Genomic DNA, 230,686 nt, shown 5'->3' on the forward strand with positions numbered 1-230,686 from the left:
AAAAGGTCCGAAAGGAAGCATTCTGGGGCTGAATAGAAGTAGAACCATAGTGGAATGTAAATATATATGAAAAAGTTAATTACATTGATTTTAACGAAAATAGAAGTAGAACCATAGTGGAATGTAAATATATATTCGTAGCCAAAGGAGTTACGAGCGTATTAAAATAGAAGTAGAACCATAGTGGAATGTAAATTTTACTTCAATCTCGTTATTCAATGGACTTACTGCAATAGAAGTAGAACCATAGTGGAATGTAAATGCTATTCCATCGACAATAATTGCCTTATCGTATGATTATAGAAGTAGAACCATAGTGGAATGTAAATCAATATGCTCATGGATATGTGTATAGCAGTAAAAGAATAGAAGTAGAACCATAGTGGAATGTAAATTAGAAACGGCATTGCACTAGTAACAAGACAGCTTGTAATAGAAGTAGAACCATAGTGGAATGTAAATTGCCACGCTGATACACTGTTCAAAGCTCCTGTTTTATAGAAGTAGAACCATAGTGGAATGTAAATATGGGAGCCAAAAACGCAGCCATTATGAGTGATAACATAGAAGTAGAACCATAGTGGAATGTAAATGGTAATATAGCTATTGATTGCAATATTAACCTCATCATAGAAGTAGAACCATAGTGGAATGTAAATGACTGACGAGTCGCGTGAAACCTTCAAGGTGCAGGGATAGAAGTAGAACCATAGTGGAATGTAAATATAGGGGTAAGAGATGCGCCTCGGCATCGTCAGGCCTAATAGAAGTAGAACCATAGTGGAATGTAAATAAAATAGAACAACTGCAAAAAATTGCAAATGCTTTATAGAAGTAGAACCATAGTGGAATGTAAATTTGAGTGAATATGCCTCCTTTTGTGCTATCCTTAACATAGAAGTAGAACCATAGTGGAATGTAAATTGTGATGATGCAAAACAAGGACACTAATTATGTCCATAGAAGTAGAACCATAGTGGAATGTAAATTCACAAGCGTATTGTTTTCAGTTTCCTTCTGCGTCTTATAGAAGTAGAACCATAGTGGAATGTAAATTTTACCAACGCCGTTGCGTATGTGCATCCGTATGCTTATAGAAGTAGAACCATAGTGGAATGTAAATACAGAAAGCGGACCGCGCCTTAAATGTGTTAGTTGCATAGAAGTAGAACTATAGTGGAATGTAAATGAAATATATGCATTATTAGCATCTCTAACGTAAATTGATAGAAGTAGAACCATAGTGGAATGTAAATGATCCATGTAGCAGCTATACTTAATTCTGACATAAATAGAAGTAGAACCATAGTGGAATGCAAACAAAAAATCATCTGAAATGTTTATTATAAATGATGAAATAAAAGTAAAACCATAATGGAATGTACCTTATCAAAAAAATACTGTATATGACAAAATAAAGATAATAAAATAACACCCTAATGAAATATAATTCATAAAACAGAAAAGCTAAGCATGTGAAAAAATGTAATATTAGCCGAATTCCCTTTGACTTAGCGTCTTAGCATCCCCCCATCCCCACAAATTTTCCCACTCCCACCTTGACAAAACCCAAATAAAGCAATATACTTATAAAAATAGTTTGATAATCAAAGTAAATTGAAATTACTACCTACATAAACATATAAACGCATAAACCGAAAGGAGCAACACCAAACATGGCAGCAAGAATCATAGGAACCGGGAGGGCACTCCCCGAACATGTCGTGACAAATGATTTTCTATCAACCATTGTTGATACCAATGATGAGTGGATTCGTGAAAGAACAGGTATCAGAGAGCGAAGAATTGCAAGAGAAGAGACGACAAGTTCATTAGCTGCAAATGCCGCGAAAAATGCCCTTGAAAATGCAGGGATTACAAATCTGGAAGTAGATTTAATCATAGTAGCAACCTTCACACCGGATAACTATATGCCAAGTACAGCGTGCATGGTGCAACAGGAGATTGGAGCTGTAAATGCGGTATGCTTCGATATAAACGCGGCATGTACCGGATTTTTGTATGCATTAAGCAGTGCCTATGCCTATATTCAGTCGGGTATGTGTAAACATGCATTGGTTATCGGAGCGGAAACCATATCAAAGGTAATTGACTGGACCGATAGAGGAACCTGTATCCTGTTTGGAGATGGTGCAGGAGCAGTTGTACTTGAAGAAGATAAAACAGGAAAAATGACTTTTGTGCAAGGTTCGGACGGCAGCAGAGGCGAGGTATTAACCTGCAAAGGCAGAAACGCAAACAATCTGTTTACAGCGAAAGAGGAAGAGGAAACGGCCATCTATATGGAAGGGCAGGAAGTATTCAAATTTGCAGTGAAGAAGGTGCCTGAGTGTATCGAGCAGCTGATGGAGCAGACAAATAGCGATTATACTGATATTAAATATTTTTGTCTCCATCAGGCAAACAAAAGAATTATAAGCTCCGTGGCAAAACGCCTAAAGCAGCCGGAGGATAAATTCCCAGTAAATTTAGATAAGTATGGAAATACATCGGCGGCAAGCATACCAATCCTTTTGGATGAGCTTTATCGCAGCGGGCAGATTGAAAAAGGAGATAAAATAATTGTTTCCGGCTTCGGCGGCGGTCTCACATGGGGTGCCGCGTTGATTGAGTAAAAGAGAGCATGACTTTTAGGAAATAGCATAAATAATTGTAACTGTTCAGGGCCAATCTCGAAAACACGTAGTGTTTTCGAGATGTGACGTATCCGCCAAATAAATTTGATAAAGAGTATGCTTAGGAATGCGAGCATTCTACGCATATCTTCATCAAATTTGCTTGGCTCTGAACAGTTACAAATAATTTATAGAAAGCTGTAAATGATAAAGTGAAATACGCATAAATAATTCCAAATATGGAACAATATATACCAATTATAAGATAGGAAGGGTATATAGTGCGATGAACGAAAAAATAAGCAGCGAGCTTCAACTAAATATAAACAAGCTAAATCAGACACTGTTTGTGGATAAAAACTATGATTTAAAATACCGCACCTTGTATGTGGGGGGGAAAGACGTCTGCATCTATTTTATTGACGGATTTCTGGATGACCACACAATGGAAAAACTGATGGAAATTTTTATCAGAATTAGAAAAGAAGATATGCCGGAGGAGGCGCATGAGTTTTCCAAACGCTATATACCTTACGGTTCTGTAAATTTAACGGATGATTATGAGCAAATCACTACCTCAATTCTGTCAGGAATTTCTGCTTTGTTTATTGATGGCTATGCAAGGGCTTTTTTGCTGGACTGCAGAAACTATCCGATGCGAGGGGTAGAGGAACCGGAAAAGGACAGGGTGCTAAGGGGCTCAAGAGATGGCTTCGTTGAGACGGTAGCAATGAATACGGCGTTGATTAGACGTAGAATACGATCGCCTGAATTGGTCATGGAAATGCTTATGGTTGGGGAAAGCTCTAAGACTACGGTGGTAATTGCCTATTTGGACAGCAGAGTGGACCATGAGTTTTTGGATGAGCTTCGAAAAAGAATTGAGGATATTGAGGTAGATTCACTTACGATGAACAGTCAGAGTTTAGCGGAGTGTCTGTATCAGTATAGCTGGTATAATCCATTTCCAAAATACAAATTTTCGGAGCGACCGGATACGGCAGCAGCTTGTATTTTAGAAGGAAATATTGTGATTTTGGTAGACAATTCGCCATCCGCGATGATTACGCCGTCTTCTGTGTTTGACATTATTGAGGAAGCGGATGATTACTATTTTCCGCCCGTTACGGGAAGTTATTTGAGATTAACCAAGTTTCTTGTCAATTTTGTCAGCCTAGCCTTGACTCCGGTTTGGCTTTTACTCATGCAAAATTCAGTTTTGGTGCCGGACTGGCTGCATTTTATTATGATACAGGAAACGGTTAATGTTCCGCTGATTTTCCAGTTTTTTATTTTGGAAATTGCCATTGACGGACTTCACCTTGCAGCAGTCAACACGCCGACTATGCTAAGCACGCCTTTGAGCATTATGGCGGCATTAGTTATGGGAGATTTGAGTGTATCCTCCGGCTGGTTTAATTCAGAGGTTATGCTTTATATGGCATTTGTGGCGATTGCAAACTACTCTCAGCCAAACTTTGAGCTTGCGTATGCATTTAAGTTTATGCGAATGATTACATTGGTACTGACGGCGGTGTTCAATGTGTGGGGCTTTATTATCGGATGGATTATCACGATATTGGCGATTGTGTTTAACAAGACGATTGCCGGAAAAAGCTATCTCTATCCTCTTTTTCCATTTAATCCGAGACAATTCCTCAAACGCTTTATACGAGTGAGACTTCCTCATAATGATAAAGGTGTTCGATAAGGATTCGTGAAAAATAGTAGAAATATATAGAAAAATATGATATAGTCTTATTAGAAAACCGACAGCTCCTTCAGTTGTCGGTTCATATGTTTCATCGTTTCCTTTAATAAAAAAGCGACGGAGAACGACATCATGTTAGGAGGATGGTTTATGCGTAATTTTGTGATAACAACCGATACAACATCAGATTTACCAAAAGACTATATGAAAGAGCATAATATAACGGTATTACCTTTGTCTTATATTTTGGAAGGAATTACCTACACGCAGGACAATGGATTGGAGTTTAAGGAATTTTATAATAAAATGAAAAACGGATCAATGCCGACGACCTCGCAGGTTAATCCGACTCAGGCAAAGGAAGTGTTTCAAAAGTTTTATGATGAGGGATATGATGTACTTCATATCGCATTTTCCTCAGCACTCAGCGGAAGCTATAACAGTGCGAGAATTGCGGCGGAGGAGATGCTGGAGGAGCATCCGGACTGTAAAATTGAAGTAATTGATTCGCTCTGTGCCTCGATGGGAGAGGGGCTTTTGATACATAAAGCTGTCTTGATGAAGGATGCAGGAAAATCCATCGATGAAATCGTGCAATGGATAGAGGAAAATAAATTACATGTGTGCCATAATTTTACACCACTTGATTTATTCCATCTGTATCGCGGCGGACGTGTTTCAAAGACGGCGGCAGTACTCGGAACCATGATTAATGTAAAGCCGATTCTTCATGTAGATAATGAAGGCCGTCTGGTTGCACTTAGCAAGGTGAGAGGAAGAAAGAAGTCTTTGATTACGCTGGTTGACAATATGGAACAGCAGATTGGCAGTTATATTGAGGAAAACAGGCGTGACGGTGTGTTCATCGGTCACGGCGATGTTCCCGAGGATGCCCAGTTTGTGGCAGATTTAATAAAAGAAAGATTTGGAATAGAAGCTTTTGTGATTGATTATGTAGGACCTGTAATCGGCGCCCACACAGGGCCGGGTATTCTGGCATTGTTTTTCATGGGAGAGACAAGATAACAAAGTAGAAGGAATTTCCTATAAGATAAAAACGGCAGTCATTCAAGCAATTTTTTGCAAGAATGACTGCCGTTTTTTGTATCAGTATCATAGGAAGTTCCTTTGAATTTTCTATGTATATTAGCGAATAAAAAGATTAAGAACAGCGAAAATACCCGCTGAAATAATAATCGTAACCGGAATAGTAGTAAACCATGCATAAACCATTCTCTGAGCGGTACTCCATTTAACACCTTTAATACGAGAGGCTGCACCGACACCCATAATGGAAGAAGAGATAACATGGGTTGTACTTACCGGAAGACCAAAGTGTGTTGCGACCTGAATAACCAAAGCGGAAGAGAGGTCGGCAGCAACAGCGTTTACCGGCTTTAATTTCATAATCTGAGTACCTACCGTTTTGATGATACGCCATCCGCCGATTGAGGTTCCGAGTGCCATTGCAAGTGCACAAGCAAACTGTACCCAGTGAGGAATTGTCATATCATTTTGGAAACCATGGGTTACCAAAGCCATTGTAATAATACCCATTGATTTCTGCGCATCATTTGTACCGTGTGAAAACGCCTGCAAGGCAGCGGTAACAATTTGGAACCTGCGGAAACCAAAGTTTGCTTTTCCTAAGTTTGCTCCTTTAAATAACTTTTTAAATAATGTAAACATTAAAAAACCGGCTGAGAGAGCAATGATTGGAGAAACAAGAAGTGATGCAACGATTTTTCCAAGACCGCCAAATTCGATTGCGGAAGCACCTGCATCGGCTAAAGCAGCACCTGCGAGAGAACCAATCAATGCATGGGAAGAACTGCTTGGGATACCAAAATACCAGGTAAACAGGTTCCACATAATTGCGGTAATCAGCGCGGCAATCATAACGGTAGTACCGTTTGCAATCAGCTCTAAGTCAACCACTTCTTTAGCGATTGTTTCTGCAACGCCGGTAGAAATAATTGCACCTAGAAAATTCATAATAGCAGCCATGATAATAGCATTTTTTAATGCCATCGCCTTTGTTGAAACTGCTGTTGCTATCGCATTGGCGGTATCATGAAAACCATTGATAAAGTCAAAGGTTAATGCGAGGAGAACAATTAATATAATAGCAACCATGTTATCCTCCTATATGTTTTTCATAACGATTGTATCCAGAGATTTCGCAACTAACTGACAGGCATCTACTGAACTTTCAAGCATTTCATAAATATCCTTGTATTGAATGATTTTAATCGGATCACTATACTTTTTGAATAATTTACGGATAGCCTTACGCTCTGTCGTATCACAGATTTCCTCGTAAGATTTTACATTTACAGTATGTTCTTTGATGTTTTTGAACTGCTTAGATACCAGAAGGTCAATTGCGTGATATAGCTCCTCGGTACAGGAACCGATATATTTTCTGAATTCCTCCATGTATTCGTCAGCCTCTGTCAGACCATACATGTAGAAGTAAACAACAACCTCTTCCAGCTCATCGACAATATCATCCATTTTTTCAGCAAGTAACAAGATATCCTCATGCTCAATCTGCGTGATAAAAGCATGATTTAATTCAACAATTGTCTCGTGAACAAGGGTGTCACCCTTTTTCTCAAAGTCCTTAATTTTTTCAGCAAAAACTTTTAAATCAGTTAGTGAACGAAATTCGTATTTACTAAATGTAGCGCCGCACTCTTTCATGTTCTGTGCAATCTCAAGTAGTAATGTTAAAAGTTTATCTGGTTTGCGTTTCATTTTTTCCTCCAGTTTCATCGTATCCGGAGCTATGTAACAATAGCGTGCGGACGTATTTGTTGTTCTTTTTATATGTGTTTTTTAGACAATTAGGCAAAAGACACCCGATTAATTTTATCATAAAATAAAAATTAATTCAATCGTAGTTATGTAAAATTTATGTTATGTTTTTGTAAGAAAAATTTGGAAAAAATCTGAAAAATTACAAGAAAATATGAGCTCAATTTCTTATCACCTCAAAAAAGAGTGCCCCCAAGACGGAACACTCTTTTGATAAAGCAAACTATTTCTTACACGTATCAAAGGCTGGGTTAAAGGCATAGAAGTTTTTAGAGTCAAGATGCTCCTGAACAATCCGAAGACCTTCGCCGAAACGTTGAAAGTGAACGATTTCTCTTTCACGTAAGAAACGAATCGGGTCACAGACTTCCGGGTCATGTATCAGCCTTAAAATGTTATCATAGGTGCTTCTGGCTTTTTGCTCGGCTGCCATATCCTCCACCAAATCGGTAATCGGATCTCCTTTTGACTGGAAATAGGTAACCGTGAAAGGATTTCCGCCGGCAGACTGCGGGTAAAGGCCGAGAGTATGATCGACATAATATTTGTCAAAACCGCTCGCTTTAATTTCGTCAATGGTTAAGTCCTTTGTAAGCTGATAAACAATTGCACAAATCATTTCCATATGTGCCATTTCCTCTGTTCCAATATCTGTAAGCAATCCGCTTACATTGTTATAAGGCATTGTGTACCGCTGGGAGAGATATCGCTGGGAGGCAGCTAATTCTCCGTCAGGACCGCCAAATTGGGTAATGATAATCTGTGCCAGCTTTGCGTTTGTCTTTGTGATGTTTACGGGGTACTGCAATCGTTTCTCATAATTCCACATTTATTAATAACCTCCTTCCCAAGGCATTGGATTGCAAGCCCACTCCCATTTTTGCGACGGAAGAACACTGTCGATGGTCAAAGGGCCAAAGCACTGGGAATGTTTTTCAAGTAAACTCTGCCTAACCGGAATTAGTTCGTTGATGTATTTTAGCGCAGTTTCATCCATTGGGTGGGTATCCAAATATAGGGTAGCCTCCACAATTCCAAAGCTCACCATACTTATTTTGTGCATTAAGCTTCTTCTATCTACATTTGTCATATTGTTCATCTTAGCAACACCTACTTCCTAAGAAAGGTTTGTTCAACTCTGGGAAAATAGTGCCAACTTCCAGTCCCTTTTCTAAATCATATATTTTATCCCAGTGCTGCCAAGGAACGTAGCACATGCCTACTGCAAGATTCTCCAAACAATCACGCGTGGGCATAACGGTGGAGGGGCTCATTTTTTGTCTGTATCCGCAGCCACAGGACGGGTTTGCGGTTCTAGGGTTTAGACATGACTGTCTATTATTGTTATCCAAAATAAAACTCCTTATTTGTTTATTTAGTCTTATTTTATGTGGTGATTAAAAAATGGTTAATAAAAGATGAGAGAAATGAAGAAATAAAATTGACTATCGCAAAAAAAATGATAGAATATAGGAAGAGAGAAAAATCCTATAAAGCTGTGAGAATATAATATGTTATTTATTGTAAAAAACACATGGAAAATAATAAAAGCTAATTTTATAGAATTATTCGTGTTTTTATTGTGCTATCATGCCGCTTCTATTCTAATCATTTATAATTTTTACTCCTCAAGCATCGATTTTGCTTTAAAAAAAGCCGGATACAGCTATATCACCGTAGAAAATATAATAGATTTTATTGGAAAGCCCATTTCAATTGTTTTAATTGTTGCAAATGCTCTGATTATCTTGTTAATGATTGGATTTGAAATCATTTGTCTCTTAGAAAATTATAGGGCGGTAAACCATAACGTCAAGTTAAAAGCGTATCATATATTTTTGGTTGGCATTTTCAAGACAGGGAAAATATTAAAAGAGGGAAGTATTCTAAATTTTATTCCCGCTCTATTTGTATTGCCTTTTATTTGCCTTCACTTTATTGTGCAGGAGGTTGCAAATGTAAAAATACTGAATTATTTGGCACAGTATATTTATGAGAGCTTCCGTTACAAAGAGGTGCTGTATCTGATTCTTTTTGCTATTCTTGCCGTAAGCTTGCTTTCTGCTTTTATCATGCCATTTGTGGTACTTGGGGAGAAGGATGCAAAATATGCTTTTACTAACAGCTTCAAAATAGTGAGAAAGAAGGCGAAAAAGTCCTTCCTCTATCTGATTGAATGGAATGTTTTTTTGTCAGCGGTTGTTCTGGTGATATATGCGCTTGCCATTGTGGCAGCGGCACTCCTTGTATCCGTTTTTTATAAAGATGATGTGGCACTTGCCAACTTACTTATTATCTGTGACTGGATTAAGCTCGTCACGGGAATTTTGAGTAATATCTTGGGAATAGCGGGAAATATGGCATTTATCTACAGCATTTATTCTCTGTACCGCTTTGACGCCTTTCACGATGAGAATAAGGAGCTTTATGATTACACGGCACTGTCAAGCGGTACGTTAAAGCGTGTGACGCTGGTGATAAGCGTGGTCATTGTGTGTGTGGAGGGCTTTTACAGCTACAAAATGGTCGAGAAAAGTACGACGATTGCGCAGGAGGTTCTCGTGACAACGCAGATTACCGCCCACAGAGGAGGTGCCGCGTATGCGCCGGAAAACACAATGGCAGCCTTGATGGCAGCGATTGAAGTGAAATCGGACTACGCGGAAATCGATGTGCAGGAGACGAAGGACGGAGTGGTTGTTCTTCTTCACGATTCGAGCTTGAAGCGGACAACCGGCTATAATCGGTATATTTGGGATGTAACGTTTGACGAGGTGGAAATGCTGGATGCGGGCAGCAAGTTCGGTCGGAAGTTTTCCGGTGAAAAAGTTCCGGCGTTGGAGGAAGTAATCCAGTACTGCAAAGGAAAAATAAATCTCAATATTGAAATAAAGAGCAATGGGCACAATGACAATATTGTAAGCAATGTTCTGAAGGTGATTGAGGAGAATGAGGCAAATGATTACTGTGTCATAACTTCGATGGACTATTCCCTGCTCAGCGAGGTCAAGGAGATAAACCCGGATATCAGAACGGGCTATATTTTAAAGATGGCATTCGGTAATTTTGAAAATAAAATCAATGCGGACTTTTTAAGCATTAAACATACCTACGCTTCCAAGAAGGTAATTGCGGCGGCACATGATGCAGGTAAAGAAGTTCATGTGTGGACCGTAAACTCCAGAAGCGATATTGAGCGAATGAAGCTTCTGGATGTGGATAACATTATAACGGACAGACCTGTTACCGTAAGAGAGGTTTATGCAAGCGAGGAAAACGGGGCGGGCTTTATTGAACTGTTAAAAATTATAACGAGATAGAACTTCTCAGATGGAGGATACGAAGTGATAAATTTATTGAAACCATTTTCGTTTCTGCCGGCGCTGCTTATGATGTACATGATTTATTCGTTTTCGGCGGATAGCGGAACCGTGTCGTCAGGGCTTAGCTATAAGGTAAGTGAGCAGATTGTGGTAACTGCTGACAAGGTACTTGATTTAAACCTTGGCAGTGAAGAAATCAGCTACTATAAAGAAAGAATCAATTATCCCGTCAGAAAAGCGGCACATATGACGGAGTATGCATGTCTTGCCGTGGCGATTGCTTTTCCGCTCTATGTATATGGGGTGAGAGGAATCGGGCTTATGATACTGACAGGGACACTTTGTGTATCCTACGCCATGCTGGATGAGTATCATCAATCCTTTGTGGCAGGAAGAGTCGCGTCTCCAAAGGACGTAGCGATTGACTCCATCGGTGTCATATGTGGTGTTATTATTGTACGAGTCGTCGGCTGGACGGGCAGGATGACGATATTTAGACCAAGGAAACGAGTTGTGAAGAGGAGAAAGTAAAATGACAAATGATATGACAACAGGCAATCCAAGGAGCCTGATTTTTAGATTTGCAATTCCGTTGCTGATCGGTAACATATTTCAGCAATTTTATAATATTGTAGATGCCATGATAGTAGGACGATTTATCGGTGTGGATGCACTCGCCGCTGTTGGCTCTACGGGCTCACTGATGTTTCTTGTTTTGGGTGTTGTGATGGGTATGACAAGCGGTTTTGCGGTGCTTATTGCACAGAGCTTTGGCGCCAGAGATGAAAAAAGAGTGCGCCATTTTACCGTTATGTCGGGCTACCTTTGCATCATCATGGCAATTTTCTTGACAATTGTGACATTGATTGGGATTGATCCGATGCTGCGCCTGATGAATACGCCGGAAAATATTTTTGCGGATACAAGTAAATTTATTAGGATAATTTTTGCCGGCATCAGTGTAACAACGCTTTATAATATGCTTGCTGCTATTTTGAGAGCACTCGGAGACAGCAAGACACCGCTGCTGTTTTTGGCGATTGCGTCTGTGGTAAATGTGGTATTAGACCTTTTCTTTATCATTGTATGCAAGATGGGAGTGGAAGGAGCAGGCTATGCAACTGTTATTGCGCAAGCCGTGTCCGCGGTGCTCTGTCTCGTTTATATCTCGAAGAAATATCCGATACTGCGGATTAAAAAAGAAGATTTGGCGTTTTCAGGCAAAAGTGCTGTTAATCTAATGATAATCGGAATTCCGATGGCGCTCCAATTTTCCATAACGGCGATTGGAACAATTATCATACAAGCGGCATTAAACGGTTTAGGTATTGTCTATATTGCGGCATTTACGGCAGCTTCCAAGGCACAGCAGGTTGTGACCCAGCCGTTTATGTCACTCGGTGCCACAATGGCAACCTACGTCGGACAAAATACGGGAGCCGGAAAGATTGACCGTATTAAAAAAGGTGTGAATGAGTGTATTAAAATGTCACTGGGTTACAGTGTGATAGCGGCGGCGTTCTTAATATTCTTCGGACATTACGCGGTAGCAATGTTTGTGTCTGGCAGTGAGATTGAGGTAATTAAGACAGCACAGCTCTATTTTAATATTACAGTAGGATTTTTCCCGGCACTCGGGTTAATCTTTATCTACCGAAATACGCTTCAAGGCTTGGGAGACGGCTTGTTCCCTATGATGGGCGGTATTTTTGAACTGATAGCAAGGGCGATTGTTGCCTTTACACTGGCAAAGATTTTGGGATATGTGGGCGTTTGCTTTGCAGATCCGGCGGCATGGATAGGTGCGTTGATACCAATTATTCCGGTTTACTACATACGAATGAAGAAGATGACAGAGCGAAAAGTTAAGGATAATGTAATGCTAAGTTAATCAGAATGTAAAATGTATCGGCTATGATAATAGGTAACATATGTCAATTTATGCAAAAACATGTGAAATAAACAAAAAAGAGGAAAAACATGAAAAAGAAAAAATACTTGGTTTTATTATTAATGGCGGCACTGGCGACAGGCTGTGCCGATAAGAATACAAAGGTAGAGGAGACTGTTGCGGCAGTGGAGAGCAATGCGGATGCAGTTCAAAACGATGAAGCAGCAGATACCGTAAATACCGAGCAGGAAGATACGGACGCCGAAGTGACAGGAACACAAGAGGACGCAGACACCGAGGCAGCAGGTACGGAAAATACCGAGGCAGAAAATTCTGACACAACGAGCGGTCAGGAGACAAAGGAAGTAGAGCAGATTTCTCTGGACGGACTCGATACCGAGACAAAGGGCTGGGGACCGGGCGGAGATGTGAATGAAAATAACGTACCGGTTGGTTCTACGATGTATCAGGACAAGTACGGACATTTGAGTGCTGATTTTATCCGGACAGATTCTGAAAATATTTTCTTAACCTTTGATGAGGGCTACGAATATCCGGAAGCAAACTCTCCAACGGGAAATACGGCACAAATTTTAGATACCTTGAAGGAAAAGAATGTAAAGGCAGTATTTTTTGTGACACTTCCTTATGCAAAGACAAATCCTGACTTGGTGAAGCGTATGATTAATGAGGGACATATTGTCGGCAATCACAGTGTAACTCATCCGTCCAACGGACTTCCTTCTCTGGCAACAGTTGAGGACCAGCAAAATGAGCTGACAGGGGTACATGACTATGTACTTGAAAATTATGACTATACAATGAATTTATTCCGCTATCCGACAGGAGCATTCAGCGAGCAGTCACTTGCCATTGTGCATAATTTAGGATACACCTCTGTATTCTGGAGCTTTGCCTACAAGGACTGGCTGACGGACGCTCAGCCGGATAAGACAGAAGCACTCTCAACGATGAAAGAAAAACTTCATCCGGGTGCAATCTATCTTCTTCACGCGGTTTCCACCACGAATGTATCGGTGCTGGGAGATTTTATTGACGCGGCTAGAGCACAGGGATATGAATTTGAGCCTTATGAATAGTTAGAAAAAATAGGATTGCTGATTGGAAAAATTAAGTGTATAATAGCCGTTAGGGTATAAGAGCCCGGTTTTCAATTATTTGTGAACAGGAGAGTTAATAAAATGAAAAAAATCAGAACAAGATTTGCACCAAGTCCGACAGGAAAAATGCATGTCGGAAATTTGAGAACAGCGTTATACGCATATTTAATTGCAAAGCATGAAGGCGGAGACTTTCTTTTAAGAATAGAAGATACGGATCAGGAGAGATTTGTTGAGGGCGCATTGGAGATTATTTATCGTACATTGGCTAAGACAGGCTTAGTCCATGATGAAGGTCCTGACAAGGACGGCGGAGTAGGTCCTTATGTGCAGAGTGAGAGACAGGAGCAGGGCTTATACCTGAAATATGCCAAGGAACTGGTAGAAAAAGGAGAGGCATATTACTGCTTTTGCGATAAAGAGAGACTGGAAAGCTTGGAGCAGGAAGTGGCAGGAAAGCGTATCGTTGTCTATGATAAGCACTGTGCATCTCTTTCCAAGGAAGTGGTTGAGGAAAAACTGGCGTCGGGTATTTCTTATGTAATCAGACAGAACAATCCGACAGAGGGAACGACAACTTTTGTGGATGATATTTACGGAGATATATCGGTTGATAATGCAGAGTTGGATGATATGATTTTGATTAAATCAGACGGCTATCCAACCTACAATTTTGCAAACGTGGTGGACGACCATCTGATGGGCATTACCCATGTAGTTCGCGGAAATGAGTATTTATCTTCCTCACCGAAGTATAATCGCTTGTATGACGCATTTGGCTGGGAGGTTCCGACATACGTACATTGTCCTCTGATTACGAACGAGGAGCATAAGAAGCTGAGCAAGAGAAGCGGTCATTCTTCCTACGAGGATTTGATCGAGCAGGGCTTTTTGACTGAAGCAGTTGTAAACTTTGTGGCACTCTTAGGCTGGAGTCCGGAGGACAATCAGGAGATTTTCTCTTTGCAGGAGCTGATTGAGAAATTCGATTACCATCATATGAGCAAGGCACCGGCGGTATTTGACATTGTGAAGCTGAAATGGATGAACGGCGAATACATTAAGGCGATGGATTTTGATAAATTCTATGAGATTGCAGAGCCTTATTTGAAGGAAGCGCTGACAAAGGACTTTGACTTAAAGAAAATCGCGGAAATGGTAAAGACCAGAATTGAGGTATTTCCTGACATTGCAGGCTTGGTTGATTTCTTTGAGACTTTGCCGGAATATGATATTGAAATGTACGCACATAAGAAAATGAAGACGAATGCAGAAACCTCACTTGAAGTCTTAAAGGACATGCTTCCTATTTTGGAGGCACAAGAGGATTACAGCAATGATGCTTTATATGCGACACTGTCAAAATATGTCGAGGAAAAGGGTTATAAGAATGGTTATGTGATGTGGCCAATCAGAACAGCAGTTTCCGGCAAGCAGATGACACCGGCAGGCGCAACAGAGATTATGGAGATTATAGGAAAAGAAGAGTCCATTCGAAGAATTAAGGCTGCAATTGAGAAGCTGAGTTAATAATAGAGTATAAATAAGGAGATGTTACAGGGCAGGCAGAGAGCCGGTGGTGTAATGTCTCCTTTTAGGTTTGGATTAAAATGCAAATATTTGTGTATTCACTGTGCTCCGGATGGAGTATAATTAAGGTAGTTCAAGGAAATAAATACTAAGGATAGTAAGATGTACGAAGAGGGATAAAAAATGGACATTCAGGAAAAACGAATAACGTTACGAAAAGATTTGATAAGAGTTTTTTGGGTAGTCTTGGCATCGATTATAATGGCATTAAATATCAAAAGCTTTGTAAGTGCGGGAGCACTTATTCCGGGTGGTTTTACGGGGCTCACGATACTGATACAGGAAATTGCAAGGGAATTCTTTCACCTTACACTTTCTTTTGCGGTTATCAATATATTGCTGAATTCTGTGCCGGTTATAATAAGCTATAAATATATCGGGAAGAAGTTTACCATTTTTTCTTGCATTACGATTGGGCTTACAAGTGTTTTTACCGATTTGCTGCCGTCCTACCCAATCACGTATGATATTTTGTTAATCAGTATATTTGGAGGAATGGTGACCGGAGCTGCCATCAGCATGTGCCTTTTTGCAGATGCCACAAGCGGCGGAACGGATTTTATTGCAATTTTTTTATCCAAAAAATACGGAATTGACGCATGGAATTATATATTGGTCGGAAATGCGGTTCTGTTGCTTGTCGCGGGCTATCTGTTTGGCTGGAACAAGGCACTTTACTCCATTATATTCCAGTTTACCTCGACCCAGATGGTTCATTTATGTTATAAGCGCTACAAAAAGAATACACTGTTTATTATTACCGATTACCCGGAACAGGTGGCAAAGGCAATCAGCGAGACGACACGACATGCCTCCACCACATTTCACGGATTCGGCACCTACGAGAAGAAGGAGAGAACATTAATCTACTCTGTTGTGGGCAGGGAAGAGGTAAAGAAGGTTGTGGCGCGAATCCGCGAGGTGGACGATAAGGTATTTATCAATATTATTAAGACAGAGCAGTTGGAAGGGAATTTTTATATTAAGCCGAATGATTAGGAAGACAGTTCCATATTGTGAAAGAAAATTTATAATAGAATAACAAGAGCTTAGGTTAGAGACAGTCGCTAAAGCGGGTATCCCTAACCTGAGCTCTTGCTTTACGTTATCCCGGCAAAGCTTCCTCTTGTATAGAATTTTTTGAAAATCCATTGACAAAATAAAATTTAAGCACTATACTGTGTATTATAAAACATCACAGTAATACACATATAACACACCAGACACAGTTGGAGGGGAAAATTTGAATATTATTATATCAAACAGCAGTGAAATACCGATTTATCAACAGCTTAAAAACCAAATTAAGGAGGCTATTTTGACCGGAGAGATAGGAGACGGCGAGCTGTTGCCCTCTATCCGCAATTTGGCAAATGAGACGAGGGTCAGCGTGCTGACGACAAGACGTGCCTACGATGAGTTGGAGGCAGAGGGCTTTATCAAAACGGTTCATGGAAAAGGAAGCTTTGCGATGTCAAATAATTTGGAGCTGCTAAAGGAGGCAAGGCTGAGACAGGTGGAAGAAAAGCTTTTGGAGGCATACCAGATTGGAAAGGCGATTGGCGTCACCAAGGAGGATATGCAGGCGATGATGGATATATTATATGAGGAAGGCGGTAAGTAAGATGGAGTATGCGTTGGAAATCAGTGGTTTGGAAAAGGAATACACAAAGGGAAATCAGGTACTAAAGGGGATTGATTTAAAAATAGAAAAGGGAGTTGTCACGGGCTTTATCGGAATGAACGGAGCGGGCAAGACGACCACGATTAAGCTGATTTTAGGGCTGATACGGGCGAATGCAGGGACGATTAAGATTTTTGGAAAAGAATTAAAGGAAGCGGAAAAAGAAATCAAAAACCGAATTGGAATTGTGTTTGACCAAGGCTATTTGTATGAGGATTTAAAGCTTGCAGATATGAGGAGAATATTTGCGGGGGCCTATTCAAACTGGGATAATGCTGTTTACGAGGAATATCTCCAAAAATTTCATTTAGACGAGAAGCAAAAGGTAAAGGAGCTGTCGAAGGGCATGAAAATGAAATTTTCTCTGACACTTGCGCTGTCACATCATGCCGACCTGCTTATCATGGATGAACCGACTTCCGGCTTGGACCCAAAGGTGCGTATGGAATTTTTAGAGATAATCCGTGAATTTATGAAGGAAGAAGACAAAACTGTGTTTTTCTCCACGCACATCACGACAGATTTGGATAAGATTGCGGATAGAATCATTATGTTGAATCAGGGAGAGGTTATACTGGATGAAGAAAAAGACAGACTGCTTGAAGGGCACGCCTTGGTAAAGGGAGAAAAATCAATGCTCAATGCGGAAAACAAAAAATGGTTTGTCTTGCTTGAGGAGAGAGGATTTTCCTTTGAGGGGCTTACAAATAAGAAGGAACGGGTAAAACGGGAAATGGAACGCGCAGTGTGTGAAAGACCGACAATAGAAGATATTATGGTTGCCTATATGGGAAGGTAGGGAAGGATATGAATTTAGCACTTGTAAAAAAAGATTTCAGGCTTGTATTTCGAGGAAATGCAGCACTTGTAATATTGCAGATGTTATTTATACTGACCATAATTTCTGTGAATTTCAGTGCGATAGGATACTCGATTGTAGGATATAGCGTGATGACAGTGGCCTTCGGCTGGCAGATATTAATGACAGTCAGTGAAAAAGACAAACAAAACAACTCTCTGGCACTTTTGACGGCAATGCCTTTTAAAAGAGATAATATAGTCAATTCCAGATATCTCAGTGCGATGCTTGGCTTCTTTGGGATAACCGCCGCATACGAAATATTTGCGCGATTGATGACAGTTTTTCATATCAGTGTTTTTAAAACGCTGGACATATCGACTCTGCTTGTGACATTTAGTGCTTACGCTCTGTTTGTAAGTATAACCTTACCGTTGTATTTACGATTTAGGGATATCGTAGTAAGAGGGATTTCCATATTCCTTATTCTAGGCAGTGTGATAATCGGGATAAGAATATGGGAGGCAACAAATATCAGCCTTGTGCTCTTATCAATTGTCTGGCTGCGTGAATATTATGAGGTGATATGCATCGGCATTGCCGCGACTGCTCTGTTTGTTTCCAGAGCCATTGCACTTTATCTGCTTCAAAAAATGGAATTTTAGGGAGGAATGGCACGATGAATCTGATACAAAAAGATTTCCTGCTTATAAAAAATAAATTGTTACTATATGGAGCAATCTGTCTGTTTATTGTGGTTCTGGCTAGATTTGCCACCCCGTATGAAATGATAAATAGTGCGATTTCAGCAGCGGTAGGGCCGATTTTTGCATATTTTGTCACGATGATTGCCTTTGAAGCAGAGGGAAAGCATAAATCAGAAATACTTACGGTGACGCTTCCTTATATGAGACACGAGATTATACGGGCAAAATATAAGAGTGTATTGCTTACCGCTGCTCTGTTTTATTTGATATGTATTATAGTGGAAGCAGGCTTTGCCTGGATAAATGGACAAAAGTTTACGGGAGGAGGAATTGTTTGCGGAATTGCGTTGAGTCTTCTTGTCTATGCGTTTATGATTCCTTTTTTTGTGAAGCTTGAGTATGTAAAGGCAGCTAATTTGATGATGATGGGTTTTATGATGCTTGGTGTGCTGGGCGCTCTTGTGTCAAAAGTGTTGCAAGGCAGTAAGCCGCCGGCAGTGCTTTTTGAGAAAATGGGAAGTTTTTCTATGCTGGCAGCAGGAATTGCGGCATTGGTATTCTCTTATTTGATTTCTGAATTTTTGTATGAGCGGAAAGAATTTAGTTAAGCATTTTCCCTTTTATTGTCATGAATAATTTAATAAAATCCTTCATACTTCCATAGTGAGAAGTATGAAGGATTTTGTGATAGTAATGATAGAAAAATTCTTTTTTATTTCTTAATTAAAAAACCAAGCATATCAAGCCTTTGCTCAATCTCGTCCAAAGTCTCTTCGCTGTCTGCCTCAACGGTGTGAGAGTGAACATCTCCACTTAGCACATTCAACGGAACAGCGTTGGAGGATTCAACTTTTTTCATAAAGGCATCGACATCGCGCCGAGAAGACAAATTTAAGCTGCCGGTAAGGACACCGTACACCTCATGTTTCACCATGACGTCCTTGACAAAGCCGCCGCAGTCGACAATGGCGTATAGCTCTTCTCTGATTTGATCCCTGTTGTGTGTCACATTAAATATTCTGGAGGGATTGACAGAAGCGACCGGAAACAGTATGTAGCCACGGTTGGTCGACAATATATTATAATCCGCCGCCTTTAGTACGGCGATATCCTGTACGATAATCTGTCTGCTCACTCCCATTTGTTTTGAGAGAGTATCCCCCGAAACAGGAGTCTTGGAATTTTGCAAGGTATGAAGAATTTGCTTTCTGCGTCTTTCTACGTCCATAATCAATCCCTTTCTAGTCAATAAGTTCTATATTAAAAGTATAGCTTACCCATCTGGATTTGTATATAGAATTTCTGCACAAATAGTACATGCAAAATAATACACTTTGATTTTAAGAGAATTTAGAGTAGAATAGAAGAAGCAGTAAATTTACAAACATGGAGGAAAAATGGATTTAAATTTAAATAAAGGGCAGCTTCAGGCGGTCAGACATGTCAATGGCCCATGTATCGTAATTGCACCGCCCGGAAGCGGCAAGACGATGGTTATCACCCAGAGAACGAGATATTTGATTGAACAATGCGGAGTAAATCCGGCAAATATATTGGTTATCACCTTTACAAAGGCAGCAGCAACAGAGATGAAGGAGCGTTTTTTACGCCTGATGGGAAAAAGTGTGCCGGTATCCTTCGGAACATTTCATGCTGTGTTTTTTACCATATTAAAACATGCCTACGGCTTTCGTTCAGAAAATATATTAAAAGAAGAGCAGAGAATTGAATTTCTAAAGGAAATCATACATAAATTCGAATTGGAAATTGACGATGAAAGTGAGTTCATCTCCGATATCACGGGGGAAATCAGCCTAATTAAAAATGATAGAATTGCCTTAGAGCATTACTATTCCACAAACTGTCCGGAGGATGTTTTCCGAAAGATTTATCAGGAATATGACAATAAGCTTAGACAGTCAAAGTTGATTGACTTTGACGATATGCTTGTGTACTGTTATGAGCTGTTTGCGGCGAGACAGGATATTCTAGGGGCGTGGCAGAAAAAGTATGAGTATATTTTGATTGATGAATTTCAGGATATCAATAAAATTCAGTACGATATTGTCCGAATGCTTGCAAAGCCTCAGAACAATCTTTTTATTGTCGGCGATGATGATCAGTCAATCTATCGGTTTCGAGGGGCGAAACCGGAAATTATGCTTCATTTTGAGGAAGACTATAAAGATGCCGTGAAGGTGCTTCTTGACATGAATTATCGCTCTACAAGCGCAATTGTGGAAGGCGCAGTGCGGGTTATCAAAAATAATAAAAGCCGTTTTAACAAAGAAATTCACACCATGCATGGTGAGGGAATTCCGATAGAAATTAAAAAATGGAAGGACCAGAACGAAGAAAACATGGAAATTGTGGAACGGATATTGGAACATAGGAAGAAGGGCGGAGAGTTTCAGGATATTGCTGTTTTATACCGGACGAATACCCAGCCAAGAACTCTGATAGGAAAGCTGATGGAGTACAATATTCCGTTTAAGATGCGGGATGTTCTGCCGAATATCTATGAGCACTGGATAGCGAAAAACATTATTTCCTATATCAATCTGGCAACCGGGTCCAGAGAGAGAAAGGAATTTTTGCAGATTATCAACCGCCCGAAGCGCTATGTGAGTCGCGAGTGCATTGACAGCATGCAGATTTCGTTTGAAAATATGAGGGAATTTTATAAGGATAAGGACTGGATGATTGAGCGGATTGACAAGCTGGAATATGACCTGAGAATGTTGGCAAAAATGCCTCCTTACGGGGCAATCAACTATATTCGTCACGGAATCGGCTATGAGGAGTACTTGACGGAATACGCAGAATATAGGCGGATTAAGCCGGATGAACTCATTGATACACTGAATGAATTGCAGGAGAGCGCAAAGCCCTTTAAAACTTATGGAGAATGGTTCCTTCATATGGAGGAATACACAAACGAGCTTCGTGCCCAGATGAAGAACCGAAACAATCAGAACAACAGCATTTCGCTTGCCACCATGCACAGCTCAAAGGGGCTTGAATACAAGCACGTATTTGTTATTGATGCGAATGAGGGTATTACCCCGTTTCGAAAGGCAGTGGTAGAGGCAGATCTAGAGGAAGAGAGACGAATGTTCTATGTTGCCCTCACAAGAGCGAAGGAGCGGCTTTATGTCTATTCCCTTGAGGAGAGGCTGGGGAAAAAGCTTGAGGTGTCCAGATTTGTCGGAGAGCTGATTGTGAGCAAGCAAGAGCTGACGCCGTCCACAGAAATCATTCACAAGAAATATGGCGAGGGCATAATCAAAGCCGTGGATAAGGATAAGCTGATTATTTATTTTAAGAAGAGTGAGCGGGTATTGGTGCTGGACAGCAATTTTTGCATCAGCAACCAGTATATACAGTTAAAACAATAAAACAGATTGGAGTGACGAAGGAGGATGTTGGATAAAAACAACTTTGTTTCCTTTAATTTTCTGAAAAAAGAGAGTTATACGGGCAGCATGAAGGGGATGAGATATCGCTTAAACAAGGAAGCGGAGCCGGAGGTTAAATTAAAGGTAACGATTTGGCCGGAGCCGTATTCCTATGAAATGACAAAAGAGGAGAAGAAGCAGACGGCAGAATTTGAATTCAGCAAAGAGGGTGAGGAGGCAGCCGTGGAGTGGTTGAATGAGCAGTATGAAGCGCAAAAAGAGCTGTGGGACAGCGTGAATCCTCATAGGTAGCAAGGTGCTCATAAATAGTTTTCATACTGGGAAATTCCTAGTATATGAAAAAAGAATGACGGTTTTCCGTCATTCTTTTTTTATCACAGAGGGATTAGTCCTCTGAATCAAGCTCATCAAATTCTTGGGAATCTAACAATTCATCAAAAGCATCTGCAACAAGCTCGTACTCGTCATCATCCTCGATGTTTGCCAACTGAGGTTCTCCGCTTTCATCTTCTGTGTAACGGTATAAAAATACCTCACCTTCCTCATTTTCACCCTCTTCGTCAAGCGGAAGAAGTGCGATGTAATCCTTACCATCCACAGGGAAAATTGTTAAAATAGCACATTCAACAACAGTATCATCGTCTAAAGTCAAGGTTACAGTAGATTCCACGTCAAAGCCAACTTCTTCGTTACAGCCGCAATCGCAATTTTCATCATGTTTACTCATTTATTGATCCTCTTTTCAATCTTAATATAATGGAATACTTTATTAAAAGTATAAGTATGTTTAATGTAACAGAATTATGCCCGAAATGCAACCAGAATATTTTTTTGCAGGCCCTAAAATCATGTTTTTTCATGCTGGAATGAAACACATGATCTTTTAATTTTGGTATCATATCTTAAATATATATAAAAAAGGGGGAAAATGAAAAAAATATGTTGACATTATCCAGTTTTATAATAAAATGAAAATGATAGAATTTTATAAAATTTGAGAGGAGAAACTTTCGTGGTTAGCAGTAGTACAAGTGAAGAACGTACCAGTAGAGGGAGCTATTCAAATAGCAATAATGGGGGCAGACAGGAGTACAAACCTAGAAGCAGTTACAACAAGGATTTTAAGTCTGGTACAGATGGAGACAAAAAGGATTTCAGAAGCAACAATGGCGAGAAGAGAGACTACCAAGGCCAGAATAATACGGAGCGAAGAGAGTACCGAGGACAGAATGGTACAGAGCGAAAAGAGTACCGAGGACAGAATGGTACAGAGCGAAAAGAGTACCGAGGACAGAATGGTACAGAGCGAAAAGAGTACCGAGGACAGAATGGTACAGAGCGAAAAGAGTATCGAGGACAGAATGGTACGGAGAGAAAAGAGTATAGGGGACCGGGTAACACGGAACGAAAAGATTTCCGGAAAAGGGACGGAAATGAGAGACCAAATTATAACAATCCGAGATATAACAAGGACAAAGATGATGATTATGGTCAGTCAAGAAATAACCACGGGAAAGATTCCAGGGGAAGAGGCAATGAGACAAAAGATACGAAGGTTAAGGAACAACAACCGGATAAGATGGACATTGTAAAGCGTCTGGAAAAAGAAAAAAAGGCTATGCAGAAAAAAAATGATGCCAATAAGAAGGCAAAGGCAGCAAATGCAAGACAGCCGGCAAAAGTAAAGAGAACAAATAATATTGACTGGACGAAAGAATATGAAAATGATTCATTTGATGATGATGACATGTTCTACACGTTTTAAGTTTTAGATAGAAAACCAAATCGACACAAATCAACTCGTTGCTTTGTGTTTGGTTTGGCTTTTTTGATATGATTGGAAACTCCTCTTTTTTATGAATAAGTAGAATAAAATTTCCAAATATGTTAAAATAAGTCAGGAGTATAAATAAAATAGAAAACGAGTAAATATGAGGTGAAAAAGATGGAAGGCATCCGTATTCAGCCAAAGGCAGACCCATCAACATGCCCTTTATGCGGTGGTGAGTATAAGCAGATAATACCCGAAATTGTAAAATGTTCTGCCTGTGGCTTTGAGGAAAAGAGTACTTTTGGAATTGTAAAAGAATACATAGAAGAAAATGGTATACCAACTATATTGGCAGTTGCAAAGGGCTGCAATGTGCCGGTTCGTAAAATAGATAACTTTTTAAGGAATGGGCAATTGGAAATTCCGGAAAGCTCTGAGGTATTTATCAAATGCAGGCGGTGTGGTATCGATATCCGTTTCGGCAAATATTGCAAAGAATGTGCGACGATATTAGCACGTGATTTGTCAAAGTCATTTGAGATAAAGGAAAGTGAAATTGGTGAAGTTCCAAAGAAAAAGCAAGGAAAGATGCGTTATATTAATAAGGAATAGCAGGTTGAAAAAGATGGAAACCATCATAGAGTGAGAGCTCTGTGATGGATTTTTTATATATAGGAAATTTCTTTGCAATTTCCTATATATAAAACTAATTATGCGCACGAATGCAAGTGGAAGATGTCACTACGTGACTGTATTCGGCACGACAAAATAAAAAAGTACTTTACTTGTCGTAGTAATTATGATATGATTACTACGACAGATAAAGTACGACAGTCGTAGTAATTGATACATCAGGATAGAAAAGAAGGTGATTGGTTGATTAGCAGTGATGTTATTCGCGGATATAACGATATTATGATTTTATGTTTATTGTTGGAAAATTCCTCTTACGGATATGAAATATCAAAAAACATCCGGCAGATTACAGAGGAGGAATATGTGATGAAGGAAACAACACTTTACTCCGCGTTTGCAAGACTTGAGAAAAACGGATATATCACCTCCTATTTTGGAGAGGAAACACAAGGAAAGAGAAGAACCTATTTCAAAATAACGCAGGAGGGTATTGCGTATTATAAGGAAAAATGTGAAGAGTGGAAGTTGACTAAGGAAGTTGTAAATAAATTTATTAAGGAGATGGAATAATGGAGACAATTCAAAGCTATTTAAACAGTATTTTTAACGGGTTGCCGCACACAGATGAAATCCTGAGACTAAAGTTAGATTTACAGGACAGCATGGAGGAGAAATTCCATGAATTAAAAAGGGAAGGCAAAACTGAAAATGAAGCAATCGGCATTGTGATATCTGAGTTTGGAAACGTAGACGAAATTTTAAATGAAATGGGAATTTCGACAGAATTAAGCGAGGAACAACTTCCTGACGTAAATCTGGAGGAGGCAAAGGAGTACATCGCCCTAAAACGCGGCTCAAACAAAATAATTGGTGTGGGAGTGAGTTTAATTATTTTGGGTGTTGCATTTATATCAGCTTTCGATCAGGCGGTTGAGGATAATCTGATTTTTACTCAGATGTCTGCAAGAGCGAGAGAAAATATTTCCCCTCTTTTTCTGTTTATCTTTCTCGTACCTGCTATCGGCATGTTTATATACAGCGGCACCAAACTTGAGCGCTTTAAGTTTGTAGAGGAAAATAGGTTTCGCCTAACACTTTCTGCAAGAGGAGTGATAGAAAATATATGCAATGAAGCAAAGCAAGGAAGAATGATTGGGCTGATTGTGGGAGTAAGTCTGTTGATATTGTCTGTATTGCCCTCAGTGATTGGAGATATCATTAGTGAGTCGGCAAGTAATTATAGCGGTTCCATTTTATTGACGATGGTATCAATAGGAGTTTTCATTCTGATTACGTCAGGAAGCACGGTGACTGCCTGCAATCAATTGCTTCAGGTTGAGGAATTTGATCCGAGGAAAAAGAAGGAAGGAAGGTTAATCGGTGTTGTGGCAAGTATTGTCTGGCCAATAGCAGTCTGCATCTTTTTGGTCTCCGGCTTTGTTTTCCAGAAATGGGGTATAAACTGGGTTATATTTCCAATAACAGGTATTTTGTTCGGAGGATTTTGTGCGGCTTATTCTGCTGCAAATCAAGAAAAACAGTGAAAGTAAGAATGGGATAGAAGGAATGAAAAAAGTGTGAGCAAAGCTCACACTTTTTATAACATAGGAACATTCCTATGTTATAAAAATATGATGCGCACCTCGCGGAGAGGAAGCAGTTGCTTCGCAACCCGCTCGGGCACGAAAGTGTGAGCTCTGCTCACACTTTTATGCTTCCACTAACACCTGTACAACCTCGCCAACAAATGCATGATGGTAATCCTTCTCCGGATACCAGTGTTCATCTAGGTCTTTTTCAACAAATCCATTTGGGTCCAACTGCTGCTTGAACAGCTTGCGGCAGATTAACACAAGCTTTGCCTCTGCAAAGTAAGGTGCATTTGCATCAAAGACAGGGGTAAGTCCTGTTTCCTTTGTCTTATCAACGTCACGTCCTGAATTTGCACCGCAGTAGCCAAGTGCTTTTTTATGTTCCGGGCCGAAGAAATTGAGGGCATAAAAATCTTTGCTGTCCACAAACTCCAATGTATATCTCTGCGGGCGAATCACGGTTGTGGCAACGTTCTTGCCCCACATAACGCCAAGTCCGCCCCAGCTTGCTGTCATCATATTGTATTTTTGCTCATCCCCCGCAGAAATCAGCATCCAGTCCTTGCCGATTAAATGAAAAGGATTTACATTCAGTTCGCTTAAGTTTACTTCTTTTAACATCGTATTACCTCCGAATATTTATTTTTTGTATCTTTATCATATGTTAAAATAATATTTTTGACAAGTACGCACTTAAAAGGTAGTTGCAACATGCTTCATAACAACGCAGCCATACATATCTAAAAAAAATCTTGACAAAAAAAAGGAAAGTATATATACTTTGAATATCAAACTATTTGTAATTCAAAACAATGTAGAATAAAGGAGAAATAACTCATGTTAGAAAGAATGAAGGAAATTATAGCAGAACAGTTAAGCACAGAGGCAGGTGGAATTACATTGACAACCTCTTTTAAGGAAGACTTGGGAGCTGATTCCTTAGATTTATTTGAGCTTGTAATGGCGCTGGAAGATGAGTATTCAGTGGAAATTCCGTCAGAGGATTTGGAAAAGTTAGTTACCGTAGGAGATGTAGTAGATTACTTAAAAGGAAAAGGCGTAGAATAATATGAAAACCAGAGTGACAGAGCTTTTGGGAATTGAATATCCAATTATCCAAGGGGGAATGGCATGGGTAGCAGAACACAATCTTGCTGCAGCCGTGTCAGAAGCTGGTGGCTTTGGGCTGATTGGTGCTGCGAATGCCCCGGCAGAGGTAGTGAGAGAAGAGATAAGAAAGGCAAAACAATTGACAGATAAGCCGTTTGGCGTAAACATTATGCTGTTGAGTCCTCATGCAGAGGAGATTGCCAAGATAGTAGTGGAAGAAGGGGTAGCGGCTGTCACAACAGGAGCCGGAAACCCTGAAAAATATATGAGCATGTGGAAGGACGCAGGCATCAAGGTAATTCCTGTTGTTGCTTCCGTTGCGCTTGCAAGACGTATGGAAAAATACGGAGCAGACGCAGTTGTCGCAGAAGGCTGCGAATCAGGCGGACACATCGGTGAGCAGACAACTATGACTTTAGTTCCACAGGTTGTTGATGCAGTGGAAATCCCTGTTATCGCCGCAGGCGGTATCGGAGACGGAAGAGGCTTTGCCGCAATCCGTATGCTTGGAGCAGAGGCAGCACAGATAGGAACCCGTTTTGTGGTTGCAAACGAAGCCGTTGTTCATGAGGCATATAAGCAGCGCGTTATCAGCGCAAAGGACATCGATTCTGAGGTGACGGGAAGGTCTACGGGACATCCGGTAAGACAGCTTAGAAATAAGATGACAAGAGAGTACCATCGCATGGAAAAAGAAGGGGCAGGATTTGAAGAACTTGAATACCTGACACTTGGCTCCCTTCGAAAAGCCGTAGTTGAGGGCGATATCGTGGATGGAACTGTTATGGCGGGACAGATTGCCGGTTTAATAAAGAAAGAGCAGACCTGTAAGGAAATAATTCAGGAAATAATGAGAGAAGCAGAGCAGCTATTGAAGCTGTAACAAATGATTTTAGTATGGTTTTCGGCTATACTAAAATTTTTTGAAATAATACTTTGATAATCAAAATAAATGTCGAAATTATGGCAAGTGAATCTGCTTATAGATTCACTTATATAGGAGAAACGATATGAGTAAAATAGCTTTTATTTTCCCAGGGCAAGGCGCCCAGTATGTAGGAATGGGAAAAGATTTTTATGAAAACAGTGAGGTGGCAAAGAGCATATTTGACAAGGCTACCGAGCTTGGAAGCGAAGATATGACAAAGCTTTGCTTTGAGGAGAATGATAAGCTGAACATTACGGAGTATACCCAGATTGCAATGCTGACGGTATGCGCAGCAATGCTTGCGGAAATTGAGAACAGAGGCTATAAGCCGCAGGTATGTGCGGGGTTAAGTCTTGGCGAATACAGCGGTCTGCTTGCCGCAGGAGTGCTTAGCTTTGAGGAGGCATTCAAAATAGTGGAAAAACGAGGACGTTTTATGCAGGAAGCAGTGCCGACAGGTGGTGCAATGGCGGCGGTTCTCGGACTTGAAACCTTAAAAATTGAAGAAACATTAAAAACAGTAGACGGTATTGTACAGATTGCAAACTACAACTGTCCGGGGCAGATTGTTATTTCCGGGGAGGAAAAGGCGGTTGAGGCGGCAGGAGAGGCATTGACGGCGGCAGGAGCAAAAAGAGTGTTAAAGCTCAATGTAAGCGGTCCGTTCCATTCTCTTATGTTAAAAGAGGCAGGAGAAAAGCTTAAAACAGTGCTGGATGGGGCAAAATTAGAAGATGTGGCAATACCTTATGTAAGTAATGTCACAGCAGACTATGTGACCGATAAAGCACCAATCACGGACCTTTTGGAAAAACAGGTCTATTCCTCGGTAAAATGGCAGCAGAGCGTAGAAAAGATGCTTGCAGAAGGGGTAGACACTTTTGTTGAAATCGGACCGGGAAAGACCTTATCCGGATTTATGAAGAAGATAGATAAGACAGTGAAAGTGATGAATATAGAAAAATATGAGGACTTGGAAAAACTGACAGAGCTGTAAATCCAAGTGACAGGAGAAATAAAATGTTAAAAGGAAAAATAGCACTCGTTACAGGGGCAAGCAGAGGTATCGGAAGAGAGATAGCAATTGCCATGGCAAGAGAGGGCGCTTTTGTGGCAGTCAACTACAACGGCTCCAAGGAAAAAGCGGAAGAAGTCATCAAAGAGATTACTGATTTTGGCGGAGCTGCAAAGGCATACCAGTGCAATGTAAGCGATTTTGAAGCGTCGGCAGGGCTTATCGCAGAGCTCATTAAAGAGCACGGAAGAATTGATATTCTTGTAAACAATGCAGGCATCACAAAGGATAACCTTCTCATGAAAATGAAGGAAGAGGAATTTGACGATGTAATTCAGATTAATCTAAAGGGTACATTTAACTGCATCAAGCATATTTCCAGACAGATGCTAAAGCAAAGAGCGGGCAAAATTATCAATATTTCTTCCGTATCCGGCATCCTTGGCAATATGGGGCAGGCAAATTACTGCGCTTCAAAGGCAGGAGTAATTGGACTTACGAAATCGGCGGCGAGAGAGCTTGCTAGCAGAGGAATCACGGTAAACGCGGTTGCGCCCGGCTTCATTCATACAGAAATGACAGAGGTTTTGCCGGACAGCGTAAAAGAGCAGGCGGCAGCTCAGATACCATTGGGAAAATTTGGAGAGACAGAAGATATTTCTAATCTTGTATGCTTTTTGGCGTCAGACAAGGCAAATTATATTACGGGTCAGGTTATCAGCGTTGACGGCGGAATGGCAATGTAACACGAAATCACAGCTTCATGTGAAAAGGAGAATAGAATGAGACGAGTAGTAATAACAGGCATGGGTGCTATCACACCGATCGGATTAAATGTAGAGAAATTTTGGAGCAGTGTAAGAGAAGGAAAAACAGGCTTTGGAGAAATCACGAAGTTTGATACGACAGACTATAAAACGAAGCTTGCGGCAGAGGTAAAAGGCTTTGAAGGAAAGAACTATATGGACGTCAAAGCGGCAAAGAGAATGGAATTGTTTTGCCAATATGCCGTAGCGGCAACGAAGGAAGCACTGGAGGATTCGGCGCTTGACTTAGAAAAAGAAGATGCTTATCGCGTCGGTGTATCAGTTGGCTCCGGTATTGGAAGCTTACAGGCATTGGAGAGAGAGCATGCTAAATTATTGGAAAAAGGACCGGGAAGAATCAATCCTCTTTTAGTTCCGCTTATGATATCTAACATGGCAGCAGGAAATGTTTCCATACAGTTTGGGCTGAAAGGAAAGAGCATCAATGTAGTGACGGCTTGTGCGACCGGAACAAACTCCATCGGAGAAGCATACCGAAGCATTCAATGCAACGAGGCAGACGTTATGGTAGCAGGCGGAACAGAAGGCTCCGTAACTCCTATCGGAGTAGGAGGATTTGCGGCACTTACAGCACTTTCTGACTCCACAGATCCGGCACGCTGTTCCATTCCGTTTGACAAGGAACGAAGCGGCTTTGTCATGGGAGAGGGCGCAGGCATCGTGGTGCTTGAGGAATTGGAGCATGCAAAGAAGCGCGGTGCTAAGATTTATGGTGAGATAGTCGGTTACGGTACAACGAGTGATGCTTACCATATCACATCACCGGCAGAGGATGGCTCAGGCGCAGCAAGAGCGATGACAAATGCGGTTGAGGAAGCAGGGCTTAAAAAAGAGGACATTATCTACATCAATGCCCATGGAACAAGCACACATCACAACGATTTGTTTGAGACAAGAGCAATCAAGCTGGCATTTGGAGACCATGCATACAACATGAAAATCAATTCAACTAAGTCGATGGTAGGACACCTTTTAGGAGCGGCAGGAGCGATTGAGTTTATCACCAGTGTCAAGGAAATACAGGAAGGCTATATTCATGCCACAGTCGGCTATCAGGTAAAGGATGAGGAATTAGATTTGAATTATATGCAGCAGGGCGAAGAGACATCGGTTGAATATGCCTTAAGTAATTCCTTGGGATTTGGCGGTCATAATGCAAGTATTTTAGTAAAAAAATACAGTGAGGTGTAAAATGGAATTTGATAATATTGTAAAGCTAATCAAGGCGGTATCCGATTCCTCCATCACGAATTTCGTGTTTGAGGAGGGAGACGTAAAGCTTTCACTTGAAAAAAATACGCAGACACAAGTTGTCTCGGTGGCAGGAGGTATGCCGCAGCAGATAGTTGCACAGCAGGCAGAAAGCAAACCGGCGAGTGCTGAGGGAAAAGTGCTTCAGTCTATCTTGGTCGGTGTATTTTACAGCGCACCGGGTCCTAACGAGGAGCCTTTTATAAAAGAAGGCGATACCGTGAAAAAAGGGCAGATTGTCGGCATTATTGAGGCGATGAAGCTCATGAATGAAATTGAATGTGAATGCAGCGGCGTGGTAGAAGAAATTCTTGTAAAAGACGGCGACATGGTAGAATACGGACAGCCGTTGTTTCGAATCAGGGAAGCATAGAGAGGATAACGTGTATGTTAAATATAAAAGAAATCATGGATATTATTCCTCACAGACAGCCGTTTTTGTTAATCGATCGGATTGAGGAGCTGGAACCGGGCAAGAGAGCAGTGGGAACGAAATGCGTATCCTACAATGAGCCGTTTTTTAACGGACATTTTCCAAGTGAGCCGGTTATGCCGGGTGTATTGATTATTGAGGCACTGGCGCAGGTGGGAACCGTTGCGATGCTCAGTATTCCTGAGAACAAAGGAAAAATCGGATATTTTGGCGCGATTAATTCCGCCAAATTTAAGAAAAAGGTTGTGCCGGGAGACGTGCTGACCTTGGAAGTAGAAATTATAAAGCAAAAAGGACCTATGGGAATTGGCAGTGCCAAGGCATATGTAGACGGAAAAGTGGCAGTTGTCGCTGAACTTACATTTGCGATAGGTTAAAAGAGGTGCAGGGAAATGTTTAAAAAAATTTTAATCGCAAATCGTGGAGAAATTGCAGTGCGTATTATACGTGCCTGCAGAGAGATGGGTATCGCAACCGTGGCTGTTTACTCGACAGCCGACAAGGAGGCTCTTCATACCTTGCTTGCTGACGAAGCCATATGCATTGGACCTGCACCGGCAAAGGAAAGCTATTTGAATATGGAGCGCATTATCAGTGCATGTATTGCGGCGAAAGCAGACGCAATTCATGCAGGCTTTGGCTTTTTATCGGAAAACAGTAAGTTTGTAGATATGTGCGCGAAATGCAATATCACTTTTATAGGACCAAATGCAGAGGTCATCAACAAAATGGGAAACAAATCAGAGGCGAGAAGCACGATGATAGCCGCCGGTGTACCGGTTGTTCCGGGAACAAAAAAGCCTGTGTATACGGCAAAAGAAGGAATACGTTTCGCAGATGAAATCGGTTATCCGGTTATTGTAAAGGCTTCCAGCGGCGGAGGCGGAAAAGGTATGAGAATTGTCGAGAGTCATGAGGAATTCGAACATCAATTCAACACGGCACAGATAGAATCAGTCAATGGCTTTGGCGACAATACAATGTATATCGAAAAATATATTCAAAATCCAAGACATATTGAATTTCAAATATTAGCAGATAAATATGGCAACGTGGTACAGCTTGGAGAGAGAGATTGCTCCATTCAAAGACACCACCAGAAGCTGATTGAAGAATCACCGTCTGCTGCTATCAGCAGTGAGCTTAGAAAGAAAATGGGAGATGTAGCAGTCAAAGCGGCAAAGGCGGCAGGCTATGAAAATGCGGGAACCATTGAGTTTTTATTGGATAAAAGCGGAGATTTTTATTTTATTGAGATGAATACAAGAATTCAGGTTGAGCACACGGTGACAGAGACAATCACAGGAATTGACTTGGTTCAGGAACAGATAAAGATTGCGATGGGAGAAAAGCTTGGTTTTACGCAGGAAGAGATTGCTCTTGAGGGACACTCCATTGAGTGCAGAATCAACGCCGAGGACCCAAAAAAGAATTTTGCACCAAGCCCCGGAAAGATTACTAATCTTCATATCCCGGGAGGAAAGGGAGTGCGGATAGACACTGCACTTTTTCATGGATACACAGTGCCAGCAGTATATGATTCCATGATTGCAAAGGTAATCGTGCATGACGTGACAAGAGAAAAGGCAATCAACAAGATGAGAAGCGTGCTGGGCGAATTTATCGTGGAAGGGATTCACACAAATATCGATTTCCAGTATGAAATTTTAAACCATGCGGATTTCCAGAGCGGAAATATAAGCACGGATTTTATCAGCCAGACCTTTCAAGATAACGGTATCTGAGACGAGGAGAGAATCATATGTTAAAGTTTAAGAAAACAACATATATTACAATCAACAGAAGCAATGAGCGTCCGGTAAGGAAAATAGAGAAGGAGCCGCTTGACGAGCCGCATGTTCCGGAGGGAATGTGGAAAAAGTGTAACAAATGCCAGAACATGATTTACACAGAAGACATCGTAAACGGCTACCATACCTGCGCAAAATGCGGTAACTATTTTCGAATTGATGCCAAGACAAGAATCAGCATGGTTGTTGACAAGGGAAGCTTTGTTGAGTGGAATGCAGGAATTGAAAATACAAATCCGTTGAATTTTAAGGGCTACAAGGAAAAAATTGAGAAGCTGCAGGAGCAGACGAATTTAGATGAGTCTGTTATAACCGGAGAAGCCCTGATACACGGAGAAAAAACCGCAATCGGTGTATGTGATGCAGGATTTTTGATGGGAAGCATGGGATATGTGACCGGCGAGAAAATCACAAGAATGATTGAGCGGGCGACGGAGAAAAAGCTGCCTGTTATCATTTTTGCATGCTCCGGCGGCGCAAGAATGCAGGAGGGAATTGTCTCTCTGATGCAGATGGCAAAGACCTCAGCGGCATTAAAAAGACATGCGGATGCAAATCTTTTATATATCACCGTGCTGACAGATCCTACAACAGGGGGCGTGACGGCAAGTTTTGCGATGCTTGGAGATATTATACTCGCAGAGCCGGGGGCATTAATCGGCTTTGCAGGGCCAAGAGTAATTGAGCAGACAATAGGACAAAAGCTGCCGGAGGGCTTCCAGAGGGCAGAGTTTTTGGTAGAGCACGGCTTTGTGGACAGAATTGTAAAAAGAGAAGAGACAAAGGATATTCTGGCAAAATTAATTAAACTGCATGACAAAAATAGTGCTGCTCAGGAAAAGGGTGCTTCGGAAAATGAGAATTGCCCGGTATGCAGTGAAAAGAAGGAAAAAAAGACGGCATGGGAGCAAGTGCAGCTTGCGAGAATGTCCGACCGACCGACGGCTCTTGATTACATCAATGAGATATTCGAGGACTTTGAGGAGCTTCACGGCGACCGGCTGTTTCGGGACGACAAGGCGATGGTAGGCGGGCTAGCCCGTCTAAACGGAATGCCTGTCACTGTCATCGGAGAGCAAAAGGGAAGAAGCACGAAGGAAAACATTGAAAGAAACTTTGGTATGCCATCTCCGGAAGGCTATCGAAAGGCTCTGCGCCTTATGAAGCAGGCAGAAAAATTCGGACGTCCGATTATCAATTTTGTGGATACGCCTGGAGCATTTTGCGGCTTGGAGGCAGAGGAGAGAGGGCAGGGCGAGGCAATTGCAAAAAACCTGTTTGAAATGTCCAACCTCAAGGTTCCGGTACTGAGTATCATCATCGGAGAAGGAGGCAGCGGCGGTGCACTTGCTTTGGCAGTCGGAAATGAAGTGTGGATTATGGAAAATGCTACCTACTCCATTCTTTCACCGGAGGGCTTTGCTTCCATCCTATGGAAGGACAGCAAACGGGCAGATGAAGCCGCAGAGGTTATGAAAATTACAGCCAAGGATTTGGAAGAACTTAGAATTGTTGAAAAAGTAATTCCGGAACCTGATAAATTAGATATCAGTACAATCAGCACACTAAGAGACTACTTCCGATGCCACATTGGCAAATTCTTGTCAAAGTATAAGGGATATACGGAAGAAGAAGTTGTAGAGGAACGTTATAAGCGGTTCAGAAGTATGTAGTGGAGGACAAAACAATGGATATAAAACCATTAAAAATAGGTGATTTGGTTGCCAAAATTCCGGTTATTCAAGGAGGCATGGGAGTGGGTATCAGCCTATCCGGTCTTGCAGGCGCAGTTGCACTGGAGGGCGGAGTCGGAATTATATCCACAGCTCAAATTGGCTTTCGAAGCCCTGACTTTGACAAAAATCCGATTGCCGCAAATCTTAAGGCAATCGGTGAGGAGATAAAAAAGGCAAGAGAGATTGCAAAGGATGGCATTATCGGTGTCAACATCATGGTTGCGACAAAGGACTATGAGGAGTATGTAAAGACAGCGGTAAAAGCCGGAGTCGACTTAATTATATCCGGTGCCGGACTTCCGATTTCTTTGCCAAAGCTGATAGAGGGCTCTAAAACGAAAATAGCTCCTATTGTATCCTCTCTAAAATCCGCAGACGTTATATGCAAGCTGTGGGACAGAAAGTATCAGCGAACACCGGATTTGGTTGTGATAGAGGGCGCAAGGGCAGGCGGACACTTAGGATTTTCCGTGGAGGAGCTGGAGCGGTTTGACCAAAAGGAGTACGACGGTGAAATCAAAAAGATAATAGCTCTTGTGAACCAGTATGGCGAGAAATACGAAAAGGAAATTCCGGTCGTAGTTGCAGGCGGTGTTTATGACAGAGCGGATTTGGATTATTATGTAAGTCTTGGTGCAAGCGGAGTTCAAATTGCAAGCCGCTTTGTTGCAACTCACGAATGCGATGCCGACCCGAAATATAAAGAGGCTTATTTAAACGCCAAGGAGGAGGACATCGTTATCGTAAAAAGTCCGGTTGGAATGCCGGGGCGTGCGATAAACAATGCTTTTCTTGAGCGGTTAAAGGGCGGACCCATTAAGGTAGAGGTCTGCAGGAAGTGTCTATCCGCTTGTAATCCGGCAACCATTCCTTATTGCATCACACAGGCGTTAATCAATGCGGCGAAAGGTGATGTGGACAATGGGCTTTTGTTTTGCGGATCCAATGCATGGCGGATTCAGGAGCTGGTGAGTGTTAGTGATATTTTGGAAGAGTTTAAATAGTATAAGTAAAAAATAGATTGGTCAGACGGTGTCTGACTAATCTATTTTTTTGTTGACAACTATATGGTATACCCATAATGTTTGTGTAGGTAGAAAATTATATATTCGTGTGATAAAATGATTCCATAATGAATATAGAAAAATTAAGAATTAGAAAGATTATATAAGGGATGAGGGAAGTTATGGAACAAAAAAGAATTGCTGGACAAAAAGCAGCAGAATACATAAGGGATGGAATGATATTAGGCTTGGGAACAGGTTCTACAGCGTATTATATGATTAAAGAGGTTGGAAAACTGGTTCAAAGTGGCATGAATTTAAAAGCAGTTGCAACTTCAAAAAGCACGGAAAGTTTAGCAAAAGAGCTGTATATCCCTTTGGTTCAAATAGATGAAATCAATAGAATCGATTTGTGTATTGATGGTGTAGACGAAATCGATAAACATTTTAATGCAATTAAAGGTGGGGGCGGAGCATTATTTAGAGAAAAGATTGTTGCTGATTTCGCAGATGAAGTGATATGGATTATGCATGAAAGTAAATTAGTCGACAATATTGGAGCATTTCCGTTGCCGATTGAAGTATTGCCTTATGGTCATACTCAAGTTATTGAAAAACTAAAAGAGTACTCTTTTAGTCCAACAATAAGAAGAAAAGGCGGTAATATTTTTATAACTGACAATGGTAACTATATAGTTGACTTACACATAGGAAAACCTATGGACGTTAATGATATTTATAATAAAGTTAATGGAATAATAGGTGTCTTAGAAACAGGGCTATTTATCAATAGCTGTAAGCGCATTATTGTGGGTACCGATAGTGGTACAAAGATTATTGAAAATTGTGATTAGGAGACGACTATGAGTATATTTTTTATTGCAGATACACATTTTTCAGAAGACAATATTAGAAGATATGAGAATAGACCTTTTAATAATGTCGATGAGATGGATAAGGAGTTAATTTTTAGATGGAATAATCTAGTTAAAAGCTCTGATATTATATATGTTTTAGGAGATTTCGGAGCGGATAAAGGTGAATGTGTAATATTAGAAAAATTAAACGGAATTAAATATCTTGTAAAAGGAAATCACGATATATATTCGAATGAATATTATCGCAGCGCAGGATTTCAGGAAGTATACGATTGCCCAATTATATTAAATGATTTTTGGATACTGTCACACAAACCACTATATGTAAATGAAAATATGCCCTATGCCAATATATTTGGGCATGTTCATAATTCACCTATGTTCAAAACATACAGCAAGCAACATTATTGTGTTTCGGTCGAAAGAATAAATTATACACCTGTATCCTTTGAGGATATTATATATAATGTCAGTAACTCTAAAAATTAAAAGTGTTTCCAACTCCGCCTCTCCCTCATAATATATACTAACTAATCAGATGGAGAAGTCAAGTGTATTATGTCAAAAAGAAGGTAAACTACAACTATGCAAGCTATAACAACATCACTGGCAAAGGTGTTACAATAGCCATAATGGACACTGGTGTGTTTCAGCACAGTGACTTTGATAATAGAATCATCGGTTTTAAAGATTTGGTAAATGATCGGATTGGCATCTATGACGACAATTCACACGGCACTCACGTAGCGGGAATTTGTGCGGGAAACGGAAGGCTGTCGCGAGGAAAATATGCCGGAATGGCGCCAGCAAGCAACATTGTTATGATTAAAATATTGGATGACAGCGGCAACGGAGAGTCAAGTTCCATTACAAAGGGTGTGGAATGGATACTGCGCAATAAGAGCAGATATAATATCCGGGTGCTGAATATTTCAGTTGGTACATTGCCGCGGACAGGGTCGGAGGAAAAGTCCGCCATCATAGATAGTGTGGAAGAAGCGTGGGATAACGGTATTGTGGTAGTGGCGGCAGCGGGAAACAGCGGTCCGTCAGGCTATACAATCACAACACCGGGGATTAGCAGAAAAGTGATAACCGTGGGCTCCTCTGACGATGGAGTACAGGATGTATTCGGAAGGGTGAAGATGAATTTTTCCGGAAGAGGACCGACACTTTCGTGTGTATGCAAGCCGGATATTGTGGCACCGGGCATGAATATCACCGCATGTAACGCTATGAATGGAAGAGATGGGAAGGCGTATTCCATAAAGAGCGGAACGTCAATGTCCACACCGGTTGTGACAGGTGCAATCGCTCTTCTCCTTGAAAAACATCCTGACATGGGAACGAGAGATGTGAAAATAAGGATTAAGGAGAGTGCCGTCAATCTTGGACTGCCGAGAAATAAACAAGGCTGGGGCGCGCTTGATATTGAGGGACTACTTCGATAAAATAATGTTTGAGTTATGTTGTACAGCCAAGTGGTCCTGCTTATTTTGTCAGCCGGACTACTTGGTTTCTTTGTGTTAATTCATAATTCATCAAAAACCTTCATTTATAACAGACCAATTATTTTCATCTGTCCTTACTACGCTAATTATTCTGTTTTCGATTTCATTATTTTTAATTGCAGTTACATCAAAAATAATAATATTTCCTACATCATAGTTTGCCTCAATATTTTCATTAGAATATTGACTATTTGTATTCTCAGTTACGTTGATTTCTTTAATCGTCCATACTGTATTTGTGTAATAATTTAGTGCAGCAGTCTTTGCTGCTTCTAATTCCTCTGTCGTTAAGGATTCTTTATAAGATATAGAATCTTTTGTTATATTCTTTATTTCGGCTTCAATATTATTCTCTTGATTATAAGGTATACTCCTATCAATGGGTTTACTGTCTGGTCGGTTTACAAAGTCATCTTGTTCTGTAATTGAATAATTTTCAAATGAAGCAACGAAGTTACCATCATCCTGCAACTTTATTTTGATTGCCCTTGTTTCTTCTTTACCATTGATGTATGAAATTTCTAATACAATAGTATCTTCCCGTAATTCCTGAGGAAGGTCTTCAAGAACTATATTTTTAGCGCTTAAGGCATCCCAAAGTTCATTAGGCTCCCAGTTTACTACCAAATAATAATATTCGCTTTCATCAGAACCATAGGGTACGGTAAAGTTTTTTGCCGCTCCGAATTCCTCTCTTTTTTCGGTCCAGTCAACAAAATCGATCCACTGGTTTTTTACAGAATAACGTATTGCTTTTATATCCTTTCCCTGAATATAGAAACTTAAAGGCGTCCCTGTCATAGAACCGTCAGAATTTACTTTTCCTGTTGTTAAAACAGTTCCTGTACTGCTTATTTTTTCGTCCGTTCCATAGGCATAAGCTAATACAGATGTTTTATTAGAAGGAGAAAAAATATTTAATCCTAATAATATGCCAAGACAGAGCGCTGCGGCAATTATAGTCTTACCTATAGGCTTTTTATAAAAATGTATTTTTTTGATAGATTCAGTATATGTTAAAGCCTCATCGATGTATTTTGTATCTATTTCACCGATTGCCTGTGAAAGAGTTTCTTTTTTCATGATATAACACCTCTTTTTATTAAATATTTTTTCAGCTTCCCACGTATACGAGAGAGACGGACAGAAGCGTTGTGCTCAGTAATTCCAAACGTCTTTGCAAGTTCGTTTAAAGAGTCAGAAAACCAATATCGACGCACAAACATAACACGATTATCTTTGTCCAATGTACTTAGAAAGTCATTAATTATTTTGGCGAGTTCTTTCACATTATAATCTTCATCAACATTATTTTGGGAAGGGATGCAATCCTCTAATTCTTCAAATGCAATATCGTAATGGCTGTTACGTTTAAGGGCGGTATTGCTATAATATCTCTTAATAGAAAGATTACGCACAATACGGCAGACATAAGCAAGCAGGGGATCCGGTTTTTGAGGTGGTATATTGTTCCATACACCTAAATAAGCATCATTTACACATTCCTCGGCATCCAGCGTATTTTTTAAAATATTTAGTGATACTCTACGACATACTTTTCCATATTTATTCGATAGTTCTACTATAGCCTGCTCTGAACGTTCAAAAAACAATGCAATGATTTGGCTATCCTCCATTAATGTGGTACACCTCCTTTCGGTCTCAACTATATACTACGGTTCTAAAGTAAAATATCACAGATATTAAAAAATTGTCAAAGATTTGATAATAAGTAACACAAAAAAGCTTTGAATCAGTTTACAATATATGAAGAAAAATAACAATATTTCAAAGGAAGAAATTGTAAGTGACCAAAAGGGTTACGTGCAACAATCTAAATGGTATCTACATCTTTTTATTTGACCAATACCAAAAATGGAAATATAATAAAAAATGGAATTAAGGGAGGGAATATTATGAAAGACATAATAGGAATCATATTGAATCCTGTCAGAGTTAGAATTATACAAGAGGTAGCTGCAAAACAAAATATTACTGCAAATGAGCTTTGTGATAAAATGCCGGATATTCCGAGAACTACCCTTTACCGTCATATCAATATTCTGTTAGGCAGCAATATTTTTTCTGTTGTATCAGAGAGAAAAGTCCGCGGGAGTCTTGAGAGAACTATTGGTTTAAAGACAGAGGAAATGTCAAAAATCAATTCTCTGGAACTAGCTTCTCAAAATGCGTTAAGTTTTTTATGTACAAATTTGCGAGTTTTCAAAGCTATTTTAACAGTGAAGATTCAGATCCGGCTAAGGATAAGATTTTTTTAAATAATTCAATTCTGATGCTCAATAATCAAGAGCTTGAGCAATTCTTATCAGAAATGTTTGAGATTATAAAAAAACAATTTTGAAGTCGCCGAAGGAAGAAAGGCCAGAGATATTTCAATTATTTCGTCACCGAATAATAAGCGTCTTTAAGCGAAAGTAAGGAGGGGTAAGAAGTATGATTAAAATTGAAAAAGAGCATTATAATTCAATAGCTAAGCTCCTGTCAGAGTGTTTTTTGGAGGATGAGTTAGTCGTTAGGCAAATAAAAGGAATAGCAAACCCGGAAAATTTCTTAGAAAAACTATTTTTATTGCAGATGTCAGTTTTTCATAAAACACATGAAGTGAATTCGCTGGATGATAATCTCAATTCAGTTATTATCGGATATGAAAAGAAGAGATATATTTATTAAAGTAGATTGGAGAGATAATAATGGGAAATACGGATAAATTTGAAATGATAGCGAATAGATATGATACGGCTGAAAGAATCCAAATTGCAAAAGTATCATCAAATGCCATTCATGAATATTTAACGGATACGAAAGACAAGGATGCCATTGATTTTGGCTGTGGAACCGGTCTTGTTGGCATGGACTTGTTAAATGACTTTCATTCTATACTTTTTCTGGATGCTTCGCAAAACATGATCAATCAGATCGAGCAAAAAATTTCTAATTCTAATATACAGAATGTAACGACACTATGTTTTGACTTTGAAAGAGATAGTCTTTCGGATTTACATGCTGACTATATTTTTATGGCTCAGGTTTTACTCCATATTAATGATGTTGAATTAATCTTATCAAAATTATACGAGCTTCTAAATGAAGGCGGACATTTACTGATTGTTGATTTTGATAAGAATGAAAAAATAATTTCAGATATGGTGCATAATGGATTTGATCAAGCAGAGTTAACGGCTATTATGACTAAAATCGGCTACAAAGATATGCAATCAAAAACTTTTTATAATGGAAATAAAATATTTATGGGGCAGGATGCCTCTCTGTTTATTCTGGATGCACAGAAATAGAGTTAGAAGGTTTCCATTATTTTCTTTTATTCTCTATTAAATTTGTACATTAGCTTTAGAAATGTTAAGTGATAATGCGTTGATGGGTAAAATTATCTTGCTTTTACACCTATAATTTGATATAATATAAGAATATTTGAACAGCATTCTTGGAAGTCAGGGATGCTGTTCTTGTATTGTTTGTTAGTGAATTTTTTGGCAGATAAAAGGCTCTTCGTGCAAACTATGCATACCTCGCAGAAAGAAAGTATATTGCTGCGCAATTCGCCTGGCAAGGGCATGAGCAGATGCGGTTAATAATAAAAAGGAGTAATTTTATGGAATGGATAAAGGAAGGACTAAAGCTTTTAATAAATAGCTCTGGCGAAGAACAAAAGGAGTTTGAAAAATACAACAATCGATTGGTTTTAAACAGAATCCGCATAATATCCTTTGCTATTCTTTTATTGTCAATTTTTTGGATCTATATGGACCGGACAATTATACAAAGCGGTGCAGATAAGATATTTAGCGTAATGCTTGTCGTAATGCACATAATAAGTATCGTTGCATCAGTTCTATTCTTAATATTCTATAAGTGGATAGCAGGTAAAGAAGGCCATAACAAGGATCGTATCATACGTATTGTCTTAAAAACATACGTGTTTTTATATATTCTTTTTGGAGCCGTTGCGTCTATCAACAGTCAAAGATACACGGGCAATATGTATTCCTATATTATGCTTTCACTTATTGCAGCTGCAGCCTTTACCCTAAAACCGTCCTATATGCTTTTTACATTTGGAGTAAATCATGTAATTTTTCTTGCGGGTATGAGTGCTTTATGTCAGGATGAAAAAATACTTTTTATCAAGCAGTCAAATTCCACAGTTTTGATAGGTGCGGCTTTTTTACTCGCTTTTATCTTTTATCGCCACAGAATGATGGAATTTCTTTATCGAAGGGAATTAAAGGAAAATGAAGAAAATTTAAAAAAACTTTTTTATGTAAATCCGTACCCTGTGTTTATTACAAGAATGGAAGACGGAAAGATTATTGAAGCAAGTGAAAGGGCGTGTACTTTGCTGGGAATCCACGCAGGGGGCTTGGATGATTTTAACAGTATTCACGGTCATATCAAGAACGACAGCAGACAGGAACTGATAGAAGAATTAAAGCAAAACAACAGTACCTATAACCGAATTGTGGAGTATGGTTTTAAAGGCAAGCAGATGTGGGTTACTGCAAATTATGAAGTGATTGATTATCATGGTGAGAAGTGCATTTTAACAGGTATTATGGATATAACGGAAATCAGAAGAGCAAAGGAAGAGCTGTCTCATTATGCTTCTACTGATGCCTTAACCGGAATTTTAAACAGAAGAATGGGTTTTAAAAAGCTAGAAGAGCTGTTAGAGCAAGCACAAGAGGGTTTTGCAGAATTTGTGCTTTGCTTTCTGGATATTAATAATTTAAAATATATAAACGATACTTATGGGCATGGTGAAGGAGACCGTTATATTATAGCCTTCTGCGATGTAATTAAAAATGAACTGAACGAGGAAGATATATTTTTCCGCATGGGTGGTGATGAGTTTATCATTGTATTCAAAAATAAGAACAAAGCGCAGGCAGAAAGCATCTGGGAGGAGTTTAGGAAGCAGTTTGGCGAGAAAAAGCCAGAGGGAGAGGTTGCCTATAACATTACGGCAAGCCACGGTTTGTTTTATTACTGCTCAGGAATGGATATTGATTTAGAGCAGATTATTGAAATGGCAGATAAGAAGATGTATAAAGAAAAGCAAAAATTTAAGAAGGAATATCAAATTGGAGTTTAAATAAGTGCCGGGATCATCAAGCTTGGAGCAGATAACATCCTGCCGTCATATAATAGAAAGAACTCATAGAGTGGGCTGATTCTATGTATGTGAAAGTAGGATGGAGATTTGAGTATGAATGACTTTTTATTCGGTTTGACAGGAGAGATTGTTACACCGTTTGACCCGGTATATAGTGAAGCAAGACAGGGATTTAACAGGGCAGTACAGCTATTTCCCTTAATTATAGTATACTGCAGCGACAAAAGAGATGTATGTAATGCAGTGATTTGGTCCGGAAAGCATTGTGTGCCAATTCATATACGCAGCGGAGGACACAATTATGAAGGATATTCCAATGGAGATTGTACTTTAGTGATTGATATAAGCAGAATGAATCAGATGCATATCGATCCATGCTTAAATCAGCTGACGGTTCAAAGCGGGGTAACCAATAAGCAGGTGTATGAATTTGCAGCTTCAGAGGGTTACCCTTTTCCGGGAGGTACCTGCCCTACCGTTGGAGTCAGTGGTTATACACTTGGCGGCGGATGAGGGCTTTCCTGCCGTAATTTTGGACTGGGCTGCGACAGCCTGAAGGAGATTGAACTGGTAGATTATGAGGGAGCTGTTATAAAAGCGAACTGTGAAAATCATTGCGACCTTTTCTGGGCATGTCAGGGTGCAGGTGGAGGAAACTTTGGTGTAATCGTTTCTATGACTTTTGCTCTTCCTTCGAAAGTAAATTATGTTACCCTTATTGAGATAGATTATCTGGATGTGGATTCGAGAGAGCAGGAAAAATTTCTGTCAATCTGGCAGGAATGGTTAAAAACTGCTGATCCTCGCATTACCTTGATTTCAAGAATCTATAATTCCATTGATGACGGGCTCGGAATGCTGGTTAGAGGAATATTCTATGGGGAGCCGCAAGAAGCAGAGCAAATCATGGCTGACTTTCTTGCTCTTAGCGGTGCAGATTATAATATTGAGTATATGACTTTCCTTGAGGCTGTCACGATTATCGGAAGTGCGTATCCTTCCTTCGAGAAATTTCAATCGGTAAGCCGCTTTGTATTAAGGGATTTTACCTGTGTTGAGAGGGCAGAGCTTGCAGGACTGATTAGAGAGCGTCCCCAAGGGTCAGTATTTGCCGGAATATCAATGTATGCGTTGGGCGGCAGAGTGTCGGAAGTTGGGACCAATGATACCGCCTTTTTTTATCGCCATGCAAATTATATCATTTGGCTGGAAACAATCTGGGAGGATTACAGATATGCACAAGAGAATAGGGAATGGATTGATAGCCGGTTCCCTTACGTTGAAGCAATCACGACAGGCTCTTATGTAAATTTTCCATATGGGAAGCTTCCGGATTATCTGGAAGAATATTATGGGAACCATGCCAGTATATTAATGAAAATCAAAACAAAATATGACCCATGTAATATTTTTTCCTTTCCTCAGAGTATTGGAAAATCAGTGTGCGGAGATGATACGGCAGACGCTTCCTATAGAATACCGCCAAATAGTGAGGAAGGTACAATCGAAAAATCAGGTGATACAAATTATAGGGGATTTCGTTATGTATCAAAAAGGATATAAAATACAATGCAAATAAATATCTAAATGGATAAATATTCAAGTCACTAAAAAGAGTTTACAAAACAAAGTCGCTGACATATACTAATAAATATAGCTGTTTATTTTGGATTATACAGGTGTGTAATTTGAGACGCATAAAAGGGGATAGGCTGAAAGGTAGCTTTCAGCCTTAAATTTTTTGGGCAAGTAAGCGTGATACATGTATGCTTGCTTTATTGGGAGGGAAAAATGAAAAAGAAGGCGGCGGTAGCGATTGGAGTGGCTTGCTGTGTTATGCTTGGGGCTTGTCAGGATATCCAGACAGTAAAGGTGAAAACAACCAGCGTTGAAAAAAATGCAGAAGCACCAAATACAGAGGCAGCAAAGGAAGAAGAAACAAACGCAAAAGTAGTATATGATAAATCTGGAATAAAAATCGTTATGAGAGACAAATCGAGGGAAGTAAGAGATAAAAACGACAATTTGATTTTGACAATCACGGGCAATCTTCCGGTTGTAACAATTGAGAACAATTCACAGGCGGCAGAAAAAATTAATGCATATTTGGAAGAAAATCAAAAGAAGCTGGAAGCAGAGGCAAAGGAATACATAGCCTATGCAACCGATAATTTCACACTTTTGAATAAAAATCAGTTAAGCTATTGGAACGGCTATGCAATAGGAGATACTTATTCCATAGCAAGGGTCGATGAAAAAGTGATAAGTGTTATAAAAGAGAGATATGAATATGCAGGAGGCGCTCATCCAAACACGATACGGACCGCACAGAATTTTGACACTCAGACCGGAGAGCTTTTGACACTTGAGACGGCATTTACGGACGTCAATGCAGGTACTCAGTTTATTAACAGCTATCTGCTTAAAAAAATGAAGGAAACCGAGGATACGGTGGGCTTTTTTGAGGATTACGAGAGCAGTATCAAGGATATTTTGACAGACAATACCTGGTACTTATCGGATGAAGGTATTGTTATCATAAGCAATGTTTACATAGTGTCTCCTTATGCAGCGGGGATACAGGAATATACGATTCCCTATGATGAATTTCCATATTTGAAGGAGCAGTATAGGAAAAATTAGATTGGAGAAAAAGAACTATTTATGCAATACGATTACAGTGAAACGATAGAATATTTACTGCATTGGTTTGATTATAATGCCAGAATTTTGAGATGGAGAACCGAGCCAAAGGCGTATTATATATGGATTTCTGAGATTATGTTACAGCAGACAAGAGTGGAGGCGGTAAAGGGCTATTTTGACCGTTTCGTGGAAGAACTGCCGGATATTAAGGCGCTTGCGGAGTGTGATGAGGAGCGTCTGTTAAAGCTGTGGGAGGGCCTAGGCTACTATAACCGGGTGAGAAATCTGCAAAAGGCGGCAAAAATCATTGTGCAGGGCTACAATGGTGAACTTCCGGCAAGCTATGAGGAGCTTCTAAAGCTGCCCGGTATCGGAAGCTATACCGCAGGTGCTATCGCATCAAACGTTTATCACATACCGGTTCCCTCCGTGGACGGAAATGTGCTTCGCGTGCTAAAGCGCATTGCAGGAAGCTTTGATGATATCACAAAGCCTGCCGTGAAGAAGCAGCTTGAGAAGGATTTGCTTGAAATTATGCCGAAGGACCGCCCCGGTGATTTTAATCAGTCCTTGATGGAACTGGGAGCTGTGGTTTGCCTGCCAAACGGAAAGCCTCTGTGCCATCAGTGTCCTGTTATACACCTGTGCAATGCCTATAAAGCGGGAACAGAGATGCAAATTCCCGTAAAGCCTCCGAAGAAAGCAAGGAAAATAGAAGAGAAAACAATCTTATTATTCGAATATGCAGGTAAGCGAGATAGATTGGTAAACTATTATGCCATTCAAAAGAGGGAGAAAAAAGGTCTGCTTGCGGGGCTATGGCAGCTTCCAAGCCTGGAAGGGAAGAAGACAACGCTGGAGCTTGAGGAATATTTGAATGAAATCATAGAGAACAGGAAGTTTTCCTTCCAAATTGAAATAGAGCCGCTGGGCAAGGGCAAACATATTTTTTCTCATATTGAGTGGCATATGGACGGCTACCGGGTTAAAATTTTACCTCAAAGCGGGATTTCTGCTGAGAAAATGCAATCTCAGGTCGGAGAAATGCTGAAAGCAGCGAAGGAAATAAAAGAAGAGGAGCTTGAGTGGATCTATGCAAAGCAACTGGAAGAATATGCGTTACCATCAGCTTTTGATACGTATCGCGGATATATTCAGTGATGAGCATACACAGGCTAGCGATTGAAAATATTTGTGTAATTTTATCGTATAAATAGGAAGTCCTGCGTATAATGATATAAATACGCAATAAGGATATTAGAAATGGAATTTAGGAAAATAGACTTTCGGTATACGCCCGGGATAACCGCTGTAAATGAAGAGCAGTTTAATGTACACATGCAGCTTTATGAAGGCTACATCAATAAAATGAATGAAATTGATGCACTTCTGCGAGCAGGTGGAGATTATGAACAAGCAAATGCCACGTATAGTACATACAGAGGCATTAAAAGAGGAGAGACCTATGCCCTGGATGGGGTTATTCTTCATGAATTGTATTTTCAAAACATGGGAAATGGTTATAACATGCCAAACGAAACCACGCAGGATTATTTGATTCAATCCTTTGGCAGCTTCGAGGATTGGGAAAAGCATTTTGTCGCAACGGCGAAAGCAAGCAGAGGCTGGGCAGTGCTGGCTTTTGACTGGCGTTCCTATTGTTTCCGAAACATCAGTTTAGATGCTCATGATATGGGGAACATTACGCTTTCTACACCGGTTCTTGTGTTGGATGTATATGAACATGCATATTTTCTTCAATATGCGAATAAAAAGGATGAATATATAGATAACTTTATGAAAAATATCAACTGGCCTATCGTAGATAGACGAATTCTTCGAAATGTGATAGGAGAATAAAGCGATACATAACCTATTTCTGGTTTGTAAGAGTTGTCGTTGAAAATTTTTGCTCTTCTGAAATATCCCCTGCTAGTATTAAAAGTGCTTTAATATTAACAGGGGATGTTTCAATATCTGTCTATAAAATTTCTTTTAAAAAGATAAAATTTATCCTTTCCTACTCCGGATAAACAAGTCTTGTCTCATCAATCTGGTAGAGCACCTCGTTCAAAAACTTGTTTGCAAGATAATTTGCCATAGGAAGATTCATATCTAAATAGTTGCCGCAGTCCTTAGCGCTCGCGCCCGGAATTTCATCTTTGTAATCGCGGATGAATTCAAACATTTCTGTCAAAAGAGGAACAATATCCTTGGATTCATAATCACCTGCGAGCAGAAGATAAAAACCTGTCCGGCAGCCCATCGGTCCGAAATAAATGATTTTAGTTCCGTACTCCTTATGATTTCGAAGGAAAGTGGCAGCTAAGTGCTCAATGGCATGCATTTCAGCCGTATTCATAACCGGCTCGCCGTTTGGCTTGGTCATACGGATATCGAAGGTTGTAATCAGGCTGTCTCCCACAGGGTCCTTTCTGGACACGTAGACACCCGGAATTAATTTTATGTGGTCAATGGTAAAGCTTGTTATTTTTTCCATGCAGATACACTCCTTACAGTAATTTATTTAGTATCCCCATTCGGGATGATATAATGTCTATCTAATTATATCATAGGGAAACACCTGTCTGCAAACGGATTAAAAAAATAATATAATTGACAAGCATTGCCCAAAATAGTAAACTAAATATAGAGAAAGCCGTAGAAAAAGCAGTACTTAGCAGTACAATTTACAGCAGGCTGACATTGGGCAGCACCATGGTACACTTCCCTTTTACGGAGGTGTATTTTTTAAATAAATAACGGAGGAATTAATTGAAATGATTGACGACAAGAAGGTACTTTTTAGCGGAATGCAGGCAACGGGGAATTTAACGATTGGGAATTACTTGGGAGCGTTAAAGAACTGGGTAAATATATGCGATGAATATGAATGTTTTTATAGTGTAGTAGATTTGCACTCAATTACGGTGAGACAGGAGCCGGCAGTTCTCAGAAAAAGAGCGAGAGAGCTTCTGACCCTTTACATTGCAGCAGGTCTTGACCCGGACAAAAACTGTATTTATTATCAGTCCCATGTGCCGGCTCATGCGGAGCTTTCATGGATTTTAAACTGCTATACCTACATGGGTGAATTAAACAGAATGACACAATTTAAGGATAAATCAGCAAAGCATGCAGACAATATCAATGCAGGCTTATTTACTTATCCGATATTGATGGCGGCAGATATTCTGCTGTATCAGGCGGATGTTGTACCGGTCGGAATTGACCAGATGCAGCATTTGGAGCTTGCAAGGGATATTGCAGAGCGTTTTAACGGAATTTACGGAGATGTATTTACAATTCCTGAAATTTATATGGGAAAAGTGGGAAGAAAGATTATGTCTTTGCAGGACCCGACAAAGAAGATGTCAAAGTCAGATGAAAATCCAAACGGCAGTATTTACCTGACAGACGATACGGATACGGTTATTCGTAAATTCAAGAGAGCGGTGACAGATTCGGGCAGTGAAATCTTATACTCAGATGACAAGCCGGGTATCAAAAACCTGATTGATATTTATTGTGCTATCACGGATAAGACAACAAAGGAAGCAGAAAAAGAATTTGACGGCAAAGGCTATGGCGACTTTAAGCTCGCGGTAGGCGAAGCGGTGGCGGATTGCTTGAAGCCGATTCAGGAAAGACAGAAGGAACTGCTTGGTGACAAGGCATATGTAGACGGAATCATCAAGAACAATGCGGACAAGGCGGGTTACTACGCAGCGAAGACACTCCGCAAGGTTCAAAAGAAGGTTGGTTTTCCTGAACGGGTAAGATAGAAATTATATACAGAATGCTTAAAGGAGGAAAATTTATGAATTTAACGATGGATGAAGCAATTAAGGTTTTAGAAATGCAGGAAGAAATTCTTCAATTTTCTCATTTTACGAACGATGACGCATGGGAGCTTGGCAATATTATTGTCGCGGCAGCGAGAAAGCTGGATGTGTCAATCGCGGTAAGTATTCGATTGAATAGCGGATATACGATATTTCAGCATGGGTTTGACGGGACGAATCTGTTAAACGAAAAGTGGATAGAGCGCAAATTCAATACAGTCAAGCTGACAGAAAAGAGCAGCCTTCACACCTATATGCTGCTTTCACAGAATGAAGAGACCATTGAAGACTGGGGATTTAATTCCAAGGATTATGCAGCTTGCGGCGGTGCATTTCCGATCAGAATTGAGGAGGTCGGTGTCATAGGCTCTGTCATTATTTCAGGGCTTGATCATGTATCTGACCACGATTTGCTCATAAAATGTATCAGCAAATATCTGCATGTGGATGAGGTTCCAAGAATCAAGGCAATGTAGAGAAAAGAAGCAGCTTCATATCTTCGGGCAATGGCACAGAAAATGTCATTGCCTTTTTTGTGACCGGATGCAGAAAGGAAAGCTTGTGGGAGTGGAGTGCCTGTCGTTTTATCCGGCTGTAATCAGGATTGTAAATAAAGTCTCCCGGCAGAGGATGACCGATGTGCTTCATATGCACCCGTATCTGGTGTGTACGCCCGGTTTCCAATACGATAGAGGCAAGTGAAAAGCTGTTTTTATAGTCGATTCGTGTGTAGTGGGTAACGGCAGTCTGCCCGTTCTCAAAGTCAATACAGCGTTCTATAATCGAATCATCTTTTCTTCCGATCGGTGCGTCAACGGTGCCGGAGTCCTCCAATTTACCTTCTGTTACGGCAAGATATTCCCTGTGAATTTCCCTGTTTTTCACCATATCGGACAAGACACAGCCGCTGTACATATTTTTTGCCAGAAGTACAAGTCCGGTTGTATCCCTGTCCAGTCTGTTTATACAGCGAAACACAAAAGGGAGGTTTTGTTCTTTAAAATAAAAAGCCAATCCGTTTGCCAGAGAATTGTCATAATTGTTGATGGAAGGGTGAACCGGCATGTCAGCTGCCTTGTTAATCACAAGAATATCCTCGTCTTCATATACGATGGAAAGCTCCATTTTAACAGGGATGATGTGCTCGGAAGTTTCCTCCTCAATAATTTGAATCGTTAAGGTGTCATTTGGGTTTAACGCAGAATTGATATATGCCCATTCCCCGTTTTGCAAAATGCCTTTCTCGGTCTGCTTAAGATGAATGATGAGATGTCTGGAATAGCCGTGTGCTCTTAAAAAATCTCCGATGAGATATCCGGCATATTGGGGAGTGATTGTGTAGGTTAAGGTTCGGTTCATAACGTGGTTTCTCCGGTTTGTTTTAGTAGAATTTTCAATGACAACAATTATACCATGTTTGTAATAAAAATACAGTAATTTTATCGCATAATATGCTTGAATATGGTATGATTAATTATTACTTTGAACTTAAAATATTAGTATTTTACCATCAGGAGGATAAATGAGGAAGGAACGATTGATAAAGGCGATAGCACTTATACTAGTTGTGTGCTTGTCATTGAATACGAATGCGTTTGCCAGTACATATTCAAATGACAGCAACGTGGAGAATGCTATTGAAGATATAATAGAACAGCAGGAAACAGTGGATGCTGAAGCCCAAGAAGATGGAATGGATAGTGGGGATAACAGTACAGCAGAATCCGAAGAGGAAAGCACAGAGTCTGCCGAGTCACAAGAGTATATCTCCAGCTACATAGAAGAAGATTATATTATACCTGATCTCCAAGAAGGATATTCCGCCAACACCTCCTTTGCAGCCAATTATTTACTTGCAATTCCGTCCTCCTATAGCTCCAAGGACAGTTTGCCGGAAGTAAGAAATCAGGGGAGCTGGGGAGTGTGCTGGAGTTTTGCCGCGATCGGAGCGGGTGAAGCATCTCTGATTGCAAAAGGTATCACAGATACTTCAGTTGATTTATCCGAATTACAGCTGGCATACTTTTTTTATCATTCTGTCGCAGACCGATTAGGAAATACCGTGGGTGACAGCAACAATGCTTTGATAAGTAATTATCTTAATTTGGGCGGTAACAACGTCTTTACCACGTTTGCTTTGGCTGGATGGGTAGGTGCGACAGATGAAGAAAAGGCTCCATATGCATCGGCTTCCGTTGCCGGAGTCCTTCCGGATACACTTGCTTATGACGATGATTACCATATGCAGAATGCTTACTGGATTAACATGGCATCCGATACAGGGGACGTAAAGAAGATGATTATGGAGTACGGTGCAGTTGCAGCCTCCTATTATACTGACCAGACTACCGTAACGGCAAAGACGGCCTGCTACAATCCAGAGACTTATGCTTATTACTATAACGGTGTTTATCAAACCAATCACGCCGTTGTCATTGTAGGCTGGGATGATAATTACAGCAGCACGAATTTTAATGAGACAAAGCGGCCGGCTTCAGACGGAGCATGGCTGGTTCGAAACAGCTGGGGAACAGCTATGGGCGATGATGGTTATTTTTGGATTTCCTATGAAGATTCTGCTTTTAATTCTTCATCTTCCAAGGTATTTGTCTTTGACTTTGAGGAGGCTGACAATTATGAACACAACTACCAGTACGATGGCGCAAGCGGCATTTCTTCCAAGTATGTGTCGAAGGGCGGCAGCTTAGCGAATGTATTTACCGTTTCCGGAAATACAGAGGGAAATGCAGAGATTATCGAAGCGGTATCCTTTGCGTTGTATGATGTAAATGTAAACTATACGATTGATATCTATACTTCTTTGAGTGACAGCACTGACCCGACAAGCGGCGAGCTTGCCATGACTCAAAGCGGCAGCACTTCCTATACCGGTTATTATACCATACCGCTTGACGAGCCTGTGACAGTGAAGAAAGGAAAGACTTTCTCTGTCGTTATTACACCATCCAAGAGTACCGGAGATGTGCGCTTCTTTGTAGATGTATCTTACCAAAATGGTAATTGGATACAATTTGTCAACACCACAGAGGCAGGGCAGAGCTTTTTTAAGTCACATTCCTCCGCATCTTGGTATGATTTGAACAATGAGGGAGAAACCGCCCGTATCAAGGCATTTACAACAAATACAGATGTTGAGGAGATAACAACCGGCATTACCTTAAGTCAGACCTCTCTAACTTTAAAGGTTGGGGAGACAGCTGCCTTAAGCGCCACTGTTATACCGGAGAATGCCAAGGATAAGAGCGTGACATGGACTACCTCGGATGCTGCTGTGGCAACGGTTGATGAAAACGGAAAAGTAACGGTAATCGGGGCTGGAGAAGCAACAATAACAGCAGCTACTGTGGATGGTAACAAGGCAACCTGTAGTGTTACGGTAATGAGCAATGTCAGTGATGTTGCAGAAGAGACAATTTCTGTAACGAGCATTATGATAGACACCAAATCCCTTACTCTGAACTTAGGTGATAAACATACTCTGACTGCTAAAATATATCCTGAGAATGCAACGGATAAGAGTATCTCATGGACCTCCTCAAAGGACAGCGTTGCAACCGTGGACAAAAACGGAGCGGTGACAGCTTATGGGTTTGGCACTGCCACCATAACCGCCAAATCTAAAAACGGCATGACAAACAGCATTACGGTGACCGTCAAGGCAGGAAAAGCAGACGGGCTGGCAGCAAAAAGTCAGACGACAAATCAGATAAAACTTTCATGGAATACCAAGAAGAGCGTGACCGGCTACGAACTCTATCGGTATGATACGAAGAAGAAAAAGTATGTAAAAATAGCTGCTATAAAAGGAGCAGACAAGAATTCCTATACTGACAAAAAACTGAGTGCGGCAACCTCATACCAATACAAAATCCGCTATTATTTCAGCTTGAACAGCGGTACAACTTATGGAGATTATTCTGCTGTTTTAACAACTGCTACAGCACCGAAGCAAACAACCCTTTCAGTGCAGACGACTAAGAAAAAAGCGAAATTGACATGGAAAAAGGTAAGCGGTGCTTCTGGCTATGAGATATACATGTCTGCCAACAAGAGCAAGGGCTATGAAAAGATAAAGACAGTCAGCAAAGCAAAGACCGTTTCTTATACAAAGACCGACTTAAAGAGCAAAAAGACTTATTATTTCAAGGTCAGATCCTACAAAACGGTAAACGGAGTAAAGATTTACAGCTCTTATAGTAAGGTAAAGTAGCAATAAATCCAAAGAATATATTGACAGGTAATTAACAATATGGTATTCTTATTTCAACAAAAGAAGAAGAACGTTCATTCATTTGTTTGATAAAGAGTAAAAGGGAGTAGTTGGCATCAGATTTTGATGTTATACGAAGGCGTCAGAACGGTTAATAAGATTAACCCGCGTCGTATGAGTAAATAACAAGACTTTTATTACAATAGCTTATATTGTAATGAAAGTCTTTTTTGTATCATAGGAAGCCTTTAAAAGGTTCCTATGCTGCGAAAAGCGACGCACACCAAAAGAAGAAAGGAAGAGGGATTATGGATTATCAACAGTACAATCAACCAAGACCAAAGAAAAGCTTTAACGGAGACGGCATGAAAATAGCCAAGAGAATAATAATCGGTGTTGTAACTGCCATTTTGGCACTTATCATTATTTTTGGTTCCACCTATCAGATTAAGGAGCAGGAGCAGGCAGTGCTGATTACCTTTGGAAAAGCAAAGGCGGTCACAAACTCCGGTTTACACTTTAAGCTGCCGATACTGCAGCAGGTGAGAAAGGTGGATACGACCATTCAAGGCTTTACAATTGGCTACAATTCACAGACGAATGACACGGTCGATGAGGAAGCAGTTATGATAACAAGTGACTACAACTTTATCAATGTGGACTTTTTCGTGGAATACAGGATTTCCGATCCGGTAAAGGCGCTTTACGCATCACAGCAGCCTACGACAATACTAAAAAATCTGTCACAGAGCTGTATTCGAACCGTAATCGGAAGCTATGACGTAGACAGTGTTCTAACGACAGGAAAAAATGAAATTCAGGCTGCCATCAAAGAGATGATATTGAAAAAACTGGAAGAGCAGGACATCGGAATTCAGCTTGTAAATATAACGATTCAGGACTCGGAACCGCCGACGACAGAGATTATGGAAGCGTTTAAGGCAGTAGAGACGGCAAAGCAGGGAAAAGAGACCGCATTGAACAATGCGAACAAATACAGAAATGAAAAGCTTCCGAATGCGCAGGCAGGGGCAGACAAGATTATTAAGGATGCAGAAGCTTATAAGCAGGAAAGAATCAATGAGGCTTCGGGACAGGTCGCAAGATTTAACGCGATGTACGAGGAATACATTAAAAATCCTACTGTTACAAAGCAGAGAATGTTCTATGAAGCGATGGAAGACATTTTACCGGATATCGATATTGTAATAGATAGTTCAAACGGAGTTCAAAAGGTGCTTCCGCTCGATTCCTTTGTTACGATGGACGAAAGTCAGGCGGGCACAACGCAAGATAGTAACTCGACCGATACAGAAAACGAATAAGAGAGGAGAGTAGAAAAGATGAAAACAACCAAAAAAATAATAATTGCTGTCGTGGCAGTGTTTATCCTTATTGTGGCATCAAGCTCCATTGTGATTACAGCAGAAAATGAATATAAGCTAATCAGACAGTTCGGAAAGGTCTACCGTGTGGAGACTGAGGCAGGAATAAGCTTTAAAATGCCATTCATACAGAGTGCTGACACACTTCCAAATGAAATTTTGGTATACGATCTGGCCCCTTCAGACGTTATCACAAAGGATAAAAAGACAATGATTACAGACAGTTTTGCACTGTGGAGAATAACAGATCCTTTGAGGTTTGCACAGACATTAAACTCCTCCATTTCAAGTGCGGAGGGAAGACTGGATACAGTTGTTTATAACTCTACCAAAAATATCATAAGCAGCAGGAATCAGGAAGAGGTTATTTCAGAGAGAGACGGAGAGCTGACCAAAGCCATAATAGCAAATATCGGCACGACGATGGAGCAATACGGTATTGAGCTGATTACCATTGAGACAAAGCGTTTGGATTTGCCGAGTGATAACAAGGCGGCTGTGTATGAGAGAATGATCTCAGAGAGAGGAAATATTGCAGCTACCTATACCGCAGAAGGAGAGGCGGAAGCACAGAAAATAAGAAATACGACCGATAAAGAAGTAGCGATTTTGATGTCAGAGGCAAATAAGCAGGCTGAAATACTAAAGTCAGAGGGTGAAGCAGAATACATGAGAATTTTGGCTGAGGCTTATGCGGATGAGAGCAGAACCGATTTTTATTCCTTTGTAAGAAGTCTTGACGCCGCAAAGGCTTCCCTGACAGGAGACAATAAAACATTGATTTTGTCGGAGGATTCGCCGATAACACAGATTTTTAACGGATATTAAGTTTAAGTTACATAAGAGAAACAGTTAAGAAAGAACATAAGTTTTTATGATATTAAAATAGGCAGCCAAGTCCTTATTCAGTGGGGACTTGGCTGCCTGTTCGCGCCATCATGGTATTACAGCTTTTTTTCTTGACATTTCGGGCACACACCGAAAAATTCAAGATTATGTCCGGTAATTTTATAGTCAGTCTCAGCGCAAAGATTTGCTTCCAGACTCTCAAGCGGACAGGCATCGATGGAGATACACTCGCTGCACTTGATACATTTTAAAATATGCTGGTGAGAGTGGGTCTGGATTTTATAATAAAGCTTACCGTCCTGATGAACGGTTTTTGTCACAATATTTCTCTCGGCAAGCGCGTTGAGCGCCCGGTAAACAGTTGAAAAGCTCATTTTGATTTCTTTGGAGGAAAGCTCCATTATTTCTTCGGCGGTTAGCGGAGCGGTTGCTTCTTCCAATATAGAAATAATAAGATTTCGTTTTTTTGTCTGTTTTAAATCCGTAGATTTTAAAATTGAATTATTCATTACATCGCTCCTCATATGTTATTTCCAACTAAATCATAGGCTACTCTCTCTGAAAAGTCAATATAAAAAATACAATAACGGTTCAGCACCAATCTCGAAAATACTATGTGCATCTCATATATTGCTTGACATTAATAAAAAATTGCAGTATATTAAATGCGAATGATTTGCATTTGCATTTAGCATAAACAAAAATAAAGAATGATGAGGATAATAAAAATGAAAAAAAGATATATGATAGCAGCAATGATGATTACAGCGGCGGTTTTGGGCGGCTGTGGGACGCAGGAGGCAAAGGAAGACGGCAAGCTTACGGTATACACAAGCTTCTATACGATGTACGATTTTACAAGTAAAATAGCGGGAGATAAGGCAGAGATAATCAATCTTGTGTCAGACGGCAGCGAGCCACACGACTGGGAGCCTTCCACGACGGATATGGTTGCACTTGAAAAAGCGGACATGTTGGTATACAATGGAGCAGGTATGGAGCATTGGGTGGAGCAGATTTCAGGCTCTCTGGAAAATGATATTGTACTGGTGGAGGCATCAAAGGGTGTTGAACTAATCAGCGAAGAAGGCGAGGAGGAGCATAGTGATCCTCATGTATGGCTGGATGCTGAAAATGCAAAGCTTGAGATGGAGAATATTAAGAATGCACTTGCTGAATTGGACCCGGAAAATGCGGCGTATTATGAAGAAAATTATGAGACATATGCAGCGAAGTTTGATGAGCTTGACGCAGAGCTTACCGAACGTATCGGAGCGTTGGAAAATAAAGATATTATTGTGTCCCATGAAGCCTTCTCCTATCTTTGTAAGGCATACGGGCTGACTCAGACCTCGATTGGGGATTTGGAGGCAGATGCGGAGCCGGATGCAAACAGACTAGCAGAGATTGTTGAATTTGCAAAGGAAAATAAAGTTACGACTATATTTTTTGAGGAGCTTGTGAGCGACAAGGTGGCAAAGGTGATTGCAGATGAAGTCGGAGCCAAGACGGCTGTTCTGAATCCGGTTGAAGGACTGACAGAGGAACAGGCGAAGGCAGGAGAGGATTATTTCTCCATTATGGAAGCGAACATGGAGGCGTTGGAAAACGCATTAAAATAAGATAGGTGATAGAATGAGAGCAATTCAGATTGAAAATATGACCTTTGGCTATGAGGACGGCATTGTGCTGGAGGATGTGAACCTTACGATTGAAAAAGGCGATTTTGCGGGCATTATAGGAGCAAACGGAACAGGAAAGAGTACTTTGATGAAGTTGATACTCGGACTTTTGTCTCCGAATAAGGGAAATATTGTATGCGATTATGGCAAAATAGGTTATGTATCCCAGATGGGATTTGCCCAAAAGGCTGATTTTCCGGCAACGGTGAGAGAGATTGTGATGTTGAATCTCTTTCAGGAAATCGGTCTGTTTAAACGACCGAAAAAGGCGCAGCAAGAAAAGGTTGAGCAGGTGCTTCAAACTGTCGGAATGCTTGATAAGGCGGATAAGCAGATTGGAAAGCTCTCAGGCGGTCAGCAGCAGAGGGTTATGATTGCAAAGGCGCTTGTCGCATCTCCGGAAATTCTTATTCTGGACGAGCCTACGGCGAGCATTGATGCAGAAAACGAGCAGATGCTCTATGAGCTTTTAAATAAGCTGAACCGGGAAAACAATCTGACCATCGTTATGGTTACACATAATATAGAAAATATCGAAGATTCTATGAATAAAATATACCGGATTAATAACAAAATGGTGAGCAGGAGGAAGTAGTATGCTGTTTCAATATGATTTTATGAGAAGAGCGTTTGTTGTCGGAATACTGCTTGCCATTATCATACCGTGTATCGGATTGATTGTAGTACTTAGGAGACTTTCCATGACAGGGGATGCGCTTAGCCACATGTCACTTGCCGGCGTTGCACTTGGACTGATTATCGGGATTAATCCGGTGCTCGGTGCGACGGCGGCGTGTATTGTTGCGGCATTCGGAATTGAATTGATAAGGAAACGCTTCAAGCGATATTCCGAGATGGCGATTGCCATCATCATGTCAGCAGGTGTGGGACTTGCGGGCGTTTTGTCCGGTTTTGTCAGCAATACGGCTAATTTTAACAGCTTTTTATTCGGAAGCATTGTTGCCATCACCAATTTTGAATTAATGCTTGTTATTGCAATTAGTGTTATCGTTATGATTACTTTTGTGTTATTATATAAAGAGCTGATGTACATGGCTTTTGACGAAAATAGCGCCAAGATGGCAGGGATACCTGTGAAAATGATTAATATCGTATTTACCGTGCTGACTGCCCTGACGATATCGGTTGCATCAAGAACGGTTGGTGCTCTGATTGTTTCGTCTCTTATGGTAATTCCTACAGCCTGCGCGATGCAGTACGGAAAGAGCTATAAGCAGACGCTTCTCTATTCGGTGGCATTTGCAGTAATATTTACACTGATAGGGCTTACGCTGTCCTTCTATATGGGCTTAAAGCCGGGAGGAACGATTGTCCTGACAGGTGTTGTTTTCTTGGTTATTACATTGGCGGTAAAAGGAAAAAACTAGTTTAGGAGAAACATATGAAGCTGAGTGAAATTCGTATCCGCGACCCGTTTGTCCTGCCTGTTGCGGCAGAAGGGGCATATTATTTGTACGGGACAACCGATGAAAATGTATGGAAAGGAAAGGCAGAAGGCTTTCTAACCTATAAAAGTATTGATTTGATTAATTGGGAAGGACCGTTTCAGGCATTTAAGCCTGAGAAAGATTTTTGGGCAGACAGACAGTTTTGGGCACCGGAGGTGCATGAATATAAGGGAGCCTATTATATGTTTGCCTCATTCAAGGCAGAAAATTGTTATAGAGGAACACAAATATTAAAGGCAGATTCTCCGACAGGACCATTTTTGCCTTATACAAAAGGACCGATTACACCTACTGATATGGAATGTCTGGACGGGACACTCTATGTGGAGGACGGAACACCGTGGATTGTTTTTTCTCACGAGTGGACCGAGGCAAAGGATGGGAAAATCTATGCGATGAAGCTCACAAGCGACTTGAAAAAAGCTGCGGGTGAGCCGATTTTGTTGTTTTCAGCTTCCTCCTCCGGCTGGGCGCAGAATGTGACAGACGGCATCGAAGAGCCGCCAATCCGTTATGTGACAGACGGACCGTTTTTGTTTTGGGAAGAAGGCAGCTTGAAAATGATGTGGTCAAGCTTTTATAATGATAACTATGCGATGGGAATCGCCTATTCTGAAAACGGCAGAGTTGACGGTAAGTGGAAGCATGAGAAAGAGCCTTTTTTCACGAAGGACGGCGGACATGGTATGCTCTTTAAAACCTTTGAAGGAAAACAAATGCTGGCCATTCATTCGCCGAACAAGTCTCCTATGGAGAGAGCGGTTTTTATAGAAATGGAACATTTGCGGTAATCCGTTGTATAGGAAGCAGATTGGAGGACGAAAATGAAAGTAACTTATATATATCACAGTTGTTTTGCGGTGGAGCTTGATCATACAATACTGTTGTTTGATTATTTTAAGGGTGAGGTGCCTGAATTTGACAGGGAGAAGGAGCTGTACGTCTTTTCCAGCCACATGCACCATGACCATTTTAATTTAGCTATCTTTGAGGTGTTTGCAAAATATCCGAAGGTGACCTATGTTTTGTCCTCGGATATCAAGCTTAGTGACAATTATTTGGAGAAAAACGGTATTTCCCCAAGTGTGAAAGAGCAGATTGTCACAGTTGCACCAAATAAATCCTACGATGTAAACGGGATAAAAATTGAGACATTAAAATCCACGGATCAAGGCGTGGCATTTTTGGTGAGCGCAGAGGAACGGTCTATTTACCATGCAGGTGACTTAAACTGGTGGCATTGGAGCGGTGAATCAGCGGACTACAATGAGAAGATGGAAAAAGCGTTTAAAAAGCAGATAGACATGATAGAGGGAAGAGCGTTTGATGTTTCCTTTTTGCCGGCAGATACAAGGCAGGAGGATTGTTTTTGGTGGGGCTTTGACTATTTTATGAAGCAGACAGATACAAAGGTTGTTTTTCCGATGCACTTTTGGGAGGACTACACGATTATAGACAGGCTTGAGAAGCTTTCGAAGGAAAACGGATACGAGAAAAAGCTATACAGCGTAAGAGGGGAAGGACAAGAGTGGGAAATACAGATTTAAACTATATTATTGGAATTGTTGTAATTTTCGTGATTATATATATTTATTTTAAATATAACCAGGTGAGAAATCGAAACGAATTTATAAAGATGGTAAAGAGGCAGTGGGGAGCGGTGCCGACAAGAAATTACACCCAGGAGCAGCTTGAGGGTATCAAGAGATATTTTCTGATTAAGCATGGGGAGGAATTTTACATTGATGATATCACTTGGAACGATTTGGATATGAACTCCATCTTTAAGAGATTGAATAATACAAACTCCTCAATCGGAGAGCAGTACCTATACTATATGCTCAGAACACCGCGGTTTAACAAGGAGGAGCTTGAGGAGAGGAAAAGGATTATTGACTTCTTTGAGCAAAATGAGGAGGCAAGAATCAATTTGCAGTGCATTTACGGAGAAATCGGAAGAACCGGCAATTATTCCTTAAGCGACTATATTTACAATTTGGCAGATTTGGATGTGAAGAGCAATATAAAAGAATACGCGATGCTTTTTCTGGGTGTTGCCTCGATTGCGGCGGCAATTACCATTCCTACTTATGGAGTGCTGATTTTTGTTGCTGTTTTGATTCTGAATATCAGCCAGTATTATAAGAAAAAAGGTGACGTTGAACCGTATTTTGTATCCATCGCTTATATCAGCAGACTGCTGAAGGGAGCCGATATATTTGTGAAAGCTATTCCAAAGGAGTTTGGGGAGTATGCAAAACGGGTTCAGGAGGCAAAGGGAAATTTTAAGTCGTTTAAAAAGCATGCCAAGTGGGTGAAAAGCGGTAAGAATTCTACCGGCTCTATCGAAGAGGTATTGCTTGATTATGTTAAAATATTTTTTCACATCGATTTAATAAAATTCAATTATGTTCTTGCCGAGGTGAAGAACAACATCGAATATATTGACGAACTGATTGAGATTATGGGAAGCATGGAGGCGTGTATTGCGGTTGCGTCCTATCGCAGCGTGGCGGACTACTATTCCATACCGGAGTTTGCAAAAGAAGGCTCTGCGGTTATGGAAACCAAGGATATTTATCATCCGATGATTTCTAACCCGGTTGTAAACAGTATTTCGGAGAGACAAAGCGTTCTTATAACCGGCTCCAATGCGTCGGGAAAATCGACGTTTTTAAAGACTGTCGCTATCAATGCGATTTTGGCGCAGACGATTTATATGGTGCTGGCAAAGAGTTACCATGCAAGCTTTTACCGGACCTATTCTTCCATGGCACTTGCGGACAATCTCATGGGCAATGAGAGCTACTATATTGTGGAAATCAAGTCGCTAAAAAGAATATTGGATGCTGCGAAGGATGAGACACCGATTTTATGCTTTATCGATGAGGTGCTTCGAGGGACGAATACAATCGAAAGAATTGCCGCTTCGACTCAGATTTTAAGCAGTCTCAATCAGGAAAATGTCATGTGTTTTGCGGCGACGCACGATATCGAGCTGACACATATTCTGGAGGATGTCTTTAGCAATTATCACTTCGAGGAAGAAGTAAAGGACAATGATGTTTTATTTTCTTATGAAATAAAAAGCGGCAGGGCGACGAGCAGAAATGCCATCAAGCTGCTTAGTATCATTGGCTATGAGCCGGAAATCATTGAGAAGGCAGAGCAGTCTGCGGCACAGTTTATGAAAAATAACAAATGGGAGAGGTTGTTATGAAAGTAAGTATTTATACGGACGGAGCGGCAAGGGGAAATCCGGACGGTCCGGGCGGTTTTGGCACTATTTTAACCTATGAGGATTCCAAGGGAGTCGTACACACAAGAGAAATTTCGGGCGGATATAAAAAGACAACGAACAACCGCATGGAGCTTATGGCAGTTATAAGAGGGCTAGAGGCTTTAAACAAGCCGTGCGAGGTGGACTTGTATTCCGATTCCAAATATGTGACCGATGCCTTTAACCAGAAATGGATTGACGGCTGGATAAAAAAGGGCTGGAAAAGAGGGAAAAATGAGCCTGTGAAAAACATTGATTTGTGGCAGCGCCTGTTAAAGGCAAAGGAGCCGCACAATGTAACCTTTATCTGGGTCAAAGGACATGCAGGGCATGAGATGAATGAGCGCTGCGATTTCCTTGCCACTTCTGCGGCAGACGGAACGGATTTGATGGATGATGTTGTTTCATAATTACCAAGGAAATTCTTTTTAATTTCCTTGGTAATTATGATGTGCGCCCTTTTCTTAAAAAAAGCTTAACATTCTTACTATTATTGACGAAGTATTTATTTATCAGGGTTTTTGTGATATGTTAGGAACATAGAGATATTAAGGTGACTGTTTGGCGAACACAGTTACATATTAAGAATGAAAGAGATAGTGTGTATGAAAAAAAGTATGAAAGCGATTTTTATTGTTTCAATATTGTTTATCATTGGCGTCGGGCTATTTGGTCTGGTAAACGGAGATTACAAAACCAGGAAAAACAGCTCAGATAGCAGTATGCTTTCAAAAAATGCAGAAGAGACAGCGGATAGAGACAGTGCCGATAATGAAGTAAATGAAATAAACGAGAAAATCGAAACAAACACAACAGATGCAGCAACTAAGAAAATAGCGGAAAGTGAAGAAAAAGAAGCTTCGGAGGACGTTTCGGAAGCGACAGAAAGCTATAGCATAAGTGCGGAGCAGGCAGCCGATGCACAGACAGAGACGGCAGATGCGGCAAGCGGCAATGCTGCTTCGAATGTGATACTTGCACAGGGAAAGAGTGCAGCGACAGAGGAAAAGACGGAAAAGGAACAATATATTGAGAGACTCAACAGCATTGAGACATATTATGACGAGCTTTGGAATAAGTCAGATATCACCACAACTTTGGATATGAAGGAACTCAAGAATCAGGAATACACAAAGTGGGATGACGAGCTGAATACGATATACCAGATGATTAAAAAGAAGCTTCCGGAGGAGGAATTTATTCCGATACGGGATGCAGAGCGGGAATGGATTACCCAGCGTGACGAAACGGCGGCACAGGCTGCCAGTAAATATGCAGGCGGAACGATGGAGGGACTGGAGTATATGTCGTCGATGACGGAGAGTACAAAGGCAAGAACCTATGAGCTTGTGGAGATTTATTTTACAGAATAGTATTGAAAACAAAAATGGCATGTGTTACGATTATAGGTAATAACGTTAAGGAGGAGTAACAATGTCAACAAATGTATATGACATTCTGCTTGAAAGAGGATTCATTGAACAGACAACCCATGAGGCAGAGATAAGAGAATTATTAGGTAAGGAGAAGGTTACCTTTTATATAGGCTTTGATGCAACCGCAGACAGTTTGACCGCAGGTCATTTTCTTACGGTGATGGCGATGATGCACATGCAGCGTGCAGGTCACAGACCGATAGCACTGCTTGGGGGAGGAACGACGATGATTGGCGATCCTTCCGGTAAATCGGACATGCGCTCCATGATGACGAGAGAGACGATTGATTACAATGCAAAGCGTTTTCATGAGCAGCTTTCCAAATTTATCAGCTTTGACGATGACAATGCTATCGTGGCAAACAATGCGGATTGGCTTTTGGATTTGAATTATGTAGAATTTTTAAGAGAAATCGGCGTTCATTTTTCCGTAAATAAGATGCTTACCGCAGACTGCTACAAGCAGAGAATGGAAAAGGGACTTACGTTCTTTGAATTTAACTATATGTTGATGCAGTCCTATGATTTCTGGAAGCTGAACAAGCTGTATGACTGTAAGCTTGAGCTTGGCGGCAATGACCAGTGGTCGAATATCATCGGCGGAGTGGAATTAATCAGAAGAAAAGAACAAAAGCCTGCTTACGGCTTGACTTTTAAGCTTTTGACGACAAGCGAAGGAATTAAAATGGGTAAGACGATGAAGGGAGCTGTATGGCTGGACCCTGAAAAGACTTCCCCTTATGAGTTTTACCAGTATTGGAGAAATATTGAGGATGTGAAGGTTGAAGAGTGTCTGGGACTTCTCACCTTTTTACCGATGGATGAGGTTCGTAGACTCGGAGCCTTACAGGATGCTGAAATCAATCATGCAAAGGAAGTACTTGCATTTGAGATTACAAAGATTGTACACGGCGAGGAGGAAGCAATAAAAGCGCAGGAGGCATCGAAAGCATTGTTTGCTAACGGTGCGAAGAGTGCGGATATTCCGACTACCGTTTATAAAAAAGAGCAGTTGAGCGAAGGTATTGATTTAATTACCTTGATGGTGGATACCAAGCTTGCACCGACCCGTTCAGAAGCAAGACGTTTGATACAGCAGGGTGGAGTTACGGTGAATGACATTAAGATTACAGAGTTTGACAGAAAGTTTACATTGGATGATTTAGACAGTGATGGCGCTCTTTTAATCAAAAAGGGAAAGAAGGGCTATCATCAAATAAAAGCAGATTAGGAGGCGGATAGATGGATTTTATTAGAGCTTTTCTAATAACAGGCGTGGAAGGTTTGATTCTCATAGGCGTTATTGTGGGCGGTATTGTAGCCGGCAGAAAGCTTCGGGATAAGAAAGAAAATAAGCGTGAAGCATAAAACTTAAGAAAGTAGTAAGAATTGCCTCCTTGACACAGGGAGGCAATTCTTATATACTGTGTGTATTAAGACTAATAGTACAGTGAGTACGGTGAGCGGATGGTCAGAAAGGAGTCATGTATGATAGTAATTGATTATAAGGACAAAAGACCCATCTATGAGCAGGTCATAGAGAGGTTTGAGAATTTAATTATACGCGGAGTTCTGGAAGGCGGAAGCAAGCTGCCGTCCGTGAGGAGTTTGGCAATTGATTTGTCGATTAATCCGAATACAATTCAAAAGGCATATATGGAGCTTGAGCGGGCAGGCTATATATATTCCGTTAAGGGAAAGGGAAATTATGTCGCGGGCGATGCAGAAATTGCAAAGCGAAAGAAGGAGACGATTATCGAGCAGTCGAGAAGTCTTGTAACTCTTGTTAAATCGCTTGGAATTACAAGAGAGGAGTTTATGGAAAATCTGAATTATGTGTTTGAGGAGGTAGGATTATGATAGAGGCTGTAAATGTATCAAAGAATTTTCAGAATATCAAAGCGGTAGACAGCATTACGGCGACGATTAAAGAGGGAACGGTGTTTGGGCTGATCGGCACGAACGGAGCCGGGAAAAGCACTTTTCTTAGGATGGCTTGCGGTGTGCTGAAGCCGGATGATGGGGAGATCACAATTGACGGCTTGCCGGTATATGAAAATGAGGAGGCAAAATCCAAAATATTTTATATATCCGATGACCAGTATTTCTTTGCCAATGCGACAGGCAATGATATGAAGAAGTATTATAAGACCTTTTATAAAAAGTTTGACATGGAACGATTTGACGAGCTGATGAAAAAGTTCGATTTGGATTTAAACCGGAAAATCAATACCTTTTCCAAGGGAATGAAAAAACAGGTGTCCATTATATGTGGCATATGTGCCAACACAGAGTATTTGTTCTGCGATGAGACATTTGATGGCTTGGACCCGGTTGTTCGTCAGGCGGTAAAAAGTATTTTTGCGAATGAGATGGAGGAGAGAAACCTGACTCCGGTTATCGCTTCTCATAATTTACGAGAGCTTGAAGACATATGCGACCATGTGGGACTTCTTCACAAAGGCGGTATTCTTCTGTCGAAGGACTTGGAAGAAATGAAGTTTAACATTCACAAGGTACAGTGTGTTTTAAACAATGAAAAGGACGAAGAAGCCCTGTACGGTAAAATCGATGTATTAAAGACGGAGAAGAGGGGCTCTCTGATTACGATTACGGCAAGAGGAACTCAGCTGGAAATTGTGGATGCGGTCAAGGAATTAAACCCGGTATTCTGTGAGGTGCTTCCTCTTTCATTAGAAGAGATATTTATCAGCGAAACGGAGGTTGTTGGCTATGACATCAAGAAGCTTATATTTTAATTTGCTATGGGAGGATATGAAGCGGAGAATCTGGACGATTTCACTTTCCATGCTGGTATTTTTGTTCGTTTTTCCAATCCAGACGTTGATGAGGCTGGAACGCTGGGAAAAGGCGTTTTATGGAGTAAAGGCAACCGATGTTGATTTTGCAAAGATAATAAGCCAGTACAGCGGTGAGTTTTTAATAGTGGTTACAGTGACAGGTGCAATTATCTGTGCAATCAGTGGTTTCTTTTACTTATATGGAAGAAACAAGGTAGACTTTTATCACAGTGTGCCGATTAAGCGAGAAAAGCTTTTTGCAGTGTCTTATATAAACGGCATTATTATATATTTAGTACCTTTTGCGATTAATATGATTTTGTATCTCATCATCGGAGCAGCAAAGGGATATTTGTCAGGGTTGGTATTAAAGACAGCAGCAACAGCCTTTATTGTGCATTTAACAGGCTTCTTGTTTGTGTACAGCATCACCGTCATTGCAGTTATGCTGACCGGAAATTTGATTGTCGGACTTATGGGAACAGCCATATTTATGTCTTATGGACCAATCATCGTGGCAATCAAAAATACTCTGTTTACGACCTCGTTTTATACTTATTATGCTTCGGATAAAGAGTATGCTGCTATGAAATTTCTCTCACCGGTATTTGCCTATGTTCATCTGTATGAATTGGTTGAAGAAAAGTCATTTATTGTATTTTTTATAGGAGTATTGGCAGCGATAGTTGTTACGGTTGCAATCGGAATTGCATTATATAAAATTCGTCCTTCAGAGGCAGCCGGAAAATCAATGGCATTTTTTAAGACGCAGACGGTTATCAAATTTTTAATTGTAATACCAACAGCGATAATTGGCGGTATTTTCTTTATGAGCATGTCGGCAACAGGCTCGTTTGCATGGCGGGTATTTGGAATTTTGGTGATAGGCTTCCTGGCACACGGAATTATAGAAATCATTTATAATATTGATTTCAGAAGCATCATCTCCCATAAGATACAGATGCTGATTTGCCTTGGCATCGCGCTTGCAATTACCGGTATAGTCAAAGCTGATTTGCTTCACTATGACAATTATATTCCGAAAGAGAGCAGCATTGAGTCTGTTGGAGTATCCTTTAGCGGACTGGAGCCATATATCAGTTATTATGACTTTGCGGGGGAATATTACGATGAAGATGAGAGCTATGCTTACGTTAGTGATACGAAATATATGTTGGACCATGTGAAAATAACAGATATAGAAAAAGCTTATGCATTTATGCAGTATGCGGTTGAGAATAATGTGAAAGAATCAATCGCTGGGATGGAGTCATACTCACAGGTAAATGATACGAGGCAGAATATCAGTTTTACGGTGAGATATAACCTGAAAAATGGCGGGGAAAAGTACAGGAGATATACGGTTAACTTAGAAGAAGCACTAAGCTATATGGAAGCAATCTATACGGATGAAAACTACAAAACTGGTACGTATCAGATTTTAACGCTTGACAATAGCCTTATTCATGAGGTTCGTTATTTTAATTCCGTGGAGGGTACGGATGATCTGATAAAAGCGACGAGCGAACAAATGACAGAGCTTATGGATACGTTCAGGGAAGAGCTGAAGGGGCTGACCATTACGGAATTGCTTGAGGACATACCTGTCAGCCAGCTTACGGTATCTCTGGGGGATGAGGGCAGATATATAACCCAAGAGTACCTCATATATCCATCTTTTACAAAAACGATAGCCTATATGAATCAGCTTGGGGCAAATCTTGACTCTGTTCTCAATCCGGATAATATTGACTCAATTACAATCACAAAATATCCGGCGGCATCAGAGATGGAATATACGGATGTGAAAGAAGGTACGGCTGATACGGAAGCGGTAAAGACGTATGAATTCACGGACAGGGAAGATATTGAGAAAATTGCAGGAGCCCTGATTTTAGACCGCTTAAGCGGAGGCATCAAGTATAATACCGAGATTGATTATAATACAGAGGTATACATTCAGTACAAGTATGTGGGGAAAAATTATGTAAGCGCTTATATTTTATCAGATAAGCTGCCGGAGGATATTTGGGAGCGATTGAAATAAGTACTTTAAGAAAAATGAGGGAGGTATATAATGAAGCAAAACAGCGGAAAAATCCAAGCAGTCTTTTTATATGGAATTTTTCTCTTCTATATCTATTTACTGTTGTGTTTGACACTTTTTAAATATGTATCCGTCACGGAACTGTTTGATACAGGCAGAAGGATAGAGAGGGGAGTAAATCTATATCCTTTTGCCACAATAAAAGAGTATCTTACAGGAGATGCCAATGTGTCTCAGACTTTAGCGTTTCACAATGTGGTGGGAAATATCGCACTTTTTATACCGCTTGGAGTTTATTTACAGTTGTTTAAAAAGAAGAAACAGATAGGGTACAGTATACTTATCGTGATTTTAGCAAGCGTGGCAATTGAAGTTACACAGTACATCTTTGGACTTGGAGCTATGGATATTGATGATATCCTATTAAACGGCTTTGGCGGGATAATCGGAGTTTTATTATACAAGTGTATAAGTGCGGTTATACCGGACAGTGCCAAGATACGCACGGTGGTAACTGTGTGCAGTTCAATTGCGGGAATCCCGGTTATGGTGCTGGCGGTACTGGTGGCATTTGCAAATGGGCATTGACAAAAGAAATTAAATAATGCTATGAAGTCTGTAAATCTCTTTTAAATGAGGTTTACAGACTTTTTTTATATGACAGGAAATTCCTACGGATTTCCTGTAATTTATTCTGTTTGGGAATAAATCTCCTTGAAAATCGAATTGTTTGCAGCTGCCTTATCTATTAGAATGTACATATAGGAGGTAAAATAAATGGTTATTGATGCAAATATGTATTGGTTGCCAGAAGCTATATTTGAAGAAGGAGAAACAGAAAAATTTCTTTCTGAAATTCCAAAGGAATACGGAATAAATGGTTATCTGACAGAAGACGAACATATAAATACCAAGCAGATTACGCTTGAAAAGCCTCCCGGTTACCAAAATTTGAATTATGCACAAGGTGAATATATGTTAGAAACGCAGATTGCGGACATGGATGAAGCCGGTGTAGAGAAAGCTATTTTAAAAATACCGGGATGCCATGAGTGGTTGTCATTGGATACTTGTAAAAAATTTAATGATGGGATGATGGAGTATGCAAAAAGAAGTAAGGGAAGATTAATAGCACTTGCTGTTGTGCCGCCATTTGCCTCGAAGGCATGTTTTGAAGAAATAGACCGTTGCAGGGAGTTGGGAATAAAGGATTTTCAGCTATGTGCACATTACGGAGAAAATTATTTGGATTCTAATATTTTTCAAGAGTTTTTTGAAAAATTGAATGAAAAAGTAACGACTGTTTATATTCATCATACCCCTATGCCGGTTGATTACGGCAGTTTGTATGAGTATAACAATCTTCGGCGTTCCTATGGACGCTGTGTGGATCAGTCGACAGCCATAGGCAGAGAAATCTTCAGTGGTTTTTTTGACAAGTATCCCAATCTTACATTTGTCCATTCTATGCTGGGCGGCGGTTTTTTCTCAGTGGCAAATATGATGTTTCCAAAGAAATCCGCGGGAGAAACAGTAAGCCGCTTTCAAGAAAGTGATACTATCAAAGAGCAGTTTCAAAAGCATATTTATTTTGAAATGTCACATGCGCAGCCGTGGGGAAAGGAACAACTTGAATGTGCAGTCTCTGTATTAGGTGCTGATCATATTATTTTTGGGACATCATATCCGGTAAGAAAGGAGTGGCTGACAGAAGGAGCAGAATTTGTAAGGCAGCTAAATATATCATCAAAGGATAAAGAGTTATTGCTGTATCAAAATGCAAAGAGAATTTATCATTTGGATGATGTATAATCTGATAAAGGAAAGAGGGTGTAAGAGGTGGCAACAACATGTTATGCGGGAGCAGGAAAGGAAATTATTTCTATCCCCGAAGAATTGCTTCCATTGGAAGGGTTTGCAAAGAAATTGGATGATTTATATGCACGGGTCTTTATTTATAAGGCAGAGGCAGAATGGGTTTTAGTATCATTGGAAATGACATCGCTTCAAGATTATGAAGTAGAGATTTTAAAAGAAAAGGTAGGAAAAATATTGTGTGTAAAAAAAGAGGCTATTTGGATAACCGTGACACATACTTTTTCTGCGCCGCATGTACGCTCTGCCCAGGCAATACAGGAGGAAGAGGTCAGGATAAAAAATCAACTATACTGCAAGGCAATTGAAGAAGCGGTGGAAGCTGCAAGTATAAAAGCGATGCAAAGCATAAGAGAGGTAACGATAGGTTTTGGAAAGGGTCAATGTAATATCAACCGAAATCGTGATATTGAAACGACCAAAGGTTGGTGGCTCGGAAAAAACCCGCAAGGCTTCAGCGATATGACATTGCCGGTAATTATATTTACCGATAAAGAAAATAATACGGTAGCGGTTATCTATAGTTATGATATGCAATCTTCTGTCATGGATGGAGTCGTTTTAGATGGTGGAATACGTGTGATAAGCTCCGATGTAACCGGAAAAGCATCCAGGGTAATCGAAGGGGATAGTGATACGGTTGCACTTTATGTACTGGGAGCTGCCGCGGATCAGATGCCAAGAATGAAGGCAATAGAGACAACGGTTATAGGCGAAAAACTGGTGGAAACCGACCATGGTGAAAAAGGCTATAAATTTGTTGCGGAACTCGGAGAAAAATTAGGTAAGCAGGTTCAGAATGTGATGTCCTTGGCAACCTATATGGAAGATGGAGATATGAGTCGGCAAAAGGCGGTTTGCCAATGTATGGGACAGAGGCTTCCAAAGAACATGCGTGAACTTAAAGCAACCAGAAACTATGATTTTTTGCAGGAAGGCATGCATGAAGTGCCGTTGGAAATTATTTTCATTGGTGAAATAGCAATAGTTGCTCTTCAGCCCGAGATTTGCAGCCAAACAGCATATGAAATAAGAAAAGAATCTCCCTTTTCTGTAACAATGGTTTTTACAATGGTTAACGGCGGGGCAAAATATATGGCAGACGAGAAATCTTATGAGCGTATCACTTATGAAGCGATGAACTCAAAATTTGCCAAAGGCTCTGCCGAAATAGTAAGAGATAAAATATTGGAAATGCTAAAAAATAAAAGGAGGTATGAAGTATGAAGGTTGGAACAGCACGTTTTTGCCTGACACCCAAACAATTATTTTATTTGATAGGATACCGAAGTGAAAATCGCTACGAGCCTGCGACTGGTGTCCATGATGATATTTATGCCAATTCATTGCTATTTGAGGAAAATGGAAAAGAGCTGTTTATTTTTTCGGCTGATTTTCTTGAATTTGAGGAGGAGATGGCAGAGGAAGTAAAAACATTATTACATGATCGATATGGAATTGACCGTGATGCGGTTTTGTTAAGTGCAACTCATAATCATTCCTCTATTGTTTCTTACCATAGAGGATGGTACACCGGAAAGTTTGATGAGCAGTATTATGAATATCTTTTGGATATTATTATGAATAGCTATGAATTATGTAAAAAAAATGCCAGAGAGGCGACTGCAAGGTATGGGAAAAAAGTTGTACTTGGCTACTACGGAAATCGTAATCACCCGGGGAAGCCGGCAGACAATGAAATCATTGTAGTAAAATTTTATAATTCGGCGGATAAATGTTTTGCAGGCTTTGTAAACTGGGCAGTGCATTCAACTGTAATCAGTGCAGAAAACACGGAGTTGACGAGTGAATTGGCAGGGGAAGTCAGCAAAAAATTATTTGATGAATTTGGATGCTATCCGGCAATGTTGGTAGGAGCGGCAGGAGATTGCAGTAACCGAAACGAAAGAAAAGGAAATGATTTTCAAGAGCTGGAAAGAGTATCGACAGCACTTGCAAAAGAAATTGCAGAGATACCGACGGATGAAGAGGTATTGCTGACAAGGATAAAGATACAAACGCTATATCATACGATTCATCACAACATGGAATTGGAGGAAACCCCATTTCATCTGGATGCAAAAGGGGCTGTCATTGATCTGGGCGGTTTGCAGTTTTTTGTATTTCCCGGTGAACTGGGATCTGTATTTGGAATTGAGATGAAGGGGGCTTGTAAGTCTTTGGGTATTATTCTGGGTTATACAAACGGATACTATGAGTATTTTATGAATCAGGAGGAATATGGTCTCTCTTTCGAAACAATTGGCTGCAAAATACCAAAAGGTGAGCCTGAAAAGCTTGTGGAGAAGTATATACAAACATCTGATTTACTGGCAAGAAGTTAAAACTACCGGAGATAAGGAGAAGGAAATATGAAATATAAAAAATTAGTTGAAGATATATTATTAAATGTTGGTGGGGTCGAAAACATTAATAGTGTAACACACTGCGTAACGCGCTTACGCTTCAAGTTAAAAAATGAGGAAATAGCAAAGACAGATGTATTAAAGGCAATGAATGGAGTTATGGAGGTTATCCGGGCTGGTGGAGAATATCAGGTTGTGATTGGCACTCATGTGACGGAAGTTTACAAGGAATTCGTTGAAATCAGCGGAGTTGGCGGACAGGAACCTGTTACGGCAAAAGAGAAAACGGATGAAAAAACAGGGCTGCTCTCCCGGTTCTTAGGCATGATGAGCGGGATTTTCCAACCGATATTATCTATTTTGATGGCAAGTGGTATGATTAAAGCAATACTTACGTTATGTACGCTTACCGGTATCTTGACAAAAGAAAGTCAAACGTATGTAATACTGAATGCAATTGGTAATACAATTTTCTATTTTTTCCCGATTGTATTAGGCTGGAGTGCGTCAAAAAAGTTTGGAATAAAAGAAATCTATGGTATTGTTTTAGGCGGATGTTTGGTATATCCAAGTATTGTTGCATTGTCGAGTGCTGACCCGCTTTACACAATTTTTACAGGAACTATTTTTGAGTCAAATGTAATGACAGAAATCTTTGGAATACCGGTTATACTCCCGATGCAGACATATGCAAGCTCTGTTATTCCTATTATTTTAATTGTATATGTGGCAAGTAAAATATATAAGTTTCTCAATGAAAAGCTTCCATCCGTTATTCGTTCATTATTTGTGCCGCTCATTACCCTGCTGGTTACAGTGCCGTTGGCAATGATTATTATCGGACCGATTGCCATGTTTGCACAGGATTTATTAGGGGCAGGAATACAAGCATTAATCGGATTGAATCCGGGCATTGCCGGTTTGATACTTGGTACATTTTGGAGTGTGCTCGTTATGTTTGGCTTACATATGGCAATTATTCCATTATTTGCAATGAATGTTACACAGTTTGGTTATGATATTATTAATCCGCTGATTTTTTCGGGAGCATTAGCTTCTATGGGAGCCGTACTGGGAATTATCATTCGAACCAAGAGCATTGAAGAAAAAAATATTTGTGTGCCAGCTATTATTGCGACACTTTTTGGAGTAAATGAGCCTACTCTGTATGGTGTTTTAATTCCGAGAAAAAAGGTTATGATTTCCTGCTTTGTTTCCGCAGGAATAGGCTCCATGATTGCAGGCTTCAGCGGTGCTAAGTTATACCAGTTTGGTGCAAGCGGAATCATGGGACTGCCTTGCTTCATCAATCCAAACGGTATTGATATGGGATTTATTGGCCTGTGCATCGGTGCAGTGATAAGCTTTGTTTTAGCAATGATTTCGGCAATGGTAATCGGAGATAAGAGAGATGCCGCTGCTTAGTATTTAAAACTTAATGGATAAAAACAACAAAGAAAGCTGAAGAGTTAGCTTTCTTTGTTGTTTTATATGTTAATATTTATAGACACGGAAGCTGTATACAATCAATAAAATGCTTTGCTGCCGTGGACAGCGTTATATTTTTCTTGTAGTAAATGTTAACCTGACTTGTAATTTCGGGATTAATATCTATGATAGATACTTTAGAATCAGATAGATAATGGATGGGCTTTTTCATGAGAAGAGAGATACCCAACCCTTTTTCTACCAAATCAACAATATTTTCTGCTCTTTTTCCCGTAAAAGATATATTGGGGGTAAAACCAGCCTGTTCGCAGGCTTGTGTACAAATTTTATAAAGAACGGAGCCGGGCTGCAGCAGCAAAAAGTTTTCATCCTTTAACTGCTCCAGATGAAGGTATGGTTCTTTGGATAACGGATGATACTCCGGCAATACAGCAGCAAGATGATCCGTGGTATAGGGGATATGAATAAATTCATTGTCGTAATCGTCCATGTCGCGGATAAAAGCTAACTCACACTTGTTCTGTCTCAGCATATCTTTAAGCTGCGAGGATTCACCTTCTATTAGATTGACGGAAAATTTTTTGTTTTCCCGTATGAATTTCAGAATGATATCTGTAATATGGTACGATGCCATAATCGGAATGCTGCCGATATTAATATTTTCCTTAATATGAGCGGTTTTATTATATAAAGCAGTCGTATAGCGGTATTGTAAGTTTGCTATCTGCTTTGCATATTCAAGGAATGTTCTGCCGGACTCGTTTAACTGCACTTTACGTGTTGTACGGTCAAATAACTGGGTGCCCAATTCTGCTTCCATACTCTTAATATGTTTTGATAACGATGATTGTGAAATAAACAGAGAATCTGCAGCTTCAAGAAAATTTTCTGTTTCTGCAAGTATCACAAATTCTTTGATATAGTTAATTTCCATAACATAACCTCCCGATAAACTTATTATAGCAGAAAAGTCCACTTTATGCACACTTTCTTGTTTTGCAATTGACAAAGAATTTAAATGATTTTATAATAGAGAATGCTAGCCTAGGCTAGCTGGCTTTTTCTATATATAATAGGAAATAAAGCGCATCATGCTTAGATATAGAATGAGAAGAAAAGAGAACGTAGGAGGAAGTATTGTGAAAAAATATGGTGTAAATGAATTAAGAAAAATGTATTTGGATTACTTTGAGGGCAAAGGACATCTGGTGATGAACAGCTTTTCTTTGGTTCCCCATAACGATAACAGCTTGTTGCTGATTAATTCCGGAATGGCACCGTTAAAGCCTTATTTTACAGGTCAGGAAATCCCGCCTAGAAAAAGGGTGACTACCTGTCAGAAATGTGTGCGTACCGGCGATATTGAAAATGTAGGTAAGACAGCAAGACATCTTACTTTTTTTGAAATGCTCGGAAATTTTTCCTTTGGAGATTACTTTAAAAACGAGGCAATTGCGTGGAGCTGGGAGTTTTTGACAGAGGTGATTGGTCTGGAAGAAGACCGTCTCTATCCGTCTATTTACAGCGAGGATGACGAGGCATTTGATATCTGGACAAAGGAAATTGGAGTTGACGGTTCCAGAATTACACGCTTTTACCGCGATGAAAACGGAAAATGTGATAACTTCTGGGAGCATGGAGCAGGTCCTTGCGGTCCTTGTTCCGAAATCTATTATGACAGAGGTATTAAGTATGGCTGTGGTAAGCCTGACTGTAAGGTAGGCTGTGAGTGCGACCGCTTTATGGAAGTGTGGAACAACGTATTTACGCAGTTTGACGGAGACGGAAAGGGCAACTATACAGAGCTTGAACAGAAAAACATCGATACGGGAATGGGTCTTGAGAGATTAGCAGTTGTGGTACAGGACGTGGATTCTGTATTCGATATTGATACCATGAAGGCAATCCGTGATGAAATCTGTAAGATGGCAAACGTTTCTTATCAGACCGACGAGGCGAAGGACGTATCCATTCGTCTGATTACCGATCATATCCGTTCCTCAACTTTTATGATTTCAGACGGAATTATGCCGTCCAATGAAGGACGCGGTTATGTATTACGACGTTTAATCAGACGTGCGGCAAGACATGGACGTCTTCTCGGTGTTGACGGACAGTTTCTTGCGAAATTAAGCGAGACCGTCATTAAGGAATGTAAGGACGGCTATCCGGAATTAGAAGAAAAGAAAGAATTTATCTTAAATGTACTGACACAGGAGGAGAGTAAGTTTAACAAGACAATTGATCAGGGACTTGTGATACTTTCTGAGATGCAGGTTGAGATGGAGAAGGCAGATGTGAAGGTGCTTTCCGGTGAAAATGCATTTAAGCTCTATGACACCTATGGCTTTCCTATGGACTTGACTCTGGAAATTTTGGAGGAAAGAGGCTTTGCGATAGATGAAAAAGGCTTTGAAAAGGCAATGCAGGAGCAGAGAGATAAGGCTCGTAAGGCTAGAAAAGCCACAAATTACATGGGCGCAGATGTTACGGTATATGAATCCATTGACCCAAGTGTTACAACAGAATTTGTAGGATATGACCGTTTGATTCATACTTCCAAGGTGACTGTTCTGACAACAGAGACAGAAATCGTGGAGGCATTGACTGACGGAGAAATCGGTACGATTATTGTGGAGGAGACTCCGTTTTATGCGACGATGGGCGGACAGAATGCAGATATCGGTTATATTAAGACAGAAAACGCTGAATTTAAGGTAGAAGATACCGTTAAACTGCTTGGCGGCAAGGTTGGGCATATCGGTAAGGTGACAAAGGGCATGATTAAGAAGGGAGACACGGTTTCTCTTGAGGTAGATGAGACTAACCGCATGGATACCTCCAAGAACCATAGTGCTACCCATCTTTTACAGAAAGCTCTTCGTACCGTTTTAGGCTCTCATGTAGAGCAGGCAGGTTCTTTCGTTGACGGAAACAGACTTCGCTTTGACTTTAGCCATTTCTCTGCTTTGACAGATGAAGAAATCGCGAAGGTAGAGCAGCTTGTGAATGAAAAGATTGCTGAGAATTTAGCAGTAGAGACAAATGTTATGGATATCGAGTCAGCAAAAAAAGCAGGTGCAATGGCGTTGTTTGGAGAAAAATACGGTGATACGGTTCGCGTTGTCCAGATGGGCGATTTCTCAACAGAATTGTGCGGCGGTACACATGTAGGAAATACAGGTGTGATTTCTGCTTTTAAAATCGTAGCAGAGAACGGTGTTGCAGCAGGTGTAAGAAGAATTGAAGCGATTACCGGAAACGGTGTTTTTGCATACTACAATGATTTGGAAAAGACTTTAAAAGCAGCAGCGGCACTTATCAAAGCGACGCCGGCTAATCTTGAGGAGAAGCTTTCTCATTTATTAAGTGAAATGAAGGCAGTTCAAAGTGAGAACGAGAGCTTAAAGAGTAAGCTTGCGAAAGATGCTCTCGGTGATGTTATGGATAAGGTTATTGAGGTAAACGGTGTGAAGGTGCTTGCAGCAAAGGTTGACGGAGTGGATATGAACGGGCTGAGAGACCTTGGAGACCAGTTGAAGGAGAAGCTTGGTGAGGGTGTTGTTGCGATTGCCTCAGCGCTGGATGACAAAGTAAGCCTTATGGTTACCGCAACTGACGGAGCGATTAAAGCCGGTGCACATGCAGGAAATATCGTGAAGAATATTGCTTCCTTTATCGGCGGAGGCGGCGGCGGACGTCCGAACATGGCACAGGCGGGCGGCAAAAACGCAGCAGGCATTGACGAAGCGATTTCTAAAGTAAAAGAAGTCGTGGAGGAGCAGGTAAAGTAAAAACTTTTCCTAATTAGTAAAAAATATATTGACAGATAAGCTGTTTGGCAATATAATCATAATAGTGCAATAAAAAAATACCCAAACAGTTGTATTTAGCACAATACGCAACTGGAGGGAGGTTAGGTGTGAGACTATGTCAAATGTAATCGTAAAAGATAATGAGACTTTAGATAGCGCTTTACGCAGATTTAAAAGGAACTGTGCGAAAGCTGGGATTCAGCAGGAGATTCGTAAAAGAGAGCATTACGAAAAACCAAGTGTAAAACGTAAAAAGAAATCTGAAGCGGCTAGAAAACGTAAATATAACTAAAATTATAAAAGACCTCAATTATTTTAATTGAGGTCTTTTTTTCTCTTTTTTCAGGGAAAGAATCAAAGACTTTTGGTCATTCGGAACGTCTCGAAGCTCCAATATTTTTTCGAGAGATTTATTGTATGTCCAAGTTTCAAGCTTGCAGTTTGTCAGATATCCATAGGTGATACCGGGATATTTTTGGTAAGCGGTGGAAATCAGCCATGCAATTGCCATTTTGACATAATAATTGTCCTGCCGCACATCATCCAGACGTAAAAAGATTTGATTGATGTATTCCTCATTTAAATAGTGATTTAAAATAATGACAACGCCCATTCGAATCTGCCACGGATGTTTGGACTTTAACAAGGTTTCCAAGTAAATCCAAAACTCATACGGATAATTTTTGATACCTTTTAAGCCGGTGCAGAACGTATCACAGGTCACCCAGTTGCGGACACTCATGGAAAAGGTCTCAATCATATGGGTATATTCTAAAAAGCTTACGTTGCACATTCCGATAATAAGCCCTTTCACGGTTGTCTCTTCATAATAGGTATTGGAGCACATTACGATAAAAGAGCGCCAGTTACCCTTTAAAATCTCGTTTGCAATTTTTCGAAGAATTGGCATTTTAATACCGAGAATCCGTTTTGCCTTTGGCATAAGAGTGCTCTGGAAGCTGCTGTACTCCTTGTTGGCAAAGGTCTTTAGATAATTTAAATATTCCTTGTACTCCACTTCGGTCCATATATCGTAAATCAGGTTCATGGATTTGCTCCTTTTTCATTTCTAACAGTAGTTTAACATCATTTGACAAAAAATTAAACAGTATTTTTAAGTTTGTCGTAATAGAATTGTAAATTTATGCAGGATATAAGTACTGGTATTATAGGAAGAGCTATGCTATAATGTCGATAGTCATTATAGTATTTAAGAGGTACAAAGGGGGATTTAAATATGTGGAGCCGGCAGCTAATGGGAACGGACATGTATCACATTATTCATTGGTTTTTTGTATATAGTATATTAGGTTGGCTGATAGAATCGATTTATATGTCAATCTGTAATCGAAAGATAACAAACCGCGGATTTATACGGGGACCGATTTGCCCCATATACGGAGTCGGTGCTTTGACGGTATATTTTATTTTGAAGCCGTACAGCGGAAATTACATATTACTTTATTTTTATGGAGCATTTTTGGCTACCGCGCTCGAATATCTGACTGCAAAACTGATGATTCGAGTGTTCGGCGAAGTATGGTGGGACTATCATAATAAGCCTTTTAATTATAAGGGTATTCTCTGCCTTGAGAGTACGGTTGCATGGGGATTTTACACCGTGTTTATGTTTGGTTTTCTTCAAAAATTTGTGGAGGCTATTGTAAACGGTTATTCTGTACATGCAGGCATACGGATTGGCACGATTGTGATTGTCTATTTTATATTGGATTTTACATTCAGTATGCTGGAGGCGAAGCTTGAGAGAATGCCGAAATCGATGAGTGAGCTGCAAGAAACGATTAAGGCGGTAATTTACAGAAATTAACAGGACGAAAAAGCATATTCTTTTTTTAATACATTACTAAAATGTCACAATTGTTACGGAAATGACTGGGAAAATGTGTTATCATGATAAAAAAAATGAAAGAACAAGTAATTTTTTATATATCAAAGGAGGAAAAAGAGATGAGAGCTTTTGTAGATCAGGATATGTGTATTGGATGTGGTATGTGTGTAGGTGTGGAGCCGGACGTATTTCGCATGAACGATGAAGATAAAGCCGAGGGCTATGCGGATACAACAGATGCGACGAGAGAAACGGTTGCAGAGGCGATTGATATGTGTCCGGTCGGTGCGATTTCGGAAAGTGAGGAATAAATTTCATGAATCTTTCCAGCTATTTAGAGCAGCATAAATCCATTGCGGAGGAAATTGCATTTATCAAGAATAACTTAAATGCAAAAAGCGTTGAGAGTAACGCGGATGAGATTGCTCTGCATATTAACCAGTTATCCGGCAAAATCAAGATACACTTGATGAATGAAGACAAGTTTTTATATCCGTCCTTAGGCAATCACCAGGACGAGGGTGTAAGAAAGATGGCAGCTGACTATCAGACGGAAATGGGCGGCTTACAGGAGACATTTAAAATCTTCAAGGATAAGTACAACACAAAGACGAAAATATTAGAGAACAAGGAGCTTTTTATAAAGGAAGGCACCGAGGTTATCAAAGCCATTGAGCAGAGAATATCAAAAGAAGAAGATGGAATTTATCTGCATATTTCTTAGGCAAGAGGAATTAGAGCAAAAACCATATATGAAAAGGCAAGAACGCATAATGCCATATAGAGTAAAAAACTGATATGATAGAAATAGAGTATCAGTTTTTTTGATATTATAGGAAACTGTAAAACAATTTCCTATAATATCAAAAAAATTATGCGCACCTCGCGGATAGGAGGTAGTTGCTACGCAACCCGCTCGGGCGCGAAGAATGTGCCAAGGCACATTCTTATTGATGGAGGACAATATGAAATTAAAGCTAAACGGTATATGGGAAGCAGCCTTTGAGAAAAATGACGGTGAATTGTGTTATCTAAATGAAATACATCTGCCGGCAACGACAGAGCAGGAGGAGCTTGGAGAGGAAGGAACAGAGAAAACCTCTCTTTATCTCGGAAGAAAAAGACCTGTCTGCGGGGCAGTTTGGTATCGCAGACGGATTGTCATACCAAAGGAATGGCAGGGGAAATACGTGCGCCTTACGCTGGAGAGAAGCAAATTTACGAAGGTGTGGATGGACGAAAACTTTATCGGGGAATCCTATGAGACATTGATTGCACAAAAGTTTGAGCTTGGGAAGCTGGAAGCAGGAGAGCATGAAATTGCCATCAGGGTAGACAATGACTTAGCGAAGTATGAGTGCTTCCCCGATAGCTTCTACAACGGGCATCAGTATACAGAGCATACGCAGACGAATTGGAACGGAATTCTGGGTGAGATGTATTTGGAATGCCATGAGGGCATTTTTATTGAGCGTGCCCTCGTACACAGGCAGGAAAATAATATGAAGGTTCATATTGAAACAGGACTTCAAGCGGACATTGAGGTATTTCCTGTTCGGATGCAAATTGGTATTTATGAGGCGGACACAGAGCGATTGGTGTTTAAACAGGAAAAGGTTGTTAAAAATCAAGAGACAGATTTCCTGATTCCAAATGAAGTGTTACAGGAGTGGAGCGAGTTTTCACAGCCGCTTTATAAGACAATCATCTGTTTGAAAAACGAGAAAGGCGAGATGTTATGCAAGCCTCATTCTATCTTGACCGGAAGGCGCAAAATTGAAGCGGTTAAAAATGAGATAAGAATGAACGGAAAAAGAATATCGCTTAGAGGAAGTCTGGACTGCGCGATTTATCCTCTGACCGGAGCCTGCCCGTTTAGTGTGGAGGAATGGGAAGCGATTTTAGGAAAAATGAAGGAATTTGGAATGAACCATTATCGCTTTCATAGCTGGTGTCCGCCGGAGGCAGCTTTTACGGCGGCTGACAGGCTGGGCATCTACCTGCAGGCAGAGCTTTCCTGCTTTGCGAACGAGCTGTATCAGAAAGGGGATACACAGTATGACAGTGTACTGGAAAACTATCTCTACGATCAGGCAAAAAAGATATTAGAAACTTTTGGAAATCACCCAAGCTTCGTTTTGTTTGCCGTAGGAAACGAGATGAGAGGGGATAGTAAGGCTTACAATGAGCTGTTAAAGAGCTTAAAACAGGTTCGCACGGATATTTTATACAGCCAGGGCTCTAACAACTTTTTGGAGGACCCTCTGGTGTGCGAGGAGGACCAATTCTGGGTGACAATGAGGACAAGCCCGGATAAAAATATAAGGGCATCCTTTTCACACAATGATTTGCCGCTTGGAAGCATACAGAGCAAGGAGATGCTTGGAACTCTTCCAACCTATGAAGAAGAGGCAGCAGTCTCATCAATCCCCCTTATTGCTCATGAAATCGGACAGTATCAGTCATTTCCGAAATTACAGGATAAGGAGAAGTATACAGGAGTGCTGCGGGCAGATGTCTACTCTATTCTGGAGGAGAAACTGAAGGAGAAAGGCTTGCTTGAGAAAAATGAGAAGTTTTACCGTGCAAGCGGAGCATTGCTCGTTCAGTGCTACAAGGCAGAGATTGAAGCGAATCTGAGAACGAAAAATATGAGCGGTTTTCAGCTTTTGGGCTTGCAGGACTTTACGGGGCAGGGAACAGCCTTGGTCGGTGTGTTGGACGGCTTTTTGGAAAATAAGGACTTTATTCAGGCGGAGGAGTTCAAGCATTTTTGCAATGACGTAGTTGTGATGGCAGAATTACCGAAATACTGTTATACAGTGGGCGAAGAGATAGCGGTCGGAATATGTGTTTACAATTACAGCGGTGAAGATAAAACGGAAACGCTGACAGTCAGCCTTATTGTGGAAGATGAGGAGATAACTTCCCTTTGCTGCGAAACGGTAAAGGTAAACCAACAGTGTGTAGAGAAAGTCATGGAAGGTATTTTAACTGCCCAAAAGATTGATAAGCCATGTGCGGCAAAGCTGCGTTTGGTATATGGGGCATATGAAAATGAATATGACCTGTGGCTCTATCCGAAGCAGGATATTGCTTCTCTGCCGGAAAATAGGAAAAAGGGCGTATGGGTTACGAATATACTTGATACGAAGGCGGAAGACTGTCTAAGAAGCGGAGGAAATGTACTTCTATGCAATTCCAAGGCGGGAGAGGGCATTGAGGGATTTTTCCCGACGGACTTTTGGTGCTATCCAATGTTTCGAGATGCCTGTATCAAAACGGGAAATCCGGTTGCACCGGGGACGATGGGACTTTTGATTGACAAGAGCCACCCTGCCCTTAAACTTTTTCCGACAAATTCATATTCCGGGTGGCAGTGGCAGCAGATTGTAAGCTACGGCACAGGTGTTATTCTGGAAGGGGAAGAGGAGTGCAATATTATCGTTCAGGTTATTGATAATTTTGACAGAAATCATGTGCTTGGGCTTGTCTATGAGAAAAAAATCGGCGAGGGCAGATTGGTGGTATGTGCAAGTGACTTGCTAGAGCATCTTGACATACCGGAGATGAGACAGCTCTATATCAGTTTGCTCAATTACTGCAAAGAACTGTTAGAATAAGGCACCAACGACCGCTTAGCGACTAGACTTTCATCGCTAAGCGGTAATTTTTTGGAGTGGTCTGCTCCCATTTCTTAAAAGTGGCACAAAAACTGCTTTCATTGCCAAAGCCGGACAAAAAGCAGATTTCCTTTATTGAAATATTCGTATTTTTAAGCAGAAACTTAGCGTGGTTGATTCGTGTGGCGAGGATATATTCGTGAGGCGTATATCCGGTTTCTTTTTTAAACAGGCGGGTAAAATAGTAAGGGCTTAACGCCGCTTTTTCCGCTAACAGCTCCAAGGTGAGTGCCTCGCATATATGCTCGTTGATGTAGGCTGTGATATCCTCAATCACATCTGATCCTGCGAGAGAGCGTGCAGGCAAGTCCTTTGCGGTGATTAGCTGTGTCAGCATGTTTGTAATTGCCTGGGAGAGAAGTGCCTCCTTTAAAGCAGCATTTTCCCGAAATGCCATGTAAACTTTATCAATATATTTTCGAAATAAATAATCATCTCTGAGGGAGAGTACAAGATTGCTTCCCTCTGTAATCAGCTCAAAATACTGTCTGGCGACAGGTCCGTCAAAATGGAGCCAGAGAGCTTCCCAGCCCTTATCGGTATAATAATGATGAGGCTTATAGCAATCTAAAAAAACAATCTGGTTTTCCGTCGCAGTATAGGAGATATCGTCAACCACAACCTTACATTCCCCTTTTTTGACATACATCAAAAGAAAGCTGTCATAACTTTTGCGATGCAGGCTATAACCAGCAGAATAGTAAAAATGTCCGGTGCAAAGCGGATAGAAAAACATTGCTTTGGTCTGCGGACTTGCCGTATAAATATAGTAATCCGATTGTTTTGAGATACCTGTTTCATAGGATTGCATCTTTTATCACCTCCGTGTAATATTATGATGTTGGGGTCAAAAGGTATTTTGACCCCTGATACTACGGATTACTACGCACTTTGTGCTCTCGTAATCCTAAAAACATTCGAAATCCGCCCTGTTCGGGCTACTTTCTCATGTTTTGCAGGTCCCAAAGTCATGTTTTTTCATGTTGGCATGAAAAACATGACCTTTTGACCTTGGTATCATCATATTATAGAAGAAAATGAAAAAATGGTCAAGGAAGAAAGAGCAATTTTTAAATATAAAGAAGCAAAATAATAGAATGAGAAAACAGATAAAATCAGGTATTATAAAAATAGTAAAGATTAAAATTAGTTGTTTTTTTGAAAATGGAGGTTGACCATGGAAGATGTGAAAATATGGGAGGAAGCGGTTATCATTCCCACCTATGAAATCGGAGAAGCAGATAAAAATCCAATATTTCTGGAAAAAAGAGTGTATCAGGGAAGCTCAGGAAAAATATACCCTTATCCGACGATTGATACGATTTGTGATAAGAAGACGGATAAGGAATATAAGGCGGTATATCTCGAAAATAAATATATCAAGGTTATGATTTTACCTGAGCTTGGCGGGCGTATCCAGAGGGCTTATGATAAGACGAATGACTATGATTTCGTCTATTATAATAGGGTGATTAAGCCGGCACTGGTGGGGCTTACCGGGCCTTGGATTTCGGGAGGAATTGAGTTTAACTGGCCGCAGCATCACAGACCTACGACCTTTTCGCCTGTTGACTATAAGCTTGTAGAAAATAAGGACACAAGTAAGACTCTTTTAATTAACGATGTGGACCAGATGTACGGCACCAAAGGAATCGCAGGCTTTACCCTGTATCCGGACAAGGCTTATATTGAAATAAAAGGGCAGCTTTACAACAGAACGTCCATGCCGCAGACTTTTTTGTGGTGGGCAAATCCCGCGGTGGCAGTAAATGACGATACGCAGTCTATTTTCCCTCCTGATGTACAGGCGGTCATGGATCACGGAAAACGCGATGTATCAAGCTTTCCGATTGCGACTGGCATGTATTATAAGCATGATTACAGCGAAGGTGTGGACATTTCCCGCTATAAAAATATTCCGGTTCCGACGTCATACATGGCAGAAAGCTCGGACTATGACTTTGTCGGAGGCTATGATTACGGCTTAAAGGCAGGAATTCTTCATGTGGCAGATCATCATATCTCGCCGGGAAAAAAGCAATGGACCTGGGGATGCGGTGACTTCGGAAAGGCTTGGGACAGAAACCTGACGGACGAGGACGGTCCTTACATTGAGCTGATGACGGGCGTTTACACGGATAACCAGCCTGATTTTACATGGCTGAAGCCTTTTGAGGAGAAATCCTTTCAGCAGTATTTTATGCCGTATAAGGCGGTCGGAGCGGTGAAAAATGCGACGATACACGGTGCCGTGAACCTTGAGCTGAGAAAAGAAGGAATATATATCTGTGTCTATGGCACGCAACTCTTTGAGCAGGCTGTAATCCGTCTGCTACATAAGGGAGCTGCCGCATGGGAGGAAAAAACAACTCTTTCCCCGACGGATATTTTCGAAAAGACAATTTTAATCGAAGATGTTGAGAACGAGACAGATTTAAAAATTGAAGTCTATCATGAAGATTTGCTTCTGGTAGAATATGAGCCAAAGCAGAAGAAGGAGCAGGAACTGCCGGAAGCGGCAAAGCCGGCACTTTCTCCAGAGGAAATCAAAACAAATGAGGAGCTGTATCTGACAGGGCTTCATATTGAGCAGTACCGCCATGCCACCTATTTGGCAGATCCTTACTATCTGGAGGGCTTAAAACGCGATGAAGGTGATATGAGGTTAAACAATGCCTATGGAGCGCTGCTTATGCGAAGAGGACTGTTTGAGGAGGCAGAAAAGTATTTCAGGACAGCACTCAAAAGAGCGACATGGAAAAATCCCAATCCTTACGATAGTGAACCGTATTATAATCTGGGACTTTCTCTGTTATACCAAAGAAAAGAGAAAGCGGCTTATGATGCCTTTTTCAAGGCGACATGGTCGAGTGAGCAGCAGGAGATGTCCTTCTATTATTTGGGAGCAATTCTTGCAAGAGAGGGTAAATTTGAGGAAGCGCTTGCGCTTGTGACAAAGGGCTTGATTAAGAATAGTCACAATATAAAGGCAAGAGGCTTAAAGGCATATCTGCTACGAAACCTTTCGAAAAGAGAAGAAGCACTGAGATTTATAGAAGAGAGCCTTGAGATTGATCCTTTTGATTATGTGTCTATGTTTGAACGGAGCTTTTTAGACGAAGAAAATAAGGGACAGATTTTAACTGAAATGAACCTTAGGATGAGGAATTTTGAAGAAAATTACTTGCAGGCGGCGAGAGATTATGCAGAGTTTGGCGCTTATGAAGAGGCGGTAGACATGCTTTGCCAATGCACGAAAGAAAAGCCGATGCTCTGCTATTATAAGGCATATTATCTAAAACAGATGAAGAAAGAAGATATCACGCTGCTAAAAAAAGCGGAGCAGGCAGATTCTGCTTATTGCTTCCCGAATAAGTTGGAAGATATTGCAGTGTTAAACTATGCAATGGAAGCGAATGAGGACGGTGCGAAAGCCTATTATTATTTGGGGAATTTATATTATGATAAGCTTCAATACGAAACAGCTATCTCTTTATGGGAGAAATCTGCAGAGCTGGATCCTACATTTCCGACAGCTCTTCGCAATTTATCGTTGGCATATTATAATAAAGAGAAGGAGCCAGAGAAAGCAAGAGAGGTGCTGGAACGAGCATTTTCCTTGGATACAAGCGATTCGAGAATCTTTTTGGAGCTTGATCAGCTCTATAAAAAGCTGGGAGTATCGTTTGAAACAAGATTGTCTCGCTATGAGAAATATAAGAAAACCTTTGAAAAAAGGGATGATTTGTTTTTGGAGTATGTCGCTTTGCACAATATGCTGGGACAATATAAGAGGGCTTACGAGCTGATTATGAGCCGCAGCTTCCATCCTTGGGAGGGAGGAGAAGGAAAAGTGCCGGCACAGTATAAGCTGTCCTTAATTGAGCTTTCCAAGGCGGCAATGGCAGAAAACAAATTGGAACTTGCTAAAAAATATCTGGAGCAGGCTCTAATCTACCCGGAAAATCTCGGAGAAGGAAAGTTAGAGGGCGTGAAGGATAACGATATTTATTATTATCTCGGCTGCGTTTTGGAGAAAATGGGAGATGCCAGAGCGGAGGAATGTTTCTTACAGGCGGTAATCGGAACAGATGAGCCGGCAGGCATGATGTACTATAATGACCAGCCTGCCGATATGATATTATATCAGGGACTTGCCTATTTAAAATTACAGGAAGAAGAAAAGGCAGAGAAAAGGTTTAACCGTCTGGTTGAGTACGGAAGAGAGCATTTGAAGGATGAGGTTCGGATTGAATATTTTGCGGTATCCCTGCCTGATTTTTTAATCTTTGAGGAGGATTTGAATACTCGGAATCGGGCACACTGCTATTATTTAATCGGACTTGGAAAGCTTGGACTTGGAGAAAGCAAAGAGGCTATGGAGGCTTTTGTAAAGGTTTTGGAGCTTGATGGAAATCATATCAATTGCAGACGTTTGATGAAACAGCTGAAGGGAGAATAAGATGAACAGCTATGGCTACAATGCAACGTATTTGATAAAAAATGGGAAGCCTTGGTTTCCGATTATGGGAGAAATTCATTTTTCCAGAGTGCCCAAGGAAGAGTGGAGAGACTATCTGCTTAAAATGAAAGCGGGCGGTGTCACGGTTGTGTCGTCGTACTGTATCTGGATTCACCATGAGGAGATAGAAGGACGTTATGATTTTGAAGGAAATAAGAATGTCGGCGAATTTGTAAAGGTATGTCAGGAGTGCGGCTTGGAACTGATACTGCGTGTCGGACCATGGTGCCACGGTGAGGTGAGAAACGGAGGCTTTCCGGACTGGCTTTTACAAAAGCCGTTTCAGCTTCGGGAAAATAATGAGGAATATTTTAGCACGATAAGGCAGTATTACGGCAAGCTATATGAGCAGGTAGACGGGCTGCTTCTTGGGCAGGGCGGACCGATTATCGGTTTGCAGATTGAAAACGAATATGGACACTGTGGGGGTCTGACAGGTGAGGCAGGCGAGGAGCATATGAGGAGACTTACAAAGCTTGCGAAGGAAGTGGGCTTTGAAGTGCCGCTTTACACAGCCACGGGCTGGGGAGGCGCGGTAACAGGAGGATTGATTCCGGTTATGGGCGGCTATTGTGATGCTCCTTGGGACGCGAGGATAACGGAGATTGAGCCAAGCGGCAACTATGTTTTTTCACATGAGAGGAACGACCAAAATATCGGAAGTGACTATGGAATTGGGCATGGAATCACGTTTGATATGAATGCATTTCCGTTTCTCACCGCAGAGCTGGGAGGCGGTTTACAGGTGACAAAGCACAGAAGACCAAGGGTGTCGGGAAGCGATATCGGAGCAATGTCCTTGGTCAAATTAGGAAGCGGTGTCAATTTGCTTGGCTATTATATGTACTGCGGCGGTACAAATCCAAAGGGAATTTTAACAAGCTTGCAGGAGACGAAAGCGACGGGCTATGCAAATGATTTGCCTGAGCTGTCTTATGATTTTCAGGCAGCAGTCGGAGAGTATGGGCAGATATCTGATGTGTATAAGGAAATCAAACTGCTTTCGATGTTTATAAAAGATTTTGGGGAAGAACTATGTAATCTGCCTTCTGTTATACCGGCGGATAATCCGAACACACCGGCGGATTTTTTAAATTTGCGATATACGTATCGCCACGATGGCAGTAAGGGCTATGTTTTTATCAACAATTATCAGAGACGCAGAGTGATGGCGGAGCACAAAGATGTGGAGCTTACAGTTGAACTTTTGAACGAGACAATCACATTTTCAAAATTTGATGTAGCGGACGGAGATTATTTTTTCTATCCGATTAATATGAAAATTGGCGAGGCGGTATTAAAGAAGGCTTTTGCAACGCCGCTTTGTATTTTAAATGGGAAAAGCTATGTTTTTTACACAGATACGGAGCCAAATTATGAGCTTGCGGGCGAATTAGGGGATAACGAGCTTATCACCATCAGCCGCGAGGAAGCAAGGAATGCGTGGAAAGTAACACTCGACAAAGAATATTTAGTGATTGGCGACTGTGTCGTGCTTCAAAAGGATGAGGGATTGGAGCTTATTTCGAAGGGGAAAGTAAGCGTAAAGATTTATCCTGAGTTAGAGAGTGCACCGGAGGGATTTTTAAAAACCGGAAAGTCGGGAATGTTTACAACTTATGAGGCGGGAGAGGATATTGAGGCTTCCCAAGCGGAATTTAACCTGATAAAAGAGAGCGACAACAGCGTTTCTTATGAAATAGGAATACAGTATACAGGAAAGGCGGACAATTATTTCCTGCGGCTGGATTATGAGGGAGAAAGCGCAAGGCTGTATGCGGACGATGAACTGGTTGCGGACCATTTTTACTATGGGGAGGAGTGGAAGATTGGCTTAAAGAGGCTTGGGCTTCCCAAGATGCTGCGACTTGAGATTGCAAAGCTTTCAAAGGAGACTCCAGTTTATCTGGAAAAATCGCCGGAACTTGGAGCTGAGGGAGTGAAACGGCTTAAGGCGGCAGTGATTGAGAATGAGGTGAGACGGAGGCTGGAGATATGAGGAATTGCAGGCTGTGCTTCAGCCTGTAATTCCCGGGATTAATTTTTGACTTCAAACGCTTTCAATCCCATGCATAATTCCATAAAAAAAACATAACATAGTAATAATCAATATAGTCGGAGTAATGCGATGAAAAGGCTTAAGATATGGGCTTTTGTCCTTCTATTATTAATTACTTATACTTTATGTCCAATAAAACAAACTTATGCCAGTGAGTTAGACACTTCTGGTGAACAAAATACAGAAAGCGAAGAAGTCCAAGGCGAAGAAGGAGCAGAAACAGCAGATAACACTGCACTGATTGACAATGCAGGTATCGAGATTTCGGCTCCTTCTGCGATTTTGATGGAGGCATCAACCGGAACTATTATTTATGAAAAAAATTCAAAGGAGCAGTTAAGACCCGCAAGTATTACAAAGATTATGACTTTGATTATAATTTTTGATGCACTTGAAGCTGGGAAAATAACATTGGAGGATACCGTGACCGTTTCGGAGTATGCCGCCAGCATGGGAGGCTCACAAGTATTTCTTGAGCCGGGTGAAACGCAGACGGTAGATACGATGATTAAATGTATTGCAGTTGCAAGTGCAAATGACGCGTGTGTAGCAATGGCTGAGTACATATACGGCAGTGAATCAGAGTTCGTTAATCAAATGAATGAAAGAGCCAAAGGACTTGGCATGGAAAATACACATTTTGTAAACTGCAATGGTTTGGATGTTGACGGACATATGACGAGTGCCTATGACGTTGCACTTATGTCAAGGGAGCTGATTGTAAAATATCCGCAAATACATAATTATTCTACAATTTGGATGGAGAATATCACCCATGTTACGAAAAAAGGCTCGACGGAGTTTGGCTTAACCAATACAAATAAGCTGATTAAGCAGTACGAATATGCAACCGGATTGAAAACCGGCTCGACAAGTCTTGCAAAATATTGTGTATCTGCCACGGCAGTCAAAAATGACATTGAGCTGATTGCGGTCATCATGGCGGCACCGGATTACAAAGTCCGCTTTCAGGATGCTACAACCTTGCTGAATTTTGGCTATGGAAAATGTCAGGTTTATTCCGATGATAATCAGGAGCCTCTGCCTCAGATAGCAGTGAAAAAGGGAATTGAGCGAAGCGTGAATTGTGAGTATGAGGATAATTTTAAATATTTAGATGTAACAGGTGCCGATTTGACTTCTGTTGAGAAAGAAATGCAGCTTCCGGAAAGTGTAGAAGCACCGATCAATGCAGGAGATATGGCGGGGAAAATTGTCTATACATTAGGCGGAAAAGAAATTGGCTATACAAAGATTTTATATACTGCATCAGTCGACGAAGCTGCTTATATGGATTATTTTCTGAGGACATTAAAGCTATTTGTGTTATAAAAAAATGCTATGTACCGAGGGGAATTAATTCCCTCCGGGTCCGTCCTGACGAGGTCTTGTCGATTCAGGAAGCGGTTGAACGCTGGAAACAGACTTGGTTGAATTCTTACTTTGAGGTAAATCCACATTTGGGATATTGTCATCGTCCAAGTCGTCGTTAGATTTTGTGTTTTTAGATTTCATAGAGTACTCTCCTTTCACGGATAGAATGCGTAAAAAAGGAGATATTTATGCAGAAAATATTGAACTTTTCAGGCGAAATTTTAGGCTTTAATATTAGCTTGATTTATGATATGATAGCAAGGTGAAACGGTCCGCCATTTCACCTTGCTATGATTATTTATGACAAGTGAAGCAGTTTGCAGCATAGGAAATTTCTTTGCTATTTTCCAAGGAGACATATTTTGAAATATATTATAATTTTAGCCATATTGTGTATTTATCTCTATTATGAAAGCCGTGTGTTTAAAACACAGAGCTACGTTTTAAAATCAGATAAAATAAAAGAGCCGATAAAAATTGTCATGCTTGCCGACCTACACAATCATGTGTATGGGAAAGAAAATGATGTACTGCTTGAAGCCATTGACAAGGAAAAGCCGGATATCATTCTGGTAGCCGGAGATTTGATTGTCGCAAAGCCAAATAAAAAGCTGGATGTTCCGATTGCGTTAGTGAATAAATTAACCGAAAAGTATCCTGTTTATTATGGAATCGGCAATCACGAATACCGATTAAAGATATATCCGGAACAATACAAAACGATGTATGAGGATTATATGGGGGCGATAAAAAGCGATAATCTTCATCTTTTGGACAACAAACATGAAAAAGTGGTAATCAAAAATACCCCGCTGAATATTTTCGGACTGGAAATAGAGCGCGAATATTATCAAAGGCTCGTCAAAAAGAGTCTGCCGATAGATTATATGGATGGCTTGCTTGGAAAAATCAATCAGGAGGAATACAATATTTTATTGGCGCACAACCCACAGTATTTTAAATCCTATATCAAATGGGGGGCGGATTTGACACTTGCAGGGCATATTCATGGAGGGCTTATCAGGCTTCCGTTTTTAGGGGGAGTTGCATCTCCGCAGGTGGAATTCTTTCCGAAATATGACGGCGGAATGTTTCAGGAGGATGGCAAAACAATGATTATCAGTCGGGGGCTTGGGACACACACGATTAATATCCGAATCAATAATAGAGCGGAGCTTGTGAGTATTCAACTGACAAACGAGTAAATAATAAAATGAAACAGAATAAGGGATGAGAAAATGGGAATACCGGTTAAATTACAGGCATTTGAAGGTCCGCTGGACTTGCTTTTGCACCTGATAGACAAAAATAAAGTAAATATTTATGATATCCCCATCGTTGAGATTACGAAACAATATTTGGATTATATACAGCAGATGGAAAAAGAAGATTTGAATATTATGAGTGAATTTCTCGTTATGGCGGCTACGTTAATTGATATCAAATCCAGAATGTTGCTGCCAAGAGAGAAAAACGAGGACGGCGAGGAAGAAGACCCAAGACAGGAATTGGTTGAAAAGCTCATTGAGTATAAAATGTACAAATATATGTCATATGAGCTGAAAGACAGGCAGATTGATGCAGAAAAAGCATTGTTTAAGATGCCGACGATACCAAAGGAAATAGAAGAATACAGCGAGCCTATCGATATGGAGGAGCTGCTGGATGGTTTGTCCCTATCAAAGCTGCACGGCATATTCAAATCCATTATGAGAAGACAGGAAAACAAAATTGACCCAATCAGAAGTCAGTTTGGAAAAATAGAGAAAGAGGAAGTAAACCTTTCGGAAAAAATCGAATACATTAAGATATTTGCCGACGAAAATCGAAAGTTTAGCTTTCGAAAGCTCCTGGAAGCGCAGTGTGGGAAGATGGAGGTTATCGTGACCTTTCTTGCCATTTTGGAGCTGATGAAAACCGGTATCATAGCCATTTCACAGGAAAATATTTTTGATGATATTTTAATCACGGCAATTTGAAAAAAGCCTTGATTTAAAGAGAGGGAAACAGTGGAGATACAGAAATTGGAAGCGATTATTGAAGCGATTTTATTTACAATGGGAGAGTCTGTGGAGCTCAGCAAAATAGCTGCTGCGATTGACCACGACGAGGAGACAACAAAGAAAATAATACATAATATGATGGACCGCTATGAGGCGGAGGACAGGGGAATTAAGATTCTAGAGCTGGAAGATTCGTTTCAGATGTGTACGAAAAAGGAAATGTATGAATATCTGATTCGAATTGCAAAGCAGCCAAAGAAGCATGTTTTGTCTGAGGTGTTGCTGGAAACCTTGTCTATCATTGCCTACAAGCAGCCGATTACCAAGCTTGAAATTGAGAAGATTCGAGGAGTAAAGTGCGACCATGCGGTAAACAAACTGGTAGAATATAATCTAATCTGCGAATTAGGCAGGCTGGATGCACCAGGACGACCGCTTTTGTTCGGAACGACAGAGGACTTTTTAAGAGCCTTCGGCGTGCAGTCCATTGATGAGCTGCCGATGGTAAATCAGGACCGCTTTGAGGAGTTTAAGAACGAAGCAGAGGAAGAGGTACAGCTTAAGCTGGATATTTAGTTGCAGGGAAGCCGTAATGTCTGAATAATAACAATATTTAAATGATTTTTACAATATATGTTGAGAAAATCTCCCAAATGTTGCATAATAGAAGTAGGGAAGTAACATTGTCACGTTGGGAGGTATTTGTATGAGTAAGATATTAGTAATGGGACCAATTTATGCTGAAACAACTGTGAAGGTATCAAGTATTCCGTTGCCAAACGAGAGTACGATAGATAATCCTTTCGGTATTATAACGAGTTTTTCGGGACATGGCTACAATGTTTCAAGAGCCTTGACAAAGCTTGGCGATACGGTGAATTTTTTATCTTTCTGCGCCAATGATCCGATTAAACTGATGATGGATGAGAAGCTTAACAGAGTCGGAATTACGGATGAATTTCTTGTGCCGTCTTTAAGCCAGACGCCCCACACAATTGTGCTGTTTTCTGATGAGAAAACGAGGCAGGTTATCAATGACTTAAAGGAAAGCGATGAAGTAGAGTATGACGAGGAGATGTTCGACAGGGCAGTGGCAGACTGTGATATGGTTGTTCTTTGCAATTCCAATTATGCCAGACCATTTTTGAGAAGAGCGAAAGAGATGGGCAAAAAAATCGTCGTAGATGTTCAAGAAGTTAAGGGCGTTGATGACGAATACAACAGGGAGTTCATGGAATATGCGGATATCTTGTGTTTGAATTTTTCCTATGCGACCAAACCATATGAAGATTTCGTAAAGGCGATAGAAGCAAAATATGGGAATGAAATTATTATCATGGGAATGGGCGACAAGGGAGCCATGATGTATGTGAAGAAGGATAACTTTATCGGTTCATTTCCGACTGTGCGCACTCGTGAGATTGTAAATACGATAGGAGCAGGTGATTCCCAGCTTTCCGCGTTTGTCCATTTTTACATCAAGACCCAAAATCCATACTATTCATTGAAGGCAGCAATTCTTTTTGCTTCCTACAAGATAGGAAATCCAAGTGCTGCACACGGTTTCCTGACAGAGGAACAAGTGGAGTTATTTTATAGCACGATATGGAAATAAAAGAATAAAATATATAAGGTGAATATGCAGGCAAATTCATTTGCTGTGAATAACAAATGTAAAAAGAATGTACGCAAGTACATTCTTTTTATAAATAAATGAAAAAAAGACTTGCAAATATAACGAAAATGTGGGATTTTATTATAGAATGTATTTTTCGTAAAAGGATATGGAGGAAGTACGATGAAAAAAGTAGTTAAGTTTGGCGGAAGCTCACTGGCAAGTGCAGAACAGTTTAAGAAAGTTGCAGATATTATTCATGCAGATTCGGACAGAAAATATGTAGTTCCATCAGCACCGGGGAAACGTTTTTCGGAGGATACAAAGGTTACGGATATGCTTTATGATTGCTACCGGACTGTAGTGGAAGGAAAGCCGTTTGACGAGAAGCTGAAAATGATTAAGGCTCGTTACGACGAGATTATTAAGGGACTTAAGTTAGAACTGTCATTAGATAAGGAATTTGAGGTAATTAAAAAAGAATTCCAAGAGCAGGCAGGAAGCGATTACGCTGCTTCACGAGGAGAATATTTAAACGGAATCATTATGGCAGCTTACTTAGGCTATGAATTTATAGATGCGGCAGAAGTAATCTTTTTTGATGAGAATGGAAGCTTTAATGCCCAAAAGACAAATGAAGTACTTTCATCAAAACTTGCTCAAATAGAGAGAGCTGTTATTCCGGGCTTTTACGGTGCTTATCCGGATGGAAAGGTAAAGACTTTTTCACGAGGCGGTTCCGATATTACCGGTTCCATCGTAGCAAAGGCAGTGAAAGCTGATTTATATGAAAACTGGACTGACGTATCCGGTTTCCTTGTTGCAGACCCTAGAATTATCAAGGATGCAGAAGTGATTGAGACGATTACATACAGAGAGCTTCGTGAGCTTTCCTATATGGGAGCAACGGTGCTTCATGAGGATGCAATCTTCCCGGTAAGAAAAGAAGGAATTCCGATTAATATTAAAAATACAAATGCTCCGGAAGACGCAGGTACGATGATTGTAGAAAGCACATGCCGTCAGCCGAAGTATACGATTACAGGTATAGCAGGTAAAAAAGGTTTTGTTGCAATCAATATTGAAAAAGATATGATGAATTCTGAAATCGGATTTGGAAGAAAGGTATTGGAGGCTTTTGAAAAGCATGATATTTCCTTTGAGCATGTGCCATCCGGTATCGATACAATGACGGTTTTTGTTCATCAGCCTGAGTTTGAGGGAAAAGAGCAGCTTGTACTCTCTGATATCCACCGCCTTGCTTCACCGGATACGGTTGACATGGAGACGGATTTGGCATTGATTGCTGTAGTTGGGAGAGGAATGAGGGCTACAAGAGGAACAGCCGGAAGAATTTTCTCTGCTTTAGCGCATGCAAACATCAATGTTAAGATGATTGATCAGGGATCAAGTGAGTTAAATATTATCATCGGTGTAAGAAATAGTGATTTTGAAGCTGCGATTAAAGCGATTTACGATATTTTTGTGTTAATTCAGTTATAAATTGAACTTATAAAAAAATAGATTAACCACATATAGGTGCTGGTTAATCTATTTTTTGTTTAAAAGATTTAAAAAGTCCCATTCTCATATTGTCGTCCATTAATCTTCTCACATCTTCCTTTGACATTTCCTTGTTGTATTGATACCACCAGTGAACAGTGGACATGAGATTGTTTGCAAAGAGAAAAGAATAGAGCATGGCAAAGGAGTTCTTCTGTGGATTTTTCAAAGTGTCCTTATCTAATTTAGCCATTAGCTGCTGCTGTATGATTTCTATCATTTCATTATAGATGTGACGGTCGATTACAGCATGCCAGAGTACCTGGTACGGATAGCGGCGTGCCCAGAAAAAGTCAAGTATTTGCATAAACTCGTCGCTGTAGCGTTTATCCATAAGCTGTTCCGGTGAGGCTTCTATGAAATTAGGTCTGATGTTGACCTGCAGTTCCTTTAAAACTTTTTCAAGATATTTGTCCAGCAAATCATATTTGTCAAAGTAATACTTATAAAAAGTAGAGCGGTTGATTCTTGCCTCTTTGCAAATCATGTCAACTGTAATTTTATGAAAAGGCATTCTGGTAAGCAGCCCTAATAAAGAAGAATCAATATTCTCTAAAGTCTTTAGTACTCTTAAATCAATATTATCCATATTAATCTCCTTTTTGTGCAATAAACAACAAATACACTGTGTTTGTCGGATAAGCAACATAGCAAGAAAAACTAGTGATTGGTGAATGGGTTTTTGTTTGATAACATTATAACATAAATATTTGACCGGTCAAAGAAAACAAAGTTTCAAAAAAGGAGAAGAAGATGGGAAAATTCGATAATTTATTTAGTTCTGTGGAAATCAGGGGAAACAAATATAGAAATAGAATTATTAACGCCCCTACCTTGTTTGCACATTCTGTTTTATTTTTGCCGGAAATTAAAGAGAATGTTTACCGCATGGTTGAAAACCGAGCAAAAGGTGGTTCAGGAGCCGTTTCAACGGGCGAAATTTCTGTAAATGCGCAGGAGGCAAGCTGCCTGTTTTTAGAAAGACCAATTGATTTTACAAAATATGAGGGGGATGACTTTGAGGCAATCAAAGAATATGCAACTAGAATAAAAAAGCATGGTGCGATTTCTTATTTGGAATTTTGCCATGAAGGTTCACGCTCCGAGGCAAAGCCGCCTTATCAGCCGTGGGGACCTGACGCCTATGTGCGTGAGGATTGCATAGAGGTAAAAGCTATGGATAAGGATATGATGGAAAAGGTCTGTAAGGATTACTATAACATATCCAAATTTGCCAGGGAATGCGGATTTGATGGTATTTTAATTCATGGAGGACATGGGTTTAATATTCAGGAATTTATTTCCCCTTGGACAAATCACAGAACAGATGAGTTTGGTGGAAGTATGGAAAATAAAGCTCGTTTTCCTAAAATGCTTATCGAAGCTGCCAGAAAAGGAATTGGAGAGGACAAAGTAATTGAGCTCAGAATCAGTGCACAGGATGGTGTGGAGGGTGGACTTACCATTGAAGATACAGTAGAATTTTGTAAGCTGATTGATGGTATGGTTGACATCATCCATGTTTCCAACGGCTTAAAATGGGCAGGAAATCAGACGAATACCTTTTCAGACTTCTTTGATGCCCACGGTGTAAATGTGGAGTATGCGGCTAAAATCAAACAGGCAGTTACCAAATCTTATGTGGCTGTGATAGGAGGCATTAATTCACCTGAGTTCGCGGAAGAGATTATTGCAAACAAGAAAGCAGATTTCATTGAGTTGGGAAGGCAGGGGTTTGCAGACCCTGAATTTGCCAATAAGGCAAAAAACGGTGAGGAAGATAAGATACGCCGCTGCGTGAGGTGCTTTCACTGCTATCCCGGATTTTGTGAGCATAAGACGGATGTTCCACTGTGGGAAAAAGGGCTTTCCAAGGAGGAGGTTGCTAAAATCTATAGTCCTGCCTCAATGGGAGAGTGTGCCATCAATCCGAATTCAGGCTTTCGACATTATGAAGAACAATATAAAATGCCGGAGGAAGCGAGAGACGTTCTGATCATAGGGGGCGGAGTCGGAGGTTTGCAGGCAGCCATTACAGCAAAAGAACGAGGACATAACATAACCTTGGCAGAGAAAACGGATAGACTTGGCGGTATTATTAATTTCACGGATATTGATGCGGATAAAAAAGATTTATGCAATTTTAAAAATCTTCTAATTCGGGAGGTTAAAGAAAAAGACATAAATGTACTGCTCAATACAAACGCAGATGAAAATTTTGTTTTAGATATGAATGCGGATGCAATTATCATAGCAGTGGGTGCAAAGACATTTGTGCCGAAAATCCCCGGAATTGAAACAGCAAAGCAAGCGCTTGAGGTATATGATGATTTGGAAGACATCGGAGAAGAGGTTGTAATTGTAGGAGGAGGTCTTGTAGGCTGCGAGGTCGGACTTTATTTGGCTGCAGAGAACAAGAAAGTGAGTATTGTTGAAATGAACTCTATGATGGCATTTGAAACCTTTGGATATTATCGAAATGCATTGCTTGACGAGATGGATAAGCGGGGAATAACGCAATATTTAGGGGCAAAATGCATGGAGATAAAGAAGGATGGAGTTTGTATTATACAGGAAGGAGAGGAAAAATTCATACCATGTACCACTGTCGTTTATTCTATGGGGATGACAGCAAAAACAGAGGAGGCAGAACAATTAGCGCAGGCATGCAAAGATAAGAAGGTTTTTATGGTGGGTGATTGCGTGAAGCCGGGAAAAGTAGGTGATTCCGTTAGAGCCGGATATCTTGCAGCACTGCAAATTAACTAAAAAGGAGAAGAACAATATGAAGGATAAGACAAAGATAGGTTTAGTACAGGCACTGGTAGGAGCAATCATTTTGACTTTATTGATGCAGATATTTGGAATAGCAGGTTTTGGTCAATATATGTGGATGTTATTTTTTCCAATACTGCTTTTCTTTGCATTGGGGGCAAAGTTTACAATCATACCGTCCATGATTGTATGCTATATCTGCGGCGTTCTATGGGCTTACTTAAATGGAATTGTGCAGGGAATATTTGCTTCGTTCTCATCAGAAATAGTTGTAAATATTGTACCGACTATTATCATTATATTTTTGGTGCTGACCATTCATCGAAATTTACTGGAAAATACGTTATTCGGAAATATCCCGGCACTATTTTTGGGAATGTGCACGACATTTTTTGTATTTATGATGGAGGTTGATTTGACACCTCTTCATCTGGTAGCCTTCTTCCTGTATGGTATATTTCTTGCTGCGTCACTGGTTGTTTCAGGCATGGTCGCTTGCAGTATCGTATTTGGGAAAGAAAGAACGATGGCGGTATTTACAAAAACAGAAGCAACACCAAGTAAGTAAAAAAAAAGACAATGACGACATTCCTTTGAATATTGTCATTGTCTTTTTCTTTTAGCGTACTAATTCCCCATACACCCCACCAAGCTCCTTCAGACCCTCGGCAATCAATTCGGCAAACACAACCGCACCCTCGTGCTGCAAATGAGCATCATCTGCAATGCCGTCCGGATAGGCTTTGTATTTTCCCTCTTCCAAATTCATAAACCAATGTTTTGACATCTCCAAATCCGTGTCAATCAAAAGCCTCTTGCTTTTGCTGCAAAGATCGATGCAGGGAACGTTTTCCCTCTCAGCAAGCGCCTTCATAGCGTCAGGGTAGTCAAAATGGACCTTGTCCTTAATTGTCCCGTTTTCGTCAAGAAAGCGGCAGTAGAGCGGTGTGATTAAAACAGGATGAGCGCCTGCATCTCTTGCTACATTTATCATTTTCAAGAGGTTTGTCTGATAATCTCCAAAGGCTGTCGTATGTCTTTGGGGATCCTCATTCCAGTCGTTGTGCCCAAATTCAATAAAAAAGAAATCACCCTCTTTTATCAGAGCTTCGATGGCTGTAAGCCGTCCTTCCTCGATAAAGCTCTTGGTGCTTCTGGCATTTTCAGCGTGGTTGCAGATAGAAACATCCGAGGTAACATATAATCGAAGTCCCTGTGCAATGCCCGTGCGAGGATAGGTATCAATATAGTTGTCCTTGACAGTGGAATCACCTGCCCAAAAAATTCTTGTTGTCATAAATAGAAAAGCCTCCTATGTAAATAAAACTAAATTAATTTATATTTCTATGATACCGAAATAAAACATAATATGCAATAGTAAGTAAAATTTACAACAAGAGTAATCCCCAAATTAAACCTTTATTTTTCGAAGGGGTTCCGATATAATAGAATGGTATGTGCTTATGGGAAAAAGTAACAGCGATAAATGTGAGATTTCGGAAATGAGGAAGATTTTTTGGAAAGATTTAATTATAAAAACAGGATATTGTGGTATTTATTAGTCGTTGTGTTCACCCCAATCATTGTATTAGGGGTATTTTCTTACAATACATATGTGACGGAGGTTACAAGGAACGTAAACCTGTCCACCGAGGCAACTGCAAATCAGGTAAAAGAGAGAATGGACAGCGTATTAATCAGCATCAAAAAGAGTTATCTGGAGGCGGAAGAGACAGACGAAATACGATGGCTTTTGAATACCTTTATTGATTATTCCGATTATTCTGAGTTGGTTGCGGCGATTGATGTATTGGACGGTTCTACCTGGCTGTCCGAATATATTGAGGGATTTTCCTTTATCAATTTTCAGACAGGCTGGGTACTCAGTAACCGAGGACTTTATGAATATGAAAATGTAGAAAATAAGGCGGATATGGAAATGCTCTATCAATACGGAGCAAACACTCTCACCCGTAATTTTTGGGTAAACAGAGTGGGTATTGATACGTCTTTAAAGTTAAGCAGAGAAGAAGTTAATTTAAATAATTTATCCTTCGTGTGTAAACTGCCTGCAAAGAGCAAGTCGCCTTATGCATTGATGATTGTGAACCTGAATCAGTCTAAGATAGAATCGATGATAAGCGATAACCTCGGAAACAATGACATCACAGTACTTGACGGCGATGGCAACTTGATTTACACGACGAATGAGGAGATTATGGAATACTGTCAGGCGAACCTTGATAAGCTGAGCGGTGAAACGATTCAGACAATCAAGCTGGGAAATGGAGAAGAACACAACGTCGCGGTGGCAGATTCCGATGATATGGACTGGAAGTATATCGTGAGCTATGATGTGAACAACATCAAGGCAGCCGCTGATAAAATCTTATCTTTTTCGATTGTAATGGGAATTGTTGTAATTTCAGGTGTTTTATTAATTATTTTAACAAGAAAAAGAATTTATGCTCCGGTATTTACCCTGACAAATTATATTTCAGATTTGATGGATACCAATAAGGAGAAAAAACAGAGAAATGAGTTTAAGTTTATTGCCGACAGCATTGATAATCTGGTCGGGAAGAATAATGCGCTTGAAAAGCTTATGGAAAACCAGCAGGAGCAGCTAGTTGAACTGTTTGAGCTTAGACTGATACGAAGCGAGGTAAAGGAGCACCGGATTGAGCCTTACTTAAACAGCTTAAAACTGGTTCGCAAACGGTTTATCGGTGTAATCGCTGTCAATATCAGCTCACAGGATGTCTTTGAAGAGTATGAGGAGACGAAGCAGGATGCCGTAAGGCTTGCAGTGGTGGAAAATCTTCCGCAGGAAATTAAGAAGAGACTCTTTATGCCTGCTATTGTCAACGCGCGGGTTATTACAATGGCGGTGACGGAGGATACTCAGGAGCTGCTGGAAGAGAAGCTTTTGCAAATCTATGATTTGATTTCCAAATATGTATTTGCAGAATATCAGATTTCAATCCATCTTGGTATCAGTAAAACGTTTGAGGATTTATTCCATTATCAGCGGGCGTATCAAGAGAGTTTGGAAGCGCTGAAAAACAGTGAATTTTTCCAGAATGAGCAAAAAACAGCAAGGCAGACAGACAGGCAGTTTCAGCCGGATGAAATAAACGGGATGATGTTCTATTCTGATATTATGAATACGGCAAAGGGATATGTTTACAATATTGCATTGGAAAAGGAAATAAGGGAAGCGGTGGACTTATGTGATAAGGAAGCGGCATTCGCAATTGTGGACAAATTCGTGGAAGAGCTGGTAAGCTACAAGGTATCCTCCAATGAAGCATCCTTTTATATGCACCGTTTTATGATATCCATTATATTGATTGCGAGCAATGCAGGGCTTGTGATTAACAATGTGTTCGGCGATGGCGCGAACAATATCTTCTTGAGCTTTAACCAAATTTATGACTTGGATAAGATGAGCAGGTTTTATAAGTATAAGGTAATCACACCGATTATCTCAGAGCTTGGGAAATTCAGAACGGGCCGTACGATGGAAATTATGGAGAGCATACAAGAGCTGGTAATTCAGACAAAGGGTGATATTACCTTAGCGGAGTGTGCAGAACGGCTTAATTATCACCCAAGCTATATCTGGAAGATTATGAAGTCAGAAAAGAATATTACATTTAGTGATTATATCGCAGAGTACAAAATTTCAGAGGCAAAACGAATGCTGACAACCACAACTTTGACGGTTGCAGATATTGCAGCAGCATTAAATTATACAAATACGCAGAATTTTATCAGGTTTTTCAGCAAGCATGTAGGAACGACTCCGGGTAAGTTCAGGCAGGAGTATGATAAAATGTTAGATAATTAAAGTTCATTAGTAAAAAGTGATAGTTTATAAAAAGTTAAGTCCGTATACTCGGTCAATTTTATGAGTATACGGATTTTTTAATGTCATAGGAAATTGCTATGCAATTTCCTATGACATTAAAACTATTTATGGGAACCTCGCGGAGTGGATAGTAGTTGCTGCGCAATCAGCTCCGGTGCAAAGTGTGAGCAAAGCTCACACTTTTTTAGTTATCCGTCGTCGGACTGAATAATCATTTCCTTTTTGACGGAAAAAGAGAGGGAAACAGAATGATTATTTGGGAATGAAAACAAGGTAAAATCTGTGTTAAGACAAGGTTAAGGACAAGCTGGTTATATCCAAAGTAAACAAAATGATTGTTGATGTAACCCTTTTTGAATAGTATAGTTGCACTGTAAATTGGTCGGTGCAAAAGAATTGGTGTACAAAATACACAAATATAAAAAGCACAAAAGATTTATCACTAAATTTAAGGAGGTCAAATATGAGTAAGGTTGCAAGTACACAAGTGCAAAAACCTACAAGAAACAAAGGTGAATTTATAAAATATTTTAAGCAGCACAAATGGCTATACGTTATGTTACTGCCTGGAGCACTATATTTTATAATTTTCCGGTATATTCCGATGGGAGGAATTGTCATTGCATTTCAGCAATACAGTCCGTTTACCGGAATTATGGGAAGTAAATGGGTGGGCTTGACCCATTTTAGAAACTTCTTTATAGGAACAGACTTTTGGATGCTGTTAAAAAATACATTGGGAATTTCAATTTTAAGTTTGATTTTTTATTTTCCGGCACCGATTATTTTGTCTCTTCTGTTAAATGAAATAAAAAACCAAAGATATAAAAAAGTAGTACAGACTTTTATCTATATCCCGCATTTTATTTCATGGGTTATCGTGGCGAGTCTCACCTATACACTATTCAATATCAACGACGGTATTATCAATCAAGTAATTGAGGCAACAGTGGGGCACACGATTAACTTCTTGGGATTGCCGCAGTATTTTAGAGGTTTGATTGTAGGTCAAAGTATTTGGAAGGAAACCGGTTATGGTACGATTATTTTCCTCGCAGCGCTCTCCGGTGTTGATACGCAGCTTTATGAGGCGGCAAAGGTAGACGGAGCAGGAAGATGGAGATTGATGTGGCATATCACCCTTCCCGCAATCAAAGGAACAATCATTATCATGCTGATACTTCGCGTCGGATCAATCTTAAATACAGGATATGAGCAGATTTTCTTGATGCGTAACTCACTCAATATCTCTACGGCAGAGGTGTTTGATACATACATTTATCAAAAAGGTATCACAAATGCACAGTATTCATACAGTACGGCTTCCGGATTATTTAAATCCGTTGTCGGCATGGTTATGGTACTCGGAGCAAACTGGATGGCTAAAAAATCAGGTGAATCAGGAATTTACTAGAAAGGCGGAGAATTTGAAATGGCAGATATAGCGATTATAAAAAGAAATAAAAACAAAATAAAAGCCAGTTGGTCAGACCGCACGATTCAGGTATTGATTTACCTATTCACAGGCTTTTGCGGTATTATCACACTGCTTCCTTTCCTCTATGTTTTGGCTGGTTCCTTTGCGACAGAAAGAGAATTGACGGAAAAGGCATTTTTCATCATACCGACAGAAATCTCATTTAATGCATATCAGTACATCGTGCAGACCGGGGAGGTATTCAGAGGGCTTAAAAACTCTTTGTTCCTCACGATAGTGGGAACCTGTATTCAGATGTTTTTTACGACAACATTTGCATACCCGTTATCCAAAACTCATTTTAAGGGCAGAAACCTTATTTTAAATCTTGTTATTGTGACAATGCTGTTTTCGGGCGGAATGATACCAACCTTTCTTTGGGTAAAACAGTTGGGATTGTATAACTCCTATTTGTCTCTGATGCTTTTGGGAGCAATCAATCCGTTTAATATGATTATTGTAAAAAAATTCTTTGAGGACTTGCCGGTGGAACTTGACGAGGCGGCAAGAATTGACGGGGCTACGGATTTACAGGTGTTTTACAAGGTGGCAATTCCGTTATCCAAACCGGTAATTGCATCTATTTCCTTATTCTACGCAGTAGGGCACTGGAATGATTATTTTAACGCAATGATCTATCTAAATAATCCGGCGAAGGAAACGGTACAGATTGTACTGAGGCGAATCGTATTGCTTGCCGGAGAAATCCAGACAGATATTATGAACTTTGACGCAATGGGCGTACCGCCTGATAAGGCAGTAAAAATGGCGGCAACAGTAGTTGCAACCGTACCGATTTTAGTTGTTTATCCATTTGTTCAAAAGTATTTTGCACAGGGTGTTATGGTTGGCGCCGTAAAAGGCTAAAACCATTATACTATAAAATAAAAAAATTTAAGGAGGAAAAGTATGAAATTGAAGAAATTGACTGCTATTATGCTCACCGTGGCATTAGCAACAGGAAGCCTGGCTGGCTGTGGAGGATCATCTGACAGTGCAGCAAGCTTGGCAGGAACGACGGAGAACGCAACGTCTACAGAGGGCGCAGCAGACAGTGCAACAGCAGAGGGAACAACAGAGAAACAAAACATTACCGTTATGACTTATGATTATGACGGAAGTCCGGTATCGGGAGAGCATTCAGAAGAAGTGTTACAGGAGATGGAGGATTTTACTAACACACATGTAGATTTTACATGGGTACCAAACGACAGTTATGAGGATAAGTTAAGCTTAACATTGGCTTCTGCTGATGATATGCCGATGATTATCTCTGTAAGTGCAATGTCAGCAGCGATTGTTGGCGCAGCAAAGGCCGGTGCTTTCTGGGATTTAAATGACTATATGTTTGATTCGGAAAAATATCCGAACCTTTCACAGGCAAACGCTTCCGTTAATGAAGGTGTCACAATCGACGGCCAGTTAATCGGTGTATACAAGGCAAGACCAATCGGTAGATATGGTATGGGCTACAGAGCAGACTGGGCTGAAAAGTTAGGACTGGATGCCCCTACCACAATCGAAGATGTATATGAGATGATGTATCAATTTACCTACGGTGATCCGGACGGAAACGGTGTTGACGATACTTATGGTTTAGCACTTTGCAAATACACAGGACCTTTTGATATTATGCAGACATGGTTTGGTGTAGGCAACAAGTGGGTAGAGCAGGATGGACAGTTAGTGCCTGTTTTCCAGACTGATGAATATATGGAAGCATTAAAATGGATTAAAAAAATGTATGATGACGGCTTAGTATATGAAGACTGGGCAGTTCGTGATACGGCTACATGGAAAGACAGCGTGAAAAACGGCGAATGCGGTATCTTTATCGACGTTTTGGACGGAGCCAGAAGTATTTGGGATTACTTTGTAACAAACGATGTACCTTCCGTTGTAGATGCAAGTGTACCTGCTTCTATGAACTTAATCGGAAGCATTGAAGGAAAAACTCTCGCGACCTCCGGTAACAATGGTTTCTTTGTTATTACTAAGGCAGCAGACACAGAAGAAAAATTAGCAGCATGCTTAAATTACTTAGACAAAATGTGCTCAGATGAGATGATTACCTTATCCTCCTACGGATTAGAGGGAACTCACTGGGAGCGCGACGCAGAAGGCTACTTAATAGATTTGGATGCAGAGGATGCCGTTTCAGCTAAGGCATATGCAGCATTAAATCAGACCGTTGCATACATTCCGAACTTGAAGGCATTAAGCCCAACTGTCAAATTGACAGAGAGACAGCAGTTAGAAGAAAAAGTAAAAGCGGAAAATGAAGCTGTTGCAGTGTTCAACCCGGCGATTGCTTACTTAAATAATTCTGAAACCTACTCCTTAAACGGAAGTACTCTGGATCAGATTATCGATGATGCAAGAACCCAGTATATCTGCGGACAGATTGATGAAACAGGTCTTCAGTCAGCAGTTGATAACTGGCTGGCACAGGGCGGTAAAACTGTAATTGAGGAAGTAAACGCACAGTATACAGCAGCGAAATAATAGAAAGCACGTAAACGAACATTTCTATTAGCAGGAGTAAAATAGAACAGAGGGCTGTCCAAGGACGGCCCTTTTTCTAAAAGACGGAGGAAGTATTATGATAAGTAATGTAAGAGTAAAAAATCTTGAGGATTCCTATGTTGTGATAAGCTGGGATAAACAGGAAGGCGCACAAAGCTATCGCGTGTACTGGGCAGATAAAGACATACCGACCATGAAATATAAATGTCTGGCAGAGACGAAAGAAGTAGAATTTAAGCTAAATAAGAGCACCCATGTTCCTCACTTTTTTAAGGTGGCAGCCGTTGTGAATGGGGAAGAACAGGGGATATCTGAGGTGCTTTCGACAAAAGTAAAAAAAGTTTTTCATGAACAGAGAGAAAAATTATCCAGGGGACTGATTGCTGTAAAGACAAAGACAGGCGTATTTTTAAGCTGGAGATTAATGATAGATGAAGTAAAGAGCTATTCTGAGACAGGACTTACAGGAACCGATTTTGTTGTATATAAAAACGGAATCAAACTTGCTCTTGTGACAGACAGCACAAACTTTTTGGATGAAGGGGGAACGGAGGAGGATGCCTATCAGGTTGCTGCTTTCACAGAAGGAAAAGAGAATGAAAAATCAGGCAAAGTAAAGTGCTTTACTTCCAAGGATAATTACATTGATATTCCGATGCAGATACCTGTCGGAGGAATAACACCGTCAGGGGAGAAATACGAGTACCATGTAAACGATATGAGTGTGGGCGATGTGGACGGAGACGGAGAGTACGAATATATTGTCAAATGGGACCCGACCAACTCACATGACGTATCCATCAAAGGATATACGGGAAAGTGCTATGTGGACTGCTATAAACTTGACGGCACCCTTCTTTGGAGGCTTGACATGGGCGTAAATATTCGTTCCGGTGCACATTACACACAGTTTATGGTGTATGATTTTAACAATGACGGCAAGGCGGAGATGGCAGTAAAAACCGCACCGGGTACAAAGATGACAGTTTATAACAAGGATGGCTCCGTAAAGACGGAAGCCTATATCACGATGCCGGAGGATGATGTGAAAAACGGTTATTCTCACACGGATAACTATGTATGCAGCGCGAAGGATTACTATGAGCATATTGTTTTGATGTTTATGGAATGGCATGTTCACAGTGAGGTTATAAGCGGACACTGGCCTGCAACCTTGGAGGAGTGCTTTGGAATTGAGAAGCAATATGAATACCCGCTTTCCAGGGAGGATGCAAAGAAGCTTGCCGATTATTTTATTCAGGTTTATGCAAAGGAGAGAAGTCCAAAGAATGAGCTGGATCAATTTGAGGGCTTTATCTATGAAGGACCGGAGTATTTGACCATGTTCGGAGGCGACGGTGAGGAGCTTGAGACAATTCGGTTCAAATATGGACGCGAGGACGACGGGCTTATGTGGGGCGATTATGCGATGAATCGAATTGAACCATGCAACAGGGTTGACAGATTCCTATCTGGGGTAGCATACTTAGATGGAGAGAGACCGTATTTGATTATATGCAGAGGCTATTATACACGTACGACCATTGTGGCATATGAGTTTTTCGAAGGCAGATTCAAAGAATATTTCAGTATCGATTCTGGTTTTGTTCCGATGAGCAATCCATTTTCTGATAATCCGCATATGGAGGGCGGAACGGATGCAACCTACGGGATTTTAGCCGGTCAGGGAAATCACAGCCTTTCTACGGCAGATGTGGATGGAGACGGCTTTCAGGAAATTATATATGGGGCGGCGGTCATCGACCATGACGGAAGCGTGTTATACAGCAGTCACGGCTATTTGCCTGATGGGACTTATGCAAAGCTTGGGCACGGAGATGCGCTGCATGTTGCCAATATTGATCCTGACAGACCGGGGCTTGAGATTTTTAACGTATTCGAGGGTGCTATGTTTGCGCCGTACGGCTTTGCGCTTCGGGATGCCGAGACAGGCGAGGTGCTCTTTGGAGAGTATGCGGAGACGGATTTAGGACGCTGTATGATAGGAGATATCAATCCAAAGGAACGCGGTTTGCAGGTGTGGGTTTATGATGTGCGCTCCTGTGACGGCAGAATATTGGAGGATAAGCTTCTCGGAACAAATCAGTCTATTCGGTGGGCGGCAGATATGACGACACAGGTGTTGGATGGTGCCGATTTATTTGGTAAGCACAGCGGTGTAATCAACGATAATATTCACGGAAATATGCTGATACCGGAAAATATGGCGACGAACAACGGAACAAAGGGAAATCCGTGTCTGATTGCCGATGTATTCGGCGATTTCAGGGAGGAGCTTTTACTTCGAAAAGCAGATAACAGCGCAATTCGCATCTATACAAATACGGATATAACGAACCACAAACTATTTACCTTGATGCACGATATACAATACCGGACTGGTGTTGCATGGCAAAACAATTGCTATAACCAGCCGGGTTATACAAAGTTTTACTATGCTTCCGATATGGAATGGGAGTATGTATTACCGCAGCTTATCAAACAGGAGGAGACAAAATGAGCAAATTACTAAAAAACATTTACACCTGCTTTCCGGAGGGAAAACACAAAGTACTGACCATGAGCTATGATGACGGAAAAGAGGAGGACAGAAGATTAGTTTCACTTTTCAACGAGTATGGAATCAAGGGTACCTTTAACCTCAATGCCGGAATTGACTGGGATGAAAAAAGAATACCGACCGGTGAATATCAAAAGCTGTATGAGGGTCATGAGGTGGCAAGTCATACCTACACTCACCCGACCATCGAGAGATGTCCGATTGAACAGGTGATTGCACAGGTAATCGAGGACAGAAAGGGCTTGGAAAAGCTTGTGGGATATCCGGTTCGCGGTATGGCATATCCAAACGGCTCCTACACAAAGGAGATTCAGGAGATACTGCCAAAGCTTGGCATTCAGTATTCCCGAGTGGTAGGAGATTCCGATAATTTTGCGATGCCAAGAGATTACACAGAATGGAAGGCAACCTGCCACCACAACCATAATCTGCTGGAATTAGGGCAGCAGTTTGTTGAGCTGTTTAAAAAGCAATACCTGTACATGATGTATGTGTGGGGACACAGCTATGAGTTTTCAGATAGGGACAACTGGGATGTGATGGAGGATTTCTGTAAGCTGGTCGGACATAGAGACGATATCTGGTATGCGACAAACATACAGATATATGACTATATGGAGGCAGCAGGCAGATTACAGTATGCGGCGGACAGCAGCTTTGTATACAACCCTTCTGCAATGTCTGTATGGATCAGCGTAGACGAGAAGATAATTGAGATACCGGGCGGAAGACAGGTAGAAATAGAGGCATAATTATGGAAAGAACCAAGCTGCATTTTTTAGAAAATAGAAGGGATCATGGCTATGTAAACTTCGGAACATTGTGGGAGAAAGGAAAGGTCTCGCCAAAGTATGGCTTTTCTCTTTTGGCAGACGGGAAGAGACAGGATATACAGACAAGAATTACTGCATATTGGCCTGACGGTTCCGTAAAGTGGGCAGCCCACAGCGCAAATATCAAAAAGGGCGCCGAGGACATCACGGTGGAAAGTAAGAGAGGCGATGAAAGCTACACTGATTCCATTCAGATATCGGAAAATTCTGAAGCCATTGTGGTTGACACGAAAAAAATGTCCGTGGTCTTTTCCAAAAAGGGAGAATATCTCATTGATAAAATTGAGACAGAAGGAAAAATCAGTGCATTTCACGGAAAGCTGATAGGAATTTTGGAGGAAAGAGGCAAAGAAGGAGCCACCATTATAAAGAAGGAGGTTCCATACAGATCCAAAATTCATGAGACTGTTATCGAGGAGCAGGGAAGGCTGAAAACGGTTATAAAAATAACGGGGATACATATAAACGAAGAGACTGGCAGAGAGGTACTTCCTTTCATTGTGCGCTTTACCGCCTATTATGGTTCAGAAGAGCTGCATATGACACATACCTTTTTGTATGACGGAAAGCCGGAAGAGGATTTTTTGAAGGGGCTTGGAATACAGTTTGCCTGTCAGATGGATGGTGCAATGTATAACCGACATGTGAAAATACTCGGTGAAACTGGCGTGTTCCATGAGGCGATGCAGTTACTTTTAAGCTGGAGACCGCCTGTTGCAAAAGGCTTGTATGAGGCACAGCTAAGCGGTGAATTTTTACAGCTTGACCGGAATACAGATAGGACTACCTTTGAGGCGATTGACGATATGACCGTGTGGGACAGCTATCGAATCATACAAGACAGCGCTAATCATTATTTGGTGAAAAAAAGCACTGGAAAAGAGGATTGCTGTTATATTTCCTGCTTGCAGGGTGAGCAGGCGAAGGGTGTTATTCACGTGGCAGGAGAAAACGGCGGAATTGCACTTGGAATGCGAAACTTCTGGGAGAAATATCCTTCCTCTTTCTGGATTGATGATATTAAAAAGGATGTGTGTCAGGTCACAGCGTGGATTTGGTCGCCGGAGGCAGAGGCGATGGATTTCAGACATTATGATGATGTGGGGCATGCAAGTGCTTATTATGAGGGCTTTCATGAGGTAGGGGCAACCCCTTACGGAATTGCCAATACAAATGAGCTTGTATTAAAAAGCTTTGCCGGAAGAGTTGCCGGTGATGAGGAGCTTTCTGATTTATATGAGGTGGTGCAAAAGCCGGCTATTCTTGTTGCATCGCCAGAGGAATACCACGAGAAGAGGGCATTCGGTATATGGAGTCTTCCTTCTCGCGAAACGGCAGTGGAGAGCTGGCTTGAGGAACAGCTTGATTTGGCAGTGGAATTTTATAAAAATGAAGTGAAGACAAGAAAATGGTATGGTCTTTTTAACTATGGAGACTTTATGCACACTTACGATAAGGCAAGACACTGCTGGCGGTATGATATGGGTGGTTATGCATGGCAGAATACGGAGTTAGTTCCGACTTACTGGCTTTGGTATGCGTTTCTTCGTTCCGGACGTGAGGATATCTATTCCCTGGCCGAAGCGATGACAAGACATTGCTCCGAGGTGGATGTTTATCACCTTGGAGAATACAAGGGTATCGGCTCAAGGCACAATGTGGTGCATTGGGGCTGCTCTTGCAAGGAACCTCGGATTGCGATGGCGGGACATCACAGATTTTTCTATTATCTAACGGGAGACAACCGTATGGAGGATATTTTTGATGACGTGAAGGACGCGGACTTCTCCTCCCTCAACATTGACCCGCTTCGTTTCTTCTATGATAAAGACAAGATGGTGTATCCGACTCATGCCCGCTCAGGACCGGACTGGTCCAGCTATGTGGCAAACTGGATTACGCAGTGGGAGCGTAAGCAGGACGAGAGCTATAAAAATAAAATATTAGTCGGTATGGAGGACTTAAAGCAGGCACCGCTTCAGTTGACTTCCGGTTCTGATTATGAGTATGACCCGGAAAGCGGGCACTTAAGATATATCGGCGAGTATGCGACCGGCGGTTCCCATCTTGCACTTTGCATGGGAGCGGCACAGATATGGACAGAGCTTGCGGACATGATAGAGGATGACGAGTGGAGAAAGATGATTGCCGACTTTGGTGTGTTTTATTTTGATACCCCAGAGGAAAAGAGGAGAAAAAGCAAGGATACAATAGGAGACCGAGAGTTTGACCACGGCTATATGGCGGCTTCGATGGCAGCCTATGGAGCAAATTATTACAAGGACAGCAAGCTTGCCGATAAGGTATGGCGTTCCCTGTTTGACATTATGCTGTCGATAGGGGACCGAGACGGCTTTGCGCCAAAGCAGGGACAGGAATATGTATACACGAAGGGCTTAAATGAAATTCCTTGGATTAGCACGAACTTCACCTCTCAGTGGTGTCTAAACGTCATTGTGGCACTAGAGCTGATTAAAAATGATTTGGCTGAAAGCTTAGAAGGGTACGAGAAAGAGTAGAGATACAAAGGGGGTGTTGCAAAGCAGATAAATAATCTACTATTGCAACACCCCTATTTTTATATCATAGGAAATTGCTTTGTTATTCTTATTTCTCAAATTCCGGCAAAGTACGTTTTAAAAATTCTCTCGTTCTTTCCTGTGTCGGATTATTAAAGATTTGTTCTGGGCTTCCTTCCTCCACAATCACTCCCTGATCCATGAACACAACCCGGTCGGAGACTTCTTTTGCAAATCCCATCTCATGGGTAACTACAAGCATGGTAAGTCCTCCGTCAGCAAGCTCCTTCATAACTTTTAATACCTCACCTACCATTTCCGGATCAAGAGCAGAGGTAGGCTCATCAAACAGCAATACATCCGGCTCCATGGAAAGGGCTCTTGCTATGGCGACTCTTTGCTTTTGTCCGCCGGAAAGCTGCTTAGGCTTTGCTTTTAAATACTGATCCATTCCAACTACTTTAAGGAATTTTATGGCTACTTCTTCCGCTTCCTTCTGGGCACGTTTTAAAATCTTTACCTGTCCTACCACACAGTTACTTAAGACATTGTGATTGTTAAACAGATTAAACTGCTGGAAAACCATTCCCAGCTTTGTACGGTATTTATAAATATCATGCTGATCGTCCAGTATGTTTTCACCTTTATAAATAATCTGTCCTCCCGTTGGCTTTTCCAACAGATTGATGCAGCGAAGAAGGGTTGATTTTCCTGAACCGGAAGAACCGATGATGCATACAACTTCTCCCGTATTTACTGAAAAATCTATATCTTTTAATACTTCATGTGTTCCGAAAGCTTTACTTAAATGCTGTACTTCTATTACTTTTTCCATTTTATTTCCTCCTCTCTTCGCAATTATACCTGCATCTGGTTCATGGAATAATTAGCCGGACCATCCAGACGTTTTTCAAGGTATCTTAGTATTCTTGTAACTGTAAATGTCATAACAAAATAAATTACACATGCTACAAAGAAGGATTCAAAGTATCTAAAGTTATTTCCGGCAACTGATTTCGTCTGGAAATAAAGTTCTGTAACTGCAATTACGTTTAAAACAGAAGTATCTTTTATATTAATTACAAATTCATTTCCTGTTGCAGGCAGAATATTTCTGATTACCTGAGGAAGCACTACGTTACTCATGGTTTGGAAATGATTCATACCGATTGCCTCTGCGGCTTCGAACTGACCTTTATCAATTGAAACAATACCGCCTCGGATAATTTCGGACATATAGGCTCCTGTGTTGATGGAAACGATAAAAATTGCGGCTCCAACAGGATTCATATGTATTCCAAATGCCAATGCTGATCCATAATAGATTACCATTGCCTGTACAATCATCGGAGTTCCTCTGAATATCTCCACATAAATGGAAAGCAGGGCATTGATAATTTTTTGAAGAATTCTTTTTCCTCTTTTCACCGGAACTGGGATTGTCTTAACAACACCTACAATCAGACCTAAGAAAAATCCAAGAACCGTACCTATCATGGAAACCAGTAAGGTCATTCCCGCACCTCTTAAAAACATCGGTCCGTTTTCTTTTATGATGCTGACTACCCATGAAAGGCTTGTCTGCTCTGCTTCGGAACCCGGCTGGTTTTTAATCGCATCATCCATCAACTGTTGACGTTGCTCCTGTGATACGCCTGCCAGAATCTCATTAATCTTTGGGGTCAAATCACTTCCCTTTGCCACACCAACGGAAATCGCCGTATCTTCTTCGTTTGTAACAAATCCCTCTTGAAACTCAACCATGACAAAATTATGGTTCTTTGCAGAAGCACTCACACCTTCCGGTCTTTCTGATACATATCCGTCAATGATTCCTGACTGGAGGGCAACCCTCATTGCAGGGAAGTTGTCCATCGCTGTTTGCTTTAAAACGCCGTCGATCTGGTCGATTACACTATAGTGAAATGTATTCAACTGGGCAGTTATCTTGGCATCGGAAAAATCCTGTATGGATGTCGCATTTTCATACTGTCCGCCCTTTAGTACGACCATGACTAAATTAGATTTATAGTAAATATCGGTGAAATCTATGGTTTCTTTTCTCTCAGCGGTAGGAGACATACCTGCTATAATCGCATCAATCTTTCCTGACTGAAGTGCAGGAACAAGTCCATCCCACTCTGTTTTTACGATTACAAGTTCTTTGCCTAATTTTTCAGCAATAATTTTGGCTATCTCAACGTCATAGCCCCCCGCGTATTCTTCGTTTCCATCAATTTTTACGCCGCCGTTTGAAGCATCGTTTTGCGTCCAGTTAAATGGAGGGTATCCTGCTTCCATACCTACTCGAAATACATTATCATTTTCTGACACACTGGTTGTATCCACAGAAGTTTCGTTTGCGGCTGCTTTTACTATATTGCCAGAGCTCATAGATAAACCAACTAGCAACGGTAAAATTAGAAGTGCTGCAAAAATCTGTATTCTTAATGTTTTTTTCAAATTTATTTCTCCTTTATTTCAGTTTATGCTGCTTTGAAAGTCTCAAGGATTTCCTAAGTCGTAATAAGTCTAAAATATAGATTAAATATTGTCAACATAATAATTGATATTATTGTTGATTTTCTTCATATTTCTAAAGACAGCTTCCATAGGTAAATACCTAAATCCTTAGCGAGGTATTCCACGAGCTTAGTGTTTATGGTATAATGCACGCGCTTAGCGAGGTGTTTTCGAGCTTAGCAAGGCAGATACCTAAATCCTTAGCGAGGTCTTTCACGAGCTTAGTGTTTATGGTATAATGCACGCGCTTAGCGAGGTGTTTTCGAGCTTAGCAAGGCAGATACCTAAATCCTTAGCGAGGTATTCCACGAGCTTAGTATTTATGGTATAATGCACGCGCTTAGCGAGGTGTTTTCGAGCTTAGCAAGGCAGATACCTAAATCCTTAGCGAGGTATTCCACGAGCTTAGTATTTATGGTATAATGAGGATTATACTTGTTTTAGAAAAAACAACAATACGAGGTGTATGCGATGAGAATGTATGATTTGATTATGAAAAAAAGAAACGGCAAGACATTGGATCAAAACGAAATAAATTTCATGGTGGAGGGGTTCACAAACGGAAGCATACCGGATTACCAGATGTCGGCAATGATGATGGCGATTTATTTTCAAGGCATGAATGATGAGGAAACACTTGCTTTGACGATGGCGATGGCACACAGCGGTGATGTCTTAGACCTATCGGCAATAAACGGCTTAAAGGCAGATAAGCACAGTACGGGCGGCGTAGGTGATAAGACCTCGCTTGTACTCGGACCTATGGTAGCAGCACTTGGTGTGCCTGTGGCGAAAATGTCAGGCAGAGGGCTTGGACATACAGGCGGAACAATCGATAAGCTGGAAAGCTTTGAGGGATTTTCAGTGGATATTTCAACGGAGCAATTTATCGAGAATGTAAATACGATAAAAATGGCAATTATCGGACAGACTGCTGATTTGGCACCTGCGGATAAGAAGCTGTATGCACTCAGGGATGTGACAGCGACAGTTGACAATATGTCATTGATTGCGAGCAGTATTATGAGCAAAAAGCTTGCGGCAGGAGCAGATACGATTGTGCTTGATGTAAAAACCGGAAGTGGTGCTTTTATGAAGACCGAGGAAGACGCCTTTGCTCTCGCAAAGGAAATGGTTCAAATCGGAAAGGGAGCGGGCAGAAATACCGTTGCGATTGTGTCGGATATGGATCAGCCGCTTGGTTTTGCGGTAGGAAATGCCTTAGAGGTAAAGGAAGCGATTGATACGCTGAACGGAGAAGGCTCCAGGGAGCTGCTGGAGCTATGCGTGACGCTTGGTTCCTATATGTTAGTCGGAACGAACAATGCCAAATCAATTGAGGAGGCACGGGAGAGTCTTTACGAGACAATTGAAAGCAAAGCTGCATTACATAAGCTTGCTGAGTTTGTAAGGGCGCAGGGCGGCAATGATGCTCCTGTTTATAACACCACACTTCTTCCGACGGCTTCCCTTGTGGAGGAGATTCCTGCAAAGGAAGAGGGGTATGTGGAGCATATTATCACTGACGAAATCGGTATTGTATCCCTGATATTAGGCGGAGGAAGAGAGACGAAGGAGAGCGAAATCGATTTGTCTGTCGGGCTGGTTCTTCATAAGAAGGTGGGTGATTCTGTTGCAAAGGGAGAGAGCCTTGCAACTATTTATGCCAATGACAATGCAAAGCTTCAGGCGGCGAAGGAAAGATTTGAAAAGACCTATTTTATTACGAAGGAAAAGAAAGAAAAACCGAAGTTTATCAGAGGAATCGTAGAATAGGCAAAGTACTGTACAACAGTATTTTTGTGCATAAATCTTGCTATAAAACGAGGATCAAACAGCAATGTACATGGAGTCGGAAAAGCCGGCTCCATGTACGTCTTGGTCCTATTTCGGGCGGTATCGAATGTTTCGTATCAGAACTTCATATAATAGCAATAGTTACATACAACTGACAGGAGGTCGTTACACAATGAAAAAAAGAGCTGCTGCCAGCCAAAAAAATACGCAGTTTATGGAGAATGTGGCAGATACTTTGAAGCTTCCAAAGGATTTGCTTTTGGGTGCAGCGATTTTGACCGTGACAGGACAATGTGAAGCGTATGTAGAAAATTATAGCGGAATTATTGAATATACGGACAAAAAAATCAAATTGCAGACAAAGACATGTCGAATCGAGGTCAGTGGGGAGCGGTTGATGATTGTATATTACACGAATGACGAAATGAAGATAACGGGTCGGATTGATGAAATAAAATATCAGCACTAGGGAGTGTGAATATGTTAATTAATCTTATGAGATTCATAAGAGGATATTTAAAAATACAGGTGTATGGCTATTCCCCCGAGCGCTTTATCAACTTATGCAGCAACCGGAATATTTTGATATGGGGCTTGGAAAACTGGAACAATCAATATGAAATGTATCTGAGCGTAAGGGATTTTAAGCGATTAAAGCCGATTTTAAAAAAGACAAACACAAAGCTAAAAATCATAAAGAGGCATGGACTTCCTTTTTTTTTACACAAATACCGGAAAAGAAAAATGTTTTTTGGCGGAATTATTTTATTTTCTATCATTCTATACATTCTTTCTCTGTTTATTTGGGATATTAATATCAGCGGAAACTATTCCAGAACGGATGATGTCATATTAGATTTCCTAAGCCAAAACAATATTTACCACGGAATGCAAAAAAAACAAATAAGCTGTGAAGAGGTAGAGCAGATGCTTCGCAGTGAATACGATGATATCATCTGGGCGTCGGCACAGATAAAAGGTACAAGGCTTTTGATACGGGTACAGGAAAACACCGACGTTGGGACAATCATGAAGGATACAACACCAAGTGACATCATCGCGCCTAAGGACTGTATTATTACAAGTATCATCACGAGAAAGGGAACACCGCTGGTGGAAAAGGGGTCCGTTGTAAAAAAAGGCGATGTTTTGGTGTCTGGCAGAGTCGATGTATACAATGACAGCGGTGAAATCGCAGATTATCAGTATTATGCTGCCGATGCGGACATTTATGCAAAGACAATCGAAGAGTATAAGGGCGGCTTTGACCTTAGTTTTACAGAGAAGAATTATACAGGGAATGAAAAATTAAGGTATTATTTAAAAATACTTAATAAAAAAATAAATATTCGAAATGGAAAAATTAGTTATAATGAATATGATATGATTACGAATGAGACACAGATGAAACTCGGCAACAACTTTTATCTGCCGCTTACCCTTGGGAAGATACAGATAAAGGAATACGTTTCGGAGGAAAAGATTTACACAAAAGAGGAAGCAATTTCCAAAGGAAATGAACAGCTTCGTGAATTTTGTGAAAATTTAATTGAAAAAGGGGTTCAAATTGTCGGAAATAATGTTAAAATACATATAGGTAAAAATTCCTGTACAATAGACGGGTATCTTACCATTATTGAGAAGACCGGAAAAAGAGTCAATACAGAAATTTTGTCAGTACCGGAAGAAAGGACTAATATCGATGAGCTTGAATGAAATTGTAATGGAAATGCCGATGGAGCACACAAAAAATGTCTTTGGGCAATTTGATTTCTTTATAAAGAAGATTGAAAGAACTTTAAATATAACAATCGTGGCAAGAGACGGCGAACTCAAAATATTGGGTTCACAGGCGGCTACGGCAAAAGCAAGAAATATTATCAACCAATTGATTGAATTATCCAAAAGAGGAAATATCATAAACGAGCAAAATGTAGACTATGCGATATCCCTCTCCTTTGAAGATAAAGAGGAGGCAATCGTAGAAATTGACAAGGAGCTTATCTGTCATACGATAAACGGAAAGCCGATTAAACCAAAGACCATGGGTCAGAAGCACTACATTGATTTGATTAAGAATAATATGGTTGTGTTCAGCGTCGGACCGGCGGGAACCGGAAAGACTTACCTTGCGATGGCAATGGCAATTACGGCATTTAAGAATAACGAGGTAAGCCGTATTATTTTAACAAGACCTGCTATTGAGGCGGGAGAGAAGCTGGGTTTCTTGCCGGGTGATTTGCAGAGCAAGGTTGATCCATATTTAAGACCGCTGTATGATGCTTTATATCAGATTATGGGACCGGAGAGCTTTGCAAGAAATATGGAAAAGGGTTTGATTGAGGTCGCGCCTCTTGCTTATATGAGAGGAAGAACGCTCGACAATGCCTATATTATATTAGACGAGGCACAAAACACAACACCGGCGCAGATGAAGATGTTTCTGACAAGAATCGGCTTTGGTTCAAAGGTTATCGTGACCGGCGACAATACCCAAAAGGATTTGCCTGCCGGCGCAAAATCAGGACTTGAGGTTGCAACGCGGGTATTGAAAAAGGTGGAAGGCATCGGATTTTCTGTGCTGACAAGTCAGGATGTTGTGCGCCACCCACTTGTGCAAAAAATTGTAAAGGCTTATGATGAGTATGAGGCCAAGACAAGTCCAAGTCAAAATTCAAATTCGAATCCAAAACAAAAGACAAGAAAGAGATAGATATGAAAGATAAGTACAATCACACACCCACCTATTACAGCGTTATGACTTTCCTTATGTATTTTGTGACAATCGCCTTAATCGGAGTCGCTTCCCTTTTAAAGGGAAAGAGCTGGGGAGAGCTTGTAGCAAATATATTAATCAGCATTGTTTTTATAACGATTATTGTATTTTACCTGACAAAGCAGAGACTTCAAAAAACTAATTTTACGAAGCTGCTTTCATGCTATGGACGTATTATTAATGTATACTGGATTCTTTTTGTTGTTTCCTTTGTTCTGACCTTTGTGCCGAGTGATATCCGCCCGATGTTTATTGTGGGCATCATTATGACACTTGTGTCGGACGAGTTTCTGGGTGTGCTGTTCCAGATTTATTTATCGGTTATGATGACACTTATATCAGCAGATTCCATAGAGGCACTGGCGTTTTATCTTGTTTCGGGCTTGATAGGCTGTGCTGTTGCGAAATATTTTTCCCAGAAAAAAAACATTCTCTATGCTTCCTTTGTTGTGCTCACGGCTAATCTGGCGGTGACAGGCGTACTGGAATATTTGAAAAACGAGACGGTAGACAGCAAATATATTATAAGCTCCCTAATCTGTACCTTCGGAGGAATTGTCATTATTGTGCTGTCTATGCCTTATATTTATTACCGCGTCGACAATAAGCTGAAAACCAAGCTTCTTCGTATCACGGATACGGACTATGAGCTTCTTGTTATGCTGAAAAATTATTCCAAGGATTTGTACGACCATTCTTACCGCGTGGCGAAGCTTTCAGAGCGGGTTGCCTATAAGATAGGAGCGGATTCGCTTCTGGCTAAGGCAGGCGGCTACTATCATAAAATCGGAAAGCTGGAAGGAAAAGACTTTATCAACCACGGCGTTGATATTGCAAGAAGCTATGCGTTTCCTGATGAGGTTGTAGACATTATAAAGCAGCACACAGGAAGAAGCCAGTCGCCAAAAAGTACGGAGGCGGCGATTGTCATGCTGTCGGACAATATTATCACAGCTTTTGAATATTTGGAGGACAAGCAAAACGAGCTTGTGTTTGATAAAGACATGGTAATTGACCAGGTGGTCGATGCTAAGCTTGAAAAAAATGCTCTGGATGATTCCGGTCTTACATTGAAGATGTTTCGTGATATTAAAAAATGCTTTAAGCAGGAGGAAAATATTTATGACATTTAATATAGAGGTTGAAACGGAGCGGGAGCTTGGTTTTGATTATGAGTCGATTGTGAATCAGGTCATTAACAAAGTGCTGGATTTTGAAGGCTGTCCTTATGAGGCGGAAGTAAATTTGGTATTGACAGATGACGAAGAGATACATAAAATTAACAAGGAATACAGAGAGATAGACAGACCGACAGATGTTCTGTCTTTTCCGATGATAGAATATAAAACACCCAGTGATTTTTCAGACGTGGAGGAAAGGGAAGAAGAGTATTTTAACCCAGATACCGGAGAATTAATGCTGGGAGATATTGTTTTGTCTGTTGACAAGGTGTTTGAACAGGCCGAAAGCTACAATCATTCAGTGATGCGAGAGTTTGCCTTTTTGATTGTCCACAGTGTGCTGCATTTATGCGGTTATGATCATATGGAGCCGGAGGAGGCGAAGGTTATGGAAGCAAAGCAGAGGGATATTTTAGCGGAATTAAACATCAACAGATAAAGAGATATAAGAGTAATGCCTATGAAAACAGGGAATTACCAAAGAATAAAAGCAAAGCTTAATAAGCTTTGCAAATCAGAGGTGCATAATGGGGAAAAGAAGAAGTAATGAGTCGAATTTTATTATACAGGGAAGCATATTAGCAATTGCTTCTGTTATATGCAGACTGATTGGTATTGTATATAGAATTCCGCTGACAAATATTATCGGCGATGAGGGAAACGGATATTATTCCGCAGCATTTGAGGTATATGGTATTATGCTGCTGCTGTCTTCCTATAGTTTGCCGACTGCAGTTTCCAAGCTTGTTTCTGCAAGGGCTGCAAAGGGAGAGAAGCGAAATGCCTACCGCATTTTCAAGGGTGCCTTGATTTTGGCAGGAATTGCAGGGATTATAGCTTCTTTGATTACTTATTTGGGAGCGGATTTTTTTGCAGGAGTTGTAATGTCTCAGCCGATGAGCGGTGTTGCGTTGAAAATATTGGCACCGACCCTTGTTTTGAGTGCAATTATGGGTGTAATTCGAGGCTATTTCCAAGGACTTGGAACCATGATGCCAACGGTATTCTCACAGGTGTTAGAGCAGATTGCGAATGCGGTTGTCAGTGTCGGAGCAGCCTTTTACCTGTATTCTTATGGTAAAAAGCTGGATGCGCTGCTATATACGAGTTCCTATGCACCAGCCTACGGTGCGGCGGGCGGTACGCTTGGAACAGGTGCGGGTGTACTGATTGGACTTATATTTTTGCTTTTGATAACAATGATGTACAAGAAGGTCATCAACAGGCAGATAAGAAGAGACAGGACGAGATATGACGAGAGCTATTCTGATATTTTTAGAGTACTGCTTCTCACGATTATGCCGGTTGTGTTAAGTACGGCTATTTATAACATTAATTCCATACTGGACCAGGGTATGTTCAATAAAATTATGACGATGCAGGGAAATTCCTCCAGCAGCGTGGCGGAGCTTTGGGGTGTATTCAGCGGAAAATATAAGCTGCTTACCAACATTCCACTCGCAATCGCAAGTGCTCTGGCGGCATCAACTGTACCGGCGCTGACGAGAGCGCTGGCAGAGAGAAACAGAGGAAGTGTTGTGAGAAAAATAAGCACGTCAATCCGTTTTACGATGATTATTGTAATACCTTGTGCGGTCGGCTTTACGGTACTTGCTTCACCGATTTTACAACTTTTATTTGGCGATTCCAGTGAGCTTCCTGCAAGACTGTTACAGATTGGTTCGATTTCCACTGTTTTATATGCGCTCTCTACACTGACAAATGGAGTGTTACAGGGCTTAAACAGAATGAACGTACCGGTCAGAAATGCGGCAATATCGCTGGTGCTTCATTTGATAGCGCTGTTTATCATGCTCACCGTATTTAAATGGGGTATTTATGCAGTGGTATACGGAAATATTATTTTTGCACTGTTAATGTGTGTCTTAAATGGAGTTGCGATAAGGCAGACGATTGAGTATGAGCAGGAAGTCAAGAAAACCTTTGTCATTCCAAGTATTGCAGCAATCACTATGGGAATTGTGGTTTTCCTTATCTACCTTGGATTGTTCCAGGTGTTGAATAACAGTATCTCCACGCTGCTTGCCATCGCTCTTGGAGGAGTTGTATACTTTGTGCTTTTACTTGTACTAAAAGGAATTTCAAGGGAAGACTTAGAGAGTATACCGAAGGGACACCTTATCATTAATTTAGCAGAGAAATTTCATTTAATGTAATAAATTGAATAATTTAACAAAATAAGTTGATACTATATGTAAGAAGTTTTATGGAGGCTGATAAAATGAAAAAGACATATATGCTCAGCTTATTTTTATTTGCGGTACTTTCCGTTTCCATGTATTATTTGACCTATAATGTGTCAAAGGATATGTACGAGGAGGATAGCAGCCAGATGGAAATAGAAGAGGAAGATCTGGTAATTGCGGCAGATGCAAATAAGGAACAGACAGTGACAAACACAACAAAATATATATTGGAGCACTATAATTCAAAGGAGTATACCTTAAACGAGGAGACTCTTCCAACGCCCGCTGATTTTGTGGGGCTTACGAGAGAAGAGTTAATCGACTACCTGCAGGAATATGAGCAGGCGCCGTCTTTGGAAGATAAGCAGCTTGGCTTTGAAAGCTTTGAGCTTGTTTCATTCTCGAAGGACCAGATTGTATTAAGGAAGTCCTATCACCCGTATGCAGATAATTATAAGTATTATATGGTTGCGGAAAATGGATATGTGACAGTTTACTATATTGATAAGAGCACGGTGTACGAGTACACGAATATAGTTGTTGACGAGCTTCCGGACGAATTGAAGGAAGAGGTACAAAACGGAAAATATATTTCTTCGCTGGATGATTTGTATAATTTTTTAGAGAATTATTCGAGTTGAGGAATTAAAAAAATGGATTATTTGAGAAATCAAATAGTCCATTTTACTTGTATAAACAGAAAAAATAAACCTCCGGCTATGCCGGTGGTCCCACGGTTTTGCTTTAGCTTCAAGCAAAAAACCTCCTATGTTATAATAATTGCGGGTTTAGCCAACCACAAAAAAGACATAGGAGGTATCCAAAATGGATATGAATAGTTTAGCCCATACTAAATGGGAATGCAAGTATCATTTGGTATTTGCACCAAAATACAGAAGACAGATAGTATATGGAAAAATTAAAGCAGATATTGCTCAAATATTAAGTACATTATGTAAGCGTAAAGGAATAGAGATAATGGAAGCAGAATGTTGTGTGGATCATATTCACATGTTAGTTAGAATACCACCCAAATATAGTGTGTCTGAAATAATGGGATATCTAAAAGGAAAAAGTTCACTGATGATATTTGAAAGACATGCTAATCTAAAATATAAGTATGGAAATCGCCATTTTTGGTGTAGAGGATATTATGTAGATACGGTAGGAAAAAATACAAAGAAGATACAAGAATATATTGCAAATCAATTGAAAGAAGATCATGAATCGGATCAAATGACATTGAATGAATATATAGACCCGTTCACGGGTGAGCCAGTACAAAAAAGCAAGAAGTAGTCCCTGAAAGGGAAGCTAGGGAATAAAGCTATAATGAAAGGCTCAAGGAGCTTGCAGGAGTAAGGAGGCAATAAAAAAGGCCCTTTAGGGCTGCCTGAGAAGGAAGTGCGGTTGGCAAAACCATCAGGCGCCTCCGGGCGCAAGCAGGGAATAGACCCTTACAGGGTCAGAGCAAGCCACCGGCTAAGCCGGTGGTCTTGACTTTTAGATAATGCATAGTATAATCAAAAAGAGCACGTATAACAGTTTTTGGCATCTATGATATGATGTTGGGGTCAAAAGGTATTTTGACCCCTAATACCTACGGATTGTTACGCACTTTGTGCTCCCACAATCCTGAAAACATTCGAAATCCGCCCTGTTCGGGCTACTTTCTCATGTTTTGCGGGTCTCAAAGTCATGTTTTTTCATGCGAGCATGAAACACATGACCTTTTGACCCTGGTATCATGATATCAAAAGCATATAAGGCTTCTTGGAGGTACGAATGAAAGAACAAAATATTGTTATCATAGGAGCCGGAGCATCAGGAATGTTCGCTGCCATAACAGCGGCAAAGAACAATGCGAAGGTTATTCTATTGGAACATACAGATAAAATTGGGAAAAAGCTGTTAGCTACGGGAAACGGGCGGTGTAATCTGACTAATCTTTCGCAGTCACCAAACGATTATCGCAGCGAAAATCAGGGCTTTCCTTCCTATATCATAAATCAGTTTGATGAGACAAAGACTCTCGAGGCATTTCGGGAGATCGGTATTTATACAAAGGATAAAAACGGCTATGTATATCCCTATTCCGAACAGGCAAGTTCCGTGTTGGCGCTCCTAAAATCAGAGCTTGAGAGGCTGAACATCGAAATCAGATACGAGGCAGAAGTAAAGGGCATTGTGAAAAAAGGAAAACAGTTTCAGGTGAATTTGAAAAAGGAAGCTATTTTTTGCGACAGTGTCATTATTGCTGCTGGCTCTATGGCGGCGCCAAAGACCGGATCGGACGGCAGCGGCTATGAGCTTGCAAAAAGTCTAGGACACCATATTATTAAGCCGCTTCCGGCATTGGTACAGCTAAGATGCAGCGGGAATTATTTTAAAAGTCTGGCAGGTATCAGATGCGAAGCGAAGCTTTCCCTGAGCATAGACGGACAGATAACTGCGAGTGACAGGGGAGAATTACAGCTTACCGATTATGGAATTTCGGGAATACCAACCTTTCAGATTAGCAGATATGCGATACGGGCATTGGATAAGGGCAGAGAGGTTACTGTTTTGACTGATTTTATGCCCGATTTGTCCGAAGAAGAATTAAACGAATTTATCCAAAAACAGATAAAGCATACACAAGACAAACAAATAGAGGAGCTGTTAATCGGTCTGTTTAATAAAAAGCTGGTTCCTGTTCTTTTGAAGCAGGCTGGAATTTCGGAAAAAGCAACATACCGCAGCTTAAAAGAAAAGGAATGCAATGCTCTTATCGAGCTGATTAAATCATTTCCAGTCAAGGTGACCGCCTTTAATACCTTTGAACAGGCTCAAGTTTGTTCGGGAGGAGTAGATACGAGAGAAGTATCAAAAGATACACTGGAATCGCTAAAAATGCCTGGCATATATTTTGCAGGAGAGATACTGGATGTAGACGGAATATGCGGCGGCTATAACCTCCAATGGGCATGGTCAAGCGGCTATGTAGCAGGCTATTGTGCAAGCAGGAGCAAAAACTAAGAAAGTAAGAGAAATGATATGATTAGAATACAGCAACTAAAACTTAATCCCGGTCACACCGAGGAGGAACTTATAAAAAAACTAAGCAAGCAGCTTCGCTGTTCTGCGGAGGAAATTAAGCAATACAATATTGTAAAGCAATCCATCGATGCAAGAAAAAAGAATGAGATCAAATTCATCTATACAGTTGATGTGAGCGTGGATAAGGAAAAGGAAGTGATGAAGAAGCTTCGCGATCCGAATATTTCTCTGGCGGAGGAGAAGAAATATGTTTTTCCGAGAAAGAACAAGGCGGCAGAGGGAAAACGTCCCGTTATTGTCGGCAGCGGTCCGGCAGGCTTGTTTTGTGGGCTTCTGTTGGCTGAAAACGGCTTTTGTCCGCTTGTGCTCGAACAGGGAGAATGTGTTGAGGACAGAGTAAAGACTGTAGAGGAATTTTGGGAAAACGGAATATTAAATACTTCTTCTAACGTTCAGTTTGGCGAGGGAGGAGCAGGAACCTTTTCTGACGGCAAGCTGAATACATTGGTGAAGGATATCTCCGGGCGAAACAAAAAGGTATTGGAGACTTTTGTGGAAGCGGGAGCGCCGAAAGAGATTTTGTACATGAATAAGCCTCACATCGGGACGGATATTCTGGCAGAGGTAGTAAAAAACATAAGAGAGAAAATTATTGCATATGGCGGTGAGGTTCGCTTTGGGAGCAAGGTGACTGATATAAGGATAGAAAAGGGCAGAATTTCCAAGGTTATCGTAAATGAAAGCGAGGAAATTGAGACGGACCGGCTTGTGCTTGCAATCGGACACAGCGCAAGAGATACCTTTGAGATGCTTCTGGTAAGAGAGATAGAGATGTCTGCCAAGGCATTTGCGGTTGGGGTCAGAATACAGCATCCGCAGGAAATGATGAATGAAGCGCAGTACGGGGTAAAATCTCATCCGCATCTGCCGAATGCGGAATACAAGCTGGCAAAGACACTTGAAAACGGCAGAGGTGTCTATTCCTTTTGCATGTGTCCCGGCGGTTATGTGGTGAATGCTTCCTCAGAACAAGACAGACTTGCCGTAAACGGCATGAGCTACAGCAAACGAGACGGAAAAAATGCAAACAGTGCCATCATTGTGAGTGTGAACCCCTCCGATTTTTCTTCGGATGGACCTCTGGCAGGCTTAGAATTCCAAAGACAGCTTGAGGAAAGGTCATACGAAGAGGGAAAAGGTGCAGTTCCAATCCAGCTTTATGAAGATTTCAGGGCAAATCGAGAAAGCGTCAAGCTTGGCGATGTTGAACCGCAAATCAAGGGGGAATACAGGCTTTCCAATCTTCGAAATATATTTCCGGAATTTTTATCGGAGTCGCTCATACAAGGCATTGACAGCTTCGAAAGAAATATACGGGACTTTAACCGGGCAGATGCTGTCTTAGCGGGAGTTGAGAGCAGAACATCCTCCCCGGTTCGCATCACAAGGGGTGAGACGCTTGAATGTAATATAGCAGGCATCTACCCGTGTGGGGAAGGCGCAGGCTATGCAGGCGGAATCACCTCCGCGGCGATGGACGGAATCAAGGTTGCAGAAGCCATTGCGCTAGAGAACGACTAGCAAATTAAAAAGATGTATGGTATAATAATCGCGCTTAGCAAGATATAATACCTAAATCCTTAGCGAGGTATTCCACGAGCTTAGTATTTATGGTATAATAGATGACAAAAATTAAATCAAAAAATAAAGCAGACAGATTTTACAGATTGGAAGGACAAGAAATGGAAGCACGGAAGCTACTAAAAGAGAAGCATACAATTGTGGTAAAGGTAGGCTCTTCTTCTTTGATACATGCCGAGACAGGCAATTTGAATTTGATAAAGCTCGAAAAGCTTGTACGAGAGCTATGTGATTTGAGGAATCAGGGAAAGGATGTGGTGCTCGTATCCTCCGGTGCCATCGGAGTGGGACGAACCGCATTGGGGCTGACACAGCGGCCGGAAAATATATCACAGAAGCAGGCATGCGCTGCGGTAGGTCAGGCAAAACTGATGATGACTTACCAAAAGCTTTTTGCGGAATATAATCAAAATACCGCACAAATTCTTATGACAAAGAATACAATGGTAAATAATTTGAGCCGAATGAATGCGAAGAATACCTTTGATGAACTGCTGAAAATGGGTGTGATTCCCGTAGTAAATGAAAATGACACCGTATCCACCTACGAAATGCAGTTTGGTGACAACGATACCTTGTCTGCGATTGTGGCATCGCTCATTCAGGCTGATGTACTTATTTTATTATCCGACATTGACGGTCTGTTTACAGACGATCCGAACACAAATGAAAATGCTGAGTTCATCGACTGTGTGGAAGTGATTGATGAGAAGCTCCTTAATATGGCGAAAGAATCCTCAGGCAGTGATGTGGGAACCGGCGGAATGGCGACAAAACTTCAAGCAGCAAAAATTGCGACCGAATCTGGTACGGATATGATTATCGCAAACGGTGAGGATATGGGCATTATCCATAAGATTATGGATGGTGAAAAGGTCGGAACGCTGTTTAAGGAACATAAAAACGAAGATTTTTATCTGATTGATTTCATAGAGACAAATCTATAACAAATAAGTTGTTTATGGAAATGAAAGGCAAGGCGAGTTAGATGGAACAGACAGGCTTAATATTAGAGGGCGGAGGAACAAGAGGCGTATTCAGCGCAGGTGTTTTGGATTATTTTATGGAGCAGGATTTATATCTGCCTTATGTAATCGGTGTTTCAGCGGGGGCATGCAACGCAGTAAACTATGTGGCACACCAGCACGGAAGAACCAAGGAATGCATGATTGACTATTTGAGGGACGGAAGTTATTCCGGGCTTAAATATCTCATTCAGAAGAGAAGTCTTTTTGATATGGATCTGATTTTTGATGTTTTTCCAAACAGCCAGATTCCGTTTGACTACAAGACGTTCTTTGCGTCAAATCAGACCTGTATCCTGACAACGACGGATTGTCTGACCGGAAAAGCGGTTTATTTATCTGAAAAAAAGAATAAGAAGCGCTTGATGGCGGCATGCAGGGCATCCAGCAGCCTGCCCCTTGTGGCACCTATTGTAAATGTGGATAATACCCCGATGATGGACGGCGGAATGGCGGATTCAGTTCCCGTTAAGAAAGCTCTGAAGGATGGCTGTAAAAAGGTTGTTATTATTTTGACAAGAAATAAGGGCTACATTAAGAAAAAAACGCCGAGAATCAACCGTGTATCCCGCTTTGTTTACAAGGAGTATCCGAATCTTGTACGGGCGATTATGAAGAGACCGGATCGTTATAACAAGACAATGGAGTACATTGAAAAGCTTGAGGAAGCAGGGAAAGTATTTGTTATAAGGCCGGAGGTGCCCGTTGTAAAGCAGGCAGAGGCAAACCCCGATGTTTTGGAACAATTTTATCTGCACGGCTATGAGATGGCAAAACAGATATATCCTAAATTGATGGAATATTTAGAACAATAAATGCAATAATACGGAGGCGAAAATGCTAGAAGAAAAGATAACAAGAATAAATGAACTTTACAGAAAGTCCCAAGCAGAGGGCTTGACGGAGACAGAAAAGAAAGAACAGGCTGATTTAAGAAGAGAGTACATCGAAAGTGTCCGAAGCAATCTGAGAGGTCAGTTAAATAACATCAACATTCAAAATGAAGACGGAAGCATAGAGAATTTAGGTGAAAAACATGCAGGAAAAAAAGGACATTAGGAAAAATGTTCTGCAAAAGCGAAGTGAGCTGACAAACGAAGAATTGCAGCAAAAAAGCGACGCAATCAGCCATACCTTTTTAAACCTCCCTGAATACCAAAATGCTCCTATGATTTATATCTATATGGACTTTAAAAATGAGGTCGTGACAAAGCATGTGATAGAGGATGCGTTTCAAAGAGGAAAAAAAGTAGCGATACCAAAAATTATTGACGATGAAATGCACTTTTTTTATATGGAAGAAGGGCAGGAATTGACGGAGGGTTATTTTGGAATAAGAGAGCCGAATGTAACCGTTCCGGTCCAAGACAGTCAGGGTGTTATGGTCGTCCCCGGTGTCGCCTTTGAGGAAAAAGGCTATCGGGTTGGTTACGGAAAAGGCTATTATGACCGTTTTTTAGCAAAAAATCCGATGTTAAAAAAAATAGCATTTGCATTTGAGCTTCAAATGGTAGATGAGATACCCTATGATATCCACGATATCCCGATGGATATTATAATTACGGAAAATAGAATGATTGTGATGTGAAATCGGAAAGGAGCTATTATGACAGATATTTTTGAGATAGGAAAGCGGGCAAAGGCGGCAGTTCCTCAGCTTAGCAATATGAGTCTTGTCAAAAGAAATGAAGGCTTGGAAATGGCAGCAAAAATGCTTGTTGAGCATGCTGATGAGATATTGAATGCGAATGCCGTTGATATTGAGAATGGCAGAAAAAACGGCATGAAGGAAGGCATCATAGACAGACTGCTTTTAACAAAGGACAGAATTCAGGCAATGGCAGACGGACTTTTAAAGGTAAAGGGATTGGATGATCCAATCGGTGACGTGGAGTCCATGAAGCAGCGCCCAAACGGGCTTCTTATCGGGAAAAAGCGTGTGCCAATCGGTGTTATCGGCATTATATATGAGGCTCGTCCAAATGTAACCGCAGATGCTTTCGGTCTGTGCTTTAAGTCTGGTAACGTTGTGATTTTAAAGGGCGGCAGTGATGCCATTCACTCTAACATTGCAATCGTAAAGTGCATCAGAGAGGCACTTGGCTCTGTTGGCGTTGACGAGGATGTTATCCAGCTGATTGAAGACACAAGCCGCGATACCGCAGTGGAATTTATGAAGCTGAATGACTATGTTGATTTGTTAATTCCAAGAGGCAGCGCGGGGCTAATCAGTACGGTAGTCAAAAATGCGACTATTCCGGTTATCGAGACAGGAACCGGAAACTGTCATATATTTGTGGATGAGAGTGCGGATTTTGATATGGCACTTGATATTATTTTCAATGCAAAGACACAGAGAATCGGAGTGTGCAATGCTTGTGAGTCTTTGGTTCTTCATGAGAGTATTGTAGATAAATTTATGCCTTTGTTAAAGGAAAGACTGGCGGTAAAAAATGTGGAGATTCGCGGCGATGAGAGAGTCAGGCAGGCAGAGCCTTCTGTTCTTGCGGCGACAGAAGAGGACTGGGGAACGGAATATTTAGACTATATTATTTCTGCGAAGACAGTGAAAAATATAGAGGAAGCAATCCGCCATATAAACAAGTATAACACGAAGCATTCGGAAGCCATTATTACGAAGGATTATGATAATGCGCAGAAGTTCTTAAATGAGATAGATGCGGCGGCAGTTTATGTGAATGCCTCCACAAGATTTACCGATGGTGAAGAGTTTGGCTTTGGAGCAGAAATCGGAATCAGCACGCAGAAAATGCATGCGAGAGGACCGATGGGGCTGGAAGCACTGACTTCTATTAAGTATATTATATACGGAAACGGGCAGATTCGTTAGAGAGACCTGCCCAAAAGGAGACGGCATGTTGTGTCATATGATACGAGATTTGAATGCTTATCTCTGTACAAGGTCTGATGACCGGAGGAAATTTGTACAGAGGTTATAAGAATATCATTCCTCCGCATTGGATTTTGTACTTATAAAAAAGAACAATTATTTTTATAAGGAGATAAATTCAATGAACATAAATTTTAGAAAATATATTATCTTTTGGATAAGTCAGTCGGTTTCACAGTTAGGCAGCGCAATGACAAGCTTTGCACTTATTTTGTGGACCTATGAACAGACAAACTCAGCGATGGCTGTCTCTATAATGGCATTTTGCAACTATCTTCCGTATATTGCAGTCAGTCTATTTGCAGGAGCGTTTGTCGACCGGCACAGTAAGAAAAAAATTATGATTGTATCGGATGCAGCGGCAGCGGTTTGCTCTTTGACGGTGTTTCTGCTAAGCAGCTATGATTTACTTCAAATCTGGCATATTTATGTGGTTAACGGCATCATCGGTTTTATGAATGCGGTGCAGTCGCCGGCTTTATCGGTGGCAACCGAGAAAATGGTTCCCAAGGGAAAAATGGCTCAGGTGAGCGGAATGAATTCTTTTTCCACGAACTTGATTACAGTTTTGACACCGGTCATTGCGGCAGCCCTGTTTGGCCTTGGCGATTTGAAAATTATTCTCGGGGTTGATTTATTCAGCTTCACGGTTGCGTTTTTTATTTTACTGTTTTATATTCATATTCCCGAAAAGGAAGCGGATAGAAAACATCATGAGACAGCGCTTGCAGGCTGCAAGACGGGATTTCGTTTTCTTTTGGAAAACAAAGGCTTGCTTGCCATCATAGTGACGATTGCCGTTTTGAACTTCTTTTCCAGACTGACCTATGAAAATATACTTTCCCCGATGATACTGTCCAGAAGCGGAAACAACAATGCGACACTCGCAATGGTAAATGCGGCACTTGGAATTGGCGGTATTGTGGGCGGAATATTGGTATCTTCGGGAAAACTGGCAAGAAATCATATTAAAATGATATATGTATCGGCGGCAATTTCCTTCCTGTTTGGCGATGTCTTGATGGGACTTGGAAGGAACACGGCAGCTTGGTGTGTCGCAGGGCTTGCGGCGAGTGTACCCATACCGTTTATTATAGCCGGTCAAAATGTTATCTTATACAAAAAGATCCCGAGCGAAATGCAAGGGCGAGTGTTTGCGGTGCGAAACGCAATACAGTTTAGTACAATTCCTATCGGAATACTACTGGGAGGTTTTCTGGCAGATTATGTGTTTGAGCCGTTTATGCAGTCCGAAAGCAATTTGGCAAATGGCCTGTCCTACCTTGTGGGAAACAGCAGCGGAAGCGGAATGGCAGTGATGTTTTTATGTACGGGAATCTGCGGCAGTGCTTTTAGCTTGTTTTTTTATAAGAGAAGGATAATGCGGGATTTGCAGTAAAATGAAGTGTGATAGTTGAGAGGAAGCAGTAAATCTTGGTAGGTTTACTGCTTTTCTTGTATCATAGGAAATTGCTTTGCAATTTCTTTCAATAAACTAAAAAAGATATTAATTTTTTTGCATATTCATGATTACTTCACATTATTTTGGTATGATAATAAAATGAGTTTGAAATATGTTGGAGGATTAAAATGGATTTATTAAAAATATTAGACGGACCGGATTTATGGAACCTTCTTTCCGGCAACTTTATGGAGGTCCTGTCCAAATATCTTATGGCAGCTGCAATACCGGTCTTAATTATAGCACTTATCAATTGTTTTTTCGGACATAAGGCATTTCGCATATTGGTCGGAATTGCGGGTATTATTTTGGGCGGCGGCATCGGTGTGGGAGCTGTTACGGGCATTTCCCTATTTATGTCAAGTAAAATGCCAAGCGTCGGTATGATGATAATTTCTGCTATTGTAGGGGCGGTTGTCATAGGATTTGCTTCCTTTAAATTGTATAAGGCAGGAGCATTTTTCATGGGCTTCGTGACAGGTGTCATACTTGGTGTGGTTGCTATGAAAATGATTAATCAAGACGAGTATGTCATCGCGGGTGTCATCGGAGGTTTGCTCATGGGACTTCTTGCCATTGATTTGTATCGTCATGTGGTCATTTTGCTGACAGCAATTAACGGCGGTATTGTCAGTGCTGCGTGCCTTTCCGTTCTGCTAAGCCAAGATGATCCATCCTTTATCTTGAAGGTTGGAATATTCTTTTCTGTTGCCGGAGTGATAGCACAGTATATCCAGTTGTATATGGCTAGAAAAAATGCTGCGGAGGAGGATGAGGAAGAAGAGGACGAATACGAGGAAGACCGCAGAGAAAAGAAGAAAAAGCGGGCGGCAAACAAAAAGGAAAGTAAAAAGGATTCCCAAAAGAAAAAGGAAAAAATAAGTGCAAAGCAAAGAAAAAACAGCAAAAAGAAGTCTGATAAAAAGAAATATGATAAAAAGAAATATAACTATGAGGATGATTTTTTCTTAGTTGCAATTTTTACCTCGATTGCTCAGCAGGTGAAGGACTTTATTGTAGAGAAGACCGGAATGGCAGAGTATGATGAATACGATGAAGAGGAAGGGGACTACGACGAAGAAAGGGAGGACGAGGAAGAAGAGGACTACGAGAATGAGATAGACGAGAAAACGGAAAAACAGGTACGAAAGCCGGATTATATCATAAGGGAAGAGGAAGAGCTGCCGAAAGTCTCAAGTGTGCCAAAGATTGTCCCAGAGGTAAGACAAAGAGCAGAGGAGATAACAGTTCCAGTCTTTGACCTTGATGATATCGGACATAAACTGGAAGAGAAGCTGGAACACAGTATAGAGGAGGAAAAGGATAAGGAGCTGGAGGATTTGATTATTAAGGAGGCCTATCGGAATTTAAAGTGATAGGCTGGAAAGCACCAAGAGGAGAGGGAGAGGTAAATTGATATGTATTGTACGATTCAAGATATTCCTGTTTACTATGAGCAATATGGAGAAGGCAAGCCTGTATTATGTATTCACGGATACTGGGTTGACCATCGTTTAATGTCTGGTTGTATAGAACCTGTATTTGAAAATATCAAAGGCTATAAAAGAATTTATCTGGATTTGCCCGGAATGGGAAAATCGAAATCATCAAATTCCGTTCACAATTCTGATGATATGATTGAGATTGTAAAGGCGTTTATTCATAAGATAATAAAGGATGAAAGCTTTTTACTCATCGGCGAGTCTTACGGAGGTTATTTGTCGATGGGGCTCATATATGAGATGCCTGATTTGATAGATGGTGTGATGCTTATCTGTCCGCTGGTCACTCACGAACGTGAAAACTTGCCTGAAAAGCAAATCATATGGCAGGATAAAGCTTTGATAGAAGAAGATGATGCAGATCTTAAATCTTTTTTAGACATGGCAGTTATAGCAACACCTGAGATATACAATAAATATAAGAATGATATTTTATCGGGAATAAAAATTGCAGACACGGAATTTCTCTCGAATTATTTTGACGGTAAGTTCAGTGATGAATATAAAAAACGTGTAAACAGTATGATTTTTAATAAGCCGTCTTGTATTTTGACAGGCAGACAAGATCAGGTTGTAGGATTTTTCGATGCCTATAAAATTCTTGGCAATTTTCCACGAGCAACCTTTGCGATACTTGATTGCGCAGGGCATAATCTCCAGATTGACAATGAATTTCTTTTTAATCAGTTATTGATGGATTGGATTTGGAGAGTTGAATTGGTGGAAAGTTAAAATGAGAAACTATTTATGCGCGCCTCGCGGAGTGACGTAGTTGCTGCGCAATCCGCGAGGGCGCGAAGTGTGAGCGACGCTCACACTTTTTTATACATACTGGCATCCCAAGGTGCTTCCGGGTCATAATCATCCGGTGGACGGTGCTGCGGGGCCGTTATATACCACCACACACCAAATCGGTCGATCACCTCAGCGGCGCACGGTGTCCATGGCAGCGGTCCTATCGGTATTTTAATGGTTCCGCCCTCGCTCAACAGGGCGTATGCCTTTTGCACATCGGCTTCACTTTCAAAGGAGACACCCAAGTGCACAACATGTTCTTCCGGTTGACGGTCTGATGATTCAACTACGGACAAAAATTCTTGTCCATCTTTGTAAAGCTCTGAATGAAAGTATGATCCGTCGGGGTTTTTTACATGATATCCCAACTCCAAACCAAACACCTCTTTGTAAAGTTCAACAGCTTCAATACTATTTTTAACATATAACCCTGTTCCTATTTGCATTATAATAGCTCCTTTGCTAAATATAAAATACTGTTGTTGTTTGATGTTTTTATTTTAGCATATGTGTTGCTGGAATTCTATCCCATCATGATGAAATAATTTGGTATAAACTTTGATAAAACGCTATTTCAGTTGAATTCCCAATAACATTAGGTTATAATATTATGGCGTTAATTTAATTAAAGAGAGGATAAGACATGAACATCGATATAAATTTAGATGAAATAGATATCACGAAAGAAGAACCGATTACCGAGCCGGAGAGACAATATTACTTCATTGCAAAAGCAAGAGATTTAGTGAAAAAGAAATCCGCGGAGATTGGCAGGCCGCTGACTTGCAAGGTTACCACGTTTGGCTGTCAGATGAATCAAAAGGACTCCGAGAAGCTCCTGGGTATCTTGGAGCTGGTAGGCTATGAGCAGGCGGAAACGGAAAAAGCGGACTTTGTTATTTACAACACCTGTACCGTGCGTGACAATGCCAATCAGAAGGTATATGGACGACTTGGATTCTTAAACGGTGTGAAGCGTGAGAATCCGAATATGCTCATTGCACTCTGCGGCTGTATGATGCAGGAGTCAGAGGTAGTGGAGAAGATTAAGAAAAGCTATTCGTTTGTGGATATTATTTTCGGAACCCACAATATTTTTAAATTTGCGGAGCTTCTTTATACAAGACTGCAATCTGAGCGATTGGTAATTGATATCTGGCAAGGAACCAATGACATTGTGGAGGATTTGCCGACGGAGCGTAAATACGGCTTTAAAGCAGGTGTCAACATTATGTTTGGCTGTAACAACTTTTGCAGCTATTGTATCGTTCCTTATGTGCGCGGCCGCGAGAGAAGCCGTAATGCAAAGGATATTATCCGCGAAATTGAAACGCTGGCAAGCGAGGGTGTAGTGGAAATTATGCTTTTGGGACAAAATGTAAACTCCTATGGAAAAACATTGGAGGAGCCGATGACTTTTGCACAGCTTTTGCAGGAAGTGGAGAAGGTAGAAGGAATTGAGCGAATCCGCTTTATGACATCTCATCCAAAGGATTTGTCCGATGACTTGATTGAGGTTATGAAAAACTCGAAGAAAATTTGCAAGCATATGCATTTGCCGCTTCAATCTGGAAGCACGAAGATTTTGGACAAAATGAACCGCCGTTATACGAAGGAAAGCTATCTGGAAGTGGCAGAGAAGATTCGAAAGGCAATACCGGATATCTCCATTACAACGGATATTATTGTAGGCTTCCCGGGAGAAACCGACGAGGACATTCAGGAAACGATTGATGTCGTAGAAAAGGTTCGCTATGACTCTGCCTTTACCTTCATTTATTCGAAGAGAAGCGGAACACCGGCGGCAGTGATGGAAGGACAAGTACCTGATCATGTAAATAAGGAGAGATTCGACAAGCTGCTATCGGTTGTACAAAAGATTTCCAGAGAAATGACAAAGCGTTTTGAAGGGCAGACGGTAGAGGTGCTTGTGGAAGAGGAAAATGAGCAGGATTCTAGTTTGGTAACAGGAAGAATGAGTAATAATACTATTGTACATTTTAAAGGCGAAAAGAACCTGATTGGAAAAATAATCAAGGTTCAGCTGACGGAATGTAAAGGTTTTTATTATATGGCTGAAATGATTTAATCTTATCAAGGAAGTGGTAATAAGGTTATGAATAAGTAGCGCAGCGGATTACGAATATCCGCTTTGACATTGATTGAAAGGCTGGATAACATGATACGTGTTGCATTGGTGGAGGACGATTCCGATTATAGGAAGGAACTGATTTCCTATTTGAAACAGTATGAAACGGAAAGCGGAGAAAAAATAAATATCGTGGTTTTTACGGATGGCGATGAAATTGCGGAGGAATACAAGGCTGATTATGATATCATCCTTATGGACATCGAGATGAAATTTATGGATGGTATGACCGCCGCGGAGAAAATAAGGCTGGTCGACAGCGAGGTAGTCATAATTTTTATTACGAATATGCCGCAGTTTGTCATGAAAGGGTATACGGTTGATGCGCTGGATTATGTGCTGAAGCCAATCACCTATTTTTCCTTTTCGCAGAGAATCGACAGGGCAATTGGGAGAATGAAACGGCGAAATGAGAAGTATATCACAATCACGGTAAAAGGCGGTATGCAAAAGATCAATGTCTCCAAGATTTACTATGCTGAGATACAGGACCACGATCTGATTTTCCATACGGCAAACGGAAAAGTTTTGACCAAGGGAACGATGCGGGAGGTAGAAGAGATGCTTAAGGAAGACAACTTTTTCCGCTGCAATAAAGGATATCTGATTAACTTGGAATATGTTCAAAGTATATTAAACAACGATGTGGTCGTGGGAAATGACACCTTGCAGGTGAGCCGCGCCAGAAAAAAGACATTGCTCGATGCCCTGAATGACTATATGAATGAGGTGGGAAAATAATGGACGCGCTCAGAAATACACCGGGCTGGAACTATGCGATTGCGTATTGTCTGGCGGTGTTGATGTATATTCAGCTAAACCCGAAGCGGATGCCCCTCTATAAGAGGCTTGGAGTTCAGGCACTTTTTTGTACCGCCATCATTACCTTTATGGTTTTTACGGACGGGCTGCCAGTCTATCTGTTTGTGCCGTGTATGCTGTGTTCCATATTGCTGATGTATCTGTTTATCTATGTCTGCTGTGATGTGTCGGCAATGAAAACGGGATATATTTTGGCGAGAGCGTTTATTTTAGGTGAGTTTGCGGCATCCCTTGAATGGCAGCTCTACTATTACAGTGTCAGCAGTCTTTATCTTCCAGGGCGTGTAATTTACCGTATTATTTTTATGCTGTTTCTCCATGCCATCGTGTTTGGACTCATGTATTTTTTAGAAAAGAAATACGAGAAGAGGGCAGAGAACAATATATTGCAGGTAAAATACCGAGACGTTTTATGCGTGGTGAGCATCAGTGTCGCGGTTTTTGCTATCAGTAATTTGAGCTATGTGTTTGGGGCAGGACCTTTCAGCAGCCAGTTTACGTCAGAAATTTTTATTATCAGGACGCTGGTGGATGCAGGAGGGCTGATTCTTTTATTTACCTATCATTTGCTGCTTCAGGAATCCCAGTTGAAGATGCACATGGATGCACTGGAAAACATGCTTCATATGCAGTACAACAACTATCAGATATCGCAGGAGAGTATTGCGATGGTGAATCAGAAATATCATGATTTAAAGCATCAGATTGCGCTTCTTCGGACAGAAATTGCTTCCACGGAAAAGCTGGAATACTTAGACCAGATGGAGCGGGATATCAAGGCATACGAGGCACAGAACAAAACAGGAAACAAGGTACTTGACACTGTGTTGACCGGAAAAAGTCTTCTCTGTCAGAGAAAAGGCATCAGTCTGACCTGCGTTGCAGACGGCGAGGCGCTTGACTTTATGCATGCTATGGATATCAGCTCTTTGTTTGGAAATGCACTTGATAATGCAATTGAGAGTGTGAAGAAGATTCAGGATAAGGAGAAGAGACTGATTCATGTATCGGTTTCGAGGCAGAAGGACTTTTTGAGAATCAAGGTGGAAAACTGCTACGAAGGTGATATTGTCTTTGAAAATGGGCTTCCCGCCACGACAAAGAAAGAAAAGCAGTTTCATGGATATGGCTTAAAGAGTATACAAAATACAGCAAAGAAGTATCACGGTTCCGTAAAAATCCATTTGGACAAGGGATGGTTTGAACTGCGTATATTGATACCTTTGAATGAGATAGAGCAGTGAGGTGCTCACTGCAAGAAAGTGTGCATATAAAAAGAGGCTGAAAAGAAAATCTTTTCAGCCTCTTATCCGTTTCAACCGAATTAAGCTATTGTTACGTTAACAGCCTGTGGTCCACGGTTTCCGTCAACAACGTCAAAAGAAACTTTAGCGCCTTCTTCTAATGTCTTGAATCCTTCAGAAACGATACCTGTGAAGTGTACGAATACGTCTTCTCCACCTTCGTCGTTTGTGATAAATCCAAATCCTTTTGTTGAGTTAAACCATTTAACTGTACCTTTGTTCATGAAAAGATACCTCCTAATAATATAATATCGTATTCCATAATTGCTATTAAAAAATCACATGCTTTCGTAAATCATGAATCAATTAATGACTTACAAAAACATGTGAAATCAAAATTCATTATAAATACTATTTCATATTATAATCGCAAAGTGGAAATATGTCAAGGTAAAATGCCCTAAAGTTTATCTATTATCAGACGAATTGTTGTATTTTTGCATACAGTATACTATTTTAAAACAATCTAAAAAGAGGAGATGAAGATAAATAAAAAGAGGGTTGTGCATAATGCTTAAAATAAAGTGGTATTTTACTTGAAATAAAAGGTAAAATTGTGCAAAGTAAATAAAAAACATTATTCTGAAATAAAAAATAGATTAATGAAAAGACTTTTTTACAGGATAATATATCTGAACCTCAATTGTAAAATAACTTTCCCGTCTGAAAGGGAAAGTTAGGTACAAATATTTGAAAATAGAATAGAGAAATTCGTGTTACAAAAAGGCAGGGCGCAGTCCCTGCCTTTCGTGATATATTGAACTTAGCCGGTGGAGAAAGGAGACACTATGGCTAAGTTTTTATCTTATGAGGATCGTTTGGAGATTGAAAGTGGACTGAAGGAGGATATGACTTTTACCGAGATAGGCAAGAAGCTAGGGAGGGACAGAACTACTATTACAAAAGAAGTCCGCAACTATGGAGTAGAGCAATGTAGTGGATATTCAGTCTATCCCCATAATGTATGCAAGTATCGAAAAGGATGCAAAAGAAAAAAAGTGTGTGGAACAAATGAATGTAAGCATCCAATGATAACCACATGCAGACAGTGTGAGCGTCTGTGTAACAGGTATTGTGAACAGTTTGAGGAAGAAGTATGTACCAGCAGATTTAAAGCCCCCTATGTATGTAATGGATGCAGTGAAGTGAAGAAGTGTACGCTGACGAAGACAATCTACGACGCATTGGAAGCCCATCGTCAGGCATCTGAGAAGATTGCGGAATCAAGAAGTGGGATTCTTTCCACGGAAGGAGAAATTGCCAGACTGAATGAAATCCTGGTTCCGCTGATCAAACAAGGACAGTCTATACATCAGATTTATTTAAATAATAAGGATGAGCTGATGTGCAGCGAGAAGACTTTATACAATTACATAGATGGAAGTCTGTTTGATGTGAGGAACATTGATCTCCCACGGAAAGTAAAGTATCGTCCACGTTATAAAAAAGCAGAACTGAAGGTAGACAGAGGCTGTCGTGTGGGAAGAAACTATCACGATTATGAGGTGTATATGGAGCAGCATCCTGATACAGCAGTGACCCAGATGGATTCTGTGATAGGAAGCAAAGGTGGAAAGGTTCTGCTCACGGTATTCTTTGTAGAAACATCCTTGATGCTTGCATTCCTAAGAGAGGCCAATACCTCTAAGTCAGTAATCGATATTTATGATGAACTATATCATAGGCTGGGAGGACAGGACTTTCGAAAGTTGTTCCCAATCATTTTGACAGACAACGGAAGTGAATTTTCTAATCCAAAGAGTATAGAGTATGGGCCGGATGAAAAAGGATTTCAAAGAACCAGAATCTATTATTGCAATCCAAGTGCACCCTATCAGAAAGCGGAAATAGAGGTAGGGCATGAATTCATAAGAAGGGTATTGCCAAAGGGAAAAAGCTTTGATGAACTGATGCAGGAGGATATCAATCGGATGATGAATCATATCAATTCCTATAGAAGGAAAAAGCTGAATGGGAAAAGTCCGTATGAAGCATTCTGTTTTTATTATGGAAAAGACCTGGCTGATAAATTAGGATGCCAAGAGGTTGCTGCCAACAGCATCAATCTAACCCCAGGTCTTTTGAAAAAGTAGCAAGATAATCTGAACATGAAACCACCGGATGGAACGAAAAGACAGATACCAGCAGACGTGAATTTCGGAGTACAAAATTTGTAAGCCAAAAGTGACGTCCGGTTTTTGTGCGTCAAAATCATCCTGTTACCAGAGATTATACCATGAAAAGCAATAGAAAAACGGGAAAGTCATAACAATTGTGGAATTTCGGGTTCAAAATTTGAAGGTTACTTTCAAAATGTGAATCTCGTTTACAAAACGGGAAAGTGGAGTTACATTCAACCTAATATATCTGAAATGTATAAAAACAATTCTCCGATTGCGTTTGAAAAATGACCGTTCACGTTTTTTATGATCCGAATAATTTGAAAAATGCTATGATGATCACATGATACAAAAAGAAAGGAATTGCAATGCCAATGAAACGGATTGATTTTAACGAAAACTGGACTTATAAGCATTTGGGTGACACCACAATAGGAAAAGCTGTCACGATACCGCATGACGCGATGCTTTTTGAGAAGCGGAGTGCCAAGAGCGCAGGAGGGATTAATACCGGCTGGTTTGAGGGGTATGATTATGCTTATGAAAAAGAATTTCACGTTCCATTCGACTACCAGAATAAAAATATCGTCTTTGAATTCGAGGGGGTATACCGCAATGCAGAGGTGTACTTAAATGGAGAGAAGGCGGCATTTCGACCATATGGATATACAAATTTTTATATTGAAGCAAATTCTTTCCTAAAATATGGAGAAGTAAATCAGATACAGGTAATTGCCCGCAATGCAGATCAGCCAAACAGCCGTTGGTATTCCGGCGCAGGAATTTACCGTCCGGTATGGATGCATGTTGCAGAAAAAGAGCATATTCTTCTAAACGGAGTCAAAATACACACGGTAAGCGCTCATCCGGCAATTATTGAGGTGAGCGTGGAGACGACAGGAAAAGGACCGGTAAGAATTGAAATACCGGAGGCAGATGTGAAAGCGGAGCAGGAAGCGAACCGCAAGGCTGTTTTTCAGTTGGAAATACCGGACGGTAAGCTGTGGAGTGTGGCAAATCCCAACCTTTACACCTGTAAAGTTACATACAAAGATGACACGGTAACGGAGACCTTTGGAATACGTTCTCTGGAATGGAATGCGAAAAAAGGACTTCTGATTAACGGAAAAAGAGAGATACTAAGGGGTGCTTGTATTCATCATGACAATGGAGTTTTGGGAGCCTGCTGTTATGCGGAGGCGGAAGAGCGGAAAATTAGAATTTTGAAAGAAAACGGCTATAATGCCATCCGTTCTGCACACAATCCTTGCTCCAAGGCGCTTTTGGATGCCTGCGACCGTCTGGGAATGCTTGTGATGGATGAGTTTGTGGATGTCTGGTATATTCACAAAACGGAATATGACTATGTAAATTATTTTGCAGAGTGGTGGCAGCAGGATTTAAAGGATATGGTGGAGAAGGATTACAACCACCCAAGTGTCATTCTGTATTCGACAGGAAATGAAGTGTCAGAGACGGCAGAGGAACGGGGCATCAAGCTGACAGGCGATATGACGGCATACTTGCATAGCCTTGATTCCACCAGACCGGTCACCTGCGGAATTAACATTTTCTTTAACCTGTTAAGCTCTCTGGGCTTTGGTGTATATAGTGATAAAAAGGCAAAGAAGGAAGTAAAAAGAGCAGAGGGAAAGAAGAAAAAGGCAGTCGGCAGCGAATTTTTTAATAACCTGGCAGGAATTTTCGGAAGCAATACGATGAAGCTTGGTGCAACCCTGCATGGCTGTGATGTCAAGACAAGAGATGCTTTTGCGAACATGGATATCGCAGGCTACAATTACGGAATTTTCCGCTATATAAAGGATTTAAAGAAATATCCGAAGCGCCTTATCTTAGGAACCGAAACATTTTGTTCCGATGCATATGATTTTTGGGAGATGGCAAAAAAGCATCCGAGAATCATCGGCGACTTTGTGTGGGCTGGCATGGACTATCTCGGAGAGGTTGGAGTTGGTTCTTGGGAATATAAGGATTATGCCCCAGAGTTTGATCATCAGGTTGACTGGATGACGGCAGGAAGCGGAAGAATTGATATCACGGGAAAGCCTTTGGCGGAAGCGGCATATACAAGAACGGCGTTTGAACTTACGGACAAGCCGATTATTGCGGTTCGCCCGGTTAATCACACAAATGAGAAGCATTCCCCGTCTGCATGGAAGATGACAAATGCAATTGAGTCATGGTCATGGAGGGGCTGCGAGGGCAAAAAAGCCACTGTCGAGGTATATGCAAGGGCGGCAAAGATAGAATTGTTAATCAATCAAAAAAAGGTTGGCGTAAAAACGTTGAAAAACGGCTGTCAGGCAATCTTTCACACGACGTATCACAACGGAACGGTTACAGCAGTTGCCTACGATGAGAACGATAAAGAAATTTCAAGGGCAGAGCTTGTAACAGCAGAGAAAAAAACAGTATTGAGAGCTATTCCGGAGAAGGACGTATTGGAGGCAGGAAAATTAAGCTATATCAGGCTGAAATACATGGATGAAAGCGGAACCGTAAAGCCTCTGATGCGAGGAAGTTTGAAGGTAAGCGTAGAAAATGGTTCTCTGCTTGGACTTGGAAATGGCTGCCCATATAACAAAAATGGTTATGTGACAGATAAGACGGACACTTATTTTGGGGAAGCACTCGCGGTGGTAAGGCCAAATGAAAGCGGAGAATTTACCCTTAAGGTGACGGACGGAAAGAACAGTCATGTATGGAAAAGTATGATAAAGGAGAGAAAAGATGCTGAAAATCAGTAAGTTTACAGTAGAAAATCTGACCAGAGAATGTGTGACAGACAACAAAGCACCCCGCTTCTCCTTTTCCTTGGAAAGTGACAGAAACGGTGCGCTGCTGCAAAATGCTGTTTTGTCAGTGGGCGATTGGAGTGTGGAAACTAAATCACAGATTGCAGTGCCATATACAGGAAAGGATTTAAAGCCATTTACAAGCTACACGGCAAATTTGGAGGTAATAGACGATGCAAATGAGAGAGCAAGCGCAAGTATGTCCTTTGAGACCGGGCGGCTTGACACTCCATGGAGTGCACAGTGGATTACAGATGGCTCCTATCATTTCAGAGAGCCGAAGGTGTCTCCGAAAACGATGACTTTTAAAAAGGAGATAGCCTGTAAAAAGCAAATTGCAAGTGCAAGGCTGTACGCAACGGCACTCGGCATATACGAATTGATTTTAAACGGCGAAAAGGTAGGCGAGGATTATTTTGCGCCAGGCTTTACCTCCTATAAGAATCAGCTTCAGTACCAAACCTACGATATCACAAAGCAGCTTAAGGAAAGCAATGAATTGATGGCTGTTGTGGGCGGCGGCTGGGCGGTAGGCTCCTTCACCTATAAGAGAAGAAACCGCGTTTATGCAAAAAGACAGGCACTTCTCTGTGAAATACGTATTTTGTATACAGACGGCACGGAAGAGATAATCGGAACCGACGAGAGCTGGCAGGTGACAAAAGAGGGCAATTATCTAGACACCGAGTTTTACAACGGCGAAATCTATGATGCCACAATCGATATGAAGCAGGTTTCTTGGCAATCAGCATCGATTGAGAAGGTGAAGATAAAGCCCGAGCTTTTGGCACAATACGGCTTGCCGGTTCGTGCAAAAGAGGAATTTTTGCCAAAATCCAGCTACCGTGCAAAAAGCGGTATGATAATTTACGATTTTGGGCAAAATTTTGCAGGCGTTATCAAGGCGAAGATAAAGGGAAAAAAAGAACAAAAGATTGTCTTTCAACATGCGGAAATACTCATGAACGGCGAGCTTTTCACCGAACCGCTTCGAACGGCAAAGCAGGAGGCGGTCTACATATGTGAGGATGGAGAACAGATTTACTCCCCACGCATGACCTATATGGGCTTCCAATATGTCGGTGTTACAGGCATTGACGAGGAGAGCTTGGAGCTGTCTGCGATTGCTTTGTATTCTGATATCGAGGATAACGGAGACTTTTCTTGTTCAAATGATATGATAAACCAGCTTCAAAGCAACATTCGCTGGGGTGCAAAATCAAATTTTGTGGATATTCCGACAGACTGTCCGCAGCGCGATGAGAGAATGGGCTGGACAGGAGATATTGCCCTGTTTTCCCCGACTGCTGCCTATAATTTTAACATGACCCGTTTTCTGGAAAAATGGTTAAAGGATGTCAAGGCAGAGCAGACCTTCGGGGGAGGAATTCCGGTGACGGTGCCGTTGGTCAGAGTGCCGTTCCAGTGGGAGATTATGATACCGATGGCGGTGGACCACTGGGGTGATGCATGTATTTTGGTGCCTTGGGCAGAGTACAGGGCAAATGGTGACAAGGGAATTCTGGAAGAGATGTATCCGACTATGAAGCGTTACATGAAGGCATGCGAATTCTGGGCAGGATTGTTTTCCTTTGGGAAACACAAAAGAATATGGAAATTACTTCACCATTACGGCGACTGGTGTGCACCCGAGACAGGGCTCTGGGGCTGGATGGGAAGAGGAAAATGGACGGCAACGGCATGTATGGCCAATTCCAGTGCTATTTTGGCAGAGATTGCAAATCTTTTGGGAAAGAAAGCGGACGAAGCCTATTATAGGGAACTGAGCAGACAGACAGCCGAGGCATACCGAACGCTTCTGATGAAAGAGGACTGTACGGTGAAAAATGAGTTTCAGACAGCCTATGTTCTTCCGCTTTATTATAAGATGCTTTCCTCAGAGGACAGAAAAAAGACAGCAGATAATTTGGTAAGACTGATCAAAGAAAAGAATTATCACATAGCAACCGGTTTTCCGGGAACACCGTATGTATTGTTTGCCTTGGCAGACAACGGCTATGCAGACGATGCCTATAAAATGCTTTTGACCGATACCTGTCCGTCATGGCTCTTTGAGGTAAAAGCAGGAGCCACCACGATATGGGAGCGCTGGGATGCCCTTCGTGAGGACGGCACAAGTAATACCGGAGCAGAGGACGGCACAGGCGGCATGGTATCCTTCAACCATTATGCAAGCGGTGCGGTAGGAGACTTTTTATACCGCAGAATTGCAGGAATTGAGGCGACAGATGGCGGTTATCGGACATTTCGGATAGCGCCTCTTATTGGAGGAGATTTGACATGGGCAAAGGGCCGGGTGATGACTCCTTATGGAAAAATTACAAGTGAATGGAAGCGTGAGAATGACAAATTTTTTATTCAGGTGGAGGTTCCGATGGGAACAACCTGTGAGCTGACACTTCCAAAGAGTGAAATCATAACACTTGGCAGCGGAAGCTATTCTTTTGAACAGGATTTATAAGGAAATTGCTATGAAAGGAATTAAATAAATGGATACAAGTAAATTATTTAGCAATCCGTTGGTGAGGACGAAAATCACCTCCGCCAACGTAAAGACAAAGGAAATGCTGTTAGGCTATTTCATAGGTCCCTTCGGTGCATTTATTTCCAATGCTATTTTTGGCGCCTACCTAAACCGCTATTATTCCGATGTTTTAGGCTGGACGGACACAGCCAGGTTTGGTATTTTTTCAGCACTTTTGCCGATGGTTTCCGTTATCTTTGTTATAATCGGCAACCTGCTGATCGGACGGCTTATTGACAACACAAGGACACCGCAGGGAAAAGCAAGACCGTACATGCTTATCTCGGCACCGCTCGTTACCATTGCCATTGCGCTGTTATTTCTGACACCGCAAAACAGTAATCCGATGGTGCAGATGATATGGATAGCAATTTCCTACAATCTCTATTATGCGGTTGCCTATCCGTTTTTCTACACAGCGCACAGCTCAATGGTTGCCCTGTCTACGAGAAACTCAAAGCACAGGGGAATGCTTGCTATTTTTTCAAATGCTTCCGGTGTAGCGGCGGTCGGTATCGGAGCGAGCATTATAGTACCGATGTTTTTACAGAGCTTCTTGTTCGTGGAAAAGGATGGAATGATTGATGCAACGGCAAGCTACGGCAATTGGAGAATCGTTATGCTGGCACTTTGTGTAGTCACCCTGCTTGCTATTTTGCTGGAATATTATTTTACGAGAGAGCGTGTCACGGAGGAAAATCTAAAGCTTGATATCAAGGAAGAGAAGCTTCCGATGGCAAAGCAGTTAAAAGCCTGCGTTTCCAATAAATACTGGTGGATTATCATCTTATATTTTCTGCTGTTTCAGTTTGGCGGTTTGGTAAAAAACAGCTCCATGAGCTATTACTGCCGTTGGATGTTCTCCAGTGTGACAAGTGAAGCATCGGCGGGCAGCCTGATGGGAACATTAGGGCTAATCGGAGGAATACCGACTGCAATTGGTATGGTGCTTGCATGGCCGATTGCAAATAAATTAGGAAAGCAGCGTGCCGTTACCCTCGGTCTTGCATTTTCTGTAATCGGTGGTTTGGTCAGCTTTATTGATATACATAGTTTCCCGATTGTAAGTATCGGTGTTGTATTAAAGGGTATTGGTTCCATCCCTGCTATGTATGTAACATTAGCACTTCTATCCGATGTGCTCGATCATTTGGAGGCAAAGAACGGCTTTCGAAGCGACGGTTTTACCATGTCGGTATATGGTGCCATTATGGTCGGAATGACGGGACTTGGAAACGGAATCATCAATGCGCTGCTGACAACAAGCGGATATAACGCGACCTTAGCGGTACAAAACGACGATGTCGGAAGAATGCTGGCATTTTGTTATCTGGGAGCAGAGATTATATGCTATGCCATAATTGTCATTTTGATGAGCTTCTTAAATGTAGAAAAGCATGTAAAAGAAGATCAGAAAATCATATTAGAGTATCAGAAGAAAGCCGTTTTGGAGAGCGGCGGCACATGGATTGAGCCGGAAGAGAGACTTCGTATGGAGCAGGAAGAGGCGGAGCGCCAAGAGGAAGAGGCAAGAAAAGAAGAATTAAGGCAGCACTGTAAAAAGAAGGGGCTAAGTTTTGATGAGGAAGAAGCAAAATACCAGAAAAAGCTTGCCGATAAAAAGGCGAAGAAATAACGATAACCTTTCGTCTGAAGTCCTCGGGGGAGAAGACGACAGACGAGTGTTATATATAATTTTATTAGGAGGTAGGATATGAAAGGAAACAAAAAACGTCGCGTATGGCGCGGATTGACTGCTGTTACGGCATCATTGCTTACGCTGACACTTACAACATCAACGGTTATTGACAGCTTTCGTACCGACATTGATAAGTTTCTCGGTACAAAGAGCACACAGTTAATCACGGAGGCGGCAGAAGGGGAAAATTTATATACCTATACGTCTGATTATTCCAACACAACAGAGCTTTTAGACGCTATTGAGGACCTTGGAGAGAGAATGAACGAAGAGGGAAGCGTATTGTTAAAGAACAACGGCGCACTTCCGCTTTCTGCTGACGAGAGCAAGAAAATATCACTTCTTGGATTCAGCAGCTACTATCCGGTTCAGGGCGGTGATATGGGAAGTACACTTTCCGTGAATACGGGCACAGATGCCGACACAGTTGACATGGTTCAGGCATTTGCCGCAAAGGGACTTGAGATAAATCCGATTATCCAGAAAATGTATGAGGGATTGAAGGAGGAATTTAAGTCTGAGGTCGTGATGCCTTGGGGACAGGCGATTGAATATTATCGTGCGGTAGCTCCTTCCACAACAGGTTATTTTACAAGTGCGGAGGCTTCACAGGAGCTTTTGGACAGTACAGAACCTGAGTGGAAAACAAGCATGGATGATTACAATGTAATGATTGTGACAATTGCCAGAGCGGCAGGCGAAAATGCCAATTATATGCCGGGGGAAGAAGGGGTAAATCCGGAGCAGGATTTAAACCAGACAGACCCGCTTGGACTTTCTGATACAGAAAGAGACATCATCAATGCTGCGGTTGCCGCAAAAGAAGGAAATAACGGTAAAGTAATTGTACTGCTCAACAATGCAAGTGCAATGGAGATTGATGAGTTAAAGAATAACGACGGCGTAGATGCGATACTTCAAATCGGACTCCCGGGCGGATATGGTTTTTATGGAGTTGCAGATATTTTGACGGGAGAGGCAAATCCATCCGGTCACTTGACCGATACCTATGCGGTTGTGAATGCGAACTCTCCGGCGGCACAAAACTACGGAAACTATGAATATACAAATCCAGACTCTGCTTACTCAATCAATTCCGCTCTTGTGGAGGCAGAAAGTATTTATACCGGATATAAATATTATGAAACCAGATATGCGGACGGCGTACTGGGTCAGGGAAATGCTCTTGATTCAGCAGGAAGCTCTACATCTGGAGAATGGTCTTATCAGTCAGAGGTTTCCTATCCGTTTGGATTTGGTCTGTCCTACACGACCTTTGAGCAGACTTTAGACAGCTTAGAAGTAAATCTGGAAAATAAGACAGTTACCGCAACCGTTACAGTTACAAACACAGGAAGTGTTGCGGGCAAAGATGCAGTACAGCTTTATGTTTCCCTTCCGTACACCGAGTATGACAAACAAAACCTTGTAGAAAAATCAGCCATTCAGCTCTTAGACTATGAGAAAACAGATGTAATTGAGCCGGGAGCTTCTCAGACTGTTACAATCACCGCGGATGCACAAGATATGGCAAGCTGGGACAGTACCTTTGACAATGTGGCAGGCACAAAGGGAACTTACATTTTAGATGACGGCACCTACTATTTTACAGTTGGAAACGGCAGCCATGAGGCAGTCAACAACGTATTGTCCGCACAGGGGCTTACAGCGGAAAATGGTATGACACAAGAGGGCAATGCACAAAACGTGCAGACTTGGGAATTAGCGGCATTTGATTCCACAACCTTTGCTTATTCCCAAAACGGTACAGCGGTAGAAAATCAGCTCGAAGATGCAGATTTGAATTACTATATGCCGGATACCGTGACCTACCTCTCCAGAAATGATTGGAAGGGAACATGGCCAAAGACTTATGAGAATTTAACAGCAAATGACGAGATGCTTGCAGTTCTTCAAAATGATTTGGTAGAAATCAAAGAGCAGGGTGATGCCTCCTCCGTCGTATTTGATGCGGATAACGAACTTTCCCTTGCGGCATTAAAGGGTGTTACGGATATTGAGGATTCTCGCTGGTCAAGCTTAATCGATCAGATTTCGCTGGAAGAAGCTATGATTCGTACCGGATTTGGCGGAACAAGCACAAAATCGATAGAATCAATTGTTTCTCCGGAAGCAATTCAAAATGACGGTCCAAACGGTATCAATTCCTATCCGCTTGGTCAGTATGCAAACAAAGATGCATCCTCCGGTGACCCGTATGTGGTTGACGAGAGTGACAAGAACTTAGACTATAAATTCGGAACAATGAGCAATGCAACGGTTATCGGACAGACATTTAGCAAGCAGCTGGCAGCAGAATATGGCACCGTTGTAGGAAACTATTCGATATGGGCGAACCTGACTATTTTCTGGGGTTCCGGTACAAATCTTCACCGTGTACCTTACAATGCAAGAAACCATGAATATTATTCAGAAGATGCCGTTTTAACAGCAAATCAGGCGGCAGCTTATGTTGCGGCAGGTAAGGAATACGGCTGTATTATCGCTCCGAAGCATTTTGCCTTCAATGATACGGAAATTAACCGTTCCGGAATCAGTGTGTTTATGACAGAGCAGAAGGCTCGTGAAAATGAGCTTAGAGGAATACAGGCAGTGATTGAGGATGCAGGGGCACTTGGTGTTATGACAACCTATAACCGTGTCGGTGTAACGGCCGGAAATGCACATACCGGTCTGCTTATGAACATTTTAAGAGGTGAATGGGGCTTTAAGGGACTTATGTCAGAGGACTTCATTCAGGATGCAAACTACAGTGTATTAAAGGAAGCAGTGTATAACGGTGTTACGATGACTTGTAACACAGGTGACAACAAAATAGAAGCAGTCAGTGTAAAATGGCCTTATTGGACATTGGAAAGCGTAAGCAAGGATGCTTCTATGATGCAGGCACTAAAAAATGCAATGCTCTGGCAAAACTACGCACTTGCAAACTCAAATGCGATGGACGGATTGTCAGTTAACTCACACATTGCCAGTGTAAACACCTGGTACGACAATGCGCTATTGGCAAGCCAGATTGTATTTGCAATTCTTACGCTCGGCTGTATTGCAATGTATATCAGAAGTATGAAAAAGCGTGAGAACGAATAAAGGAGGAGAACTATGGGATTTATAAAAAAACAGGCGGCAGGCTTTTACCTTACTGTGATTGCGGTAATTTTAGCCGCTGCGGGCATCGTTTTTTACTTAATCAATTGCAACACCGCATACTTTGTTAATTTTGGGGTAAAAGGAAGTGTTATCGCCTGCGCGGTTATCGCAATCGTTTTGGAAATCGCTTTTATAGCTGCTTCCACCCTTGCAGGGGAGAAAAACTATTTTGATATTCTGCCTGTGGCTTCGGCAGTACTGCTTGTAACCGCATTGGTAACGTTTATAAGCAGTCGTGTCAACAGCATTGCAAGTATTATGACCTTTGAAAATAACGCACAGACAATGTCTGATCTTTCCAGCGCAATTATCGGAATGGTTCTTTGCCTGCTGGCAGTTATTGTAAGTGTTACGGCTTCCTTTTTCAAGGTTGTAAAGGAGTAAGAGGGCCGTGTTATAATAAAATGGCAAAAGATAAAATACCGTGGACTTTTATAGAAGTCTGCGGTATTTTAGTTAAAACTTAAAAATAATGATTTTGGTTAATTTCTTTCAATTTTAAATTCATCGTTTTCAACCAGTATGGCATCGCTATTGCTGATGGGATATAAATTCAAAGTGGAAGAATAGCTGTCTACTATTTTCTGTGCAATTTTCTTGAAAGGTGCGTTGGTGTAATGCGGCACTGTATAAAACTCCACTAAACCTAAAGCGTCAAAGTCCAACAAGTCCGGTGCTTTTTTTACGCTGTCCATTCCCTTTACATATTCAATATTTGCCGATGTAACCATTGCCCCTGCGGATTCTCCTATATAAAGTTTACCAGCATTTATTTCTTCTATAATTATTTTATCTGCTCCTGTTTTTTTCATTTCCTGCAGCAAGAAAAAGGTATTGCCGCCTGTTACATAGATGAAATCATTTCCTTTTAATTTGACACTTATTTCATCAGCAGTAGCAGTGGATAGTTCCAACACATCAACAATTAGACCCAGTTGCTCAAGAGCCTCTTTCCCTGCATTCACATAAAAAACAACCTTTTCTACTACACTGGCAGTAGGAATAAATGTTACAGTCTTACCAGCTAAGTTCTTTTCAAACCCTTTAAATATGTTAGCTACATCTTTAAAAGATGAGACTAAAAATAATCTTTTCATATCGTGTATTTTCTCCTTTGAGTTTTTTTCTAATTATAGTATAATATAAAAAGGTGTCAAATAGTGATACCTTTTATTGGCGGAAAGGACAGGCTATGAATAAATCTGAACGATTAAATGATATGATGTTATTTTTAAACGGCAAAAACTCATTCAATTTAAGAGATTTAATGGAGAACTATAATATATCAAAAAGTACAGCACTTAGGGATATTGCATCATTAGAAAGGATTGGTATGCCTATATATTCTCAACAGGGCAGAAATGGCTATTACGGAATACTTCAAAACAGATTGTTATCTCCTATTGTATTCAACATTGATGAGGTATTTGCACTATATTTTTCAATGCTTACCCTAAGAGCTTATGAAACCACCCCTTTTCATTTGAGTGTAGAAAAACTAAAAGAAAAGTTTGAAAATTGCTTATCAGAAGAAAAAATAGAAATGCTTCGCAAGATAGAAAAAGTGTTTAGCTTAGCTGTAATTGAGCATAGCAATTATTGTTATTTTTTAAGTGATATTTTACAATACGCTATCGATGAAAAAACATGTAAAGTAAAGTATTTAAAAAAAGATACAGAACAATGTTATCACATTCAATTTTTCAATATTTCATCGGCTTATGGGCAGTGGTACGCTACAGGGCACAATTTTGAAACAAATAGTCCCCAAGTATTTCGCTGCGATAAAATTTTGGGTATTGCAGAAAGCGATCAATATCCTTCTAAGCCTCTTTCTGAGTTTATGAGGTCTTCCGACATATTGTATAAAACAAAGGATGCTACTGATTTCATAATTGAAACATCCCGAAAAGGGGTTGATTTATTTTATAAGGAACACTATCCCTCAATGAAACTTGACTCAGAAAGCGGGCGCTATTTTATTCAAGGCTTTTATAACAAAGGAGAGGAAAACTTTATTTCAAACTACTTTATAGGGTATGGTAAAAATATATTATCCATACAACCGGCATCACTTAAAAATCTAATTATTGAAAAATTAAGTGTTCTCAAAAAATATTTGTCCGAAATATAAAAATTCCTTTAAATTAGAATTGTGCTTGCAGAACAAGAGTTTGGTTTGATAATCAATAATTTTAACTTGAAATCACACATTTTTAATCCTCACATATAATATAACGAAAGGGGGCAGCAAATGTCGGGAAACAGGAATATTGCGGTGATAGGCGGCGACAAGAGACAGCTTTATATGTGTAAGCTGTTGGCTGAAAAGGACTTTCATGTAATTACATTGGGAGTCAATTTGGCTGAGACAAATATAAATCATATAGAAACTGCACAGTCCTTGGAAACCATCATGAAAGACTGTGACATAATAATTGGACCGATTCCCTTTACGAGAGACGGCATTCATATTTATTCCGACACAGACGTATCCGTTCGGCTAGACGAATTTGTCTCATTCATTCGGCAAAGACATATATTACTTGGAGGCTGCATGGATGAACTTACGGTAGAAAAGGCAAAGAGCCAGAATGCAGTTTATTTTGACTTTATGGAGGATGAGACGGTGGCGGTAAAAAATGCCATTGCGACAGCCGAAGGAACGATATTGGAGGCTATCCGGCAAAGTGATATTAACCTGTGCGAAAGCAGGTGTCTTGTGACAGGATACGGACGATGTGCCAAAGTATTGGCAGAAAGCTTGAAAGCATTAAAAGCGAATGTTACGATAGCCGCAAGGAGTAAAGAACAGAGAGCCTCGGCAAGAGAGGCAGGATTTCATACAATTTCGCTCGAAGAGGCGTCAAAGGAGCTTTTTGAATTTGATTTTTTGTTTAATACAATACCGGCTATGATTATCACAGCCTCGTGGCTCGCAGAATGCAAGCGAGAGGTTGTCATCATTGACATTGCGTCCAAACCCGGAGGAACGGACTTTGAGCAATGTAAAAAGCTCGGTATCAAAGCTGTTTTAGCATTGGGACTTCCGGGGAAATACGCTCCGAAGACCTCTGCCGAAATATTGCTTCAATCCATGGAACATTTGCTGCCTTCGTGAAAAGATTAGGAGCAATTTTATGCAATTAAACGGCATTAATATAGGTTTTGCCATAACAGGTTCTTTTTGTACATTTGACAATGTGAAAAAAGAGGTCATTCATTTAGTGAATGAGGGAGCCAATGTGATTCCTATTTTTTCCTATAATGCAATGAGTATTGATACACGTTTTGGTAAGGCGTTTGATTTTGTGAGTGAAATCCAGAAAATAACGTCAAATGAGCCGGTCACTTCCATAGAAGGAGCAGAACCCTTGGGACCAAAGGGAATGCTCGATATTTTGATTATAGCCCCTTGCACGGGCAATACGATTGCAAAATTAAGCAATGCCATCACGGATACTCCCGTACTGATGGCTGCAAAAGCACATATGAGAAACAATAAGCCGTTGGTTATTTCGATTTCCACCAACGATGCCCTTGGACTGAATCTAAAAAACATAGGCGGCCTGCTTACAGCAAAAGGTGTCTATTTTGTCCCGTTTGGTCAGGATAACTACAGTGGAAAGCCAAAATCCATGATAGCGGATACAACGAAGATTGTTGCAACCCTTGAAATGGCTTTGGACGGGGAACAGATTCAGCCGATATTGCTCTGATTCATATTTCAAAAAAACAGGTTTACCAAGCGCGGTAAGCCTGTTTTTTTGAAAATTTTAATGCTTGCCAAATAATATTTTATGTGTTAAAATAAGACATTGTGAGAACAAATAGATGGTCCTCTGTTACGAGAACGTATTAAGAACATCCAAATATTAAGGAGGTCACACAAGTGAACGATATTATTAAGAACATTGAAGCAGAACAGTTAAAGAAGGAAGTACCTCAGTTTAATGTTGGTGATACAGTTAGAGTACATGCTAAGATTAAAGAAGGAACCCGTGAAAGAATTCAGGTATTCGAAGGTACTGTATTAAAGAAGCAGGGCGGAAGCTCAAGAGCTACTTTTACAGTAAGAAAGAATTCCAATGGAATCGGAGTAGAGAAGACTTGGCCATTACACTCTCCTTTCGTAGAGAAGGTTGAAGTAGTAAGAATGGGTAAAGTAAGAAGAGCAAAACTTTACTACTTAAGAGATCGTGTAGGTAAGAGAGCTAAGGTAAAAGAGTTAGTAAAATAATAACTGAAATGAGACCTGACAGGGACAAGTACTTAATGTATGTTGTCCCTTTTTTCTAAGAAACTTGAAGGGAATGGCAACGTTTGATGAACTAAGGATGATGTGAGATGGGTGAACTTAACTTTTATAAGAAAAAAAAGAAAATTAGTGCTTCACTTTTACGAGAGATTTTTATCTGGATATTTGATATTGCAGTTGTGCTTATTATAGCATTTGCATTGGTTCATTTTATCGGGGAAAAAACCAGTATTATTGGGGAATCGATGTCTCCGACTCTGGAAAATGATGATGTTGTTATTATCAACAAATTTATATATGAGGTCAGCACACCAAACCGGAATGATATTGTAGTGTTTAAACCATACGGCAATGAGAAGCTTCATTATTATATTAAGCGGGTGATCGGATTGCCGGGGGAAACTGTGCAGATTATCGATGGTAAAATATATATAGACGGTGAAATTTTGGAGGAAAGTATTGCTGTAGAGGATATGGATAACGCAGGCTTGGCAGCAAATCCTATCACTCTTGGAGCGGATGAATATTTTGTGCTGGGGGATAACCGAAATAACAGTGAAGACAGTAGATTTGCCGAGACAGGCAATGTAAATATAGATGATATAGCGGGAAAAGCGTGGTTTCGAATTGCGCCGAAAAATAAAATCGGATTTATTGAATAGACCGCATATCAAATGTGCGAACAGCACAAATGGAGGAAATAAAGATGCATTTTCAGTGGTACCCGGGACATATGACGAAGGCAAAGCGAATGATGCAGGAAGATATCAAGCTTATCGATTTAGTGATTGAGCTTGTTGATGCAAGAATTCCGCTAAGCAGCCGTAATCCCGATATAGATGAATTAGGTAAGAATAAGGCAAGGCTTATTTTGTTAAATAAGTCTGATTTGTCAAGCGATAAAGGAAACGATGAATGGAAGAAATACTTTGAGGCAAAAGGTTTTTTTGTTGTCAAGGTGAATTCCAGGAACGGAAACGGAATCAAAAATGTAAACAGCGTGATTCAGGAGGCTTGTAAGGAAAAGATTGAGAGAGACCGAAAAAGAGGAATTTTAAACCGTCCGGTAAGAGCGATGGTAGTGGGAATCCCGAACGTAGGAAAATCTACCTTTATCAATACCTTTGCGGGCAAAGCATGTACGAAGACAGGCAACAGGCCAGGTGTGACAAAGGGAAAGCAATGGATACGTCTGAACAAAAACGTGGAGCTTTTGGACACCCCGGGTATTTTGTGGCCTAAATTTGAGGACCAGACGGTAGGGCTTAGACTTGCCCTGATCGGTTCAATCAAGGATGAAATCTTAAATGTGGAAGAGCTGGCGATAGAGCTGATTAAATTTTTAAAGGTTAGATATCAGGGATTGTTGGAGGAGCGATATAGCATTGCCGAGGTTGAGAATGAGGTGGAAGCACTTCAAAATATTGCAGAAAACCGGCAATGTAAGGTCAGAGGTAACGAGCTTGACCTTGTGAAGGCTTCCAACTTATTAATTGACGATTTCAGAAGTGGAAGACTCGGGCGAATTACACTTGAATTTCCGGAAGAATAGTACTATGATGTTTAAGGGGGAAGATACGAGGACAGACAGAAAGGGACAGGTCAGTTAGATGAAAAATAAGCGAGACAAGGGTGAATCAGAGAATAAAAGTGTGGCAAGGGAGTTGCTGGAGCTAATCATGTATATGGTGATTGTACTGGCAATGGCAGGATTGATTGTCACCTTTGTTGGGCAGCGGACGATGGTAAGCGGCTCATCAATGGAAAACACGTTGAGTGATAAAGATAATTTAATCGTAGATAAGATAACCTATCGTTTTTCAGATCCGAAAAGATTTGACATTATTGTATTTCCGTATCAATATGAGGACGATACTTTTTACATAAAGAGAATCATCGGAATGCCGGGAGAGACTGTTCAGATTATTGATGGAGATATTCTTATCAATGGTGAGGTGTTGGAGGAATCCTACGGACGTGAGGTCATACAGTCGGCGGGTAGAGCAAGTGAGGCGATTACGCTGGGTGATGACGAATATTTTGTCATGGGAGACAACAGAAATGCCAGCGCGGACAGCAGAGAGCCTGACGTAGGCAATATTCACAGGTCAGATATTATCGGCAGAGCATGGGTAAGAATATGGCCGCTTGATAAATTTGGTGTTTTAAAGCATCAGTAGGAGAATGGCAATGGAAAAGAAGATAAATCAAATAAAAGAAGAATTGCAGGCAGCAGATATTAATATGCTGCCTGTATTAATAAGAAAATATGAGACTGATGAGCGAAGCGGTGTCGTCCAATTATTAAAAAAGTATCAAAACATTCTTGATAAGATCGAAGCAGAAAAAGCAAGAATTGAGACAATGAAACAATATGAAAAAAAGTATGGAGAATACAAGGCTATCTGTGGTATTGATGAGGTGGGAAGAGGTCCTTTGGCGGGGCCTGTCGTGGCATCCGCTGTTATTTTACCGAAGGATTGTGATATTTTGTACCTAAACGATTCGAAAAAGCTGAATGAAAAGAAGAGGGAAGCACTCTACGATGAGATTATGGAGAAGGCGGTAGCGGTCGGAGTCGGAATGGTCGGACCGCAGGTGATTGATGATATCAATATATTGCAGGCGACCTACGAAGCGATGCGGATTGCGGTTAAGAATTTGAAGGTTTCACCCGATATATTATTAAATGATGCGGTCACAATACCTGGTCTTTCCATGAAGCAGGTGCCGATTATAAAGGGTGACGCGAAAAGTGTCTCCATCGCGGCAGCAAGCATTATCGCGAAAGTGACGCGAGATCGTCTGATGAAGGAATACGATGAGATTATGCCGGAATATTCCTTTGGGGAAAACAAGGGTTATGGGACAGCCACACATATAGAGGCATTAAAGAAATACGGAGCATCTCCGATACATAGGGGCACATTTATTAAGAATTTTATCTAGGGAGTTGAGCTTATGGAAATTGGTTATTCAAACATATCTTCTAATAATAAATCAGCGGGCATGGCACAAAGCTTGGACGCTCAAAATGCAAGAGCTTCCACACAGTCAGACCTGTCGGGCTTTGCCGCGGGCAAGGTATTTCGAGGCGAAATATTGGAGGTAAAAGGATCGCAGGTTTCCATAGGTTTAGAGAACGGACAGGTACTAAATGCAAGGCTGGAATCAGGAATCAACTTGACGGTAGGGCAAAAAGTTGATTTTGAGGTGGAGGCAAACAGCGGCTCTCGCATTGAGATAAGACCTGTCGCGGACACACAAAATCCCAATCCGGTATTGCAAAAGGCATTGCAGGCGGCAAATCTGCCCATTACAGATAAAAATTTAAGTCTGGTCAACGCAATGCTGAAGGAAGGCTTATCCATCGACAAAAAATCAATTACAGATATGATGAAGCAGATCAATATGCATCCGGAAACGGATACGGATGTTATCGTAAAAATGAATAAGCTTGGCATTGAAGTGACGAAGGAAAATATCCAGCAATTTGAAAATTATAAGAATTATGAGCATAGAATAGTAAAAGAGGTCGGCAATGTGGCGAACAGCCTGGCAGAGCTGTTAAAAGAGGTCCAAGGCGAGAACAAGTCACTTGCCATACAGTTGAATAATAGATTGATTGAGATATTAGGCAGTCAGCCAAACAATGTCGAAAGTCAAAAGGCGGACCAAGGTTATGCGCTTGATGGCAGGGCTGTGGCAGAAGCGGCAAAGACAGGAACTATGCCAGGCAATATACCGAATATAGAAGCCGGAGTAGGCGGCGCCAGTGTAGAAAACAAAAGCGGATTGATGGCTGGTGCAAGCGGTATGGCAGAGGCAGCAGGTGTAAATGTAAAAGTGGATGCAGGTGCAAGCAGTGCGTCTAATATGAGTGCTGCGACAGGTATAAATGGCGAAACAAACGTATCAGCGGCGGGGATAAGCGGCAGTTCGAATGCAGAGGCGGCTGGCATAACAATGCCAAATGAAACAGCAGCAGGAATAACCGGTATAATAAATTCAAATGAAACAGCAGCGGTCATAAACGGAAGTGCAAATCCAAATGAAATGGCGGCAGGTACAGCAGCAACTTCAAATTCCACTGAGGCGTTAAATACAGCAAGCCAAAATGCAGAGGCAGCAAAGGCAGGGCAACTTCCTGAAAATTTGCAGACGGGGCAGGAAAAACTTCTCCAAGCCACCTTAAACGGAAGAGAATTAGCATCTCTTGCTGAAAATCTAAAGGAGCTAGGCGCTAAGGAAACTTTACTCATTCAAGTAAAGGATGGAACCATCACAAGCCGGGAATTGCTAAATCAGGTTAAGCTTCTGCTGGAAAACGGCAACCATTCGGAGAAGGCGGATGTTCTGTTTAACAGCAAGGAATATATGGAGGTTTTAAAGCAGTCAATCAAGGAACAATGGCTTGTAAAACCAGAGAATTTAAATGAGCCTGACAAAATGTCTAAGCTGTACAAGGGCATGGAGGAACAGACCAGACAGCTTTCAACCCTCCTTGAAACAATCGGAAAAGAAAATAGCAGCTTGATGCGAGACGTGTCAAATATGAGAAGTAACTTAAACTTTATGGAGCAGGTGAACCAGAACTTTACCTATCTTCAGATACCGGTCAAATTTTCGAATGAGGAGGCTCACAGTGACCTCTATGTTTATACGAACAAGAAAAGTTTAAAGGAACACGACGGAAATCTAAGTGTGCTGCTTCATCTTGATATGGAGGTTCTGGGAATGACTGATATATATTTAACAATGTCAGGAAATCAGGTCAATGCCAAATTTTCGCTGAAAAACAAGGAATCGATTGAGCTTGTCGATAACAACTTAGAAAGCTTGATTGAACAACTCAGAGAAAAAGGCTATCAGGCAACGGCAACCGCAGAGGCAATGGAAAAAGAGCCGGATTTTGTGGATGATTTTTTAGAGAAGGATAAGACGATTACCTCTTTGAAACGTTATGCATTTGATGTGAGAACATAGAGGAGGCAAAATGAGGCAGGAGAACGATAAGAATAAAAATCCAAAACCGGATATGGATAAAATTGCCGTGGCACTTCAATATAATACGGAGGAAAACGCTCCGAGAGTAGTGGCAACAGGAAAAGGATATCTGGCAGATAAAATAATCGAGACGGCAGGTGAGTCAGATGTGCCGATTCACGAGGACGCCAAGCTGTCCAAATCTCTCTCAACACTCACAATCGGCGATATGATACCGCCGGAGCTCTATGAGGTGGTTGCGGAGGTTCTCGTGTTTGTTGACCGCATGGACAATCTAAAACGCAAGCTGGATTATGACAAGAAAGTGTGAGCATCGTATAAAAAATGAGGTAACATGGGTGAATAAGAGAAGCATAGGGGAAGATTATGAAAAGATTGCTGCGTTATATTTAAAGACAGAGGGTTATGAGATTTTGGAGCAGAATTTTCGATGCAGGCGGGGGGAAATTGATATCATCGCCAAAAAAGACGGATATCTTCGGTTTGTTGAGGTGAAGTACCGAAGCGACGAGCGGTTAGGCATGCCGGAGGAAGCGGTGAATTATAAAAAACAGCATCAGATTAGCCAGACTGCGTCTTATTATCTGGTAAGAAGAGGCTATTCGCAGGAAACGGCCTGCTGCTTTGATGTGGTTTCAATTTTGGGAAATGAGATAAGACTTTTTAAAAATGCATTTGAATATTGCGGCTAAAGGAAGTATGAAATGAATCATATAAATTTAATCAGAAAAAATGACAGAGAAGATATGGTACTTGCTCTGAAAAACGAAGTACCATATTTATTTTTCAAAAATATAGATGAGACAAATCAGGTTATACATGGTTTTTCAACGAAGCTGGGCGGCGTCAGCAAGGAGCATTTGAGCTCAATGAACCTAAGCTACACAAGAGGGGACGACGAGGAAAATGTGAATGAGAATTACAGACGTATCACAAAGGCGATGGGAGTCGAGTATGAGAGTCTTGTACTTTCTCAGCAGACGCATACCACAAACGTCCGCACTGTCACAAGGGCTGACAGAGGAAAAGGCATTGTGAGAGAGAGGGATTATGAGGATGTTGACGGGCTTATCACGAATGAAGCGGGTGTCACACTTGTGACATTTTATGCAGACTGTGTACCGCTTTATTTTGTAGACCCTGTCCACCATGCCATAGGCTTAAGTCATTCCGGCTGGAGAGGGACCGTCAATAAGATGGGAAAAAAGACGGTGGAGAGAATGCAGGAGGAGTACGGCTCCAATCCAAAGGATATGATAGCGGCAATCGGACCGTCTATCTGTATCGACTGCTATGAGGTGAGCCGTGAGGTGATTGACGAATTTGAAAAAAACTTTGGGCCTGAGATTATAGACAAAATATGTTATCGCAAGAAAAACGGAAAATATCAGCTTGATTTGTGGGAGATAAACCGATATGTACTGATGGAGGCAGGGATTTTGGAAGAACATATTTCGGTCTCTGCTATATGTACTTGCTGCAATCAAGAAATATTTTATTCCCACAGAGCAACACAAGGAATGAGGGGGAATTTAGCGGCATTTTTGGCGCTGAAGGAATAGAAAAAGCAGTTCATATGAATGCAAAAGTCAAAATGTGACATAATATGATTTTGTAATAATATCAAATTTTAATATAAATATTTTGTAAATAGGTACCAATTTTTTTTATTTTGTGTTATAATGAAACATGCTAGAAGTTAAAAAGCACAGTAAATTAATGACGGAGGTGTTTGGAATGAGTAAGTATGAATGTCCTTGTAGTTATGTATACGATCCAGAGGTTGGAGATCCGGACGGCGGAATTGCTCCGGGAACAGCATGGGAAGACGTTCCAGAAGACTGGGTTTGCCCTGTTTGTGGATTACCCAAAGACGCATTTACTGAAATCTAATTGCATAGCAGTAAAGAGTAAACAAGTGAAGCTGCTCGCAGCTTCACTTGTCATGAATAATTAACCGGAATGAATTTGAAGAGATTTATTCCGGTTAATGTAAATAACAAGGAGGAATGGTAATGAAGAAAGAACCAAGATTTTATGTCTGTAAGCACTGCGGTAACTTAGTTACATTTATTGATGAATCAGGAGCTCCTTTGGTCTGTTGCGGAGACAAGATGACTGAGATTGTTCCGAATACAGTAGACGCAGCTACGGAAAAGCACGTTCCTGTAATTAACGTAGATGACGACATAGTTACGGTAGAAGTTGGAAGTGTAGAGCACCCAATGACACCGGAGCATTCAATTCAGTGGATTTATCTGGAGACAGATAAGGGATTCCAGATGAAATACTTAACTCCTGATGATAAGCCGAAGGCTGCTTTTACATTGAATGGTGAAGAGGCAGTTGCAGCATATGAGTACTGTAATCTTCACGGATTGTGGAAAAAAGAAATATAAAAAAACATAAGAAATAAAAGAAGATGAAGTTTAAATCCCGATAGGATATATAACGTAAAGTTATTTTCTTATTGGGGTTTTTTATATCATAGGAAATTCCTACTGATTTCCTATGATTAATAAATATTATGCGCACCTCACGGAGTGGAAGTTGTTGCTATGCAATCCGCTCGGGCGCAACGTGTGAACATAGCTCACACGTTATTAGGATAAAGATCATAGATATCGGAGTGATTAAATGGACAATATGAGAATTAATTTATTTGCACTTTTAAAAAGTGTTTCAGGTGCGCAGGACTTGGTGTCTCCGCTGCTTTCGAATCACCAGCAGCAGGTGGCATATCTTTCCTGCCGTCTGGCAGAAAGGCTGGGGCTTCCGGTGGAGGAGCAGCGTGATGTCTTTTTGGCAGGGCTGGTACACGATATTGGTGCAGTGTCAAAGGACCAAAGATTAGAATTTATAGAGAACGAACCATATTATATTAATAACCATGCATTTATCGGGGCGAAGCTTTTACAGGAATGCGGTCCGCTGCAAAAAATAGGAAGTCTTGTTAAATACCACCATCTGCCGTGGGAGAATGGTCAGGGAATTTGCTGCGGGGAAGAGAAGGTTAATTTCGGAAGCCATATCATACATGTGGCAGACCGTGCATGCTCTGCGATTAATAAGGATGAAAATATATTGACTCAGCTCCCTGCTATTATTAAGGCGATAAAGGGCGGAAGTAAAAATGTTTTTGTACCAAGTATTATAGAAGCCTTGGAGCAGCTGAGCGAGGAAGAATACATTTGGTTTGATATTCTATCCCGCTATCCGGCGGATAGGATTGATACAAGCCGTTTTGAGATGGAAGAGCTGTATATAGAGGACATCATAGAAGTTACATTGTTGTTTTCCTATATTATCGACTTTAGGAGCAAGTTTACGTCCCGTCATTCAGCGGGAGTTGCCAATACGGCACGGGAACTTGCAAGGCTTTCCGGCTTTTCGCAGACGGACTGCAAATATATGCTTGTAGCAGGTTATCTGCATGACCTTGGAAAGCTTGCCATCAGCAATGAAATTTTGGAGAAGCCGGGAAAACTCACAATGGACGAATTTAATGAGATACGTTCCCATACATACTATACCTATCATCTTTTAGATGCGATTCCGGAATTTGAGGAAATTAAGGGATGGGCGGCATATCACCATGAGAGACTCGACGGAAAGGGCTATCCGTTCCATCTAAAGGGGGATCAGTTGTCAAAGGGCGCCCGCATTATGGCTGTTGCCGATGTTTTTACCGCAATTACAGAGGACAGACCATACCGGGAAGGAATGAATGATGAGATGATACTTAGAGTGCTGAACAATATGGTGAAGGAAAATGCGCTTGATGGTGAGATTGTTTCTTTGCTGGCGGATAATTTTGCAGCAATTAAAGAGATTCAGGAAAAAGCAAGAAAAGAAGCAAGTGAAAAATATGAAGCATTTCTCTTTTTATAAAAAGTGTTAGCAAATGAAAACAGGGCTACGATTGGCAGAACACCAAAGCGTAACCCTGTTTTGTGCGCACCTCGCGGAGAGGAAGTTGTTGCTTCGCAACCCGCTCAAGCGCGAAGTGCGAGCAAAGCTCACACTTTCTTATTTAAAAGTCAATTTTATTGTTATATTTTTCTAGAATGGTGTGTATCTTTTCCGTCGGACTTAACACATGTCCGATAGCAACATCGTGGTTTAAACTGTCAATAATCGTAGCGAGGAACTTGCCCATCTTTGCCTCCAAATAATATTCCTTTGAGAGAAGCTCAGGAGTACGATAGATTAAGTCGGTTGTGACAACACGGTTGATAAATCCTTTTTCATAATACTCGTCAAATTTATCAAGTCCATCTGTGAACAGGCCGAAGGTAGAGAAAATGAAAATACGGTTTGCCTTGCGCTCCTTCAACTGTTTTGCAACATCAAGCATACTTTCGCCGGAGGAAATCATATCATCGATGATGATAACATCCTTGCCCTCCACGCTGTCACCTAAAAATTCATGAGCCACAATCGGATTTTTTCCATTTATAATAGTAGAATAGTCACGGCGTTTGTAGAACATTCCCATATCAACACCAAGCACGTTTGACAAATAAACAGCTCTGTGCATAGCACCTTCGTCAGGGCTGATAATCATCAGATGCTCGTTATCAATGTTCAATTCTTTTTCGGCAGAAAGAAGAGCTTTCAAAAATTGATAGTAGGCAGAGAAATTGTCAAAGCCGCTCAGCGGAATTGCATTTTGTACGCGCGGATCATGTGCATCAAAGGTAATAATGTTGCTCACGCCCATATTTACAAGCTCCTCCAGTGCGATACCGCAGTCTAAGGATTCACGGCGGGTACGTTTATGTTGTCTTCCTTCATATAAGAATGGCATGATAACAGTAATACGATGTGCTTTTCCGGTTGCCGCGGAGATAATTCTCTTTAAATCCTGATAATGGTCATCCGGTGACATATGGTTTTGATGTCCGCTCACGGTGTAGGTCAGGCTGTAATTGCAAACATCCACCATAATAAACAAATCAGTGCCGCGGATTGATTCATAAAAAGCACCCTTTGCCTCGCCGGTGCCAAAACGCGGACAAGCACATTTTGCAAGATAGGTCGTATTGTCATAGCCTTTTAACAAATTGCGGGATTTCAAATCAGACTTCGGATTTTTTCTAAAATCCAGAATATAGTCATTAACGCCCGATGCAAGTTCCAGGCAACCCTCCAAAGAAGCAATTTTTAAAGGGGCAACGGGAATAGAATTTTCTAATAAAGAAAGATCAGTCATAGCTTTCCTCCGAATAGTGATATTAAGTATTAAAAATAAAATGTTTTCCTTATCATTTATAACATCATGCGGAAAGAACGTCAAGATTTATTGCTTTTTATTATTAATTTTAGTATGATAAATAGATAGGAATAGATAAGAGAGATAGACAAGGAGCAGTATTATGAATAGAAAAGGGCATATAATCAGTAGAATTGTGCCGGGAAGTATTGCAGAGGAGATGGAGATTGAGGTTGGAGACAGTCTGATTTCCATAAATGATAAAGTGATAGAGGATGTCTTTGATTACCAGTATCTTGCGGAAGACGAAGTTATTGTGCTGGTGATTGGAAAGCCAAACGGAGAAGAATGGGAAATTGACATTGAAAAAGATTACGGTGAAGACATTGGTATAGAATTTGAAAATGGATTGATGGATGATTACAAATCCTGCCATAATAAATGTGTATTTTGTTTTATTGACCAGATGCCGGAGGGAATGCGAGAGACGCTCTATTTTAAGGATGATGACTCAAGATTATCCTTTTTACAGGGAAATTATGTGACGTTGACTAATATGAGCGAGAAGGATATTAATCGAATTATCGAATACCATCTTGCGCCGATTAATGTGTCCTTTCACACGACCAATCCGGAGCTTCGCTGCAAGATGCTGCACAACCGATTTGCGGGAGAGGCATTAAAAAAGGTGGACAGGTTCTATGAGGCAGGCATTGAGATGAACGGGCAGATTGTTCTGTGCAAGGGTATCAATGACGGAAAAGAGCTTGACAGGAGTATTTCGGATATGTCAAAATACATTCCTCACCTAAAGGGAGTGTCCGTTGTTCCGGTGGGGCTTACAAAATTCAGAGAGGGACTGAGCGAGCTGGAGATATTTACGAAGGAGGACAGCAGGGCAGTTCTTGAGCAGATTCATAGTTGGCAAAAGCGCCTCTATGAGGAATTTGGAACTCATTTTATCCATGCGGGGGATGAGTGGTATATCATGGCAGAAGAGAATTTTCCGCAGGCAGACAATTATGATGGCTATCAGCAGCTTGAAAACGGTGTCGGCATGGTAAGACTTTTGCTGGATGAGTTTGAAGAAACATTGAAAACGCTTGAGGGAGATGACAGAAAATTAACTCTTAGTATTGCAACCGGAGTTTCTGCATATCCTTATATTAATCGGATGGCAGAGAAACTTTGTGAAAGATTTCCCAATGTTACGGTCCGAGTATATGAGATTATCAATCACTTTTTTGGACCGAAGATTACCGTATCCGGTTTGATTACAGGACAGGATTTAATTGCGCAGCTAAAAGATAAGGAACTTGGCGAGAGGCTTTTGCTTCCTTGCAATGTATTAAGAAGCGGTGAGGATGTGTTTTTGGATGATATTACGCTTGCGCAATTGGAAAATGCTTTACAAGTCAAAATAGATATTGTAGAATCAAGCGGACGTGATTTTGTTGAAGCGGTGCTTCAAGAGCTATAAAGACATTGTTTTTACTATTACGATAACAGGCTTTTTTGAAAAGGAGAAAATATATGAGTAAACCGATTGTAGCAATTGTTGGGCGCCCCAATGTGGGAAAGTCAACATTGTTTAATGTTTTAGCAGGAGATAAAATATCCATTGTCCAGGATACACCGGGAGTGACAAGGGACAGAATTTATGCGGATGTGACATGGCTTGATATGTCATTTACGCTGATTGATACGGGCGGTATTGAGCCGGAAAGCAGTGATGTTATTTTGTCTCAGATGAGAGAACAGGCGGAAATCGCGATTGAGACGGCAGATGTTATTGTCTTTATCACGGATGTGCGCCAGGGGCTTGTCGATTCGGATGCGAAGGTAGCAGATATGCTCAGACGTTCTAAAAAACCGGTTGTATTGGTAGTCAATAAGGTGGACAGCTTTGAAAAGTTTATGCCTGATGTATATGAATTTTATAATTTGGGAATCGGTGATCCGGTTCCGGTATCAGCGGCTTCCAGATTAGGACTTGGCGATATGCTCGACGTTGTGACCGCTCACTTTAATAAAGAAGAGATGGATGAGGAAGAGGACGAGAGACCAAGAATTGCGATTGTAGGAAAGCCGAATGTTGGAAAATCCTCCCTCATCAATAAATTGCTTGGCGAAAAGCGGCTTATTGTATCGGATATTGCAGGTACGACGAGAGATGCCGTTGATACGGCGGTAATTTATGATGACAAGGAATATGTTTTTATTGATACGGCAGGACTTCGAAGGAAAAGTAAGATAAAAGAAGAAATTGAACGCTACAGTATTATTCGTACGGTGGCAGCGGTGGACCGCGCAGATATTGTTGTTGTGATGATTGATGCCACAGAAGGAATCACGGATCAGGATACGAAAATAGCAGGTATCGCCCACGACAGAGGAAAAGGTATTATCATTGCGGTTAACAAGTGGGATGCGATTGAAAAAAATGACAAGACTATCTATGAATATACAAATAGAATTCGTCAGGAACTTGCCTATATGCCGTATGCGGAGATTATTTTTATCTCAGCAGAGACAGGGCAGAGACTGCCAAAGATTTTTGAGCAGATTGAGGTGGTAATTCAGAATCAGAATCTAAGAGTTGCAACAGGTGTATTAAACGAGATTGTTGCGGAAGCCGTTGCGATGCAGCAGCCGCCTTCCGATAAGGGAAAAAGGTTAAAGATATACTACATTACGCAGGTGTCAGTAAAGCCACCTACATTTGTGCTGTTTGTAAATGACAAAGAGCTTATGCACTTTTCCTATACGAGATATTTGGAAAACAGAATCAGGGAAGCTTTCGGTTTTAAGGGAACCGCTCTGAAATTTATAACAAGAGAGCGAAAGGATAATCAGTAACATGGAACGATTGGTGTGTATTTTAATAGGCTATGTGTGCGGTTTGTTTCAAACCGGCTACATATATGGAAAAATTAAGCATGTAGATATCAGGCAGATGGGAAGCGGAAATGCAGGAACCACAAATGCACTGCGCACATTAGGCTTTAAGGCAGGTCTGATTACCTTTTTGGGGGATTGTTTAAAAGCTGTTTTAGCAGCATTTGTAGTGAGAAAGCTGTTTGGTTCTTCCAACCAAGATATTACGCCGCTTTTGGTAATGTATGCGGGACTTGGTACCGTACTTGGACATAATTTTCCTTTTTATCTGGGATTTAAGGGGGGAAAAGGCATCGCGGCCACAGCCGGAATGATTTTGTCTTTCAATGGTCCTATGGCGATTATCGGATTTTTTACTTTTGTGATTACAGTTGCAGTGACACGCTATGTTTCCCTCGGCTCGCTGCTTTTAATGGCAGGTTTTCTGATTGAACTGTTTATTTTCGGAAGTATGGGAAATTTTGGACTGGCACAGCCGTATTTATATGAGCTGTATGCGGTAGGCATTGTATTGACCGCACTTGCTTTTTACAGACATAGGCAAAACATTGTCAGACTTGCAAATAAGACGGAGAGAAAACTCGGTCAAAAATAAAAAATGAGGTGATAATATGAGTAAGGTTAGTATTATAGGAGCCGGAAGCTGGGGCATTGCCCTTGCGGTATTGCTGCACAAAAACGGACATGACGTTACAATTTGGTCTGTGATAGAAGACGAAGTTAAAATGCTGGGAGAAAAGAGAGAGCATAAGGATAAGCTGCCGGGTGTTAAAATTCCGGAGGATATTTTGATTACAAGCAATTTGCAGGAGGCTGCAACGGGAAAGGACATGCTTGTCATGGCGGTACCGTCCCCTTATGTGCGAAGCACAAGCAAGCTGTTAAAGGAATATGTAAAGGAAAATCAGCTCATTGTGAATGTGGCAAAGGGAGTAGAAGAAAGTACGTTATATACACTCACTGATATTATAGAAGAAGAAATTCCGGGCGTAAATGCCGCTGTTTTATCCGGGCCAAGCCATGCGGAGGAGGTAGGCAGAGGAATCCCGACAACGTGCGTGGCAGGCGCAAAGACAAGGGAGAGTGCCGAATTTATTCAGAATACATTTATGAATGAAGTGTTTCGTGTATATACAAGCCCTGATATACTGGGGATTGAGCTTGGAGGTGCACTCAAAAATGTAATCGCTCTCGCAGCCGGTATTGCGGACGGACTCGGATATGGAGACAACACAAAGGCGGCTCTAATTACGAGAGGAATTACTGAAATCAGTCGTCTCGGTACGGTGATGGGAGGAAAAAGGGAAACTTTTTCCGGTCTTTCGGGAATTGGAGATTTGATTGTTACCTGTGCCAGTATGCACAGCAGAAACAGAAGAGCCGGAATTTTAATAGGAAAAGGCTACACAATGGAAGCCGCGATGGATGAAGTGAAGATGGTAGTGGAGGGTGTATACTCAACGAAGGCGGCAGTGAAGCTTTCCGAGAAGTATGGGGTTCCGCTTCCGATTATTGAGCAGGTAAATGAAATTCTGTTTCATAACAAGCCGGCAGCAGAGGCTGTAAAGGAGTTAATGATTCGTGATAAAAAGATAGAACACTCTGAGTTACCGTGGGACTAACGATACGCATCCGACAGAATGAGTAGTTGTTTCAGCAGAGTTGACAGAGGATGAGCAGATATGTGGAAAAAAATGTTTGAAAAATTTCTGGGAGAAAGCTTGCCGCTAGACGTGAGGCAGTTTCATGTAATACTTATTATTACAGGAATGTCTTGTGTGGCGGGAACAGGCGCCTCCTATTTAAGAAATGCTTCAATGGTATGGACCTGGATACTTGTTGGAGTGCTTTTTGCTCTGCCTCTTTTATGCTTTGGAGTTCACAAAACTAAAAATATTCAAGACGGTTCTTATCTGGCAGTTGTGATTGTTTCTTTCATTGTATACCCGGTTATATTCATGACGCTGGGAGGCTTGGAGGGAGGAATGCCGGTTGCCTTTGCCTTGCTTGTCGTAATGACTTATTTTGTGAGCGATAACAAGAAGAAGCTGGTTGTTCTTATAAGCTTGCAGGTTGTTATGCTCGTTCTTCTGGGTGTCATGCAGTATGTGCATCCTGAAATTATGGTGCCGATTGCGTATAAATGGAAGCGTTATTATGATAAAACTGCGATAACGATTGTTGTGACAATCGGAATTGTGACAATTATAAAATTCCAAAATGGAATTTATCTAAAAGAAAAGAAAAAAGCAGAAGCTGCGATATCCTTTGCAAAAGAGGCAAATAAGGCAAAGAGTATATTTCTTGCAAATATGTCCCATGAAATCAGGACACCAATGAATGCGATTATCGGAATGCTTGAGCTTATTTTAAGGGCGGACATCAATGACGATGTGAGAGAAAAGGCTTATAACATTCAAAATGCAAGTGTTTCCCTTCTGTCAATCATCAATGATATCTTGGATTTTTCTAAAATCGAATCGGGAAAAATGCGTATTGTTTTTGAGCGATACCGCTTTTCTGCCGTTCTTGATGAGGTGATTAATATGATATCCATTCGCCTTATGAAGAAGGACGTAGAGCTTTTTGTGCATATCGATCCCAAGATTCCGAGTGAACTGTTAGGAGATCCGGCCAGAGTGCGCCAGATATTGATTAACATTTTAAATAATGCGGTCAAATTTACGGATAAGGGCTCTATCACGGTCTCGGTAAGCTGTAGATTCAGGCAGGAATTTGTATTTTTGTTCATCAATGTCACCGACACCGGTATCGGAATACAGGAAGAAAATATAAATAAAATATTTACAAGCTTTGAGCGTGTCGGGGAGGAGAACCATCGAAATATCGAGGGAACCGGTCTGGGGCTTGCCATCTGTAAGCAGCTTTTGGGGCTTATGGGAGGAAGTATTTCCGCCACAAGCGAGTACGGAAAGGGAACGACCTTTTCCGTTTTGCTTCCGCAGAAGATTGTGAATCGGGAGCCTATGATTCAAATTGAGGATGAGAGGAAGAAAAGAGTACTCGTTCTGGAAAAAACAAGACAGCATGCAGAGGTGTTAAGCCGTTTTTTTACACAGCTTAATGTAGAGACGTTGATTGTAAAAAATCCGGCAAATATGCGTGAGATGCTTTTCAAAGAGAAGTTTACACATCTGTTTATTGCAAGAGGCATGTATTTAATAGATGAGGAGTTTATCAAAAATCATACGCAAAATACGGCAGTCTGCGTATTGATTAATCACAGCACACCTTTGCAGGAATATAACAATGCAATGGTATTGAGAAGACCTTTAAGCGGTATTGCAATTGCAGCAGCTTTGGAGGGCGATGTAAGCAAATTAAGCTATAACAAAATAAGTCCGAACAAGCAGTTTACGGCTTCCAAGGCAAAGGTGCTTGTTATTGATGACAACGAAATTAATCTGGAGGTAATAAGCGGCTTGCTGCGTTATTACAAAATTAATTTAACCTTGGCGAGAAGCGGAAAAGAAGGGCTTAGACTTCTGCAAAGCCCGAAATATGATTTGGTGCTGTTGGATTACATGATGCCGGAGCTTGATGGAATACAGACATTGAAAATGCTGCGAGGCAAAGAAGGAGACTATTATAAGAGACTGCCGGTGATTGCCCTGACAGCAAATGTTGTGAGCGGGGCAAAGGAAATGTTTTTGGAGGCAGGTTTTCAAGACTATATCGCAAAGCCGATTGAAATTGATAAGCTTGAGATGGTATTGCTCAAACATCTGCCTGCCAATGTACTGGAATTTTCAGGTGAAATCACGGGGGAGCAGAAAGCGCAGAAGGCAAATCCAATCGAGATTAAAGGAATTAACAGCGTTGTGGGAATCAAGAACTGCAACGGAAACCGTGACAATTATGTGGAAATTTTAAAAATAACCGCCAGAGAGGGAAGGATGAAATGCCGCCTGTTAAGAGAGTGTCTGAAGAGGGAAGAATATCAACGCTACATAGTTGAGGCACATGGAGCAAAGGGTGCCATGGCATCAATCGGTGCGATTGAGCTTGGAGAGCTTGCCAAGAAGCATGAGTTTGCAGGTAAGGAAGAAAATTACGATTTCCTCCATAATAATATAGAAGAGTTTGCCGGGATGTATGAGGAACTCATTGAAAATATTGAGGTATTTTTGAAAGACAGAGAAACAGAGGAGGCCAAGCCTACACCCAAAGAGAGGGCAACGGTAGCGGTAAGTCAGACCGAAATTTTTGAGGAGCTTAAAAAGATAGAAAAGCTTCTGGAGGATTTTGAAGCATCACTTGCTGAGGAGGAGGTCTCAAAGCTGTTATTCCTTGAGATGGATGAGAAATTGAGAACGAATATAAAAATATTGAAAAAACAAATTGAAGAGCTGGAATATGATGAGGCATTGGACTTTATCAATAGCTGTTTGCAGGAAAGCAGGTAAGTATGTATAAATTATTGAAACAAGAAGGCAGGGCAAAGCGCGGAGAATTTCACACGGTACATGGAGTAATCCAGACGCCTGTGTTTATGAATGTCGGCACGGTAGCGGCAATCAAGGGCGCGGTATCCACGGATGATTTGCAGGGGATTAAGACGCAGGTACAGCTTTCCAATACCTATCATCTTCATGTGAGAACCGGAGATAAGCTTATCAAGGAATTTGGAGGGCTCCATAAGTTCATGGTATGGGACAAGCCTATTTTAACAGATTCAGGCGGATTTCAGGTGTTTTCCCTCTCAGGGCTTCGAAAGATTAAGGAGGAAGGTGTATACTTTAACTCCCATATCGACGGAAGAAAGATATTTATGGGCCCGGAGGAGAGCATGCAGATACAGTCAAATCTGGCATCCACGATTGCAATGGCATTTGATGAATGTCCGTCAAGTGTTGCAGAGAAAAAGTATATCACGGATTCGGTGGAGCGAACGACGAGATGGCTGCATCGCTGTAAGAAGGAAATGAGTCGTTTGAACGGTCTTGAAGATACCATTAATAAAAAGCAAATGCTTTTTGGAATCAATCAGGGTGGAACGTTCGAGGACATTCGTATTGAACATGCGAAAATTATATCCGAGCTGGATTTAGACGGCTATGCGGTAGGAGGACTTGCTGTCGGAGAGTCACATGAGGAGATGTACCGCATTTTGGAGGAGACGGTTCCTTACCTTCCGGTGAACAAGCCGACCTATCTGATGGGAGTCGGAACCCCTGCCAATATTTTGGAGGGAGTGGAGAGAGGAATTGACTTTTTTGACTGCGTATACCCAAGCCGAAACGGCAGACATGGACATCTGTATACGAGAAAAGGAAAACTCAACCTGTTTAACTCAAAATATGAGCTTGACAGCAGACCAATTGAGGAGGGCTGCCAGTGCCCGGCGTGCAGGTCATACAGCAGGGCATACATCAGACATCTTTTAAAAGCAAAGGAAATGCTCGGTATGAGGCTTTGTGTGCTCCATAATCTCTATTTTTACAACAATATGATGGAAGAAATCAGAACGGCTTTGGACGAAGGGCGCTTTGCGGAATACAAAAAGGCAAAGCTGGAAGGCTTTCAGGAAAATGATAAGCAGGCAGCAAAATAGGAGTTTTTTTAAAAAATGTAATAAGGTACTTGATGAAAGTGAAAAATTTGTGTAGAATGGTATCAATATGAAAATGTTTGGAACATTTGACCATTAGGAGGAATAGAAGGATGAATTTATTAGCGACAACGACAGCATCAACAGCAGGAAGCATTAGTGTTATGATCTTATACATTGCCGTATTTGGTGTGTTTATGTACTTTATCGCGGTAAGACCACAGAAGAAAGAACAAAAGAGAATGGCAACGCTGTTGTCAAACCTTGAAACAGGAGACAGTGTTTTGACATCAAGCGGTTTTTATGGAGTAGTTATCGATATCGCAGATGATACAGTAATTGTTGAGTTTGGTAACAATAAAAACTGCAGAATCCCAATGCAGAAGAGTGCAATCACTCAGGTTGAGAAGCCGGACGCAGAATAATTAATTAAAAAGCGGACAAGTGTGCATATTTTTGCACCTATTTATAAAGTACATTTATTGTATTTTTATGAATAGGTGCATTTTATTATCAACAGTTATGCTTACTATTCCTCTTGGTTATATTAAACAAAAAAATAATAAATATTTGTTATAATAGTTGAAAAATGTATAAAAATAAGCTATGATTACAAGAATAGATAAATTAGAGTGAGAAAGGAACGATTACCATGAACTATAAGATAGCAGTTATTTCAGGTGACGGAATAGGACCGGAAATTGTCGCGGAGGCGAAGAAGGTACTTGGAAAGATTGAGACGAAGTACGGACATAAATTTGATTATACAGAAGTTCTTATGGGTGGAATATCGATTGATGTTCACGGCGTTCCATTGACCGAGGAAGCTTTAGAAACGGCAAAGAGCAGTGATTCGGTTCTGCTTGGCGCGGTAGGCGGTGATGTGGGAAACTCGAAGTGGTATGGCAAGGAACCTCATTTACGCCCAGAGGCAGGTTTATTGGCACTCAGAAAAGGGTTGGAGCTGTTTGCAAATATCAGACCGGCTTATTTATATGATGAATTGAAGGAAGCATGCCCGCTTCGAGATGAGATAATCGGAGATGGCTTTGATATGGTGATTATGCGTGAGCTGACCGGAGGTATTTACTTTGGAGAGAGAAAGACAGAGGAAGTAAACGGTTTATTAAAGGCTACGGATGTTCTTACTTATGATGAGGAAGAAATCAGACGAATTGCCATTCGCGGCTTTGACATTGCGATGAAGAGACAAAAAAAGGTAACGAGCGTCGACAAGGCAAACGTACTAGACTCTTCAAGACTTTGGAGGAAGGTCGTCACAGAAGTGGCAAAAGACTATCCGGAGGTAGAGCTAGAACATATGCTGGTTGATAACTGTGCAATGCAGCTCGTGAAAAATCCGAGACAATTCGATGTTATCTTGACGGAGAATATGTTTGGCGATATTTTATCCGATGAGGCAAGCATGATTACAGGCTCCATCGGTATGTTGTCCTCCGCAAGCCTCGGAAAGACAAAGCTTGGACTGTATGAGCCAAGTCATGGCTCGGCACCGGACATTGCAGGTAAAAACCTTGCAAATCCTATCGCAACTATTCTTTCAGCAGCTATGATGCTTCGCTATTCGTTTGATTTGGATAAAGAAGCTGATGCAATCGAACATGCGGTAAATCAGGTGTTAAAGAATGGCTACCGCACAACTGACATTATGTCGGCAGGCTTTCAGCAGGTAGGAACAGACGAAATGGGAAGCCTGCTTGCAGAACAAATTTAGACACTTAAAACAAAGTAGGAAATTATAATTCATGACAAGTGAAGCTGCTTGCAGATTCACTTGTATAGGCGTATTGACGCAATTGGAGGTAATCTATATGAGAAGTGATTCAGTTACAAAAGGAGTACAGCATGCTCCGCATAGATCGTTGTTTAATGCACTGGGACTTACAAAGGAAGAGTTAGAAAGACCAATGGTTGGTATTGTAAGCTCTTATAATGAGATTGTACCGGGACATATGAATCTGGATAAAATCGTGCAGGCGGTAAAGATGGGTGTTGCAATGGCAGGGGGAACCCCGATTGTTTTTCCTGCAATTGCCGTTTGTGACGGTATAGCAATGGGCCATGTGGGCATGAAATATTCTTTGGTTACAAGAGATTTGATTGCAGATTCAACAGAGAGTATGGCGATGGCACATGCGTTTGACGCTTTGGTAATGGTACCAAACTGTGACAAGAATGTACCCGGACTTTTGATGGCGGCGGCAAGAATCAACGTGCCGACCGTATTCGTAAGCGGCGGTCCGATGCTTGCAGGACGTGTGAACGGAGAAAAGAGAAGTCTTTCCAGCATGTTTGAGGCGGTAGGTGCTTACACAGCAGGCACAATGACCCTGGATGACGTGGAAGAATTTGAAAATAAGGTATGTCCAACATGCGGCTCTTGTTCCGGTATGTATACTGCAAACAGCATGAACTGTCTGACAGAGGTGCTTGGAATGGGCTTACAAGGAAACGGCACAATACCGGCAGTATATTCGGAGAGACTGAAACTTGCAAAACATGCAGGTATGAAGGTTATGGAATTATTTGAGAAGAATATCAGACCGAGAGATATTATGACAGAAGATGCGTTTATGAATGCGTTAGCTCTTGATATGGCATTAGGATGCAGCACAAACAGTATGCTTCATCTTCCTGCTATCGCACATGAGGCAGGAATTGAATTAAATCTGGATATTGCAAATGAAATCAGTGCAAAGACACCTAACTTATGCCATCTTGCACCGGCAGGTCCTACCTATATGGAGGATTTGAACGAGGCAGGCGGTGTATATGCCGTTATGAATGAACTGAATAAAAAGGGATTGATTCGTACAGACTTAATTACTGCAACCGGAAAGACGGTAGCAGAGAATATAGAAGGCTGTATCAATAAGGATACAAGCGTAATCAGACCGGTTGAAAATCCATATAGCCAGACAGGTGGTATTGCAGTGCTTAAAGGAAACCTGGCACCTGACAGCGGTGTTGTAAAGCGTTCTGCGGTTGCTGAGGAGATGATGGTTCACGAAGGACCTGCAAGAGTATTTGACTGCGAGGAAGATGCAATTGCGGCAATCGAAGCAGGCAAAATCGTGGCAGGAGATGTTGTGGTAATCCGCTATGAAGGACCTAAGGGCGGTCCGGGAATGAGAGAGATGCTAAGTCCTACCTCTGCAATCTGCGGCATGGGGCTTGATTCATCCGTGGCACTTATCACGGACGGACGTTTCAGCGGTGCTTCCAGAGGTGCGGTTATCGGTCATGTTTCACCGGAAGCGGCAGTGGGCGGAAACATTGCGTTGATAGAAGAAGGCGATATCATAAAAATCAATATACCTGAGAATACATTGGATTTTGTTATCTCCGATGAGGAATTGGAAGAGAGAAGAAAGAAATGGCAGCCGAGAGAGCCAAAGATTACAACAGGCTATCTGGCACGCTACGCATCTATGGTTACATCAGGAAACCGTGGTGCAATATTGGAAATTCCAAAGAAATAAGACAGAGAGGTATCAAATATGCAGTTAAATGGATCAGAAGTTTTAATCGAATGTTTAAAAGAGCAGGGCGTTGACACGGTATTTGGTTATCCGGGCGGTGCCATCTTAAATGTATATGATGAGTTGTATAAGCATAAAGATGAAATAACACATATCTTGACATCACATGAGCAGGGAGCGTCTCATGCTGCGGACGGTTATGCGAGAGCCACGGGAAAGGTCGGCGTGTGCTTCGCAACATCGGGACCAGGAGCGACAAATCTCGTAACCGGAATCGCGACAGCATACATGGATTCCATACCGCTTGTAGCGATTACTGCGAATGTAGGAACTCCTCTTCTTGGAAAGGATTCCTTTCAGGAAATCGATATAGCAGGAGTTGTTATGCCGATTACGAAGTACAGCTTCATTGTTAAAGATGTAACAAAGCTTGCGGATACCCTCAGACGCGCGTTTGAGATTGCAAAAACCGGACGTCCGGGTCCTGTTTTGGTGGATATCACAAAGGATGTTACAGCGAACACGACAGAATATAAAAAGAAAGAGCCAAAGCCGATTGAGCGTGTAACAAAGACAATCAAAGAGAAGGATTTGGAGAAGGCGTTAGAGCTTATTAATCACTCCAAGAAGCCGTTTGTCTTTATCGGCGGCGGTGTTATTCTCTCTGATGCCTCAGAGGAGCTTGCTGAGTTTGTGGAAAAAGTTCATGCACCTGTTACGGATACGCTGATGGCAAAAGGAGCGTTTGACGGGGAAAGTGAGCTCTATACCGGTATGCTTGGCATGCACGGAACAAAGTCCTCGAATCTGGGTGTGACGGAATGTGACCTTCTCATCACCATCGGTGCGCGCTTTAGTGACCGCGTTACAGGCAATGCAAAGAGCTTTGCAAAAAAAGCGAAAATCTTACAGATTGATGTGGATGCTGCGGAGATTAACAAAAATGTAAAGACAAGTGCCAGCATCATCGGTGATACCAAGGAGGTATTGAAACGGTTAAATGCGAGATTGGAGCAGTTAAATCACGACGAATGGGTTTCTCATGTCAAGGAACTAAAGGTGAAATTTCCGCTTAAATACAACGATGCCGGACTTACGGGACCTTATGTCGTAGAGCAGATTTATGAGGCGACAAAGGGTGATGCCATTATCACAACCGAGGTTGGTCAGCATCAGATGTGGGCAGCACAATTTTATAAATACACCAAACCTAGATCCTTCCTTACATCAGGAGGTCTTGGTACAATGGGCTATGGCCTTGGTGCATCTATCGGCGCAAAAACCGCCTGCCCGGATAAAACGGTAATCAACATTGCAGGAGACGGATGCTTCCGTATGAATATGAATGAGATTGCCACGGCAACCAGATATAACATACCGATTATTCAGGTTGTAATCAATAACCATGTATTAGGCATGGTTAGACAGTGGCAGAATCTATTTTATGAAAAACGCTATTCTCATACCATATTAAATGATGCCGTTGATTTTGTGAAGCTTGCAGAGGCTATGGGAGCAGAGGGAATCCGCGTTACGACGAAGGAAGAGTTTGCTCCGGCACTTGAAAGGGCGATAAAGCTGAATAAGCCGGTGGTGATTGACTGTCAGATTGACAGTGACGACAAGGTATGGCCGATGGTAGCACCAAACGGCGCAATTGCAGAGGCATTTACAGAGGAAGACTTAAAGCAGAAATAGATTAAAAATCGCTGCTTCTAGGGCATATTACCTAAAGTGTGCGCGTAGCAAATACATTTGTAAGTTTTTCGCGAATACCTATTGACTATAAAATAACAAAGTTGTAAAATGGGTTAAGCGATAAACCGCATAGATCTAGCAAGATGGATTTTTAGCAGATTCACTTGTCGGGAATTAAAATTTAGGAGGAAATAAAAGTGAGTAGAGTGTACAATTTTTCAGCAGGACCAGCAGTGTTACCTGAAGAAGTATTAAAAGAAGCAGCAGCAGAAATGTTAGATTATGAAGGTACCGGAATGTCGGTAATGGAAATGAGTCACCGATCGAAAGCTTATGAGAAAATCATTCAGGATGCAGAGCAGGACCTGCGTGATTTGATGAATATTCCGAATAACTATAAAGTACTGTTTTTACAGGGCGGTGCGTCCCAGCAGTTTGCCATGATACCGATGAACCTTATGAAGAATAAGGTAGCCGACTACATAGTAACAGGCCAGTGGGCGAAAAAGGCATACCAAGAGGCACAGCTTTACGGAAAAGCGAACAAAATCGCTTCTTCCGAGGATAAGACATTTTCCTATATCCCTGATTGCTCTGATTTGCCGATCAGCGAGGATGCAGATTACGTTTATATATGCGAAAACAATACCATTTACGGAACAAAGTTTAAAACTTTGCCGAATACAAAGGGAAAAACCTTAGTTGCGGACGTATCTTCCTGCTTTTTATCTGAGCCGGTTGATGTGACAAAATATGGTATTATTTACGGCGGTGTTCAAAAGAATGTAGGACCGGCAGGCGTTGTTATTGTAATTATCAGAGAAGACCTGATTACAGAGGATACCTTACCGGGAACTCCGACCATGTTAAAATACAAGATTCATGCTGACAATGACTCTTTATACAATACTCCGCCGGCATATGGCATTTATATTTGCGGTAAGGTATTTAAGTGGCTCAAGAAGATGGGCGGCTTGGAAGAGATGAAGAATCACAACGAGAAGAAAGCGGCTGTATTATATGATTTCCTCGATTCAAGTGAAATGTTCAAAGGTACTGTAGTAAAAGAGGACCGTTCCCTTATGAACGTACCTTTTGTTACAGGAAATGAAGAGCTGGATGCTAAGTTTGTAAAAGAGGCAAAGGCTGCAGGCTTTGAAAACTTAAAGGGACACAGATCCGTTGGCGGTATGAGAGCCAGCATCTACAATGCAATGCCAATCGAGGGCGTTGAGAAACTCGTTGAGTTTATGAAGAAGTTTGAAGCTGAAAACAAATAGCATGATGGAGGATTTTTAGATGTTTAAATATAATTGCTTAAATCCTATTGCAAATATAGGGTTGGATTTATTTACAGAAGAGTATGAGAAGGTTGATGCGTTTGTGGATGCGGAGGCTGTTTTGGTTAGAAGTGCGGCAATGCATGATTTGGAGCTTTCTGAGAATCTGCATGCAATTGCAAGAGCAGGAGCAGGCGTAAACAATATTCCGTTGGATAAATGTGCGGAAAAGGGAATCGTTGTATTCAATACTCCGGGCGCGAATGCAAACGGTGTTAAGGAGCTTGTGATTGCAGGTATGCTTTTGGCTTCCCGTGATGTAATCGGCGGAATCAACTGGGTAAAAGAAGAAAAGGACAATCAGGATATTGCAAAATTAGCGGAAAAAGTAAAGAGCAATTTTGGAGGAACTGAAATTCAGGGCAAGAAGCTTGGTGTCATCGGACTTGGAGCGATTGGTGTATTGGTTGCAAACGCAGCTACCCATCTTGGAATGGAAGTATACGGATATGACCCATATGTGTCAGTTGATGCGGCTTGGAACCTTTCAAGGGGCATTAAACACAGCAAAAATGCTGAGGAAATATATAAAGAATGTGATTTTATCACCATTCATGTGCCATTGATGGATGCTACAAAGAAGATGATTAACGAAGAAGCAATTGCTATGATGAAGAAGGACGTTGTAATTCTTAACTTTGCGAGAGACTTACTCGTTGATGAAGAAGCACTTGTGAAGGCACTTGCAGAGGGAAGAGCAAAGAAGTACGTTGTAGACTTCCCGAATCCGACGACAGCAGGCAAAGAGGGCGTGATTGTAATTCCTCATCTTGGTGCATCCACAGAAGAGTCAGAGGACAACTGCGCGGTTATGGCTGTAAAGCAGATTAAGGATTTCTTAGAAAACGGAAATATCAAAAACTCTGTAAACTATCCTGCCTGCGATATGGGCGTGTGTGAAAATGAAGGCCGTGTGTGTATCAACCATAAGAATATTCCGAATATGATTGGACAGTACACAAGTAAGTTGGCACAGTTTAACATCAATATTTCAGATATGATTAATAAGAGCAAGGGCGATTTCGCCTACACAATTCTTGACACAGGCTCACCGATTACGGAGGAAGTTGCAAAAGAACTGGCTTCCATCGATGGTGTGTTGAAGGTAAGAGTCATAAAATAATAAAAGCAGGCAGGGCTTTCCTTGTCAGAATAAGAAAATGCAGTGAATTCATGAGAGTTCACTGCATTTTTTGGTCTTTCTTTCAGAAATAAATAATCCGGCTAATGTGAGTAAAGTCCCGCAAGCGGCAATCCATGTGATTGTCTCATTTAATATAAGAATTGAAGTGATGACGGTGATAGCCGGAACCATATAAATATAAATACTTGTTTTTACTGCTCCTAACAATTTGACAGCCGTATTCCATGTAACAAAACAAAGTGCCGATGCTCCTAATCCAAGAAATAGAATATTAAATAGATTAACAGGTTGCGAGAACCTTTTTAAATCCAATTCAAAGGGAAGTACGAATAATGCGGGAAGCATAAAAATAATTCCGTAAAAAAATATTCTTCGAGTAGTCTGTATCGTGTTATACCCAAATTGACTGATTTTTCTTGTGAGTATTGTATAAATAGCCCATACAAGAGCAGCAAATACCGCCAATAAATCGCCGATTGGATTTAATTTCAAAACCATACTTCCATTAAAATTAATAAGAGTAATTCCAATCATAGCGATAACAAAACCAATAAAAAAGTTGGCTTTTAATTTTTCATTTTCCAAGAACCAATGGGAAAACAATGCGGTAAAGAATGGCGCAATGGATACAATAACGCCGACATTTGACGCAAGTGTATAAGTTAAAGCGATATTTTCTAAGAGGAAATAAAGCGTAACCCCACATAACCCGGCGCCGGCAAACAGCATTTCTTGTTTTATGCCTGTCCCTTTCAGCCTGTAGGGAAATACTGCCATTAAAACAACGAACCCTATCATGAAACGAAAAAACAATATTCCGATAGGGGTAAAGCTGATAAGTAATATTTTAGTCGATATAAAGGTGGTTCCCCATATTAAAATTGTAATAAACGCCAACAGATGTCCGGCAAGTTCTTTGTTTGTTTTCATGATTTTTTATACGCTCCTCGAAATAGGGACTAGCTTTTATTTTCCTCAAATATATTTTTATATTGTTTTGGGGTAAGTCCGATTAGTTTTTTAAAAAATTTTGTAAAATGACTTTGATCCACGAAACCTGTTTGCATAGCGGCTTCTAAAGGGTCTATTCCTTTTTCCAATAGCTTTTTTGCTTCTCCAATTCGGATTGCTTCAAGGTATTGATATGGTGTAACCCCTCGCTGCTTTGTAAAATTTCTTAATAAGGTATATTTGTTTAGATTGGACAGCTTACTCAAATCATCAAGCGTAATGAACTCCGCATAATGGTTTTCCATGTAAGTGCACGACTTTTGAATTTCCGCACTGACTTCTGAAAGGTTTTCTTTTGCAGGTTCGGTATATTCTGAAATTAACTGTTCAATAAGGAAGAAGAATATTTCCTCCTTCTCAAAATCCTTTCTCTGCTCCATAATCAGTTTATGAAGCTCACGCAAAAGAAGAAGGGCTTCGCTATGGTATGCTACTGTGGTCGTGAATTTAGGAAGATAGTCAATTCCTTTAATTTGCTTGACCGTTTCCCTCATGATATCCTCATTGATGTTGATACTTCTCCAATCAAGTGCTTTGTTATCTATTTGTCGGCAAGCATGATTATCCAAAGGATTAAACAATAATAAATCCCCTGCTTCTATGGTGTAATCCTTGTTCTTGCAGGTCAGATACCGATTGCCGCTTTCTACAAATCCTATTACATAGTATTCATGGAAATGGTTGGGGAATTTCTGCATGATTCCGTTAAATTGATGTGCTTCAATTTTTAATTCATTATCGTAACACACGAAGCGTTGTTCCTGTTCTGTCATAAAATTACCCTCCTATATACTTTCATATAATTGTAGCACGAGTTTGTAATTTCCTCTTGTATGATATTGACTTTTTATTAATAAAAAAATAAAAAAAGTGGTTGACATTGATAATATATCGTGATAATATGTAAAACATATTAATCATATAGAAATGGTATGAATAGAATATGAGAAGAGACTGACCAGACAACTGGAGGTTTCAAAAAGCGTTGAACAGCGTTTTTTGGAATCTCTTTTTTGTTTATAGAAAATTGGCATGAAGGAATTCAATGCCAAATTTCTTAAACCAATTATCTTAACAGTAAGATAATGAAAGCTAAGAAAACAAAGAGAGGATGTGAAGGATGAACAAGGAGAAACTTGAAGAGGCAGATTGGCTGTTCCGTAAAATGACCCGTAAATTTATAAAAGAGAGGGATAAGATTTTAGTGGGAGGAATTAATTTACCGGCTCTTTTGATACTTCATAAGATAATACGGGAAGGTCCTCAATCCTTAGGGGATTTGGCAGAGGAGCTGGATTTTACGACAGGAGCAATCACTGCGGTTTGTGACAATCTGGAGAAAAAGGGACTTGCCACAAGAATTAGAGGTGAGGATAGAAGAAGAGTGTTCCTTGCTATTACAAAGGAGGGAAGGGAGCTCTATCTCAGAAATCAAAATATCGGCTATTGTTGCAGCACATTACTTTTTGACGGTATAAACGAGGAACGGCTCGAGCAGCAGATTGAGGGCTATAAGAAGATTATAAAAAATCTGGAGCACTTCTCAGAGGTAATATTGGAGTTGGCAAAGGAAAATGAGAAACAAAAAGATATACCGGAAATACCGAGGGAAAGCAAATATTTAAGCTATTAACTATTATATTCAGAAAAGGAGAATGATGACTATGGGACATCCAACAATTTATCCGACGGGAGCAACCGTTTATAATCCGGAAAAGGCATGGAGCGGTTATACAATTTATCAAGCAGCGCAGGTAGGAGCATTGCTGATTGGCATGAATGGGCAGGAGGTTCATTTGTGGAAGGATTTAAGAGGCTTTCCAAATAAAATTTTTCCGGGAGGATATGTGCTTGGAAGCACCGCACAAAGAGATCCTGAGTTTGGCTTCCAAGATGAAGCCGATGTGGTTCAGGTAGATTGGGACGGAAATATCGTCTGGAAATTTGACCATTACAAATACATCGCCGATCCGGGCAAAGAACCGAAATGGATGGCGAGAGCACACCATGATTATCAGAGAGAGGGCAATCCGGTGGGATATTATGCACCCGGACTTGAACCACAGACAGATAAGGGAAATACGTTAATCCTTGTACATAAAGATGTAGAAAAACCTGAAATCTCCCATCATCCGCTCTTAGATGACGCGATAATTGAAGTGGACTGGGAAGGAAATATCATTTGGGAGTGGGTATGCAGTGACCACTTTGAGGAGCTTGGTTTTGATGAGGCGGCAAAAAATGTACTGTTTCGAGATCCGAACACAAGATTTTTCGGAAACCATCATTCAGGAGATTGGATGCATATCAACTCCGCTTCCTACATCGGTCCCAATCGTTTCTATGATGCAGGGGATGAGCGTTTCCACCCGGACAACATCATATGGGATGCAAGAGAAAGTAATATAATAGCAATTATTGATAAAAAAAGCGGAAAGCTGGTATGGAAAATCGGACCGGATTATTCCGGTGAAGAGGTAAAGCACTTGGGCTGGATTATTGGCCAGCATCATGCTCATATCATACCGAAAGGGCTTCCGGGCGAGGGAAATTTACTGGTGTTTGACAACGGAGGCTGGGGAGGCTATGGATTGCCGAATCCATCTTCTCCTTACGGACAAAAAAATGCTTTGCGCGACCATTCAAGGGTATTGGAAATTAATCCTGTTACATTAAAAATAGAATGGGAATACACCCCGGCAAAAGCAGGTTTTCAGGAGCCGCTTGACTCCTATCGTTTTTACAGTCCGTATATCAGTTCAGCACAGAGACTTCCAAACGGAAATACGCTGATTACAGAGGGAGCAGACGGGCGTATATTCGAAGTGACAAGAGAGCATGAGTTGGTGTGGGAGTATATTTCTCCTTACAAGAATCAAATCAACGCCAATATGGTTTATCGTGCATACCGTGTTCCTTATGAATGGGTTCCGCAGTTGGAGAAACCGGAGGAAACGCCTATCGAACCGATAGATGTAAATGACTTCAGGGTAAAAGGAGCGGCACCGAAGGGTACAAAGTCCGTTGCAGCAGTGGCGGGAACGGCTGAATACCAAGAAGGAGCAGCCTGCGTTGCAAGAGTTGATGAACAGCCAAACTAGAGACTTATAACGAAGAAAACAATAAAATAGTAGAAAGAAAAGAGGATGGAACATTATGAAAAAGAAAATTTTATCAGCAGCGTTAACCTTGTTAATTGCAGTCGGTGCAGCAGGATGTGCAGGAGCTTCCGGTTCTTCAACAGAAAAAAACACGGAAGCCGCAACGACACAGACCACGCAGCCGGCAGAGGAGAAGACAACAGGGGAAGATGCTGTGGCAGATACCAAAGAGCCGGTTACTGTGAGGCTTGCCATCGATACGGCAGCGGGAGGATCGTTCCAGGTAAGAGTAGCAAACAAACAGGGTTACTTTGAAGATTATGGTATAGACGCTCAAATATCCAATTTTGCTTATGGAATTGATACCATCAATGCTCTTTTAGTAGGACAGTCCGACACGGCTTCGGGAGCGGACTACGCCTTGATTAACTCTCTTGGAAAAGGTGATTTGGTTGTAGTCAGCAGCCTAAGTCAGACAAACGATAAATCAGCAGAAAAAACCCTTCTTTTTGTAAAGGGGGATATCAGCACTGCCTCTGATTTAAAGGGAAAGAAATTGGGAGTACAAAAGGGAACCGTTTATGAATATATATGGGCGAAATATCTTGAGACAAACGGTATTGCGGAAAGTGAAATTGAGTATGTTCCGTTTTCTACGCCTGATGAGGCAATTGTTTCTCTGCAAAACGGTGATATGGATGCAGTTTGGATAGGCGGTGCGCTCGCCACAAAATTTGAGCAGTTGGAGGGAGTAAAGGTATTGGGAAATGTCCTTGATTCCGGAGTGAATATCAGTGCATACCTGCTTCTTGAACGAAGTTTTGTGGAAGAAAATCCGGAAGCGGTGGCAGGTGTTTTAAAAGCGATTTACGATGGCATGAACTATATACCGGGTCACGAGGAAGAGACGGCGAAGCTTGCCTTTGAAGAATTAAAGCTTCCGGAAGAAAGTGTACTGGAAGATCTTAAGTATACGAATTATGCACTTGGATTTTCCCAAGAGGATTTTGACCATTTAGAGGACATTAAGAAATGGTCGGAGGAACATGGAATATTGACAGATCAATATGATTTAAAGGATAAAATCAATGTTACACCATTGCAGAATTCCTTTCCTGAACTTTTAACTTACGAGCCGTAAAGGAGGATTGCCATGTCAGAAAATTTGGTATCAAATGCAATTTCTGTAGAGCATGTAAGCAAAAGCTTTGATAATCCGGTCACAGAAAATTCCTCTTATGTTTTAAAGGAGGCAAACTTAACCGTAGGCGCAGGAGAATTTTTTATTCTCCTCGGGCCGAGCGGCTGCGGAAAGTCCACTTTGTTAAATTTAATAGCAGGTTTTACAACGACCACTTCAGGAGAACTGAGAGTCGGAGAAAATGTGATAAAAAAGCATGGCAAAGAGAGGGCAATGGTATTTCAGAATGCAGATGCGGCATTGTTTCCGTGGTTAACCGTAAGAGAAAACATAGAATTCGGACTACGCATGAAAAAGGTATCCAAAAAAGAAAGAGAAGCGATATCCAGTCAATATATAGGGCTTGTCGGGCTTACCGGACATGCGGAAAAATTTCCTGATGAGCTTTCGGGCGGAATGAAGCAAAGAGTTCAGCTTGCGAGAGTACTTGCAAATGATTCAGACATTCTCCTTATGGATGAACCGTTCGGTGCATTAGATGCAATGACACGCAGAGCGATGCAGAAGGAGCTGGTAAATATTTGGAGAAAGACCTCAAAAACCGTTATTTTTGTCACACATGACATTCAGGAGGCACTGCTGCTTGGACAGAGAATTGGTGTGATGTCTTTGGGACCTAATTCAAAACTCACAGATATCTATCCGGTGGATTTGCCATATCCAAGAGATATCACGGCACCTAACTTTAACAGACTTTATGAAAAAATTGAACATCATTTTGAAGGGGAGGCGTGGTCATTATGAGAATAGTAAAAAAACTAGTGAATTATGGTGTTATCACATGGATTGGCATTTTCCTGTTATGGCAGTTTGCGGCATTGATGAACAATCCTGATTTCTTTCCAGGACCGGTGGCTACGCTAAAGGGGGTGGCAGAGCTTTCCAAGGATGGTTCCCTGTTTTACTATATGGGTGTGAGCCTTTGGAGAGTAATGAGAGGCTGGCTGCTTGGAAGCATCATTGCCATTCCGACAGGGCTTCTACTCGGAAGGGTTGTCTCCCTTAGAAAGCTGATTGAGCCGTTCTTACATTTTATCCGCTTTATTCCGCCGCTGGCACTTATCACATTGTTTATGCTTTGGTTTGGAATTGGGGAAGCCTCAAAAACTGCACTCATTACCTATTCTACGTTGTTTACGGTTATTATCAATACGATGGCAGGAGTTGCGGCGATTAAGGAAGACCGACTTCGCTCAGCACGCTGTATGGGAGCAAGTGAAATACAGATAATGCAGCATGTGATTATACCCTCCTCAATCCCTTATATTTTCACCGGAATCAGGCTTGCTATGGGCTCTTCTTTCATGGCGATTATCGGGGCAGAGATGATTTCTGCAAATGAGGGAATTGGATATATGATTTGGAGTTCCAGACTTTATTTTAAGACAGATTGGATTTTTGTAGGACTTTTCTGCCTTGGCATCATGGGATTTTTGGCAGACTTTATATTGGTGAGAGTGGGAAAACAGATTTGGTATCGTTATGGGATAGGACGCCCGGTATAGGATAATACTTAGTATTGGCAAGCAGTAAATCAAATAAGATTTGCTGCTTTTTTGTGCGGACTTGTCCGCTTTGTTCTATCTTCCGGACGAAATGAATTCAGAGTAGTTTAAAATGGATTATTCTGTTATAATAATAGGTGATGATACAAAAATATAAATTGTGTCAAAATTGTACCGTTGGTGCGTTTAACACCTTAATCCTATGATACAAAAAATATCGTTACGGTTCAGAGCCAATCTCGAAAACACTGCGTGTTTCCCCGATGTGGCGTATCCGCCAAATAAATTTAATAAAAAGTATGCTTAAGAATGCGAGCATTCTTAAGCATATCTTTATCAAATTTGCTTGGCTCTGAACAGTTACAAATTATCAATTAAGAGAAAAGAGGAATTTGGTTATGGACAAAAAATTTAAGGAACTGTATCTGGCAGGAGAAATTGAATTTGAGGAAATTGACAAATATGTAAGTCACTGGAATAACAGCGATTTGGACATTACACTCGGAACCTATCTGGGACTTGATGATGAAGAGGAAGATGTATGGATTGTGGAAAGTGATGAAGCATTGCAGGAAATGCTGGACAGACAAAGATAGTGGCAGACTAAAATAAAGAGATATAAAAAGATTGGAGATTTGTATGAGTAAAAAAACGGCATGGGAAGGCTATAATGAAGCCCAATTAAAAGAAGTATTTGAATTTAGCGAAGGATATAAGGAATTTATATCAGAGTGTAAAACAGAAAGAGAATGCGTAAAGCGTGTAATTAAGGAAGCAAAAAAGGCAGGCTATCGCGATTTGAAACAAGTGATTTTAAATGAAGGTGTGTTAGAGGCAGGCGATAAAGTATATGTAAACAATATGGATAAGGCTGTGGCACTTTTCTTAATCGGAAATGAGCCGATCGAGGCAGGAATGAACATATTGGGAGCACATATTGACTCCCCGCGTCTGGATTTAAAGCAAAATCCGCTCTACGAGGACACAGAGCTTGCAATGCTTGACACGCATTATTATGGTGGAATCAAGAAGTATCAATGGGTAACGCTTCCTCTCGCTCTTCACGGCGTGGTTGTGAAGAAAGACGGAACCAAGGTGGACATTGTAATCGGAGAGGCAGAGACCGATCCGGTAGTCGGTGTATCTGACTTGTTGATTCACTTATCTGGCGAGCAGATGGACAAAAAGGCAAGCAAGGTAATTGAGGGTGAGAGCCTGAACCTTCTTGTGGGAAGTATTCCGCTTCAGGGCGAGGAAAAAAATGCAGTAAAAGCAAATATTTTAAAGCTTTTAAAGGATAAATATGATATTGAGGAGGAAGACTTTATCTCAGCGGAAATTGAAGCTGTGCCAGCCGGAAGAGCAAGAGATTACGGAATGGACAGAAGTATGATTATGGGCTATGGACATGACGACAGAATATGTGCATATTCCTCCTATAAGGCATTGCTTGAGTTAGAGGAAAGTAAAAAGACCTCCGTGTGCCTTCTTGTAGATAAGGAAGAGATTGGAAGCGTAGGAGCAACGGGAATGCACTCCAAGTTTTTTGAAAATGCAGTGGCAGAAATTATAAACTGTACAGAAGATTATTCTGAAATTTTACTCAGAAGAGCGTTCCAGAATTCCAAGATGCTTTCTTCCGATGTAAGTGCGGCATTTGACCCGAATTATCCGTCGGCAATGGAGAAGAACAACTCTGCATATTTTGGAAAAGGTCTTGTTATCAACAAATATACAGGTTCCAGAGGAAAATCGAACTCCAACGATGCAAACGCAGAATATGTTGCGCAGCTTCGCAATATTTTTGATAGAAATAATGTTGCTTATCAGACAGCAGAGCTTGGTAAGGTAGACCAAGGCGGCGGAGGAACAATCGCTTATATTCTTGCTAATTACAACATGGAAGTAATCGACAGCGGTGTTGCCCTTCACAATATGCATGCTCCGTGGGAAATCGGAAGCAAGGCAGACCTCTACGAGGCGAAAAAGGGCTATGTTGCATTTTTAAAGGAAGCTTAAGGCGAAACAGGAGGATAAAATGGCGACAGTAAAAGCATTCGAGTGTGTGAGACCCAAAAAAGAGCTGGCAGATAAAATTGCAGCTTTGCCGTATGATGTGTACAACAGAACAGAAGCGCTGGCAGAGGTGGAGAAGGAGCCAATGTCTTTTTTGAAGATTGACCGTGCGGAGACACAGTTTGACGAAAGTGTGGATACTTATGATGAAAGAGTTTATCAGAAGGCACACGATATCCTTTGGGAGATGATTGGAGACGGCTCTTTTGTGAATGATAAGGAGCATGCCTACTATATTTATGAGCTGGTTATGGACGGCAGGTCACAGACAGGTATTGTTGCCTGCGCCTCCATCGATGATTACGCAAATAACGTGATTAAGAAGCATGAGAACACAAGAGAAGAAAAGGAAATTGACCGAATTAAGCATGTCGATACTTGTAATGCACAGACCGGTCCTATTTTCTTAGCTTATCGCTCTAATCAGACAATCAATGAATTGGTTTCGGCTAAAATGAAGGAGGAAGCACTGTATTCCTTTACGGCAGAAGATAAGGTGACGCATCGTGTCTGGAAAGTCGGTGATAAGGATAGTGTGGAACTCATCGCAAACACCTTTGGTGCAATCGGACAGATTTATATTGCGGACGGACATCACAGAGCGGCATCCGCGGTAAAGGTAGGCTTAAAAAGGCGGCAGGAAAGTCCAAATCATATCGGAAATGAGGAATATAATTTCTTCTTATCCGTTCTTTTTCCGGACGATCAATTGATGATACTGCCTTATAACCGTGTTGTGACGGACTTAAACGGGCTTACGAAGGAAGCCTTTCTGGAACAGGCAGCAGAGAATTTTGACATAGAAAGCATAGGAGCGAAACCGTTTGCTCCTAGTGAAAAAGGAAGCTTTGGCATGTATCTGAAAGATGCATGGTATAAGCTGACGGCAAAGGAACATATCTTATCCAAAGATGAGGTGGAAGGATTGGATGTGTCTATTTTACAGAACCATTTATTAACACCTGTTTTAAATATCAAGGACCCAAGAACGGACAAGAGAATTGATTTTATCGGAGGAATCAGAGGTTTGGAAGAATTGGAGAGACGTGTTCATTCAGATATGAAAGTCGCATTTTCCATGTATCCGACTAAAATCAGTGAACTGTTTGATGTTGCAGACGCAAACAGGCTGATGCCTCCGAAATCTACATGGTTTGAACCAAAGCTGAGAAGTGGACTGTTTATTCATACGCTTTAAAATCAAGGAAATGTAAATAAAAAAAATTGATGGGAGGATTTGGTATGAGTAAAATATACGATTTGATGGATTGGGCGGCAATTGACGGGATTATATATTCGGAGGACGATAATCCGCATGGAGTATTAGGCCCTCATGTAACGGAAAATGGTCTGGTGATACAGGCGTTTGTGCCGGATGCCAGCCAGATATGGGTAAAGCTAAAGAACAATGAGAAGCAGTACCCGATGGAAATGCAGCACGAGGACGGATTTTTTGCCCTGTTGTTTCCAAGGAAATCTATACCGGAATATACTTATATCATAGAAGATAAAGAGGGAAAGACGAGAGAGATTTATGACCCGTATTTCTTTCCGACTGTTATCACACAGAAAGAAGCCGAGAAATTTAATCGGGGAATCCACCATGAGATTTATGAAAAAATGGGAGCGCATGAAATGACTCTGAAGGGGGTAGAGGGGGTACTTTTTGCCGTATGGGCACCTTTTGCTCTCCGCGTGAGCGTTGTCGGTGATTTTAACCATTGGGACGGAAGAGCCCATCAGATGAGAAGGCTTTGGAACTCGGGAATTTTTGAGCTGTTTATTCCGGAGGTAAAGGTCGGTGATTTATATAAATATGAAATTAAATTCCAGAGCGGTTTACCGGGCTTAAAATCAGATCCTTACGCAAATGAGACACAGCTTAGACCGGAGACTGCCTCTGTTGTCACAAATTTGGAAGGTTTTAAATGGACAGACGAGAAGTGGCTTTCAGGCAGAAAAAAAAGAAAGAGCGACATCGAACCGATGTCTGTCTATGAGCTTCATCTAGGCTCTTGGAGAAAGCCGGAGGATGGAAGAGAATTTTACAATTACAAAGAGCTTGCACCTATGATTGCGGACTATGTGAAGGAGATGGGGTATACTCACATCGAGCTTATGCCTGTTATGGAACATCCGTTGGATGCTTCCTGGGGCTATCAGGTCACAGGTTACTATGCACCGACGAGCCGCTACGGAAGTCCGAAAGACTTTATGTATTTTATAAATCATATGCATAAAGAGGGAATCGGAGTCATATTGGATTGGGTTCCGGCTCATTTTCCGAAGGATATTTTCGGGCTTGCGAGCTTTGACGGAACATGCCTGTATGAGCATTTGGACCCAAGACAGGGAATGCACCCGCACTGGGGCACCTTGATTTATAATTACGGAAGACCGGAGGTGCGGAATTTCCTCATTGCCAATGCAATTTTCTGGGTGAAAAAATACCATGTCGACGGCATCCGAATGGATGCAGTTGCCTCAATGCTATATCTGGATTACGGAAAACAGGGCGGCGACTGGGTGGCAAACATATACGGCGGAAATGAGAATCTGGAAGCAATTAAATTTTTAAAGCAGTTGAGTGATACCTTTAAGGGACAGACGGATGGAGCTCTGCTTATCGCAGAGGAGTCCACAGCATGGCCGAAGGTGACAGGAGACACGAAGGAAGATGGATTGGGCTTTGATTACAAATGGAACATGGGCTGGATGAATGATTTTCTTGGTTATATGCGCTATGACCCATATTTTCGCACACACCACTACGGTGAGCTCATATTCAGTATGATATACGCGTACAGCGAAAAGTTTTTACTTGCATTCTCCCATGATGAGGTTGTGCATGGAAAAGGCTCTATGATAGGAAAAATGCCGGGTGAAAGGGCAAACCAGTTTGCAAACCTGAGAGTTGCCTATGGCTTTATGTATACCCACCCGGGTAAAAAGCTTCTGTTTATGGGGCAGGATATCGGTCAGTATGAGGAGTGGTCTGAGGAGAGAAGCCTTAACTGGGCGATTCAAAATGAGACAGAGCATTCTGCTTTGCAAAGCTATGTCAGGGATTTAAACCGGTTATACAAAAAGCAGTCAGCCTTATATGAGCTTGACTATGAGGCGGAGGGCTTTGAATGGATTAATAATATGTCCGCAAAGGAAAATATTATTGTATTTACAAGAAACACGAAGGATGCGAATGATTTCCTGCTCATTGTATGTAATTTTGTTCCGATCGTGCAGGAAAACTATAAAATCGGCGTACCTTTTGAAGGGAAATATAAAGAGATTTTTTCAAGTGATAGAGCCGAATACGGCGGCGCCGACCATGTAAATAAGAGAGTAAAGCAGTCAAAGGTTGAGGAATGTGACGGAAGGGACAATTCAATCCGTATTACTGTGCCGCCTCTTGGCATCAGCATATTCCAGTACTCTAAGACGAAGGAGAAGGCGAAGCCGGGGACTAAGGCGAAGGCTAAAAAGAAAGAGACGAAAAGCTCCGCCAATCTAAAGGAAGAGTTGGCGAAAAAGGTGAGAATTGCTGAGGAAAATGCAGAACTTGAGAAGTCCTTGCTTGCGGCAGAGCAGGTCAAGGAGGCTCAGGAGATTCGGGCGAAAGGAAAAGAAAGATAGATTTTAAGGAGATAATTTATGTTAGCAACAGCGGAAAGCAGTGCGGTAGATACGCTGAACGAAATTCAAGACCTCAGCGAACAAATTGCAAAGGAGCCGAATTTGATTGTGGATTATTTTAAAGGCTGGATACCGGGTATTATAAACTTTGGTGTAACTATATTAATATCGCTTATTATTTATGTGGTAGGCAAAAAGATAATTCAGCTATTGCTTAAGCTGGTGGACCGTTCTCTTACGAAAATAGGAGCAGATGAAGGGGTAATTAAGTTTATTAATTCCCTGCTTCGGATACTGCTCTACATTGTGTTGTTCTTGGTTATCGGACAGCAGTTCGGGCTAAACAGTACCTCCGTTGTGGCATTACTCGGTTCAGCGGGGCTTGCAATTGGTTTGGCACTGCAAGGAAGTCTTTCTAACTTTGCAGGCGGAATTTTAATTTTAATATTAAAACCGTTTAAAATTGGTGATTATATTATTGAGCATGGAAAAGGAAATGAAGGAACAGTCACAAATATTGATATTTTTTACACAAAACTGTTAACAGGCGACAATAAGGTGATTGCGATGCCAAACGGTGGGCTGATTAACAATTCCATTACAAATGTGACGTATCAGGAGGAGAGAAGGCTTGACGTTACGGTCGGAATCAGCTATGAAAGCGATTTAAGGCTTGCCAAGCAGATTGTTGAGAACATTCTGACTGGCGATGCAGCATATTTAAGTGAGAAGGATCATGATGTATTTGTGTCGGAGCTTACGGACAGCGCGGTAATCATCGGCGGAAGAATATGGGTCAAATCAGAAGATCATTGGAGTGCAAAATGCAGAATCATTGAGCAGATAAAGCTGAACTTTGATGAAAAGAATATCATGATTCCATATCGGCATCTTGATGTGACACTCAAAAATGAAAATAGCTAGATAGCGAAACTATACAAGATGAATAATCCCGGCTTGCAAAGAAAACGGCTCTTTACAAGCCGGGAAGTTTTATGTCATAGGGAATTCTTTCGGATTTCCTATGATATAAAAATATTATGCGCACCTCGCGGAGTGGAAGTAGTTGCTTCGCAACCCGTTCGGGTGCGAAGTGTGAGGTTTGGTCACACTTTATTCAATTCAGACTATTTTAAGCTTGCTGGTATATAATAAGGACAGTGGAGACGGATTAAAAGGGGATAATCATCTTACATACGGGAGGAGAAGAAAAATTGAAAGTACTTATTGTGGAAGACGAAATAAGGCTGGCGGACACCCTGAGCCAGATTATGAGAGAAAACAAATATCTGGTGGATACGGTAAATGACGGTGCCGACGGGCTGGATTTCGCGATGAGCGGGCAATATGATATTATTGTATTAGATGTGATGATGCCTAAAATGAACGGATTCGAAGTGGTGAAAGCACTTAGGAAATCGAAGGTAAATACGCCGGTTATCCTGTTGACCGCCAAGGATGAGGTGACAGATAAAATAACAGGTCTGGATTCAGGAGCGGATGATTATCTCACAAAGCCTTTTGTTCCGGATGAACTGCTGGCAAGGATACGTGCACTGACGAGACGCCAGGGAGAGGTTGTGATGAATGAGCTTAGCTTTTCTGATATAACCTTGAACCTGTCTATGTATATGCTTCAGAAAGACAGCAAGTCGATTCATCTCGGACATAAAGAATTTGAGGTGATGCGCCTTCTTATCACTAATCCTGCGGTAGTAGTGTCAAAGGATGAGATGATAAGCAAGATTTGGGGCATGGAATCCGATGCGGAGGACAACAATGTCGAGGTATATATCTCCTTTCTGCGAAAAAAGCTGCAATATCTAGGCTCTAAGGTGAACATTGCAACCCAGAGAAAAATAGGGTATTTCTTGGAGGAGGCGTCGCAATGATAGTAAAGCTGAAAAAGAAATTTATCTTTATTAACATGATATGCGTTACGGTTATTTTAATAACTGCCTTTGGTGCTGTTTTAGCTGCTTCCTTTATCCGTGTGGAGGAGGAAAGCCGCATTGCTATGGAAACCTCGGCGGAGCGAAGCAACCGTATGGACGACTATGCAAGCAAACCGATGCTGGAGATAGGAGGTCCGCAGGGCGGAGATAAACAGCCTGCCACCTTTAAGATATTTACGGTTAAGCTGAATGAGGATAACAGCATCGATACTCTGATTGGCGATAACGTGGAGATAAAGGATACAGTGCTTGAGGAGATTGTCACAGACAGTGTAAGCAGCGGAAAGAGAACGGGTGTACTTTGGGATGTATCTCTTCGGTATTTGATGAATCAGACTGCGGAAGGCAGTGAAATTATCTTTTATGATTTGAGCAATGATATATTGAGCATGCTTCACCTCGTCAAGAACTGTCTGATTATCGGAATTGCAAGTTTTGCCGCATTTTTGATGATCAGTATTTATCTGGCAGGCTGGGCGCTGAAGCCTGTGGAAAGGTCTTGGGAGAGTCAGAGGCAGTTTATTGCAGATGCCTCCCATGAGCTAAAGACTCCGCTTACGGTTATTTTGGCAAATGCTGATATTTTGAGTGCTCATAGAGAAGATACGATTGAGCATCAATATAAATGGATTGAGTATATTAAGGCGGAAGCATCCCATATGAGCGGGCTGGTCAATGATTTGCTTTTTTTGGCAAAATCGGATGCGTCGCGGGAAAGCGTTATGATGACGGAAGTGAATTTAAGTGATGTTGTCTGGAACTGCTATCTGCCTTTTGAATCGATTGCTTTTGAACAGGGAAAAAATCTGGAAGCGGATATCGGGCAGGATATTATGATACAGGGTGATTCCGGAAAGCTAAAGCAGCTCATTATGATACTGCTTGATAACGCCTGCAAATATACGGAGAAAAACGGAAGTATTGAAGTTCATCTTTATGAGAAGCCCGATAAGGGAAAGGTATATCTGACTGTGAAGAATTCGGGTGAGCCTATTTTGGCAGAACACTTGAGTCATATATTTGAACGCTTTTACCGGGCAGAGGAATCAAGAGCGAGAGAAAAAGGCGGCTACGGTCTGGGACTGTCCATTGCAAAGACAATCACAGAGATGCATCGCGGAAAAATTTCTGTGACAAGCAGCAAGGAGGAAGGAACTGTTTTCAAGGTATCCTTTCATGTTGGATAAGCCTATGTGAAAGATTTGTGAATACTGTTAAAATTCTAAGTGAAGCACTCAATTCTTTAAGAGTAATTTAAGGTTTTGAACCTATAATCGAGTCAACGAAGGCACAAGGGATATAAATGTGTGTCGGTAAAGAAGGGTGGTGCAATGCTTACATATTTGGAGATTAGACATTTAGAAGTAAAAAGTGATTACTTTAGTAATTAAAGTGAAAACAAAAAAGACAATTAGAAAAGAGGCAAAACCCAAATTATGAGAAAATTAAAAAGAATTTTAGCAGTAAGCTGTGTAGCAATGCTCATTGTCACAGCGGCTGGCTGCTCCGGTACAGAGGCAGCATCAGAGACAGCAAGTGAGAGCACACAGGAAGAAACAACCGAAGCGGAAAATACGACAGATGCGGCAGAAGCAGAGACATCTCAGACAGATACAGCGCAGGCGGCAAGCGAAGACAGAGTGATTGGAAAGGTAACTGCGATAGACGGAAGTACAATTACCTTGGCACTGGGTGAGATGCCGCAGGCAGGAGCAAAGGGTGATATGGAGCTCCCGTCAGGAGACGGCACAGCACCATCAGGTGATTCAGCCGATGCAGCAAAGGAGAAACCAAGCCAAGATGGTCAGGCACCGTCAGGAGAGGCTCCAAGTGGAGATGCACAAGCACCGTCAGGAGAGGCTCCAAGTGGAGATGCACAGGCACCATCAGGAGAGGCTCCGGCTGGGGATGGAACAGCACCCGATATGAGTTCTTTATTTGAGGAAAGCGGCGAGACACTTACGATAACAGTGGATGATGAAAGCGTTATCAAAGTTGTTTCCGGCGGCGAAGAGACAACAGGCAGTCTGAGCGATATTGCAGTCGATACAATTTTAAGTATTGAATATGACGCTTCAGGAGAAATCGCTTCGATTTTAATTCAGAAGTAAAGAATTAATTAGAACATAATTTAATTTCCCTTAAACGATATAAAAGACAATTGGTAAATTTTGTTTACCAATTGTCTTTTTCTATATTCCACTTGAAAAACATATAAACACTGTTATAATATATGCTATGGAGGTTGATGACATGAAAATTTCAACAAAAGGACGATATGCCATACGGGTTATGATAGATCTTGCAGAGCACAACAGCGGAGATTTCATCACTCTGATGGATATCGCAGAGAGACAGGAAATATCGGAAAAATATCTGGAAGCGATTGTATCGATACTTAGCAAAAATGAACTGTTGATTTCTCTAAGGGGCAAGGGCGGCGGCTACAAGCTTGCAAAAGCGCCGGAGGAGTACACAGTTGGAAGTATATTAGAGCTTACGGAAGGCTCACTGGCACCGGTGGCATGCTTGGATAAACAGCCAAATAGCTGTGAGCGAGCATCAAAGTGTAAGACCTTGGAAATGTGGGAAGGTCTGAATGAGTTGATTCATAACTATTTTGAGAATATCACAATCGCGGATTTACTTGGCGAGGAGAATTACTCAGATCATTATGTGATATAAAAAATATCGTTACCTGAAAATAGGTAACGATATTTTTTTATATACTAGGATTAGAGGTCAAAAGGTGCTGCGCAACCCGCTTGGGTGCGATGTGTGGGCGTTGCTCACACTTTTTTTGTCCCCAATTCATATAAACATATTGACAAAGTATGTTTATAGGTTTATTATAGTTAATAATTTACTGAAAGGCAAGAAATACAAAAGGAAAGGGAAGGATTTTATGGCAAAAATATATACATCAGCCGATCAGCTTATCGGGAAGACACCGCTTCTTGAGCTGGTGCACATCGAGGAAAAGTATGAGACAAAGGCAAAGATTTTGGCGAAGCTGGAATATTTAAATCCTGCCGGGTCTGTCAAGGACAGAATTGCAAAGGGAATGATTGATGAAGCAGAAGCAGCAGGAATACTTAATAAAGATACCGTTATTATTGAACCGACATCAGGAAATACCGGAATTGGTCTTGCCTCGGTGGCAGCGGCGAGAGGATATCGTCTCATTATTGTAATGCCGGAGACGATGACACTTGAGAGAAGAACACTGATGAGGGCGTACGGAGCAGAGCTTGTACTCACAGAGGGCTCGAAGGGAATGAACGGAGCCATCGCAAAAGCGAAGGAGCTTGTCAAAGAGATACCGAATAGCTTTACACCGAGTCAGTTTGAAAATACAGCGAATCCGAAGGTGCATTTAGCGACAACAGGACCTGAGATTTATGAGGATACCGACGGTAAGATTGATATTTTTGTCGCAGGCGTGGGAACCGGAGGAACAATAACCGGAGTCGGAGAGTATTTAAAGTCCAAAAATCCTGATATTCAAATTGTTGCGGTGGAGCCGGAAAGCTCACCGGTTTTATCAAAAGGAATTGCCGGACCGCATAAAATTCAGGGTATCGGAGCCGGATTTGTGCCGAAGGTCCTAAACACCAAGATATATGACGAGATTATACGGGTTGCAGATGCAGACGCATTTGAGCTTGGCAGGGCGATCGGAAATTTGGAGGGAATTTTAGTCGGCATTTCTGCGGGAGCGGCAACCTATGCAGCCATTCAGATTGCGAAGAGACCGGAAAATGAAGGAAAAAACATTGTCGTACTGCATGCAGACACAGGAGACAGATATTTATCGACAAACATGTACACAAGCTAAATACAACAGAAAAAAGGGTGGAGACAGTCATGGATAACCTTGGTTTTAACACAGCACTTTTACATAAGGGAGGCAAAAAAAGGCAGGAGGCAGGCGCAACGCTTATTCCAATCTATCAATCCAGCGCCTTTTCCCATGAGAGTGCGGAGACATTGGAGCGTATTTTTGAAAATAAGGCAGCGGGTTTTTCTTACACGCGAATTAACAACCCAACCATAGAGGCATTTGAAAACAAAATTACAATGCTGGAAGGGGGAATTGGAAGTGTGGCGTGTGCATCCGGCATGGCGGCACTGACAAATGCCTTTTTAAATATTTTGCAGGCAGGAGATGAGATTGCGGCAGCACCCGGTTTATATGGAGGAACAATCGATTTGTTCCGTGACTTTGAAGCCTTTGGCATCAAGACGAGATATGCAAGGGAGAATACGCCGCAGGCATTTGAGGAGATAGTCAATGAGAGAACAAAGCTGATTTTTGCGGAGACAATCGGAAATCCCAAGCTTGATATCACCGATATACCGGGGTTGTCAGAGGTTGCACATAAGCATAATTTACCGCTTATCATTGATAACACGACAGCAACCGCTTTTTTGGTTAAGCCGCTTTTCCTTGGTGCAGACATTGTAGTCAGTTCCTCATCCAAATACATAAACGGAAACAGTGACGCGATAAGCGGTATTTTGACGGATGGCGGAACGTATAAGTGGACGAAAGAAAAATATCCGGGATTAGAGGAATACCTCAAGCTTGGAAAGATGGCATATATCGCAAAGCTTCGTAAAGGACTGTTTCGAAATACCGGTGCCTGTCTGTCACCGCAAAATGCTTTCTTAAACTGTATCGGCTTGGAAACCTTGGGACTTAGAATGGAACGGCAGTGTGAAAACGCCTTGAAGTTGGCAAAATTTTTGGAGGAACTTGGCGCAGATATCACAGTAAATTATCCGGGACTTGAGAACAGCCCCTACCATGAACTGGCAAAACGACAGCTGAAAAATGGTTACGGTGCAATTATTACTTTTCGTGCAGGAAGTAAGGAAAGAGCCTTTCATATAATCAATTCACTGAAATTACCGCTTATCATTTCAAACGTGGGTGACACGAAAACATTGGTGATACACCCTGCGTCTACAATCAGTCTCCACTGTACCGATGAAGAAAAAAATGCTTCCGGTGTATACCAAGATTTGATTCGTGTCAGTGTCGGAATTGAAAATATAGAAGATTTGAAGGCGGATTTTGAGAATGCCTTATTAGGAGGAGAATAAAATGGCGAAGGTAGATTATGCGGCGCTGAAAAAGGGCGGCTTCATGAGACAGAAGCAGAAAAACAACTTTTCTTTGAGAATACAGGTAGTAGGCGGAAATCTGACCGCTGAAAATCTAAAAAAAATAGCGGAGGTTGCAGAACAGTACGGAGACGGCCATGTGCACCTCACCTCCAGACAAAGTGTTGAGATACCGTTTATCAAGGTAGACGATGTGGAGGCAGTTAAGGAAGAGCTTGCAAAGGGCGGATGTAAACCTGGTGTCTGCGGACCGAGAGTTCGTACCGTGACGGCATGTCAGGGAAGTGAAATCTGTCCGAGTGGCAACATTGATACATATGATATCGCGAAAAAGCTGAACGAGAGATATTTTGGAAGGGAGCTTCCTCATAAGTTTAAATTCGGAGTGACCGGCTGTCAGAACAACTGTTTAAAGGCAGAGGAAAACGACGTAGGTATCAAGGGAGCCTTGGAAGTAAAGTGGATTGAGGACAAATGTATCAACTGTGGTGTCTGCGTCAAGGTATGCCGGGAAAAAGCAATCACAATGGAAGATAAGATGATAGAGGTCGATTATGATAAGTGCAACAACTGCGGAAGATGCGCCAAATCATGTCCGACCGATGCATGGGACACAAACCCGGGATATATTGTATCCTTTGGCGGTTTGTTCGGAAACAGTATCTCAAAGGGAGAGACACCACTTTCCTTAGTTACACAGGAAGAGCAGCTCTACCGCGTGACAGATGCGGCAATTCAGTTTTTTGCGGATAACGGCAATCCGAGTGAGCGCTTTAAGTTTACGATAGACCGTATCGGAAAAGAAACATTTATTCAGAAGATGGAGGAAGCATATCATGGCTGATTTTAACATTGACGATACCGTAGATATCACGGACGTTGTTTGCCCGGTTACGTTTGTAAAGGCTAAGGTGGCGCTTGAAGAGTTGGATGACGGACAGATTTTGGCAATCAAATTAAATGACGGCGAGCCGGTTCAGAATGTACCAAGAAGCATTAAGGAAGAAGGACATCAGATTTTAAAGCTCAACGAGAATGAGGACGGCACTTATACGCTGATTGTACGCAAGGTAGAAGACTGAATAGTAATACTTAGAGAATGTGAGGAAGAGAAGATGAATTTAACAGTGGCAGGAAGTAAGAAGACATATGACGAAGAGTTGACAATAGCAGAATTAATCAAGGTTGAGGATGTTGAAAATGCAGAATATGTGACAGTTACCTTAAACGATGAATTTTTGGAGAGAGCAGATTTTGAGACAACAAAGCTTTCTGAAGGAGATATCGTGGAATTCCTATACTTTATGGGAGGAGGAGCGAGGTAATGGCATTTACAAATGAGCAATTAGAGCGCTATTCCCGCCATATCATCTTGAAGGAGGTAGGCGTAAAGGGACAGAAAAAGCTCTTGAATGCAAAGGTTCTTATCATCGGAGCCGGAGGACTCGGAGCACCTGTTGGAATGTATCTGGCAGCAGCAGGTGTCGGAACAATCGGAATTGCAGATGCAGATGTGGTAGATTTATCCAATTTGCAGCGTCAGGTCATTCATACGACGGCTGATATCGGAAAGGCAAAGGTTGAATCGGCAAAGGAGACAATGCTTGCCATAAATCCGGATATTACGGTGAATACATATAGAACCTTTGTCAGTTCAGAAAATATTTTAGAGCTGATTGCAGAGTATGACTTTATCATTGACGGAACAGATAATTTTCCGGCAAAATTCCTTATTAATGATGCGTGCGTAATGGCAAAAAAGGCATTTTCCCATGCAGGAATTATTCGTTTTCAGGGGCAGCTTATGACCTATGTGCCGGGGGAAGGACCATGTTATCGCTGTGTATTCAAAAATCCACCGCCAAAGGACGCGGTTCCGACCTGTAAGCAGGCAGGCGTGATTGGGGCAATGGGCGGAGTAATCGGAAGCCTTCAGGCGATGGAAGCAGTGAAATACATCGTCGGACAGGGAGATTTGCTCACAGGAAAGCTTTTGACCTACGATGCGTTGAAAATGCAGTTTCGTACGGTGAAATTACCGAAAGACAATCAATGTGCAATCTGCGGCGAGCATCCGGAGATAACAAAGCTTATTGATTATGAACAGGCAGCCTGCGACTTAAAGGGGTGAGAAACGTTATGCTAAAATTAAAAAGAGGCGATTATGAGAAAATTTTAAAGCATTGTACAGAGGGGCTTCCGAATGAGGCGTGCGGTCTCATAGCAGGGACGAAGAACGGTGAGGTCAAAACGGTTGAAAAAGTCTATCTGCTGACAAACTTAGATGAGAGCAATGAGCATTTTTCCATGGATCCGAAGGAACAGTTGGCGGCAGTAAAAGATGCCAGAGCAAACGGTTTTGAGCTTCTTGGAAACTTTCACTCTCATCCGGAGTCACCGTCCAGGCCTTCTGAGGAGGATAAAAGACTGGCATATGATTCGACAAGCGAATATCTGATACTATCACTGATGGAAGCAGGAAAACCGGTATTAAACGCTTTTCATATCGACAAGGATAAAAATGTAAGCGTAAATGAAATTGAAATTGTATAGAGTAGCATAATTAATTTGGAGGAAAAAATTATGAAGAAAAATTTAAAAAGAATTGTTTCACTGGCATTGGCGGCAGGTATGACACTTTCTCTTGCGGCATGCGCAGGTTCAGCTAAGGAAACAGCCGGTACGGCATCCGGAACGGTAACACTGACCAACGTTTCTTACGATCCTACAAGAGAGTTTTATGTGGCATATAACGAAATATTTGAAAAATATTACTTGGAGAAAACCGGAACACAGGTAGATGTGGTACAGTCACATGGCGGCTCAGGCGGTCAGGCACGTTCCGTAATAGAGGGAGCTAATGCAGATGTTGTGACACTTGCCCTTGCCCATGATATCACATTGGTTGAGAATGCAGGTCTCATTGAGTCAGGTTGGCTTGATGAATTCGAAGGAAACTCTTCCCCTTATACGTCCACAATTGTTTTTCTTGTGAGAAAGGGAAATGAAAAAGGTATTCAGGACTGGGGTGATTTGACCAAAGAGGGTGTAGCGGTTATCACACCTGATCCAAAGAGCAGCGGCGGTGCATGCTGGAATTTCTTGGCAGCATGGTATTATGCAGGTCAGCAGTTTAACAATGATGAGGAACAGATGAAGGACTTTATGTCACAGCTTTATGCCAATGTAACCGTTATGGATTCCGGTGCGAGAGGAGCGACGACGACCTTTGTTGAAAACGGTCAGGGAGATGTTCTCCTTGCATGGGAAAATGAAGCACTTTTAACCGTTTCGGAATACCCAGACGAATATGAGATTATATCTCCAAGCATCAGTATACTGGCAGAGCCAAGCGTGGCGATTGTAGATGAAAATGCAGAGAAGGACAATACAACAGAGGTGGCAAAGGAGTATTTGGAATACCTCTACACCGATGAGGCACAAGAGCTTATCGGAGAGTATGGCTACCGTCCGTCAAACGAAGATATATTGCAGGAATTTTCTGATAAATTTGATTTGAATATTGAACTTTGCACAATTGACGATTTCGGAGGCTGGGATGCTGTATACGAGAAATTCTTTGTAGACGGCGGAATCTTTGATGAAATCTACGGGAATTAAAAGAGGCGAAAATTAGAATTTTTGAAAGGATTGAAACTGGTATCTGATTATGAAAGCATATCTAACAAAATTTACACGGAAAGACAGAGTTATACCGGGCTTTGGGCTGACGATGGGGGTAACCCTTCTGATGCTGTCTCTTATTATATTGCTTCCGTTAGTGTCTGTACTTGTCTATTCATTTCAACTGACACCGAGTGAGTTTCTTGAACTCATCACAAAGGATAATGTAATAAACGCATTTAAAACGAGTATTATATGTGCTTTCATCGCCTCAATCATCAACTGTGTGTTTGGAGTCATTCTTGCATGGGTGCTTGTGAGATACGAGTTTCCCGGCAAAAGAATACTGGATGGCTTAATTGAGCTTCCGTTTGCTCTTCCGACCGCGGTAGCAGGAATCACCCTTTCAAAGCTCTATTCTGATACAGGAATGTTTGGAAAACCGTTGGCGGAGCTTGGATTAAAGGTTTCTTACACAAAGCTTGGCCTTACCATCGCACTTATTTTTATCGGAATTCCCTTTGTTGTAAGGGCAATCCAGCCGGTTTTGGAAAAGCTTGATACCCAATATGAGGAGGCGGCCTATATACTTGGAGCAACAAAGACGAAAACCTTTTTTCGCGTTATTTTACCGGAGCTTAGACCTGCCTTGCTCACCGGCTTTGGCTTGGCATTTGCCAGAGGAATTGGCGAATACGGAAGTGTTATCTATATATCCGGCAACAGTGCAAAAGAGGAGACACAGGTGATTTCCTATGTCATAATGCAAAAGCTTAATTATGTGGACTATGCGAGTGCCACGGCTATTGCACTGATCATGCTTATTATTTCGTTTCTCATTTTGCTTTGTATCAATATGATTCAGATTGTCCAGTCCAGACGAACCAATCAAATTTAGGAGGTGTGGCATGCAGGAAAATAGCAGAGAAGAAAACAAAGTCACAAAAATTATTTTAATTACAATAAGCATCCTGTTTGTTGCACTTATGCTCATCGTGCCGCTTATATCCGTTATCATCAACTCGTTAAGTGAGGGTATCAGCTTTTATCTGAAATCACTTGGCACAGAATATGCCGTGTCGGCATTGAAGGTAACGCTGCTTGCTACGATCATTGCGGTTATTATCAATTCCTTTTTCGGAATCATGGCAGCATGGCTGATTACGAAATTTTCCTTTAAAGGAAAACAGGTGCTTGCAACGCTCATCGATATTCCTTTTTCCATTTCCCCGGTTATCGCAGGTCTTGCATTTATTATGACCTTCGGAAGACTTGGCTGGGCAAATGGTTTGATTGAGGGCATCAACAGTGCGCTGGGAACGGATATTCAGATTGTGTTTGCCATTCCGGGTGTAGTGCTTGCCACAATATTTGTCACCTTCCCTTTTGTCTCCAGAGAGATTATTCCGGTGTTAAACGCACAGGGAAAGGACGAAGAGGAGGCTGCAGCCTTGATGGGAGCAGGCGGATTTACGATATTTCGCAAAATTACTTTCCCACATATCAAGTGGGCGCTGCTGTACGGAATTATTCTTTGTACAGCCAGGGCACTCGGAGAATTCGGAGCGGTAAATGCATTGTCAAAGACGAGAGGAGAGACGTTTACCCTTCCTCTTGAGATTGATGCACTTTACCTGTCCGGCTCAAGTGACTCCATCACGGCGGCATTTGCGGTGTCCTCGATACTTGTTATCATCGCACTTATTGTTATGGTGGCAAGAAATATCGTGGAATATAAAGCAAAAAGGAAGGCACAGAATATCTGATTGTGTATGAGGAGAAATCTATGTATGTTGAATTAAAAAATATTGATAAACATTACGGCGACTACAAAGCCTCTGACGATATCAATATCGGAATTGAAAAAGGAAAGCTGGTGGCACTGCTTGGACCAAGCGGAAGCGGAAAGACGACAATACTTCGTATGATAGCAGGACTGGAAACTCCCGACCTTGGAGACATCATCATTGACGGAAAACGAGTAAATGACATTGCTCCGGCGGAGAGAGGCATAGGCTTTGTATTTCAAAATTATGCTTTGTTTCGCTATATGACCGTATATGAAAATCTTGCCTTTGGGCTTGAAATTAAAAAGGTGCCGAAAAAGCAGATTAAGGAGAGAGTCGCAGAACTTATTGAGCTGACAGGACTAAAGGGCTTAGAGAAAAGATATCCGAACCAATTGTCCGGAGGTCAGAGACAAAGGGTTGCCTTTGCCAGAGCACTTGCACCAAATCCAAGTCTTCTTCTTCTCGATGAGCCGTTTGCGGCGATTGATGCCAAGGTACGTGCAGAGCTTAGAAGCTGGCTTCGCGAAATGATACACAAGGTAGGCATCACGAGTATATTTGTCACCCATGATCAGGACGAAGCGGTGGAGGTAGCAGATGAGATTATCATCACAAACAAAGGAAGAATTGAACAGACCGCATCTCCGCTTGAAATATACAAAAATCCGCAGACTCCTTTTGTGGCGGAATTTATCGGACAGTCCGCAAAGGTTCAGGAGTATTACAAGCTGAGAGGCTTTGAAAAGGGCAATTACGACGGCGCAATTATCCGTCCTGAGTTCGTGGAAAGCTTTAAGAGTGACAATGTGAAATTCAAGGATATTATCAATTATTCTGAGACAGGTGTTATCGAGGATATTTCATTCAGAGGAAACTGTCTAGAGGTAAAGCTCAATGTCAGCGGAATTATTTTGACAACGCACCGTTCCCTTGAGAGGCGTCCAATCAGCATCGGTGAGAAGATGTGTGTCGTGGTATACAGGGTGTACGCCTATGACAAGGAAAGAGCTTATCTCTTGGAAAATAAGGAACTTGAGGGCAAGGATATTGTAACCTTTTAAGGCACTTCATGCCAAAACGCGAATATAAGGATATGGTAAATGACATGCACAAGAAATTAAATCATAAACTGATACACACAGATGTTTTAATTATAGGCGGAGGCACAGCAGGTTGTTACGCTGCCCTTACGCTAAGCAGAAATTCAGATTTGTCTGTTGTGGTAGCCGAAAAGGCAAATATAAAACGAAGCGGCTGCCTTGCAGCGGGAGTCAATGCAATTAATGCCTACATTGTGGAGGGCAGAAAGCCGGAGGACTATGTAGACTACGCGACAAAGGATGCAAACGGCATCGTGCGAAAAGACCTGCTTTTGAGCGCTGCAAACCGCTTTAACGAGGTGACCCATGAGATGGAGAGGCTCGGTCTTGTTATTTTGAAGGACGAAAACGGAAACTATGTGGCAAGGGGAAACCGCAATATCAAAATAAACGGTGAGAATTTTAAACCGATTCTTGCAAAGGCAGTAAAAGAGGCTTCCAATGTCACGGTATTAAATAATGCGAACATAACGGATTTGCTCGTGGAGGATAATATGGCGAAGGGAGCCGTGGGATTTAGCATCACAGAGGAAACCGTCTATGAGATAAGAGCTAAGGCTGTCCTTGTTGCAACCGGAGGGGCAGCAGGGCTTTATAAGCCGAACAATCCTGGATTTTCCCGCCATAAAATGTGGTATCCGCCTTTTAATACCGGTGCCGGCTATGCGATGGGAATTCTGGCAGGAGCAGAAATGACCTCTTTTGAGATGCGCTTTATCGCCCTTCGATGCAAGGATACCATTGCACCGACCGGAACAATTGCGCAGGGAGTGAGAGCAAAGCAGATTAACTCCAAGGGAGAGGTGTACGAGGACAAATACGGCATCACGACCAGCGAGCGAGTGTATGGCACAGTCAAGGAAAATCAGCTTGGAAACGGACCTTGCTACTTGCAGACAAGTGTAATCGAAGCCGAGCGGGATGAGGAACTGTTAAAAGCATATCTGAATATGGCACCGAGCCAGACCTTGAAATGGATTGAGAGCGGCAAAAATCCAAGTGAACAGGATGTAGAGATTGCAGGAACCGAGCCTTATATCGTCGGCGGACATACGGCAAGCGGCTATTGGGTAAATACAAAGCGAGAGACCACCGTCAAGGGTTTGTATGCGGCAGGAGACGTGTCAGGCGGCTGTCCGCAGAAATATGTAACCGGAGCACTTGCAGAAGGTGAGATTGCGGCACTTGATATCATCGAAAAGCTTGCGAAGCAAAAAGATATTTCTATTCAAAGGGATTTTGTAGAAAAAAGAATAGCACAATATGAGGCAATTTTAAGTAATGAAGCGGCAGACTTTTCCGTTTGGGAGCTGGAGGAGGCTATGCAGAAGGTTATGGACGAATATGCGGGCGGCATCTCTACTCTCTACCAGTTTAACGAAAAACAGTTACTCCTTGCCAAGGAAAAGATTGAACAGATTGCAGCGTTGACAGAGCATTTGGGAGCAGCCGACATGCATGAGCTGATGTTTGTGTATGAACTAAAGGAGAGGCTGACCGTGTGCCAGTCACTCATAGCCCATCTACTTTATAGAAAGGAAACAAGATGGCATTCCTTCAATGAGAATTTGGATTATCCCGATACAAATCAAGACTATTTTAAATATGTAAATTCAAAGCTGGTAAACGGAAGTCTTGAGATTGTATTGAGAGATATTGTACAGGAGGCAGAGTATGAGCATAAGAATTAATAAAGAAAAGTGCGTGGGCTGCCTGAAATGTATGAAAGTCTGTCCGGGAACTCTGATTAAGGAAAAGGACAATAAGGTATATATCAAATATCCGAAGGATTGCTGGGGCTGTGTATCCTGCGTAAAAGAATGCAGATTCGGTGCGATTGATTTTTATCTGGGTGCCGATATCGGTGGGAATGCAGGCACCATGAATGTTTCTTATGAAGGAGATATTCTCCATTGGAATATAACAAAAAGTGATGGAACCAAAAAGGTAATCGATGTGAACAGCAAAGATTCAAACAAATATTAGGAGAAAAGACTATGAGTAATGTATTATCACATTTGGATGAATTAGAGGCAGAGGCAATCTATATCATACGAGAGGTTGCCGCAGAGTGCGAAAATCCGGTTATGCTTTATTCAATCGGCAAGGACAGCTCGGTGATGCTTCATCTGGCAATGAAGGCATTTTATCCGGAGAAGCCCCCGTTTCCTTTTTTACATGTCAACACAACATGGAAGTTTAAAGAGATGATTGAGTTTCGCGATAAGACGGCAAAAGAGCTTGGGATTGAGATGCTTGAGTTCATCAATGAGGACGGTGTGGCGAGAGGAATCAACCCATTTGATCATGGCTCTTCCTATACCGACATTATGAAGACACAGGCGCTCAAGCAGGCATTGAATAAATATGGTTTTACCGCGGCATTTGGAGGCGGCAGACGTGACGAGGAGAAGAGCCGGGCGAAGGAAAGAATTTTTTCCTTCCGAAATGCCTCCCATGCATGGGACCCGAAAAATCAGAGACCGGAGATGTGGAAGCTGTATAATACGCAGATAAACAAGGGCGAGAGTATTCGCGTGTTTCCGATTTCTAACTGGACGGAGAAAGATATCTGGCAGTATATCCAGCGTGAGAATATTCCGATTGTTCCGCTCTATTTTGCGGCTGAGCGTCCGGTAGTTTTCCGTGACGAAAATATTATTATGGTTGACGATGAACGAATGAAGCTAAATCCGGGTGAAGTTCCCGAGATGAAAAAAGTCCGCTTCCGTACGCTGGGCTGTTATCCTCTCTCGGGTGGCGTGCTTTCCGATGCGGTTACGCTGGATGAAATTATTGAAGAAACCTTGAGTTCTGTTGAATCAGAGAGAACGAGCCGTGTCATTGACAAGGATGGCGGTGCGGCAAGTATGGAAAAGAGAAAGAGAGAAGGGTATTTCTAATGAATGGATTGCTTAAATTTATAACATGCGGCAGCGTAGATGACGGAAAATCAACACTAATTGGACATATTCTGTATGATTCCAAGCTGCTCTATGCCGATCAGGAAAAGGCATTATTATTAGACAGCAAGGTAGGCTCCAGAGGCGGTGCGATTGATTACTCTCTTCTTTTGGACGGTCTGATGGCAGAGAGAGAGCAGGGTATCACGATTGATGTGGCTTACCGCTATTTTACAACCGATAACAGAAGCTTTATCGTTGCCGACACACCGGGGCATGAAGAATATACGAGAAATATGGCGGTTGGTGCCTCTTTTGCCCAACTCTCCATCATATTGGTGGACGCAAAGCAGGGAGTGCTCGTGCAGACCAGACGCCATTCCAGAATTTGTTCCCTGATGGGAATCAACCACTTTGTATTTGCCGTAAACAAGATGGATTTGGTGGGATACAGCGAGGAGCGATTCGAGGAAATTAAAAAGGATATTTTGACGCTGTCAAATGAGCTGTCGCTAAAAAATGTAAAGGTGATTCCGGTCAGTGCGACAGAAGGCGATAATGTGACGAAAAAGTCAGAGAATATGCCTTGGTACACGGAAGATATTCTGATGACTCATCTGGAGCAGGTGGACGTGTCCGAGAGCGATGAGAGCAATGATTTTTATATGCCGGTGCAGCGAGTATGTCGTCCGAACCACAATTTCAGAGGCTTTCAGGGACAGATTGAAGCAGGCAGGGTAAAGGTCGGACAGAAGCTCTTTTCCCTCCCGAGCATTGAGAGTGCTACGGTGGAAAGCATATTAATCGGTGATAAAGAGAGTGAGGAAGCGTTTGCAGGGCAGGCTGTTACCATTCAGCTTGACCGCGAAGTGGATGTAAGCCGTGGCTGTGTTTTAACGGATAATGAAAATCTTCCAATTGCAAAAAATATTCAAACGACCCTTCTGTGGATGGATGATGAGCCGTTGACGGTCGGAAAGGACTACCTTGTAAAACTTGGAACAAAGATGATTCCGGCAATCGTAAAAAACATTGAATACAAAATTGATGTAAATACGGGCGAACACCAAAAAATTGACAAGGTTGAAAAGAATGAAATTATTTTTTGTGAAATCGAATTTTCAGAAAAGATAGTGGTAAATGAATTCAAGAAAAATAAGACACTTGGCGAACTTATCTTGATTGACCGTGTCAGCCATATGACCTCTGCCTGCGGCGTAGTGGACTATGTTGATAGGGAAGGCGAAAAACCATATTTTGAGAAGGACGAAATCAAGGCGGGCGGCTATATTTTTGAGGAGTTTTATTTCAATCTGGAAAATGCGTTCTTATCCAGAACAAAGACAAAGGATAAAACTTATCGTGTAGGAGACGGTGTTCCGACAGAGGGTGACAGCTTTAAGTATCCGGATTTCTTTGATATCATTGACGCGGAGGATAATGCCGCAATTCTCATACGAAATGCCAAAATCGCGAATATCATAAGTCTGAATGAGTTTGAGTACAATGGACTGCCGGTTTTAGATGAGAAAGGCTTTGCGCTTCGCATCAAGTCACATGCGGATTTTGATAATTATATGTATGAGTTCAAAAATCAAAGAAGAGAGAATAAGGGCGCTTTTGTAAATAAGTGGTCAAAGTTCGAGGGATATAGAAGAATCGTATTTAATGATAATTTTTGGATGATTTAAGTCAAAGAGAATTTAAGCGTCAAAAGTGTTTTTTCTATATATTAGTATAGAACAGAGGGAAGTCCCATGCTTGGAAGAGTGTGGGACTTTCTTTAACTTTAATTAATTTAGTATACTACTTTTTAACTTTTATTCCAACATATATTGAAATGAGTTTGAATAGGTGTTACTCTATTTATAGATTAATTAAGCCATTTTTTTATTCTAACGGATTAACAAAGTATGGACAATTAAAGAAGTGGAAAAGCTAAAATAAGACTTGATGAAGGTATGACCCCCTATTTATTTGACCTACAGGAAAAGTTCACTTCCTATGGACTTTACAACATTTTGAAAATGAAAAGCCAATATTCCATAAGGTTTTTTGAAATTTTAAAATCGTATACCTATCAAAAATCAAATTCCGTATTGAAGTCAAAAGTGGAATTGAATCTCATATATCTTATGATTGGAAATTAAAAAGTTAAAAAAATATCAATTATAAAATCAAAAAAATAAAATAGGAGGAAAAAATTATGAGTGATAAAGAAGAAAAAAACAAAATGAATGAATATAAAAAAAATCCAATGATTAATTTTTCAGATTCTATAAACCGTTCAATTATAGGTGATTTAAATAATTTAATAAAAGGTAATTTTATTACAAGAATTATTACACTAATCATTCTTGCAGCTATATTATTTTTGGTTATTAAATAATATTCACAGTGTGTTAATAGAGTAGACTAGTGCCATGCCTGGCACACTAGAAAAAAGGAATATCTAAAATAGATATTCCTTTTTTCTGGGGATTATATTAAGTATAATTTTTGACTAATGTTTAAGATAACCATTAGAAAATTAAAATTTTATACAATAAGTGAGAAAAAATCATTTGCAGTTTTTATATATTATTTAAACTGTTACTAACAATTCAATTGTATATGTAGCGGTCATTCCTGATATTCTTGCTACTGCCGATGTGAAGAGGCGCGTTCCAGATATTGAACTACCTGGATAATATAGTGTTTTGCTCCATCCAGTATTGTAACTAAAGGTATTTTTTGTTGGATATTTTTCCAAATATTTTCCCATTGGCACTCCACTATATAACCAAACTTCCCTGTCCGACATATATAGAGAACTTATACTTGGAGTCCAACTGCCTGAACAACTTGAAACTGTTATATAATCACCACTTTTTGTATAATTTATTGTTCCTACTGCTTTTACAGAATTTTCAGTTTTATTTCCTCCTGCACTGCTCTGTATTGATATTCCTGTTGAAGAAGGAAGTTCAACTGTAACTGTATATGTTTTTGAAAAAGTTTCGCTTGAAATATTATTAACTGATGCTAAACCATATGTTTCTAAAAAATTTATATTTGATGGTTTTAATTCTATGGTAACATCATCAACATCTAGATTCGTAACTTCACCTGTTTCCATGTTAATTAGTCTTGCTGTTACTACATTTTCATTTGCTTTATCTGGTATTTCTGAAGCAAGTGCCTTAAAGTCACTTATTTGAAAAATAAATAGAGTTAATGCCAAAGTTGTAATCAATAAACTTACTCTTTTCAATAAATATTTTACATTATTCATATAAAGCTCCCTTCTTATCCTGTTTTTTCTCTTACTTATTATCCCCTATTGTTAATTGTAAATGATAATAGTTGCCATTGCAAATTAAAATATGATATTTTCTAAGTATTTAAACTAAACATTAAAAGTCAAAACATAAAAATTGTAAATTATCTGCATCCCCGTCTGACATACTCTAAGTACAAAAGAAAAAGGAGGGGTCCATATGTGGAAAGTAAATCTTGAGACATTATTCAGATAAAAAATTAAAGTTATTCACTTTGTCTATTTTAAGTGTGGTAGGATTTTAAATGAAGATAGAATATCGGAAGGTTGATATTATCATAATTTTTCCGTTGTATAGATAAGCGCTTGGCTGCTTATTTTGTTGACATAAAGTCCGAGAACCATACTAGAAAACTGTCTCGCAAAAAAAATCAAATGATTCACCAATAAACTTTTTGCCACTAAACAGTACGTTTTTACCAACATTTTAAGATTTTTAAAACTTGAACTTTACAGTAAAATCGCACAATTAGAGGACTTCTACAATACCGTAAAATATGGTATAATGCACGAGCTTAGTATTTATGGTATAATAAGTGGTAGTGCTTTTCGCACTATTAACCAGCAGTTAAGAAGCTCGCCCCTTTTCTTGTCTGAGGCTCCATTGTTTTGTTGAGGCTTCTTTTATACAATAATGTTATAAGAGACAAAGAGGCAATTTAACTAAAAATGGAGGGTGACACAATGGATTTAGGAAGAAAGATTTATGAGCTTAGAAAAATAAATAAATTAACACAGGAGCAGCTTGCAAAAGCGTTGGGGGTATCCACTCCGGCAGTGAGTAAATGGGAGACCGGGACGAGTATGCCCGATATCGCATTGCTGGCACCGCTTGCAAGAATGCTTCACACAAACCTTGATGATTTACTTTCCTTTCAGGAGCATTTGTCCGAGGCGGAGCTTGACAAAATCATGACAGAGATGACGAACACCGCCTGTGCGAACGGATTGAATGCCGCCATCGAGCTTGGAGAACAGTACTTGCGGGAATATCCAAACAGTGAGGAATTAAAGCTTCGAGTGGCGATGAGTCCTTCCATGCTTGCCTATGCGGCGGATAAGGAGTACAGGCAGGATGATGAGAAATATCGAGAGCTGATTGAACGATATACCTATATGCTGGAGGAATTACTGCATTCTGCGGATGATACAATCCGTATGGCGGCAATTGGAGCAGTTGCGGGAAGATATATGGGGAGCGGCAGGTTTGAGGAAGCAGAAGCGATACTCAAAAGGATTCCAACCAACGAATTTGATGCGAGACATATATATTCGGCACTCTACCTGATGAAGGGGGATTTGGAGCAGAGTCTCGTGTATGCGCAGAAAAATATGCTCAAGGATATACAAAACTGTATCGTTGATATCCGGGCGCAACATTCTGTTTATATAAAAAATAAGGAGTATGATAAGGCAATCAGATGCGCGGAGGATTATTATACAATAACGAAGATTTCAGGGCTTTATATGATGTATGCCAGTGACCTTCTCGTTGATACTTATCTGGCGATGAATGAGCCGGAAAAAGCGGAGGAGCATTTTCTGAATCTGATTGACGAAATGAAGCATTACGGTCATAATTATGAAAACTCTTTCTATTTTTCAGAAATAGCTTCCCAACTTAAAGTTGCTGTCATTGTTGACGGGAGTGAGGTATCTGATGCAATCAGAGAATCACTTTTAAATGTTGTGCTGAAGGATGAGCGGTATGCGGTTTTGCGAAAGTCGAAAAGGGTGGAGGAAAAATTAAAGGAATTTGAGGAAGATTTAATAAGACAGGATAATAAAGAAGAAAGAGGAATGTAGAATATGGAATACACAATTAAGCAGGTATCAGAGAAAACGAGCCTATCTATCTACACAATCAGATACTATGACAAGGAGGGGCTATTACCGCTCATAAAACGAACCGAATCCGGCAACCGGAAATTTACGGATAACGATATGGAGTGGATTGGTCTGATTTGCTGTTTGAAAAACAGCGGGATGTCAATTGAGAGGATAAAGGAATTTATGCACTGTTGTCTGAAAGGGGAGGAGGGCGTCGAGGAGAGACGTGTTATATTGGAGCAGCACAAGAAGAATATCGAAAAGCAGATTGAACAGCTCAACAAAAGTATGGAGATTGTTGACTTTAAACTAGAGCATTACAAGGAGATAGGGATTTTTCATATTGATGAAGCGGTAAAAAAGTAAAATCGTGAAAAAAATATAAAACATATACAATTTGTACAAGTAAGACAATTTCAACTTTTACAGCGACTTGTATAAAAAGCCTTGACATAGAGCTACCTCTAGGGTCTAGAATGAGAATATACAAAAATAAAACCATTTAGGAGGAACAATCATGTATCAGCCAAGTGAAGACAGATATGATAAAATGCAATATAAGAGATGTGGAAAAAGCGGGTTAAAGCTTCCGAGAGTGGCACTCGGACTTTGGCATAATTTCGGTTCCGTGGATTCTTATGAGAATCAAAAGGCATTGGTTTTTAAAGCCTTTGACCTTGGAATTACTCATTTTGACCTTGCCAATAATTATGGACCGGTACCGGGCTCAGCCGAAGAGAATTTTGGAAGAATGTTAAAAAATGAGCTGGCAAATTACCGTGATGAGCTTGTGATTTCAACGAAGGCAGGCTACACAATGTGGCAGGGACCTTATGGTGATTGGGGTTCAAAGAAATATTTGGTTTCCAGCCTAGACCAGAGCTTAAAGAGAATGGGACTTGACTATGTGGATATTTTCTATCACCACAGACCGGATCCTGAGACACCTTTAGAGGAGACGATGGATGCACTTTCCCAGATTGTACGAAGCGGAAAGGCTTTATATGTAGGTTTATCCAATTACATGCCGGAGGAGACAAAGAAGGCATCAGAGATTTTGAAAGCAAATCACACTCCTTGTATCATTCATCAGCCACGCTACAACATGTTTAACCGTTGGGTAGAGGATGGATTGCTGGATGTGCTTGAGGAAGAAGGAATCGGCTCCATCGCATTTTGTCCGCTTGCACAAGGGCTTCTGACCGACAAATACATTCACGGAATTCCGGAAGGCTCCAGAGCAACAAAAAGTGTATTCCTGCATGAGAGTGACGTGACAGAAGAGGTAATTCAAAAAGTTGTAAAATTAAATGAGATTGCAGTAAGCAGAGGACAGACACTGGCACAGATGGCATTGTCATGGGTGCTAAGAGGAGACCGTGTTACAACCGTTTTAATCGGTGCAAGCAAGGTAAAACAGATTGAAGATAATGTTCAGATTATAAATAAGCTTGATTTTTCAGCAGAAGAGCTGTCTGCAATTGAGGCGATTTTAAAGTAAAATTACCATTATGATAAGATTTTTTTGAATTTCCTAGAATACAAGAGGAGAGCCCGGATGGGGAAATCCGGGCTAATATGAAAAAAAGTTTATGTAATCAAAGTAATCAATGCAAATCATATCAAAACGTCATATTTATAAGTTATAGTGAACTGTGTTGCGAAATGTATGAATTACTTTGTTATATATATAATATAACCTTAGTTTGTGTAGGGGATTTGTATAAACTTTGAAAAAACTGTGAAGGAATAAAATAATTAGGTGGCAAGGATGAAACAAATTGAATTCAGGATGGAAAGACCAAATCTGGTAAAAGTTGGGGATGAGGTGGAGGTAAGCGGCAGAGACCTTCAGACGCTTCAGGGAATGATGTACTGCTATATGATTGAACCGGCGGTTGCGATGAGCGGAAATATCCCGATCAGCGATAAGATTAACACGACAAAAGGGGTAGTCAGTAAGCTGGAAACCGGCCCGAGCTATTGGACGGTGACGGTTGATTTTGAAGATTAGCTGGAAAAAGAGGATGAAAGTTGTCTGAATATTAAGAATTTTTGCATTTTTCCAAAAAACTCTTGCATATTCCTTAAAAAGTATATATAATCACATATAGTTGATTTTTCAACAGGCTTCCGTGGCTCAGTTGGTAGAGCGATTGATTCGTAATCAATAGATCGTGGGTTCGAGTCCCATCGGAAGCTTTAAAAATGTAGCGTGTTTACAAGGGTTTTATGGATTTTACTTTGATTACCTTGATTACCTCAATAGTATAATAGAATAAAATAAGGAGGAAATTTTGTATATTGGATAAATCAACGCAAATAAATATAAATCGTAAAAAATAGGGTAGAAGAGAAATGATAATATATTTTCTCGACTACCCTATTTTATTTATTTACCTCTATCCAAACTACCCAATTAATTTTTGCAACACGACTATAACAGCACCCAAGGAGCCAGCACCCAAAATAACAGGAAATAATTTATCTCTAATAAAATCTCGCAAATCAAACTTCATCTTATTACTTTCTAAATCTACCTTCGAATTAACAGCATCAACCCTCTCTTGTAATTTCTGCTCTAATTTACCTTGTCCATTTTTCACTTCATCAATCTGATTATCTACTTTATTAGACAACTCTTTTTGACCTTGTTTAACTTCAACTAAATCATCTTTCATGGTATCCATACTGGTGGCCATAACTTTTATAGATGCAGCTATATCATAAATTGCCTTCTGCTCGGATTTTATCTCTTTAATTTCATCTTTGATATCTTCAATCTGATGTGTATTACTTTTTGTTCTTTGCTCGACTTCTGCAAGCTTTACTTCTACATCGCCCATCACATCCTCCTCGTCTTCTTTATAATGTCTAAAATGCCTTATGCTAAAGCTTTGTTCCATGTTATCTTTCCAACAACCTTATCTTTCTCTAATCCTTTTGCGCTTTGATATTCATATGTAGCGGTAGCAGTGTCAGCATTAAATGTTGTACTGAAATTCTGTGGATTAAAACCATTTACAAATAATAATCCATTCCATGCTTTTACCATGTCACCAGTATTATTTAGTTTCAAAGTTGGCAATAAAGACTTAGTTTTATCTCCTAAGACTCCATCAACTTTTAACTTTTTTTTTACATCTGTAATGGTTTTATTTATTGCAATTTGAACAATCGTAACCATTGCTTTTTTAGACAAAGTTCCAAAAACACCATCGTCATCAATTTTCGTATATGTGAACGTAGGCTGATAAGATTTTATCTCCGAAAGATTAGAGTTGATATATTCATTAATCCATTTCTGTACGATCTTAGTATTTGCTTTAGTGGCACTTTCTGAAGTAGTAGTAGTGGTTGATGTTGTTGAGGTTTTATATTCACTCATAAACAGTTCAGCTTCACGTTTTCTTCTCGCAACTAAAGCAGCCTTATACGTTGTTGCACTACCCCAATATATAGGAAAATTCTTATAATAATCGTTAACAGAGCTGCTATGCTTTATTAATTGCATTAATCCATTTGAACCGTCTGATTTTCCAAGTCCCCGATTAAAAACATAGCTCACCAATGCATCGAAAGAGGATTGATTCAAATTTATATTTGTAACATACTTATTAACGTATCCTTCAAATTTAACCAAATCCTTGCGCAAAAGTTCTATTGCTTGTGCCTTTGTTATGGTCATACCTTTATATACATCTACTCCATAGTGTCCAACTCCGATGGTAAAATATTTCTCGCCACTTAGTTGATAAGCACTTAGTTTACATCCTTCTTCTTTGATGAGGAATTCAATCCCTTTTTCTGATGTTTTGTATCCCATTTAATTCCTCCATTTCCTAAAAATAAAAGAAGAGCAGATTTAAAAATCCACTCTTCTCACAATTCATTTTTTATAATTTATTACTTTGATATAATTTGTTCAATTGCCTGTTTTACTTTATCATAACTCGTCATCGATACTAATGCTGAAGCTAATCCTATAAGCAGCATATAGATTATATTGTTTAAATCAAAGACTATACCAGTCAACTGATAATATGTAGCCGTACCTACGATACCTACAATAAGAGCTACAATTAAAGCTAATACATTTGTAGAATAATTGACCTTATCTGTAGTTAGATTTTTTATAGCTTCGACCACCAAAGTAGTCAACGTTGAAAACGCTGTAAGTAAGAGTAAAAATAAATTAATTGTCATAATAATTCCTCCTGGTCTAATTAAAATTTACTAGTTTCGATTTCTGGATTTATATTTGCTTCATCAACCAGTCCGTTTACAAGATTTATAGATCTACTAATAGTGTCTTGTTCGGCACTGTCTAATAGATCCACACATTCTTGTTTGTTCTTATATTTTATCTTTAGTTTCAGGATTGTCTCTAGATTTTCCATCTGAAACTGACTTCCCTTTTCACTCGTTGATTTCTTCATGTACCAAATTATACTGCTTATTGCCAAAGAACCCGATATCCCAACTACACCTGTAAAGAAAGCGACAGAAGAATAGTCGGTCAAGTTTATAACGATAGGTATGCACTTATTCAATACATAAAAAAATTGAGCGAAGCAAAATATTGTAACCAGTTTTGAAAAGTTTGGCTTGAGTTGTTTTAGTTTAAATTTTCTTATAAAAACACTTCCTTTTTGAATAAAATTCGGATAAATAATAAAAATTTATTGGTTGAAACTGTCGTTTCATCTTGCTAAATATACTGTTATACCGTAAAATAATTTTATATATGAGTGGGTAAGGAGAGTATGACTATCGAATGTTTACCGAAAAAGACTTTTGCGAAATTAATAAAAATCAATATGATATTATTCGATTGGCTGAAAACTGTATTGAGTTGAAATCTGTTTTAACAGGTCATTACTGGTTAATCATTTCATGTGATAATCCTAAATTTTTATTGTTTCATAAATACTCGGCTTATCAAAATTATCATAAGCAAGAGATAAATGAATATGCTCACACCCGCTTAGTGTTACGCTATATTAAGGGACATGATAAGGCGTATTATTCACGCACCCCAGACGTAAACAACCTTTAGTTATTATCAATAATCTGCTGCTTATCTTCTTCGGTAATCCACCCTTTTTCTACAGCTTTAGTTAGCACAAGTTCTCCATTTGATTTGTATAATCTAGTCAATGTATAAACCATATTACTCCACCTCCAAGCTATTTAAGATTAGGGCATCTACTGTGTCCTCAAGATACTTAATTCTCTTTGTTGTACTGTCAATGTTCTTTAAATTAAATGTTGCGACCAAGCTAACCACTTCTGCATCTTCATCCGTTACCGTCTCTAATTTTGCGCTAGAGAGTGTTTTATCTATAAAGGTATTGCATAACACACCTTCGTCATTTAAGAAGCTGATTTGCGACAAATTATCGTCTGTGAACTTATTGTAAAGTTCCTTGAAAGCATCCAAGCTTTCAACTTCCACACTGACAAAGTTTTCGGACGCTCCGTTCTGGATTTCAATTTGCTCGCCGCTTTTTAATTCTAATTTTTCCATGATTGTTTCCTTTCTGCTCTTTTGAGCATAAAAATAAGACCGATTAAGGTCTTTGCTGTTACTTAGTTAAAGTGTGGATTACTATCTATGCGATTACGCTACAAAGAAATGTCCACTTATAAAGAAATACGGATTTGAAATAGTTGCCCCTATCGCTATATAAATTTTACCGTCTGCGTCAATATAAGCACTTGATGAACCAACACTTCCTCCGTTTCCATTTGCGTCGGAGTTTGATGCCAGATATGTGTTTCTAATTGGTTTTTCTGAAGATGTAGCGACATGATAATATGCCCCCGCTGCAAAGGAACCCCCATTAAACTTAATTGCTAATGACACGTCGCAACGTTTATTAACTTTGTGCAACGACGCTAAATTTGAGTCTACTATGCAATTTGTATTTGGTGTTATCGTGAACGAATTATCAGCTAAAGTCTCCTTTATGTCGTCAATTTCACCTTGAATAACTGGACCCATATCTGCACCAAGTACCATATCAGTGTTGGTCGTTAACAGATTGTGAACTATATTTGCTTTATCAATTTTCTCATCAATTTTTCTATCAGTCATCCAAAACCTTGACTTAAAATCTACAGTCGGTATTACGCTATCGGCTGAAGTTACTATAGTATTATTTCCCTCATAGATATCAAGTTCTATCGGCTCTGAAAAGCTTGCTGGAATATATGCACCATTAACCTCTTGCTCATCTGACAATAGACTTAAAGACACTGCAAACGTGATCTCCTCAGTTAATATTGCGTTTGGCGAAACGTTTATTGATAACTTTGCTCCTGACGGACTATCGACAGGGTTTGTAAATTCAACCCGATTATATGGTACACCCTCCATCACATTTGCCGCTTCTTCAAAAACGCCGCTACTATTAAGTAACCATAGCGTAAATGATATATCCCCATTACCTGTATTACTTCCTGATATAGTAGGTGCCTTAAAGACAAAATCAGTACCTGCTTCAATAGGGTCAATATCGAGCAAAATAGAAATATCTTTATTTACTGATGTAGGCTTAAGTGTGATAAAGTTTGTGCGTTCATTAGCTTTAAAATAAGTACCGTTGATATCACTTGAGAGATATAAATAGTCGGTGCCTTTTTTAACTTTAATATAAGCCCCCTCCGTATTTCCAGTAACTTTTGTTACGATTGCCTTTCCTTCAGAAGGACTCTCATAAGTGAACAAGGAAGCAGTTACTTTATATTCTGTATCTGAAAATTTATCAGCCAATCTTAAAAGTGCAGACTTGATACTCTTGAATAAGTTTTTCAATGAAGAACCAGAAATAATTGTTTTGAGCGAAGTCGAAAGACTTGGAGCCGATGAAGTTGTACTGTAATCTTCAAACTGTATTGGAGTATCTGCCGTAACATCTTGTAATATCTCCCAATCATTATTTTCATTACTTGGTTCAGATGTAGTTGATGATACTTTACAATACCAATATGCACCATTGTGAATAACCCAATCATTCAACACATAAGTACCAACAACCCAATGTCCTCTAGGTACTAGTCCGATTCCGATACCTTGAACGCCCTGTGGTATTTTAAAGTCTAATACTTGATTATATGATGTCCCCGAATTTGTTACAGTAGCCTGTGTGCCAGGCTCGCCAGTTGTAACAGTTCCAATTTCAACTGTAGTTGATGGTAAATCAAAGTCAAAGACTGCGTGCTGTGGATCGTCCGAAGTATTTACAACAGTTGCCATATTGTAATCAACGACACTTACATTTCCAACGTCAGCGGTAGCAGTAAAATAACCCTCTGAAATCTTAGTTTCAGTGTCTTCAATAAGATTTTCCATTTCTGTAATTTTTTCTTCTGCATCTGCCGTAATCACATCGGCTTTGTTTAGGGCATTGTAGAAAAAAGTAAAATCATCTGTACTCATGATTTCACCTATAGCTGAATCATTAACTCTAATTTTAAAAATACAAGTAGTTATCGCTACCTCTACGTTGGTGTTTGTATCGGGATCTAATTCTTCTTTTGTTAATGTTATTTGAGCAGTACAATCACCGACTGACTGACACATTTGGTCTGTAATTGGCATCGCTATGTAGTTATAATGTTCCTCTAATTCATCACCAAAAACAGTCTGTTTATTAAAAGCCAATGTCCCATCTGGTTTTTTAAAAATTAAATAAGCAGTCATATTGTCGGGGATGACATACGTCTTACCATATTGTTTTAATCCTACCCACAAAAGGCGAGAGTTTTGTTCGCCTTGATTTACAGAATACAAAATTTTATCTGAACTTCTGTCTAAATCGACCTGAATAGTATCTTGCTTTGCATATTGACTTATATCTAATGCCACAAAATCACTCCTTTCCTATATTAAAAAAGAGACTGATTATTCAGCCTCTTGGTTATTTGTATTATTCTGTTCTTCTAATTGAGTGATTTTTGTATTATATTCCTCAATTTCTTTTTGGGCTTGTAAGTTGTTAGCTTCAACTAATTGTCCAAGCAAATCACGTAAGATATATGTTTTAATTGACAGTGAGAGAGGAGTATTATTAATTAATTCTGCAAGCTCATTTGAAAAAATATTTATTTGCAAACTTTCTGGTACTTTAATATCTTCGATTTTCTGCATAGATTTCCTTTCATAGTAAAATATATAGTGTGTACTTCATGTTGACGAGTCAGTTTTTAATAGATATAATGATTGTATAGATATGTAAAAGATGGAATTTGTTTTTGGCTATACAAAGGGAGAATATAAAAATACGGAGGTTGAGATATGAAAAATATTATTATAAAAAAATTGTCGTTGTTAGCTGTTTTAGTTTTAATTATCAGTTTGATTGTGCCGAGTTTTACAACAACATCATTGGCTGTAAAATTACCTAAGAAGAGAACTGTGATATATTACAATACTATAGTCATTGCAAAGGGCGAGAATATAAATCAATACTTTTATAAAAGTGGTAAAGATTATACCAATAAAGCAAAATGGTCTACTAGTAATAAGAAAATTGCCACCATTGATAAAAACGGTAAAATCAAAGCAAAGAAAAAAGGAAAAGTTACAATAACTGCTAAATATGGCGGTAAGAAATACAAATGTATTGTATACGTTGTTAGTAGAAAAACGTTATACGAAGATAAATATATTAAAATTCAAACCAAATATATGACTCAATCAAATAATGGAGCACTTCCAGAACAAATTGATGAAAAAGAATTAAAAGAAATAAAACTAAAAGTTACAAATAAAACAGAAAAAGAATATTTATTTGGCGCTACCAAGCTTAAATTAAACAGTCGTAATTTAAAACTTGGATCGCGTGGATATGGGAATACTTATTTGGAACCTAAGTCCGCTAAAGACTGGAGTATTATTACTACATGGAGCTTTGGAGATGCCAAATTTCCAGAGAATATATCTAAGCTAAAAACCGTTACGGCAACTTTTAAGTTAAGCGACAAAGACAGCAATAAGAAAATAAAAACAATTAACATAAAGAACAAAAAGGTGAAATAACACGAAATAAAAGAGGCTATTTAAATAGTCTCTTTTAATTTATTTAATTCTTCATTTTGTTCTTGGACTGCCTTCCATAAAATAGCAATAGTTGAATATAAATCTATAGCATCTTTTTTTTCATTAATTAATTCACTCGGTGTTTCTCTTTCAACAATAAACCCATAGTTTAATCTATCAATACCCTTCTTTAAATCTTGTTTCAAATTGATGTTAGAATTTAAATAGTACAAGTCAAAATGAGAAATTCCAATATAAAAAATTATGGTACAATACTTGTACTGAATCATGGAGGGTCTCATTATGCCGAAGAACTATGACAAACAATTTAAATTGGATTGCATCCAGTACTATCATGACCACAAGGAGCTTGGTTTGATTGGCTGTGCCAACAATCTTGGAATCAGCCACCAGTCTATATCAAGATGGCAAAGAGAATTTCGTGAGACAGGTGATCTCGAATCTAGAGGCTCTGGAAATTTCTCTTCGGATGAAGAAAAGGAGATTGCCCGTCTTAAGCGTGAATTGCGCGACACACAGGATGCACTTGATGTGTTAAAAAAAGCCATCGGCATTCTGGGAAAATGACGCAAGCCATTTACCTCGAAGTATCTGAGAAGACAGAAGCTTCCAAGAAAAACGGACGCCGTGTTTCTGTCTCCAGAGTGCTGCGAATCTTAGGCGTTTCACGATCGGGATATTTCGCATTTTTAAGAAAAACTCCTTCAAATACACTCGTACGAAAGAAAACTATAAAGGCCAAAATAAGAGAGATTTATGATGGCTCCAAACAAAACTATGGTGCTCCCAAAATCACCAAAGAGCTCAAAAAAAAGGGAGAAGTTATTGCAGAACGAACGGTTGGTACCTACATGAAGGAAATGGGAATTAAAGCGCAATGGGTAAAACCATGGACAATCACTACAAAAGATTCTGATTTTAGTAACGAACTTCAAAATATCCTTGATGAACAATTCAATCCTGACCGCCCTAACGCTGTTTGGTGCACCGATATCACTTATATTTGGACCGTAGACGGATTTGTCTATCTGACAAGCATTATGGATTTGTATTCCAGGAAAATCATTGCATGGACACTTTCAGAAACGTTAGAGGTTTCTTGTGTAATTGATGCCATAACCAAAGCAAAAGCACGTCGCAAAACAGATCTTCCGTTGATTATACACAGCGATCGCGGCTCTCAGTATGTTTCAAAAGCCTACAACGAAGCAACCGAAAATATGAAGCGTAGTTATTCAAAAAAGGCCTTCCCATGGGATAATGCATGTATTGAATCATTTCATGCACTCATAAAACGGGAGTGGCTGAACCGATTTCATATCCTCGATTTCGACCAGGCTTATCGCCTCGTATTTGAATATCTAGAGGCATTTTATAATACAAAACGTATCCACAGTCACTGTGATTATATGTCACCAAATGACTTTGAAAAACTATATGAGCAGAGCCAAGATGGCCGCCTGCTTCTAGCAAGTTAATGTGAGGAATTTTTTCTCATTTTAACTTGTACTAAATCTTGACATAGGACCAAATTATATTGATAAATTATTGAATTGTTTACTAATGACAGCGCGGAATTATCATATGTTGATATGTTTGTTTTAATCTTTTCAGTAGAAGATTCATATAACTTAGTACATGCCATATTACCAGTGCAACCTATATCACCTCCTTCTACATATATAGCATTATCTAGATAATCTCCGGGAGCTTCATTTCTACCAATAAGTAATTTGCCCCCATTTGTTATTTTTGTATATTTTGAGCCTTGTGTAGTTCCAAAAACAGCTTCGGTATGACATTGTATTTTATCTGAATCTAGCTTACCACCATTGAGATATACATCTCTAGCATTATCAACAAAAATCTCGCCATTCGTATAAATTTTACCACTACTTCCACACTCAAATAAGTGCTTGCAATTGGCTTGTCTATTGCCTTTGTTATCAATTACTTCCTTGCCATTTACAGCGCACACATAATAATCCTTCGAACTATTTGTGATTGAGAAGGTTGCTGCCTTTTTAACTTCAATATAAGCATCTTTGTCTTCATTTGGAGAAAAGTTAATTGTTGCGTAGTTTGTTCCTCCTTTTGAAAAATTTATAAAACCATCTTTGATAGTTACAATATTTCCTGTACTTGTACTTGTACAAGTCAATGTACCATATATATCTGCGTCAGTGCATGTTACCTTACCGGCACTATCAACATAAAATTTACTGCCAACAGATAATCCAAGATTACCGTAATACATACTACCTGTCTTTTTGTAGTAAGGAGTGGCACTATTATCGTCATTTGCATTATAACCTGCCCGATAAATAGCGGCATTTGTTATATGCCAATCACCAAAACTAGATCCGCTTTCGGCAGTAAGAGTGCCTTTTATTGTAGCCTTATTTGCAACTAATTCCCCATCGTTATTTACAGAGAAAGTAATTCCTTTTGCAGTATTATAAATAGCGATACTTCCACCAACAATAGAATTACCAACAATTTCAGAACCACCAATATATCCCGCAATGACAGCTTCTGCTAAGAGTCCATATTTAGTTTGAGTTGTTCCAGAGATGTCTTTGTAGCTAAATTTACCTAATGCAGATTTGGCTGTCTTAAAGTTATCATCAGAATAAAGAAATACATTGCCAGTTATCCAACCTTCTTCACCTGAATATGTAATATTACCCGAACCATCAGTAGATTGAATTTTGCGTAAGTGAATGCCCGATCCATCCATTGTAACTTCATTCATATTACCTGTTGATTTTACTTGTGTTACCGCTGCATCCAAGCCTTCCTGAATAATAGAAGAGAAGTCTTGAATTATATTCTTATTCTCATCTACAAAAGCCTTGTATTCGCTTATTGCATTTCCGGCAGTTACCGCATTAGCAAGTAATTCTGCATGTATATCTACCTCGGATCTCAGGCTAAGTAAATCTCCAAACTCACAACTAAAGTCTGTCAGATCGTCAAAGTTGAAAGTATAACCTAAAATTCTAACCTTTTTTACATAGTCTTTTCGAATTTCAACATTAATATAGTTGCCTAATTCAAACTTATCAGTAATTTTCTTAAAAGCTGGAATTGCAAAAATATTCTTCATTTCCATACTAAAAGATAATTGAGGAGAGGATATCTTTACTAGATTCTTGTAGGCTGCTTCATACAACTCTTGTTTTATTTCAACTCTCGTTTCAGCACTATCTGAGTCGTATACAGCGTAATTAGAGTCATCATACTCGTTCTCATGAATAAAACTCTCCAACTTTTGTTTCTGTTTTGTGGTTAGAAAATTGCTGATACTGGCACGCTGTACACAGGCGGTAACTTTAACTTGCGTTTCACTTATATATGTATCAATCGTAGTAAGTCGCTTATTCAGATTGACAATTGCATTTTTAACACCTAACTTCTTGCCAAGTGTCAGCATATACCCAGCATAAGTGGTTGGGTTTGTACTTTCGTGAGCTTTGTTTTCTAGTTGAACCGCAAGTACATTTTCAAGAGAAGTCAATTCTGTATTAAGTTGG

At 40.8% G+C, this 230,686-nt stretch carries 218 protein-coding genes, 1 tRNA gene and 1 CRISPR repeat array (1 of these 220 cut by a window edge); of the genes, 182 read left to right on the top strand and 37 right to left on the bottom strand.

All coding sequences use genetic code 11. The features are described from left to right. Window positions 1-32 precede the first annotated feature (32 nt). A CRISPR array of direct repeats spans window positions 33-1,387; the repeat unit is 30 nt; unit sequence ATAGAAGTAGAACCATAGTGGAATGTAAAT. 289 nt (window positions 1,388-1,676) lie between these two features. From CTY48_RS05510 to CTY48_RS05520, 3 genes are all read left to right on the top strand, one after another. Next, the gene (locus tag CTY48_RS05510; RefSeq protein WP_099467530.1) at window positions 1,677-2,636 is read left to right on the top strand and encodes a beta-ketoacyl-ACP synthase III; all 960 of its coding nucleotides are present in this window, start codon (window positions 1,677-1,679) and stop codon (window positions 2,634-2,636) included. A gap of 286 nt (window positions 2,637-2,922) precedes the next feature. Further along, on the top strand, window positions 2,923-4,347 hold the full coding sequence (locus CTY48_RS05515) for a spore germination protein (protein WP_099467531.1): 1,425 nt from the start codon (window positions 2,923-2,925) through the stop codon (window positions 4,345-4,347). 150 nt (window positions 4,348-4,497) lie between these two features. Next, the gene (locus CTY48_RS05520) at window positions 4,498-5,373 is read left to right on the top strand and encodes a DegV family protein (protein ID WP_099467532.1); all 876 of its coding nucleotides are present in this window, start codon (window positions 4,498-4,500) and stop codon (window positions 5,371-5,373) included. Window positions 5,374-5,493: 120 nt separating this feature from the next. Here CTY48_RS05520 and CTY48_RS05525 read toward each other — a convergent pair whose 3' ends face one another. The 5 genes from CTY48_RS05525 to CTY48_RS05545 all read right to left on the bottom strand — a co-directional run bounded on the left by CTY48_RS05525 (window position 5,494) and on the right by CTY48_RS05545 (window position 8,441). Next, a complete protein-coding gene (locus CTY48_RS05525) occupies window positions 5,494-6,483 on the bottom strand; it encodes an inorganic phosphate transporter (RefSeq protein ID WP_099467533.1) in 990 nt (329 codons plus the stop codon). A gap of 9 nt (window positions 6,484-6,492) precedes the next feature. Next, window positions 6,493-7,107, bottom strand: a complete 615-nt coding sequence (locus CTY48_RS05530; protein ID WP_180272649.1) for a DUF47 domain-containing protein — start codon at window positions 7,105-7,107, stop codon at window positions 6,493-6,495. Between the two features lie 283 nt (window positions 7,108-7,390). Then, complete coding sequence (locus tag CTY48_RS05535; protein ID WP_099467535.1) at window positions 7,391-7,996, bottom strand: manganese catalase family protein; 606 nt, start codon at window positions 7,994-7,996, stop codon at window positions 7,391-7,393. Between the two features lie 3 nt (window positions 7,997-7,999). Continuing rightward, window positions 8,000-8,266, bottom strand: a complete 267-nt coding sequence (locus CTY48_RS05540) for a spore coat protein CotJB (RefSeq protein WP_236354769.1) — start codon at window positions 8,264-8,266, stop codon at window positions 8,000-8,002. A 1-nt stretch (window position 8,267) separates the two neighbouring features. Beyond that, window positions 8,268-8,441: a spore coat associated protein CotJA gene (locus tag CTY48_RS05545; protein ID WP_328587817.1), complete on the bottom strand. Its 174-nt coding sequence runs from the start codon at window positions 8,439-8,441 to the stop codon at window positions 8,268-8,270. A 237-nt stretch (window positions 8,442-8,678) separates the two neighbouring features. Here CTY48_RS05545 and CTY48_RS05550 point away from each other — a divergent pair, with 237 nt between their 5' ends. The 10 genes from CTY48_RS05550 (at window position 8,679) to CTY48_RS05595 (ending at window position 18,890) form a co-directional block, all read left to right on the top strand. Then, complete coding sequence (locus CTY48_RS05550; RefSeq protein WP_099467536.1) at window positions 8,679-10,487, top strand: glycerophosphodiester phosphodiesterase; 1,809 nt, start codon at window positions 8,679-8,681, stop codon at window positions 10,485-10,487. 24 nt (window positions 10,488-10,511) lie between these two features. Further along, the gene (locus CTY48_RS05555; protein ID WP_236354773.1) at window positions 10,512-11,021 is read left to right on the top strand and encodes a VanZ family protein; all 510 of its coding nucleotides are present in this window, start codon (window positions 10,512-10,514) and stop codon (window positions 11,019-11,021) included. A gap of 1 nt (window position 11,022) precedes the next feature. Then, the gene (locus CTY48_RS05560; RefSeq protein WP_099467537.1) at window positions 11,023-12,381 is read left to right on the top strand and encodes an MATE family efflux transporter; all 1,359 of its coding nucleotides are present in this window, start codon (window positions 11,023-11,025) and stop codon (window positions 12,379-12,381) included. A gap of 89 nt (window positions 12,382-12,470) precedes the next feature. After that, complete coding sequence (locus CTY48_RS05565; RefSeq protein WP_099467538.1) at window positions 12,471-13,481, top strand: polysaccharide deacetylase family protein; 1,011 nt, start codon at window positions 12,471-12,473, stop codon at window positions 13,479-13,481. A 102-nt stretch (window positions 13,482-13,583) separates the two neighbouring features. Next, window positions 13,584-15,032: a glutamate--tRNA ligase gene (gltX, locus tag CTY48_RS05570; RefSeq protein WP_099467539.1), complete on the top strand. Its 1,449-nt coding sequence runs from the start codon at window positions 13,584-13,586 to the stop codon at window positions 15,030-15,032. A 183-nt stretch (window positions 15,033-15,215) separates the two neighbouring features. After that, window positions 15,216-16,091 carry a YitT family protein gene (locus CTY48_RS05575; RefSeq protein WP_099467540.1) on the top strand — a complete coding sequence of 292 codons (876 nt, stop codon included), beginning with the start codon at window positions 15,216-15,218 and terminating at the stop codon, window positions 16,089-16,091. A 244-nt stretch (window positions 16,092-16,335) separates the two neighbouring features. Further along, a complete protein-coding gene (locus tag CTY48_RS05580; RefSeq protein ID WP_099467541.1) occupies window positions 16,336-16,716 on the top strand; it encodes a GntR family transcriptional regulator in 381 nt (126 codons plus the stop codon). Then, the gene (locus tag CTY48_RS05585; protein ID WP_236354775.1) at window positions 16,697-17,575 is read left to right on the top strand and encodes an ABC transporter ATP-binding protein; all 879 of its coding nucleotides are present in this window, start codon (window positions 16,697-16,699) and stop codon (window positions 17,573-17,575) included. Before CTY48_RS05580 ends, CTY48_RS05585 begins: the two co-directional genes overlap by 20 nt. A gap of 8 nt (window positions 17,576-17,583) precedes the next feature. After that, complete coding sequence (locus CTY48_RS05590) at window positions 17,584-18,240, top strand: ABC-2 transporter permease (RefSeq protein WP_099467543.1); 657 nt, start codon at window positions 17,584-17,586, stop codon at window positions 18,238-18,240. Between the two features lie 14 nt (window positions 18,241-18,254). After that, a complete protein-coding gene (locus CTY48_RS05595; protein WP_180272650.1) occupies window positions 18,255-18,890 on the top strand; it encodes an ABC-2 transporter permease in 636 nt (211 codons plus the stop codon). A gap of 104 nt (window positions 18,891-18,994) precedes the next feature. Here the strand turns inward: CTY48_RS05595 and CTY48_RS05600 are convergent, their stop codons facing one another. After that, window positions 18,995-19,510 carry a transcription repressor NadR gene (locus CTY48_RS05600; RefSeq protein WP_099467545.1) on the bottom strand — a complete coding sequence of 172 codons (516 nt, stop codon included), beginning with the start codon at window positions 19,508-19,510 and terminating at the stop codon, window positions 18,995-18,997. Window positions 19,511-19,679: 169 nt separating this feature from the next. Between CTY48_RS05600 and CTY48_RS05605 the strand changes: the two genes are divergently transcribed. Beyond that, on the top strand, window positions 19,680-21,680 hold the full coding sequence (locus CTY48_RS05605; RefSeq protein ID WP_099467546.1) for an ATP-dependent helicase: 2,001 nt from the start codon (window positions 19,680-19,682) through the stop codon (window positions 21,678-21,680). A gap of 24 nt (window positions 21,681-21,704) precedes the next feature. Further along, window positions 21,705-21,992 carry a hypothetical protein gene (locus tag CTY48_RS05610; protein ID WP_099467547.1) on the top strand — a complete coding sequence of 96 codons (288 nt, stop codon included), beginning with the start codon at window positions 21,705-21,707 and terminating at the stop codon, window positions 21,990-21,992. Window positions 21,993-22,086: 94 nt separating this feature from the next. Here CTY48_RS05610 and CTY48_RS05615 read toward each other — a convergent pair whose 3' ends face one another. After that, window positions 22,087-22,428 carry a DUF1292 domain-containing protein gene (locus tag CTY48_RS05615; protein ID WP_099467548.1) on the bottom strand — a complete coding sequence of 114 codons (342 nt, stop codon included), beginning with the start codon at window positions 22,426-22,428 and terminating at the stop codon, window positions 22,087-22,089. Between the two features lie 285 nt (window positions 22,429-22,713). On the opposite strand from CTY48_RS05615, the gene CTY48_RS05620 reads away from it, so the two are divergent. The 4 genes from CTY48_RS05620 (at window position 22,714) to CTY48_RS05635 (ending at window position 25,652) form a co-directional block, all read left to right on the top strand. Beyond that, a complete protein-coding gene (locus CTY48_RS05620; protein ID WP_099467549.1) occupies window positions 22,714-23,466 on the top strand; it encodes a hypothetical protein in 753 nt (250 codons plus the stop codon). A gap of 180 nt (window positions 23,467-23,646) precedes the next feature. Then, window positions 23,647-24,084: a hypothetical protein gene (locus tag CTY48_RS05625; protein WP_099467550.1), complete on the top strand. Its 438-nt coding sequence runs from the start codon at window positions 23,647-23,649 to the stop codon at window positions 24,082-24,084. Between the two features lie 303 nt (window positions 24,085-24,387). Then, window positions 24,388-24,678, top strand: coding sequence for a PadR family transcriptional regulator (locus tag CTY48_RS05630; RefSeq protein WP_334293745.1), 291 nt, complete (start codon window positions 24,388-24,390; stop codon window positions 24,676-24,678). Continuing rightward, window positions 24,678-25,652 carry a permease prefix domain 1-containing protein gene (locus CTY48_RS05635; protein WP_099467552.1) on the top strand — a complete coding sequence of 325 codons (975 nt, stop codon included), beginning with the start codon at window positions 24,678-24,680 and terminating at the stop codon, window positions 25,650-25,652. Before CTY48_RS05630 ends, CTY48_RS05635 begins: the two co-directional genes overlap by 1 nt. 165 nt (window positions 25,653-25,817) lie before the next feature. Here CTY48_RS05635 and CTY48_RS05640 read toward each other — a convergent pair whose 3' ends face one another. Further along, window positions 25,818-26,321: a flavin reductase family protein gene (locus tag CTY48_RS05640; protein ID WP_099467553.1), complete on the bottom strand. Its 504-nt coding sequence runs from the start codon at window positions 26,319-26,321 to the stop codon at window positions 25,818-25,820. Between the two features lie 216 nt (window positions 26,322-26,537). Between CTY48_RS05640 and acpP the strand changes: the two genes are divergently transcribed. From acpP to CTY48_RS05705, 13 genes are all read left to right on the top strand, one after another. Next, on the top strand, window positions 26,538-26,768 hold the full coding sequence (gene acpP, locus CTY48_RS05645) for an acyl carrier protein (RefSeq protein WP_099467554.1): 231 nt from the start codon (window positions 26,538-26,540) through the stop codon (window positions 26,766-26,768). Window position 26,769: 1 nt separating this feature from the next. Next, window positions 26,770-27,693: an enoyl-[acyl-carrier-protein] reductase FabK gene (gene fabK, locus CTY48_RS05650; RefSeq protein ID WP_099467555.1), complete on the top strand. Its 924-nt coding sequence runs from the start codon at window positions 26,770-26,772 to the stop codon at window positions 27,691-27,693. Window positions 27,694-27,820: 127 nt separating this feature from the next. After that, window positions 27,821-28,735, top strand: a complete 915-nt coding sequence (gene fabD / locus CTY48_RS05655) for an ACP S-malonyltransferase (protein WP_099467556.1) — start codon at window positions 27,821-27,823, stop codon at window positions 28,733-28,735. 23 nt (window positions 28,736-28,758) lie between these two features. After that, window positions 28,759-29,499 carry a 3-oxoacyl-[acyl-carrier-protein] reductase gene (gene fabG / locus CTY48_RS05660; RefSeq protein ID WP_099467557.1) on the top strand — a complete coding sequence of 247 codons (741 nt, stop codon included), beginning with the start codon at window positions 28,759-28,761 and terminating at the stop codon, window positions 29,497-29,499. Window positions 29,500-29,535: 36 nt separating this feature from the next. Beyond that, complete coding sequence (gene fabF / locus CTY48_RS05665) at window positions 29,536-30,771, top strand: beta-ketoacyl-ACP synthase II (RefSeq protein ID WP_099467558.1); 1,236 nt, start codon at window positions 29,536-29,538, stop codon at window positions 30,769-30,771. A gap of 1 nt (window position 30,772) precedes the next feature. Then, window positions 30,773-31,204, top strand: coding sequence for an acetyl-CoA carboxylase biotin carboxyl carrier protein (gene accB, locus CTY48_RS05670; RefSeq protein ID WP_099467559.1), 432 nt, complete (start codon window positions 30,773-30,775; stop codon window positions 31,202-31,204). A 14-nt stretch (window positions 31,205-31,218) separates the two neighbouring features. Continuing rightward, the gene (fabZ, locus tag CTY48_RS05675) at window positions 31,219-31,641 is read left to right on the top strand and encodes a 3-hydroxyacyl-ACP dehydratase FabZ (protein ID WP_099467560.1); all 423 of its coding nucleotides are present in this window, start codon (window positions 31,219-31,221) and stop codon (window positions 31,639-31,641) included. Between the two features lie 15 nt (window positions 31,642-31,656). After that, complete coding sequence (locus CTY48_RS05680; protein WP_099467561.1) at window positions 31,657-33,009, top strand: acetyl-CoA carboxylase biotin carboxylase subunit; 1,353 nt, start codon at window positions 31,657-31,659, stop codon at window positions 33,007-33,009. Between the two features lie 17 nt (window positions 33,010-33,026). Next, window positions 33,027-34,748, top strand: a complete 1,722-nt coding sequence (locus CTY48_RS05685) for an acetyl-CoA carboxylase carboxyltransferase subunit alpha (protein WP_099467562.1) — start codon at window positions 33,027-33,029, stop codon at window positions 34,746-34,748. Window positions 34,749-34,762: 14 nt separating this feature from the next. Further along, complete coding sequence (locus CTY48_RS05690; protein ID WP_099467563.1) at window positions 34,763-35,815, top strand: NAD(P)H-dependent flavin oxidoreductase; 1,053 nt, start codon at window positions 34,763-34,765, stop codon at window positions 35,813-35,815. A 182-nt stretch (window positions 35,816-35,997) separates the two neighbouring features. After that, window positions 35,998-36,669 (top strand): ribose-5-phosphate isomerase RpiA, encoded by a 672-nt coding sequence (gene rpiA, locus CTY48_RS05695; RefSeq protein ID WP_099467564.1) that lies wholly within the window; start codon window positions 35,998-36,000, stop codon window positions 36,667-36,669. Window positions 36,670-36,678: 9 nt separating this feature from the next. Next, the gene (locus CTY48_RS05700) at window positions 36,679-37,182 is read left to right on the top strand and encodes a metallophosphoesterase (RefSeq protein WP_099467565.1); all 504 of its coding nucleotides are present in this window, start codon (window positions 36,679-36,681) and stop codon (window positions 37,180-37,182) included. Window positions 37,183-37,244: 62 nt separating this feature from the next. Then, window positions 37,245-38,144 (top strand): S8 family peptidase, encoded by a 900-nt coding sequence (locus CTY48_RS05705; RefSeq protein ID WP_099467566.1) that lies wholly within the window; start codon window positions 37,245-37,247, stop codon window positions 38,142-38,144. A 90-nt stretch (window positions 38,145-38,234) separates the two neighbouring features. On the opposite strand, the gene CTY48_RS05710 is transcribed toward CTY48_RS05705, so the two are convergent. Both CTY48_RS05710 and CTY48_RS05715 read right to left on the bottom strand, forming a co-directional pair. Then, entirely contained in the window at window positions 38,235-39,287 is a 1,053-nt protein-coding gene (locus CTY48_RS05710) for a hypothetical protein (RefSeq protein ID WP_099467567.1), read from the bottom strand. Further along, window positions 39,284-39,841 carry an RNA polymerase sigma factor gene (locus CTY48_RS05715; RefSeq protein ID WP_099467568.1) on the bottom strand — a complete coding sequence of 186 codons (558 nt, stop codon included), beginning with the start codon at window positions 39,839-39,841 and terminating at the stop codon, window positions 39,284-39,286. The genes CTY48_RS05710 and CTY48_RS05715 overlap by 4 nt, the downstream gene beginning before the upstream one ends. Window positions 39,842-40,120: 279 nt before the next feature. Here CTY48_RS05715 and CTY48_RS05720 point away from each other — a divergent pair, with 279 nt between their 5' ends. The 9 genes from CTY48_RS05720 to CTY48_RS05755 all read left to right on the top strand — a co-directional run bounded on the left by CTY48_RS05720 (window position 40,121) and on the right by CTY48_RS05755 (window position 47,862). Next, window positions 40,121-40,483 carry a helix-turn-helix domain-containing protein gene (locus tag CTY48_RS05720; RefSeq protein ID WP_180272651.1) on the top strand — a complete coding sequence of 121 codons (363 nt, stop codon included), beginning with the start codon at window positions 40,121-40,123 and terminating at the stop codon, window positions 40,481-40,483. 175 nt (window positions 40,484-40,658) lie between these two features. Then, a complete protein-coding gene (locus CTY48_RS05725) occupies window positions 40,659-40,895 on the top strand; it encodes a hypothetical protein (RefSeq protein ID WP_099467570.1) in 237 nt (78 codons plus the stop codon). 20 nt (window positions 40,896-40,915) lie between these two features. Next, window positions 40,916-41,518, top strand: a complete 603-nt coding sequence (locus CTY48_RS05730; protein WP_099467571.1) for a class I SAM-dependent methyltransferase — start codon at window positions 40,916-40,918, stop codon at window positions 41,516-41,518. Between the two features lie 317 nt (window positions 41,519-41,835). Next, window positions 41,836-43,335: a diguanylate cyclase domain-containing protein gene (locus CTY48_RS05735; RefSeq protein ID WP_180272652.1), complete on the top strand. Its 1,500-nt coding sequence runs from the start codon at window positions 41,836-41,838 to the stop codon at window positions 43,333-43,335. Window positions 43,336-43,449: 114 nt separating this feature from the next. Further along, complete coding sequence (locus CTY48_RS19830) at window positions 43,450-43,869, top strand: FAD-binding oxidoreductase (RefSeq protein WP_236354776.1); 420 nt, start codon at window positions 43,450-43,452, stop codon at window positions 43,867-43,869. 162 nt (window positions 43,870-44,031) lie between these two features. Beyond that, a complete protein-coding gene (locus CTY48_RS19835) occupies window positions 44,032-44,919 on the top strand; it encodes a BBE domain-containing protein (protein ID WP_236354777.1) in 888 nt (295 codons plus the stop codon). Window positions 44,920-45,147: 228 nt separating this feature from the next. Next, window positions 45,148-45,999: a DUF3298 and DUF4163 domain-containing protein gene (locus CTY48_RS05745; RefSeq protein ID WP_099467573.1), complete on the top strand. Its 852-nt coding sequence runs from the start codon at window positions 45,148-45,150 to the stop codon at window positions 45,997-45,999. A 21-nt stretch (window positions 46,000-46,020) separates the two neighbouring features. After that, the gene (gene mutY / locus CTY48_RS05750; RefSeq protein ID WP_099467574.1) at window positions 46,021-47,163 is read left to right on the top strand and encodes an A/G-specific adenine glycosylase; all 1,143 of its coding nucleotides are present in this window, start codon (window positions 46,021-46,023) and stop codon (window positions 47,161-47,163) included. A gap of 102 nt (window positions 47,164-47,265) precedes the next feature. Continuing rightward, window positions 47,266-47,862 (top strand): superoxide dismutase, encoded by a 597-nt coding sequence (locus CTY48_RS05755; RefSeq protein WP_099467575.1) that lies wholly within the window; start codon window positions 47,266-47,268, stop codon window positions 47,860-47,862. Window positions 47,863-48,022: 160 nt separating this feature from the next. On the opposite strand, the gene CTY48_RS05760 is transcribed toward CTY48_RS05755, so the two are convergent. Further along, a complete protein-coding gene (locus tag CTY48_RS05760) occupies window positions 48,023-48,502 on the bottom strand; it encodes an S-ribosylhomocysteine lyase (protein ID WP_099467576.1) in 480 nt (159 codons plus the stop codon). Window positions 48,503-48,782: 280 nt separating this feature from the next. On the opposite strand from CTY48_RS05760, the gene trpS reads away from it, so the two are divergent. Then, a complete protein-coding gene (trpS, locus tag CTY48_RS05765) occupies window positions 48,783-49,787 on the top strand; it encodes a tryptophan--tRNA ligase (RefSeq protein ID WP_099467577.1) in 1,005 nt (334 codons plus the stop codon). A 35-nt stretch (window positions 49,788-49,822) separates the two neighbouring features. Then, window positions 49,823-50,323, top strand: a complete 501-nt coding sequence (locus CTY48_RS05770) for a heme-degrading domain-containing protein (protein WP_099467578.1) — start codon at window positions 49,823-49,825, stop codon at window positions 50,321-50,323. Here CTY48_RS05770 and CTY48_RS05775 read toward each other — a convergent pair. Then, window positions 50,310-51,206, bottom strand: coding sequence for an RluA family pseudouridine synthase (locus CTY48_RS05775; RefSeq protein WP_099467579.1), 897 nt, complete (start codon window positions 51,204-51,206; stop codon window positions 50,310-50,312). The genes CTY48_RS05770 and CTY48_RS05775 overlap by 14 nt on opposite strands. 163 nt (window positions 51,207-51,369) lie before the next feature. Between CTY48_RS05775 and CTY48_RS05780 the strand changes: the two genes are divergently transcribed. The 3 genes from CTY48_RS05780 (at window position 51,370) to hflC (ending at window position 56,291) form a co-directional block, all read left to right on the top strand. Beyond that, window positions 51,370-54,078 carry an Ig-like domain-containing protein gene (locus CTY48_RS05780; protein WP_099467580.1) on the top strand — a complete coding sequence of 903 codons (2,709 nt, stop codon included), beginning with the start codon at window positions 51,370-51,372 and terminating at the stop codon, window positions 54,076-54,078. Window positions 54,079-54,386: 308 nt separating this feature from the next. Further along, on the top strand, window positions 54,387-55,403 hold the full coding sequence (gene hflK / locus CTY48_RS05785; protein ID WP_099467581.1) for an FtsH protease activity modulator HflK: 1,017 nt from the start codon (window positions 54,387-54,389) through the stop codon (window positions 55,401-55,403). Between the two features lie 18 nt (window positions 55,404-55,421). Further along, window positions 55,422-56,291, top strand: a complete 870-nt coding sequence (gene hflC / locus CTY48_RS05790; RefSeq protein ID WP_099467582.1) for a protease modulator HflC — start codon at window positions 55,422-55,424, stop codon at window positions 56,289-56,291. Window positions 56,292-56,407: 116 nt separating this feature from the next. On the opposite strand, the gene CTY48_RS05795 is transcribed toward hflC, so the two are convergent. Beyond that, the gene (locus tag CTY48_RS05795; RefSeq protein WP_099467583.1) at window positions 56,408-56,821 is read right to left on the bottom strand and encodes a Fur family transcriptional regulator; all 414 of its coding nucleotides are present in this window, start codon (window positions 56,819-56,821) and stop codon (window positions 56,408-56,410) included. 219 nt (window positions 56,822-57,040) lie between these two features. Between CTY48_RS05795 and CTY48_RS05800 the strand changes: the two genes are divergently transcribed. The 18 genes from CTY48_RS05800 to CTY48_RS05880 all read left to right on the top strand — a co-directional run bounded on the left by CTY48_RS05800 (window position 57,041) and on the right by CTY48_RS05880 (window position 74,693). Further along, window positions 57,041-57,934: a metal ABC transporter substrate-binding protein gene (locus CTY48_RS05800; protein ID WP_099467584.1), complete on the top strand. Its 894-nt coding sequence runs from the start codon at window positions 57,041-57,043 to the stop codon at window positions 57,932-57,934. A 13-nt stretch (window positions 57,935-57,947) separates the two neighbouring features. After that, complete coding sequence (locus CTY48_RS05805; RefSeq protein WP_099467585.1) at window positions 57,948-58,589, top strand: metal ABC transporter ATP-binding protein; 642 nt, start codon at window positions 57,948-57,950, stop codon at window positions 58,587-58,589. A gap of 1 nt (window position 58,590) precedes the next feature. Continuing rightward, window positions 58,591-59,382 carry a metal ABC transporter permease gene (locus tag CTY48_RS05810; protein WP_099467586.1) on the top strand — a complete coding sequence of 264 codons (792 nt, stop codon included), beginning with the start codon at window positions 58,591-58,593 and terminating at the stop codon, window positions 59,380-59,382. A gap of 14 nt (window positions 59,383-59,396) precedes the next feature. Continuing rightward, window positions 59,397-60,254, top strand: coding sequence for a glycoside hydrolase family 43 protein (locus CTY48_RS05815; protein WP_099467587.1), 858 nt, complete (start codon window positions 59,397-59,399; stop codon window positions 60,252-60,254). Between the two features lie 33 nt (window positions 60,255-60,287). Continuing rightward, window positions 60,288-61,010, top strand: coding sequence for an MBL fold metallo-hydrolase (locus CTY48_RS05820; protein WP_099467588.1), 723 nt, complete (start codon window positions 60,288-60,290; stop codon window positions 61,008-61,010). Further along, complete coding sequence (locus CTY48_RS05825) at window positions 60,992-62,683, top strand: MutS-related protein (protein ID WP_099467589.1); 1,692 nt, start codon at window positions 60,992-60,994, stop codon at window positions 62,681-62,683. Before CTY48_RS05820 ends, CTY48_RS05825 begins: the two co-directional genes overlap by 19 nt. Then, entirely contained in the window at window positions 62,680-63,153 is a 474-nt protein-coding gene (gene rnhA / locus CTY48_RS05830; protein WP_099467590.1) for a ribonuclease HI, read from the top strand. Before CTY48_RS05825 ends, rnhA begins: the two co-directional genes overlap by 4 nt. A gap of 195 nt (window positions 63,154-63,348) precedes the next feature. Then, a complete protein-coding gene (locus tag CTY48_RS05835) occupies window positions 63,349-64,116 on the top strand; it encodes a lysozyme inhibitor LprI family protein (RefSeq protein ID WP_180272653.1) in 768 nt (255 codons plus the stop codon). A gap of 61 nt (window positions 64,117-64,177) precedes the next feature. After that, the gene (gene tyrS, locus CTY48_RS05840; RefSeq protein ID WP_099467592.1) at window positions 64,178-65,410 is read left to right on the top strand and encodes a tyrosine--tRNA ligase; all 1,233 of its coding nucleotides are present in this window, start codon (window positions 64,178-64,180) and stop codon (window positions 65,408-65,410) included. 11 nt (window positions 65,411-65,421) lie between these two features. Further along, window positions 65,422-65,547, top strand: coding sequence for a hypothetical protein (locus CTY48_RS19945; RefSeq protein WP_268876709.1), 126 nt, complete (start codon window positions 65,422-65,424; stop codon window positions 65,545-65,547). 120 nt (window positions 65,548-65,667) lie between these two features. Further along, complete coding sequence (locus tag CTY48_RS05845) at window positions 65,668-66,039, top strand: GntR family transcriptional regulator (protein WP_099467593.1); 372 nt, start codon at window positions 65,668-65,670, stop codon at window positions 66,037-66,039. Next, on the top strand, window positions 66,036-66,938 hold the full coding sequence (locus CTY48_RS05850) for an ABC transporter ATP-binding protein (protein ID WP_099467594.1): 903 nt from the start codon (window positions 66,036-66,038) through the stop codon (window positions 66,936-66,938). The genes CTY48_RS05845 and CTY48_RS05850 overlap by 4 nt, the downstream gene beginning before the upstream one ends. Further along, window positions 66,913-69,027: a DUF6449 domain-containing protein gene (locus CTY48_RS05855; protein WP_099467595.1), complete on the top strand. Its 2,115-nt coding sequence runs from the start codon at window positions 66,913-66,915 to the stop codon at window positions 69,025-69,027. Before CTY48_RS05850 ends, CTY48_RS05855 begins: the two co-directional genes overlap by 26 nt. A 30-nt stretch (window positions 69,028-69,057) precedes the next feature. Beyond that, complete coding sequence (locus tag CTY48_RS05860; protein ID WP_099467596.1) at window positions 69,058-69,615, top strand: VanZ family protein; 558 nt, start codon at window positions 69,058-69,060, stop codon at window positions 69,613-69,615. Window positions 69,616-69,804: 189 nt separating this feature from the next. Continuing rightward, on the top strand, window positions 69,805-70,839 hold the full coding sequence (locus CTY48_RS05865; protein WP_099467597.1) for an amidohydrolase family protein: 1,035 nt from the start codon (window positions 69,805-69,807) through the stop codon (window positions 70,837-70,839). A 27-nt stretch (window positions 70,840-70,866) separates the two neighbouring features. After that, window positions 70,867-72,129 carry an alkaline ceramidase gene (locus CTY48_RS05870; RefSeq protein ID WP_099467598.1) on the top strand — a complete coding sequence of 421 codons (1,263 nt, stop codon included), beginning with the start codon at window positions 70,867-70,869 and terminating at the stop codon, window positions 72,127-72,129. Continuing rightward, window positions 72,126-73,247, top strand: a complete 1,122-nt coding sequence (locus CTY48_RS05875) for a neutral/alkaline non-lysosomal ceramidase N-terminal domain-containing protein (RefSeq protein ID WP_099467599.1) — start codon at window positions 72,126-72,128, stop codon at window positions 73,245-73,247. Before CTY48_RS05870 ends, CTY48_RS05875 begins: the two co-directional genes overlap by 4 nt. A 27-nt stretch (window positions 73,248-73,274) precedes the next feature. Then, window positions 73,275-74,693, top strand: coding sequence for a PTS transporter subunit EIIC (locus CTY48_RS05880; RefSeq protein WP_099467600.1), 1,419 nt, complete (start codon window positions 73,275-73,277; stop codon window positions 74,691-74,693). A gap of 76 nt (window positions 74,694-74,769) precedes the next feature. On the opposite strand, the gene CTY48_RS05885 is transcribed toward CTY48_RS05880, so the two are convergent. Next, entirely contained in the window at window positions 74,770-75,651 is an 882-nt protein-coding gene (locus CTY48_RS05885) for a LysR family transcriptional regulator (RefSeq protein ID WP_099467601.1), read from the bottom strand. A gap of 205 nt (window positions 75,652-75,856) precedes the next feature. Here CTY48_RS05885 and alaS point away from each other — a divergent pair, with 205 nt between their 5' ends. Together alaS and rpsU are read left to right on the top strand one after the other, a co-directional pair. Beyond that, the gene (gene alaS, locus CTY48_RS05890) at window positions 75,857-78,511 is read left to right on the top strand and encodes an alanine--tRNA ligase (protein WP_099467602.1); all 2,655 of its coding nucleotides are present in this window, start codon (window positions 75,857-75,859) and stop codon (window positions 78,509-78,511) included. A gap of 136 nt (window positions 78,512-78,647) precedes the next feature. Further along, entirely contained in the window at window positions 78,648-78,824 is a 177-nt protein-coding gene (gene rpsU, locus CTY48_RS05895; protein WP_094377655.1) for a 30S ribosomal protein S21, read from the top strand. An 18-nt stretch (window positions 78,825-78,842) separates the two neighbouring features. On the opposite strand, the gene CTY48_RS05900 is transcribed toward rpsU, so the two are convergent. Then, a complete protein-coding gene (locus CTY48_RS05900) occupies window positions 78,843-79,580 on the bottom strand; it encodes a DNA alkylation repair protein (protein WP_099467603.1) in 738 nt (245 codons plus the stop codon). A 189-nt stretch (window positions 79,581-79,769) separates the two neighbouring features. On the opposite strand from CTY48_RS05900, the gene CTY48_RS05905 reads away from it, so the two are divergent. The 4 genes from CTY48_RS05905 (at window position 79,770) to CTY48_RS05920 (ending at window position 84,004) form a co-directional block, all read left to right on the top strand. Next, a complete protein-coding gene (locus tag CTY48_RS05905) occupies window positions 79,770-80,360 on the top strand; it encodes a putative ABC transporter permease (RefSeq protein WP_099467604.1) in 591 nt (196 codons plus the stop codon). Window positions 80,361-80,500: 140 nt separating this feature from the next. After that, on the top strand, window positions 80,501-80,692 hold the full coding sequence (locus CTY48_RS05910) for a ferredoxin (RefSeq protein WP_099470084.1): 192 nt from the start codon (window positions 80,501-80,503) through the stop codon (window positions 80,690-80,692). A gap of 5 nt (window positions 80,693-80,697) precedes the next feature. Next, window positions 80,698-81,105, top strand: coding sequence for a hemerythrin domain-containing protein (locus CTY48_RS05915; RefSeq protein WP_099467605.1), 408 nt, complete (start codon window positions 80,698-80,700; stop codon window positions 81,103-81,105). A gap of 241 nt (window positions 81,106-81,346) precedes the next feature. Beyond that, window positions 81,347-84,004 (top strand): glycoside hydrolase family 2 TIM barrel-domain containing protein, encoded by a 2,658-nt coding sequence (locus CTY48_RS05920; RefSeq protein WP_180272654.1) that lies wholly within the window; start codon window positions 81,347-81,349, stop codon window positions 84,002-84,004. A 22-nt stretch (window positions 84,005-84,026) separates the two neighbouring features. On the opposite strand, the gene CTY48_RS05925 is transcribed toward CTY48_RS05920, so the two are convergent. Then, entirely contained in the window at window positions 84,027-84,875 is an 849-nt protein-coding gene (locus tag CTY48_RS05925) for an AraC family transcriptional regulator (protein ID WP_099467607.1), read from the bottom strand. Between the two features lie 366 nt (window positions 84,876-85,241). Between CTY48_RS05925 and CTY48_RS05930 the strand changes: the two genes are divergently transcribed. The 3 genes from CTY48_RS05930 to CTY48_RS05940 all read left to right on the top strand — a co-directional run bounded on the left by CTY48_RS05930 (window position 85,242) and on the right by CTY48_RS05940 (window position 91,977). Continuing rightward, window positions 85,242-88,526 (top strand): DUF5107 domain-containing protein, encoded by a 3,285-nt coding sequence (locus CTY48_RS05930; RefSeq protein WP_099467608.1) that lies wholly within the window; start codon window positions 85,242-85,244, stop codon window positions 88,524-88,526. Window position 88,527: 1 nt separating this feature from the next. Beyond that, window positions 88,528-90,585 carry a beta-galactosidase gene (locus CTY48_RS05935; RefSeq protein WP_099467609.1) on the top strand — a complete coding sequence of 686 codons (2,058 nt, stop codon included), beginning with the start codon at window positions 88,528-88,530 and terminating at the stop codon, window positions 90,583-90,585. A 129-nt stretch (window positions 90,586-90,714) separates the two neighbouring features. Next, window positions 90,715-91,977, top strand: coding sequence for a D-alanyl-D-alanine carboxypeptidase family protein (locus CTY48_RS05940; protein WP_099467610.1), 1,263 nt, complete (start codon window positions 90,715-90,717; stop codon window positions 91,975-91,977). A gap of 24 nt (window positions 91,978-92,001) precedes the next feature. On the opposite strand, the gene CTY48_RS19575 is transcribed toward CTY48_RS05940, so the two are convergent. After that, window positions 92,002-92,160 (bottom strand): hypothetical protein, encoded by a 159-nt coding sequence (locus CTY48_RS19575; RefSeq protein ID WP_180272655.1) that lies wholly within the window; start codon window positions 92,158-92,160, stop codon window positions 92,002-92,004. A 221-nt stretch (window positions 92,161-92,381) separates the two neighbouring features. On the opposite strand from CTY48_RS19575, the gene CTY48_RS05945 reads away from it, so the two are divergent. From CTY48_RS05945 to CTY48_RS05965, 5 genes are all read left to right on the top strand, one after another. Further along, window positions 92,382-93,224: a metallophosphoesterase gene (locus tag CTY48_RS05945; RefSeq protein ID WP_236354778.1), complete on the top strand. Its 843-nt coding sequence runs from the start codon at window positions 92,382-92,384 to the stop codon at window positions 93,222-93,224. 33 nt (window positions 93,225-93,257) lie between these two features. Further along, a complete protein-coding gene (locus tag CTY48_RS05950; RefSeq protein WP_099467611.1) occupies window positions 93,258-93,998 on the top strand; it encodes a segregation and condensation protein A in 741 nt (246 codons plus the stop codon). Between the two features lie 30 nt (window positions 93,999-94,028). Then, entirely contained in the window at window positions 94,029-94,598 is a 570-nt protein-coding gene (scpB, locus tag CTY48_RS05955; protein WP_099467612.1) for an SMC-Scp complex subunit ScpB, read from the top strand. A gap of 130 nt (window positions 94,599-94,728) precedes the next feature. Beyond that, window positions 94,729-95,637, top strand: a complete 909-nt coding sequence (locus CTY48_RS05960; protein ID WP_099467613.1) for a carbohydrate kinase family protein — start codon at window positions 94,729-94,731, stop codon at window positions 95,635-95,637. A gap of 183 nt (window positions 95,638-95,820) precedes the next feature. Then, window positions 95,821-97,140, top strand: coding sequence for an aspartate kinase (locus tag CTY48_RS05965; RefSeq protein ID WP_099467614.1), 1,320 nt, complete (start codon window positions 95,821-95,823; stop codon window positions 97,138-97,140). 43 nt (window positions 97,141-97,183) lie between these two features. Here the strand turns inward: CTY48_RS05965 and CTY48_RS05970 are convergent, their stop codons facing one another. Continuing rightward, window positions 97,184-97,789 carry a TetR/AcrR family transcriptional regulator gene (locus tag CTY48_RS05970; protein WP_099467615.1) on the bottom strand — a complete coding sequence of 202 codons (606 nt, stop codon included), beginning with the start codon at window positions 97,787-97,789 and terminating at the stop codon, window positions 97,184-97,186. 164 nt (window positions 97,790-97,953) lie between these two features. Between CTY48_RS05970 and CTY48_RS05975 the strand changes: the two genes are divergently transcribed. Beyond that, a complete protein-coding gene (locus tag CTY48_RS05975) occupies window positions 97,954-99,969 on the top strand; it encodes an oxidoreductase (protein ID WP_099467616.1) in 2,016 nt (671 codons plus the stop codon). A gap of 16 nt (window positions 99,970-99,985) precedes the next feature. Then, on the top strand, window positions 99,986-100,543 hold the full coding sequence (locus tag CTY48_RS05980) for a DUF1097 family protein (protein ID WP_099467617.1): 558 nt from the start codon (window positions 99,986-99,988) through the stop codon (window positions 100,541-100,543). A 51-nt stretch (window positions 100,544-100,594) separates the two neighbouring features. Here the strand turns inward: CTY48_RS05980 and CTY48_RS05985 are convergent, their stop codons facing one another. Beyond that, entirely contained in the window at window positions 100,595-101,272 is a 678-nt protein-coding gene (locus CTY48_RS05985; protein WP_099467618.1) for a rhamnogalacturonan acetylesterase, read from the bottom strand. Window positions 101,273-101,491: 219 nt separating this feature from the next. Here CTY48_RS05985 and CTY48_RS05990 point away from each other — a divergent pair, with 219 nt between their 5' ends. The 7 genes from CTY48_RS05990 (at window position 101,492) to CTY48_RS06020 (ending at window position 113,785) form a co-directional block, all read left to right on the top strand. Next, the gene (locus CTY48_RS05990; protein WP_099467619.1) at window positions 101,492-103,828 is read left to right on the top strand and encodes a helix-turn-helix domain-containing protein; all 2,337 of its coding nucleotides are present in this window, start codon (window positions 101,492-101,494) and stop codon (window positions 103,826-103,828) included. 484 nt (window positions 103,829-104,312) lie between these two features. Beyond that, window positions 104,313-105,263 carry an ABC transporter permease gene (locus CTY48_RS05995; protein ID WP_099467620.1) on the top strand — a complete coding sequence of 317 codons (951 nt, stop codon included), beginning with the start codon at window positions 104,313-104,315 and terminating at the stop codon, window positions 105,261-105,263. An 18-nt stretch (window positions 105,264-105,281) separates the two neighbouring features. Beyond that, the gene (locus CTY48_RS06000) at window positions 105,282-106,193 is read left to right on the top strand and encodes a carbohydrate ABC transporter permease (RefSeq protein ID WP_099467621.1); all 912 of its coding nucleotides are present in this window, start codon (window positions 105,282-105,284) and stop codon (window positions 106,191-106,193) included. A gap of 42 nt (window positions 106,194-106,235) precedes the next feature. Further along, entirely contained in the window at window positions 106,236-107,831 is a 1,596-nt protein-coding gene (locus CTY48_RS06005; RefSeq protein WP_099467622.1) for an extracellular solute-binding protein, read from the top strand. Between the two features lie 97 nt (window positions 107,832-107,928). Further along, complete coding sequence (locus tag CTY48_RS06010) at window positions 107,929-110,373, top strand: rhamnogalacturonan lyase (RefSeq protein ID WP_180272656.1); 2,445 nt, start codon at window positions 107,929-107,931, stop codon at window positions 110,371-110,373. Further along, window positions 110,370-111,185 carry a polysaccharide deacetylase family protein gene (locus tag CTY48_RS06015; protein WP_099467623.1) on the top strand — a complete coding sequence of 272 codons (816 nt, stop codon included), beginning with the start codon at window positions 110,370-110,372 and terminating at the stop codon, window positions 111,183-111,185. Before CTY48_RS06010 ends, CTY48_RS06015 begins: the two co-directional genes overlap by 4 nt. Before the next feature lie 2 nt (window positions 111,186-111,187). Next, a complete protein-coding gene (locus tag CTY48_RS06020; protein ID WP_236354781.1) occupies window positions 111,188-113,785 on the top strand; it encodes an exo-rhamnogalacturonan lyase family protein in 2,598 nt (865 codons plus the stop codon). A gap of 88 nt (window positions 113,786-113,873) precedes the next feature. On the opposite strand, the gene CTY48_RS06025 is transcribed toward CTY48_RS06020, so the two are convergent. Both CTY48_RS06025 and CTY48_RS20025 read right to left on the bottom strand, forming a co-directional pair. Beyond that, window positions 113,874-114,620, bottom strand: coding sequence for an amino acid ABC transporter ATP-binding protein (locus CTY48_RS06025; RefSeq protein WP_099467625.1), 747 nt, complete (start codon window positions 114,618-114,620; stop codon window positions 113,874-113,876). A 23-nt stretch (window positions 114,621-114,643) separates the two neighbouring features. Beyond that, window positions 114,644-116,248 carry an ABC transporter permease subunit gene (locus CTY48_RS20025; protein ID WP_331463147.1) on the bottom strand — a complete coding sequence of 535 codons (1,605 nt, stop codon included), beginning with the start codon at window positions 116,246-116,248 and terminating at the stop codon, window positions 114,644-114,646. Between the two features lie 531 nt (window positions 116,249-116,779). Here CTY48_RS20025 and CTY48_RS06035 point away from each other — a divergent pair. From CTY48_RS06035 to CTY48_RS06130, 19 genes are all read left to right on the top strand, one after another. Continuing rightward, the gene (locus CTY48_RS06035) at window positions 116,780-118,084 is read left to right on the top strand and encodes a pyrimidine-nucleoside phosphorylase (protein ID WP_099467626.1); all 1,305 of its coding nucleotides are present in this window, start codon (window positions 116,780-116,782) and stop codon (window positions 118,082-118,084) included. Between the two features lie 193 nt (window positions 118,085-118,277). Further along, window positions 118,278-118,574, top strand: a complete 297-nt coding sequence (locus CTY48_RS06040) for a YabP/YqfC family sporulation protein (RefSeq protein ID WP_099467627.1) — start codon at window positions 118,278-118,280, stop codon at window positions 118,572-118,574. An 11-nt stretch (window positions 118,575-118,585) separates the two neighbouring features. Then, entirely contained in the window at window positions 118,586-119,821 is a 1,236-nt protein-coding gene (yqfD, locus tag CTY48_RS06045) for a sporulation protein YqfD (protein ID WP_099467628.1), read from the top strand. Continuing rightward, window positions 119,808-120,818, top strand: coding sequence for a PhoH family protein (locus CTY48_RS06050; RefSeq protein ID WP_099467629.1), 1,011 nt, complete (start codon window positions 119,808-119,810; stop codon window positions 120,816-120,818). Before yqfD ends, CTY48_RS06050 begins: the two co-directional genes overlap by 14 nt. Before the next feature lie 2 nt (window positions 120,819-120,820). Beyond that, window positions 120,821-122,014 carry an HDIG domain-containing metalloprotein gene (locus CTY48_RS06055; protein WP_099467630.1) on the top strand — a complete coding sequence of 398 codons (1,194 nt, stop codon included), beginning with the start codon at window positions 120,821-120,823 and terminating at the stop codon, window positions 122,012-122,014. Beyond that, entirely contained in the window at window positions 122,004-122,501 is a 498-nt protein-coding gene (ybeY, locus tag CTY48_RS06060) for an rRNA maturation RNase YbeY (protein ID WP_099467631.1), read from the top strand. Before CTY48_RS06055 ends, ybeY begins: the two co-directional genes overlap by 11 nt. Before the next feature lie 88 nt (window positions 122,502-122,589). After that, complete coding sequence (locus CTY48_RS06065) at window positions 122,590-124,239, top strand: putative polysaccharide biosynthesis protein (protein WP_099467632.1); 1,650 nt, start codon at window positions 122,590-122,592, stop codon at window positions 124,237-124,239. A gap of 65 nt (window positions 124,240-124,304) precedes the next feature. Beyond that, window positions 124,305-124,910, top strand: a complete 606-nt coding sequence (locus CTY48_RS06070; protein ID WP_099467633.1) for a hypothetical protein — start codon at window positions 124,305-124,307, stop codon at window positions 124,908-124,910. Between the two features lie 184 nt (window positions 124,911-125,094). Beyond that, window positions 125,095-125,568, top strand: coding sequence for an IS200/IS605 family transposase (gene tnpA / locus CTY48_RS06080; RefSeq protein ID WP_099466475.1), 474 nt, complete (start codon window positions 125,095-125,097; stop codon window positions 125,566-125,568). Between the two features lie 486 nt (window positions 125,569-126,054). Next, on the top strand, window positions 126,055-127,287 hold the full coding sequence (locus CTY48_RS06085) for a BaiN/RdsA family NAD(P)/FAD-dependent oxidoreductase (RefSeq protein WP_099467635.1): 1,233 nt from the start codon (window positions 126,055-126,057) through the stop codon (window positions 127,285-127,287). Window positions 127,288-127,305: 18 nt separating this feature from the next. Beyond that, the gene (locus CTY48_RS06090; protein WP_099467636.1) at window positions 127,306-128,889 is read left to right on the top strand and encodes an NAD(P)/FAD-dependent oxidoreductase; all 1,584 of its coding nucleotides are present in this window, start codon (window positions 127,306-127,308) and stop codon (window positions 128,887-128,889) included. Window positions 128,890-129,050: 161 nt separating this feature from the next. Then, on the top strand, window positions 129,051-129,896 hold the full coding sequence (gene proB, locus CTY48_RS06095) for a glutamate 5-kinase (protein ID WP_099470088.1): 846 nt from the start codon (window positions 129,051-129,053) through the stop codon (window positions 129,894-129,896). A gap of 41 nt (window positions 129,897-129,937) precedes the next feature. Continuing rightward, window positions 129,938-130,789 carry a patatin-like phospholipase family protein gene (locus CTY48_RS06100; protein ID WP_099467637.1) on the top strand — a complete coding sequence of 284 codons (852 nt, stop codon included), beginning with the start codon at window positions 129,938-129,940 and terminating at the stop codon, window positions 130,787-130,789. A gap of 22 nt (window positions 130,790-130,811) precedes the next feature. Continuing rightward, window positions 130,812-131,033, top strand: a complete 222-nt coding sequence (locus CTY48_RS06105) for a DUF896 domain-containing protein (RefSeq protein ID WP_099467638.1) — start codon at window positions 130,812-130,814, stop codon at window positions 131,031-131,033. After that, window positions 131,011-131,562 carry a 5-formyltetrahydrofolate cyclo-ligase gene (locus tag CTY48_RS06110; RefSeq protein WP_099467639.1) on the top strand — a complete coding sequence of 184 codons (552 nt, stop codon included), beginning with the start codon at window positions 131,011-131,013 and terminating at the stop codon, window positions 131,560-131,562. Before CTY48_RS06105 ends, CTY48_RS06110 begins: the two co-directional genes overlap by 23 nt. 18 nt (window positions 131,563-131,580) lie before the next feature. Continuing rightward, the gene (locus CTY48_RS06115; protein ID WP_099467640.1) at window positions 131,581-132,825 is read left to right on the top strand and encodes a glutamate-5-semialdehyde dehydrogenase; all 1,245 of its coding nucleotides are present in this window, start codon (window positions 131,581-131,583) and stop codon (window positions 132,823-132,825) included. Window positions 132,826-133,006: 181 nt separating this feature from the next. Further along, complete coding sequence (locus CTY48_RS06120; RefSeq protein WP_099467641.1) at window positions 133,007-134,284, top strand: MFS transporter; 1,278 nt, start codon at window positions 133,007-133,009, stop codon at window positions 134,282-134,284. Between the two features lie 191 nt (window positions 134,285-134,475). Continuing rightward, on the top strand, window positions 134,476-135,723 hold the full coding sequence (locus CTY48_RS06125; RefSeq protein ID WP_099467642.1) for an ABC-2 transporter permease: 1,248 nt from the start codon (window positions 134,476-134,478) through the stop codon (window positions 135,721-135,723). A gap of 42 nt (window positions 135,724-135,765) precedes the next feature. Continuing rightward, on the top strand, window positions 135,766-136,581 hold the full coding sequence (locus CTY48_RS06130; protein WP_099467643.1) for an alpha/beta fold hydrolase: 816 nt from the start codon (window positions 135,766-135,768) through the stop codon (window positions 136,579-136,581). Between the two features lie 80 nt (window positions 136,582-136,661). Here CTY48_RS06130 and CTY48_RS06135 read toward each other — a convergent pair whose 3' ends face one another. Beyond that, on the bottom strand, window positions 136,662-137,090 hold the full coding sequence (locus CTY48_RS06135) for a VOC family protein (RefSeq protein WP_143452697.1): 429 nt from the start codon (window positions 137,088-137,090) through the stop codon (window positions 136,662-136,664). Window positions 137,091-137,287: 197 nt separating this feature from the next. Between CTY48_RS06135 and miaB the strand changes: the two genes are divergently transcribed. The 3 genes from miaB (at window position 137,288) to CTY48_RS06150 (ending at window position 140,859) form a co-directional block, all read left to right on the top strand. Next, window positions 137,288-138,733, top strand: a complete 1,446-nt coding sequence (miaB, locus tag CTY48_RS06140; protein WP_099467644.1) for a tRNA (N6-isopentenyl adenosine(37)-C2)-methylthiotransferase MiaB — start codon at window positions 137,288-137,290, stop codon at window positions 138,731-138,733. Window positions 138,734-138,823: 90 nt separating this feature from the next. Next, window positions 138,824-139,534, top strand: coding sequence for a LytR/AlgR family response regulator transcription factor (locus CTY48_RS06145; protein WP_099467645.1), 711 nt, complete (start codon window positions 138,824-138,826; stop codon window positions 139,532-139,534). Next, window positions 139,534-140,859 (top strand): sensor histidine kinase, encoded by a 1,326-nt coding sequence (locus tag CTY48_RS06150; protein WP_099467646.1) that lies wholly within the window; start codon window positions 139,534-139,536, stop codon window positions 140,857-140,859. The genes CTY48_RS06145 and CTY48_RS06150 overlap by 1 nt, the downstream gene beginning before the upstream one ends. 80 nt (window positions 140,860-140,939) lie before the next feature. On the opposite strand, the gene CTY48_RS06155 is transcribed toward CTY48_RS06150, so the two are convergent. Then, complete coding sequence (locus CTY48_RS06155) at window positions 140,940-141,143, bottom strand: cold-shock protein (protein WP_099467647.1); 204 nt, start codon at window positions 141,141-141,143, stop codon at window positions 140,940-140,942. Between the two features lie 564 nt (window positions 141,144-141,707). Here CTY48_RS06155 and CTY48_RS06160 point away from each other — a divergent pair. The 6 genes from CTY48_RS06160 (at window position 141,708) to CTY48_RS06185 (ending at window position 153,654) form a co-directional block, all read left to right on the top strand. Next, a complete protein-coding gene (locus CTY48_RS06160) occupies window positions 141,708-143,012 on the top strand; it encodes an IS30 family transposase (RefSeq protein WP_099466476.1) in 1,305 nt (434 codons plus the stop codon). Between the two features lie 401 nt (window positions 143,013-143,413). After that, entirely contained in the window at window positions 143,414-145,807 is a 2,394-nt protein-coding gene (locus CTY48_RS06165; protein ID WP_099467648.1) for a glycoside hydrolase family 2 TIM barrel-domain containing protein, read from the top strand. Continuing rightward, window positions 145,791-148,337, top strand: a complete 2,547-nt coding sequence (locus CTY48_RS06170) for a family 78 glycoside hydrolase catalytic domain (protein WP_099467649.1) — start codon at window positions 145,791-145,793, stop codon at window positions 148,335-148,337. The genes CTY48_RS06165 and CTY48_RS06170 overlap by 17 nt, the downstream gene beginning before the upstream one ends. A 28-nt stretch (window positions 148,338-148,365) precedes the next feature. Then, on the top strand, window positions 148,366-150,036 hold the full coding sequence (locus tag CTY48_RS06175) for an MFS transporter (protein ID WP_099467650.1): 1,671 nt from the start codon (window positions 148,366-148,368) through the stop codon (window positions 150,034-150,036). Between the two features lie 78 nt (window positions 150,037-150,114). Then, the gene (locus CTY48_RS06180; protein ID WP_099467651.1) at window positions 150,115-153,210 is read left to right on the top strand and encodes a glycoside hydrolase family 3 protein; all 3,096 of its coding nucleotides are present in this window, start codon (window positions 150,115-150,117) and stop codon (window positions 153,208-153,210) included. A 12-nt stretch (window positions 153,211-153,222) separates the two neighbouring features. Beyond that, window positions 153,223-153,654, top strand: coding sequence for a hypothetical protein (locus CTY48_RS06185; protein ID WP_099467652.1), 432 nt, complete (start codon window positions 153,223-153,225; stop codon window positions 153,652-153,654). 98 nt (window positions 153,655-153,752) lie between these two features. Here the strand turns inward: CTY48_RS06185 and CTY48_RS06190 are convergent, their stop codons facing one another. After that, the gene (locus tag CTY48_RS06190; RefSeq protein WP_099467653.1) at window positions 153,753-154,367 is read right to left on the bottom strand and encodes a peptidase E; all 615 of its coding nucleotides are present in this window, start codon (window positions 154,365-154,367) and stop codon (window positions 153,753-153,755) included. A gap of 95 nt (window positions 154,368-154,462) precedes the next feature. Here CTY48_RS06190 and CTY48_RS06195 point away from each other — a divergent pair, with 95 nt between their 5' ends. The 15 genes from CTY48_RS06195 to CTY48_RS06265 all read left to right on the top strand — a co-directional run bounded on the left by CTY48_RS06195 (window position 154,463) and on the right by CTY48_RS06265 (window position 166,426). Beyond that, window positions 154,463-155,404: a helix-turn-helix transcriptional regulator gene (locus tag CTY48_RS06195; protein WP_099467654.1), complete on the top strand. Its 942-nt coding sequence runs from the start codon at window positions 154,463-154,465 to the stop codon at window positions 155,402-155,404. Between the two features lie 120 nt (window positions 155,405-155,524). Then, the gene (gene dpsA / locus CTY48_RS06200; RefSeq protein ID WP_099467655.1) at window positions 155,525-156,391 is read left to right on the top strand and encodes a dipicolinate synthase subunit DpsA; all 867 of its coding nucleotides are present in this window, start codon (window positions 155,525-155,527) and stop codon (window positions 156,389-156,391) included. A gap of 19 nt (window positions 156,392-156,410) precedes the next feature. After that, window positions 156,411-156,989, top strand: coding sequence for a dipicolinate synthase subunit B (locus CTY48_RS06205; protein ID WP_099467656.1), 579 nt, complete (start codon window positions 156,411-156,413; stop codon window positions 156,987-156,989). Window positions 156,990-157,162: 173 nt separating this feature from the next. Continuing rightward, window positions 157,163-157,510 (top strand): 50S ribosomal protein L19, encoded by a 348-nt coding sequence (gene rplS / locus CTY48_RS06210; protein ID WP_099467657.1) that lies wholly within the window; start codon window positions 157,163-157,165, stop codon window positions 157,508-157,510. Window positions 157,511-157,617: 107 nt separating this feature from the next. Next, window positions 157,618-158,190 carry a signal peptidase I gene (gene lepB / locus CTY48_RS06215; RefSeq protein ID WP_099467658.1) on the top strand — a complete coding sequence of 191 codons (573 nt, stop codon included), beginning with the start codon at window positions 157,618-157,620 and terminating at the stop codon, window positions 158,188-158,190. A gap of 44 nt (window positions 158,191-158,234) precedes the next feature. Continuing rightward, a complete protein-coding gene (gene ylqF, locus CTY48_RS06220; protein ID WP_099467659.1) occupies window positions 158,235-159,080 on the top strand; it encodes a ribosome biogenesis GTPase YlqF in 846 nt (281 codons plus the stop codon). Between the two features lie 58 nt (window positions 159,081-159,138). Further along, complete coding sequence (lepB, locus tag CTY48_RS06225; protein WP_099467660.1) at window positions 159,139-159,708, top strand: signal peptidase I; 570 nt, start codon at window positions 159,139-159,141, stop codon at window positions 159,706-159,708. 10 nt (window positions 159,709-159,718) lie between these two features. Further along, entirely contained in the window at window positions 159,719-160,477 is a 759-nt protein-coding gene (locus tag CTY48_RS06230) for a ribonuclease HII (RefSeq protein ID WP_099467661.1), read from the top strand. A gap of 12 nt (window positions 160,478-160,489) precedes the next feature. Then, a complete protein-coding gene (gene fliK / locus CTY48_RS06235; protein WP_099467662.1) occupies window positions 160,490-162,514 on the top strand; it encodes a flagellar hook-length control protein FliK in 2,025 nt (674 codons plus the stop codon). 10 nt (window positions 162,515-162,524) lie between these two features. Next, window positions 162,525-162,845 (top strand): EscU/YscU/HrcU family type III secretion system export apparatus switch protein, encoded by a 321-nt coding sequence (locus tag CTY48_RS06240; protein ID WP_099467663.1) that lies wholly within the window; start codon window positions 162,525-162,527, stop codon window positions 162,843-162,845. A 28-nt stretch (window positions 162,846-162,873) separates the two neighbouring features. Then, window positions 162,874-163,227, top strand: coding sequence for a YraN family protein (locus CTY48_RS06245; RefSeq protein ID WP_236354783.1), 354 nt, complete (start codon window positions 162,874-162,876; stop codon window positions 163,225-163,227). 12 nt (window positions 163,228-163,239) lie between these two features. Beyond that, window positions 163,240-164,097 (top strand): peptidoglycan editing factor PgeF, encoded by an 858-nt coding sequence (pgeF, locus tag CTY48_RS06250; RefSeq protein WP_099467665.1) that lies wholly within the window; start codon window positions 163,240-163,242, stop codon window positions 164,095-164,097. A 175-nt stretch (window positions 164,098-164,272) separates the two neighbouring features. Continuing rightward, the gene (locus tag CTY48_RS06255; RefSeq protein ID WP_099467666.1) at window positions 164,273-164,428 is read left to right on the top strand and encodes a rubredoxin; all 156 of its coding nucleotides are present in this window, start codon (window positions 164,273-164,275) and stop codon (window positions 164,426-164,428) included. Window positions 164,429-164,550: 122 nt separating this feature from the next. After that, the gene (locus tag CTY48_RS06260) at window positions 164,551-164,934 is read left to right on the top strand and encodes a desulfoferrodoxin family protein (RefSeq protein WP_180272657.1); all 384 of its coding nucleotides are present in this window, start codon (window positions 164,551-164,553) and stop codon (window positions 164,932-164,934) included. 238 nt (window positions 164,935-165,172) lie between these two features. Further along, window positions 165,173-166,426, top strand: a complete 1,254-nt coding sequence (locus CTY48_RS06265) for an HD domain-containing phosphohydrolase (protein ID WP_099467668.1) — start codon at window positions 165,173-165,175, stop codon at window positions 166,424-166,426. 142 nt (window positions 166,427-166,568) lie between these two features. Here CTY48_RS06265 and CTY48_RS06270 read toward each other — a convergent pair whose 3' ends face one another. Then, window positions 166,569-167,750, bottom strand: a complete 1,182-nt coding sequence (locus CTY48_RS06270; RefSeq protein WP_099467669.1) for a ribose-phosphate pyrophosphokinase — start codon at window positions 167,748-167,750, stop codon at window positions 166,569-166,571. 163 nt (window positions 167,751-167,913) lie between these two features. On the opposite strand from CTY48_RS06270, the gene CTY48_RS06275 reads away from it, so the two are divergent. The 12 genes from CTY48_RS06275 (at window position 167,914) to CTY48_RS06330 (ending at window position 183,884) form a co-directional block, all read left to right on the top strand. Then, on the top strand, window positions 167,914-169,230 hold the full coding sequence (locus tag CTY48_RS06275; RefSeq protein WP_099467670.1) for a DUF512 domain-containing protein: 1,317 nt from the start codon (window positions 167,914-167,916) through the stop codon (window positions 169,228-169,230). A gap of 53 nt (window positions 169,231-169,283) precedes the next feature. Further along, complete coding sequence (gene der / locus CTY48_RS06280; RefSeq protein WP_099467671.1) at window positions 169,284-170,609, top strand: ribosome biogenesis GTPase Der; 1,326 nt, start codon at window positions 169,284-169,286, stop codon at window positions 170,607-170,609. A 1-nt stretch (window position 170,610) separates the two neighbouring features. Beyond that, a complete protein-coding gene (gene plsY, locus CTY48_RS06285) occupies window positions 170,611-171,243 on the top strand; it encodes a glycerol-3-phosphate 1-O-acyltransferase PlsY (protein ID WP_099467672.1) in 633 nt (210 codons plus the stop codon). Window positions 171,244-171,259: 16 nt separating this feature from the next. Continuing rightward, window positions 171,260-172,270, top strand: coding sequence for an NAD(P)H-dependent glycerol-3-phosphate dehydrogenase (locus CTY48_RS06290; protein WP_099467673.1), 1,011 nt, complete (start codon window positions 171,260-171,262; stop codon window positions 172,268-172,270). A gap of 60 nt (window positions 172,271-172,330) precedes the next feature. Next, window positions 172,331-175,075, top strand: a complete 2,745-nt coding sequence (locus tag CTY48_RS06295) for an ATP-binding protein (RefSeq protein WP_099467674.1) — start codon at window positions 172,331-172,333, stop codon at window positions 175,073-175,075. 2 nt (window positions 175,076-175,077) lie between these two features. Then, on the top strand, window positions 175,078-176,223 hold the full coding sequence (gene tgt, locus CTY48_RS06300) for a tRNA guanosine(34) transglycosylase Tgt (RefSeq protein WP_099467675.1): 1,146 nt from the start codon (window positions 175,078-175,080) through the stop codon (window positions 176,221-176,223). 110 nt (window positions 176,224-176,333) lie between these two features. After that, complete coding sequence (gene yajC, locus CTY48_RS06305; RefSeq protein ID WP_099467676.1) at window positions 176,334-176,645, top strand: preprotein translocase subunit YajC; 312 nt, start codon at window positions 176,334-176,336, stop codon at window positions 176,643-176,645. 227 nt (window positions 176,646-176,872) lie between these two features. Further along, the gene (gene leuB, locus CTY48_RS06310) at window positions 176,873-177,955 is read left to right on the top strand and encodes a 3-isopropylmalate dehydrogenase (RefSeq protein ID WP_099467677.1); all 1,083 of its coding nucleotides are present in this window, start codon (window positions 176,873-176,875) and stop codon (window positions 177,953-177,955) included. Window positions 177,956-178,052: 97 nt separating this feature from the next. Then, window positions 178,053-179,723 (top strand): dihydroxy-acid dehydratase, encoded by a 1,671-nt coding sequence (gene ilvD / locus CTY48_RS06315; RefSeq protein ID WP_099467678.1) that lies wholly within the window; start codon window positions 178,053-178,055, stop codon window positions 179,721-179,723. An 18-nt stretch (window positions 179,724-179,741) separates the two neighbouring features. Beyond that, window positions 179,742-181,421, top strand: a complete 1,680-nt coding sequence (gene ilvB / locus CTY48_RS06320; protein ID WP_099467679.1) for a biosynthetic-type acetolactate synthase large subunit — start codon at window positions 179,742-179,744, stop codon at window positions 181,419-181,421. Between the two features lie 197 nt (window positions 181,422-181,618). Continuing rightward, the gene (gene serC, locus CTY48_RS06325) at window positions 181,619-182,701 is read left to right on the top strand and encodes a 3-phosphoserine/phosphohydroxythreonine transaminase (RefSeq protein WP_099467680.1); all 1,083 of its coding nucleotides are present in this window, start codon (window positions 181,619-181,621) and stop codon (window positions 182,699-182,701) included. Window positions 182,702-182,720: 19 nt separating this feature from the next. After that, window positions 182,721-183,884: a phosphoglycerate dehydrogenase gene (locus CTY48_RS06330; protein ID WP_099467681.1), complete on the top strand. Its 1,164-nt coding sequence runs from the start codon at window positions 182,721-182,723 to the stop codon at window positions 183,882-183,884. A 48-nt stretch (window positions 183,885-183,932) separates the two neighbouring features. On the opposite strand, the gene CTY48_RS06335 is transcribed toward CTY48_RS06330, so the two are convergent. Both CTY48_RS06335 and CTY48_RS06340 read right to left on the bottom strand, forming a co-directional pair. Continuing rightward, window positions 183,933-184,835, bottom strand: a complete 903-nt coding sequence (locus CTY48_RS06335; protein ID WP_099467682.1) for a DMT family transporter — start codon at window positions 184,833-184,835, stop codon at window positions 183,933-183,935. 29 nt (window positions 184,836-184,864) lie between these two features. After that, window positions 184,865-185,689 (bottom strand): AraC family ligand binding domain-containing protein, encoded by an 825-nt coding sequence (locus CTY48_RS06340; protein ID WP_099467683.1) that lies wholly within the window; start codon window positions 185,687-185,689, stop codon window positions 184,865-184,867. A gap of 347 nt (window positions 185,690-186,036) precedes the next feature. Between CTY48_RS06340 and CTY48_RS06345 the strand changes: the two genes are divergently transcribed. The 31 genes from CTY48_RS06345 to CTY48_RS06495 all read left to right on the top strand — a co-directional run bounded on the left by CTY48_RS06345 (window position 186,037) and on the right by CTY48_RS06495 (window position 215,323). Further along, a complete protein-coding gene (locus CTY48_RS06345) occupies window positions 186,037-186,549 on the top strand; it encodes a MarR family winged helix-turn-helix transcriptional regulator (RefSeq protein ID WP_099467684.1) in 513 nt (170 codons plus the stop codon). Between the two features lie 31 nt (window positions 186,550-186,580). Further along, the gene (locus tag CTY48_RS06350) at window positions 186,581-188,017 is read left to right on the top strand and encodes an aryl-sulfate sulfotransferase (RefSeq protein ID WP_099467685.1); all 1,437 of its coding nucleotides are present in this window, start codon (window positions 186,581-186,583) and stop codon (window positions 188,015-188,017) included. Between the two features lie 55 nt (window positions 188,018-188,072). After that, window positions 188,073-189,158 (top strand): ABC transporter substrate-binding protein, encoded by a 1,086-nt coding sequence (locus tag CTY48_RS06355; protein ID WP_099467686.1) that lies wholly within the window; start codon window positions 188,073-188,075, stop codon window positions 189,156-189,158. A 12-nt stretch (window positions 189,159-189,170) separates the two neighbouring features. Beyond that, window positions 189,171-189,962, top strand: a complete 792-nt coding sequence (locus CTY48_RS06360) for an ABC transporter ATP-binding protein (protein ID WP_099467687.1) — start codon at window positions 189,171-189,173, stop codon at window positions 189,960-189,962. Then, entirely contained in the window at window positions 189,959-190,723 is a 765-nt protein-coding gene (locus tag CTY48_RS06365; RefSeq protein ID WP_099467688.1) for an ABC transporter permease, read from the top strand. Before CTY48_RS06360 ends, CTY48_RS06365 begins: the two co-directional genes overlap by 4 nt. A 398-nt stretch (window positions 190,724-191,121) precedes the next feature. Further along, the gene (locus CTY48_RS06370; protein WP_099467689.1) at window positions 191,122-191,319 is read left to right on the top strand and encodes a hypothetical protein; all 198 of its coding nucleotides are present in this window, start codon (window positions 191,122-191,124) and stop codon (window positions 191,317-191,319) included. Window positions 191,320-191,362: 43 nt separating this feature from the next. Beyond that, window positions 191,363-192,742: an aminopeptidase gene (locus CTY48_RS06375; protein WP_099467690.1), complete on the top strand. Its 1,380-nt coding sequence runs from the start codon at window positions 191,363-191,365 to the stop codon at window positions 192,740-192,742. A gap of 19 nt (window positions 192,743-192,761) precedes the next feature. After that, window positions 192,762-193,997 carry a DUF1015 domain-containing protein gene (locus tag CTY48_RS06380; RefSeq protein ID WP_099467691.1) on the top strand — a complete coding sequence of 412 codons (1,236 nt, stop codon included), beginning with the start codon at window positions 192,762-192,764 and terminating at the stop codon, window positions 193,995-193,997. A gap of 44 nt (window positions 193,998-194,041) precedes the next feature. Continuing rightward, window positions 194,042-196,432, top strand: a complete 2,391-nt coding sequence (gene glgB / locus CTY48_RS06385; RefSeq protein WP_099467692.1) for a 1,4-alpha-glucan branching protein GlgB — start codon at window positions 194,042-194,044, stop codon at window positions 196,430-196,432. A gap of 18 nt (window positions 196,433-196,450) precedes the next feature. Beyond that, the gene (locus CTY48_RS06390; RefSeq protein ID WP_099467693.1) at window positions 196,451-197,356 is read left to right on the top strand and encodes a mechanosensitive ion channel family protein; all 906 of its coding nucleotides are present in this window, start codon (window positions 196,451-196,453) and stop codon (window positions 197,354-197,356) included. A 290-nt stretch (window positions 197,357-197,646) separates the two neighbouring features. Then, a complete protein-coding gene (locus tag CTY48_RS06395; RefSeq protein ID WP_099467694.1) occupies window positions 197,647-198,324 on the top strand; it encodes a response regulator transcription factor in 678 nt (225 codons plus the stop codon). Further along, complete coding sequence (locus CTY48_RS06400) at window positions 198,321-199,574, top strand: sensor histidine kinase (RefSeq protein WP_099467695.1); 1,254 nt, start codon at window positions 198,321-198,323, stop codon at window positions 199,572-199,574. Before CTY48_RS06395 ends, CTY48_RS06400 begins: the two co-directional genes overlap by 4 nt. 249 nt (window positions 199,575-199,823) lie before the next feature. Next, window positions 199,824-200,498 (top strand): hypothetical protein, encoded by a 675-nt coding sequence (locus CTY48_RS06405; RefSeq protein ID WP_099467696.1) that lies wholly within the window; start codon window positions 199,824-199,826, stop codon window positions 200,496-200,498. Between the two features lie 142 nt (window positions 200,499-200,640). After that, window positions 200,641-201,072, top strand: coding sequence for an RrF2 family transcriptional regulator (locus tag CTY48_RS06410; protein WP_099467697.1), 432 nt, complete (start codon window positions 200,641-200,643; stop codon window positions 201,070-201,072). A gap of 220 nt (window positions 201,073-201,292) precedes the next feature. Continuing rightward, entirely contained in the window at window positions 201,293-202,225 is a 933-nt protein-coding gene (gene cysK, locus CTY48_RS06415; RefSeq protein ID WP_099470089.1) for a cysteine synthase A, read from the top strand. Between the two features lie 29 nt (window positions 202,226-202,254). Then, complete coding sequence (locus CTY48_RS06420; protein ID WP_099467698.1) at window positions 202,255-203,496, top strand: O-acetylhomoserine aminocarboxypropyltransferase/cysteine synthase family protein; 1,242 nt, start codon at window positions 202,255-202,257, stop codon at window positions 203,494-203,496. A 1-nt stretch (window position 203,497) separates the two neighbouring features. After that, entirely contained in the window at window positions 203,498-204,361 is an 864-nt protein-coding gene (locus CTY48_RS06425) for a 4Fe-4S binding protein (RefSeq protein ID WP_099467699.1), read from the top strand. Then, entirely contained in the window at window positions 204,354-204,599 is a 246-nt protein-coding gene (locus CTY48_RS06430) for a sulfurtransferase TusA family protein (protein WP_099467700.1), read from the top strand. Before CTY48_RS06425 ends, CTY48_RS06430 begins: the two co-directional genes overlap by 8 nt. Before the next feature lie 33 nt (window positions 204,600-204,632). After that, on the top strand, window positions 204,633-204,842 hold the full coding sequence (gene thiS / locus CTY48_RS06435) for a sulfur carrier protein ThiS (protein ID WP_099467701.1): 210 nt from the start codon (window positions 204,633-204,635) through the stop codon (window positions 204,840-204,842). Further along, window positions 204,842-205,648, top strand: a complete 807-nt coding sequence (locus CTY48_RS06440; RefSeq protein WP_099467702.1) for a HesA/MoeB/ThiF family protein — start codon at window positions 204,842-204,844, stop codon at window positions 205,646-205,648. Before thiS ends, CTY48_RS06440 begins: the two co-directional genes overlap by 1 nt. A gap of 8 nt (window positions 205,649-205,656) precedes the next feature. After that, window positions 205,657-206,070, top strand: coding sequence for a M67 family metallopeptidase (locus CTY48_RS06445; RefSeq protein WP_099467703.1), 414 nt, complete (start codon window positions 205,657-205,659; stop codon window positions 206,068-206,070). A 30-nt stretch (window positions 206,071-206,100) separates the two neighbouring features. Then, window positions 206,101-207,138: a sulfate ABC transporter substrate-binding protein gene (locus tag CTY48_RS06450; RefSeq protein WP_099467704.1), complete on the top strand. Its 1,038-nt coding sequence runs from the start codon at window positions 206,101-206,103 to the stop codon at window positions 207,136-207,138. Window positions 207,139-207,187: 49 nt separating this feature from the next. Continuing rightward, window positions 207,188-208,039 carry a sulfate ABC transporter permease subunit CysT gene (gene cysT, locus CTY48_RS06455; protein WP_099467705.1) on the top strand — a complete coding sequence of 284 codons (852 nt, stop codon included), beginning with the start codon at window positions 207,188-207,190 and terminating at the stop codon, window positions 208,037-208,039. Between the two features lie 10 nt (window positions 208,040-208,049). Then, complete coding sequence (locus tag CTY48_RS06460; protein ID WP_099467706.1) at window positions 208,050-208,907, top strand: sulfate ABC transporter permease; 858 nt, start codon at window positions 208,050-208,052, stop codon at window positions 208,905-208,907. Between the two features lie 20 nt (window positions 208,908-208,927). Continuing rightward, window positions 208,928-209,992 (top strand): ABC transporter ATP-binding protein, encoded by a 1,065-nt coding sequence (locus CTY48_RS06465; RefSeq protein WP_099467707.1) that lies wholly within the window; start codon window positions 208,928-208,930, stop codon window positions 209,990-209,992. 44 nt (window positions 209,993-210,036) lie between these two features. After that, the gene (locus CTY48_RS06470; RefSeq protein ID WP_456298593.1) at window positions 210,037-211,722 is read left to right on the top strand and encodes an adenylyl-sulfate reductase subunit alpha; all 1,686 of its coding nucleotides are present in this window, start codon (window positions 210,037-210,039) and stop codon (window positions 211,720-211,722) included. Then, complete coding sequence (locus tag CTY48_RS06475; protein WP_099467708.1) at window positions 211,706-212,017, top strand: indolepyruvate ferredoxin oxidoreductase subunit alpha; 312 nt, start codon at window positions 211,706-211,708, stop codon at window positions 212,015-212,017. Before CTY48_RS06470 ends, CTY48_RS06475 begins: the two co-directional genes overlap by 17 nt. Window positions 212,018-212,028: 11 nt before the next feature. Continuing rightward, a complete protein-coding gene (gene cysD / locus CTY48_RS06480; RefSeq protein WP_099467709.1) occupies window positions 212,029-212,934 on the top strand; it encodes a sulfate adenylyltransferase subunit CysD in 906 nt (301 codons plus the stop codon). Then, window positions 212,934-214,625 (top strand): sulfate adenylyltransferase subunit 1, encoded by a 1,692-nt coding sequence (locus tag CTY48_RS06485; RefSeq protein WP_099467710.1) that lies wholly within the window; start codon window positions 212,934-212,936, stop codon window positions 214,623-214,625. Before cysD ends, CTY48_RS06485 begins: the two co-directional genes overlap by 1 nt. Window positions 214,626-214,877: 252 nt before the next feature. Continuing rightward, entirely contained in the window at window positions 214,878-215,084 is a 207-nt protein-coding gene (locus CTY48_RS20085; protein WP_408609851.1) for a RepB family plasmid replication initiator protein, read from the top strand. A 56-nt stretch (window positions 215,085-215,140) separates the two neighbouring features. Then, window positions 215,141-215,323, top strand: coding sequence for a DUF6366 family protein (locus tag CTY48_RS06495; protein ID WP_099467712.1), 183 nt, complete (start codon window positions 215,141-215,143; stop codon window positions 215,321-215,323). A 195-nt stretch (window positions 215,324-215,518) separates the two neighbouring features. On the opposite strand, the gene CTY48_RS06500 is transcribed toward CTY48_RS06495, so the two are convergent. After that, the gene (locus CTY48_RS06500) at window positions 215,519-216,208 is read right to left on the bottom strand and encodes a hypothetical protein (RefSeq protein WP_099467713.1); all 690 of its coding nucleotides are present in this window, start codon (window positions 216,206-216,208) and stop codon (window positions 215,519-215,521) included. Between the two features lie 729 nt (window positions 216,209-216,937). Between CTY48_RS06500 and CTY48_RS06505 the strand changes: the two genes are divergently transcribed. The 5 genes from CTY48_RS06505 to CTY48_RS06525 all read left to right on the top strand — a co-directional run bounded on the left by CTY48_RS06505 (window position 216,938) and on the right by CTY48_RS06525 (window position 220,285). Then, entirely contained in the window at window positions 216,938-218,059 is a 1,122-nt protein-coding gene (locus tag CTY48_RS06505; protein ID WP_180272658.1) for a helix-turn-helix domain-containing protein, read from the top strand. Window positions 218,060-218,062: 3 nt separating this feature from the next. Beyond that, window positions 218,063-218,449, top strand: coding sequence for a MerR family transcriptional regulator (locus tag CTY48_RS06510; RefSeq protein WP_099467715.1), 387 nt, complete (start codon window positions 218,063-218,065; stop codon window positions 218,447-218,449). 151 nt (window positions 218,450-218,600) lie between these two features. Then, on the top strand, window positions 218,601-219,584 hold the full coding sequence (gene mgrA / locus CTY48_RS06515) for an L-glyceraldehyde 3-phosphate reductase (protein ID WP_328587792.1): 984 nt from the start codon (window positions 218,601-218,603) through the stop codon (window positions 219,582-219,584). Window positions 219,585-219,854: 270 nt separating this feature from the next. Next, complete coding sequence (locus CTY48_RS06520) at window positions 219,855-220,097, top strand: hypothetical protein (protein WP_099467717.1); 243 nt, start codon at window positions 219,855-219,857, stop codon at window positions 220,095-220,097. Window positions 220,098-220,212: 115 nt separating this feature from the next. Further along, window positions 220,213-220,285 (top strand) — tRNA-Thr (locus CTY48_RS06525). Between the two features lie 209 nt (window positions 220,286-220,494). On the opposite strand, the gene CTY48_RS06530 is transcribed toward CTY48_RS06525, so the two are convergent. The 4 genes from CTY48_RS06530 to CTY48_RS19485 all read right to left on the bottom strand — a co-directional run bounded on the left by CTY48_RS06530 (window position 220,495) and on the right by CTY48_RS19485 (window position 222,522). Further along, on the bottom strand, window positions 220,495-220,929 hold the full coding sequence (locus tag CTY48_RS06530) for a hypothetical protein (RefSeq protein ID WP_099467718.1): 435 nt from the start codon (window positions 220,927-220,929) through the stop codon (window positions 220,495-220,497). Between the two features lie 38 nt (window positions 220,930-220,967). Then, window positions 220,968-221,909, bottom strand: coding sequence for a glycoside hydrolase family protein (locus CTY48_RS06535; protein WP_099467719.1), 942 nt, complete (start codon window positions 221,907-221,909; stop codon window positions 220,968-220,970). Window positions 221,910-221,989: 80 nt separating this feature from the next. Then, window positions 221,990-222,289, bottom strand: coding sequence for a hypothetical protein (locus CTY48_RS06540; RefSeq protein ID WP_099467720.1), 300 nt, complete (start codon window positions 222,287-222,289; stop codon window positions 221,990-221,992). A 20-nt stretch (window positions 222,290-222,309) separates the two neighbouring features. Next, complete coding sequence (locus CTY48_RS19485; RefSeq protein ID WP_143452698.1) at window positions 222,310-222,522, bottom strand: hypothetical protein; 213 nt, start codon at window positions 222,520-222,522, stop codon at window positions 222,310-222,312. A gap of 338 nt (window positions 222,523-222,860) precedes the next feature. Here CTY48_RS19485 and CTY48_RS06545 point away from each other — a divergent pair, with 338 nt between their 5' ends. Continuing rightward, the gene (locus CTY48_RS06545) at window positions 222,861-223,142 is read left to right on the top strand and encodes a hypothetical protein (RefSeq protein WP_099467721.1); all 282 of its coding nucleotides are present in this window, start codon (window positions 222,861-222,863) and stop codon (window positions 223,140-223,142) included. Window positions 223,143-223,256: 114 nt separating this feature from the next. Here the strand turns inward: CTY48_RS06545 and CTY48_RS06550 are convergent, their stop codons facing one another. The 3 genes from CTY48_RS06550 to CTY48_RS06560 all read right to left on the bottom strand — a co-directional run bounded on the left by CTY48_RS06550 (window position 223,257) and on the right by CTY48_RS06560 (window position 226,238). Next, window positions 223,257-223,613 (bottom strand): hypothetical protein, encoded by a 357-nt coding sequence (locus CTY48_RS06550; RefSeq protein ID WP_099467722.1) that lies wholly within the window; start codon window positions 223,611-223,613, stop codon window positions 223,257-223,259. 93 nt (window positions 223,614-223,706) lie between these two features. Continuing rightward, the gene (locus tag CTY48_RS06555; RefSeq protein WP_099467723.1) at window positions 223,707-225,956 is read right to left on the bottom strand and encodes a hypothetical protein; all 2,250 of its coding nucleotides are present in this window, start codon (window positions 225,954-225,956) and stop codon (window positions 223,707-223,709) included. Window positions 225,957-225,992: 36 nt separating this feature from the next. Then, complete coding sequence (locus tag CTY48_RS06560; protein ID WP_099467724.1) at window positions 225,993-226,238, bottom strand: hypothetical protein; 246 nt, start codon at window positions 226,236-226,238, stop codon at window positions 225,993-225,995. A gap of 147 nt (window positions 226,239-226,385) precedes the next feature. Between CTY48_RS06560 and CTY48_RS06565 the strand changes: the two genes are divergently transcribed. Beyond that, complete coding sequence (locus tag CTY48_RS06565) at window positions 226,386-227,129, top strand: Ig-like domain-containing protein (RefSeq protein ID WP_099467725.1); 744 nt, start codon at window positions 226,386-226,388, stop codon at window positions 227,127-227,129. Window positions 227,130-227,149: 20 nt separating this feature from the next. Here CTY48_RS06565 and CTY48_RS06570 read toward each other — a convergent pair whose 3' ends face one another. Beyond that, window positions 227,150-227,419 (bottom strand): hypothetical protein, encoded by a 270-nt coding sequence (locus tag CTY48_RS06570; protein WP_099467726.1) that lies wholly within the window; start codon window positions 227,417-227,419, stop codon window positions 227,150-227,152. 13 nt (window positions 227,420-227,432) lie between these two features. Between CTY48_RS06570 and CTY48_RS06575 the strand changes: the two genes are divergently transcribed. Together CTY48_RS06575 and CTY48_RS06580 are read left to right on the top strand one after the other, a co-directional pair. Beyond that, complete coding sequence (locus tag CTY48_RS06575) at window positions 227,433-227,717, top strand: transposase (protein ID WP_099466478.1); 285 nt, start codon at window positions 227,433-227,435, stop codon at window positions 227,715-227,717. Next, window positions 227,714-228,628 carry an IS3 family transposase gene (locus CTY48_RS06580; protein WP_099466477.1) on the top strand — a complete coding sequence of 305 codons (915 nt, stop codon included), beginning with the start codon at window positions 227,714-227,716 and terminating at the stop codon, window positions 228,626-228,628. Before CTY48_RS06575 ends, CTY48_RS06580 begins: the two co-directional genes overlap by 4 nt. Here CTY48_RS06580 and CTY48_RS06585 read toward each other — a convergent pair. Next, a protein-coding gene (locus CTY48_RS06585) for a hypothetical protein (RefSeq protein ID WP_099467727.1) crosses the window boundary here: on the bottom strand, window positions 228,625-230,686 show its 3' portion. 1,472 nt of this gene lie beyond the right edge of the window; the window shows 2,062 of its 3,534 coding nt (coding positions 1,473-3,534); its start codon lies off the right edge, out of view — the gene reads right to left on this strand; the stop codon is at window positions 228,625-228,627. The two genes, CTY48_RS06580 and CTY48_RS06585, sit on opposite strands and share 4 nt — an antisense overlap.

It is taken from the genome of Konateibacter massiliensis, assembly GCF_900184995.1.
Taxonomy (GTDB): domain Bacteria; phylum Bacillota; class Clostridia; order Lachnospirales; family Lachnospiraceae; genus Lachnotalea; species Lachnotalea massiliensis.

Coding starts and splice junctions, on each gene's coding strand:
- CTY48_RS05920 (WP_180272654.1), top strand. CDS start 81,347: ATGAAATTAAAGCTAAACGGTATATGGGAAGCAGCCTTTGAGAAAAAT.
- CTY48_RS05980 (WP_099467617.1), top strand. CDS start 99,986: ATGAAGGATAAGACAAAGATAGGTTTAGTACAGGCACTGGTAGGAGCA.
- CTY48_RS06470 (WP_456298593.1), top strand. CDS start 210,037: ATGCACAAGAAATTAAATCATAAACTGATACACACAGATGTTTTAATT.
- lepB (WP_099467660.1), top strand. CDS start 159,139: ATGAAAAATAAGCGAGACAAGGGTGAATCAGAGAATAAAAGTGTGGCA.
- CTY48_RS06495 (WP_099467712.1), top strand. CDS start 215,141: ATGAGTGATAAAGAAGAAAAAAACAAAATGAATGAATATAAAAAAAAT.
- CTY48_RS06450 (WP_099467704.1), top strand. CDS start 206,101: ATGAAGAAAAATTTAAAAAGAATTGTTTCACTGGCATTGGCGGCAGGT.
- CTY48_RS05585 (WP_236354775.1), top strand. CDS start 16,697: ATGAGGAAGGCGGTAAGTAAGATGGAGTATGCGTTGGAAATCAGTGGT.
- fabD (WP_099467556.1), top strand. CDS start 27,821: ATGAGTAAAATAGCTTTTATTTTCCCAGGGCAAGGCGCCCAGTATGTA.
- CTY48_RS06110 (WP_099467639.1), top strand. CDS start 131,011: ATGCAGGAAAAAAAGGACATTAGGAAAAATGTTCTGCAAAAGCGAAGT.
- der (WP_099467671.1), top strand. CDS start 169,284: ATGAGTAAACCGATTGTAGCAATTGTTGGGCGCCCCAATGTGGGAAAG.
- CTY48_RS06165 (WP_099467648.1), top strand. CDS start 143,414: ATGAAACGGATTGATTTTAACGAAAACTGGACTTATAAGCATTTGGGT.
- acpP (WP_099467554.1), top strand. CDS start 26,538: ATGTTAGAAAGAATGAAGGAAATTATAGCAGAACAGTTAAGCACAGAG.
- ilvD (WP_099467678.1), top strand. CDS start 178,053: ATGAGAAGTGATTCAGTTACAAAAGGAGTACAGCATGCTCCGCATAGA.
- CTY48_RS05970 (WP_099467615.1), bottom strand. CDS start 97,789: ATGGATAATATTGATTTAAGAGTACTAAAGACTTTAGAGAATATTGAT.
- CTY48_RS05615 (WP_099467548.1), bottom strand. CDS start 22,428: ATGAGTAAACATGATGAAAATTGCGATTGCGGCTGTAACGAAGAAGTT.
- CTY48_RS06160 (WP_099466476.1), top strand. CDS start 141,708: ATGGCTAAGTTTTTATCTTATGAGGATCGTTTGGAGATTGAAAGTGGA.
- CTY48_RS06370 (WP_099467689.1), top strand. CDS start 191,122: ATGGACAAAAAATTTAAGGAACTGTATCTGGCAGGAGAAATTGAATTT.
- CTY48_RS06180 (WP_099467651.1), top strand. CDS start 150,115: ATGAAAGGAAACAAAAAACGTCGCGTATGGCGCGGATTGACTGCTGTT.
- CTY48_RS06505 (WP_180272658.1), top strand. CDS start 216,938: ATGGATTTAGGAAGAAAGATTTATGAGCTTAGAAAAATAAATAAATTA.
- CTY48_RS06195 (WP_099467654.1), top strand. CDS start 154,463: ATGAATAAATCTGAACGATTAAATGATATGATGTTATTTTTAAACGGC.
- CTY48_RS06155 (WP_099467647.1), bottom strand. CDS start 141,143: ATGAACAAAGGTACAGTTAAATGGTTTAACTCAACAAAAGGATTTGGA.
- CTY48_RS05610 (WP_099467547.1), top strand. CDS start 21,705: ATGTTGGATAAAAACAACTTTGTTTCCTTTAATTTTCTGAAAAAAGAG.
- CTY48_RS05910 (WP_099470084.1), top strand. CDS start 80,501: ATGAGAGCTTTTGTAGATCAGGATATGTGTATTGGATGTGGTATGTGT.
- gltX (WP_099467539.1), top strand. CDS start 13,584: ATGAAAAAAATCAGAACAAGATTTGCACCAAGTCCGACAGGAAAAATG.
- CTY48_RS05760 (WP_099467576.1), bottom strand. CDS start 48,502: ATGGAAAAAATAACAAGCTTTACCATTGACCACATAAAATTAATTCCG.
- CTY48_RS06175 (WP_099467650.1), top strand. CDS start 148,366: ATGGATACAAGTAAATTATTTAGCAATCCGTTGGTGAGGACGAAAATC.
- fabG (WP_099467557.1), top strand. CDS start 28,759: ATGTTAAAAGGAAAAATAGCACTCGTTACAGGGGCAAGCAGAGGTATC.
- CTY48_RS05520 (WP_099467532.1), top strand. CDS start 4,498: ATGCGTAATTTTGTGATAACAACCGATACAACATCAGATTTACCAAAA.
- CTY48_RS19575 (WP_180272655.1), bottom strand. CDS start 92,160: ATGAAATCTAAAAACACAAAATCTAACGACGACTTGGACGATGACAAT.
- trpS (WP_099467577.1), top strand. CDS start 48,783: ATGATTGACGACAAGAAGGTACTTTTTAGCGGAATGCAGGCAACGGGG.
- CTY48_RS05525 (WP_099467533.1), bottom strand. CDS start 6,483: ATGGTTGCTATTATATTAATTGTTCTCCTCGCATTAACCTTTGACTTT.
- CTY48_RS05950 (WP_099467611.1), top strand. CDS start 93,258: ATGGGAATACCGGTTAAATTACAGGCATTTGAAGGTCCGCTGGACTTG.
- CTY48_RS05515 (WP_099467531.1), top strand. CDS start 2,923: ATGAACGAAAAAATAAGCAGCGAGCTTCAACTAAATATAAACAAGCTA.
- CTY48_RS05880 (WP_099467600.1), top strand. CDS start 73,275: ATGAAATATAAAAAATTAGTTGAAGATATATTATTAAATGTTGGTGGG.
- CTY48_RS06185 (WP_099467652.1), top strand. CDS start 153,223: ATGGGATTTATAAAAAAACAGGCGGCAGGCTTTTACCTTACTGTGATT.
- CTY48_RS05885 (WP_099467601.1), bottom strand. CDS start 75,651: ATGGAAATTAACTATATCAAAGAATTTGTGATACTTGCAGAAACAGAA.
- CTY48_RS06025 (WP_099467625.1), bottom strand. CDS start 114,620: ATGGAAAAAGTAATAGAAGTACAGCATTTAAGTAAAGCTTTCGGAACA.
- CTY48_RS06460 (WP_099467706.1), top strand. CDS start 208,050: ATGCAGGAAAATAGCAGAGAAGAAAACAAAGTCACAAAAATTATTTTA.
- CTY48_RS06510 (WP_099467715.1), top strand. CDS start 218,063: ATGGAATACACAATTAAGCAGGTATCAGAGAAAACGAGCCTATCTATC.
- ilvB (WP_099467679.1), top strand. CDS start 179,742: ATGCAGTTAAATGGATCAGAAGTTTTAATCGAATGTTTAAAAGAGCAG.
- CTY48_RS06335 (WP_099467682.1), bottom strand. CDS start 184,835: ATGAAAACAAACAAAGAACTTGCCGGACATCTGTTGGCGTTTATTACA.
- ybeY (WP_099467631.1), top strand. CDS start 122,004: ATGACATTTAATATAGAGGTTGAAACGGAGCGGGAGCTTGGTTTTGAT.
- CTY48_RS05860 (WP_099467596.1), top strand. CDS start 69,058: ATGAAGCAAAACAGCGGAAAAATCCAAGCAGTCTTTTTATATGGAATT.
- fabF (WP_099467558.1), top strand. CDS start 29,536: ATGAGACGAGTAGTAATAACAGGCATGGGTGCTATCACACCGATCGGA.
- CTY48_RS05680 (WP_099467561.1), top strand. CDS start 31,657: ATGTTTAAAAAAATTTTAATCGCAAATCGTGGAGAAATTGCAGTGCGT.
- CTY48_RS06135 (WP_143452697.1), bottom strand. CDS start 137,090: ATGCAAATAGGAACAGGGTTATATGTTAAAAATAGTATTGAAGCTGTT.
- CTY48_RS19830 (WP_236354776.1), top strand. CDS start 43,450: ATGAATGACTTTTTATTCGGTTTGACAGGAGAGATTGTTACACCGTTT.
- CTY48_RS05535 (WP_099467535.1), bottom strand. CDS start 7,996: ATGTGGAATTATGAGAAACGATTGCAGTACCCCGTAAACATCACAAAG.
- CTY48_RS06040 (WP_099467627.1), top strand. CDS start 118,278: ATGAAAAAAAGAGCTGCTGCCAGCCAAAAAAATACGCAGTTTATGGAG.
- CTY48_RS05725 (WP_099467570.1), top strand. CDS start 40,659: ATGATTAAAATTGAAAAAGAGCATTATAATTCAATAGCTAAGCTCCTG.
- tnpA (WP_099466475.1), top strand. CDS start 125,095: ATGGATATGAATAGTTTAGCCCATACTAAATGGGAATGCAAGTATCAT.
- CTY48_RS06260 (WP_180272657.1), top strand. CDS start 164,551: ATGAAGAAAGAACCAAGATTTTATGTCTGTAAGCACTGCGGTAACTTA.
- CTY48_RS05700 (WP_099467565.1), top strand. CDS start 36,679: ATGAGTATATTTTTTATTGCAGATACACATTTTTCAGAAGACAATATT.
- CTY48_RS05810 (WP_099467586.1), top strand. CDS start 58,591: ATGCTGTTTCAATATGATTTTATGAGAAGAGCGTTTGTTGTCGGAATA.
- CTY48_RS05975 (WP_099467616.1), top strand. CDS start 97,954: ATGGGAAAATTCGATAATTTATTTAGTTCTGTGGAAATCAGGGGAAAC.
- CTY48_RS05595 (WP_180272650.1), top strand. CDS start 18,255: ATGAATCTGATACAAAAAGATTTCCTGCTTATAAAAAATAAATTGTTA.
- CTY48_RS05510 (WP_099467530.1), top strand. CDS start 1,677: ATGGCAGCAAGAATCATAGGAACCGGGAGGGCACTCCCCGAACATGTC.
- CTY48_RS06120 (WP_099467641.1), top strand. CDS start 133,007: ATGAACATAAATTTTAGAAAATATATTATCTTTTGGATAAGTCAGTCG.
- CTY48_RS06055 (WP_099467630.1), top strand. CDS start 120,821: ATGAAAGATAAGTACAATCACACACCCACCTATTACAGCGTTATGACT.
- CTY48_RS05715 (WP_099467568.1), bottom strand. CDS start 39,841: ATGGAGGATAGCCAAATCATTGCATTGTTTTTTGAACGTTCAGAGCAG.
- CTY48_RS05755 (WP_099467575.1), top strand. CDS start 47,266: ATGGAATTTAGGAAAATAGACTTTCGGTATACGCCCGGGATAACCGCT.
- CTY48_RS05550 (WP_099467536.1), top strand. CDS start 8,679: ATGTTATTTATTGTAAAAAACACATGGAAAATAATAAAAGCTAATTTT.
- CTY48_RS06190 (WP_099467653.1), bottom strand. CDS start 154,367: ATGAAAAGATTATTTTTAGTCTCATCTTTTAAAGATGTAGCTAACATA.
- CTY48_RS05685 (WP_099467562.1), top strand. CDS start 33,027: ATGTTAAAGTTTAAGAAAACAACATATATTACAATCAACAGAAGCAAT.
- CTY48_RS19835 (WP_236354777.1), top strand. CDS start 44,032: ATGACTTTTGCTCTTCCTTCGAAAGTAAATTATGTTACCCTTATTGAG.
- CTY48_RS05795 (WP_099467583.1), bottom strand. CDS start 56,821: ATGAATAATTCAATTTTAAAATCTACGGATTTAAAACAGACAAAAAAA.
- CTY48_RS06405 (WP_099467696.1), top strand. CDS start 199,824: ATGAGAAAATTAAAAAGAATTTTAGCAGTAAGCTGTGTAGCAATGCTC.
- CTY48_RS05590 (WP_099467543.1), top strand. CDS start 17,584: ATGAATTTAGCACTTGTAAAAAAAGATTTCAGGCTTGTATTTCGAGGA.
- CTY48_RS06130 (WP_099467643.1), top strand. CDS start 135,766: ATGTATTGTACGATTCAAGATATTCCTGTTTACTATGAGCAATATGGA.
- CTY48_RS06145 (WP_099467645.1), top strand. CDS start 138,824: ATGATACGTGTTGCATTGGTGGAGGACGATTCCGATTATAGGAAGGAA.
- CTY48_RS06090 (WP_099467636.1), top strand. CDS start 127,306: ATGATTAGAATACAGCAACTAAAACTTAATCCCGGTCACACCGAGGAG.
- pgeF (WP_099467665.1), top strand. CDS start 163,240: ATGAATCATATAAATTTAATCAGAAAAAATGACAGAGAAGATATGGTA.
- CTY48_RS06035 (WP_099467626.1), top strand. CDS start 116,780: ATGAGAATGTATGATTTGATTATGAAAAAAAGAAACGGCAAGACATTG.
- thiS (WP_099467701.1), top strand. CDS start 204,633: ATGAATTTAACAGTGGCAGGAAGTAAGAAGACATATGACGAAGAGTTG.
- CTY48_RS05710 (WP_099467567.1), bottom strand. CDS start 39,287: ATGAAAAAAGAAACTCTTTCACAGGCAATCGGTGAAATAGATACAAAA.
- CTY48_RS06425 (WP_099467699.1), top strand. CDS start 203,498: ATGGCGAAGGTAGATTATGCGGCGCTGAAAAAGGGCGGCTTCATGAGA.
- CTY48_RS06330 (WP_099467681.1), top strand. CDS start 182,721: ATGTTTAAATATAATTGCTTAAATCCTATTGCAAATATAGGGTTGGAT.
- dpsA (WP_099467655.1), top strand. CDS start 155,525: ATGTCGGGAAACAGGAATATTGCGGTGATAGGCGGCGACAAGAGACAG.
- hflC (WP_099467582.1), top strand. CDS start 55,422: ATGAAAACAACCAAAAAAATAATAATTGCTGTCGTGGCAGTGTTTATC.
- CTY48_RS05905 (WP_099467604.1), top strand. CDS start 79,770: ATGTGGAGCCGGCAGCTAATGGGAACGGACATGTATCACATTATTCAT.
- CTY48_RS05745 (WP_099467573.1), top strand. CDS start 45,148: ATGAAAAAGAAGGCGGCGGTAGCGATTGGAGTGGCTTGCTGTGTTATG.
- CTY48_RS06365 (WP_099467688.1), top strand. CDS start 189,959: ATGAGAATAGTAAAAAAACTAGTGAATTATGGTGTTATCACATGGATT.
- rnhA (WP_099467590.1), top strand. CDS start 62,680: ATGAAAGTAAGTATTTATACGGACGGAGCGGCAAGGGGAAATCCGGAC.
- CTY48_RS05930 (WP_099467608.1), top strand. CDS start 85,242: ATGGAAGATGTGAAAATATGGGAGGAAGCGGTTATCATTCCCACCTAT.
- CTY48_RS05775 (WP_099467579.1), bottom strand. CDS start 51,206: ATGAACCGAACCTTAACCTACACAATCACTCCCCAATATGCCGGATAT.
- CTY48_RS06015 (WP_099467623.1), top strand. CDS start 110,370: ATGAGCAAATTACTAAAAAACATTTACACCTGCTTTCCGGAGGGAAAA.
- CTY48_RS06500 (WP_099467713.1), bottom strand. CDS start 216,208: ATGAATAATGTAAAATATTTATTGAAAAGAGTAAGTTTATTGATTACA.
- plsY (WP_099467672.1), top strand. CDS start 170,611: ATGGAACGATTGGTGTGTATTTTAATAGGCTATGTGTGCGGTTTGTTT.
- ylqF (WP_099467659.1), top strand. CDS start 158,235: ATGCATTTTCAGTGGTACCCGGGACATATGACGAAGGCAAAGCGAATG.
- rpiA (WP_099467564.1), top strand. CDS start 35,998: ATGGAACAAAAAAGAATTGCTGGACAAAAAGCAGCAGAATACATAAGG.
- CTY48_RS06530 (WP_099467718.1), bottom strand. CDS start 220,929: ATGGGCGATGTAGAAGTAAAGCTTGCAGAAGTCGAGCAAAGAACAAAA.
- CTY48_RS05925 (WP_099467607.1), bottom strand. CDS start 84,875: ATGCAATCCTATGAAACAGGTATCTCAAAACAATCGGATTACTATATT.
- CTY48_RS06240 (WP_099467663.1), top strand. CDS start 162,525: ATGAGGCAGGAGAACGATAAGAATAAAAATCCAAAACCGGATATGGAT.
- CTY48_RS05865 (WP_099467597.1), top strand. CDS start 69,805: ATGGTTATTGATGCAAATATGTATTGGTTGCCAGAAGCTATATTTGAA.
- CTY48_RS05690 (WP_099467563.1), top strand. CDS start 34,763: ATGGATATAAAACCATTAAAAATAGGTGATTTGGTTGCCAAAATTCCG.
- CTY48_RS06570 (WP_099467726.1), bottom strand. CDS start 227,419: ATGATTCAGTACAAGTATTGTACCATAATTTTTTATATTGGAATTTCT.
- CTY48_RS06295 (WP_099467674.1), top strand. CDS start 172,331: ATGTGGAAAAAAATGTTTGAAAAATTTCTGGGAGAAAGCTTGCCGCTA.
- CTY48_RS06485 (WP_099467710.1), top strand. CDS start 212,934: ATGAATGGATTGCTTAAATTTATAACATGCGGCAGCGTAGATGACGGA.
- mutY (WP_099467574.1), top strand. CDS start 46,021: ATGCAATACGATTACAGTGAAACGATAGAATATTTACTGCATTGGTTT.
- glgB (WP_099467692.1), top strand. CDS start 194,042: ATGAGTAAAATATACGATTTGATGGATTGGGCGGCAATTGACGGGATT.
- CTY48_RS06345 (WP_099467684.1), top strand. CDS start 186,037: ATGAACAAGGAGAAACTTGAAGAGGCAGATTGGCTGTTCCGTAAAATG.
- CTY48_RS05915 (WP_099467605.1), top strand. CDS start 80,698: ATGAATCTTTCCAGCTATTTAGAGCAGCATAAATCCATTGCGGAGGAA.
- CTY48_RS05940 (WP_099467610.1), top strand. CDS start 90,715: ATGAAAAGGCTTAAGATATGGGCTTTTGTCCTTCTATTATTAATTACT.
- CTY48_RS06445 (WP_099467703.1), top strand. CDS start 205,657: ATGCTAAAATTAAAAAGAGGCGATTATGAGAAAATTTTAAAGCATTGT.
- CTY48_RS19945 (WP_268876709.1), top strand. CDS start 65,422: ATGGATTTTATTAGAGCTTTTCTAATAACAGGCGTGGAAGGTTTGATT.
- mgrA (WP_328587792.1), top strand. CDS start 218,601: ATGTATCAGCCAAGTGAAGACAGATATGATAAAATGCAATATAAGAGA.
- CTY48_RS06465 (WP_099467707.1), top strand. CDS start 208,928: ATGTATGTTGAATTAAAAAATATTGATAAACATTACGGCGACTACAAA.
- CTY48_RS06375 (WP_099467690.1), top strand. CDS start 191,363: ATGAGTAAAAAAACGGCATGGGAAGGCTATAATGAAGCCCAATTAAAA.
- CTY48_RS05820 (WP_099467588.1), top strand. CDS start 60,288: ATGAAAGTAACTTATATATATCACAGTTGTTTTGCGGTGGAGCTTGAT.
- CTY48_RS05545 (WP_328587817.1), bottom strand. CDS start 8,441: ATGAGCCCCTCCACCGTTATGCCCACGCGTGATTGTTTGGAGAATCTT.
- CTY48_RS06020 (WP_236354781.1), top strand. CDS start 111,188: ATGGAAAGAACCAAGCTGCATTTTTTAGAAAATAGAAGGGATCATGGC.
- CTY48_RS06050 (WP_099467629.1), top strand. CDS start 119,808: ATGAGCTTGAATGAAATTGTAATGGAAATGCCGATGGAGCACACAAAA.
- CTY48_RS05995 (WP_099467620.1), top strand. CDS start 104,313: ATGAGTAAGGTTGCAAGTACACAAGTGCAAAAACCTACAAGAAACAAA.
- CTY48_RS05735 (WP_180272652.1), top strand. CDS start 41,836: ATGGAATGGATAAAGGAAGGACTAAAGCTTTTAATAAATAGCTCTGGC.
- CTY48_RS06205 (WP_099467656.1), top strand. CDS start 156,411: ATGCAATTAAACGGCATTAATATAGGTTTTGCCATAACAGGTTCTTTT.
- CTY48_RS05845 (WP_099467593.1), top strand. CDS start 65,668: ATGATAGTAATTGATTATAAGGACAAAAGACCCATCTATGAGCAGGTC.
- CTY48_RS06275 (WP_099467670.1), top strand. CDS start 167,914: ATGAATAGAAAAGGGCATATAATCAGTAGAATTGTGCCGGGAAGTATT.
- CTY48_RS06290 (WP_099467673.1), top strand. CDS start 171,260: ATGAGTAAGGTTAGTATTATAGGAGCCGGAAGCTGGGGCATTGCCCTT.
- CTY48_RS05530 (WP_180272649.1), bottom strand. CDS start 7,107: ATGAAACGCAAACCAGATAAACTTTTAACATTACTACTTGAGATTGCA.
- CTY48_RS05635 (WP_099467552.1), top strand. CDS start 24,678: ATGGAGACAATTCAAAGCTATTTAAACAGTATTTTTAACGGGTTGCCG.
- CTY48_RS05730 (WP_099467571.1), top strand. CDS start 40,916: ATGGGAAATACGGATAAATTTGAAATGATAGCGAATAGATATGATACG.
- CTY48_RS06430 (WP_099467700.1), top strand. CDS start 204,354: ATGGCTGATTTTAACATTGACGATACCGTAGATATCACGGACGTTGTT.
- CTY48_RS06100 (WP_099467637.1), top strand. CDS start 129,938: ATGGAACAGACAGGCTTAATATTAGAGGGCGGAGGAACAAGAGGCGTA.
- CTY48_RS19485 (WP_143452698.1), bottom strand. CDS start 222,522: ATGAAGAAATCAACGAGTGAAAAGGGAAGTCAGTTTCAGATGGAAAAT.
- CTY48_RS05850 (WP_099467594.1), top strand. CDS start 66,036: ATGATAGAGGCTGTAAATGTATCAAAGAATTTTCAGAATATCAAAGCG.
- proB (WP_099470088.1), top strand. CDS start 129,051: ATGGAAGCACGGAAGCTACTAAAAGAGAAGCATACAATTGTGGTAAAG.
- CTY48_RS05560 (WP_099467537.1), top strand. CDS start 11,023: ATGACAAATGATATGACAACAGGCAATCCAAGGAGCCTGATTTTTAGA.
- CTY48_RS06350 (WP_099467685.1), top strand. CDS start 186,581: ATGGGACATCCAACAATTTATCCGACGGGAGCAACCGTTTATAATCCG.
- CTY48_RS06085 (WP_099467635.1), top strand. CDS start 126,055: ATGAAAGAACAAAATATTGTTATCATAGGAGCCGGAGCATCAGGAATG.
- CTY48_RS06400 (WP_099467695.1), top strand. CDS start 198,321: ATGATAGTAAAGCTGAAAAAGAAATTTATCTTTATTAACATGATATGC.
- CTY48_RS06535 (WP_099467719.1), bottom strand. CDS start 221,909: ATGGGATACAAAACATCAGAAAAAGGGATTGAATTCCTCATCAAAGAA.
- yajC (WP_099467676.1), top strand. CDS start 176,334: ATGAATTTATTAGCGACAACGACAGCATCAACAGCAGGAAGCATTAGT.
- CTY48_RS05960 (WP_099467613.1), top strand. CDS start 94,729: ATGAGTAAGATATTAGTAATGGGACCAATTTATGCTGAAACAACTGTG.
- miaB (WP_099467644.1), top strand. CDS start 137,288: ATGAACATCGATATAAATTTAGATGAAATAGATATCACGAAAGAAGAA.
- cysD (WP_099467709.1), top strand. CDS start 212,029: ATGAGTAATGTATTATCACATTTGGATGAATTAGAGGCAGAGGCAATC.
- CTY48_RS06170 (WP_099467649.1), top strand. CDS start 145,791: ATGCTGAAAATCAGTAAGTTTACAGTAGAAAATCTGACCAGAGAATGT.
- CTY48_RS06000 (WP_099467621.1), top strand. CDS start 105,282: ATGGCAGATATAGCGATTATAAAAAGAAATAAAAACAAAATAAAAGCC.
- CTY48_RS05640 (WP_099467553.1), bottom strand. CDS start 26,321: ATGTTAAAAGAAGTAAACTTAAGCGAACTGAATGTAAATCCTTTTCAT.
- CTY48_RS06360 (WP_099467687.1), top strand. CDS start 189,171: ATGTCAGAAAATTTGGTATCAAATGCAATTTCTGTAGAGCATGTAAGC.
- accB (WP_099467559.1), top strand. CDS start 30,773: ATGGAATTTGATAATATTGTAAAGCTAATCAAGGCGGTATCCGATTCC.
- CTY48_RS06010 (WP_180272656.1), top strand. CDS start 107,929: ATGATAAGTAATGTAAGAGTAAAAAATCTTGAGGATTCCTATGTTGTG.
- CTY48_RS06230 (WP_099467661.1), top strand. CDS start 159,719: ATGGAAAAGAAGATAAATCAAATAAAAGAAGAATTGCAGGCAGCAGAT.
- fliK (WP_099467662.1), top strand. CDS start 160,490: ATGGAAATTGGTTATTCAAACATATCTTCTAATAATAAATCAGCGGGC.
- CTY48_RS06410 (WP_099467697.1), top strand. CDS start 200,641: ATGAAAATTTCAACAAAAGGACGATATGCCATACGGGTTATGATAGAT.
- CTY48_RS06420 (WP_099467698.1), top strand. CDS start 202,255: ATGGATAACCTTGGTTTTAACACAGCACTTTTACATAAGGGAGGCAAA.
- CTY48_RS05720 (WP_180272651.1), top strand. CDS start 40,121: ATGAAAGACATAATAGGAATCATATTGAATCCTGTCAGAGTTAGAATT.
- CTY48_RS06545 (WP_099467721.1), top strand. CDS start 222,861: ATGTTTACCGAAAAAGACTTTTGCGAAATTAATAAAAATCAATATGAT.
- CTY48_RS06340 (WP_099467683.1), bottom strand. CDS start 185,689: ATGACAGAACAGGAACAACGCTTCGTGTGTTACGATAATGAATTAAAA.
- lepB (WP_099467658.1), top strand. CDS start 157,618: ATGGGTGAACTTAACTTTTATAAGAAAAAAAAGAAAATTAGTGCTTCA.
- CTY48_RS06255 (WP_099467666.1), top strand. CDS start 164,273: ATGAGTAAGTATGAATGTCCTTGTAGTTATGTATACGATCCAGAGGTT.
- CTY48_RS06125 (WP_099467642.1), top strand. CDS start 134,476: ATGGATTTATTAAAAATATTAGACGGACCGGATTTATGGAACCTTCTT.
- rpsU (WP_094377655.1), top strand. CDS start 78,648: ATGTCAAATGTAATCGTAAAAGATAATGAGACTTTAGATAGCGCTTTA.
- CTY48_RS05805 (WP_099467585.1), top strand. CDS start 57,948: ATGAGAGCAATTCAGATTGAAAATATGACCTTTGGCTATGAGGACGGC.
- CTY48_RS06105 (WP_099467638.1), top strand. CDS start 130,812: ATGCTAGAAGAAAAGATAACAAGAATAAATGAACTTTACAGAAAGTCC.
- CTY48_RS05565 (WP_099467538.1), top strand. CDS start 12,471: ATGAAAAAGAAAAAATACTTGGTTTTATTATTAATGGCGGCACTGGCG.
- CTY48_RS05625 (WP_099467550.1), top strand. CDS start 23,647: ATGGAAGGCATCCGTATTCAGCCAAAGGCAGACCCATCAACATGCCCT.
- CTY48_RS06560 (WP_099467724.1), bottom strand. CDS start 226,238: ATGCAGAAAATCGAAGATATTAAAGTACCAGAAAGTTTGCAAATAAAT.
- CTY48_RS05855 (WP_099467595.1), top strand. CDS start 66,913: ATGACATCAAGAAGCTTATATTTTAATTTGCTATGGGAGGATATGAAG.
- CTY48_RS06575 (WP_099466478.1), top strand. CDS start 227,433: ATGCCGAAGAACTATGACAAACAATTTAAATTGGATTGCATCCAGTAC.
- CTY48_RS05965 (WP_099467614.1), top strand. CDS start 95,821: ATGAAAAAAGTAGTTAAGTTTGGCGGAAGCTCACTGGCAAGTGCAGAA.
- CTY48_RS05600 (WP_099467545.1), bottom strand. CDS start 19,510: ATGGACGTAGAAAGACGCAGAAAGCAAATTCTTCATACCTTGCAAAAT.
- CTY48_RS05605 (WP_099467546.1), top strand. CDS start 19,680: ATGGATTTAAATTTAAATAAAGGGCAGCTTCAGGCGGTCAGACATGTC.
- CTY48_RS05815 (WP_099467587.1), top strand. CDS start 59,397: ATGAAGCTGAGTGAAATTCGTATCCGCGACCCGTTTGTCCTGCCTGTT.
- CTY48_RS06580 (WP_099466477.1), top strand. CDS start 227,714: ATGACGCAAGCCATTTACCTCGAAGTATCTGAGAAGACAGAAGCTTCC.
- CTY48_RS05835 (WP_180272653.1), top strand. CDS start 63,349: ATGAAAAAAAGTATGAAAGCGATTTTTATTGTTTCAATATTGTTTATC.
- CTY48_RS05875 (WP_099467599.1), top strand. CDS start 72,126: ATGAAGGTTGGAACAGCACGTTTTTGCCTGACACCCAAACAATTATTT.
- CTY48_RS06520 (WP_099467717.1), top strand. CDS start 219,855: ATGAAACAAATTGAATTCAGGATGGAAAGACCAAATCTGGTAAAAGTT.
- CTY48_RS05900 (WP_099467603.1), bottom strand. CDS start 79,580: ATGAACCTGATTTACGATATATGGACCGAAGTGGAGTACAAGGAATAT.
- CTY48_RS06270 (WP_099467669.1), bottom strand. CDS start 167,750: ATGACTGATCTTTCTTTATTAGAAAATTCTATTCCCGTTGCCCCTTTA.
- CTY48_RS05540 (WP_236354769.1), bottom strand. CDS start 8,266: ATGAACAATATGACAAATGTAGATAGAAGAAGCTTAATGCACAAAATA.
- hflK (WP_099467581.1), top strand. CDS start 54,387: ATGGATTATCAACAGTACAATCAACCAAGACCAAAGAAAAGCTTTAAC.
- CTY48_RS06070 (WP_099467633.1), top strand. CDS start 124,305: ATGAAAAAGACATATATGCTCAGCTTATTTTTATTTGCGGTACTTTCC.
- CTY48_RS06005 (WP_099467622.1), top strand. CDS start 106,236: ATGAAATTGAAGAAATTGACTGCTATTATGCTCACCGTGGCATTAGCA.
- CTY48_RS06390 (WP_099467693.1), top strand. CDS start 196,451: ATGTTAGCAACAGCGGAAAGCAGTGCGGTAGATACGCTGAACGAAATT.
- CTY48_RS06440 (WP_099467702.1), top strand. CDS start 204,842: ATGGCATTTACAAATGAGCAATTAGAGCGCTATTCCCGCCATATCATC.
- CTY48_RS05575 (WP_099467540.1), top strand. CDS start 15,216: ATGGACATTCAGGAAAAACGAATAACGTTACGAAAAGATTTGATAAGA.
- CTY48_RS06065 (WP_099467632.1), top strand. CDS start 122,590: ATGGGGAAAAGAAGAAGTAATGAGTCGAATTTTATTATACAGGGAAGC.
- CTY48_RS06380 (WP_099467691.1), top strand. CDS start 192,762: ATGGCGACAGTAAAAGCATTCGAGTGTGTGAGACCCAAAAAAGAGCTG.
- CTY48_RS05935 (WP_099467609.1), top strand. CDS start 88,528: ATGAACAGCTATGGCTACAATGCAACGTATTTGATAAAAAATGGGAAG.
- CTY48_RS05985 (WP_099467618.1), bottom strand. CDS start 101,272: ATGACAACAAGAATTTTTTGGGCAGGTGATTCCACTGTCAAGGACAAC.
- yqfD (WP_099467628.1), top strand. CDS start 118,586: ATGTTAATTAATCTTATGAGATTCATAAGAGGATATTTAAAAATACAG.
- fabK (WP_099467555.1), top strand. CDS start 26,770: ATGAAAACCAGAGTGACAGAGCTTTTGGGAATTGAATATCCAATTATC.
- cysK (WP_099470089.1), top strand. CDS start 201,293: ATGGCAAAAATATATACATCAGCCGATCAGCTTATCGGGAAGACACCG.
- CTY48_RS06265 (WP_099467668.1), top strand. CDS start 165,173: ATGGACAATATGAGAATTAATTTATTTGCACTTTTAAAAAGTGTTTCA.
- CTY48_RS05800 (WP_099467584.1), top strand. CDS start 57,041: ATGAAAAAAAGATATATGATAGCAGCAATGATGATTACAGCGGCGGTT.
- cysT (WP_099467705.1), top strand. CDS start 207,188: ATGAAAGCATATCTAACAAAATTTACACGGAAAGACAGAGTTATACCG.
- CTY48_RS05770 (WP_099467578.1), top strand. CDS start 49,823: ATGAATTTAACGATGGATGAAGCAATTAAGGTTTTAGAAATGCAGGAA.
- tyrS (WP_099467592.1), top strand. CDS start 64,178: ATGTCAACAAATGTATATGACATTCTGCTTGAAAGAGGATTCATTGAA.
- CTY48_RS06475 (WP_099467708.1), top strand. CDS start 211,706: ATGAGCATAAGAATTAATAAAGAAAAGTGCGTGGGCTGCCTGAAATGT.
- CTY48_RS06550 (WP_099467722.1), bottom strand. CDS start 223,613: ATGGAAAAATTAGAATTAAAAAGCGGCGAGCAAATTGAAATCCAGAAC.
- CTY48_RS06115 (WP_099467640.1), top strand. CDS start 131,581: ATGACAGATATTTTTGAGATAGGAAAGCGGGCAAAGGCGGCAGTTCCT.
- CTY48_RS06355 (WP_099467686.1), top strand. CDS start 188,073: ATGAAAAAGAAAATTTTATCAGCAGCGTTAACCTTGTTAATTGCAGTC.
- CTY48_RS05630 (WP_334293745.1), top strand. CDS start 24,388: ATGATTTTATGTTTATTGTTGGAAAATTCCTCTTACGGATATGAAATA.
- leuB (WP_099467677.1), top strand. CDS start 176,873: ATGAACTATAAGATAGCAGTTATTTCAGGTGACGGAATAGGACCGGAA.
- tgt (WP_099467675.1), top strand. CDS start 175,078: ATGTATAAATTATTGAAACAAGAAGGCAGGGCAAAGCGCGGAGAATTT.
- CTY48_RS06540 (WP_099467720.1), bottom strand. CDS start 222,289: ATGACAATTAATTTATTTTTACTCTTACTTACAGCGTTTTCAACGTTG.
- CTY48_RS06565 (WP_099467725.1), top strand. CDS start 226,386: ATGAAAAATATTATTATAAAAAAATTGTCGTTGTTAGCTGTTTTAGTT.
- fabZ (WP_099467560.1), top strand. CDS start 31,219: ATGTTAAATATAAAAGAAATCATGGATATTATTCCTCACAGACAGCCG.
- CTY48_RS05780 (WP_099467580.1), top strand. CDS start 51,370: ATGAGGAAGGAACGATTGATAAAGGCGATAGCACTTATACTAGTTGTG.
- CTY48_RS06150 (WP_099467646.1), top strand. CDS start 139,534: ATGGACGCGCTCAGAAATACACCGGGCTGGAACTATGCGATTGCGTAT.